Origin of the sequence: Kineosporia sp. NBRC 101677 (assembly GCF_030269265.1) — a bacterium.
GTDB classification, from domain to species: domain Bacteria; phylum Actinomycetota; class Actinomycetes; order Actinomycetales; family Kineosporiaceae; genus Kineosporia; species Kineosporia rhizophila.
In genome coordinates this window covers 551775-782460 of the sequence record NZ_BSTA01000002.1, presented here as the reverse complement: position 1 = coordinate 782460, position 230686 = coordinate 551775, and the positions used below count along the sequence as shown (strand labels likewise).

At 70.9% G+C, this 230686-nt stretch carries 201 protein-coding genes, 2 tRNA genes and 2 pseudogenes (1 of these 205 running past the window's edge); 77 read left to right on the top strand and 128 right to left on the bottom strand.

Going from position 1 to position 230686, the window contains the following annotated elements; all coding sequences use genetic code 11:
• The 3 genes from QSK18_RS08960 to QSK18_RS08950 form a co-directional block, all read left to right on the top strand.
• A protein-coding gene (locus tag QSK18_RS08960) for a magnesium transporter MgtE N-terminal domain-containing protein (protein ID WP_232809245.1) crosses the window boundary here: on the top strand, positions 1–521 show its end. It extends 763 nt beyond the left edge of the window; only the last 521 of its 1284 coding nucleotides appear in the window; its start codon lies beyond the left edge, outside the window; it ends in the stop codon at positions 519–521.
• 196 nt (positions 522–717) lie between these two features.
• Positions 718–1389: a DUF1003 domain-containing protein gene (locus QSK18_RS08955; protein WP_352396502.1), complete on the top strand. Its 672-nt coding sequence runs from the start codon at positions 718–720 to the stop codon at positions 1387–1389.
• Positions 1386–3311 (top strand): ATPase, T2SS/T4P/T4SS family, encoded by a 1926-nt coding sequence (locus tag QSK18_RS08950; RefSeq protein ID WP_232809247.1) that lies wholly within the window; start codon positions 1386–1388, stop codon positions 3309–3311. Before QSK18_RS08955 ends, QSK18_RS08950 begins: the two co-directional genes overlap by 4 nt.
• On the opposite strand, the gene QSK18_RS08945 is transcribed toward QSK18_RS08950, so the two are convergent.
• The gene (locus QSK18_RS08945) at positions 3308–3784 is read right to left on the bottom strand and encodes a GAF domain-containing protein (RefSeq protein ID WP_285617733.1); all 477 of its coding nucleotides are present in this window, start codon (positions 3782–3784) and stop codon (positions 3308–3310) included. The genes QSK18_RS08950 and QSK18_RS08945 overlap by 4 nt on opposite strands.
• Positions 3785–3970: 186 nt before the next feature.
• Between QSK18_RS08945 and QSK18_RS08940 the strand changes: the two genes are divergently transcribed.
• Positions 3971–5101, top strand: a complete 1131-nt coding sequence (locus QSK18_RS08940) for an Mrp/NBP35 family ATP-binding protein (RefSeq protein WP_232809249.1) — start codon at positions 3971–3973, stop codon at positions 5099–5101.
• 150 nt (positions 5102–5251) lie between these two features.
• Here the strand turns inward: QSK18_RS08940 and QSK18_RS08935 are convergent, their stop codons facing one another.
• The 4 genes from QSK18_RS08935 to sigE form a co-directional block, all read right to left on the bottom strand.
• Complete coding sequence (locus QSK18_RS08935; RefSeq protein ID WP_232809250.1) at positions 5252–5686, bottom strand: twin-arginine translocase TatA/TatE family subunit; 435 nt, start codon at positions 5684–5686, stop codon at positions 5252–5254.
• Positions 5687–5780: 94 nt separating this feature from the next.
• Complete coding sequence (locus QSK18_RS08930; RefSeq protein ID WP_285617732.1) at positions 5781–8108, bottom strand: S1C family serine protease; 2328 nt, start codon at positions 8106–8108, stop codon at positions 5781–5783.
• A 230-nt stretch (positions 8109–8338) separates the two neighbouring features.
• Positions 8339–8926 carry an anti-sigma factor family protein gene (locus tag QSK18_RS08925; protein ID WP_232809252.1) on the bottom strand — a complete coding sequence of 196 codons (588 nt, stop codon included), beginning with the start codon at positions 8924–8926 and terminating at the stop codon, positions 8339–8341.
• Positions 8923–9621, bottom strand: coding sequence for an RNA polymerase sigma factor SigE (sigE, locus tag QSK18_RS08920; protein WP_285617731.1), 699 nt, complete (start codon positions 9619–9621; stop codon positions 8923–8925). The genes QSK18_RS08925 and sigE overlap by 4 nt, the downstream gene beginning before the upstream one ends.
• Before the next feature lie 671 nt (positions 9622–10292).
• Between sigE and QSK18_RS08915 the strand changes: the two genes are divergently transcribed.
• Complete coding sequence (locus QSK18_RS08915) at positions 10293–10925, top strand: O-methyltransferase (RefSeq protein WP_352396500.1); 633 nt, start codon at positions 10293–10295, stop codon at positions 10923–10925.
• A 74-nt stretch (positions 10926–10999) separates the two neighbouring features.
• A complete protein-coding gene (locus tag QSK18_RS08910) occupies positions 11000–11587 on the top strand; it encodes a hypothetical protein (protein WP_232809255.1) in 588 nt (195 codons plus the stop codon).
• A 50-nt stretch (positions 11588–11637) separates the two neighbouring features.
• On the opposite strand, the gene QSK18_RS08905 is transcribed toward QSK18_RS08910, so the two are convergent.
• The 9 genes from QSK18_RS08905 to QSK18_RS08865 form a co-directional block, all read right to left on the bottom strand.
• Complete coding sequence (locus QSK18_RS08905) at positions 11638–13146, bottom strand: leucyl aminopeptidase (protein ID WP_285617729.1); 1509 nt, start codon at positions 13144–13146, stop codon at positions 11638–11640.
• An 86-nt stretch (positions 13147–13232) separates the two neighbouring features.
• The gene (locus tag QSK18_RS08900; protein ID WP_214156703.1) at positions 13233–13400 is read right to left on the bottom strand and encodes a DUF3117 domain-containing protein; all 168 of its coding nucleotides are present in this window, start codon (positions 13398–13400) and stop codon (positions 13233–13235) included.
• Positions 13401–13697: 297 nt separating this feature from the next.
• Entirely contained in the window at positions 13698–14309 is a 612-nt protein-coding gene (locus tag QSK18_RS08895) for a DNA-3-methyladenine glycosylase I (RefSeq protein ID WP_285617728.1), read from the bottom strand.
• Positions 14302–15294 carry an SRPBCC family protein gene (locus tag QSK18_RS08890; protein WP_285617727.1) on the bottom strand — a complete coding sequence of 331 codons (993 nt, stop codon included), beginning with the start codon at positions 15292–15294 and terminating at the stop codon, positions 14302–14304. Before QSK18_RS08890 ends, QSK18_RS08895 begins: the two co-directional genes overlap by 8 nt.
• Positions 15294–16514, bottom strand: a complete 1221-nt coding sequence (locus QSK18_RS08885; RefSeq protein ID WP_285617726.1) for a DivIVA domain-containing protein — start codon at positions 16512–16514, stop codon at positions 15294–15296. Before QSK18_RS08885 ends, QSK18_RS08890 begins: the two co-directional genes overlap by 1 nt.
• Before the next feature lie 46 nt (positions 16515–16560).
• Positions 16561–17553, bottom strand: a complete 993-nt coding sequence (locus tag QSK18_RS08880) for a glucosyl-3-phosphoglycerate synthase (RefSeq protein WP_285617725.1) — start codon at positions 17551–17553, stop codon at positions 16561–16563.
• Positions 17550–18374 carry a dihydropteroate synthase gene (gene folP, locus QSK18_RS08875; protein WP_269809695.1) on the bottom strand — a complete coding sequence of 275 codons (825 nt, stop codon included), beginning with the start codon at positions 18372–18374 and terminating at the stop codon, positions 17550–17552. The genes QSK18_RS08880 and folP overlap by 4 nt, the downstream gene beginning before the upstream one ends.
• Before the next feature lie 68 nt (positions 18375–18442).
• Complete coding sequence (locus QSK18_RS08870; RefSeq protein ID WP_232809261.1) at positions 18443–19036, bottom strand: LOG family protein; 594 nt, start codon at positions 19034–19036, stop codon at positions 18443–18445.
• Positions 19037–19058: 22 nt separating this feature from the next.
• Positions 19059–19862: an LOG family protein gene (locus tag QSK18_RS08865; RefSeq protein ID WP_285617724.1), complete on the bottom strand. Its 804-nt coding sequence runs from the start codon at positions 19860–19862 to the stop codon at positions 19059–19061.
• 179 nt (positions 19863–20041) lie between these two features.
• Here QSK18_RS08865 and QSK18_RS08860 point away from each other — a divergent pair, with 179 nt between their 5' ends.
• Together QSK18_RS08860 and QSK18_RS08855 are read left to right on the top strand one after the other, a co-directional pair.
• Complete coding sequence (locus QSK18_RS08860; protein WP_285617723.1) at positions 20042–24220, top strand: GGDEF domain-containing protein; 4179 nt, start codon at positions 20042–20044, stop codon at positions 24218–24220.
• A 986-nt stretch (positions 24221–25206) separates the two neighbouring features.
• Entirely contained in the window at positions 25207–25626 is a 420-nt protein-coding gene (locus QSK18_RS08855; RefSeq protein ID WP_232809264.1) for a hypothetical protein, read from the top strand.
• Positions 25627–25643: 17 nt separating this feature from the next.
• Here the strand turns inward: QSK18_RS08855 and dapE are convergent, their stop codons facing one another.
• A complete protein-coding gene (gene dapE, locus QSK18_RS08850; protein WP_285617722.1) occupies positions 25644–26732 on the bottom strand; it encodes a succinyl-diaminopimelate desuccinylase in 1089 nt (362 codons plus the stop codon).
• Between the two features lie 127 nt (positions 26733–26859).
• Here dapE and dapD point away from each other — a divergent pair, with 127 nt between their 5' ends.
• Both dapD and QSK18_RS08840 read left to right on the top strand, forming a co-directional pair.
• Positions 26860–27897 (top strand): 2,3,4,5-tetrahydropyridine-2,6-dicarboxylate N-succinyltransferase, encoded by a 1038-nt coding sequence (gene dapD, locus QSK18_RS08845; RefSeq protein ID WP_285617721.1) that lies wholly within the window; start codon positions 26860–26862, stop codon positions 27895–27897.
• A gap of 94 nt (positions 27898–27991) precedes the next feature.
• On the top strand, positions 27992–29077 hold the full coding sequence (locus QSK18_RS08840) for a hypothetical protein (RefSeq protein WP_232809267.1): 1086 nt from the start codon (positions 27992–27994) through the stop codon (positions 29075–29077).
• A gap of 149 nt (positions 29078–29226) precedes the next feature.
• On the opposite strand, the gene QSK18_RS08835 is transcribed toward QSK18_RS08840, so the two are convergent.
• The 3 genes from QSK18_RS08835 to fdxA all read right to left on the bottom strand — a co-directional run bounded on the left by QSK18_RS08835 (position 29227) and on the right by fdxA (position 32058).
• Entirely contained in the window at positions 29227–30522 is a 1296-nt protein-coding gene (locus QSK18_RS08835) for a citrate synthase (RefSeq protein WP_232809268.1), read from the bottom strand.
• A gap of 76 nt (positions 30523–30598) precedes the next feature.
• Positions 30599–31738: a succinyldiaminopimelate transaminase gene (gene dapC / locus QSK18_RS08830; protein ID WP_285617720.1), complete on the bottom strand. Its 1140-nt coding sequence runs from the start codon at positions 31736–31738 to the stop codon at positions 30599–30601.
• Complete coding sequence (gene fdxA, locus QSK18_RS08825) at positions 31738–32058, bottom strand: ferredoxin (protein ID WP_232809270.1); 321 nt, start codon at positions 32056–32058, stop codon at positions 31738–31740. The genes dapC and fdxA overlap by 1 nt, the downstream gene beginning before the upstream one ends.
• A gap of 138 nt (positions 32059–32196) precedes the next feature.
• Between fdxA and QSK18_RS08820 the strand changes: the two genes are divergently transcribed.
• On the top strand, positions 32197–33204 hold the full coding sequence (locus QSK18_RS08820) for a GNAT family N-acetyltransferase (RefSeq protein ID WP_285617719.1): 1008 nt from the start codon (positions 32197–32199) through the stop codon (positions 33202–33204).
• Here QSK18_RS08820 and QSK18_RS08815 read toward each other — a convergent pair.
• Positions 33201–37172, bottom strand: coding sequence for a response regulator (locus tag QSK18_RS08815; protein ID WP_285617718.1), 3972 nt, complete (start codon positions 37170–37172; stop codon positions 33201–33203). The two genes, QSK18_RS08820 and QSK18_RS08815, sit on opposite strands and share 4 nt — an antisense overlap.
• 144 nt (positions 37173–37316) lie before the next feature.
• On the opposite strand from QSK18_RS08815, the gene QSK18_RS08810 reads away from it, so the two are divergent.
• On the top strand, positions 37317–37697 hold the full coding sequence (locus tag QSK18_RS08810; RefSeq protein ID WP_232809273.1) for a response regulator: 381 nt from the start codon (positions 37317–37319) through the stop codon (positions 37695–37697).
• 10 nt (positions 37698–37707) lie between these two features.
• Here QSK18_RS08810 and QSK18_RS08805 read toward each other — a convergent pair whose 3' ends face one another.
• The 12 genes from QSK18_RS08805 to QSK18_RS08750 form a co-directional block, all read right to left on the bottom strand.
• Positions 37708–39903 carry a VanW family protein gene (locus QSK18_RS08805; RefSeq protein ID WP_285617717.1) on the bottom strand — a complete coding sequence of 732 codons (2196 nt, stop codon included), beginning with the start codon at positions 39901–39903 and terminating at the stop codon, positions 37708–37710.
• A 23-nt stretch (positions 39904–39926) separates the two neighbouring features.
• The gene (locus tag QSK18_RS08800) at positions 39927–40151 is read right to left on the bottom strand and encodes a hypothetical protein (RefSeq protein ID WP_232809275.1); all 225 of its coding nucleotides are present in this window, start codon (positions 40149–40151) and stop codon (positions 39927–39929) included.
• Positions 40152–41478: 1327 nt separating this feature from the next.
• Positions 41479–41964 carry a flavin reductase family protein gene (locus tag QSK18_RS08795; RefSeq protein WP_232809276.1) on the bottom strand — a complete coding sequence of 162 codons (486 nt, stop codon included), beginning with the start codon at positions 41962–41964 and terminating at the stop codon, positions 41479–41481.
• 32 nt (positions 41965–41996) lie between these two features.
• Positions 41997–43919, bottom strand: coding sequence for an AAA family ATPase (locus tag QSK18_RS08790; RefSeq protein ID WP_285617716.1), 1923 nt, complete (start codon positions 43917–43919; stop codon positions 41997–41999).
• A 147-nt stretch (positions 43920–44066) separates the two neighbouring features.
• Positions 44067–45011 carry an N-acetyl-1-D-myo-inositol-2-amino-2-deoxy-alpha-D-glucopyranoside deacetylase gene (gene mshB, locus QSK18_RS08785; protein WP_285617715.1) on the bottom strand — a complete coding sequence of 315 codons (945 nt, stop codon included), beginning with the start codon at positions 45009–45011 and terminating at the stop codon, positions 44067–44069.
• An 87-nt stretch (positions 45012–45098) separates the two neighbouring features.
• On the bottom strand, positions 45099–46151 hold the full coding sequence (locus QSK18_RS08780) for an ABC transporter ATP-binding protein (RefSeq protein ID WP_232809279.1): 1053 nt from the start codon (positions 46149–46151) through the stop codon (positions 45099–45101).
• Entirely contained in the window at positions 46138–47190 is a 1053-nt protein-coding gene (locus QSK18_RS08775) for an ABC transporter ATP-binding protein (RefSeq protein ID WP_232809280.1), read from the bottom strand. Before QSK18_RS08775 ends, QSK18_RS08780 begins: the two co-directional genes overlap by 14 nt.
• Before the next feature lie 8 nt (positions 47191–47198).
• Positions 47199–48146, bottom strand: a complete 948-nt coding sequence (locus QSK18_RS08770; RefSeq protein ID WP_285617714.1) for an ABC transporter permease — start codon at positions 48144–48146, stop codon at positions 47199–47201.
• A complete protein-coding gene (locus QSK18_RS08765; protein ID WP_232809282.1) occupies positions 48139–49065 on the bottom strand; it encodes an ABC transporter permease in 927 nt (308 codons plus the stop codon). Before QSK18_RS08765 ends, QSK18_RS08770 begins: the two co-directional genes overlap by 8 nt.
• A 183-nt stretch (positions 49066–49248) precedes the next feature.
• The gene (locus QSK18_RS08760; RefSeq protein WP_285617713.1) at positions 49249–50898 is read right to left on the bottom strand and encodes a peptide ABC transporter substrate-binding protein; all 1650 of its coding nucleotides are present in this window, start codon (positions 50896–50898) and stop codon (positions 49249–49251) included.
• A gap of 520 nt (positions 50899–51418) precedes the next feature.
• The gene (gene typA, locus QSK18_RS08755) at positions 51419–53308 is read right to left on the bottom strand and encodes a translational GTPase TypA (RefSeq protein ID WP_285617712.1); all 1890 of its coding nucleotides are present in this window, start codon (positions 53306–53308) and stop codon (positions 51419–51421) included.
• Between the two features lie 51 nt (positions 53309–53359).
• Complete coding sequence (locus QSK18_RS08750; protein ID WP_232809285.1) at positions 53360–53812, bottom strand: (deoxy)nucleoside triphosphate pyrophosphohydrolase; 453 nt, start codon at positions 53810–53812, stop codon at positions 53360–53362.
• Positions 53813–53899: 87 nt separating this feature from the next.
• Here QSK18_RS08750 and QSK18_RS08745 point away from each other — a divergent pair, with 87 nt between their 5' ends.
• Positions 53900–54550, top strand: a complete 651-nt coding sequence (locus tag QSK18_RS08745; protein ID WP_285617710.1) for a 4a-hydroxytetrahydrobiopterin dehydratase — start codon at positions 53900–53902, stop codon at positions 54548–54550.
• 7 nt (positions 54551–54557) lie between these two features.
• Here QSK18_RS08745 and QSK18_RS08740 read toward each other — a convergent pair whose 3' ends face one another.
• Positions 54558–56330 carry an ABC transporter family substrate-binding protein gene (locus QSK18_RS08740; protein WP_285617709.1) on the bottom strand — a complete coding sequence of 591 codons (1773 nt, stop codon included), beginning with the start codon at positions 56328–56330 and terminating at the stop codon, positions 54558–54560.
• Positions 56331–56567: 237 nt separating this feature from the next.
• On the opposite strand from QSK18_RS08740, the gene QSK18_RS08735 reads away from it, so the two are divergent.
• Together QSK18_RS08735 and QSK18_RS08730 are read left to right on the top strand one after the other, a co-directional pair.
• Positions 56568–56774: a hypothetical protein gene (locus QSK18_RS08735; protein WP_232809288.1), complete on the top strand. Its 207-nt coding sequence runs from the start codon at positions 56568–56570 to the stop codon at positions 56772–56774.
• An 11-nt stretch (positions 56775–56785) separates the two neighbouring features.
• Positions 56786–57988: a cysteine desulfurase-like protein gene (locus QSK18_RS08730; protein ID WP_232809289.1), complete on the top strand. Its 1203-nt coding sequence runs from the start codon at positions 56786–56788 to the stop codon at positions 57986–57988.
• Here the strand turns inward: QSK18_RS08730 and QSK18_RS08725 are convergent.
• The gene (locus QSK18_RS08725; RefSeq protein ID WP_285617708.1) at positions 57978–58268 is read right to left on the bottom strand and encodes a hypothetical protein; all 291 of its coding nucleotides are present in this window, start codon (positions 58266–58268) and stop codon (positions 57978–57980) included. The two genes, QSK18_RS08730 and QSK18_RS08725, sit on opposite strands and share 11 nt — an antisense overlap.
• A 70-nt stretch (positions 58269–58338) precedes the next feature.
• The gene (locus tag QSK18_RS08720; protein WP_232809290.1) at positions 58339–59007 is read right to left on the bottom strand and encodes a TetR/AcrR family transcriptional regulator; all 669 of its coding nucleotides are present in this window, start codon (positions 59005–59007) and stop codon (positions 58339–58341) included.
• A 208-nt stretch (positions 59008–59215) separates the two neighbouring features.
• Between QSK18_RS08720 and QSK18_RS08715 the strand changes: the two genes are divergently transcribed.
• Positions 59216–60727, top strand: a complete 1512-nt coding sequence (locus tag QSK18_RS08715; RefSeq protein WP_232809291.1) for an MFS transporter — start codon at positions 59216–59218, stop codon at positions 60725–60727.
• Positions 60728–60798: 71 nt separating this feature from the next.
• Here QSK18_RS08715 and QSK18_RS08710 read toward each other — a convergent pair whose 3' ends face one another.
• Entirely contained in the window at positions 60799–61656 is an 858-nt protein-coding gene (locus tag QSK18_RS08710) for an alpha/beta fold hydrolase (RefSeq protein WP_232809292.1), read from the bottom strand.
• 84 nt (positions 61657–61740) lie between these two features.
• Between QSK18_RS08710 and QSK18_RS08705 the strand changes: the two genes are divergently transcribed.
• Complete coding sequence (locus tag QSK18_RS08705) at positions 61741–62337, top strand: DinB family protein (RefSeq protein WP_285617707.1); 597 nt, start codon at positions 61741–61743, stop codon at positions 62335–62337.
• 75 nt (positions 62338–62412) lie between these two features.
• On the opposite strand, the gene QSK18_RS08700 is transcribed toward QSK18_RS08705, so the two are convergent.
• Positions 62413–63006, bottom strand: a complete 594-nt coding sequence (locus QSK18_RS08700; protein WP_232809294.1) for a TetR/AcrR family transcriptional regulator — start codon at positions 63004–63006, stop codon at positions 62413–62415.
• 127 nt (positions 63007–63133) lie between these two features.
• On the opposite strand from QSK18_RS08700, the gene QSK18_RS08695 reads away from it, so the two are divergent.
• Both QSK18_RS08695 and QSK18_RS08690 read left to right on the top strand, forming a co-directional pair.
• Positions 63134–63889 carry an SDR family NAD(P)-dependent oxidoreductase gene (locus QSK18_RS08695; protein WP_232809295.1) on the top strand — a complete coding sequence of 252 codons (756 nt, stop codon included), beginning with the start codon at positions 63134–63136 and terminating at the stop codon, positions 63887–63889.
• 134 nt (positions 63890–64023) lie between these two features.
• On the top strand, positions 64024–65097 hold the full coding sequence (locus QSK18_RS08690) for a glycoside hydrolase family protein (protein ID WP_285617706.1): 1074 nt from the start codon (positions 64024–64026) through the stop codon (positions 65095–65097).
• A 90-nt stretch (positions 65098–65187) separates the two neighbouring features.
• Here the strand turns inward: QSK18_RS08690 and QSK18_RS08685 are convergent, their stop codons facing one another.
• Genes QSK18_RS08685 through QSK18_RS08675 form a run of 3 tightly spaced genes read right to left on the bottom strand, consistent with a single transcriptional unit; the run spans position 65188 to position 66858 of the window.
• On the bottom strand, positions 65188–65925 hold the full coding sequence (locus tag QSK18_RS08685) for a nucleotidyltransferase domain-containing protein (protein ID WP_232809297.1): 738 nt from the start codon (positions 65923–65925) through the stop codon (positions 65188–65190).
• A 59-nt stretch (positions 65926–65984) separates the two neighbouring features.
• Positions 65985–66464, bottom strand: a complete 480-nt coding sequence (locus tag QSK18_RS08680; RefSeq protein WP_232809298.1) for a hypothetical protein — start codon at positions 66462–66464, stop codon at positions 65985–65987.
• 49 nt (positions 66465–66513) lie between these two features.
• Positions 66514–66858, bottom strand: a complete 345-nt coding sequence (locus tag QSK18_RS08675) for a hypothetical protein (protein WP_285617705.1) — start codon at positions 66856–66858, stop codon at positions 66514–66516.
• Positions 66859–67138: 280 nt separating this feature from the next.
• On the opposite strand from QSK18_RS08675, the gene QSK18_RS08670 reads away from it, so the two are divergent.
• Positions 67139–67417: a helix-turn-helix domain-containing protein gene (locus QSK18_RS08670; RefSeq protein WP_285617704.1), complete on the top strand. Its 279-nt coding sequence runs from the start codon at positions 67139–67141 to the stop codon at positions 67415–67417.
• A 61-nt stretch (positions 67418–67478) separates the two neighbouring features.
• Here the strand turns inward: QSK18_RS08670 and ychF are convergent, their stop codons facing one another.
• A complete protein-coding gene (ychF, locus tag QSK18_RS08665; protein ID WP_232809301.1) occupies positions 67479–68564 on the bottom strand; it encodes a redox-regulated ATPase YchF in 1086 nt (361 codons plus the stop codon).
• A 184-nt stretch (positions 68565–68748) separates the two neighbouring features.
• Between ychF and QSK18_RS08660 the strand changes: the two genes are divergently transcribed.
• Positions 68749–69981: a DNA recombination protein RmuC gene (locus tag QSK18_RS08660; RefSeq protein ID WP_285617703.1), complete on the top strand. Its 1233-nt coding sequence runs from the start codon at positions 68749–68751 to the stop codon at positions 69979–69981.
• A 794-nt stretch (positions 69982–70775) separates the two neighbouring features.
• Here the strand turns inward: QSK18_RS08660 and QSK18_RS08655 are convergent.
• Both QSK18_RS08655 and QSK18_RS08650 read right to left on the bottom strand, forming a co-directional pair.
• A complete protein-coding gene (locus QSK18_RS08655) occupies positions 70776–72176 on the bottom strand; it encodes an Ltp family lipoprotein (RefSeq protein ID WP_232809303.1) in 1401 nt (466 codons plus the stop codon).
• Between the two features lie 128 nt (positions 72177–72304).
• On the bottom strand, positions 72305–73213 hold the full coding sequence (locus QSK18_RS08650; RefSeq protein ID WP_232809304.1) for a LysR family transcriptional regulator: 909 nt from the start codon (positions 73211–73213) through the stop codon (positions 72305–72307).
• A 72-nt stretch (positions 73214–73285) separates the two neighbouring features.
• Here QSK18_RS08650 and QSK18_RS35895 point away from each other — a divergent pair.
• Positions 73286–73981: pseudogene (locus tag QSK18_RS35895) on the top strand (type 1 glutamine amidotransferase domain-containing protein); the annotation flags it as partial.
• Between the two features lie 24 nt (positions 73982–74005).
• Positions 74006–74449 (top strand): nitroreductase family deazaflavin-dependent oxidoreductase, encoded by a 444-nt coding sequence (locus QSK18_RS35890; protein ID WP_352396498.1) that lies wholly within the window; start codon positions 74006–74008, stop codon positions 74447–74449.
• Between the two features lie 132 nt (positions 74450–74581).
• Here QSK18_RS35890 and fdhA read toward each other — a convergent pair whose 3' ends face one another.
• Together fdhA and QSK18_RS08635 are read right to left on the bottom strand one after the other, a co-directional pair.
• The gene (gene fdhA / locus QSK18_RS08640; protein ID WP_232809306.1) at positions 74582–75796 is read right to left on the bottom strand and encodes a formaldehyde dehydrogenase, glutathione-independent; all 1215 of its coding nucleotides are present in this window, start codon (positions 75794–75796) and stop codon (positions 74582–74584) included.
• Positions 75797–75937: 141 nt separating this feature from the next.
• Positions 75938–76966 (bottom strand): 4-hydroxy-3-methylbut-2-enyl diphosphate reductase, encoded by a 1029-nt coding sequence (locus QSK18_RS08635; RefSeq protein ID WP_269809599.1) that lies wholly within the window; start codon positions 76964–76966, stop codon positions 75938–75940.
• A gap of 36 nt (positions 76967–77002) precedes the next feature.
• Here QSK18_RS08635 and xseA point away from each other — a divergent pair, with 36 nt between their 5' ends.
• Positions 77003–78241 carry an exodeoxyribonuclease VII large subunit gene (gene xseA / locus QSK18_RS08630; protein WP_285617702.1) on the top strand — a complete coding sequence of 413 codons (1239 nt, stop codon included), beginning with the start codon at positions 77003–77005 and terminating at the stop codon, positions 78239–78241.
• Between the two features lie 340 nt (positions 78242–78581).
• Positions 78582–78773 (top strand): exodeoxyribonuclease VII small subunit, encoded by a 192-nt coding sequence (locus QSK18_RS35885; protein ID WP_352396497.1) that lies wholly within the window; start codon positions 78582–78584, stop codon positions 78771–78773.
• A 483-nt stretch (positions 78774–79256) separates the two neighbouring features.
• On the opposite strand, the gene QSK18_RS08620 is transcribed toward QSK18_RS35885, so the two are convergent.
• Positions 79257–80180 carry a carbohydrate kinase family protein gene (locus tag QSK18_RS08620; protein WP_285617701.1) on the bottom strand — a complete coding sequence of 308 codons (924 nt, stop codon included), beginning with the start codon at positions 80178–80180 and terminating at the stop codon, positions 79257–79259.
• 104 nt (positions 80181–80284) lie between these two features.
• Here QSK18_RS08620 and QSK18_RS08615 point away from each other — a divergent pair, with 104 nt between their 5' ends.
• A complete protein-coding gene (locus tag QSK18_RS08615) occupies positions 80285–80893 on the top strand; it encodes a DUF4245 domain-containing protein (RefSeq protein ID WP_232809311.1) in 609 nt (202 codons plus the stop codon).
• A gap of 3 nt (positions 80894–80896) precedes the next feature.
• On the opposite strand, the gene QSK18_RS08610 is transcribed toward QSK18_RS08615, so the two are convergent.
• Complete coding sequence (locus QSK18_RS08610) at positions 80897–81736, bottom strand: oxidoreductase (protein WP_232809312.1); 840 nt, start codon at positions 81734–81736, stop codon at positions 80897–80899.
• Between the two features lie 78 nt (positions 81737–81814).
• Between QSK18_RS08610 and QSK18_RS08605 the strand changes: the two genes are divergently transcribed.
• The 3 genes from QSK18_RS08605 to QSK18_RS08595 all read left to right on the top strand — a co-directional run bounded on the left by QSK18_RS08605 (position 81815) and on the right by QSK18_RS08595 (position 84093).
• Complete coding sequence (locus QSK18_RS08605; protein WP_232809313.1) at positions 81815–82729, top strand: LysR family transcriptional regulator; 915 nt, start codon at positions 81815–81817, stop codon at positions 82727–82729.
• Positions 82730–82836: 107 nt separating this feature from the next.
• Positions 82837–83511, top strand: coding sequence for a lysophospholipid acyltransferase family protein (locus tag QSK18_RS08600; RefSeq protein WP_232809314.1), 675 nt, complete (start codon positions 82837–82839; stop codon positions 83509–83511).
• 15 nt (positions 83512–83526) lie between these two features.
• Positions 83527–84093, top strand: a complete 567-nt coding sequence (locus tag QSK18_RS08595) for a TetR/AcrR family transcriptional regulator (RefSeq protein WP_232809315.1) — start codon at positions 83527–83529, stop codon at positions 84091–84093.
• On the opposite strand, the gene QSK18_RS08590 is transcribed toward QSK18_RS08595, so the two are convergent.
• The gene (locus tag QSK18_RS08590; RefSeq protein WP_285617700.1) at positions 84083–85774 is read right to left on the bottom strand and encodes a fumarate hydratase; all 1692 of its coding nucleotides are present in this window, start codon (positions 85772–85774) and stop codon (positions 84083–84085) included. The two genes, QSK18_RS08595 and QSK18_RS08590, sit on opposite strands and share 11 nt — an antisense overlap.
• 64 nt (positions 85775–85838) lie before the next feature.
• Positions 85839–86954 carry a hypothetical protein gene (locus tag QSK18_RS08585; RefSeq protein ID WP_232809317.1) on the bottom strand — a complete coding sequence of 372 codons (1116 nt, stop codon included), beginning with the start codon at positions 86952–86954 and terminating at the stop codon, positions 85839–85841.
• 451 nt (positions 86955–87405) lie between these two features.
• Here QSK18_RS08585 and QSK18_RS08580 point away from each other — a divergent pair, with 451 nt between their 5' ends.
• Genes QSK18_RS08580 through QSK18_RS08570 form a run of 3 tightly spaced genes read left to right on the top strand, consistent with a single transcriptional unit; the run spans position 87406 to position 89729 of the window.
• The gene (locus tag QSK18_RS08580; protein WP_269809708.1) at positions 87406–88050 is read left to right on the top strand and encodes a carbonic anhydrase; all 645 of its coding nucleotides are present in this window, start codon (positions 87406–87408) and stop codon (positions 88048–88050) included.
• Between the two features lie 50 nt (positions 88051–88100).
• Positions 88101–88286, top strand: a complete 186-nt coding sequence (locus tag QSK18_RS08575) for a hypothetical protein (RefSeq protein ID WP_232809319.1) — start codon at positions 88101–88103, stop codon at positions 88284–88286.
• Positions 88287–88337: 51 nt separating this feature from the next.
• On the top strand, positions 88338–89729 hold the full coding sequence (locus QSK18_RS08570) for a class II fumarate hydratase (RefSeq protein ID WP_285617699.1): 1392 nt from the start codon (positions 88338–88340) through the stop codon (positions 89727–89729).
• A 97-nt stretch (positions 89730–89826) separates the two neighbouring features.
• On the opposite strand, the gene QSK18_RS08565 is transcribed toward QSK18_RS08570, so the two are convergent.
• The 4 genes from QSK18_RS08565 to QSK18_RS08550 all read right to left on the bottom strand — a co-directional run bounded on the left by QSK18_RS08565 (position 89827) and on the right by QSK18_RS08550 (position 95262).
• Positions 89827–91092, bottom strand: coding sequence for an aggregation-promoting factor C-terminal-like domain-containing protein (locus QSK18_RS08565; protein ID WP_285617698.1), 1266 nt, complete (start codon positions 91090–91092; stop codon positions 89827–89829).
• A 243-nt stretch (positions 91093–91335) separates the two neighbouring features.
• Complete coding sequence (locus tag QSK18_RS08560) at positions 91336–92160, bottom strand: aggregation-promoting factor C-terminal-like domain-containing protein (protein WP_232809322.1); 825 nt, start codon at positions 92158–92160, stop codon at positions 91336–91338.
• A gap of 498 nt (positions 92161–92658) precedes the next feature.
• Entirely contained in the window at positions 92659–93972 is a 1314-nt protein-coding gene (gene phoH2 / locus QSK18_RS08555) for an RNA 5'-3' helicase PhoH2 (protein WP_352396496.1), read from the bottom strand.
• A 522-nt stretch (positions 93973–94494) separates the two neighbouring features.
• Positions 94495–95262 (bottom strand): isoprenyl transferase, encoded by a 768-nt coding sequence (locus QSK18_RS08550; RefSeq protein WP_232809324.1) that lies wholly within the window; start codon positions 95260–95262, stop codon positions 94495–94497.
• 201 nt (positions 95263–95463) lie between these two features.
• Here QSK18_RS08550 and trhA point away from each other — a divergent pair, with 201 nt between their 5' ends.
• Positions 95464–96249, top strand: a complete 786-nt coding sequence (trhA, locus tag QSK18_RS08545) for a PAQR family membrane homeostasis protein TrhA (RefSeq protein ID WP_285617697.1) — start codon at positions 95464–95466, stop codon at positions 96247–96249.
• On the opposite strand, the gene abmR is transcribed toward trhA, so the two are convergent.
• Complete coding sequence (gene abmR / locus QSK18_RS08540; RefSeq protein WP_232809326.1) at positions 96240–96800, bottom strand: ATP-binding transcription factor AbmR; 561 nt, start codon at positions 96798–96800, stop codon at positions 96240–96242. The genes trhA and abmR overlap by 10 nt on opposite strands.
• A 157-nt stretch (positions 96801–96957) precedes the next feature.
• Between abmR and QSK18_RS08535 the strand changes: the two genes are divergently transcribed.
• Complete coding sequence (locus QSK18_RS08535) at positions 96958–97203, top strand: DUF397 domain-containing protein (RefSeq protein WP_232809327.1); 246 nt, start codon at positions 96958–96960, stop codon at positions 97201–97203.
• 12 nt (positions 97204–97215) lie between these two features.
• Here QSK18_RS08535 and QSK18_RS08530 read toward each other — a convergent pair whose 3' ends face one another.
• Complete coding sequence (locus QSK18_RS08530; RefSeq protein WP_232809328.1) at positions 97216–99306, bottom strand: thioredoxin domain-containing protein; 2091 nt, start codon at positions 99304–99306, stop codon at positions 97216–97218.
• 157 nt (positions 99307–99463) lie between these two features.
• On the opposite strand from QSK18_RS08530, the gene QSK18_RS08525 reads away from it, so the two are divergent.
• A complete protein-coding gene (locus tag QSK18_RS08525; RefSeq protein WP_232809329.1) occupies positions 99464–99811 on the top strand; it encodes a hypothetical protein in 348 nt (115 codons plus the stop codon).
• A gap of 276 nt (positions 99812–100087) precedes the next feature.
• Here QSK18_RS08525 and QSK18_RS08520 read toward each other — a convergent pair whose 3' ends face one another.
• Genes QSK18_RS08520 through QSK18_RS08510 form a run of 3 tightly spaced genes read right to left on the bottom strand, consistent with a single transcriptional unit; the run spans position 100088 to position 103598 of the window.
• Positions 100088–100990 (bottom strand): glycosyltransferase family 2 protein, encoded by a 903-nt coding sequence (locus QSK18_RS08520; RefSeq protein WP_232809330.1) that lies wholly within the window; start codon positions 100988–100990, stop codon positions 100088–100090.
• 5 nt (positions 100991–100995) lie between these two features.
• Entirely contained in the window at positions 100996–101847 is an 852-nt protein-coding gene (locus QSK18_RS08515) for a CDP-alcohol phosphatidyltransferase family protein (protein WP_285617696.1), read from the bottom strand.
• On the bottom strand, positions 101826–103598 hold the full coding sequence (locus QSK18_RS08510; protein ID WP_285617695.1) for a CDP-alcohol phosphatidyltransferase family protein: 1773 nt from the start codon (positions 103596–103598) through the stop codon (positions 101826–101828). The genes QSK18_RS08515 and QSK18_RS08510 overlap by 22 nt, the downstream gene beginning before the upstream one ends.
• A 462-nt stretch (positions 103599–104060) precedes the next feature.
• On the opposite strand from QSK18_RS08510, the gene QSK18_RS08505 reads away from it, so the two are divergent.
• Together QSK18_RS08505 and QSK18_RS08500 are read left to right on the top strand one after the other, a co-directional pair.
• Entirely contained in the window at positions 104061–105476 is a 1416-nt protein-coding gene (locus tag QSK18_RS08505) for a CDP-glycerol glycerophosphotransferase family protein (RefSeq protein WP_285617694.1), read from the top strand.
• Positions 105477–105481: 5 nt separating this feature from the next.
• Positions 105482–106252: a glycerophosphodiester phosphodiesterase gene (locus QSK18_RS08500; RefSeq protein ID WP_232809334.1), complete on the top strand. Its 771-nt coding sequence runs from the start codon at positions 105482–105484 to the stop codon at positions 106250–106252.
• Here the strand turns inward: QSK18_RS08500 and QSK18_RS08495 are convergent.
• Positions 106249–106491 carry a hypothetical protein gene (locus QSK18_RS08495; RefSeq protein WP_232809335.1) on the bottom strand — a complete coding sequence of 81 codons (243 nt, stop codon included), beginning with the start codon at positions 106489–106491 and terminating at the stop codon, positions 106249–106251. The genes QSK18_RS08500 and QSK18_RS08495 overlap by 4 nt on opposite strands.
• 18 nt (positions 106492–106509) lie before the next feature.
• Positions 106510–107394 carry a mycothiol conjugate amidase Mca gene (gene mca / locus QSK18_RS08490; protein ID WP_232809336.1) on the bottom strand — a complete coding sequence of 295 codons (885 nt, stop codon included), beginning with the start codon at positions 107392–107394 and terminating at the stop codon, positions 106510–106512.
• A 152-nt stretch (positions 107395–107546) separates the two neighbouring features.
• Here mca and QSK18_RS08485 point away from each other — a divergent pair, with 152 nt between their 5' ends.
• From QSK18_RS08485 to QSK18_RS08475, 3 genes are all read left to right on the top strand, one after another.
• Entirely contained in the window at positions 107547–107960 is a 414-nt protein-coding gene (locus QSK18_RS08485; RefSeq protein WP_285617691.1) for a DUF4307 domain-containing protein, read from the top strand.
• 134 nt (positions 107961–108094) lie between these two features.
• Positions 108095–108586: a transcription elongation factor GreA gene (greA, locus tag QSK18_RS08480; protein ID WP_232809338.1), complete on the top strand. Its 492-nt coding sequence runs from the start codon at positions 108095–108097 to the stop codon at positions 108584–108586.
• Positions 108587–108681: 95 nt separating this feature from the next.
• On the top strand, positions 108682–110484 hold the full coding sequence (locus QSK18_RS08475; RefSeq protein WP_232809339.1) for an N-acetylglutaminylglutamine amidotransferase: 1803 nt from the start codon (positions 108682–108684) through the stop codon (positions 110482–110484).
• Between the two features lie 2 nt (positions 110485–110486).
• Here QSK18_RS08475 and QSK18_RS08470 read toward each other — a convergent pair whose 3' ends face one another.
• The 3 genes from QSK18_RS08470 to QSK18_RS08460 all read right to left on the bottom strand — a co-directional run bounded on the left by QSK18_RS08470 (position 110487) and on the right by QSK18_RS08460 (position 115008).
• Positions 110487–111725 (bottom strand): AI-2E family transporter, encoded by a 1239-nt coding sequence (locus QSK18_RS08470; RefSeq protein ID WP_232809491.1) that lies wholly within the window; start codon positions 111723–111725, stop codon positions 110487–110489.
• A 65-nt stretch (positions 111726–111790) separates the two neighbouring features.
• Positions 111791–113476 (bottom strand): glutamate mutase L, encoded by a 1686-nt coding sequence (locus QSK18_RS08465; protein ID WP_285617689.1) that lies wholly within the window; start codon positions 113474–113476, stop codon positions 111791–111793.
• 287 nt (positions 113477–113763) lie between these two features.
• Positions 113764–115008: a cystathionine gamma-synthase gene (locus QSK18_RS08460; RefSeq protein WP_232809341.1), complete on the bottom strand. Its 1245-nt coding sequence runs from the start codon at positions 115006–115008 to the stop codon at positions 113764–113766.
• 135 nt (positions 115009–115143) lie between these two features.
• Between QSK18_RS08460 and msrA the strand changes: the two genes are divergently transcribed.
• Positions 115144–115833: a peptide-methionine (S)-S-oxide reductase MsrA gene (gene msrA / locus QSK18_RS08455; RefSeq protein WP_285617685.1), complete on the top strand. Its 690-nt coding sequence runs from the start codon at positions 115144–115146 to the stop codon at positions 115831–115833.
• A gap of 42 nt (positions 115834–115875) precedes the next feature.
• Here msrA and QSK18_RS08450 read toward each other — a convergent pair whose 3' ends face one another.
• Entirely contained in the window at positions 115876–116253 is a 378-nt protein-coding gene (locus tag QSK18_RS08450; RefSeq protein ID WP_232809343.1) for a type II toxin-antitoxin system death-on-curing family toxin, read from the bottom strand.
• Entirely contained in the window at positions 116250–116453 is a 204-nt protein-coding gene (locus QSK18_RS08445) for a DNA-binding protein (protein WP_232809344.1), read from the bottom strand. The genes QSK18_RS08450 and QSK18_RS08445 overlap by 4 nt, the downstream gene beginning before the upstream one ends.
• A gap of 193 nt (positions 116454–116646) precedes the next feature.
• Between QSK18_RS08445 and QSK18_RS08440 the strand changes: the two genes are divergently transcribed.
• Positions 116647–117144 carry a P-loop nucleotide/nucleoside kinase family protein gene (locus tag QSK18_RS08440; protein WP_285617683.1) on the top strand — a complete coding sequence of 166 codons (498 nt, stop codon included), beginning with the start codon at positions 116647–116649 and terminating at the stop codon, positions 117142–117144.
• A 37-nt stretch (positions 117145–117181) separates the two neighbouring features.
• Entirely contained in the window at positions 117182–117718 is a 537-nt protein-coding gene (locus QSK18_RS08435) for a DUF1990 family protein (protein ID WP_232809346.1), read from the top strand.
• A gap of 12 nt (positions 117719–117730) precedes the next feature.
• On the opposite strand, the gene QSK18_RS08430 is transcribed toward QSK18_RS08435, so the two are convergent.
• The 4 genes from QSK18_RS08430 to QSK18_RS08415 form a co-directional block, all read right to left on the bottom strand.
• A complete protein-coding gene (locus tag QSK18_RS08430; RefSeq protein WP_232809347.1) occupies positions 117731–118108 on the bottom strand; it encodes a hypothetical protein in 378 nt (125 codons plus the stop codon).
• Positions 118109–118178: 70 nt separating this feature from the next.
• On the bottom strand, positions 118179–119000 hold the full coding sequence (locus QSK18_RS08425; protein ID WP_232809348.1) for an undecaprenyl-diphosphate phosphatase: 822 nt from the start codon (positions 118998–119000) through the stop codon (positions 118179–118181).
• Positions 119001–119444: 444 nt separating this feature from the next.
• Complete coding sequence (locus QSK18_RS08420; RefSeq protein WP_232809349.1) at positions 119445–120203, bottom strand: Clp protease N-terminal domain-containing protein; 759 nt, start codon at positions 120201–120203, stop codon at positions 119445–119447.
• 56 nt (positions 120204–120259) lie between these two features.
• Positions 120260–121423: a DMT family transporter gene (locus QSK18_RS08415; RefSeq protein ID WP_232809350.1), complete on the bottom strand. Its 1164-nt coding sequence runs from the start codon at positions 121421–121423 to the stop codon at positions 120260–120262.
• 70 nt (positions 121424–121493) lie between these two features.
• On the opposite strand from QSK18_RS08415, the gene QSK18_RS08410 reads away from it, so the two are divergent.
• A complete protein-coding gene (locus QSK18_RS08410) occupies positions 121494–121982 on the top strand; it encodes an Lrp/AsnC family transcriptional regulator (RefSeq protein ID WP_285617677.1) in 489 nt (162 codons plus the stop codon).
• Between the two features lie 7 nt (positions 121983–121989).
• On the opposite strand, the gene QSK18_RS08405 is transcribed toward QSK18_RS08410, so the two are convergent.
• From QSK18_RS08405 to QSK18_RS08395, 3 genes are all read right to left on the bottom strand, one after another.
• The gene (locus QSK18_RS08405) at positions 121990–122406 is read right to left on the bottom strand and encodes a VOC family protein (RefSeq protein WP_232809352.1); all 417 of its coding nucleotides are present in this window, start codon (positions 122404–122406) and stop codon (positions 121990–121992) included.
• Between the two features lie 71 nt (positions 122407–122477).
• Entirely contained in the window at positions 122478–123329 is an 852-nt protein-coding gene (locus QSK18_RS08400; protein ID WP_232809353.1) for a helix-turn-helix domain-containing protein, read from the bottom strand.
• 128 nt (positions 123330–123457) lie between these two features.
• Entirely contained in the window at positions 123458–123598 is a 141-nt protein-coding gene (locus QSK18_RS08395; protein ID WP_232809354.1) for a hypothetical protein, read from the bottom strand.
• Positions 123599–123657: 59 nt separating this feature from the next.
• On the opposite strand from QSK18_RS08395, the gene yczR reads away from it, so the two are divergent.
• The 7 genes from yczR (at position 123658) to QSK18_RS08360 (ending at position 132547) form a co-directional block, all read left to right on the top strand.
• Positions 123658–125181: a MocR-like transcription factor YczR gene (gene yczR / locus QSK18_RS08390; protein ID WP_232809355.1), complete on the top strand. Its 1524-nt coding sequence runs from the start codon at positions 123658–123660 to the stop codon at positions 125179–125181.
• A gap of 84 nt (positions 125182–125265) precedes the next feature.
• On the top strand, positions 125266–125937 hold the full coding sequence (locus QSK18_RS08385; protein WP_285617671.1) for a GNAT family N-acetyltransferase: 672 nt from the start codon (positions 125266–125268) through the stop codon (positions 125935–125937).
• Positions 125938–125960: 23 nt separating this feature from the next.
• On the top strand, positions 125961–126233 hold the full coding sequence (locus QSK18_RS08380) for a DUF2277 domain-containing protein (RefSeq protein WP_285617669.1): 273 nt from the start codon (positions 125961–125963) through the stop codon (positions 126231–126233).
• Positions 126234–126490: 257 nt separating this feature from the next.
• On the top strand, positions 126491–127948 hold the full coding sequence (locus QSK18_RS08375; protein WP_285617667.1) for a magnesium chelatase ATPase subunit I: 1458 nt from the start codon (positions 126491–126493) through the stop codon (positions 127946–127948).
• A 197-nt stretch (positions 127949–128145) separates the two neighbouring features.
• Entirely contained in the window at positions 128146–129645 is a 1500-nt protein-coding gene (locus tag QSK18_RS08370) for an integrin alpha (RefSeq protein ID WP_285617665.1), read from the top strand.
• 378 nt (positions 129646–130023) lie between these two features.
• Entirely contained in the window at positions 130024–132042 is a 2019-nt protein-coding gene (locus tag QSK18_RS08365; RefSeq protein ID WP_285617663.1) for a vWA domain-containing protein, read from the top strand.
• Positions 132043–132148: 106 nt separating this feature from the next.
• Positions 132149–132547: a response regulator transcription factor gene (locus QSK18_RS08360; RefSeq protein ID WP_232809361.1), complete on the top strand. Its 399-nt coding sequence runs from the start codon at positions 132149–132151 to the stop codon at positions 132545–132547.
• A gap of 5 nt (positions 132548–132552) precedes the next feature.
• Here the strand turns inward: QSK18_RS08360 and QSK18_RS08355 are convergent, their stop codons facing one another.
• From QSK18_RS08355 to QSK18_RS08310, 10 genes are all read right to left on the bottom strand, one after another.
• Entirely contained in the window at positions 132553–134034 is a 1482-nt protein-coding gene (locus tag QSK18_RS08355) for an ATP-binding response regulator (protein WP_232809362.1), read from the bottom strand.
• Positions 134035–134076: 42 nt separating this feature from the next.
• Positions 134077–134592: a response regulator gene (locus QSK18_RS08350; RefSeq protein ID WP_285617660.1), complete on the bottom strand. Its 516-nt coding sequence runs from the start codon at positions 134590–134592 to the stop codon at positions 134077–134079.
• Positions 134589–136310: a sensor histidine kinase gene (locus tag QSK18_RS08345; RefSeq protein ID WP_285617658.1), complete on the bottom strand. Its 1722-nt coding sequence runs from the start codon at positions 136308–136310 to the stop codon at positions 134589–134591. The genes QSK18_RS08350 and QSK18_RS08345 overlap by 4 nt, the downstream gene beginning before the upstream one ends.
• Before the next feature lie 13 nt (positions 136311–136323).
• Entirely contained in the window at positions 136324–136716 is a 393-nt protein-coding gene (locus QSK18_RS08340) for a response regulator transcription factor (protein ID WP_232809365.1), read from the bottom strand.
• 184 nt (positions 136717–136900) lie between these two features.
• Complete coding sequence (locus tag QSK18_RS08335; protein ID WP_285617654.1) at positions 136901–138265, bottom strand: cystathionine beta-synthase; 1365 nt, start codon at positions 138263–138265, stop codon at positions 136901–136903.
• A gap of 40 nt (positions 138266–138305) precedes the next feature.
• Positions 138306–139349 (bottom strand): SGNH/GDSL hydrolase family protein, encoded by a 1044-nt coding sequence (locus QSK18_RS08330; protein WP_232809367.1) that lies wholly within the window; start codon positions 139347–139349, stop codon positions 138306–138308.
• Positions 139350–139596: 247 nt separating this feature from the next.
• Positions 139597–139923 (bottom strand): hypothetical protein, encoded by a 327-nt coding sequence (locus tag QSK18_RS08325; RefSeq protein WP_285617651.1) that lies wholly within the window; start codon positions 139921–139923, stop codon positions 139597–139599.
• Positions 139924–139946: 23 nt separating this feature from the next.
• Positions 139947–141278, bottom strand: a complete 1332-nt coding sequence (locus tag QSK18_RS08320) for a glutamine synthetase family protein (RefSeq protein WP_285617649.1) — start codon at positions 141276–141278, stop codon at positions 139947–139949.
• A gap of 23 nt (positions 141279–141301) precedes the next feature.
• Positions 141302–142573 carry an adenylyl-sulfate kinase gene (gene cysC / locus QSK18_RS08315; RefSeq protein WP_232809370.1) on the bottom strand — a complete coding sequence of 424 codons (1272 nt, stop codon included), beginning with the start codon at positions 142571–142573 and terminating at the stop codon, positions 141302–141304.
• A 193-nt stretch (positions 142574–142766) separates the two neighbouring features.
• Positions 142767–143567 (bottom strand): Bax inhibitor-1/YccA family protein, encoded by an 801-nt coding sequence (locus tag QSK18_RS08310; protein WP_232809371.1) that lies wholly within the window; start codon positions 143565–143567, stop codon positions 142767–142769.
• A gap of 466 nt (positions 143568–144033) precedes the next feature.
• Here QSK18_RS08310 and QSK18_RS08305 point away from each other — a divergent pair, with 466 nt between their 5' ends.
• Entirely contained in the window at positions 144034–146496 is a 2463-nt protein-coding gene (locus QSK18_RS08305) for an EAL domain-containing protein (RefSeq protein ID WP_285617646.1), read from the top strand.
• A gap of 22 nt (positions 146497–146518) precedes the next feature.
• On the opposite strand, the gene QSK18_RS08300 is transcribed toward QSK18_RS08305, so the two are convergent.
• Positions 146519–146591 (bottom strand) — tRNA-Leu (locus QSK18_RS08300).
• Between the two features lie 90 nt (positions 146592–146681).
• Here QSK18_RS08300 and QSK18_RS08295 point away from each other — a divergent pair.
• Entirely contained in the window at positions 146682–147578 is an 897-nt protein-coding gene (locus tag QSK18_RS08295; protein WP_232809373.1) for a formate dehydrogenase accessory sulfurtransferase FdhD, read from the top strand.
• Here QSK18_RS08295 and QSK18_RS08290 read toward each other — a convergent pair.
• From QSK18_RS08290 to mfd, 9 genes are all read right to left on the bottom strand, one after another.
• Positions 147575–148507, bottom strand: coding sequence for a Ppx/GppA phosphatase family protein (locus tag QSK18_RS08290; protein WP_232809374.1), 933 nt, complete (start codon positions 148505–148507; stop codon positions 147575–147577). The genes QSK18_RS08295 and QSK18_RS08290 overlap by 4 nt on opposite strands.
• Positions 148504–149034 (bottom strand): DUF501 domain-containing protein, encoded by a 531-nt coding sequence (locus tag QSK18_RS08285; RefSeq protein ID WP_232809375.1) that lies wholly within the window; start codon positions 149032–149034, stop codon positions 148504–148506. The genes QSK18_RS08290 and QSK18_RS08285 overlap by 4 nt, the downstream gene beginning before the upstream one ends.
• A complete protein-coding gene (locus QSK18_RS08280; RefSeq protein ID WP_285617642.1) occupies positions 149031–149966 on the bottom strand; it encodes an FtsB family cell division protein in 936 nt (311 codons plus the stop codon). Before QSK18_RS08280 ends, QSK18_RS08285 begins: the two co-directional genes overlap by 4 nt.
• Positions 149967–150028: 62 nt before the next feature.
• A complete protein-coding gene (eno, locus tag QSK18_RS08275; RefSeq protein WP_232809377.1) occupies positions 150029–151312 on the bottom strand; it encodes a phosphopyruvate hydratase in 1284 nt (427 codons plus the stop codon).
• Positions 151313–151473: 161 nt separating this feature from the next.
• Positions 151474–153123, bottom strand: a complete 1650-nt coding sequence (locus QSK18_RS08270) for a DUF885 domain-containing protein (RefSeq protein ID WP_285617639.1) — start codon at positions 153121–153123, stop codon at positions 151474–151476.
• 49 nt (positions 153124–153172) lie between these two features.
• Positions 153173–154006: a phosphoribosylaminoimidazolesuccinocarboxamide synthase gene (locus QSK18_RS08265; RefSeq protein ID WP_232809379.1), complete on the bottom strand. Its 834-nt coding sequence runs from the start codon at positions 154004–154006 to the stop codon at positions 153173–153175.
• Between the two features lie 36 nt (positions 154007–154042).
• On the bottom strand, positions 154043–155083 hold the full coding sequence (locus tag QSK18_RS08260) for a nucleoside triphosphate pyrophosphohydrolase (RefSeq protein WP_285617637.1): 1041 nt from the start codon (positions 155081–155083) through the stop codon (positions 154043–154045).
• Positions 155083–155754 carry a SurA N-terminal domain-containing protein gene (locus QSK18_RS08255; protein WP_285617636.1) on the bottom strand — a complete coding sequence of 224 codons (672 nt, stop codon included), beginning with the start codon at positions 155752–155754 and terminating at the stop codon, positions 155083–155085. Before QSK18_RS08255 ends, QSK18_RS08260 begins: the two co-directional genes overlap by 1 nt.
• 294 nt (positions 155755–156048) lie before the next feature.
• Positions 156049–159657 (bottom strand): transcription-repair coupling factor, encoded by a 3609-nt coding sequence (gene mfd / locus QSK18_RS08250; RefSeq protein ID WP_232809382.1) that lies wholly within the window; start codon positions 159655–159657, stop codon positions 156049–156051.
• 386 nt (positions 159658–160043) lie between these two features.
• On the opposite strand from mfd, the gene QSK18_RS08245 reads away from it, so the two are divergent.
• On the top strand, positions 160044–161231 hold the full coding sequence (locus QSK18_RS08245) for an IS701 family transposase (protein ID WP_456298970.1): 1188 nt from the start codon (positions 160044–160046) through the stop codon (positions 161229–161231).
• Between the two features lie 140 nt (positions 161232–161371).
• Here QSK18_RS08245 and QSK18_RS08240 read toward each other — a convergent pair whose 3' ends face one another.
• Positions 161372–162418 carry a glutathione S-transferase family protein gene (locus QSK18_RS08240; protein WP_285617633.1) on the bottom strand — a complete coding sequence of 349 codons (1047 nt, stop codon included), beginning with the start codon at positions 162416–162418 and terminating at the stop codon, positions 161372–161374.
• A gap of 104 nt (positions 162419–162522) precedes the next feature.
• On the opposite strand from QSK18_RS08240, the gene QSK18_RS08235 reads away from it, so the two are divergent.
• A complete protein-coding gene (locus QSK18_RS08235; protein WP_232809385.1) occupies positions 162523–163485 on the top strand; it encodes a sulfite exporter TauE/SafE family protein in 963 nt (320 codons plus the stop codon).
• Between the two features lie 54 nt (positions 163486–163539).
• Here QSK18_RS08235 and cysN read toward each other — a convergent pair whose 3' ends face one another.
• The 8 genes from cysN to QSK18_RS08195 form a co-directional block, all read right to left on the bottom strand.
• The gene (gene cysN, locus QSK18_RS08230; protein ID WP_232809492.1) at positions 163540–164784 is read right to left on the bottom strand and encodes a sulfate adenylyltransferase subunit CysN; all 1245 of its coding nucleotides are present in this window, start codon (positions 164782–164784) and stop codon (positions 163540–163542) included.
• A gap of 8 nt (positions 164785–164792) precedes the next feature.
• The gene (gene cysD / locus QSK18_RS08225) at positions 164793–165701 is read right to left on the bottom strand and encodes a sulfate adenylyltransferase subunit CysD (protein WP_285617630.1); all 909 of its coding nucleotides are present in this window, start codon (positions 165699–165701) and stop codon (positions 164793–164795) included.
• On the bottom strand, positions 165698–166462 hold the full coding sequence (locus QSK18_RS08220; RefSeq protein WP_232809387.1) for a 3'(2'),5'-bisphosphate nucleotidase CysQ: 765 nt from the start codon (positions 166460–166462) through the stop codon (positions 165698–165700). The genes cysD and QSK18_RS08220 overlap by 4 nt, the downstream gene beginning before the upstream one ends.
• 38 nt (positions 166463–166500) lie before the next feature.
• On the bottom strand, positions 166501–168024 hold the full coding sequence (locus QSK18_RS08215) for a sugar transferase (protein ID WP_232809388.1): 1524 nt from the start codon (positions 168022–168024) through the stop codon (positions 166501–166503).
• Positions 168025–168077: 53 nt separating this feature from the next.
• A complete protein-coding gene (pth, locus tag QSK18_RS08210) occupies positions 168078–168707 on the bottom strand; it encodes an aminoacyl-tRNA hydrolase (RefSeq protein ID WP_232809389.1) in 630 nt (209 codons plus the stop codon).
• Positions 168708–169000: 293 nt separating this feature from the next.
• Positions 169001–169606 (bottom strand): 50S ribosomal protein L25/general stress protein Ctc, encoded by a 606-nt coding sequence (locus QSK18_RS08205; protein WP_232809390.1) that lies wholly within the window; start codon positions 169604–169606, stop codon positions 169001–169003.
• Positions 169607–169994: 388 nt separating this feature from the next.
• Positions 169995–171449, bottom strand: a complete 1455-nt coding sequence (gene glmU, locus QSK18_RS08200) for a bifunctional UDP-N-acetylglucosamine diphosphorylase/glucosamine-1-phosphate N-acetyltransferase GlmU (protein WP_285617626.1) — start codon at positions 171447–171449, stop codon at positions 169995–169997.
• A gap of 30 nt (positions 171450–171479) precedes the next feature.
• Positions 171480–171551 (bottom strand) — tRNA-Gln (locus QSK18_RS08195).
• Positions 171552–171837: 286 nt separating this feature from the next.
• On the opposite strand from QSK18_RS08195, the gene QSK18_RS08190 reads away from it, so the two are divergent.
• From QSK18_RS08190 to QSK18_RS08160, 7 genes are all read left to right on the top strand, one after another.
• Positions 171838–172827 (top strand): acyl-CoA desaturase, encoded by a 990-nt coding sequence (locus QSK18_RS08190; RefSeq protein WP_232809392.1) that lies wholly within the window; start codon positions 171838–171840, stop codon positions 172825–172827.
• Positions 172828–172979: 152 nt separating this feature from the next.
• Positions 172980–173663 (top strand): TetR/AcrR family transcriptional regulator, encoded by a 684-nt coding sequence (locus QSK18_RS08185; RefSeq protein WP_232809393.1) that lies wholly within the window; start codon positions 172980–172982, stop codon positions 173661–173663.
• Entirely contained in the window at positions 173660–174163 is a 504-nt protein-coding gene (locus tag QSK18_RS08180) for a MarR family winged helix-turn-helix transcriptional regulator (protein ID WP_285617622.1), read from the top strand. The genes QSK18_RS08185 and QSK18_RS08180 overlap by 4 nt, the downstream gene beginning before the upstream one ends.
• 181 nt (positions 174164–174344) lie before the next feature.
• Entirely contained in the window at positions 174345–175112 is a 768-nt protein-coding gene (locus tag QSK18_RS08175; protein WP_232809394.1) for a DeoR/GlpR family DNA-binding transcription regulator, read from the top strand.
• Positions 175113–175259: 147 nt separating this feature from the next.
• Positions 175260–176600, top strand: a complete 1341-nt coding sequence (locus QSK18_RS08170; protein WP_352396493.1) for an ABC transporter substrate-binding protein — start codon at positions 175260–175262, stop codon at positions 176598–176600.
• Between the two features lie 38 nt (positions 176601–176638).
• On the top strand, positions 176639–177634 hold the full coding sequence (locus tag QSK18_RS08165) for a carbohydrate ABC transporter permease (RefSeq protein WP_232809396.1): 996 nt from the start codon (positions 176639–176641) through the stop codon (positions 177632–177634).
• Positions 177631–178542: a carbohydrate ABC transporter permease gene (locus QSK18_RS08160; RefSeq protein WP_285617618.1), complete on the top strand. Its 912-nt coding sequence runs from the start codon at positions 177631–177633 to the stop codon at positions 178540–178542. The genes QSK18_RS08165 and QSK18_RS08160 overlap by 4 nt, the downstream gene beginning before the upstream one ends.
• A 21-nt stretch (positions 178543–178563) precedes the next feature.
• Here QSK18_RS08160 and QSK18_RS08155 read toward each other — a convergent pair whose 3' ends face one another.
• From QSK18_RS08155 to QSK18_RS08090, 14 genes and pseudogenes are all read right to left on the bottom strand, one after another.
• A complete protein-coding gene (locus tag QSK18_RS08155) occupies positions 178564–180387 on the bottom strand; it encodes an ABC-F family ATP-binding cassette domain-containing protein (RefSeq protein WP_352396477.1) in 1824 nt (607 codons plus the stop codon).
• Positions 180387–181331 (bottom strand): 4-(cytidine 5'-diphospho)-2-C-methyl-D-erythritol kinase, encoded by a 945-nt coding sequence (locus QSK18_RS08150; protein WP_232809399.1) that lies wholly within the window; start codon positions 181329–181331, stop codon positions 180387–180389. Before QSK18_RS08150 ends, QSK18_RS08155 begins: the two co-directional genes overlap by 1 nt.
• A 164-nt stretch (positions 181332–181495) precedes the next feature.
• Entirely contained in the window at positions 181496–184978 is a 3483-nt protein-coding gene (locus tag QSK18_RS08145) for an ATP-binding cassette domain-containing protein (protein ID WP_232809400.1), read from the bottom strand.
• 48 nt (positions 184979–185026) lie between these two features.
• A complete protein-coding gene (locus QSK18_RS08140; RefSeq protein ID WP_232809401.1) occupies positions 185027–185200 on the bottom strand; it encodes a hypothetical protein in 174 nt (57 codons plus the stop codon).
• Between the two features lie 116 nt (positions 185201–185316).
• A complete protein-coding gene (locus QSK18_RS08135) occupies positions 185317–185676 on the bottom strand; it encodes a VOC family protein (protein WP_232809402.1) in 360 nt (119 codons plus the stop codon).
• Between the two features lie 10 nt (positions 185677–185686).
• Positions 185687–186553 carry a 16S rRNA (adenine(1518)-N(6)/adenine(1519)-N(6))-dimethyltransferase RsmA gene (gene rsmA / locus QSK18_RS08130; protein ID WP_285617609.1) on the bottom strand — a complete coding sequence of 289 codons (867 nt, stop codon included), beginning with the start codon at positions 186551–186553 and terminating at the stop codon, positions 185687–185689.
• Between the two features lie 98 nt (positions 186554–186651).
• A complete protein-coding gene (locus QSK18_RS08125) occupies positions 186652–187785 on the bottom strand; it encodes a resuscitation-promoting factor (RefSeq protein WP_285617607.1) in 1134 nt (377 codons plus the stop codon).
• A 368-nt stretch (positions 187786–188153) separates the two neighbouring features.
• The gene (locus tag QSK18_RS08120; protein ID WP_232809404.1) at positions 188154–189020 is read right to left on the bottom strand and encodes a TatD family hydrolase; all 867 of its coding nucleotides are present in this window, start codon (positions 189018–189020) and stop codon (positions 188154–188156) included.
• A 60-nt stretch (positions 189021–189080) separates the two neighbouring features.
• Positions 189081–190880 carry a methionine--tRNA ligase gene (gene metG, locus QSK18_RS08115; RefSeq protein WP_232809405.1) on the bottom strand — a complete coding sequence of 600 codons (1800 nt, stop codon included), beginning with the start codon at positions 190878–190880 and terminating at the stop codon, positions 189081–189083.
• Positions 190881–190947: 67 nt separating this feature from the next.
• Positions 190948–192147, bottom strand: coding sequence for an ATP-binding protein (locus QSK18_RS08110; RefSeq protein ID WP_232809406.1), 1200 nt, complete (start codon positions 192145–192147; stop codon positions 190948–190950).
• A gap of 75 nt (positions 192148–192222) precedes the next feature.
• Positions 192223–192549, bottom strand: a pseudogene (locus QSK18_RS35880) (AlbA family DNA-binding domain-containing protein); the annotation flags it as partial.
• A gap of 75 nt (positions 192550–192624) precedes the next feature.
• On the bottom strand, positions 192625–195522 hold the full coding sequence (locus tag QSK18_RS08100) for a hypothetical protein (protein ID WP_285617600.1): 2898 nt from the start codon (positions 195520–195522) through the stop codon (positions 192625–192627).
• Positions 195523–195525: 3 nt separating this feature from the next.
• The gene (locus QSK18_RS08095; protein WP_285617598.1) at positions 195526–196905 is read right to left on the bottom strand and encodes an SWIM zinc finger family protein; all 1380 of its coding nucleotides are present in this window, start codon (positions 196903–196905) and stop codon (positions 195526–195528) included.
• A 92-nt stretch (positions 196906–196997) separates the two neighbouring features.
• Positions 196998–198188, bottom strand: a complete 1191-nt coding sequence (locus tag QSK18_RS08090; protein ID WP_232809410.1) for an aminotransferase class I/II-fold pyridoxal phosphate-dependent enzyme — start codon at positions 198186–198188, stop codon at positions 196998–197000.
• A gap of 131 nt (positions 198189–198319) precedes the next feature.
• Between QSK18_RS08090 and QSK18_RS08085 the strand changes: the two genes are divergently transcribed.
• From QSK18_RS08085 to QSK18_RS08075, 3 genes are all read left to right on the top strand, one after another.
• Positions 198320–199204, top strand: coding sequence for a type IV toxin-antitoxin system AbiEi family antitoxin domain-containing protein (locus QSK18_RS08085; RefSeq protein WP_285617596.1), 885 nt, complete (start codon positions 198320–198322; stop codon positions 199202–199204).
• 257 nt (positions 199205–199461) lie between these two features.
• Positions 199462–200199 carry a VOC family protein gene (locus tag QSK18_RS08080; RefSeq protein WP_285617594.1) on the top strand — a complete coding sequence of 246 codons (738 nt, stop codon included), beginning with the start codon at positions 199462–199464 and terminating at the stop codon, positions 200197–200199.
• Positions 200200–200241: 42 nt separating this feature from the next.
• On the top strand, positions 200242–200793 hold the full coding sequence (locus QSK18_RS08075) for a GNAT family N-acetyltransferase (protein WP_232809413.1): 552 nt from the start codon (positions 200242–200244) through the stop codon (positions 200791–200793).
• Between the two features lie 49 nt (positions 200794–200842).
• Here QSK18_RS08075 and rsmI read toward each other — a convergent pair whose 3' ends face one another.
• Positions 200843–201709, bottom strand: coding sequence for a 16S rRNA (cytidine(1402)-2'-O)-methyltransferase (gene rsmI, locus QSK18_RS08070; RefSeq protein ID WP_232809414.1), 867 nt, complete (start codon positions 201707–201709; stop codon positions 200843–200845).
• A complete protein-coding gene (locus QSK18_RS08065) occupies positions 201706–203556 on the bottom strand; it encodes a hypothetical protein (protein WP_232809415.1) in 1851 nt (616 codons plus the stop codon). The genes rsmI and QSK18_RS08065 overlap by 4 nt, the downstream gene beginning before the upstream one ends.
• Positions 203557–203679: 123 nt before the next feature.
• On the opposite strand from QSK18_RS08065, the gene QSK18_RS08060 reads away from it, so the two are divergent.
• The 4 genes from QSK18_RS08060 (at position 203680) to QSK18_RS08045 (ending at position 210473) form a co-directional block, all read left to right on the top strand.
• Positions 203680–205290 carry a dolichyl-phosphate-mannose--protein mannosyltransferase gene (locus QSK18_RS08060; RefSeq protein ID WP_269809604.1) on the top strand — a complete coding sequence of 537 codons (1611 nt, stop codon included), beginning with the start codon at positions 203680–203682 and terminating at the stop codon, positions 205288–205290.
• A 90-nt stretch (positions 205291–205380) separates the two neighbouring features.
• A complete protein-coding gene (locus QSK18_RS08055) occupies positions 205381–207816 on the top strand; it encodes a methyl-accepting chemotaxis protein (protein ID WP_232809417.1) in 2436 nt (811 codons plus the stop codon).
• Positions 207813–209315: a chemotaxis protein CheW gene (locus QSK18_RS08050; RefSeq protein ID WP_232809418.1), complete on the top strand. Its 1503-nt coding sequence runs from the start codon at positions 207813–207815 to the stop codon at positions 209313–209315. Before QSK18_RS08055 ends, QSK18_RS08050 begins: the two co-directional genes overlap by 4 nt.
• 123 nt (positions 209316–209438) lie before the next feature.
• Entirely contained in the window at positions 209439–210473 is a 1035-nt protein-coding gene (locus tag QSK18_RS08045; protein WP_232809419.1) for an LLM class F420-dependent oxidoreductase, read from the top strand.
• Between the two features lie 17 nt (positions 210474–210490).
• Here the strand turns inward: QSK18_RS08045 and QSK18_RS08040 are convergent, their stop codons facing one another.
• Complete coding sequence (locus QSK18_RS08040; protein ID WP_285617584.1) at positions 210491–211639, bottom strand: ROK family transcriptional regulator; 1149 nt, start codon at positions 211637–211639, stop codon at positions 210491–210493.
• Positions 211640–211752: 113 nt separating this feature from the next.
• Here QSK18_RS08040 and xylA point away from each other — a divergent pair, with 113 nt between their 5' ends.
• Complete coding sequence (gene xylA, locus QSK18_RS08035; RefSeq protein WP_232809421.1) at positions 211753–212943, top strand: xylose isomerase; 1191 nt, start codon at positions 211753–211755, stop codon at positions 212941–212943.
• Between the two features lie 10 nt (positions 212944–212953).
• Here the strand turns inward: xylA and QSK18_RS08030 are convergent, their stop codons facing one another.
• Positions 212954–213106 carry a hypothetical protein gene (locus tag QSK18_RS08030; protein WP_232809422.1) on the bottom strand — a complete coding sequence of 51 codons (153 nt, stop codon included), beginning with the start codon at positions 213104–213106 and terminating at the stop codon, positions 212954–212956.
• Between the two features lie 224 nt (positions 213107–213330).
• Entirely contained in the window at positions 213331–215328 is a 1998-nt protein-coding gene (locus QSK18_RS08025; RefSeq protein ID WP_232809423.1) for a glycoside hydrolase family 26 protein, read from the bottom strand.
• Positions 215329–215544: 216 nt separating this feature from the next.
• On the opposite strand from QSK18_RS08025, the gene QSK18_RS08020 reads away from it, so the two are divergent.
• Together QSK18_RS08020 and QSK18_RS08015 are read left to right on the top strand one after the other, a co-directional pair.
• The gene (locus QSK18_RS08020) at positions 215545–216537 is read left to right on the top strand and encodes a cation diffusion facilitator family transporter (RefSeq protein WP_285617545.1); all 993 of its coding nucleotides are present in this window, start codon (positions 215545–215547) and stop codon (positions 216535–216537) included.
• A gap of 102 nt (positions 216538–216639) precedes the next feature.
• Positions 216640–218091: an amino acid permease gene (locus tag QSK18_RS08015; protein WP_285617543.1), complete on the top strand. Its 1452-nt coding sequence runs from the start codon at positions 216640–216642 to the stop codon at positions 218089–218091.
• A gap of 9 nt (positions 218092–218100) precedes the next feature.
• On the opposite strand, the gene QSK18_RS08010 is transcribed toward QSK18_RS08015, so the two are convergent.
• The 3 genes from QSK18_RS08010 to QSK18_RS08000 are packed head-to-tail and all read right to left on the bottom strand — an operon-like array spanning position 218101 to position 221221.
• On the bottom strand, positions 218101–218946 hold the full coding sequence (locus QSK18_RS08010; protein WP_232809426.1) for a carbohydrate ABC transporter permease: 846 nt from the start codon (positions 218944–218946) through the stop codon (positions 218101–218103).
• Positions 218943–219845: a carbohydrate ABC transporter permease gene (locus tag QSK18_RS08005; protein ID WP_232809427.1), complete on the bottom strand. Its 903-nt coding sequence runs from the start codon at positions 219843–219845 to the stop codon at positions 218943–218945. The genes QSK18_RS08010 and QSK18_RS08005 overlap by 4 nt, the downstream gene beginning before the upstream one ends.
• Complete coding sequence (locus tag QSK18_RS08000; protein WP_285617542.1) at positions 219845–221221, bottom strand: ABC transporter substrate-binding protein; 1377 nt, start codon at positions 221219–221221, stop codon at positions 219845–219847. Before QSK18_RS08000 ends, QSK18_RS08005 begins: the two co-directional genes overlap by 1 nt.
• 206 nt (positions 221222–221427) lie before the next feature.
• On the opposite strand from QSK18_RS08000, the gene QSK18_RS07995 reads away from it, so the two are divergent.
• From QSK18_RS07995 to QSK18_RS07985, 3 genes are read left to right on the top strand one after another with little or no spacing between them, the layout of a single operon-like run.
• A complete protein-coding gene (locus QSK18_RS07995; protein ID WP_232809429.1) occupies positions 221428–221844 on the top strand; it encodes a YciI family protein in 417 nt (138 codons plus the stop codon).
• Between the two features lie 2 nt (positions 221845–221846).
• The gene (locus QSK18_RS07990; protein WP_285617541.1) at positions 221847–222995 is read left to right on the top strand and encodes an RNA polymerase sigma factor; all 1149 of its coding nucleotides are present in this window, start codon (positions 221847–221849) and stop codon (positions 222993–222995) included.
• 13 nt (positions 222996–223008) lie between these two features.
• A complete protein-coding gene (locus QSK18_RS07985) occupies positions 223009–223626 on the top strand; it encodes a TetR/AcrR family transcriptional regulator (protein ID WP_232809431.1) in 618 nt (205 codons plus the stop codon).
• A gap of 12 nt (positions 223627–223638) precedes the next feature.
• On the opposite strand, the gene paaI is transcribed toward QSK18_RS07985, so the two are convergent.
• Genes paaI through paaA form a run of 6 tightly spaced genes read right to left on the bottom strand, consistent with a single transcriptional unit; the run spans position 223639 to position 227764 of the window.
• Complete coding sequence (gene paaI, locus QSK18_RS07980) at positions 223639–224073, bottom strand: hydroxyphenylacetyl-CoA thioesterase PaaI (protein ID WP_232809432.1); 435 nt, start codon at positions 224071–224073, stop codon at positions 223639–223641.
• The gene (gene paaE / locus QSK18_RS07975; protein ID WP_285617540.1) at positions 224073–225152 is read right to left on the bottom strand and encodes a 1,2-phenylacetyl-CoA epoxidase subunit PaaE; all 1080 of its coding nucleotides are present in this window, start codon (positions 225150–225152) and stop codon (positions 224073–224075) included. Before paaE ends, paaI begins: the two co-directional genes overlap by 1 nt.
• Positions 225152–225643 (bottom strand): 1,2-phenylacetyl-CoA epoxidase subunit PaaD, encoded by a 492-nt coding sequence (gene paaD / locus QSK18_RS07970; RefSeq protein ID WP_285617539.1) that lies wholly within the window; start codon positions 225641–225643, stop codon positions 225152–225154. Before paaD ends, paaE begins: the two co-directional genes overlap by 1 nt.
• Positions 225640–226542, bottom strand: coding sequence for a 1,2-phenylacetyl-CoA epoxidase subunit PaaC (gene paaC, locus QSK18_RS07965; protein WP_352396476.1), 903 nt, complete (start codon positions 226540–226542; stop codon positions 225640–225642). The genes paaD and paaC overlap by 4 nt, the downstream gene beginning before the upstream one ends.
• Before the next feature lie 3 nt (positions 226543–226545).
• Positions 226546–226836, bottom strand: a complete 291-nt coding sequence (gene paaB / locus QSK18_RS07960) for a 1,2-phenylacetyl-CoA epoxidase subunit PaaB (protein ID WP_232809436.1) — start codon at positions 226834–226836, stop codon at positions 226546–226548.
• The gene (gene paaA, locus QSK18_RS07955) at positions 226829–227764 is read right to left on the bottom strand and encodes a 1,2-phenylacetyl-CoA epoxidase subunit PaaA (protein ID WP_232809437.1); all 936 of its coding nucleotides are present in this window, start codon (positions 227762–227764) and stop codon (positions 226829–226831) included. Before paaA ends, paaB begins: the two co-directional genes overlap by 8 nt.
• Positions 227765–227863: 99 nt before the next feature.
• On the opposite strand from paaA, the gene paaZ reads away from it, so the two are divergent.
• On the top strand, positions 227864–229885 hold the full coding sequence (gene paaZ / locus QSK18_RS07950; protein WP_285617537.1) for a phenylacetic acid degradation bifunctional protein PaaZ: 2022 nt from the start codon (positions 227864–227866) through the stop codon (positions 229883–229885).
• The gene (locus tag QSK18_RS07945; RefSeq protein ID WP_285617536.1) at positions 229882–230655 is read left to right on the top strand and encodes an enoyl-CoA hydratase/isomerase family protein; all 774 of its coding nucleotides are present in this window, start codon (positions 229882–229884) and stop codon (positions 230653–230655) included. The genes paaZ and QSK18_RS07945 overlap by 4 nt, the downstream gene beginning before the upstream one ends.
• Positions 230656–230686 lie beyond the last annotated feature (31 nt).

The following is a 230686-nucleotide window of genomic DNA, read 5'->3' as shown; positions in this document are numbered from 1 at the left end:
AACTGCTGGAACTGATGGAGCCGGACGAGGCCGAGGACGTGCGCCGGCTGCTGGCCTACGGCGACGACACGGCCGGTGGCCTGATGACCCCCGAGCCGGTGGTGCTGCCGCCGGACGCGGCGATCGCCGAGGCGCTGGCCCGGGTGCGGCGGGCCGAGCTGTCCTCCGCGCTGGCTGCCGCGGTGTTCGTCTGCCGGCCCCCGCTGGAGACCCCGACCGGCAAGTTCCTCGGCATGGTGCACATCCAGCGGATGCTCCGCGAGCCGCCGTCCCAGCTGCTCGGCCGGATCGTGGACAAGGACGTGAAGAGCCTGCCCGCCGACGCCACGCTGGAGCAGGTGGCCCGGCACCTGGCGCACTACAACCTGGTCTCGGTGCCGGTCACCGACGCCCAGGGCCGGCTGATCGGCGCGGTCACCGTCGACGACGTCCTGGACCACCTGCTGCCCGACCACTGGCGGGAGGATCCGGCCGACCTGCGCGACGTCGGTATGACCGGGGAGATCCCGCGTGTCGGCTGAGAGCAGGAAGAGCGTCCGTAAGCCGGCCGAGCGCCGCAAGCCGGCCGAGCGCCGCAAGCCGGCCGAGCGCCGTAAACCGGCCGACGCCCGGCCCGTCGAGCGAGAACGCGAACGCGACGAGCCGGGCGGTCTGAGCAGCCGCCTGAAGCGCTGGCAGCAGCAGTTCGTCTCCGGGTTCGAGAGCCGCGGCAGCGAGCTGGACACCCCGCTGGACGCCTCCCGGCGCAACCGGCGCAGCGGGCCCCCGGTCGACGCCGAGCGGTTCGGCCGGGCCTCGGAGAAGTTCGCCCGGTTCATGGGCACGGCCACGTTCCTGGTCGGCATGTCGGTGTTCGTGTTCGGCTGGCTGACCTGGAACTGGCTGGCCCCGGAGAACCTGCAGTTCGACCCGCGCCGGCTGAACTTCACGCTGATGACCCTGATCCTGAGCCTGCAGGCCTCCTACGCGGCGCCGCTGATCCTGCTGGCCCAGAACCGGCAGGCCGACCGCGACCGGGTGGCCGCCGAGCAGGACCGGGACCGGGCCGAGCGGGCGCTGGCCGACACCGAGTACCTGGCCCGGGAGGTGGCCGCCCTGCGGATCGCGCTGGGCGAGGTGGCCACCCGGGACTTCGTCCGCTCCGAACTGCGCAGCCTGCTCGAGGAGTACCGGCCGGCCGGTGACGGCGAGGAGAAACCCCGCTCGGCCAAGAAGAAGAGCACAGCCGGCAAGACCCCGAAGTCACCGAAAGAAGTCAGGCCGGCCTCGAACGGCTCACCCAACGGCACCCGGCCGGCCCCGGCCGGAACCGCTCGCGACGGTGTGCAGCCGGAGGATCACCGTTCCGGCTTAACAAACGACGCAGTGGTGCCGACAGAGAGTTCGTGACGACGACCCCTCCGGGCGCCGGGGTGAATGCCGGCGTACCTCGCCAGCCCGGTCCGTCGCCACAGGCTGGGCGACGCCGGCTGGGCGACGTGCTGGTCGAGTCCGGGCTGCTGAAGCCCGAGCAGCTCGAGCACGCGCTGAACGAGCAGCGTCGCCCGGACGCCCCCCGGCGCCGGCTCGGCCAGGTGGTCTCCGACCTCGGCTACGCCACCGAGCGCGACGTCGCCGAGGCCCTGGCCAAGTTGCTGGGCCTGCAGATCGTCGACCTCTCGCGCACGATGCCGGCCCCCGACGTGGTGCGCCTCCTGCCCCGCGCGGTCGCCGAGCGCACCCGCGTCCTGGTGCTCGACCGCACCCCCAAGGGCCTGCTGGTGGCCGCCACCGACCCGACCAACGTGCTCGCGCTGGACGACGTGAAGCTGTACACGCGCAGCGCGGACATCACCGTGATGGTGGCCACCGACAGCCAGATCCGCGACCAGCTGGCCCGGGCCTGGTCGCTGGGCTCGGACTCGGCCGCGGTCTCGATGGCCGAGGAGAGCGTCGAGGAGGACGAGGCCGACCTCTCCTCGATGGGCGCGACCGACGACGACGCGCCGATCGTCAAGCTGGTGAACCGGATCTTCGGTGACGCCGTGCGGCTGCGGGCCTCCGACATCCACGTCGAGGTGCAGCGCGACGTGCTGCGGGTGCGCTACCGGATCGACGGCGTGCTGCGTGACGTGATGAACGCACCGCGCCGGATCGCCACCTCGGTGATCAGCCGGATCAAGATCATGTCGGGTCTGGACATCTCCGAGCGCCGGATCCCGCAGGACGGCCGCACCCGGATCGTGGTCGAGACCATGGCGATCGACTGCCGGATCAGCACGCTGCCCAGCCTGCACGGCGAGAAGGTGGTCATCCGGCTGCTGACCCGCGGCGACGAGGTGCCCAGCCTGGCCGCGCTGGGGTTCGAGCCCCGGCAGCTGGCCGACTTCGAGGCCTCGCTGAACGTGCCGCAGGGGCTGGTGCTGATCACCGGCCCGACCGGCTCGGGCAAGACCAACACCCTGTACTCCGCGATCGCGCAGATCAGCGATCCGGAGAAGAACATCGTCACGCTCGAGGACCCGGTCGAGGTGCAGCTGCCGGGGATCACCCAGGTCGGTGCGAACGCCAAGATCGGGATGACCTTCGCGGCCGGCCTGCGCTCGATCCTGCGGCAGGACCCGGACATCATCCTGGTCGGTGAGGTCCGGGACGAGGAGACCGCCGAGCTGGCGCTGACCGCCTCGATCACCGGTCACCTGGTGCTGACCACGCTGCACACCAACTCCGCGGTGGCCGCACTGACCCGGCTGGTCGACATGGGGGTCGAGCCGTTCCTCGTGGCGTCGTCGCTGACCTGCGCGATCGCCCAGCGGCTGGTGCGCACGCCGTGCGCGAACTGCATCGCCCCCTACCGGCCCGACGCCGACACGCTGACCGTGCTCGGGCTGCTGCCCAGCGACCTCGAGGGGGCCACCCCGATGAAGGGCACCGGCTGCCCGGAGTGCGGCGGCACCGGCTACAAGGGCCGGACCGCCGTGTACGAGGTGCTGGTGGTGGACAGCACCATGCGCAAGGTGCTGATGACCGACGCCAGCGAGTCGGCGATCTCCGCGGCCGCGCGCAAGGCCGGGATGTCCACCCTGCGGATGTCCGGCCTGCAGAAGGCCCGGGAGGGCAAGACCACCTACGAAGAGGTCGTCCGGGTCACGCACTCCGACAGCGGCGAGGTGCGGGCCTGCCCCGCGTGCGGCAAGCACGTCGAGGCGGACATGATCGTCTGCCCGTACTGCGCGACCAACCTCGACCGGGGCCACTGCCAGAGCTGCGGAAGGACGGTCGAGCCGGACTGGAACACCTGCCCGTACTGCCGGGCCGGTCTACCTCACTAGCTGCGCTGCTTGATCAGCAGACCGAGCTGGTGGCCGACCTCCTCGGACAGCGCGCGCAGCTCCCGGACGTCCTCGTCGGCCCAGTTCCGGGGCTTGTGGTCGATCGCGCAGAGCGCCCCCACCACCTGGCCGTCGTCGCCGGCGACCAGCGGCACGCCCGCGTAGGCGATCACCCCGAGCTCCATGATCGCCAGGTTCTTCTTCACCAGCGGGTCGTCGTGGGCGTTGGCCACCACGAACGGCTCGCCCGAGGTGACCACGTGCTGGCAGAACGAGTGGGTCAGCGGCGTCCAGCGCTCGGACATCCACGGCTCGGCCAGCCCGAAGGCGCCGGGCAGGGCCTGGCCCTCCGTGTCGACCAGCGAGATCAGCGCCACCGGGCTGCCCAGGCGGTTCGCCGTGCGCAGGCACAGCTCGTCGAGGCCGGGTACTGCGCCCGCCGGTAGCGGGGATCGTGGCGGGAGCTCCACCACACCTCCAAGTTCGTACGCCCGGCCCGTTCCCCCAGCCGATCGCGTTCCCGTGCACCAAGGGCTCCCCCGGTCCGGCACCATCCTCCGGCAGATCCGGCAATTGCGCGCGCTGAATCGTTATCAACCACCTTCCGGGCGGGTACCCGCCGGTGCTGAGGCCCCCGCGCAGCGTCATACAGTGGCGGTATGACAGCGCCGCTGCTCGATGCCGTCCACGCCGCCCTCGCCACGGTCAACGATCCCGAGATCCGCCGTCCGATCACCGAACTCGACATGGTCGAGTCGGTCGACGTCGACGGCGGCACGGTCCGGGTCCGGATCCTCCTGACGGTGGCCGGCTGTCCGATGCGCGACCGGCTGACGCAGGACACGAAGGCCGCGGTGGGCGCTGTGACCGGTGTCTCAGAGGTCGTGGTCGACCTGGGCGTGATGTCCGACCAGCAGCGCGGCGACCTGCGCGACAAACTGCGCGGCGGTCAGGTCACCAAGGAGAACCCGTTCACCCGGCCCGGCTCCCTGACCCGGATCTACGCCGTCGCCTCGGGCAAGGGCGGGGTGGGCAAGTCGTCGGTCACGGTCAACCTGGCCGCGGCGATGGCCGCCGAAGGGCTTTCGGTGGGCGTGCTGGACGCCGACGTCTACGGCTTCTCGGTGCCCCGCATGCTCGGCGTCGACCGGCCGCCGACCCGGATGGACGACATGATCCTGCCGCCCATCTCGCAGGACGTGAAGGTCATCTCGATCGGCATGTTCGTGCCGGGCAACCAGCCGGTGGTCTGGCGGGGGCCGATGCTGCACCGCGCGCTCGAGCAGTTCCTGACCGACGTGTTCTGGGGCGACCTCGACGTGCTCCTGCTCGACCTGCCGCCGGGCACCGGCGACATCGCGATCAGCGTGGCCCAGCTGCTGCCGAGCGCGGAGATCCTGGTGGTCACCACGCCGCAGCAGGCCGCCGCCGAGGTGGCCGAGCGGGCCGGGTCGATCGCCCTGCAGACCAAGCAGCAGGTGATCGGCGTGGTCGAGAACATGTCCTGGCTGGAGCAGCCCGACGGCACCCGGCTGGAGATCTTCGGCTCCGGCGGCGGGCAGGCGGTGGCCGACTCGCTGGGTGAGGCGATCGGTGCGCCGGTGCCGCTGCTCGGGCAGATCCCGCTCGACGTCTCGCTGCGTGAGGGTGGCGACGGTGGCGTTCCGGTGGTCCGGTCCAACCCCGACAGCGCGGCGGCGCAGGCGCTCACCGTGGTGGCGCGCAAGCTGGCCAAGCGGGCCCGCGGGCTGGCCGGCCGGTCGCTCGGGCTCACGCCCGCGGGTCGCTGAGAAGAACCGAACTTGAAGACGTTCGTGGGCACCCAGGGCGCGACGGCGGCGGTCGGTGCCCACGAACGTCTCTAGTTGGAAGCTCTGGATCGCTGGTGACATGAGTCAGGCCCGGGAATCCTCCCGGGCCTGACTCATGTCTGAGGTCGTTCAGGTGGCGTCCGTGTCGAACGCCGGGGTGCCGTTCGGATCGGCCGGCTTGGAATCCGCCGCCGAGCGCGACGGGGTGCTCTCGGCCGGACCTCGCGAGCTCTTCTTCTGTTCGAAGTCGGGTGTGAGGTCTTCCTTGTTGTAGCCGTTGTCCTTCAGGCCGAGCGGATCGTCCGGGTCCCACGCGTCGGACAGGGCGTCGCGCACGATCCTGCGCGGGTCGTACTGCCGCGGGTCGAGCTTCTGCCAGTCGATCTCGTCGAACTCCGGCCCGATCTCCTCGCGCACCTGCTTCGAGGCACCCTGAGCCATCCGCCGGAGCTCACGCACCATGCGGGCCAGGCCCTGGGCGTACTCCGGCAGCCGTTCCGGGCCGAGGACGACCGCAGCCACCGCCAGCAGGACGATGAACTCGGCCGGATTGATACCGAACACAACGCGAGACTAGGCGGTGCCGGGCGGAACTCCAACCGCCCGGTATCCCGATCCGGCCGCAACTTTCCCGCGCCCGGCCGCCCGGCTGTGACACTCAGTCGCTGGAGGCACTCAGCTTCACCTTCACGTCCTTCTCGCCGCCGCCACCGCGGCGGATGGTCAGGGTGACCTCGTCGCCCGGCTTCTCGGCGCGGATGGCGACGATCAGCTCGTCCGGCGCGGTGACCGGGCGGCCGTTGAACTTGGTGATCACGTCGCCCGGCTCGATCCCGGCCGCGTCGGCGGGCCCGCCCGGAGTGACCGGCTCCTGGCCGTTCTGCGCCTTCGAGCTGACCAGGACTCCCTCACCGGTGTAGGTGGAGTCGAGGGTGACGCCGATGATCGGGTGGTCGGCCTTGCCGGTCCGGATCAGTTGCTCGGCGGTGCGCTGGGCCTGGTTGCTGGGGATCGCGAAGCCCAGGCCGATGCTGCCGCCGGTGGTGTCGGTGGTGCCCGGGACCCGGGCGATGGCCGAGTTGACCGCGATCACGTGACCGGCCGCGTTGACCAGCGGGCCGCCGGAGTTACCGGGGTTGATCGCCGCGTCGGTCTGGATGGCGTTGATGAACGCCGGGCTGTCGCCCTCACCGGCGGCGACCGGCCGGTTGAGCGCGCTCACGATGCCGGTGGTGACGGTGCCGGTGAGACCGAGCGGGGCGCCGATGGCCACCACCGGATCGCCGACCTGGACCTCGTCGGAGTCGCCGAAGCGCAGCTCCCGCAGGCCCTTGGCGCGTACCTTGACCACGGCCAGGTCGTAGGAGGCGTCGGCGCCGACCAGGGTGCCCTTGGCCTGGGTACCGTCCTGGAAGACGACCTGGATGGTGGGGTCGTCGGAACCGGCCCCGCCCTCACCGGAGACCACGTGGTTGTTGGTGAGGATGTAGCCGTTCTCGGCGTCGATCACGAAACCGGAGCCGGTGCCCTGGGACTGGCCGGCCACGACCTCGAGCGAGACCACGCTGGGGGTGACCGCCGAGGCTACCCCGGTGACCTCGCCCGCGGTCTGCTCGCGGTTGTCGCGGACCGGCTCGGGCAGGGAGACCGTGGGGGCGCGGCCGTCGGAGTCGACCACGTCGTCGTAGAGCGCGCTCCCCCCGAAACCACCGAGCACACCGGCCAGCAGGCCGACGCCGAGAGCGGCGGCGACCAGCGAGGCCCGGCCCGAGGTGCGGCCGTTGGGACGGCCGTGCGGCGCGGACGACGGCGGGCTCCAGGCCGGCGGGAAACCGGGGACGAACGGTTGGCCGTTGCCCCCGCCCTGGTTCGGGTGCTGGGCCGAGCCGTACGGGACCGGGCCGGTGGTGTTGCCGGCGCCGCTGGTGCCCCCACTGCTGTTGTTGGCGCCGCTGTTGTTGGTGCTGAACGGGCCCGGGGCCGGGTAGGGAGCGCCGACCTGGCCTGGAGCCTGGCCGGGTGCCTGGTGGGGGTTCTGGGCGTTGGCCTGCGGACGCGTGTCGCCCAGATCCGCCGTCCACGAACCGGTGGAGGAACCGCTGGGCGAGGACCAGCCACTCTGGGACGGCTGAGCCGCACCGGGGTAGGCGCTCTGCTGACCGGTGGGGACGGGCGGGGTGGGGTAGCCGCCGTACTGCTGGCCCGCCTGACTCTGCTGGCCCGCCTGACTCTGCTGCCCCGCCTGACTTTGCTGGCCCGCCTGGCCGGTCGAGCCCTGCTGGCTCTGTCCGCTCTGGCCCTGACCGGTCGAGCTCTGTCCGGCCTGCGACTGACTCGTCGGGCCCTGGCCGCTCTGGCCCTGACCGCTCTGGCCCTGCCCCGTCAGCCCTTGCTGCTCGGCCTGGGCTGCCTGCCCGTAACCCGTCTGTCCGTAGCTCGGCTGGCTCTGCCCCTGGCCATAACCGTTCTGGCCGTAACCGCTCTGCCCCTGCCCGTACGCCGAGCTCTGCCCGTACGCGCCATGGCCTCCCTGGCCGTAACCGCTCTGGCCCTGGCTATATCCGCTCTGCCCCTGGCCGCCGCGACCGTAGCCGCTCTGGGTCTGTGCACTCTGGCCGAACTGGCTCTGGGTGGGCTGACCCTGGTCACCGGCGCGGGGCGGGTAGGCCGGCCACACGGGTGCGGCGACCGACTGACCCGCGGAGGGCTGGGCCTGCTGGGCGGGCTGCTGGGCGGGCTGCTGGGACGCGGATGTGGACTGCTGCTGAGCGTGCTGCGGGGAGCGCCCGGCCGCAGCCTGCGCCTCGTGACCCGCGTTCTGACCCGCCGCACCGAACTGGCCCGGCCCGGCGTTACCGGTCGCGGGACGCTCTGCCGTCGCGTCGTTCCGGTCCGCTTCGCGTCCTGCCCCGGGCTCCGGCGCATCTGCGCGAGGGGCCCAGTAGACCTGCTCGTCCTTCTTCGACGGCTGGTCCTCGTCAGTCATCCCTGCTCCTCGCGGGTGGTGCTCATGAGAGTGCGTCCAAGGCCGGTTCGGCCGGGCTCAACTCTGGCACGCCTACCTGAGTGCGGCGCATCGGACACCGCTTCCGGAAGAACGTGGTGACGGGCACAGCGGTGCTTCGTGCCCATTGTGCTTCGTGGTCCGGACCCGACCACTCGGCCGGGCCGGCGCTCGGCGACCGCCGGGGGCACGACGAGATCACTCGGCCGGCCTCAGCGGCCGCCCAGCACCGACCAGCTGCTCTGCGAGTCCCACGGGGTGACGTCGGTGGTGGCGATGTGCCGCACGATGAAGCTGTCCACCGGGGTGACCACGTCGGCCGGGCTGAGTGCGTGGCTGGCCACACCCCCGGCGACCCCGGCCCCGACCAGGCAGGCCGCCCCGACCAGGGTCGCGGCGACCCGGCGCTGGGGCCGGCTGAGCCCGCTGCGGCGCTGGCCGAAGGTGGAGTTGCTACGGCTGGGCGGTGCGGTGGCGGCGAAGACCCGCACGTCGTTCCGGCCGGCGGGGCGGATGCCCGCGCCGGGCGAGACGAAGGCCGGCCGGGGACTGCCGGGCACGTGCTCACGCCGGGGCGGGAGCGGACCGGCCGGGCCCCCCAGGTCGAACAGGTTGCGGAGCAGGTCGTCGCCCGGCTCCGGAACCGTCAGGCTGGCCAGACGCTGCTTCATCAGCCGCTCGACCTCGAGCGCGTCCCGGCATTCCTGACAGTCGGCGAGATGCCTGAGCGCGCGGTCGGCGGCGGCACCCTCGAGTTCGCCGTCGACCAGCTCGCTCAGACGTCCACCGAGATGACTCATTGAGCCACCTGCCCGCTGGGGGCGACGACGGTGCCCGGCGTGGTGCTGGTGGTGCTCTGGGTGAAGTCCGGGGCCGCGGGGCGCCGGTGCGCGAGCTCCTCGCGCAGCAGGGCGCGACCGCGGTGGATCCGCGAGCGCACGGTGCCCAGCTTCACGTCGAGGGTGGCGGCGATCTCCTCGTAGGACAGACCCTCGATGTCGCACAGGACGACCGCGGCCCGGAAGTCCGGCGGCAGCGCGTCGAGCGCCCGCTGGACGTCGTAGTCGAGGTTGTTGTGCTCCCAGGCCCGTTCCGGGCCGGCCTCCCGGCCGGGCAGCCGGTCGGTGACCTCGTCGGTCAGGTTGTCGAACCGGATCCGCTGCTTGCGCCGGGCCTGGTCGAGGAACAGGTTCGTGGTGATCCGGTGCAGCCAGCCCTCGAACGTGCCGGGGGTGTAGGAGGACAGCGAGCGGAAGACCCGGACGAAGACCTCCTGCGTGAGGTCCTCGGCGTCGTGCTGGTTGCCGGTCAGGCGGTAGGCCAGCCGGTAGACCCGGGCCGAGTGCTCGCGGACGATCTCGTCCCAGCTGGGCGGGGTCCAGGCCACCTCGGCGGGGGCCACCTGAGCCGGGGCCACCTGGGCAGGCACGGCCTCGCGCACCACGGCGAGCGGGGCGCTGGCGGACTCTGGCGTTTTCGGCGCCTCGTGCGGCAAACCGGACCCTTCGGACGGAGCAAGGCGTGACTCACCCACGCCGCGACCCGCCCGGTCCTGCACTCGCCCACGACCGAACAGCCTCAGCGGGAACGAACCCGCAGGCATCGCGTACGCCGACACCCTGTCTCCCATCCTCGCTCACCGTGCGGGCCTCGTGCCACTCACGTGAGCGCCTCTCGCTCAAATGGTTCCAACGCCGCACCGGTGTGCTGCGTTCCCGATCTGTGTGGTGTGACGCTTCCAGCCGAACCCGAGAGTTACCTGGGAGTCCGGTCCGGGGTCGCTGATCTCCAGCTCCCCTTCCGGACGACCCGGGTCCCGCCCGGCCCACCACCGGGCCCACTGGGCCCCTCACCTTGCCCGCCACCTCGTCCCCCATCGTTCGACTGCCGTGACCACCCGCGTCCTCAATCCTGCGGGTCCCACCCGGACGCCACCATCAGGTCAACCCCCGGTCCGACCCTGAGCTACCCCCGCCGCACCGGCAGTACACACGTCCCCCGAATGCGTCTCCAGAGGTACGCCGGGTGGAGCAGGTCACCCGTCTGCAGTAGATGAGCGTCCACCGGATGGAGCACTACTCTTGGGGTGCCGGAGTGGAAACATCCGAGCCGGTCATACCGCTACACCGGAACCACACCGGACCACACCCGTCACTGGAGCCCGCGATCAAAGCCCCGACGCCCGCCAGCTGGGCCTACGCCGAGACGTTCGTCCCGGAGGACGACGTGCTGGCCCGCGCCCGCGCCCGCGCCGACGAGCTGGGGTGCATCGCGATCGCGCCGGGCGCCGGCGCCGTGCTGGGAGTGGTGGCGGCCGCGCTGCGGGCCCGGGCAGTGGTGGAGATCGGCACCGGTACCGGGGTCAGCGGCCTCTGCCTGCTGCGGGGTATGCCCGCCGACGGGGTCCTCACCACGATCGACGTGGAGGTGGAGAACCAGCGCGCGGCCCGGGAGGCGTTCGCCGAGGCCGGTATCCGCCCCAACCGCACCCGGATGATCCCCGGCCGGGCGCTGGAGGTCCTGCCCCGGCTCACCGACGGCGCCTACGACCTGGTGCTGCTCGAGGCGGCCACGCTCGACGCCGACGAGCACCTGGAGCAGGCCGTCCGGCTGCTGCGCCCGGGCGGGATGCTGGCGGTCGACAACGCCCTCCACCGCGACCGGGTGGCCGATCCGGCCCAGCGCGATCCGGTCACCACCGCGATCCGTGAGCTGGGCAAGTCCGTTCGCGAGCACAAGCAGCTCCTGCCGGCCCTGCTGCCCACCGGGGGCGGCCTGCTGCTGGCGGTGAAGCGCTGAGCGCCGGGGCGCCCGGCGACCGACGGCCGGAAACTGCCCGCAAGGAGCCGTCCGAGCAGGTCATCAGTCCGCTGATGAACTCTTCCGGCTATCGCGGGGTAGACCTGGGTCAGGTCGTCGACAACGCCGCGGCCGCATCCACGCGGGATGCTCAGAAGCAGGCGCCGCCCGCCCGCACCCCGGAACCCGAGGCTCCGGCGAACGGCGCCACGCGCCAGAATCCGCCCGAGCGAATCGATCTCACCCAGTACGACCAGGAACCCGCGCAGTACGGCAGCGACGGGCTCACCGACGAGGAACGCAGCGGCCAGTACCGCACCGGCCCGATCGACCCGAACCGCCCCACTGCACCCCGTCGGCTGATGCGCGGCGGCGAGCAGCTGAGCGTCATGGTGGGCCGGCGGCTGCTGGTCGGCATCACCTTCCTGGACGAGTCGGGCAACGTGACCAACGCCCAGCAGTTCTGTGGGCGGGTGCTCGAGGTGGCCGACGGGGTCGTGGTGGTGGAGCGCCCAGGCGAGCCCGAGCCCGCCGTCCTGCCGGCCGACGTGGCGGCCTACCGCAAGGCCCAGACCGGTCGCTACACCCTGCGCGACACCGGCCAGATCGTGATCGACCCGGACTTCGTGAGCACCTGGCAGGTCGCGGCCGTCGACGGCTGATCCGGTCGGGGTTCAGCGCTCGGGCTCTGCGTCTCCTGCGACGCCCGGCTTCAGCGCAGGCTCTCCAGCCAGCGCAGCAGCAGACGGGTACCGAAGCCCGTGCCGCCCCGGGTGACCTCGTACTCGTCGCGGTCGGAACGGGAGGGGCCGGCGATGTCGAGGTGGGCCCAGCGGGCGCCTTCGGTGAACTCACGCAGGAAGAGGGCGGCCGTGATCGCCCCACCGCCCTTGGTGGCGGCGCCGCGCCCGGGCACGTGCCGGATGTCGGCGACCGGCGAGTCGAGCACCGGGCGGTACTCCTCGACCAAGGGCAGGCGCCAGACCAGTTCGCCGCTGCTGGCGCCGGCCGCGGTCAGGGCTTCGGCCAGGCGGTCGGTGGCGCTGAAGAGGGCGGCGTGCCGCTTGCCGAGGCCGACCGAGGCAGCTCCGGTGAGGGTGGCGATGTCGACCAGGGCCTCGGGATCGAGGTTGCGCACCGCGTAGCCCAGGCCGTCGGCCAGGACCATGCGGCCCTCGGCGTCGGTGTTGAGGATCTCCACCGTCTTGCCGCCGTAGGTGGTGACCACGTCACCCGGCCGGTAGGAACTGGCACCGAAGGCGTTCTCGGCCAGCGGCAGCAGACCGGTCACCGGGCGGCGGACGCCGACCTCGGGACAGGCCAGCAGGGTGGCCAGCACCGCGGCGGCGCCGGACATGTCGGTCTTCATCGGGACCATCGACTCGCGCGGCTTGATCGACAGGCCGCCGGTGTCGTAGGTGATGCCCTTGCCCACCAGCACGACCGGCCGGCGGGCCCGGACCCCTTCGGGCCGGTAGTCGATGCGGACGAACCGCGGTGGCGTGGCGGAGCCGGAACCGACCGCCAAGAGACCGCCGAAACCCTCCTCGGCCAGCCGCGCCTCGTCCCAGATCCGGACCTCGAGGCCTGCGGCGGCCCCGAGCTCGGCGGCCTGGGCAGCGAACCAGGCCGGGTTCTTCAGGTTGGACGGTGTCTCGGCCAGATCGCGGGCGAGCACGGTGGCCCGGGCGTGCGCCCGGCCCCGGTCGAGACCCGCCTCCGGGTGCTTGCCCACCAGGGTCACCTGGGCCGCGGGAGACGATTCCGCCCGCGACTTCAGCCCGGCGCTGGGTGGGGTGTAGGCCCCGAGGACGATGCCCTCGACCACGGCGCGAGCACCCTCTGCCGATGAGCCGTCACCAAGAGTGGTCATCACATGACGACGGCCGCGGGCCGCGCGCCCGAGAGCAGCGGCGGCCCGGCGTAGATCCCGCGGAGTACCGGCCCCGATCCCGACGAGCACGAACCGCCCGGGAAGCCCGGAGGGAGCCATCACCGGCACCCGGACGATCTCGCCCGCACTGCCCTTCACCCGCTCGGCCGCGATCACCGCGGTCAGGTTCACCCCGTAGGCGGCGGCGACCTGATCGCCGTGCCGGTCCGCGACGACCGCGTCTGCGGCCTTGCGGACCGACACTGCGACCAGGTCGGCCTCCTGCGTCCCGCGCAGTGCCGAGACGAGGGTCCCGGACCTGCTCGCGACGCTGGTCTGCGGTCCCACCCGGGGCACTACCGCTACCGGTGCCGCCGCAACCATCTGTTCCTGACCTCCGTCGCCACGGCCGGTGGGCGCCGGCCGACTCAGTACTAGTTACCTACCGCCTTGAGCGCATCGCCCAGCTCACTCGCCTCTGTGGCGGACATCTCAACCACCAGCCGGCCGCCACCTTCGAGAGGAACGCGCATGACGATGCCGCGCCCTTCCTTCGTGACCTCCAGCGGTCCGTCGCCGGTCCTCGGCTTCATGGCCGCCATCTGGCTCCCCTTCCTCGGCGCGACTCCTGATCATGGAATCGCTGAATGCTAGTGGGCACAACACCCGCCGCGAACCCGTGCCAGGCACGGAGCGTTACCTCGAGCATTATCCCGCTTACCGGTTCCACTACGAAACGCGGTGGCCCCCGGCGGGGTCCGCACGCCTCATTTTGCTGCCACCCCGACCTGCGATGCAGGATTGCCGCCCGAGGGGGGCTGCCTTACATCAGCCGGTGCAATTGATTTTGTCATGAGCCAGGCCGTCACGGCGTCACTCGAGACCCGGTGATCACTTTTTCATCGCGTTCCGCCTCCCGCCGCCTTCCTCGCGTGGCAGCCCTGGAAGTGATCGTTGACCAGCCCGCACGCCTGCATGGCGGCGTAGGCGGTGGTGGGCCCGACGAAGGCGAAGCCGTGCCGCTTGAGCGCCTTGGCCAGGGCGGTGGACTCGGCGGTGACGGCCGCGGCATCAGCGAGCCGACGGGGTGCCGGGGTCGGCCGGGCGGGCGCGAACGACCAGATCAGCGCATCCAGACCACCCTCGACCGTCTCCCGCACGCGCAGCACCGCACGGGCGTTCTGCACGGCGGCGTTGACCTTGGCCCGATTCCGCACGATGCCCGGGTCGGTGAGCAGCCGTTCCACGTCGTCGCCGGTGAACGCGGCGACCTTCTCGGCGTCGAAGCCGAGGAAGGCGGACCGGAAGTTCTCGCGCTTGCGCAGGATCGTGATCCAGGCCAGGCCGGACTGGAACGCCTCCAGGGTGATCCGCTCGTACAGCGGCCCCTCACCGTGCACCGGACGGCCCCACTCAAGATCGTGGTACGCCTGGTAGTCGGCACTGGCGGCCCCCCAGAAGCAGCGCCGCAGACCGTCCTCGCCAGTGACCAGGGCTGGGCGGTCAGCCACGGGCCTGCTCCTCGACCTGGCGCCCGAGCTTTCGTAGCGCCGCCCCGTACCCCGCCTTGGCCACGGCGGCGATGAGCGGGGAAGCAAGACGGGTCAGGGGCTCGGGCGGCACCCGCACCTCTTCGGTCCAGACCAGCCGGGTGATCGGAGCCGTGGACCGGTCGGCCCCGCCGGACGAGCCGGGCCCGCCAGAGAGGGAACTGCCGGACTCCCCCGAGCCACCCTGGCCGGGCGTGCCAGGTTCGGCCCAGAGTTCGGCCACGATCCAGCCCCGGACAGCCCAGCCGGTCTTGCGCACACGGAATCGCGCTGCGGGGCCCTCCGGTACAACGGGCACACCACCCGCGCCGCTCGGGCTACCTGCGCCGCCCAGACCACCTGCGCCGCCCGGACCACCTGCGCCGCCCGGACCACCTGCGCCGCCCGGACCACCTGCGCCGCTCGGGCCGCTCGGGCTACCTGCGCCGCTCGGGCCGCTCGGGCTACCAGCGCCGCTCGGGCCGCTCGGGCCGCTCACGGCGTCCACCACATCAACGGCGTGCGTGGCATCCACGGCGTCCACGGCGTCCACGGCGTCCACGGCGTCCACGGCGTCCACGGCGCGTGTGGCATCCATGGCATGCGTGGCGTCCACCGCGTGCGTGGCATCCACAGCGTGCGTGGCGTCAGCGGCGTTCCTGACGTTCGCGTCTGGCCCAGCGTCGGCACTTCCGGAAATGCCTGTGCCGTGCGGCTGTTCCGGACCTTCGGCAGCTTGGGCCCGACTGCGAGGCGCGACGAATTCCTCGATCTCCATCGCATCGTCGAAGGCCAGCGGTCCCACTCCGGTGCGCGCCACGAACACCGATCCGGGCTGGTCGCCCGGCCCGATCACACGGATGGTGGTGAGGGGCGCGAGCTGAGCGTGGGCCGGCCAGTCGGTGAGGCGTTGCCAGACGAGTTCGACGGGCGCGGCGATGGGCACCTCGACGCGGAACTGCGCCATCAGGAACGGCCTTCGGGCTTGGTGGTGGGCATTCCACCGGACGGCGGGTCTCCGGCGCGGCGGCGAGGGCGACGCAGGGGGCCGGTGGCCGGGTTGGCGCCCGGGTTGGCGGCCGGGTTGGTGGAGGCGGGACTGCCGATGGCGGGGTTGGCTGCAGTGGCGGGCGGTTCGGCGGAAAGCGGGGTGGAACCGGTGTGGGGCAAGGAGGTTCGGGAGGTGAAGCGGTCGGGGTCGGACCAGGCGTCCGAGGCTGCGGGAACGCCCGGAGTGCCCAGAGCGGCAGGGAAGGAACCGGAGTCGGGCCCGGATGCAGGTTGCGTGGGCGAACCGGGACCCGGACCAGCGACGGGGTGAGAGCCGGTGGAAGGGGCCGCACCAGGCTGGCCGAACGAGCCGGTGGAAAGGGCCGCACCAGGCTGGCCGAACGAGCCGGTGGAAGGCTCGGCCGAGGGCCGGGAGAAGGAATCGGTGCCGTAGGTGGGCAGGGATCCGGTGCCTTGACCAGGGGTGGAGAGACTGCCCTGGGGACCGTGGGTGGGGAGAGATCCAGTGCCCTGGCCGGAAGCGGACGAGCTGCCCTCGGGGCCGTGGGCCGGAAGCGAACCCGTGCCCTGCCCAGAGGCCGACGAACTGCCCGCCGGACCGTAGGTGGGCAGAGAACCAGTGCCCTGACCAGAACCGGACGAGCTGCCCTCAGGACCGTGGGCCGGAAGCGAACCCGTGCCCTGCCCAGAGGCCGACGAACTACCCGCCGGACCGTAGGTGGGCAGAGAACCAGTGCTCTGGCCAGACGCGGACGGAGTGCCCTGGGTGCCGCGTGCGGGCAAGGGGCCGGTGCTGCCCGGCGAGGCCGGAGATGAACCGGTGTCCGGTCCCGAGCCAGATCCCGAGCCGGGGGCTGAACCGGGGGCTGCGCCCAGCGCACCGCTGCGGGCCAGCTGCAGGCGGATGGACTTCTCTTGTGCGACCTCGGCGCGGAGCCGGTCGACCTCGGCGCCCAGCAGGTCGAGCGCCGCGTCGACCTGATCCATGCGGTAGCCGCGGAAGCCCTGCACGAAGCGCAGCGCGGCCACGTCGCGGCCGGTGACGCCGTCGGCCGGCAGGGCGCGGGCAGGGATGGTCGGGGCCGGCTCGTCGAGGCCGCCACGGATCATGCCGGTGGCCACGGCGATCACGGCGGCCACCACCGCGAGGGTGAGCAGCAGCATCAGCAAGGTCACGAAACAGATCGTCCCACGCGCTACCGACAGTTTGCCCGACGACGAGCTAGGAGCGGGGCCCGCCGTGGTCCGGCAGCACCGACCCGATCGGGGCCCGGCCGGCCCGCTCGACGTGCCTGACCTGCGGGTGCCAGCCGGAGGCGGCCTCGATCGGCGAGGACTCGGCGAACTGCACGAGCTCGACCGGCAGCGGGGCCGGATCGACCCCGGCGCGGTCCAGGACCACCGCCAGGATCTCCGAGGCCATCACCCCCAGGTCGGCCAGGTCGCGGTTGCGGTGCTTGCGCACCCCCAGGTCGACCTGCCCGATCGCGTCCAGGCCGGCCAGCTGCACGGTGTCCATCAGCAGGGCGACCTCGACCCCGTAGCCCCCGGCGAAGGGCAGCCGGGTGAGCAGGTCGCGGCGGGCCGCGTACTCCCCGCCGAGCGGCTGCACCACCCCGCTGAGCTGCGGTGCGAACCGGGCCAGCAGGGGGCGGGCCATCAGTTCGGTCACTCGGCCCCCACCGCTGCGCTGCTCCACCGAGTCCAGCCGCAGCGGCCTTCGGTAGAAGCCCTTGACCAGCTGCACCCCGGGTTCGGTGAGCAGCGGGCCGAGCAGGCCGACCACCACCTCCGGACCGACCTCCACCAGATCGGCGTCCACGAAGACCACCAGGTCGCCGGAGGTGGCCGCGAGCGAGCGCCACAGCACCTCGCCCTTGCCCGGCAGCGGCTCCAGACCGGGCAGGACCTCGGACAGCGCCACCACCTTGGCCCCGGCCGCGACGGCCCGCTCGGCGGTGCGGTCGGTGCACCCGCCGTCCATCACCACGACCTCGTCCACCAGGGGCCCGGCCGCGAGCACCGCGCCGACCACCCCGGCGACGGTCTCCTCCTCGTTCAGGGCCGGCAGCACCACGCTGACCGTGCGACCGCGCTTGGCGTCGAACAGCTCCGAAGCCGACCACGGGACCGGCTGCCACGTCCGCCGCGCGAACCAGTCACGGACGTCCTCAGGCAGTTGCCCGGAACCACCCGCGGGAGCCGGGCCGCTCACGCCAGCCCTCGCACCGCACGAGCCGGCGGCCTTTCCCCACGGATGCTCGCCACCATGTCGATCGCCCGGCGGCTGGCGGCCACGTCGTGCACCCGGAAGACCTTCGCCCCGCACCACGCCGCCACCGCGGTGGCGGCCAGCGTGCCCTCCAGCCGCTCGTCCACCGGCAGGTCCAGCGTCTCGCCCACGAAGTCCTTGCGGGACAACGACATCAGCACCGGATGCCCGAGCCCGACCAGCGACTCGGTGCGGCGCAACAGGGCCAGCCCGTGCCAGGTGTTCTTGCCGAAGTCGTGCGTCGGGTCGAGCAGCAGCGACTCCCCCGGCACCCCCGCCTTCATCGCTCGCCGGGCACTGGCCTCCAGACCGGCCAGCACGTCGTCGACCACGCCCTCCGGCGAGGTGCCGTAGCCCACCCGGTGCGGACGGGTGCGGGGCACCGCGCCTCCGGTGTGCGAGCAGACCAGCCCGGCCCCGGACGCGGCCGCGATCTCCGGCAGCTCCGGGTCGTGCCCGGCCCAGGTGTCGTTGATCAGGTCGGCCCCGGCCGCGCAGGCCTCTCGGGCCACCTCGGCCCGCCAGGTGTCCACGCTGAGCAGCAGATCGGGGTGCGCCGCGCGGATCCGGGCCAGGAACGGCACGACCCGGCGCAGTTCCTCGGCGGTGTCCACGTCCGAACCGGGCCCGGCCTTCACCCCGCCCACGTCGACCAGGTCGGCGCCCTCGGCCTCGGCCCGGGCCACCGCCTCGGCCGCGCGGCCCTCGTCGAACATCCGGTTGCCGGCGTAGAACGAGTCCGGCGTCCGGTTGATCACGGCCATCACCACGGGCACCCCGGGCGCGAACTCCCGGCCGCCCAGCCGGAGCCGGGCGGAGGGGGCAGGAACCGTCACGGAGCGGACTCCACCTGTTCGATCACTGCGGGAACGGCGGGCAGCTCGCCCAGCCGGGCCTCGATCTGGTCGAGGGCCTCGTCGATCGTGGTCGTCCAGGCCAGCGTGTCGAGCGCCGCCTCGGACAGGAAGTTCTCGGCCGAGAGCTTGCGGATCAGGTCGTGCAGGGGGGCGTAGAGCCCGGTCGGGTCGAGCACCACCACCGGCTTGGCGTGCATCCCGAGCGACGCCGACACCCACACCTCGGTGAGCTCCTCGAGCGTGCCGATACCGCCCGGCAGGGTCAGGAAGGCGTCGGCGAACTCCTCCATCCTTCCCTTGCGCGAGCGCATGTCGGTGGTGACGATCAGCTCGTCGGCGTCGTGGTCGGCCACCTCGAGATCGACCAGGGCCTGCGGGATCACCCCGACGGTGTGCCGGCCCCCGGCCCGGACGGCCTGGGCCACCGCGCCCATCATCGAGATCGAGCCGCCGCCCGAGACCAGGTCGTGGCCCCGGGCGGCGATCGCCGCCCCTACCTCGGAGGCGAGCTCGACGAAACGGGGGTCGATCCTGACGGACGACGCGCAGAAGACACAGATCCTGGCCACCGCGCCATTGTCGCCCGGGGGCTCAGGCGCCTGCGGCGGGGTCCGGCTTCGCGGCGTGTTCGGCCTGGGCGGCCGCCATCAGGCCGACCGCCTCGTCCACGTCGTCGGTGATCGTGAGCAGGTCCAGGTCGGCCTCCTTGATCATCCCCCGGGCCAGCACCGGGCCGGCCAGCCAGTCCTTCAGGCCCTGCCAGTAGTCCGACCCCAGCAGCACGATCGGGAACGACGTGACCTTGTGGGTCTGGACCAGCACGAGCGCCTCGAACAGCTCGTCGAAGGTGCCGAAACCGCCCGGCAGGACGATGAATCCCTGGGCGTACTTGACGAACATGGTCTTGCGGGCGAAGAAGTAGCGGAAGTTGACGCCGAGGTTGACCCACTCGTTCATGCCCTGCTCGAACGGCAGCTCGATGCCCAGCCCGACCGAGACGCCACCGGCCTCGTGCGCCCCCTGGTTGGCACCTGCCATGGCACCCGGACCGCCCCCGGTCACGACCGCGAACCCGGCCTTGACCAGAGCCTGCCCGACCTGCTGGGCGAGCTTGTAGTCGGGCGCCGAGTCGGGTGTGCGGGCCGAGCCGAACACGCTGATCGCGGGGCCGAGCTCGGCCAGGGCGCCGAAACCCTCGACGAACTCGGCCTGGATGCGCATCACCCGCCAGGGGTCGGTGTGCACCCAGTCGCTGGACCCGCGGCCGTCGAGGAGCCGCTGGTCGGTGGTGGATTGGGGTACCAGACCGCCGCGCCGGGTGGTCGGGCCCGAGGTGTGCTCGTCCTTGTCCATGTGAGGATCTTCCGGCTCTGCGGGGTTCGGTCGCGTGCTCATCGGCCTGACGGTAGGCGTTTCTGGCCGGGCCGCACCACCGCAGGGTCACCAGACCCCACCCGCCCCGCCCGTCACGGTTCGTCGGGGACGGTGACGCTGTGCCCACGGGTTCGTCCGGGACGAGAAAATACGTCCTGCTTCACTCGAGTCGTGCGCTCAAACCCCGATAGTGTCGGTGCGTGCGCGGTCTGCCGGAGGAGTTGACCCGGGACGGCGTGTCTCCGCTGGCGGACGTCGAAAAACTCGTCGTCGAGGGCCGGTACGGGCGCGCTGATCTCGCTCTTCGGCGACTCGAGGCGCTGATCCCGAGCCTGGCCCAGACCGCCGACGACGAGACCCTGCTGCTGGCCCTCTACGGCCGCGCGGTGCTGCTGCGCCGCCTCGGGGGCGGCCACCAGACCGCCATCGCCGCCTGTGACGTGCTGGAACGCGCTGCCCACGAACGTCAGGCCGGGCTCTGGGCGGCGATCGCCTGCGCCGCCCGGGCCCAGTTCCGGGTCGACTCCGGGGACATCGGCGGCGCCACCTCCGACCTGGCCCGGGCCGACTCCGCGCTGGCCGGCGACGAGCTGACCGAGGAGAACGGCTACCGGCTGCTGAACGGGCTGGCCGTGGTCTACGCCGGGCTGCGCCTGCAGGACCGGGCCGACGAGACGCGTACCCGGATCGAGCACACGATCGCCGCGCGCAGCCCGCTCGACCAGGCCGAGCACTGGGGCACCTGGGCCACCGAGCTGGCCGCCCGCGCGATGGAACCGCTGGCCGGGGGCGCGCAGGACCCGCAGCAGGAGTTCATGAGCCGGGCCGTCGAACTGGCCACCAAGGTCGACGAACTACCTGAGGACGCGGTGCCCGGCACCTTGCGCCGGGGGGCGAACGGTGTGCGGGCCCTGGCCGCCGCCTACCGCGGCCGGCCGTCCGAGGCCCTGCGGCTGCTCGGCCCGGACGCGTTCGGGACGGTGGGCGACCTGCCCGCGGCCGAACGGCAGATCGTCTCGCTGGCCGCGATGCGCGCCCACGCCCTGGTCGGCTCGCTGGCCACCGCCCGCAGCCTGGACGACGCGGCGATCTCGCCGCCGGCCACCCTGCCGAACCTGGTGCTCGAGGTCTGCCGCACCCGTGAGCGGCTCTGGCTCGAGACCTACGCCAACGGCGAGGTCGTGCCGGTGCTGCACCGGATGACGGAACTGCTGGTCCGGCTCGGCTGGCGCGGGATGGACCTGGTGGCCGACACGGCCCGCCAGGCGCTGGAGCACCAGGCGCTGCGCACCGAGAGCCGTACCGACGCGCTGACCGGGGTGGGCAACCGCCGGGCGCTGGACGAGGAGCTGCGGCAGCTGCTGCGCTTCGGCCCGCTGCCGCTGGCCCTGATCCTGGTCGACGTCGACCACTTCAAGGAGATCAACGACCGGTTCACCCACGTGGTGGGTGACGAGGTGCTGCGCCGGGTCGCCGCCAGCCTGTCGCTGCAGCTGCGCACCGACGACCAGCTGCTGCGGTACGGCGGCGACGAGTTCGTGGTGCTGCTGCCGGGCACCGGCGACGAAGAGGCCAACGCGGTGGCCGAGCGGATGTGTGTGGCGGTCGGCGCCCGCCCGTGGAACGAACTGGCCGACGGCCTGGACGTGTCGATCACCACCGGGGTGGCCGCGGTCTGGTCGCTGTCCGGCCGGCGGCCCGACGCCGACGCCGAGAAGCTCTTCCGGCGCGCCGACGAGCGGCTGCTGGCAGCCAAGCGCGACCGCCCGGGCGAGGAGGACGCCCGCCCGGTGTCCGCCCCGGTCTCCAGCTGGGACGACGACTCGACCGACGACGTGGCCGCGGTTTCGATGCCGCCCACGCCGACCCGACTGCTCGGGGCCGAGGTGCTGGGGCCGCACAGCCGTCCCGGCTCGCGTCCCGCGGTGTCCCAAGGGCTCAATGGAGGACGTCGGTCCACCGACCCGGAGTTCGATCCGGCTCTGGATGCGGGTCAGGAATCCGCTCAGGACCCCGGCCGGGAGAAGAACGGCACCCCGGTGAACGGGGTGCGGCTCGGTCTGGCCCCGGCCGGCGACCCGGCGCTCGGCGACGTCCTGCCCGAGACCGAGTCCCATGACGAGAAGGACGGCGGGCGCCCCTACGGCGCGGCTGCGGAACTGCCCCGGTCGTCGGGCACCCGGCGGTCCCGGCGGGCCGCGCGGGACGCCGAGGCGGCGGGTTCGCCGGTCAACGGCATCCCGGTCGAGGACCAGGGAGCGCGCGAGGCCGAGTCGGCCGCCGCCGCGGTCGCGGCCCGGCAGGCTTCCGAGGCGCGCGAGCGGGCCGCTCGCGAGGCCCGGGCCAAGATCGAGCGGGAGCAGGCCGAGCGCGAGGCCCGGGAACGCGCCGAGCAGGAGGCCAAGGAGCGCGCTGCCCGCGAGCGCATCGAACTGCAGGCCCGGGAACGCGCCGAGCGCGAGGCCCGGGAGCGGGAGGCCCGGGAGAGGGCTGCCCGCGAGGCCCGGCAGCGGATCGAGGCCGAGCGGCGCGAGAAGGAAGAGCGCGAGCGGATCGAGGCCGAGGCCCGGCGTCTGGCCGAGCAGATCGAACGCGAGCGTCGCGAGGCAGAGGCCCGGGCCGAGGCCGAGCGGGTGGAGCGCGAGCGGCAGGCGGCCCTGGCCAAGGCCGAGGCGGAACGCCGGGAACGTGAACGGCTCGAGGCCGAGCGGCTCGAACGTGAGCGCCTCGAGGCCGAGGCTCGGGCCAAGGCCGAGGCGGAACGCCGCGAACGTGAACGGCTCGAGGCCGAAGCGCGCGCCAAGGCCGAGGCCGAACGCCGCGAGCAGGAGCGCCTGGAGCGCGAGCGCATCGAACGGGAGCGCCGCGAGGCCGAGGCCCGCGCCAAGGCCGAGGCGGAACGCCGCGAACGCGAACGGCTCGAACGCGAGCGCATTGAGGCCGAGGCCCGTGCCAAAGCTGAGGCAGAACGCCGCGAAGCCGAGGCCCGAGCCAAGGCTGAGGCCGAACGCCGCGAACGCGAGCGCCTCGAAGCCGAGGCCCGTGCGAAGGCCGAGGCCGAACGGCTCGAGCGGGAACGTCTGGAACGCGAGCGCCTCGAACGCGAGCGGATCGAGGCCGAACGGCGCGAGCGCGAACGCCTCGAACGGGAGCGGATCGAGGCCGAGCGACGCGAGCGCGAACGCCTCGAGGCCGAGGCCCGCGCGAAGGCCGAGGCCGAGCGCATCGAGCGCGAGCGTCTCGAAGCGGAACGCATCGAACGTGAGCGCGTCGAGCGTGAGCGGGCCGAGGCCGCCCGCCGGGCAGCCGAGAAGGCTGAGCAGGAGCGTCTGGAGAAGGAGCGCAAGGAGGCCCTGGCCAAGGCCGAGGCCGAGCGTCTGGAGCGGCAACGCGTCGAGCGTGAGCGCCGCATCCACGAGGCCCGCGAACGGGCTGCTGCGGCCCGCCGTGAGCGGGAGACCCGCGAGCGCGCCGAGCGGGAAGAGGCCGAGCGCCTGGCTCGCGAGCAGGCGGCCCGCGAAGAGGCCGAGCGCCAGCGTCTGGAAGAGGTGCGCCGGGCAGCCGAGGAGATCCGGCGGGAGGCCTACGAACGGGCTGCCCGCCTGGCGGCCACCGCCTCCGGCAACACCGGCAGCTGGCCCACCACGCAGGGCCCCAACACCGGCAGCTGGATGATGCCCGGCGCCGCCGCGGTCGAGTCGCCCACCGCGCCCTCCGCCCCGCGACCCGAGCAGATCGAGGCCGACCGCCGTTTCCAGGAGACGGCGGCCGAGATCTACCGTCCGAGCCCCAACCTCGGCCCCTCCACCGAGACGTTCCGGGCCCTGAGCGACCCGCTGAACGACCCGGTCCCCGGGCCGAGCTCCGGCTCCAGCAACTCCGGCTCGGGAGGCAGCGGCTCGGGCTACCCCTCGGCCGACGCTCCGGGGTACTCCAGCGGCTCGTCCTACGGCAGCGGCTACGACGACAGTTACCGCAGCAGCTCGTCCTACCCGTCGGACTCGTCGGCGGACCGCCCGGGCAGCTCCTACGGCAGCGAGAGCCCGTACAGCAACAGCTCGTCCGGCTACCCCTCGCCCTACAGCAACGCCCCGGAAGAGCCGGCCGCCCCCTGGAGCTCGGGCTCCTCCTCCCCCGCCCCCTGGGGTCCGGAAGCCCGCGACGAGCGTCCCCGCAGCAGTTCGGGCAGCAGTTCGGGCAGCAGTTCGGGCGGGCGGTCGGCCAACGGCTGGCCCGAGGAGGACGAAGAGATCGACGTCCGTGAGCAGCCGGGGCAGGGAAAGCTGCCCGGCACCGGCCACCGCGACCCGCTGGGTCCGGGAACCTCACGCCAGGCGATCATCGACCTCTCCGCGCGCCGCCGTCACCGCAACGACTGACTCCGCCCCGGCGGCCGATGCCGAATCCAATAGCCACCCCGGGCTGGCTGCTGCCAGATGGGCCGACCCGGGCTGACTGACTGAGTGGGATCGGCGGGCCGCCTGGTCGTGTACCAGGCGTACACATAGAAGAAGACCGCCCCCCACCACCAGCAGGCCCCAGGCCACCACTGGCCCAACCGGCCACCGCAGGGGCTGACCTCCACCAGGTCGGCCAACCAGAGGTCCGCGGGCCACGCCGTTCGTGTACCAGGCGTACACATCAACGAGGACCAACCTGACCACCGCCGGACCCCGCCGACCACCGCAGGCCGGCCTCCACCAAGTCGGCTAGAGGTCCGCGGGCGTTCGTGTACCAGGTGTACACATCAACGAAGAGCAACCCGTCCCGGACCCGGCCGACCGCCGCAGGGCTGACTTCCCAAGTCAGCCGGCCAAAGGTCCGCGGGCCACGCCGTTCATGTACCAGGCGTCTACATCGACGAAGACCGACCCCGCCCAGGTGGCCGAAGCCGCTCCTGCCACGGAGCCGGCACCGACAGCCGCTCCCGGCAAGAGAGGCTGACACCCGGCGACAGCGCCCGGCGTCCAAGCCTCCCCACCGAACCCGACCGGCACCGACCACCCGTCCACCGACCTCAACAAAGGGGCCCACCGGCGTCCTCAAGCTGGTTCGCCCGAGACCGCACGAGCAGGTACTTAACACTGCGCGAAGCGCCGCACACCCCCTGTCCACCTTCATCGATGAACGCTTACTGCACTCCACACGTGCGCAAAATGCCATATTGCGCTCTAATCACTCATTGATTAAGCCTATACGTGAGCAAGATGTAACAGTGCGGCACGAATCGACGGGGTGGGGCACGGAATGTTCGCGTGTGCGGTGACGGTGGGCTTGGCGCGGGCCCGCCGTGGTTGAAGGGCGAATCCCGGCTACGCGGACCAGTGCGGAGTCCGGCGACGGTGACGGGCGGAATCGAGACCTGATGACAGAGCAGCAGACCAGCGGCAGCCGACTCGACGCTTCAAGGCCCGACCGTCCGACCGACAAGACGGCGGACACGAACCCTCAGACTCCCCGGACCCCGATCAACTCCCAGCACACCCATCCGGTCCAGTGGACGGGCCGGCTGGAGTTCGACCTGACCGACAGCCGGGGCTGGCGGGTGGGCACCATCGAGGTCGTCGTGCGGATCGACACGGTGACCCTCTGGTACGGCAATCGCACTCTCGCGGTCATGCACCGGGAGTCGTTCAAGCACTGGCTGATGCGCCCGGTGGTCCCCTTCGAGTTCGACGACGTGGTCTGGTTCATGCAGGGCACCACCACCTGCCTGACCATCGACGGGGCGAACTCCTACGCGGTGCCCGACCCGATCGTCGACCACCTGTTCGCGGTGGCCTGAGCCGAGAACCTCAAGACCTACGCGACCAGCCACCGCCGCAGGGCCTCCAGGCAGGCGGTGAGATCGCTGACCGGGCACTGCTCGTCGTCCTTGTGCGCGAGCGAGGGGTTGCCCGGGCCGAAGTTCACCGCCGGGATCCCGAGCGTGGAGAACAGCGCCACGTCGGTCCAGCCGAACTTCGGTCCGGGTGTTCCCCCTACTGCCTTCACGAAATTCGCTGCCACCGGGGCGTTCAGCCCTGGTCGGGCGGCCGGCGAGGCATCCGTGACGGTGACCGTGAACCCGTCAAACAGCGAACGCAGGTGCGCCTCGGCCTGCTCCAGGCTCTTGTCCGGCGCGAACCGGTAATTGACCAGCACCGTGCACCGGTCGGGAATGACGTTCCCGGCGATCCCTCCGGAGATCCCGACCGCGTTCAGGCCCTCCCGGTAGACCAGCCCGTCGACCTCGATCTCGCGGGCCCGGTAGGCGTTCAGGACCTCGAGCACCGCCCCGGCCTTGTGGATCGCGTTCGAGCCCATCCACGACCGGGCCGAGTGCGCCGCCGTCCCGGTGGTCTCCACCTCGATCCGCATGGTGCCCTGACAGCCGCCCTCGACCACCGCCGAGGTGGGTTCGCCGAGGACCGCGAAGTCGGCCTGCAGCAGCTCCGGCCGGGTGCGGGAGAGGCGGCCGAGGCCGTTGCGCACGGCCTCCACCTCTTCGCAGTCGTAGAACACGTAGGTGACGTCGCGGGTGGGTTCGGTGACGGTCGCGGCCAGAGCCAGCGCCACCGCCACACCGCCCTTCATGTCCACCGTTCCCCGGCCGTGCAGCACCGAGCCGTCCGGGGAGAGCCAGGTGGGCAGGTTGGCCGGCTCGACCGTGATCGGCACCGTGTCGATGTGCCCGGCGATCACCACCCGCTCGGCCCGGCCGAGGTGGGTGCGGGCGACGATGCAGTTGCCGTCGCGGATCACCTCCAGGTGCCCGAGCTCGCGCAGCGCGGCCTCGACACGGTCGGCGATCAGCGCCTCGTCACCGCTCACCGAGGGGATGTCGCACAGCGCGCGCGTGAGGTCCACGACGTCGCCGGTCAGGTTCAGGGGCAGCGCGGCACCGGTCATGTCGCGACCATATCGGGCCCCACGAAACCAGATTGAGGACGCCGGCGGGCACCGATGCGTTTCGGGTACCGGTGCGCGGGTGGCTCGGTGGGCGGACCACCCTTCGCCCGCCCGTAGGATGCACGGCATGACCGAGGTGAGCCCCACGTCCCCCGCTTCCGCTTCCGCCCCCCGCCTGGCCTGGGGTTATGGCCTGGCCAGCAGCACCGAGGCCGGGGTCGTGCTGGACACCTGGTACCCGGCTCCGCAGCTCGGCGCCGCCCCGCAGGCGGCCGGCCCCTACGACGTGCCCGCCGACCTCGCCTCGCTCGAGGGCACCGACCCGCACCGCAAGGTGCGCCTGCACGTGGTGCGCACCGAGATCGACCTCGACGCCGAGCCGAAGGACACGCCGGACGCGTACCTGCGCCTGCACCTGCTCTCGCACCGCCTGGTGCGGCCCAACACGATCAACCTGGCCGGCATCTTCGGCGCCCTGCCGAACGTGGTGTGGACCAACCACGGCCCCTGCCCGGCAGACGACTTCGAGGCCACCCGGCTGCGCATCCGCGCCGGCGGCGGCCCGAACACCCGGGTCGAGGTCACCGGGGTGGACAAGTTCCCGCGGATGACCGACTACGTGCTGCCGGCCGGTGTGCGCATCGCCGACGCCTCGCGGGTGCGCCTGGGCGCTCACCTCGCCGCCGGAACCACGGTCATGCACGAGGGTTTCGTCAACTTCAACGCCGGCACGGTGGGCAATTCGATGGTCGAGGGCCGGATCTCGCAGGGTGTCGTGGTCGGTGAGGGCTCCGACATCGGCGGCGGCGCCTCGATCATGGGCACGCTGTCGGGCGGCGGCAAGGAGGTCATCGCGATCGGTGAGCGCTGCCTGCTCGGGGCGAACGCCGGTCTGGGCATCAGCCTGGGTGACGACTGCGTGGTCGAGGCGGGTCTGTACCTGACCGCCGGCACCAAGGTGCAGCTGCTGTCCGAGCCGAAGGGCACGGCCGGCGACGGGGTCCCGGCCAGCAAGGAGAACCCGAAGCTGGTGAAGGCCTCCACCCTTTCGGGGGCCAGTGGCCTGCTGTTCCGCCGCAACTCCACCACCGGGGCGGTGGAGGCGCTGGCCCGCAGCGGTGGCTTCACGTTCGAGCTGAACGCGGCGCTGCACGCCAACGACTGAGTCCGGCGAGAGGCGGTCATGCAGCTTTCTCTCAGGTAGAAGCTGCATGATCGTCCGTTCGGACCGAACGACGACGGCAAGGAGGTGAGGGCGGATGAGTAACTCCGATCCCACCCGGCCCATGCCGGCCAAGGGCCCGAAAGCCGGTACGCCCCGCCCGGAACGGCCCGCTCCCGTCGGCAGCCGGCCCCCGGCCGGGTCGGACGAGCGCACCCGGCCGATGGCGCAGGAGAGCACCGATCCGTACCGCGACGACGGGGGCAGCATGGGCGGTCGCAAAGCCAAGCGCCGCAGCCCCTTCCGCGGCCCGCTGATCGCCCTGACGGTCATCCTGCTCACCGCCGGCGCCGCCGTCGGTGGCGCCTGGATCTGGCTGCAGGGCGCCGTCGGCCCGGTCACCCTGCGGGAGATCTGCACGGGCGAGTTCGAGAACGGCGACAAGCACACGCTGGAGATCGACCAGGCCGACAACGCCGCGATCATCACCGCCATCGCCGAGAAGCGTGACTTCCCGGTGCGGGCGGCCACGATCGGCGTGGCCACCGCGATCCAGGAGTCCAAGCTCCGCAACATCACCTACGGCGACCGCGACTCCGTAGGCCTCTTCCAGCAGCGCCCGTCGCAGGGCTGGGGCACCCGCGAGGAGATCCTCGACCCGATCTACGCCACCAACGAGTTCTACGACGCGCTGGCCAAGATCGGCGACCTGGACGAGCTGACCATCACCGAGGCCGCCCAGAAGGTGCAGCGCTCGGCCTTCCCCGAGGCCTATGCCGACCACGAGCCCGAGGCCCGGCTGATCGTGTCCCCGCTGGCCGGTCACTCCCCCGGCGGCTGGAACTGCGTGCTGAAGGAAGACGACCTGGCCGCCCAGCAGCCGGGCGAGAACGGCCTGACCGAGCGGGCTCTCGGAGTGCGCGCCGCCGCCAAGGAGGAGCTGGGCCGCAGCAAGTCGGAGGTCGACCAGGCCGGCACCGGCCTGACGTTCTCGGTCCCGGCCGAGAAGAACGACCGCCACGCCTGGGCCCTGGCGTCCTGGGCGGTGGCCCGCGCGGATGCGCTCGGGGTGAAACAGGTTTCGCTGGCCGGGCACCGCTGGGTGCGGGCCGACTCCGGCAAGGGCTGGACGGAGACCGCCGGCGATCTCTCCGATCGCCAGGTCCAGATCACTGTTTACTGACAGCGCAACCGGCGCCCGAGGGCGTCCTCAATTGGAAACCCTCGAGCCCCCAAACGGAACCACCGGGCGCCTCGTCGTGGAGGAGCACCCGGCGCCGAACCTGAGCCCGGTGGTCCTGACTACCCGACCACCGGGCCCTCATACGTGTATCAGCGCTCGCTGATCCCCAGGTAAGGACGTTCCGTGGCGCCGATGTAGACCTGCCGCGGACGTCCGATCTTGGTCTGCTTGTCCTCGGTCATCTCGCGCCACTGGGCGATCCAGCCCGGCAGCCGGCCGAGGGCGAACAGCACCGTGAACATCTTCGTGGGGAAGCCCATGGCCTTGTAGATCAGGCCGGTGTAGAAGTCCACGTTGGGGTAGAGCTTGCGCTCGATGAAGTAGTCGTCGCTGAGCGCGATCTCCTCGAGCCGCAGCGCGATGTCGAGCAGCGGGTCGTTCACGCCCAGACCCCGCAGGATGTCGTCGGCGGTCTTCTTGATGATGGCCGCGCGCGGGTCGTAGTTCTTGTACACCCGGTGCCCGAAGCCCATCAGCCGGACGCCGCCCTCCTTGTTCTTCACCTTGTTCATGAAGGTGTCGGGGCCGTCGGGCGACTTCTGGATCTCCTCCAGCATCTCCAGCACCGCCGAGTTGGCGCCGCCGTGCAGCGGGCCGGACAGGGCGTGGATACCGGCCGAGACCGAGGCGAACAGGTTGGCCTGGCCGGAGCCGACCAGCCGGACCGTGGAGGTCGAGCAGTTCTGCTCGTGGTCGGCGTGCAGGATGAACAGCAGGTCCAGGGCCTTGGCCAGGACCGGGTCCACGTCGTACGGCTCGGCCGGGAAGCCGAACGTCATCCGCAGGAAGTTCTCCACCAGGCCGAGCGAGTTGTCCGGGTAGAGGAACGGCTGGCCGACCGACTTCTTGTAGGCGTAGGCGGCGATCGTGGGCAGCTTGGCCAGCAGCCGTACGGTGGCCAGCTCGACCTGGTCGTGGTCGCGGATGCTGGTGCTGTCCGGGTAGAACGTGCCCAGCGCGGAGACCGCGGCCGAGAGCACCGGCATCGGGTGCGCGTCGCGCGGGAAGCCGTCGAAGAACCGCTTGAAGTCCTCGTGCAGCAGGGTGTGCCGCTGGATGCGGTTGGTGAACTCCTCCAGCTGCGACGTGCTCGGCAGCTCACCGTAGATCAGCAGGTAGCTGACCTCGAGGAAGGTGGACTTCTCGGCCAGCTCGGCGATCGGGTAGCCGCGGTAGCGCAGGATGCCGGCGTCACCGTCGATGTAGGTGATGGCCGAGGTGCACGACGCAGTGTTGGTGAAGCCCGGGTCCAGGGTGACGTAACCGGTCTTCGAGAGGAGCGAGGACACACCGAACCCGGAAGTTCCCTCAGTTGCCCGGGTCACCCCCAGGTCGAGTTCGCCGCCTGGGTAGTTCAGGGTGATCTGATCGGATCCGTCGGACATAGGACGCTCCCACGCTGGTGTCTGGGTCCAGGGTCTTGTGGCCGTGCTCCGGCGTGGTTCGCCGGGACACACGGCCTTAACGCAAGTTACCCCTCGTTGATCCGCCTGAGCCATCCGGACCAGCCGCACGGGCCGCGAGTTGCGCCACTCTTTCATCACTGACGGTCAGTGCGACGCGCACGTGCCGGGCACCCGAGGGGCCGTAGAAGTCTCCCGGAGTGACCAGGACGCCGCGCGCGGCGAGATCGGCGACGGTGTCCCAGCACGGTTCGTCCCGGGTGGCCCAGAAGTACAGGCCGGCCTCGGAGTAGTCGATCTTGAAGCCCTCGGCCCGCAGCCAGTCGCGCACGACTTCACGCCGACGGCGGTACCGCTCGCGCTGCTCGGCGACGTGCTCGTCGTCGCCCAGGGCGACCCGCAGGGCCTCCTGCACCGGCCACGGGACGATCATCCCGGCGTGCTTGCGGATCTCCAGAATGCGTTGCACCAGAACGGGATCCCCGGCCACGAAGGCGGCCCGGTAGCCGGCCAGGTTGGACTGCTTGCTGGTCGAGTAGACCGCCAGCAGACCCTCGTGGGACCCGCCGCAGACCTCCGGGTCGAGGATGCTCGGCACCTCCACGCCGTCCCAGCCGAGCTCGGCGTAGCACTCGTCGCTGGCCACCACGGCACCCACCGAACGGGCCCAGGCGACCATCTTGCGCAGGTGCTCCACCCCCAGCACCCGACCGGTCGGATTGCCCGGGGAGTTGAGCCAGAGCAGCTTGACCGCGTTCTTGCCCGGGCCCACCTGCACCGTGCCGTCGGCGGCGAGCGGAGTGGCCCCGGCCAGCCGCGCACCCACGTCGTACGTGGGATATGCCACTTGGGGATGCATGACCACGTCGCCCGGGCCGAGCCCGAGCAGGGTGGGCAGCCAGGCCACCAGTTCCTTCGAGCCGATCGTCGGCAGCACGCCGGCCGGGTCGAGGTCGGGCACGTTGCGCCGGCGCGCGAACCAGGCCGCGACCGCCTCCCGCAACGGCGGCGTGCCGAAGGTCTGCGGGTAGCCGGGCGCGTCGGACGCGTCGGCCAGGGCCTGCCGGACCAGCTCGGGCGTGGGGTCGACCGGGGTGCCGACCGACAGGTCGACGATCCCGCCCGGGTGCTGCCCGGCCTGGTTCTTGAACGGCGTCAGCCGGTCCCAAGGGAAGTCGGGCAGCACCGGGGCGGCCACTACTCGGCCTGCGGGGGCAGCGCGGCGATGAACGCGTGGTCCTTGTTGATCAGGCCCATCTTGGCCGCCCCGCCGGGCGAGCCGAGGTCGCCGAAGAACTCGACGTTGGCCTTGTAGTAGTCGCCCCACTGGTCCGGGACGTCGTCCTCGTAGAAGATCGCCTCCACGGGGCAGACCGGCTCGCAGGCACCACAGTCCACGCACTCGTCGGGGTGGATGTAGAGCATCCGTTCCCCCTCGTAGATGCAGTCGACAGGGCACTCCTCGATGCAGGCCTTGTCCTTCACATCCACGCAGGGCTGCGCGATGACGTAGGTCACGTCCGTCCTCCTGGTCTGGCCGCCCTGGTCGCTCTCCGGGGCGTCTCGTCGCCGTGGCCGCGCATACCGGCCCGGCCCAGTATCTCTGATCGGTCGTGCCCGTGTCGCCGAAGGGTTACCTCATGAAAGGGTCCCCGGATGGATGCGCGCTCGAGCGAGGAGTGGGCCGCGCACGTCGGCTCGCGGGTGGTGGTCCGGCTGCGCGACGGCGACGGCCTGCGGGACGTGCTGGGCGAACTGCTGGCGGTGGAGGGGCAGACCCTGCGGGTGCAGGGCCGCCGGGGCCCGGTGGAGGTGCAGCTGAGCTCGGTGGTGGCCGGCAAGCCGGTCCCCCCGAAGGCGGGCCGGGCGGCGCCCCCGCACCAGGCGCTGTCGGTCGGCGACCTCGAGCTCCTGATGGCCCGGCACTGGCAGGCCGAGGAGCAGGACTGGCTGGGCGGCTGGCTGCTGCGGGCCAGCGGGGGTCACACCAACCGGGCCAACTCGGTGCTGCCGGTCGGCGAGCCCGGCATGCCGCTCGACGTGGCCCTGGTGGAGGTCGTGGACTGGTACGCCGAGCGCGGGCTGCCCCCGGTCGCCACCGCTCCCGAGCCCCGGCTGGACGACGCGGACACCGACCAGCTGCTGGCCGCCACGTCGCTTTTCGAGTCCGCGGGCTGGCGCCGGGTCACTCCCACGCTGGTGCTCACCGCCCCCGTGGCCGAGCTCCGCGCCCTGCAGGCGAGGCTGGGCGGCGCGGCGCTGCCCGAGGGTCTGGTGATCGACCTGGCCGACGAACCGGACCCGGCCTGGCTCAGCCAGTACCGCTATCGCGGGCAGGCGGTGCCCGAGCACGGCATCCGGTTGCTGACCTCCGCGCCGCAGCAGGTGTTCGCCTCGATCAGGACCGCCGAGGGCGAGGTGGCCGGCGCTGCCCGCGGCTCGCTGGCCGATGGCTGGAGCGGGCTGACCGAGATGAAGGTGGAACCGCAGTGGCGCCGCCAGGGTCTCTCGCTGGCCCTGATCGGCGCAGTCGCCGAATGGAGCCGGCAGCACCGCGCCCAGTCGATGTTCCTCCAGGTGGCCGAGGACAACGACGCGGCCCGGGCGAGCTACGCCCGGGCCGGGTTCGGTCTCCACCACCGGTACAGCTACCTCACGCCCTAGGTGGGCTCGGGCAGGTTGGCGGCGATGTCGCGCAAACCCACCCGGGCCTGGTCCAGGGCCACCTCCAGGTCGACCATGAACTGACCGCACTGCCCGGCGCGCCCGGCCCGGGCCTCGGCCTCGATCTGCCGGGCGATCTCGACCACCCGGTCGGTGCCCAGGTTCAGCCCGGCCCCGGCCAGGCTGTGGGCGTGCAGGTAGGCGGCCTCGGAGTCGTCCGCCCCGACGGCCAGGCTCAGCCGCTGGAAGAGGTCGACCGTCCGGGACAGGAACGAGGTGATGATGTCCCGGACCAGTTCGACCTCGAACTCGGTCCCCTCGCCGAGCAACTCGGCGATCCGCTCGTCCGTGGTGCTGATGGCTGGTACCTCCTGAGACTCCTGCGACGATTGCGCCCGGGCCGCCGGACGGGCGCCGGACGGCCGTTCCTCCACCAGCTTCTCCTCGGGCGGGACCGCCTGACGGGGAACGGCCGGTAGCGCGGGCCGGCGGGGTCCTTCCTCCAGAACCCCGACCGCGGTCGTGGCCTCCACCGCTTCCACGGCCTCGACGGTCACGTGCTCGCTGTCCCGGACGGCGGCGATCCGGTCGCGCACCGCCGAATAGTGCTTCTGCATCGGCTGGGTCTTCTCCGCCCGGCCCGCCGGGGGCTCGTCCTCGGTGGTGCGCAGCCACCGGTTGAGCGTGGCCTGCAGCGTGGTGGAACGCACCGGTTTGGCGATGAAGTCGTCCATCCCGGAGTCGAAGCACCGGCGCCGGTCGGCCGCGAAGGTGGCCGCGGTCATCGCGATGATCGGCACCTCCTGGGTGGCCGGGCGGCGGCGCAGCTCCACGGTCGCCGTGTAGCCGTCCATCACCGGCATCTGGCAGTCCATCAGGATCGCGTCGTAGCTGTGCTGCTCGGTCATCGCCAGCGCCTGCTCGCCGTGCCCGGCCACGTCCACCTGGTAGCCCAGCTGCGACAGGATGCCCAGGGCGACCGTCTGGTTGATGTCGTTGTCCTCGACCAGCAGCAGCCGGAACCGCTCCCGGGCGGTCTCGACCGGCCGCACGGTCTGCGCCCGCGGCGGCGGGACCTCGGAATCGGCCTCGTCCGAAGGGGTCTCCGGGCCGGCCGGATCCAGGGCCGGCAGGCTGACCCGGGTCAGAGCGCCGAAAAGGTCCGACTGGCGCACCGGTTTGGTCAGCCGGGCTGCGATCCCGTGCGCTGCGGCGGTGTTCTCGTCCACCTCCGCCCCCGAACTGACCAGCACCACCGGCAGCCCGGCGAGGGCCGGCACCCGGCGGATCTGCTCGATCAGCGTGATCCCGTCCTTGTCCGGCATGTGCATGTCCACCACGGCCAGGTCGTAGCCGCCGGCCGGGGCGGAGCGGTGGGTGAGCATGTCCAGCGCCTCGTCCGCCGACCCGGCCGCCACCGGCCGCATCCCCCAGCGGGTCAGCTGGGTGGTCATGACCAGCCGGTTGACCTCGTTGTCGTCGACCACCAGGACCGCCAGCCCGCGGGCGTCGCGACCGCGCACCGAGCGGCCCCAGTCGGCCGCCGGGGCGAACACCAGCTCGGCCACGAAGGTGGCCCCGGTGCCCAGCTCGCTGGTGGCCCGGATGGTCCCGCCCATCAGGTCGGCCAGCCGCCGGCTGATCGACAGGCCCAGGCCGGTGCCGCCGTAGGCCCGGCTGGTGCCCTCGTCGGCCTGCCGGAACGGCTCGAACAGCTCCTCCAGCCGGGCCGGCTCGATCCCGATGCCGGTGTCGGTGACCGCGAAGCTGACCGTGACCAGCCCGTCCTGACGGGCCGGGCCGGGCGTCACCGAGATCGAGACCCCGCCCTGCTCGGTGAACTTCACCGCGTTGTGGGTCAGGTTCAGCAGGATCTGCCGCAGCCGCCCCGGATCCCCGCTCAGCGCGAACGGCACCCCCGGCTCGTAGTCCACGTCCAGTTCCAGGCCCTTGGCGGTGGCGTTCTGCCGGACCAGGGTGACCACGTCGTCGACCACGTCCTCGAGGCGGAACTCGACCCGGTCGAGCATCAGCCGGCCGGCCTCGATCCGGGAGAAGTCGAGGATGTCGTTGATCACCGTGAGCAGGGCGTCGCCGGCCGTGCGCACGCCCTCCACGTAACGCCGCTGGGTCTCGGTCAGCGGGGTGCCCAGCAACAGGTCGGTCAGGCCGATCACACCGTTCATCGGGGTCCGGATCTCGTGGCTCATGGTGGCCACGAACTCGGACTTCAGCCGGGACGCCTCGACCGCCTGGTCGCGGGTCTCGGCCAGCGCGTTCTGCAGCTCCTTCTGCGCCGTGATGTCCCGCCCGACCGCGTAGATCAGCCGGCGGTCCGGGTCGGAGGCCGCCGTCCACAGCAGCGTGCGCACCTCCTCCTCGAGCACGTAACGGTTCTCGAAGGTGGCCACCCCCGGCTCGGCGGCCAGCCGGGCCAGCTGGTCGGCCACCCGGCGGCGGTCGTCGACGTGGAAGACCTCCTCGAAACGGCGGCCCAGCAACTGGTCCGGGCCGATCCCGAGCCCCGCCGACCAGACCGGGTTGGTCTGCACCAGGTGGCCCTCGAAGTCGGCCACCGCCATGAAGTCGGTGGAGAGCTGGAACAACTGCTCCACCTGGTCGCGGGCGCTCAGCCGGCCGGTCACGTCCTGCAGCGAACCCCAGATCTCCCCCGGCCCGCCCGCCCCGCCGCTGATCCGGAACGTGCACTCGACGATCCGCCGGCTGCCGCCCGGGCCCCGGGTGCGGGCCAGGAACACCTGCGGTTCCCCGGTCCGGACCAGCTCATCCAGCCGCGCAGCGGTCTCCGGCTCGCTCTCGGCCACCAGGAACGGCGCCAGCGCCCGGCCGGTCAGCTCCTCGACCGGGACCCCGAGCAGTTCCTCACCGCCCACCGAGCAGAAGTCCACCGTGCCGTCGGGTTCCAGGCTCAGCAGGACACCGGGTGAGGAATTGGCCAGATCGACCATCCGGCGCTGGTTCTCCAACAGCGTCCGGTTGGCCTGACGGGTGGCCCCGATCGCCCGGCGGCGAAGGGCGGCCACCACCCACGCGGCGACCAGCAGCACCGCCCCGGTCCCGATCGCGGTGGCCCGGAAGTAGACCGCGGGCCGCATCGCGACGGTCTCGCTCTCCTGGGCGACCACCCGCCACTCGTAACCGCTCCCGGCGTCCGGGGCGGAACTCGAGGCGACGATCTGGCCGCTGCCCGCCTGCACCGTGCGGGCCCGGGCGAGCCGGGTGGCCGGGCTGAGGTCGTCCTCGGCGACCGCCCCCTCGCTGTCGGCCACCAGTTGCCCGGCCCCGTCGACCACGCTCAGCCGCACGCCCCGGCCGGTCGCGTACGACTCGACGTAGCGCTGGTAACCGGTGATCTTCCGGGACATCCCGACGTAACCGAGCAACTCGCCGGAGGTGTCACGGATCGGCACGGTGATCGAGCTGACGTCGTTGCCGGAGATCGCGCTGCGGAAGACCGGGGAGATCGAGTACCCGGAGTCGGCGTCGATCCGGGGCACCCAGGACTGCTCGCTCAGGTCGTAGCCGTAGGGCACCCGGTCGGGCAGGTCACCCACCACCCGGCTGCCCGCGTCCAGGATCACCACCGTGGAGATGTCGGTCCCGGCCGCCTCGAGAGTGCGCAGCACCTGCCCGACCGACTTCTGGGAGGCCTCCGCGGACGGGTCCACGAGGGCCTCGGCCAGCTCGGCGTCGGTGGCCACCGAGCCGATCAGGGCGGCCAGGGCGGCGGTCTGCTCCCGCAGGAACACGTCGGCCAGGTCGGCCGTGTTCTGCATCTCCCGCTCGGCGTTGGAGCGCACCATCCGGTCGTAGGAGATCACCGCGGCCGTGATCGGCACCACGATGAGCACGGCGAGCAGGACGAGCACGCCGACGAACCGTCCCCGGTGCCGGTCGTCGCCGGGACGGTCCCGGGCGGGCTCGGCCGGGGTGGTCGCAAGGGTCACCCGGGTCCGATCGACATCCCGTGTGCCGGGGTGAAGCGCTCGGGAGACACTTCGTGCGGGCCCGGCCGCCTCCTCAAGATCGCCCACCGGCCCGCCGACACACCCTCACGGACGAGTGTGACTCCTAGGTGGGGACGGCGTGTTATGGCCCGGGTACTGGTGGTGGACGACGATCCGGACACCGTCCGGATCGTCACGTTCAGGCTGCAGTCGAACGGGCACCGCGTGATCGGCACCACCTCGGCCCAGACGGCGCTGCAGGCGGTGTCGGAGCGGGGCCGGCCGGACGTCGCCATCCTGGACGTCACGATGCCCGAGATGAGCGGGATGGAACTGCTCGTGCACCTGCGGGCGATGGAGGGCAGTGACAACCTGCCCGCCATCTTCCTGTCCGCCCGGGTCTACGAGAACGACATCGAGGCCGGTCGCGCGCTGGGCGCGACCTATCTGACCAAGCCGTTCATCGCCTCGGCGCTGCTGCGCGCGATCGACGAGGCGATCGTCCCCACGTTCGACTCCTGGTGAGCCGCCCGGCTCAGTCCCGGTCGCCGGCCCGGGCCTCGCCGCGGGAGGGCTTGTCCCGGTCCTGGTCGTCGCGCGAGCCCGGTTCGGGACCGCAGATCACTTCGTCCTCGGCGTTGTAGACGGCCTTGAAGGTCTCCGTCTTCTCCACCTTGTCCGAACCCGGACGGCGGAACGTACGGGTGATCGATACGTCGAACCCGCCGTTGGCGCCCTGGGCCACACAGCCCGGTGAGTCGTCGTAGTGCGTCTCGGGGCTGCGCAGGTTGCTGCGCTCGCTCTTGCCCGCGGTGATGTCCCAGTACTTGGTGCCGTAGAAGCTGACCGTGACCTGTGAGCCGACCGAGGCCTTGATCAGCACCGCCGTCTTGGTGTCGTTCTTCCACTTCAGGTCCACGGTGGGCCAGTTGACGGTGGCCTCGCGGCCCTCCGGGTAGCGGGAGATGTAGAACGAGTGCGGCTTGTGGTAGACGTCCTCGAGTCCGGCGAAGAACACGTTGTTGAAGATGGTGGTGGCCATCTGCGAAACGCCACCGCCGTAGTCCTTCACCAGCCGGCCGCCGCTGATCGCGGGGGCCGGGTTGTAGCCCTTCTCCGGCGTCCGCTCGCCGAGAACCTCGTTGAGGCTGAAGGTCTCGCCCGGCAGCACCAGGGTGCCGTCCACCGCACGCCCGGCGATCTGCAGGTTCTCGGTGCGCCCGGCGTCGGCGGTGAGGTTGGTCGAGAAGGTCGAGATCCTCTCCTTCACGCCGAGCTTCTCCGCCTTCTCGGTGGTCAGTTCCGGCTTCTGGGCGGAAGTGGGCACCTCGGCCACCCGCTGACCGGCGTCCGCGGCCACCAGCGGCTCGCGCACCTGATCGGCCAGGGCCGCGGCCTGCACGGTCACGCCGTCCTTGCCCGGAATCACCCGGGGCTTGCCGTTCTCCACCACGATCCGGGCGTCGACCGGCTCCTTGGCGATGTCCTTGCCGCCCTCGTCCAGCACCAGCTTCTTCAGCTTCTTGCCGTCGACGGTCAGGTCGAGCTCGCCGTCCTTGGCCTTGAAACCCAGTAAGGGAGCGATCTGTTCGGGGGTCAGCTCGACCTCGGCCGATCCGACCCGCACGGTGAGCGGGCCGGAGACCGCGGGCTCGGCCTGCTCGGCCAGCACCTTCTCGGCGTCGGCGGTGGTGATCGCCGGGGCCTTGGGCTGCACCGGCACGTCCACCTCGCCGGTGAGCCAGCCCGCCCGCACCACATCGGCGGCGCTGTCGCTGATCTCGTAGCCGTCGGTGGAGGGCGTGACCTTCGGCTCGGTGCCCTCGAAGGACACCTTCGCGTTCTTCGGCTCCTCGCCGGAGTCCTTGCGGAAGGCGTCCAGGCCCTTCTCGATGGCCTCGTCGCTCAGCCCCGGATCGGCCTCCTCGGCGCCCCCGCCGGCCATCTTCTTCCAGAGCGAGACCGGGTTGACGGTGAAGCCGGTGAGCCGGTCGGCCACCGCTCCGGCGTCCAGGGAGAGACCCAGATCGCCCACCGGAGTGGCCTTCTCGTCCTTGCCCTCGGAAGCCGTGAGCACGACCTTGCCGTCCAGATCGGCGAACGCCCGGTCGAGGGTGTTTACGGCCTCGGTCTTGTTCATCCCGCCGATCTGCACCCCGGCCACACTGGTGCCGTCGGCGATCCGGCCCGATTCCATCCAGGCGAAACCCAGGTAGACGGCCAGTGCGCCACCCGCAGCGGCCGCGCTGATCAGCAGGGTCTTGCGGCCGCCGGGAATGCGGCTGGACGGGCCCGCGGGCGAGCCGTAACCGTTGTCGCTGCCGGATCCGTTCGCGGGGCCGGAGTTCGGGTCCCGATCTCCGGGTGACTGCGAGTTCGCCGCCGGCCAGCCAGAATTGAAGACGTCCGTGGGCCTCACGTCGTCGGCCGGGGGTTGGTCGGGTCGCTGGCTGTTGGCGCCCGGGGCGGGCGCGAAAGCGGGCCGTTCCTGCGGGTGCGAGCTCGGCTGCTGACCCTCGGACTCGCTCTCCGGGTCACGGCCCGGGCCCGCGTTCGGCCCGGCTTCCAACTCAGGACGGTCTCCCGGACCGAAGTTCGGTGCGCCGCCCGGCCCACGCCCGGCGCCGGGGGAGGGCTCCGACTGCGAGCCACCACGCCCCTGGCCCTGACCCTGCGCCCCCGCGGACCCGGAGCCGACCGCCCGCGGGGCAGCGAAACTCGGAGTGGGCATGGGCGCCGGCATCGCCGCCGGCCTCATCGCCGGCCGACCCCCCGGCAGCCCGCCAGCACCTTCCGGCCGGGCACCCGGCAGCCCGGCAGCACCCTCCGGCCGGGCACCCGGCAGGCCACCAGCACCGTCCGGCCGCCCACCCGACGCACCATCGGACGAGCCACCCGCACGCCCGCCCTGAGCACCCCGACCCCAACCATCCGACGCGCCATCCGCACGCCCACCAGGCGCACCATTGGACCGCCCACCGGAACCACCACCGGCCACACTCGGCGCCCAGCCACCCTGCCCATTGCCAGAGCGACCACCAGACACACCGTCGGACCGCCCATCAGACCCGCCGCCCGGCCGCTCACCCGGCGCGCCCGGGGACCGATCACCCGGCGCGTCTCCCGACCGCCCAACCGGAGCCCCTGGGGACCAACCACCAGAGCGACCACCATCGGACCGACCAGACTCGCCACCCGACGCGTTCCCCGGCCGCCCGCCGGCCCAACCACCAGACTCACGACCCGGGGCGCCCTGGGACCAACCATCCGAAGAGCCAGCCACACGCCCACCCGGCGCGTCACCGGACCGCCCGCCAGGCTGGCCACCCGACGCACTACCCGGCCGCCCGCCGGCCCGGCCACCGGACCAGCCGCCGCCCGCCGCATCGGACCGGCCGCCAGACTCGCCGCCCGAAGCGCCCTGAGCCCGACCATCCGAAGGGGCAGCCTCACGGCCACCCGAAGAACCACTGGGCCAGACACCAGACTGAGCAGCCCCACGCCCACTGGGCGCGTCACCGGACCGCCCGCCAGACTGACCACCCGACGCACTACCCGGCCGGCCACCGGCCCGGCCCCCGGACTCGCCACCCGGGGCGCCCTGGGACCGACCATCCGAAGAGCCAACTCCACGCCCACCCGAAGCACCGTTGGACCAGCCACCGGACTCGCCCGCCGCACGCCCACCAGGCGCGTCACCGGACCGCCCGTCAAACTGGCCACCCGACGCACTACCCGGCCAGCCACCGGACCAACCGCCAGCCGCACCATCGGAACGGCCACCTGACTCGCCGCCCGGGGCGCTCTGGGCCCGGCCGTCCGAAGAGGCACTGCTGCGTCCGCCCGGCGCACCTTCGGACCAGCCACCGGAGGTCCTACCGGGACGCCCGCCTGACGCTCCATCAGTCCGCCCACCAGACGCGCCCGCCTGCGCGCCGCCCGCTGGCTGCCGCCCGGGGGCACCCGCAGCGCGGTTGCCCGAGTTCGCGGGGTTGTCCTGGCTCACCGAGGGGCCTGAGTCATGCCTGACCGTCGGGGTGTCTTCACCCGACAGATCCTTCGGCTCGTCGCCGCCGCCCTGCACCTTCGGCAGGGGCTGGGTGGCGTCCACAGGGGGCTGCGTCATCGCCGACCCCGATCGCCGGCGGGCTGATTGCCCGATTCGTCCGCGGGGATGGGGGGCCGCGCCGCCAGCGGGGTTTCTGCCACCGGGTCATGGTACGACGGAGCGTCACCGAAACGGCTGTGTCGCATTGTGATCCGTGATCGAACCGGTAACGAATCAGCCCTGCCCCCGGCGACATGTCTAGATCCGGGCGTATGCGCCCCGGTGGTAGAGCAGCGCCCCGGCCCGGTCGCCCGGCACCGAGGCGGCCACCACCTCGCCCAGCACGATGTTGTGGTCGCCGCCGGGGTAGACGTCCGTCGTCCGGCACTCCAGGGTGGCCACGGCCTCGTCGAGCAGGGCAACACCGGTCTCAGGGCCCCGATGGTGCGGGATCCGGTCCAGCTGCCCGATCAGCGGCCGACCGCGATTGGCCAGCCAGTCCGCCACCGGCCGCTGCCCGGAGTCCAGCACGCTGACGCCCCAGACCCCGGCCTCGACGACCGCGTCGTGGAAGCGGGCCTCCCGCTCCACACAGACCAGCACCAGCAGGGGATCCAACGACACCGAGGTGAACGCGTTGACCGTCATCGCATGGTCCAGGCGCCCTTCCAGGCTGGTCACCACGCAGACCCCAGTGGCGAACCGCCCCACCGCGCGCCGGAACGTTCCCTGATCCACAGCCATGCTCTCCACCCTAAGCGGCCCCTCCGCGCGACCTACAGGCGCCGGTCCACCTGCCGATCGCGCAGGTCGACGGTGTACGCGGCGCGGGCCCGGGACAGCACCCGCTCGATCTCGCCGCCGATCAGCTCGTGCTTCTCCAGCAATGCGTCACGCAGCGCCTCGACCAGGTGCCGGTTCTGCTCCAGCAGCTCCCGGGTGGCCTGCTTGCGGGCGGTCAGCAGCTCCTCCAGCATCCGGCGGCCCTCGCCGTCGCCCATCACCCGGCCGACCAGGTCGCCGCCGTCCGCTCCGCCCGAGGCAGCGAACGAGATCAGGGTGTCGGACATCCCCGAGGCCCCGATCATCTGCGCAGCCACCGTGGTCGCGTAGGTGAGGTCCCCCGCCGGCCCGGTCGAGACGTCCCCGAAGAACAGCTCTTCGGCCACCTGACCGCCGAACGCGATCGAGATCAGGGCGCCCAGCTCGGAGCGGGAACGGGTGTACACGTCGTCGCGGTCGCCGTGGGCCAGCAGCCCCAGCGAGTTCGCCCGCTTGACGATGGTCAGGATCTCCAGCCGCCGGTGCGGGGCGAGCAGCCAGGCGGTGACCGCGTGCCCGGCCTCGTGCGTGGCGATCAGCTGCAGCTCGTGCTCGGTGTAGCCGACCGGCTGCCCCAGCCCGACCTCGGTGACCAGCCGGGCGTGCTCGACGTCGCTCCAGGACATCCCGTAGGCGCCCCGCCGCACCGCGTTCACCAGGGCCTCGTCCAGCAGGTTCTCGATCTTGACCGGGCTGTACCCCTGGGTGACCCCGGCCAGCGCGTCCCGGTGCTCCCCGTCGGCCAGCTCCGCCTCGTGCGCCTTGCGGGTCAGGAAGTGGTCGATCAGCTCCCGGCGGCCGACCTTGTCCGGCAGCCCGAACGTCATCCGGCGGTCGAACCGGCCCGGACGCAGCAGCGCCGGGTCGAGCGCGTCGGCCCGGTTGGTGGCCGCGATGACCATCACGTTCACCGGCTCCGGACGAGGCCGCGGAAGCTGGCGGCCGGCCGGCATCAGCAGGTTGATCCGGTCGACGCCCCAGCCGAGGACCCGCTGCGCGGGAGTCAGCTCGTCGAACGACTGCATCTGCACCAGCAGTTCGTTCACCACCGCACCGACGTCACTGCTGACCATCCGCTCGACCTGGAGGCCCGGCGCCGCCGCCGGGTTCGCCATGGCCAGACCGGTGAGCCCACCACAGTCGCTCATCCCGGACGTGACCATCGGCGAACCGGTGGCCGCGGCCCGGGTCACGCCGCCGCGGGCCAGGGCGATCGCGTCGATCTCCTCGATGAACGCGATCGCGCCGCCCTCGCGGCGGGCGGCCTTGCGCAGCTCTCTGAAGAACGAGCGGATCTTGCGGCCGGTGGCGCCGTAGTAGGAGGACTGGAACGCGGTGGCCGAGACGAACAGGAACGGCACCCCCGCCTCGGCCGCCATCGCCTTGGCCATGAGCGTCTTGCCGGTCCCGGGGGCGCCCTCGAACAGCAGCCCACGCCGGGCCGTGCCGCCCATCCGGCTCCGGAAGGTCATCGCCGAGCGGAACAGCTCCAGCGAGCGGCGCACGTCTTCGGCCACCGGAGCCAGGCCCTTCACGTCGCTGATCCGCACATCGATCTGCCCGGGCCGGTAGAGCACGTGCGGCGAACGCCCGGTGAGCGTCATCGTGCCCGCCGACACCGCCAGCATCAGCGTGAAGAAGATGATCACGGTGAGCAGGAACGGGTCGACCGCGGGCAACGCCGGCAGGATCGGATTGCCGGTCAGGTAGCGGGCCCAGCACCAGGCCGCCACCACGACCCCGGCGAGCAGCACCCGGCTGAGCCGCCGCCGCTGACCCTTGGCCCGTTCGCGGTCCACGTCGTCCAGCACCGTGTCCTGGAAAGCCCGCTCGTCCCGCAGCACCCGGCGTCCCGGCAGCACCGTCTCGCTCGCCAAACCGTCCTCCAAAGTCGTGATCGGACCAGGAGACACCGCGAACCTTGCCAGATGCTGGCGGAGCGTGATCGTTCACCCACCCGGCGGTCAGCCGACCGCCCGGAGGCACTACGCGCGCGCACTCAAAGTGACCGGGCGCCTACCGACTCAGGCGAAGAGGTCGGTCTCCCGACCGAGCTCGTCCCGCGTCCCGCCTGCGGTACCCCGCACCAGGCGGTAGAACTCCAGACCCATCACCGGCTGGCTCACGTCGTTGCTGAGCGCGAAGTAGGTGCCGTTCGGGCTGACCTTCACCTGGGTGACGTGGGCGCGCAGGGCCTCGACCTTGGCGGCGGTGAAGGCGGTGGCGTCGATCGCGGCGGTGACCTGGTCGTCCGGCACGACCATGCTGGGCAGCCGGTCTTCCGGATCAGGCCCGGTGTAGTCCTCGCCCATCCCGTCGCGCAGGGTGCGCAGCGCCTCGCGGGTCAGGGTCTCGGGCATGACCGTCCAGTAGACCTTCGGCACCACCCAGGGCGCCTCGTCGTCGGGCCCGGCCAGGGCGGCCAGCTCGACCCCGCGCATCATCACCAGGTGGGCCTGCACGTGGTCGGGGTGGCCGTAACCACCGCCGGGCTCGTAGCCCACCACCACCTGAGGCCTCAGCTCACGCAGCAGGGCGGCCAGCCGTTCGGCCGGCTCCTCCACGTCGACCAGCGCGAAGGCCCCGGCGGGCGGGTTGGGCGAAGGCACGACCCCGCCGTCGTGGTCGTAGGCCATGCCCGAGTCGGCGTAGACCACTCCCCCGCCGGCCCGTACCTCTTCGGCCGGCCGCCCCGGGACGGAGGGGTCGCCGAGGAATCGGTGGTCGCGCACCCCCAGCGCCGTCATCGCCGATGCCAGCTCCCCCACCCGGTACTCGCCCAGGCGGTCCGGGTGCGCCAGGTGGGCCAGCTCTGCCGGGATCACCTCGCCCTGCTCACCCCGGGTGCAGGTGACCAGCGTGACCTCCACGCCCTCGGCGGCGTACTTCGCCATGGTGGCGCCGTTGCCGATCGTCTCGTCGTCGGGGTGGGCGTGCACGAGGACGAGGCGCCTGAGGTCGTCGGTCATGCCGCCATTCTCGCCCACAAACTGAAGACGTCGGTGGGCACCCGAGGTGCTCACCGACGTCTTCAGTTGGTGCAGTTTCGTTCAGACCTAGGCCGCAACTCCCGGCCGGGAGGGCGTGTCGCCCGGGAAGTGGCAGGCCGCGCTCGCCCCGGAGGAAGTGAGCTCGAGGCCGGGATCGACCTCGGCGCACACCGACTGCGCCTTCCAGCACCGGGTGCGGAACCGGCAGCCCGAGGGCGGGTTGGCCGGGCTCGGCGGGTCACCCTCCAGCACGATCTGGTTGCCCTTGCCGCGCATGCTCGGGTCGGGGTTCGGCACGGCCGACAGCAACGCCTTGGTGTAGGGGTGCTGCGGGTCGTTGTAGACCTGCTCCTTCTCGCCCAGCTCGACGATCCGGCCCAGGTACATCACCGCCACCCGGTGCGAGATGTGCCGCACCACCGACAGGTCGTGGGCGATGAAGATCAGCGAGATGCCCAGCCGCCGCTGCAGGTCCTGCAGCAGGTTGATGACCTGGGCCTGGACCGACACGTCGAGCGCGGAGACCGGCTCGTCGCAGATCAGCAGCTTCGGGTTCAGGGCCAGGCCCCGGGCGATCCCGATGCGCTGACGCTGACCGCCGGAGAACTGGTGCGCGTAACGGTCGATGTGCTCGGGCGACAGGCCGACCAGCGACATCAGCTCCCGCACCCGCTCGGTGCGCTTCTCCTTCGGCACCGCGTCCGGGTGGATCTGCAGCGGCTCGGCGATGATGTCGCCGACCGTCATCCTCGGGTTCAGCGAGGTGTACGGGTCCTGGAAGATCATCTGGACGTCGCGGCGCATCGCCTTGAGCTTGGAGCCCGAGGCCCCGACCATCTCCCGGCCGGTCAGCGAGATCGACCCGGAGGTCGGCGTCTCCAGACCGATCAGCAGCTTGGCCAGGGTGGACTTGCCGCAGCCGGACTCACCGACCACGCCGATCGTCTCACCGGGGTAGACCTGCAGGTCGACCCCGTCGACCGCCTGGACGGCGCCGACCTGGCGCTTGACCACGATGCCCTGGCGCAGCGGGAAGTGCTTGACCAGGCCGCGGACGGTCAGGATGGGCTCGGTCCCGGTCACGGTACCGGTGCCCCCGGTGGTTTCAGCGGACACCATGGGAGACCACCTCCTCGGCGAAGTGACAGGCGGAGTAACGGGTTCCGTCGAGCTCGACGGCCGGCGGCGGCGGGTCCTGCCGGCAGATGTCCTCGGCCCGCGGGCAGCGGGCGGCGAACGGGCAGCCCGGTGGGATCCGCAGCAGGCTCGGCGGCAGGCCGGGGATGGCGTAGAGCCGGTCGCCGGCCCCGGTCAGCCGCGGCATCGACTCCAGCAGACCCACCGTGTAGGGGTGGGCCGGGCGGGAGAAGACGTCGACCGCGGGACCGTGCTCGACGGTCCGGCCGGCGTACATCACGCTGATCACGTCGGCGGTCTCGGCCACCACGCCGAGGTCGTGGGTGATCAGGATCAGGCCGCTGCCGGTCTCCCGGCGCATCTCCGCCAGCAGCTCCATGACCTGGGCCTGGACCGTCACGTCGAGGGCGGTGGTGGGCTCGTCGGCGATGATGATGTCCGGGTCCAGCGCGATCGCCATGGCGATCATGATGCGCTGGCGCATACCCCCGGAGAACTGGTGCGGGTAGTCGGTGACCCGGGCGGCGGCGCCCGGGATCCGCACCTTGTCCATCAGCTCGACGGCCTTCTTCCGGGAGTCCTTGCGGGACATCCCGCGGTGGACCTGGAAGAGCTCGCCGATCTGCTCACCCACCGTGTACACGGGGTTGAGCGCGGACAGGGCGTCCTGGAAGACCATGGCGATGCGCTGACCGCGGTACAGCCGGCGCTCCTTCTCCGGCATGGTCAGCAGGTCTTTCCCGCGGAACTTGATCGTCCCGGAGGTGATCTCGGCCGGCGGCATGTCGAGGATGCCCATGATCGCCTGCGCGGTCACCGACTTCCCCGAGCCGGACTCGCCCAGGATGGCCAGGGTCTGGCCCCGGGCGAGGTCGAGGTCGACCTTGTTGACGGCCTGGGCGGCCCCGTCGCGGGTGCGGAACACCACGCTCAGGTCGCGCACCTGCAGCAGCGGCTGGCTCTCGTCGACGTCGGGCTTCCCGTCGGCCGAGCCCAGGTTCTCGGTTCTCTGGCTGAACATCCGCTCGCTCACATCGTCTTCGGGTCGAGGGCCTCGCGGACGACGTCGCCGAGCGCGATGAAGGCCAGCACGGTCAGGGAGAGGAACAGCGCCGGGAAGAGGAGCATGTGCGGGGTGTTGCGGATGTACGCGGCGGCGTCGTTGATCGCGATGCCCCACGAGACCACCGGCGGCTGCAGCCCGATACCGAGGAACGACAGGGTCGCCTCGGCCCCGATGTAGCCACCCAGGCTGATCGTGCTGATCACGATCACCGGGGCGACCGCGTTCGGCAGGATGTGCTTGCGGATCATCCAGCTCCGGCTGGCCCCGAGCGCCCGGGAGGCGGCCACGAAGTCGGCCTGCTTGACCTGGATCACCGCGGACCGGGCGACCCGGGCGGTGGACGGCCAGGACAGCGCCGAGATCGCCAGGGCGACCTTCAGGATGTTCAGGAAGTCGCTGGTCGGCGGGGTCGGGATCGAGCTCAGGATGATGATGCTGCCGAGCAGGATCGGGATACCGATGAAGATGTCGGTGACCCGGGAGAGCAGGATGTCGATCCAGCCGCCGTAGAAGCCGGCGTAGATGCCCATCCCGGCGCCGACGACCAGCGCCATCAGGGTGGACAGCGTGCCGACCATGATCGACGCACGGGCCCCGAACATGGTGCGGGCGTAGACGTCACAGCCCTGCACGTCGTAGCCGAACCAGGCGTCCGCACTGGGCTCGCCGCGGGAGCGGCCGGCCTGGCAGTCACGCGGGTCGGCGTTGGTGAACAGGCCCGGCCAGATGGCCATCACGACCAGGACCGCGATCAGCACCAGCGCGCCCCAGAACACCCAGGACCCCCGCAGGGTCTCCCAGGCGTCGCCGGCCAGGGTGCGCGAGCGGCCGGCCTCGGCGACCGCCGCGGTGGGGGTGCCCGGAGCACCCTCGACGGTGTCGAGCGCAGCGAGGTTGTCGGGTTCACTCATAACGGATCCTTGGGTCGAGCCGGGCGTACAGCAGGTCCACGAGCAGGTTCACCAGCAGGATCACCAGAACCACGAGCGTGGTGACACTGACGACGGTGGCGTTCTCGCGGATCCGCAGTGCGTGGTACAGCAGTCCGCCGAGTCCCTGGATGTTGAAGACACCCTCGGTCACGATCGCGCCGCCGAGCAGGATGCCGACGTCCGCGCCGATGTAGGTGATCACCGGGATCAGGGAGTTCCGGATCACGTGCTTGCGCAGCACCATGCCGCGGGGCAGGCCCTTGGCGATCGCGGTGCGCACGTGGTCGGCCTTCAGCGTCTCCAGCAGGCTGGCCCGGGTGAGTCTGAGCACGTAGGCCAGCGAGAGACAGGCCAGGACGAAGCCCGGCAGGATCAGGTCTCCCCAGGGAGCCCCGTAGCCCACCGTCACGCTGAACAGGCCGGCCTTGACGCCCAGCACGTACTGCAGTACGTAGCCGATGACGAAGGCCGGAAAAGAAATGGCCACAAGGCTGGAGAACAGGAAGAATCCGTCGAGGTAGCCGCCCTTGCGCAGGGCCGCCGCGATCCCGAGCCCGATGCCCAGGAAGATCTCGAAGAGGATGGCCACCACGGTGAGCTTGACGGTGATCGGGAAGGCCGCGGAGGCCTCCTCGAGGACGGTCGAGCCGGTCGAGGTGGTGCCGAAGTCGCCCTGCAGCATGTTCCAGAGGAAGTGCAGGTACTGGATGGGCAGAGCCTCGTCCAGGTGCAGCCGCTCGGTCTCGGCCTGGATGAACGCGTCCGTGCAGGGGCGCTGACCACATCGACTGGCGAACGGGTCGCCAGGGATGGCCCAGGCCATCGCGTAGATGAAGAACGTGGTGCCGATCAGCACCGGAATCATCATCAACAGGCGTCTGACGATGTAACGCCCCATGGCTTTCGCCTACCCTTCATGGGTTTTTGCCCGACAATCGGCCGGCCCCGCGATGTGGCTGCAGGACCGGCCGGTCGTGAGTCGCGCTATTCGCGATAGTGCGGTTCTTCCTGAGGTACCACCCCGCCCGTGCTGGGGCGGGGTGGAACCGGGGACTTACGTGATCTCAGCGGCGAGCGGTGATCAGCTCTTGACCGCGACGCTGCTGAGGTCGATGGTGCTCTTCGGCGTGGTCTTGACGTTGGTCAGCCGGTCGGACCAGACCGCCTGCTGCGCCTGGTACCACAGCGGGATGATCGTCATGTTCTCGGCCAGCCGGGCCTCGGCGGCCTGGTAGTCGGCGTACGCCTCTTCACCCTCGGCGGCGTTGGCCTTCTTGATCAGCTCGTCGAACTGGGCGTCGGAGAACCGGCCGTCGTTGGAGCCCGCACCGGTCGCGTACAGCGGCTCGAGGAAGTTCTGGATGTGCGGGTAGTCCATCTGCCACCCGGTCCGGAACATGTTGTCCATCTTGTCGCCGGTCACGTCGGCCCGCAGGGTGGCGAAGTCGACGTAGGCCTTGGCGTTGCACTCGACCTCGAGGGCGTTCTTGATGCTGTTGCAGATCGCCTCGGCGGCTTCCTTGTTACCCGGGCCGTCAGCGTTGTAGCTGTACGAGAACGGACCCTTGAACTTGGACTTGGCCAGGTACTCCTTGGCCTTCGCCGGGTCGTAGGTGCAGAACTCGCCACAGGCGCCGGCCTTGTAGCCGTCCACCACCGGGGAGACCCAGCCGGTGGCCGGGGTACGGCCGCCGTTGTACACCGACTTGGTGATGGTCTCCCGGTCGATCGCCAGGGACAGCGCCTTGCCGATGTTCGGGTCGTCCTTGAAGCGGTCGCTGTACTGCGGCAGCGTCGCGGTCTGGATGACACCCACGGCCTTGTTCAGGAAGTGGTCGGGCCGGTCGGTCTGGTACTGGTCGTCGACCAGGTTGGCGGCCGGGACCTGGTCCATGAAGTCCAGGTTGCCGGCGAGCACGTCGGAGTAACCGGCCGAGTCGGACGTGTAGGTCTTGAACACGGCCTGGGCGATCTGCGGCTTGTCCTCGCCCTTGTACCCGGACCAGGCGTCGAGCGTGAAGCCCGTGTTGCCGTCACCCGCGGTGATCTGGAACGGGCCGTTGCCGATCGGCTTCTTGCCGAAGGCCTCCGGGTCGTCGAAGAACGCCTGGGGCAGCGGGAAGAAGGCGGTGTAGCCGACCATCGTCACGAAGAACGACTGCGCGCTGGCGAGCTTGACCGTGAACTCGGTGTCGCTGACCTTGGTCAGGCCACTGAGCTTGTCGGTGTCGGGCTTCGGGGCCTCCTTCGGGCCGTCCTCGTCGGGGTCGGCCGGGTTGATCTCGGCGTAGCCCTCGAAGGAGGAGAAGAAGTAGTTGTTCAGCGCCGCGTTGGGGCCGTAGGCCGTCCAGTTCCAGGCGTTGATGAAGCTGTCCGAGTTGACCGGGGTGCCGTCCTGGAAGGTCTGGCCTTCCTTCAGCTTCACGGTCCAGGTGATGTTGTCGTCCGACTCGATCGACTCGGCCATCGACATCTCGGGGGCGGCCGTGTCGGTGTTGTAGTCGACCAGGCCACGGAAGACGTTGTCGAGGATGTTGCCACCGCCGACCTCGTTCGTGTTGCCCGGGACCAGGGGGTTCTGGGGCTTCACGTTGTAGACGCTGATGGAGGCGTCGCTGTTGGTGCTGCCGCCCCCGTCACCCTCGTCGTCGCTGCCGCCACCGCACGCGGTCAGGGCCAGGGCCCCCGCCACGAACAGAGCACCCGCAGCAATCAGCCTGCGCTGCTTCACTCGTCGTTCTCCTTAGGTTTCCGACATCACGGCTCGAGCCGGGCGCTGGTCGCACACGACCCGTCCAAGCGCCTGCACTCTTGGTACCGGATTCGGGACACGATAGGCGTTCGCAGCTGATTACGATCCGGACAAGGATGCTTCGTCAACAGCTGCTCGGCACGATGAAACCACGTTCGAAAAGCCGTTCCGACCGGACGATCTTCGGCGTCGTCGCGGTCGGTCGCACAGGCAACTACCGACCGTTCCGGTCGGACAAGGCGCGGCCACGGGAAGGTCTCGAAACCGACACAATGCCCTCGCGCACTAGCCCAGACCAGGCGAAACGGACAAGCAAATATCGACCCGTGACGTTGAACACATGCCGACGCACAGGCAACATCAATTTACCTGCCGGACACAAATCTTGCACACGCGGAAGCCCCGCCCCCCAGATGGACTGCAGGAGACGGGGCTTCAGCGAAAGATCGGCGAGCGGTCCGGTCACCGCCCGTTCGACCCGTACGGCCTAAGGCCCGACCTAGCCCCGCTTGGCGCGGGCGGTGGCCCGGGCCCGCTCGGTGGCGTCCAGGATGACCTTGCGGATGCGCACCGCCTCGGGGGTCACCTCGACGCACTCGTCGTCGCGGCAGAACTCCAGGCACTGCTCCAGGGAGAGCTTGCGCGGCGGCACCAGGCGCTCGAAGTTGTCCGCGGTGGACGAGCGCATGTTGGTGAGCTTCTTCTCCTTGGTGATGTTCACGTCCATGTCGTCGGCCCGGGAGTTCTCCCCGACGATCATGCCTTCGTAGACCAGGGTGGTCGGCTCCACGAAGAGCGTGCCGCGCTCCTGCAGGTTGGTGATCGCGAACGCGGTCACCGCGCCGGCCCGGTCGGCCACCAGCGAGCCGGAGGGACGGGTGCGCAGCTCGCCGACCCAGGGCTCGTAGCCCTCGAACGTGGCGTGGGCGATACCGGTGCCGCGGGTGTCGGTGAGGAACTCGGTCCGGAAGCCGATCAGGCCTCGCGAGGGGACCAGCCACTCCATCCGGATCCAGCCGGTGCCGTGGTTGGACATCTGCTCCATCCGGCCCGCGCGGACCGCCAGGAGCTGGGTGATCGCGCCCATGTACTCCTCGGGGGCGTCGATGGTCAGGCGCTCGAACGGCTCGTGGACCTTGCCGTCGACCTCCTTGGTGACCACCTGCGGCTTGCCCACGGTGAGCTCGAACATCTCCCGGCGCATGGTCTCCACCAGGATGGCCAGCGCCAGCTCACCGCGGCCCTGCACCTCCCAGGTGTCGGGACGCTCGGTGTTCAGCACCCGCATCGAGACGTTACCGATCAGCTCCCGGTCCAGCCGGTCCTTGATCAGGCGGGCGGTGACCTTGGTGCCCTTGACCGTGCGGCCGGCCAGCGGCGAGGAGTTGGCGCCGATGGTCATCGAGATGGCCGGCTCGTCGACCGTGATCAGCGGCAGCGGGTGCGGGTCCTCGGCGTCGGCCAGGGTCTCGCCGATGGTGATCTCCGGGATACCGGCGATGGCGACGATGTCACCCGGGCCGGCCTCCTCGGCGGGCTCACGGGTGAGCGCCTTGGTGATCATCAGCTCGGTGATCTTCACCCGGCTGACCGTGCCGTCCTGCTTGCACCAGGCCACCTGCTGGCCCTTGCGCATCGTGCCGTTGTGGATCCGGCACAGGGCCAGACGGCCCAGGAACGGCGAGGCGTCGAGGTTGGTGACGTGCGCCTGCAGCGGCATCTTGTCGTCGTAGGACGGCGCCGGCACGGTGTCGAGCAGCACCTGGAACAGCGGCTCGAGGTTCTCCGAGTCGGGCAGCTCGCCGTTGGCCGGGCGGTTCAGCGAGGCCCGGCCGGCCCGGCCCGAGGCGTAGACGATCGGGAAGTCGAGCGCCGCGTCCGGGTCGAGGCCGGTGCCGTCGAGCAGGTCCATGAACAGCTCGTAGGTCTCGTCCACGACCTCGGAGATCCGGGCGTCGGGGCGGTCGGTCTTGTTCACCACCAGGATCACCGGCATGTGCGCCTGCAGCGCCTTGCGCAGCACGAACCGGGTCTGCGGGAGCGGGCCCTCGGAGGCGTCGACCAGCAGGGCGATCGCGTCGACCATGCTCAGGCCGCGCTCCACCTCACCGCCGAAGTCGGCGTGGCCGGGGGTGTCGATGATGTTGAAGGTGACCCCACCGTCGGGTGCGCCCGGACCGGAGTACCGCACCGCAGTGTTCTTCGCGAGAATGGTGATGCCCTTCTCGCGCTCCAGGTCGTTGGAGTCCATCGCCCGGTCGTCCACGTGAGCGTGGTCGCCGAAGGAGCCGGTCTGCCAGAGCATGGCATCGACGAGCGTGGTCTTTCCGTGGTCGACGTGGGCGACAATGGCGACATTGCGCAGGTCGTCACGGGTCTGCGTAGGCATGCGAAAGGCCGATCCGGTTGGGGGGTGATGACTCTCCATGTTACCCGCGCCTCAGCGGGCCTGACGTTCCTCCGCCAGAGCGGTGAGCGCGGTGACGATCGGCACGTCCGCGGGCAGCCAGCCGACCTCACCCCAGCGGCCCAGCGGCAGGTGCCGCAACTCGTCGTGCACCTCGATCGGGGCGGGCTCGCCCTCGGTCACCCGGACCAGCCAGACCCGCATCCGGTGGCTCGGCGGCAGGTCCCAGCCCAGCCCGTTCGGGGCCGGAAGTTCCTCCCCCACCTCGACCTTCACCCCGAGCTCCTCGGCCAGCTCCCGGTGCAGGGCCTGCAGCGGCTCCTCCCCCGGGTCGACCTTGCCGCCGGGCAGTTCCCAGCCCCCGGCCAGGTGCGGCGGCTCGGTGCGGCGGGCGGCCAGGAGCACGGTGGGGCGGCGCAGGTCGTCGACGACGGCCGCGCCGACCACCAGAACGGGCTGGAATGTGTCAGTCACGGCGAGCAGCATCCCAACGTTGCGTGACCGGTGCACGAAGGCGACCCGACCCGGCCGTGAATCCGGGCGGGATTGTGATCCACGTCCTACGCTGAGGCCATGCCTGAACTGCTGACCATGCAGGAGCTGGACACCGCCCTGGTGGGGCTGCCCGCCGTGCACAAGTCCGGTACGTCACTGCTGCGGGTGCGGGTCAAGGCCCCCGGGTTCCCCCAGGCGGTGGAGCTGATCTCCCGGGTGGCGCTGAGCGCCGAGGAGATGAACCACCACCCCGACGTCGACCTGCGCTTCGACAAGGTCACGTTCACCCTGAGCACGCACGTCTCCGGCGGGGTGACCGCCCTCGACGTGGAGCTGGCCCAGCGGATCATGGTGCACGTCGACGCGGTGGGCGCCGAGGTGCTGCCCCCGGCCGCCCGGGTGGAGCTGGCCATCGACACCGCCGACGCCGACGCGATCCGGCCGTTCTGGAAGGCCGGCCTGGGCTACGTGGAGCGCCGCGGCGACGAGGGCGTCGAACTGCACAACCCGGACGAGGTCGGCCCGGTGGTCTGGTTCCAGCCCAGTCAGGAGCCGCGGACCCAGCGCAACCGGATCCACTTCGACGTCTACGTCGCCTTCGACGAGGCCCCCCGGCGGGTGGCCGAGGTGGTCCAGGCCGGCGGCCGGCTGGTCACCGACGAGTTCGCCCCGGACTGGTGGGTGCTGGCCGACGCCGACGGCAACGAGCTCTGCGTCTGCACCCAGTAGGGCCGGATCAGGGCGCCGGCGCCGACCAGGTGTCGGCGTTCCAGGTCGGTCCGGCCCAGCTGGGGTTGTACTGCACGTTCTGCACCTGGGCGGACGTGGCCAGCAGGGCCGGGTAGGCGAACAGCGGCACCGTGGCGATGTCCTCCCACAACGTGGTGTCGAGCTGCTCCAGCAGGCTGAGCTGCCGGTCCGGGTCGAGCTCCGAGTACAGCCGCTCCAGCAGCAGGTCGACGTTCTTGTTGCGGTAGCCGATGTAGTTCTGCGTGCCCTTGCTGACATAGATGCTGTATGTCTGGCTGAGCATGGCCGAGCTGGTCCAGGCGTACAGCGCCGCGTCGAAGTCGCCGCGCTTGAGCTCGGAGGAGAAGAACGTGTAGCTGCCCCCGTCCTCGATCTTGAAACCCGCCTTTTCGCAGGACTTCTTGATCAGCTTGACCTCGGTCTCCCGGCGCAGGTCGGGGGCCAGGTAGGCGATCCGGACCTTGGTGCCGGTCTTCTTGGTCTGCTTCAGGATCTGCCGGGCACCCTCCACGTCCACCTCTGCGAACGCCTGCCCACCGGTCGCCGCGGTCTGCTCGTAGCCCTTCTGGAAAGGTGTCCGGAACCGCGACTGCAGCACCTCGGCCTGCGGGTTCACCGGTTTGATGAGCTCGTCCAGGATCTGCCGGCGGGGAAGGCACTTGGCGAACGCCTGGCGCAGGGCCCGCGAGCGGAACTTGCCCTCGAAGTTGAAGTCCAGGTGTTCCCAGACGAACGAGTCGTGGTGCGAGACCCGCACCGCCTCCCCCGCCGCCCCCAGCGTCTTCAGCATCGCCTCGGTCGGGGTCGGGTCGATGACCTGCACCTCGCCGTCGATCAGGGCCTGGGCCTGCTCGTCCTCCGGGATCATCCGGATCACCACGTTGCGGGCCGCGGGCACGGTGCCCCACCACTTCGGGTTCGGCTCCAGGGTCAGCGCCTCGCCGGGTTTCCAGGAGGCCACCTGGTACGGGCCCGCACTGGGGGCCAGCGCGGTGTCGTAGCGGCCGTCGGTGAACACCCAGGCGGTGTTGTAGAACCGGCCGAGCTTCTGCATGGTGGCGCTCTTGCCCTGCTCGGCCGCGGCGATCACGTCCTTCACCCCCGAGCCCTTCTCGGCGATGTGCGCGGGAAGGATGGTGCCGGGGCCGAAAAGTGAGGTCCAGTCGGCGAAGACCCGGTCGAAGGTGACGGTGAAGCTGCGGTCGCCGTCGGCACACTCCGGCCGGGAGACGTCGGCCCAGGCGGCCGGGGTGAAGGCGGAGAACGCGGTGAGCTTGGTCCCGGTGTACTGGTCGCGCTTGCCGGTGGGCCACTTGCCCACGTTGGCGGCCCAGGCCAGTACCGCGTCGTCGCAGTCGAGGGGTTCACCGTCGGACCAGACCGCTTCTTCGGCGAAGGTGTACTGCACCGTCTGGGGGTTGCTGCTGACCTGCTCGAAGGAGCCGAAGTCGGTGTCGGGCACCCGCTCGCCGTCCGGCCCGAAGTACCAGAAGCCGCGCAGCACGTGGTTCAGCACCACGGCGTTGGCCGGGTTGGCCTGCTCGGCGACATTGTTGTTGTAGGAGGAGAACTCGCGGGCCGAGGCGTAGCTGATCGAGATCGGCGCAGTGGTGGGGGTGGCCGAGGCGCTGCCCCGTTCCCCGTCGGGTGTACGGGAGCTCTCGTCCGCCTCGTCGTCACCGCCCGAGCAGGCGGCGAGCGCCAGCACGACGGCGGCGAGCACCGCGATCCACGACCGGCCCGGCATCGAACGGCTCAAGCGGAGTTCCTTTCCCGAGCGACGTCTCACCGGGGGTACCCCCTCGACCATCCTGTCCAATAAATCCACTAGCGCCCAGATCCGCAAGGCAGGCGACTGCCTGTTACCGACCTGTGACGCTGCGATGACCAAAGGTACAGATCTGACCGCTGAGGCGGCACACCCGTCTGGAAGGTACGGTTGATCACTCCGGCAGGCTCAGGACGGAGGCGGACGATGGGCCGAAAATGGCATCCCGTGCGTCCTCCGGTCGAACGTTGCCCGATCCACAGCAAGAACATCTACCCCAGCTCGGCCGTGGCCGGCATCAAGGCCCGCGAGGTCGAGGCCAAGGAGGGGCTGGAGTCCGGCGCGATGGACACGTTCTACTGCGAGGACTCCAAGGGCTGGCACATCGGCCACCGGTCGATCCGGGCCCGCATCGAACGCAAGTGGTCGGTCTGAGGAGACAACCGGTGGACGTAGAACGGATCCGCTCGCACTTCCCCGCGCTGGCCGAGGGGGCGGCGCACTTCGACGGCGCCGGGGGCACCCAGACGGCCGACGTGGTGGGCGACGCGGTGCGCGACACGATGCTGTCGGCGATCTCCAACCGTTCCACCTTCACCCGGGCCGAGCAGCGCGCCGAACAGGTGGTCGCGCAGACCCGCGGGGCGCTGGCCGACCTGCTCGACGCCGATCCCGGCGGGGTGGTGTTCGGCCGCAGCATGACGGCGCTCACCTTCGAGTTCTCCCGGGCGCTGGCGAAGACCTGGCGGCCCGGCGACGAGGTGGTGCTCAGCCGGCTCGACCACGACGCGAACGTGCGGCCGTGGGTGATCGCGGCCGAGAACGCCGGGGCCACGGTGCGCTGGATCGACTTCGATCCGGAGACCGGCGAACTGGAGGACGTGTCGGCGCACCTGGGTGAGCGCACTCGCCTGGTCGCCGTCACGGGTGCGTCGAACCTGATCGGCACGCGGCCGGCGCTGCGGCCGATCGCCGATGCGGTGCACGCCGCCGGAGCCCTGTTCTACGTCGACGCCGTGCACCTGGCCGCCCATGCGCCGGTCTCGCTGGCCGAGTTCGGCGCCGACTTCCTGGCCTGCTCGCCCTACAAGTTCTTCGGTCCGCACTGCGGGGTGGTCGCGGCCGCCCCGGAACTGCTGGCCGAGCTGCACCCCGACAAGCTGGCCCCCTCGTCGGACGCGGTGCCGGAGCGGTTCGAGCTGGGCACGCTGCCGTACGAGCTGATGGCCGGCGTCACGGCGGCGATCGACTTCCTGGCCGGGCTGGAGCCGGAGGCGACCGGGAGCCGGCGGGAGCGGATCGTCACCTCGATGACGGCGGCGGCCGCGCACGAGGACGCCCTGCGGGCGAAGATCGAGGCCGGGCTGGCCGAGCTGAACGCCCTGAGCCCGCTCACGGTGTGGTCCCGGGCCGCCGAGCGCACCCCGACGCTCCTGGTCACCTTCGCCGAGCACGAGGCCGCCGACGCCTACCCGTTCCTGGCCGAGCGCGGCGTCAACGCCCCGGCCGGTTCGTTCTACGCCTACGAGACGGCCCGGCGGCTCGGCCTCGGCGCGGCCGGGGGCCTGCGCTTCGGCCTGTCCGCCTACAACAACGACGAGGACGTGGACCGGCTGCTGGCCGGCCTGCGCGAGTTCCTCAGCCGCTGACCCGCCGTAGGTACCACTGCAGGCCGCCCATCGCCGCGTCGAGCCCGGCGGTGGCCACGACCAGCGAACGTCCCACTCCCCGGGGCTGCCGGGGCAGCACCGCCAGACAGGTGAGGACCCAGGCGGAGTTGACTGCGGCAGACCGGCCGAGCGCGGTCGGCGTCGGGTTCCGGGCGGCCGCCGCCAGCAGCGCCGAGCTGGCCAGAAGCGCCCCGGTCACCCAGGGCCGGGAACGCCCCGAGGGATCGACGAGCCGGTAGGCCGCGGGTGCGGCGGTCACTGCGGCCCCCGCGGCCAGACAGCCCAGTGAATCGAGATTCAGGACCAGTCGCCGCGGTTCCATCGGCCGGCTACCGCCGCAGCGAAGGGGCCTGGGCGCAGCGCAGTACCTCGAGGAACTCCTCGGGGTGCAGGTCCGAGTCGGCCAACCGCGGCTTCTCCTGGCAGGCCTGCAGGCCGGCCAGGACGATCTCGAGCGAGCGCCGCCACAGGTCGGGGCGCACCGCGCGGCAGCCGTCCATCACCGGGCCGACCATCAGCGGGATCATACCCAGGTCGTACGAGGTGATGCCGGGCCGCAGCACCCCGGCCGCGTGCCCGCGGGCGACGATCTGGTCGATCAACGGCAGCAGGCGGGCCCGGCAGGTGGTCATCGTGTCGCTGGTGACGTTGAACATCAGGAACTCTTTCAGCCCCCGATTGCCGGCCTGGACCTCCAGCGACCGGGTCACGAACGTGACCAGGCCCTGCCACGCGTCCTCGACCTCCAGGGCACGCTCGGCCAGCTCGACCACCTGGTCCACGTCCTCGGCGAACAGGGCCTCGAGCAGGGAGTCCTTGTCGGGGAAGCGGCGGTAGACGGTGCCCACGGCCACGTCGGCCGCCTCGGCCAGCTGGTCGTGACTGACGCCGAGCCCCTGCTCGGCCAGCAGCGTGCGGGCAGCCGTGAGGATCCGCTGGCGGTTGCGTTCAGCGTCTTTCCGCAGCGGCCGGCACATGCGTCCCCGGTCCTCACCCATCGCCTGAGTGTACCTGCCGTGGCACTTTCGGGCGAGAAAAGTTGAGAACCCGTTTTAAAGTTGACAGGCCTCTCCACATGGGGGCTATGGTCGTACCGTTCTCGATGTCGAGAGCTTCCTCCACTTGGACTCGCGGCGAGCGACTGCCGGGCGGAACGCCCGAAGGGCCGCGGCCCTCCCAGACTTCCTTTCCACGAAATGGACCACCATGACGTCTGTAGACAGCGTCGGTCAGGTGCCGGCCGAATCCACGGCCGAGCAGCCTGCCGCCAGTGATCCCCGCCGGTGGTGGGCGCTCGCGGTGATCGCCGTCGCCCAGCTGATGGTCGTGCTCGACGCGTCCATCGTGAACATCGCCCTCCCCTCGGCCCAGGCCGACCTGAACATCAGCGACGCCAACCGGCAGTGGGTGCTCACCGCCTACGCCCTGGCCTTCGGCGCCCTGCTGCTGCTGGGTGGCCGCATCGCCGACTACACCGGCCGTAAGCGGATCTTCCTGATCGGCCTGATCGGCTTCGCCGGCGCCTCCGCCCTGGGCGGCGCCGCGGTGAACGACCTCATGCTCTTCGGCGCCCGTGGTCTGCAGGGCCTGTTCGCCGCCCTGCTCGCCCCCGCCGCCCTGTCGCTGCTGCAGGTCAGCTTCACCGACGCGAAGGAGCGCGCCCGCGCGTTCGGCGTCTACGGCGCGGTCTCCGGCACCGGTGCGGCCATCGGCCTGATTCTCGGTGGCGTGCTCACCGAGTACCTCAACTGGCGCTGGACCCTGCTGGTCAACGTGCCGATCGCGATCCTGGCCGCGGTGGCCGCGGTCAGCGTGGTGCGTGAGAGCAAGGCGCACGGCGACACCCGTTACGACGTGCCGGGTGCGGTGCTGGTCAGCGGTGGTCTGGCCGCCCTGGTCTACGGCTTCACCCAGGCCGCCGAGGCCGCCGACGGCTGGAGCGCCACCAGCACGATCACCTGGCTCGTGGTCTCGGCCGTGCTGCTGGTCGGCTTCGTGGTCTGGGAGACCCGCACCCACCACCCGCTGCTGCCGCTGCGCGTGGTGCTCGACCGCAACCGGGGCGCCGCCTTCGCCTCGTCGCTGCTGATCGGGGCCGGGCTGTTCGCCATGTTCCTGTTCCTGACCTACTACTTCCAGCAGAACCTGGGCTACAGCGCGATCAAGTCCGGCTTCGCCTTCCTCCCGTTCAGCGCAGGCATCATCGTTGCCGCCACAGTGGCCAGCAGCCTGATGCCGAAGGTCAACCCCCGGGTGCTGCTCGTGGTCGGCGGGGCGATGGCCACCGGTGGCCTGGCCCTGCTCACCCAGATCGAGGCCGACAGCAGCTGGCTCACCCTGGTCCTGCCCGCCGAGATCCTGATCAGCCTGGGCATGGGCCTGTACTTCGTGGTCTCGGCCAGCGTGGCCCTGGCCGGGGTCGAGGAGCACGACGCCGGTGTGGCCAGCGCCATGCTGAACACCTCGCAGCAGATCGGTGGGGCGCTCGGGATCGCGCTGCTGAACACGTTCTTCGCCAGCACGGTGACCGACTGGCTGGCCGAGCACATGGGCTCCGGCTCGCCCGAGCAGCTCGCCGCCCAGGCCTCGATCCAGGGCTACCACGTGGCGTTCTGGATCGGCGCCGGCTTCATCGGGGCGGCCACCTTGATCGTGCTGGCCCTGGTGAACGCCCGCAGCAAGGACCTGAGCACCGAGGGCATGGTTCACGCCGGCTGAGGTGACAGCCGGTCATCACAGGCCGGGGACGTCGGTGAGCCCAGTGGAGGGACCTGGGCTCACCGGCGTCCTCAGTTCTTTTGCTCTTCGATCTCGGCGGTGAAGCTCAGCACCGCATCGGCCAGCGGGCCGGTGACCGGCCCGGAGAGCGCGTGTCCCATGCCGGGAACGGTTACCAGGCGGGCATTCCCGATCGTGTCGGCGATGTACCGGGCGTGCGGCGGCGGATTGATCGGGTCCTCCGGGGCCTCGACCACCAGCACCGGCACCTGTACGGCGGCCAGTTCCGGCCCGCGGTCCAGCCCGTCCTGAGCGGCCCGGGCGTGGGCGGTGGACGAGCGGTCGTGACCGGTGTGCTCGATGATCCGTCGTTCGAGGCGCTCGAACTCGGCCGGGTCGAACGAGAGCGCGCGCCCGTTCAGCATGCGCCAGTGATTCACCCGGAACGCCAGCTCCGCCTCGGGTCCGCGCTCGTCGCCCAGGTGTTCCCACAGCTCGAGCAGCTCCGGCTGCGGCCCGGGCAGACCGGCGCTCTCGTCCAGCCAGGCCCCCAGCGCGGCAGTGGCGAAAACGGTGGCGCTGAGTAGCCTTTCCGGATGCTCGAGCAGGAGCACCTGCACCAGGGTGCCACCCAGCGACATGCCGACCACGTGCGCCCGGTCGATGCCCAGCCCGTCCATCAGCTTCACCACGTCGGCGGCCAGATCGGTCAGCGGGTAGGGGTGCTCGTCGAAAGCCCAGGTGGAACGGCCGGTGTCACGATGGTCGTAGCGGATCACCCGATGCCGGGCGGCCAGCCGCGCGACGAGCTCGTCCGGCCAGGTCACCCCGCTCGCGTTCGCCCCCATCACGAGCACCAGCGCAGAACCCGCACCCTGCTCCTCGGCCCACAGCGTGTAGTCCGGACTCACCGGCACCTGATGCTCCATGGGCCGTCACGCTAACAACCCCACTGCTCACCGGCTCGGATTTATTATCTGAAACGCACCGGCCCCGACTGCCACGATGGCCCGATGACGGATGAGGATCTCAAGGCCGACCTGCACAACTACCTGAAAGAGGGGCGCACCGCGCTGCTCTGGAAGCTCGAGGGCCTGTCGGAGTACGACCTGCGGCGCCCGCTGGTCCCGACCGGCACCAACCTGCTCGGGCTGGTGAAACACACGTCCAACACCGAAGCCGGCTATTTCGGCTCGGTGTTCGGGCGGCCCTGCCCCGCCGAGCAGTTCCCCTGGGGCGCCGAGGACGAGTCCGACGACCCGAACATCGACATGTACGCCGCCGAGGACGAGACTCCGCAGCAGGTCCTCGAGCGCTACCGCCAGGTGTGCGAGCACGCCGACGCCACCATCGAGGCCCTTCCCCTGGACGCACCCGGCACGGTGCCGTGGTGGCGGGGCGAGCGCAGTCAGGTCACCCTGCACCGCATCCTCACCCACATGATCGCCGAACTGCACCGGCACGCGGGCCACGCCGACATCGTCCGCGAACTGATCGACGGCGAGGCCGGGCACCGGCCCGAGAGCTCCAACCTGCCGGACAACGACTGGTCGGCCTATCGGGAGCAGCTGGAGGCCCTCGCCCTGCGGTTCCGCGAGCAGCCGGCCTGATCTCACTGGCTGAACCAACAGTGGACGGTTCTGGGCACCGATCGGTGCCCAGAACCGTCCACTGTCGGTTGCCTTTCAGCTCTGGGTGGTCACGCTCAGCGGCCACCACGACGGGAGCATCTGAACGTAGACGCTCAGGAAGTCGTCCACCGACAGGTCCGGGCGCTCCAGCCAGCCCGCGATCGCCCCGACCGTGCCGTCGGCGACCAGCCGGGCCGCGATGTCGGCCGCCGCGTCGTCGGGCACCCCGGCCACCGGCATCTCGATCCGTACCCGGGCCAGGTCGAGCAGGATCCGGCTGGACTCGAGGAAGTGCGAGCCGAGCATCGAGCGCAGGCCCACCTCGGAGGTGTAGGCCAGGTCGCGCCGGTAGATCGCGATGTGGTCCTCGATGTGCCGCATCACGCCCTGGGTGACCTCGGTGGCCACCACGGCCAGGTCGGCCCCGGTCTCGGCCAGCAGCGGCTCGCGCAGGGCGTCGAGATCCACCAGCAGGGCCTGACGCAGCAGGTCGTCGGGCGACGAGGCGTGCTCGTAGAAGGTGGATCGGTGCACCCCCGCCTCCCGGGCCAGCTCGGACACGCTGACCTGGGAGACCGGTCGTTCCTCGGCCAGCCGGAGCACGGCCTGGTGCAACCGCTCCCGACTCCGGCGCTGCCGTGCGTCCATTCGAGACCCTCCCGGGATTGTTTCCCGACACTTGTCGGTTATCTTGATGTCAACAGAACACATTGCCAAGGGCGGACGATCTCCCGACTGACCGTTCTCCCCCGGCTCGTCAGGACGGAGAACCATCATGGCCACTTACGACGTAGCGGGTCGTTCGGCGATCGTCACCGGCGCGGGCGCCGGGATCGGCCGCGCCATCGCACTGCTGCTGGCGGCGAACGGGGCGAGCGTCATCGTCTCGGACATCAAGCCGGACGACGCCGACCAGGTCGTCAAGGAGATCGCGGCGGCCGGCGGCACCGCCCGCGCCTTCGCCGGTGACGTGAGCGACCGGGACGTGAACTTCGCCCTGGTCGAGGCCGCGCAGGAACTGGCGCCGCTGGGCATCGCGGTGAACAACGCCGGGATCGGCGGGCCCAGCGCCCCGGTGGCCGAGTACACCCCGGAAGCCTGGAAGCGCGTCCTGGACATCAACCTGAACGGCATCTTCCACGGCCTGCAGGCCCAGGTGCCGGCCATGCTGGCGAACGGCGGCGGCTCGATCGTCAACATGGCCTCCATGCTCGGCTCGGTCGGCATCGCCGGTAACGCCGCCTACGTGACCACTAAGCACGCGCTGCTCGGCCTGACCAAGAACACCGCCCTGGAGTACTCCGGCCAGGGCATCCGGGTCAACGCCGTGGGCCCGGGGTTCATCAGCACCCCGGCGGTGGACGCCAGCCTGACCCCCGAGACCCAGCAGTACCTGGCCGGCGAGCACGCCCTGAAGCGTCTCGGCCGGCCGGAAGAGGTCGCCCACCTCGTCGCCTTCCTGGCCTCGGACGCCGCCAGCTTCGTCACGGGTAGCTTCCACCTCGTCGACGGTGGATACACGGCGCACTGAGCACATTTTGCACGACCGGGGAATCTCCGGCCCAATCGCCGGGCCGGACCTTCCCCGGTCCAGCCGGTTCTTAGCCCAGCGTTAGGCCTTTTGGCTCATCGCACTTAGCGTCTCTGCTCCTAGGGTCGGCGACCGTGACCCGTCGGAACAAGCGCATCGCCGGATTCCTGGCCGCCATCGCCCTGGCCGTGGCCGGGCTCGGCTACGTGGGTCTGCGCACCCAGAGCCCCTCCGCCAGTGCGGCCGAAGCCGGCCTGCTCCGTGTGCAGCAACCAGGTACGTCAGCCACCGCCTCGCCCACCCCGGTTCCCGCCGACGCGGCGGCGAAGCGGCTGGCCGAGAAGGTGGCCCGCACCAAGAAGGTGCTCACCGCGCGGGCGAACAAGGCCCGGGCGACGAAGCCGAAACCGGCCCCCACCACCACGCCCACCACGGCACCGACCAGCCCGGCCCCGACCGCGCCCGGCACGGCCAAGAAGGGCGCGGCCACCTGGAACCAGGACGGCATCAGCGCCTCGCTCAAGGACTCGGGCGTGAGCTGGTTCTACAACTGGGCCCCGGACCCGCAGGGCATCCCGGCCCCGGCCGGCGTCGAGTTCGTGCCGATGATCTGGGGCGCCGACGCGGTGAACGAGAGCACCCTGGCCACCGCCAAGAGCAACGGCGACACCCTGCTCGGCTTCAACGAGCCGGATCTGGGCGAGCAGTCGAACATGACGGTCGAACGCGCCCTGGAACTGTGGCCGCAGCTGCAGAAAACCGGCCTGCGGCTGGGCAGCCCGGCCGTGGCCTGGGGTGCCGACCAGAACGGGCAGTGGCTCGACCGGTTCATGAAGGGCGCCGACAGCAAGGGCTACAAGGTCGACTTCATCACGCTGCACTGGTACGGCTCGGACTTCAACCCGAAGAACGCCACCTCGCAGCTGAAGTCGTACGTCGAAGCCACCTACGCCAAGTACCGCAAGCCGATCTGGCTGACGGAGTACTCACTGATGAACTTCGGCAGCGGGCCCAAGTTCGCCTCCCCCGCCGACCAGGCCGAGTTCGTCCGGCTCTCCACCGAGATGCTCGAGAGCCTGGACTACGTCGAGCACTACTCCTGGTTCGCCTTCCCCACCTCGAAGAACGGCCAGGACGAGACCGGCCTGTACCGTCCGGGCGGAGCGATCACCGAGCCCGGCAAGGCCTACCGCTCAGCCGGCTCCTGATCCCGCCTCCACCGACTGCCGGCCCGGCGAGGCTTCCCCTGAAGTTGCCTCGCCGGGCCGGTGACCGAGTACGGCCGCCGCTCTTCGCAGTCAGCTCCACAGGCCCACCACCGAACGGAAGTCGTCGACGATCGGCGACACCACCTCGTCCATAATTTTCTGGATCTCGAGACTGGAAGGGGTGCCGGACTCCTCGCTCCAGGCGACGAGTACCTCCAGCCCGTGAGCCAATTCGGGCCTCACCTGGCTCCAGACCCGGGCCGCGGTCCCACGATCGGTGGTCCAGATCCCGTCGTGCACGCTGACCAGCCCGGACAGCGCCAGCAACGTCTTACGAGCCATCTTCCTGGCCAGCCCCTGAGTTTCGCCGCGCTGCAGAGCTTCACGCCAGGCCTCGGCCCGCCTGGCGATGTCGCCGTTGAAACCCCGCGCGGCCAGGGCATCGGCCTTGAAAGCCGGCCAGCCGGCGCTGAGGTCGGGCCCTGCCAAGAGCACGCAGTAGTGCCGCAGAAAGACCCGGTTCCCGTACGCCTCGTCCCCCTCCCCCAGCAGATCTTCGGGCGACGACACACTGACTTCGACGGCGCGCACCAACCCGGGCGGCGCATCTCTCAGCACGGGACCGGGCCCGACACTCAGCAGATCCAGATCCGAGACACCCGGCCGCGCCTGCCCAGTGGCCACCGAGCCGTACAGATACAGCGTCCCCTCGGTCATGCTCGCGGTGATCGCGCGAAGGGTGGGCTCGAAGATCGCCGGCACCCGCTCCCGGGCCACCCCGGTCACGATCGTCCCGTCGACCCCGATGCCCTCGTCCGGATCCAGCACTCCACCACTCCTTGTCCACCAGAGCCTGATGCCTACAGCCCGCACGGCTTTGTCTGCTCTCAGCCGCCCGGGCAGTCGCTGCTGTCACCACCGGACCGACAGACTGCGACCGGATAAGGGGGCGGCGCCGACTCCGAACGGGGCAGGGGAGTCAGATCATCGGGACAGTGGATGCGCTCTGCTTCGCCTCGATAGTGCGTGAACTTCAAGCGGTAACAGGCATCCCAAGCATCCTGGTGCCGGCGCAAGCCAAAGGTGGGACTGTCCAGGGCATCCTGGTGATGGTGAATCACCAGCTCGGCCATCCAGTCCAACAGATCGCTGGGCTCGAGGTCCTCGGCCCGCAGCACCGCCCACTGCCCCTGCGGCTCCTGCTGGTCGAGCACCGCATTCAGCAGGCCGGCCGCCGACCTCTGCCGGGGATAGCTCACCGCATCCGCCATCCGCTGGGCCGACTCATCCAGAGCCCGGTCCCCCTCAGGCCGCCCGAGCCACCACATCGTCACGGACACCACCGCAGCCACGAGCACGACAGCCACAGCCCACTTCCGTTTCCGCACTCGGCCTCCCAAGATTCGCTCGGCACCCTCAGGGAAAGCTACGGATCAGGTCGATCGTGCCCACGATGTTGTCATTGAATTCCTCCAGGCGTTCGGCGGGGATCCAGTATTCGAGAATGCTGCGCCCCCCGACCTGATGAACGGGGTATTGATCCAGATAGACCTTCCGGACCGCGAACCTGGTCACGTGCCCACTGCCTGACGCCGGCACGTTCCAGTCCCGGGCGATCCGGACGGCATAGTCCTCGTTCAGCACCGGATAGAAAATGGGCTGCTCCGGCAGACGAGGTGGCCACCGTAGCCATCCGCTCGCCCTCACCAGCTCCAGCTCTTCAGGCCCGGTCGGGCGCCAGAGGGTCACGGTGCTGTCCATGGTCGATGACGCTACTTTCCGGCATCGCATTGACACCACTGCAATATGAAGGCGAGGTTCTGCACCGCCAGGAGAAGGCGCCCCCTCCCTCACGTCTGCCGGACCCCCTCCGCGTGTATAGCGTTCGCTATACCCTTGCCATGGGGGAATGAGAGATCTACCTGGTGGATGAGGTGCGCGAATGGATCGAAGGGACGGACCCGGACACAGCGCTGCGCATCGTCGCCGCTCTGGACGCGCTGGCGGTGATCACATTCGCTGGCAGGACATCCGAGCCAAGATGGTCGAACGCGCCGGGGGCGAAGAAGCCGTTGCTGCGGAGACCGCGCGGCTTCTGGCTGAGGCAACTGGGCAGCGACTGGCCGAACTCAGGAAGACCCGAGGATTCACCCAACAGGAGATTGCTGAGCGCATGGGCGTCACGAAAGGTCGTGTCTCCCAGATTGAACGCGGTCAGATCTCAGGGCAGGAAGTACTTGCCCGATACGCCGCGGCTCTCGGCGGCCAACTGCATCAGGCGATCTACTTCGACGACGGTGACATCGCCGCCATCGCGTAGGCACAACAGAAAGGGATGCCGATCAGTCAAGCGCTGGTCGGCATCCCTTTTCTGTCAGGTGTCAGACGTTGAAGCGGAACTCGACCACGTCGCCGTCCTGCATGACGTAGTCCTTGCCCTCCATCCGCACCTTGCCCTTGGCCTTGGCCTCGACCATCGAACCGGCCTCGATCAGGTCGTCGAAGCTGACGATCTCGGCCTTGATGAAGCCGCGCTGGAAGTCGGTGTGGATGACGCCGGCGGCCTGCGGGGCGGTCCAGCCCTGGCGGATCGTCCAGGCGCGGGACTCCTTCGGGCCGGCCGTGAGGTACGTCTGCAGGCCGAGGGTGTGGAAGCCGACCTTGGCCAGCTGGTCCATGCCGGACTCGTTCTGCCCCACGCTGGCCAGCAGCTCGGCGGCCTCCTCCTCGTCCAGCTCGATCAGCTCGGACTCCAGCTTGGCGTTGAGGAAGATCGCGTCCGCGGGGGCGACCAGGTCACGCATCTTGGTCTGCAGCGCCTCGTCGGACAGGCCGTCCTCGTCCACGTTGAACACGTAGATGAAGGGCTTGCTGGTCATCAGGGTGAGCTCGCGCAGGTGCTCCATCTCGATGCCGGCCTTCGCGGCGCCCTTGGCCAGCGTGGTGCCCTCTTCGAGCAGTTTCTGCGCGGCGACGGCCGCGTCGAGCACCGCCTTGTCGGCCTTCTTGCCCTTGACCTCTTTCTCGAGGCGGGGAATGGCCTTCTCGAGCGTCTGCAGGTCGGCCAGCATCAGCTCGGTGTGGATCACCTCGATGTCGTCGGCGGGGTCGACCCGGCCGGCCACGTGCACCACGTCGTCGTCGACGAACGCGCGCACCACCTGGCAGATCGCGTCGGCCTCGCGGATGTTGGCGAGGAACTTGTTGCCCAGGCCCTCACCCTCGCTGGCGCCCTTGACGATGCCCGCGATGTCGACGAACGACACCGTGGCCGGGATCTGCTTCTCGCTGCCGAACACCCCGGCCAGCTTGCCGAGCCGCTCGTCGGGCAGCGGGACGACGCCGACGTTGGGCTCGATCGTGGCGAACGGGTAGTTCGCCGCGAGCACCTCCGCCTTGGTGAGGGCGTTGAAGAGCGTCGACTTGCCGACGTTCGGGAGACCGACGATGCCGATGGTGAGTGCCACGCGCCCAGGTTACTGGCCAGCGCGAGGAGTCCCGAATTGCGGACGTCGGTGGGCACCGGCGGCGGTCGGGCGCCGGTGCGCGGGTGTCCGACAGACAGCAATTGTGGACGTCGGTGGGCAAGGAGGGCGGGATCCGGCGGCACCGGGCATCAAGACTGTCGGTGCCACCTGACATCGTGAACGTATGACGACTTCGGTGGGCTTCCTGCTCGGCCTGATCCTGGGCCTGGCCCTGGCCACGGCCGGGGCGCTGGCGGCCTTCCGCCCGCTGCTGCAGGCCCGTCAGGCCGGGCTCGAGGCCGAGCGTGACCTGCTGCGCGAGCGCATCACCGATCTGGAGGCCGCCGCCGGGCAGGATCACGAGCTGGTGGCCACGCTGTCCCCGCTGGCCGCCACCCTGCAACGGGTCGAGAAGCAGGTGCAGACGCTGGAGCGCGACCGGGTGGAGCAGTTCTCCCGTCTCGACGAGCACCTCAGCGCCGTACACGCCTCCGGCGAGTCGCTCCGCGCCCAGACCGCCGCGCTCGCCGGGGCTCTGCGCTCCCCCACCTCTCGCGGCGCCTGGGGCGAGGTGCAGCTACGCCGTGTGGTCGAGCACGCCGGCATGCTCCCCCGGGTCGACTTCCTCACCCAGGCCTCGGGCACCACCCCCGACGGCGCCGGCGTCCGCCCCGACCTCCTGGTCAACCTGCCCGGCGGCAAATACGTCGTGGTCGACGCCAAGGCCCCGCTCGCCGCCTTCCTCGAAGCCAGCGAGAAGGGCGAGGCCGCACTCACCGCCGCAGCCGGGGCTCACGCCAAGGCCCTGCGCGCCCACGTCGACTCCCTGGCCGCCAAGGAGTACTGGACGGCCTTCCAGCCCACCCCCCAGCTGGTGATCTGCTTCGTGCCGGGCGAGGCCTTCCTCGCCGCCGCCTGCACCGCCGACCCCAGCCTGCTCGAGCACGCCATGGCCCGGCGCGTCGTCCTGGCCACCCCCACCACCCTCCTCGCCCTGCTCCGCACCATCGCCCTCACCTGGCAGTCCGAGGCCGTCAGCGGCAACGCCCGGCACCTGCTGGAGATCGGCACCGAGCTCTACCGCCGCCTGGCCGGCCTCGGCGAGCACGCCGGCAAACTCGGCCGCGACCTGCACCGGGTGGTCGAGGACTACAACGCCCTGGTCGGCGCCCTCGAGCGCCGGGTCCTGGTCACCGCCCGCAAGATGCAGGACCTCGACCTGGTCGACCACGACATCCCCGCCCTGGCCCCCCTCGAGTCCAGCCCCCGCCCCCTCACCGCCGAAGAGCTCATCACCGGCCCGCCCAGCACAGCCCCCAACACGCTGGACCTGGAAAACCGCCACGGACGAAGAGAACTCCGCCCCGAACAACCCACCTTCAGCCCGGAAAGCCCACTGGACCACCGGCCACACTGACCCCCAGTACAAGCCGCAGCCCAGGAAGCCCAGTCAGCAAGCGACCAAGCAGCACATCGCCCGCACGTTCGATCAGCCGCACACTCGGTCGGCCGGGCAATCGGTCGGCCCACTCTGGGTTGGCCGCACTGTCGCTCCGCCGCCCAGCTCGGTCGGCCGCTCGGTCAGCCGCTCCGCTCAGGCACCCCGTCCGTTCGGTCAGCCGCACACACGGTCGCCCACCACCCGGCCGCTCGTACACTCGGTCGGCCGCCTGCTCGCTCGGCCGCCCCGTTCGGTCGGCCGCGCACTCAGGCGGCCCCACGCTCGGTTGGCCGCACTCTCGCTCAGCCGCCCAGCTCGCTCAGCCGCCCAGCTCGGTCAGCCGCCCAGCTCGGTCAGCCGCCCAGCTCGGTCAGCCGCACACTCGTGCGGGCCGCCTGCTCAGCCGCCCGCACATTCGATCGGCCGCCCGCGCACTCGGCCGCCCCCTCAGGCCCCCGCACCCTAGGTCGCCGCTGTTCGCCGCACTGCCTTGATCGGCCGACCCCCGATCGCCCACTGCCTGCCAGGGCCACCCGAACCCGCCGGCCGCAGCACATCCCGACCAGACCGATCCAACAGGCTCACCGGCACAGTCCCGTTCAAGGGCATGGTGGTAAGTCGCTGCCGTAGCGAGGAGGTGCCGGTGGTCGTCTGGCAAGCCGTTCGGAAGCCCGCGTAGCGGTGTTGTTCTACGCGTCCTCCCGAACGGCGCAGTCCAGACGGCCACCGGGTGCCCCGCAGTTGGCATGGGCTCACGGAACATGACCTAGCTAGTAGCCGACGCTCTTCAGCGCGTGGCTGATCTCCTTCTCCCGGAAACCTTCGTAGTCCAGCTGGGTGCGCAGTTCGTCGCGTGAGAAGGACGTCAGCTCGAGGTAGCTCGCGGCGGATTCGGCGGCCTCCTTGTTCCACAGCTTTGCACTGCCCACCTGATCGATCGCGAAACCGGTCTGCCCGGCTGTGAATCCCTCGAACTTGAGCTGCTTGGCCAGGCCCTTCTCGGAGAATGCGCCGGTCTCGAGATAGCTTTCGGCCGACTCCGCGGCTTCGTCGTTCCACAGTCCGGGGCTTCCGGTCTCGGCTACGGCGAACTTGGCCTCCTTGGCCGAGTAGCCCTCGAACTTGAGCTGCTTGATCAGGCCCTTCTTCGAGAAGGCGCCCGTGTCCAGGTAGCTTTCGGCCGATCCGACGGCGTTCTGCTGGCCGAGGCTCCATCGGGACTGCTCGGATTCTTCGGCGTCCTTCTGTTCGACGGTCGGCTCGTCGGAATCCTTGGGCTTCGATTTCTCAGCTGAGTCCGGGGCTCCGGCCGAAGCGGCGCCTGACTTGGAGGCGGCCGCGTCGTCACCGTCGCCCGAATCTGGCGTGGAGAGGGCGATCACGGTGCACACGACCGCGAAGACCCCCGGGAACAGGAACCGCTTCTTCTGGTACCAGGATCGCTTGTTCGGTGGGCGGGGAGGATTCTGCTGGGGCGGCGTGTAAGGGGCACCCTGCGCCTGCCCCCAAGGTTGTGGGTAGCCGCCCGGTTGATGGTCGGGCTGGTGGCTTGGTTGATGGCCCGGTGGATAGGCCGCCTGCTGGTAGCCGGGCTGCGGATATGAGGACTGTCGGTATCCAGCCGCCTGTCCGTAGCCAGACCCCGAGCCCTCGGGCTGAGCGTTATGGGGCTGCCGGTACCCGGTCTGCGGAGCAATGAACTGCCTGTAGCCGCCCGGCCCGTATCCACGTTGCGACCCGTCGGGCTGCACATCATCGGGCCGCCCGTAACCAGACTCCGAGCCGCCGGGCGTGTTATCGACCCGGGAATCAGGCTCCCATCCGGGCCGTTCGGCTGCCGGGATCGAGGCCCGGTCATCGGACTGCTGATAGTAAGACGGCCGGTAACCGGACTCCTGAGCATCAGGCTGTCCGTAGTGCGGCTCCGGGTATCCATTGGGCGGCTCATAGTCGGACCGGTAGTCAGGCTCCGAGTCGGGCCGCCCGTAACCCCATTCGTCATCGCGAGGCTGTTCATAGCCGGACTGCCCGTACTGAGCCCCCGCCGGCGGCACAGCATTCCCCTGCTTGTAGACCGCCTGGCGCTCCTGCTCATTGGGGCCGCCGTACCATTGACCAGGCGGCCGTTGCTGGTTCCGGTCGTCACCTGGGCGTGGGTTGGCATGCTTCACGGCGACCCCTCGAGGGAATTCTCAAAAGTGATGTCTCTTCGCCATCGCCGCGTCCACCCCCAGTGCTACACCGGTCACAGCTTTCATCCGTTCAGCGCGTAACACATTGGCCGTTCGGATGAATGCGCCTACAACGAACCCCAGTCCTTCGACACCCGCAGCAGGTGCTCGCGCACGGCCGCCAGGGGTTGCTGCGTCTCCTCGCCGGCCCGCCAGGCCAGATAGCCGGTGTTCAGGGGCAGCTCTTCTCCGCGATGCAGCATCTGGATGCTTCCGGCCTCCAGCGCCGGCCGGGCGATGTACCGGGGCAAGACGCTGATTCCCACGCCGGCCGCGACCGCCGCCAGCACGGCCCGAAGGTCCGGCACGGTGAGGGCGACGCGGTTGGGCGGACGCTGGCCGAAAAGGGTTCGCCAGTAACGCCGCACGATCGGCAGATCGTCTGCGTAGGCGACCAGGGGCAGGTGGGCCAGGGCGGCCACGGGGCGGGTCTGCAGTTCGGCCGGGTCGATCGACCGGGCCTGGGAGGCCGTGCCCACCAGCAGGAACTCCTCGTCGAAGAGCGGGACGGCGGCGAGGCCGGGCCGCTTGGGCCGGACGGCCGAGACCACGAGGTCCAGTTCCTGTTCGGCCAGGGCGGTGAGCAGGTGCTCGGCCTGCCCGAGGGTGATGTGCACCTGCAGACCGGCGCCGAGCAGCGGAGCCAAGGAGGGCAGGACCCGTAGAGCCATGATCTCGGCCGGGCCGCCCAGGCGAAGCGACCCGACGACCTCGGACGGCTCGACGGCCTCGGGGCGCAGGACTTCGCGTAGACGCCCGAGGGGTTCACCCACCTGCGCGGCCAGGCGCTCGGCGGAGGCGGTGGGCCGGGTGCCGCGGCGGGACCGTTCGAACAGTTTCAGCCCGAGCCGGGTCTCCAGCCGGGCGATGCGATCGGTCAGCGCGGGCTGGGAGACCCCCAGGTCGGCGGCCGCCGCGGTGATCGAGCCGCGCTGGTAGACGCGCATGAAGGCTTCGAGCAAGTCAAGCTCCTGCATACCGCCAAGCATAGAAAAGCTGATGACCCGCCCGGATGATCACGGGGCGCCGTGAGCCTTGTCCCGGTACGAATGACCCAGACCCACCGACGACGAAGGAGCACCGCAACCGTGGCCAAGATTCTGATGGTCCTCAGCGCGGCCGACAGCCTGACGCTGGCCGACGGCACCGCCCACCCGACCGGCTACTGGGCCGAGGAGGTGGCGCGCTCGCACCAGGTGCTCACCGAGGCCGGCATCGCGGTGGACATCGCCACGCCGGGCGGTCAGGCGCCGACGGTCGACCCGGTGAGCCTGGACGAGCGAGGCGGGGTGAGCGAGCAGGACGCGGCGGAGTACCGGAAGTACCTGGCGGCGCTGGATCTTGACCAGCCGAAGGACCTGGCCCGGGTCTCCGGCCCCGACTACGACGGGGTGTACCTGCCCGGCGGCCACGCGCCGATGACCGATCTGGCCGACAACGCCGACCTGCGCCGCATCCTCGGCCGGGCCCTGCGCAAGGACCAGGTGGTGGCGACGCTGTGCCACGGTGCGGCCGGGTTGCTCAGCCTGCCCGCCGAGGACCTGAGCGAGCGCCGGATCACCGCCTTCACCGACGAGGAGGAGAACCAGGGCGGCCTGGGCGAGAGGTCCCCGTGGTTCCTGGCCGGCCGACTGGCCGAGCGTGGGGCCGCTCTGGAGACCGGGGCGGCCTGGAGCGACACCGTGGTGGTGGACGGAAAACTGATCACTGGGCAGAACCCGGCCTCCAGCGCGAGCACCGCCCAGGCCGTGGTCGAGGCGCTGAAGGACATCCCGAACGGCACTGCCCGCGATCTGCACGGCCCCGCGCACATCCAGCGCTACCGCCAGACCAAGGGTGAAGACGGCTACTTCTGGCGCTACGGCACCGAGATCCTGCTGCTGGACACGATCGGCAACAAGTCCGGCGAACCGCGCACGCACGCTCTGATCTTCCGCAAGTTCGGCGACGCGTACCTGGTGGTCGCCTCCAACGGCGGCACCGACGCCCCGCCCGCGTGGTTCCTCAACCTGCAGGCGCGGCCCGACGTCCGGATCCAGGTGAAGGACAAGCTGATCCCGGTCCGCGCCCGGGTGGCCACGGCCGAGGAGAAGCCCGCGATGTGGGCCGAGATGACCGACGCCTGGCCGGACTACGACGACTACCAGGCCCGCACCGACCGTGAGATCCCGGTCGTGGTGCTGGAGCCCACGGGCGAGGCCGAGCCGGCCTGACCTGAATCTGCCCCGAACCCATCTGAGACGCAAGGCGAACCGACGCGCCGTCGGTGCCCAAGAGCGTCTTCAAACAAGGGACGCCCGTGGTGGCCACCCACACCAAGGTGGCCACCCCGGGTGTCTGGGTTCTCAGGCGACCATGCCGTGCGGGTCGATCACGAACTTCTTCGCCGCCCCCTGGTCGAAATCGGCGTAGCCCTGCGGGGCTTCGTCGAGCGAGATGACGGTGGCGTTGACCGCCTTGGCGATCTGCACGCGGTCGTTCAGGATCGCCTGCATCAGCCCGTAGTTGTACTTCATCACCGGGCACTGACCGGTGACGAACGAGAGCGACTTGGCCCAGCCGGTACCGAGACTCAGCGACAACGAGCCGACTTTCGCCGCCTCGTCGATACCACCCGGATCGCCGGTGACGTAGAGCCCGGGGATGCCCAGCGCGCCGCCGGCTGCGGTGATCTCCATCAGTGAGTTCAGCACCGTGGCCGGAGCTTCCTGAGCGGCGCCCTCGCCGTGCCCTCGAGCCTCGAAACCGACTGCGTCCACTCCGCAGTCGACCTCCGGCACCCCGAGGATCTGCAGAATCTGCTCCTTCGGGTCGCCCTTGGACACGTCGACCACTTCGCAGCCGAAACTCTTCGCCTGCGCCAGCCTTTCGGGCACCAGATCACCCACGATGACCACCGCGGCACCGAGCAACTGGGCTCCGGCCGCCGCCGCCAGACCGACCGGACCGGCCCCCGCGACGTACACCGTGGAGCCCGGTTTCACGCCCGCCGAGACCGCCCCGTGGAAACCGGTGGGGAAGATGTCGGACAGCATGGTGAGGTCGGTGAGCTTGGCCAGCGCCTGGTCCTTGTCGGGGAACCGCAGAAGGTTGAAGTCGGCGTACGGCACCATCACGTACTCGGCCTGACCACCGACCCAGCCGCCCATGTCCACGTACCCGTAGGCGGCACCGGGCCGGGCCGGGTTCACCGTGAGGCAGATCCCGGTCTTGCCCTCCTTGCAGTTGCGGCACCGGCCGCAGGCGATGTTGAACGGCACCGAGCACAGGTCGCCGACCTTCACGAACTCCACGTCGGAGCCGACTTCCACGACCTCACCGAGGATCTCGTGGCCGAGCACGAGATTCGCCGGGGCGGTGGTGCGGCCGCGGACCATGTGCTGGTCGCTGCCGCAGATGTTGGTGGTGGCGACCTTGAGAATGACGCCGTGGTTGCACTTCCGGCCGATGTTGTCCGGATGCACCCCCGGCCCGTCCTGCAGTTCCAGCTTGGGGTAACTGATCTCCTGGACCTCGACCTGGCCGGGGCCCATGTACGCAACGCCTCTGTTGCCTGCCATCAGCGATCAACCTCTTTGTCGAACGACGGCGACGGATCAGCCCATCAGAACACGTCGGACGAACCGGGCATAGACCGCTGCGGCAGGCGATCCGCAGACCCTCTCCGATCGGAGAGGGTCTGCGGGCCGGCTACGAAAAGCTCAGGCCTTCTTGGCCGCGGCCGCGGCCTTCATGTCCCGGCGGATCTCCTTCGGCAGCGAGAACAGCAGGTCCTCGTGGGCGGTGACGACCTCTTCGGTCTCGCCGTAGCCGCGCTCGGCCAGCCAGGCCAGCACGTCCTGCACCAGGATCTCCGGCACCGAGGCACCCGAGGTGACGCCGACCGTGGTGACGCCCTCCAGCCAGGCCTCGTCGATCTCGGCGGCGTAGTCGACCCGGTAGGAGGACTTCGCGCCGTACTCCAGCGCGACCTCGACCAGGCGCACCGAGTTCGAGGAGTTCTGCGAGCCCACCACGATCACCAGATCTGCCTGCGGGGCGATCTTCTTGACCGCGACCTGACGGTTCTGGGTGGCGTAGCAGATGTCGTCGCTCGGCGGGTTCTGCAGGGTCGGGAACTTCTCCCGCAGCCGGCGCACCGTCTCCATCGTCTCGTCGACCGACAGCGTGGTCTGGGAGATCCAGACCACCTTGTCCGGGTCGCGGACCACGACATTGTCCACGTCGTCGGGGCTGTTCACGATCTGGATGTGCTCGGGCGCCTCACCCGCGGTGCCCTCGACCTCCTCGTGACCGGTGTGGCCGATCAGCAGGATGTCGTAGTCGCTGCTGGCGAAGCGCACGGCTTCCTTGTGCACCTTGGTGACCAGCGGGCAGGTCGCGTCGATGGTCTTCAGTTGGCGGCGGTCGGCGGCGGCGACCACCGCGGGCGACACCCCGTGGGCCGAGAAGACGACGATGGCGCCCTCGGGCACGTCTTCGGTCTCGTTCACGAAGATCGCGCCGCGGGCCTCGAGCGAGGTGACCACGTGCCGGTTGTGCACGATCTCCTTGCGCACGTAGACCGGGGCGCCGTGCACCTCCAGCGCCTTCTCGACCGCCAGCACCGCCCGGTCGACCCCGGCGCAGTAGCCGCGCGGGGAGGCCAGCAGCACACGCTTGGTGCCCTCGCTGCCGACAGGGGAGGTGGGGGCCGTGGAGGCAGTGCTCGATGCGGTCACGTCGTCCATGGTAAGTGCGCTGGCCGGGGCCGATAGCGTGGGTGGGTGAGCAGTACGCCCCGGAAGATCCCGGCCACAGCGGGTGAGACGAGCGCCGAACAGCCCTGGCCCGTGCGGCTGCTGTCGGCCAAGCTCACCGACTACATCGCCCGGGCGCCGGGGGTCTGGGTCGAGGGGCAGGTGGTGCAGCTCACGCGCAGACCGGGGCAGAGCACCTGCTATCTCACCCTGCGCGATCCGGACGTGGACCTGTCGTTCAACGTGAGCACCCACGTGCGGGTGCTGGACGTGCTGCCCACCCCGTTGCAGGACGGCTCCCGGGTCGTCCTGCACGCCCGCGCCCAGCTGTTCCCGCGCCGCGGTTCGCTGAGCCTCTTCGCCGACCAGATCCGCCCGGTCGGAGTCGGTGAACTGCTGGCCCAGCTGGAGAACCTGCGCCGGGTACTGGCCGCCGAAGGACTGTTCGCGGCCGCCCGCAAGCGCCCCCTGCCGTTCCTGCCCACGGTGGTCGGGCTGGTCTGCGGGCGGGCCTCGGCGGCGGAGCGCGACGTGGTGGAGAACGCCCGGCGGCGCTGGCCGGCCGTGCGGTTCGAGATCCGGCCGGTGGCGGTGCAGGGGCCGAAGGCGGTGGAGGACGTGGTGGGTGCGTTGCGCTCGCTGGACGCCCTCGAAGAGGTGGACGTGATCGTCGTCGCCCGGGGTGGTGGCTCGGTCGAGGACCTGCTGCCGTTCAGCAACGAGGGCCTGCTGCGGGTGGTCTCGGCCTGCCGCACCCCGATCGTCAGCGCGATCGGGCACGAGGTGGACAAGCCGCTGCTCGACCTGGTGGCCGACTGGGCCGCCTCGACCCCGACCGACGCGGGCAAGCGGATCGTGCCCGACGTGGCGGCCGAACTGGAGGGCGTCGCCCAGCTGCGCCGCCGGGCCTCTCAGTCTTTGAGGACCAGGGTGGCCAGGGAGGTCGAGTCGGTGGCGGCTCTGCGGTCGCGGCCGGTGATGGCCGACCCGCACCGCCTGCTGAACGCCCAGTCCGACCTGGTCGCCGTTCAGCGGGAGCGGGCCGCGCGGGCCCTGGGCAACCGCCTCTCGCACGCCCGGCAGGACGTGGACCACCTGCGCCAACGGGTGCGCGCGTTGTCGCCGCTGGCCACCATGGAACGCGGGTACGCCGTGGTCCAGCGGGCCGACGGCCAGGTGGTGCGCTCGCCCGCCGAGGTGTCGGCCGGTGAGTCGTTGCGGCTGCGGGTGCACGCCGGCGAGATCGCGGCCCGGGTCACCGAGTAGGTGGCTGAGCAGAACGAACTATGGACGATTGTTGTCGGTGGGCGCGGATAGGCTCACAAAGGTGACCCCGCCTCGACAGAAGAAGACCGCGCCGGCCGACACCTCGGCAGACTCTGCCGAGCAGGCTGGTTCGCCGGGGGCGACTGCTGACTTCGAAGCGGACTCAGGAGCGGGCGCAGCGGATCCGGACGCGAGCGGGGCCGCGGCTGCCCCGGCTGCGGGGCCTGAAGCTGCGGGGGCTGGGGCGGCGGCTCAGCCTGATGCGGCCGAGCTTGAGGCGGTTGAGGCGGCTGATGCGGCAGCGGCCTTCAGGGCCGAGGCGGCTGCGCTCGACGCGGAGCTGGCGAAGCTCTCCTACGAAGAGGCGCGCGACGAACTGGTCGGGGTGGTGCGGCGGCTGGAGAGCGGCGCCGAGACCCTGGAAGGGTCGCTGGCCCTCTGGGAGCGCGGCGAGGCGCTGGCCCGGCGGTGCGAGACGTGGCTGGCGGGGGCCCAGGCGAAGCTGGACGCGCGACTGCCCGCCGACGGCTGACCCACCTCGGTCCGGAAGACCTCAGGCGGACCGCTTCTCCTCGTCCGACCGACTCTGAGCGGGCCCACCCTTTCCGCCGACGCCCAATGTCCCACCGCTCCTGGCCGACGCTGAACGCCCCCGCACCCTGCGTCGACACCAAGAGGGCCTCACCCTTTCCGCCGACGCCCAATGTCCCACCGCTCCTGCCCGACGCTGAACGCCCCCGCACCCTGCGTCGACACCAAGCGGGCCCCACCTTCCCACCGACGCCCCACGCCCCACTGCTGCCGGCCGACGCTGAGCCCCCGGTTCCGCATCGAGTTGAGCGGCCTAGCTTTCCTCGGCGAAGGCCGACGCCCCCAGCTCCCTCTGTCGACGGCGAACGGCCCCTACCTCGCCGCACCCGACGTCCAAAGAACCCATCTTTCCTGGCCGACGGCGAACCGCCCCTACGCCTGCCGGCCGACTTCCCTCCCCCAGCCGACTCGGTCCAGGGCTGGGTCAGGCCTGCGCCCAGCCCTCGATCTGCGTGCGGGTGGGCGGCTGGGCCCCGGCCTGGGTGCAGGTGTACGCGGCCACGCGCACGGCGTGGGTCAGCATCGGGGCCAGGTCGGCGGCGGGCTTGGTGCGCAGTTCGCCGATCGAGTCCGGGGTGAGCAGGCCGGCCTGGTCGAGGGCGTGCAGCAGCCCGGCCATCAGCGCGTCTCCCGCCCCCACGGTGTCGGCCACCTCGATCTTCGGCGCCGTCACCTCCACCAGCCCCGAGGCCAGCACCCCGACCGCGCCCTGGCCGCCCCGGGTCAGCACCACCAGGGCCGGGCCGCTGGCCCGCCAGGCCTCGATCACCTGCAGCGGGTCGGCCCCGGGCAGCAGCCACTCCAGGTCCTCGTCGCTGACCTTGACCACGTCGGAGGCCCGCACGATGCGCTCGATCCGCTCCAGCGCGGCCGCCCGCTCGCCCATCAGCGCGGGCCGGGCGTTGGGGTCGTAGGAGATCACCACCCGGCCGGCGTTCTCCTCGACCAGGCGCAGGACGTCCTCGCCACCGGGGCTCAGGGTGGCCGCGATCGAGCCGGTGTGCACCGCCCGGGCCTCGATGACACCGATGTCATCGGGTAGAGCCCACTGCAGGGCGAAGTCGTACGTGGCCACCCCCGCGGCGTCGAGAACGGCGGTGGCGGTGGAGGTGGGGCTGTCGGTGACCGAGCCCTCGGCCAGCTCCACCCCGGAGCTGCGCAGGTGCTGCACGATCTGGGCGCCCCGGGCGTCGTCGCCGATCCGGGTGAGCAGACGGGTGCCCACGCCGAGGCGGGCCAGACCGAGCGCGACGTTGGCGGGGCTGCCGCCGGGATGCTCGACCGCCGGCCGTCCCGGCGCGGAGACGATGTCGACCAGGGCCTCACCGATGACCAATACCTCGTCCAACGCCGCCTCCTCGCGATGTCTTTCCAGGCTCCTTCGAGCCCGTCCCCCAGACTCTAGGGCCACCCGGTTACACAAATACCCGGTGGGGGCGCGACCATAGGGGCGTGACCGAGACGCCCAGCACCCCCGCCGGACCGGCTCCTCAGGTCGTCGGCTCGGCCGCGGCCCGTAGCGCCGAGCACCGCCGCAAGTCCCTCAGCACCCGCCCGAAAGACATGCTGCTCTCGATGGCCGTGATCGTCGGCATCGTGCTGGTGCTGCTGCTCCTGGTGCCCCGGCCGAACGAGGTGCCCACCCGCAGCATCGATCCGGCGTCCGCTGCCGTCGGTGCCCAGGCCGACCTCGGCTTCACCCCGGTGGTGCCCGAGCTGTCCGAGGGCTGGACCCCGCGCGCCGCCGGCCTGCAGCTGAAGGCGACCGACGACGTCACTGCCTGGCAGCTCACCTACACCACGCCGAGCGGCACCTACGCGGGCGTGCAGCAGGCCGAGAACCCCACCGAGGCCTGGGAGTCGCGGCAGGTCACCGACGGCAAGGAAGACGGCACCGAGAACGTCGGCGGCCTGGAGTGGGTGAACCGCAGCCGCACCGACCGGGGCACCACCAGCTGGGTGCACCGCGGCGACAACGGCATCACCACCATCGTCACCGGCACCGCCGACGAGACGCAGATGGCCCAGTTCGCCACCGCCGTGGCCGCCGAGCTGGACTGACCCTCAGCGGCTGAGGTCAGAACGGGCCGTCGACCGGCTGAGCCCGGCCCAGGTGTCCAGGTCGGCCCGCCGCCGGTCCAGCTCCGCCCCGATCGCCTCGACCGCGTCCGCCCCGAGCGCCAGCCGCAGCGAGGGCTCGGCCTCACCGAGGGCCGTGACGACGGCCGCCGCAGCCTGGTCCGGATCGCCCGGCTGCGAGCCGTTCATACCGTCGACCGCCTGCCGCACCGGCCCGACGGTCTCGTCGTAGAGCCCACTGTCCGGGCTGACCTGGGCCCGCGCCCCACCGAAGCTGGTCGCGAACGCCCCTGGTTCGACCACGAGCACGCGGATGCCGTGCGGCCGGACCTCGGCGGCCAGCGAGTCCGACAGTGCCTCCAGGGCGAACTTGGCCGAGCAGTACGCACTGAACCCGGGCGGTGAGACCTGCCCACCCATCGACGAGATCTGCACGATCGCGCCGCTGCGGCGGGCGCGCATCCCGGGCAGCACGGCCTGGACCAGGGCCACCGGCCCGAAGAACATCACGTCGAACAACTGCCGTAGGGCCTCGTCCTGCAGTTCCTCCACCGCTCCGACCGAGGCCAGCCCAGCATTGTTCACGAGTACGTCGATCCCGTCGAAGTGCTCGGTCGCGGTCTGCACGGCCGACTGGGCCTGCCGGGTGTCGGTCACATCGAGGGGCAAGGCCAGGACCCGGTCCGGATGGGCCTCCACCAACGACGCCAGAAGCTCGGGACGGCGGGCGGTGGCCACGACGTTGTCGCCCGCCTCCAGCGCGGCCCGGACGAGAGACTGCCCGAAGCCGGCGGTGGAGCCGGTGATGAACCAGGTTCGCGTCATGCCCGGGACCGTAAGCCGGTCTGCGGAGTGGGCGGAAACAGCAATTCCGGCGACCGGTACAGGCTTAGGCTGTGACGGGTGACGGCCTCCCTGCCCGACCTCCGCGTGTTGCGATCGTTCGCAGTGGTCGCCGAGGAGGGCAGCATCAGCCGGGCCGCGGTCCGGCTGCACCTTTCCCAGCAGTCGCTCTCCCAGCAGATCCGTAGCCTGGAGCGGGACGTGGGTGCCGAGGTCCTGCACCGGTCGAGCCAGGGCGTCACGCTCACCGCTGTCGGCGAGATCCTGCTGCGGGAAGGACTTCCGCTGCTCGGCGCCGGTGAACGACTGACGGCCACGGTCGGCCGCCGGGTCCGCGGAGAAGGGGTCGCACTCCGCGCGGGGTTTCTGTCTTCGCTGGCCAACGAGGTGATGCCGGCGGTGCTCACGCAGCACGCGACGCGCTGCCCGGAGGTAGAGCTCGGCACCGCTGATCTGCCGATCGCCGACTTGGTGGCGGGGCTACGAGAAGGGCGTTTGGACGTGGCGGTCGGACGGCCGCCCTTGGTGGACGACGTGGTCACTCACGTTCTCGGGTCAGAACCGGTGGTGATCGCCCTGCCCGCCGGGCACCGGCTCGCCGCCGCCCCCAGGCTCACGCTGGCTGACCTGGCCAACGAGAACTGGGTGCTGACGCCGCGCAGTTCCTGGGCTCCCTGGCACCGCAAGTACGACGCGGACTTCCGGGCCGCCGGGTACGAACCCCGGGTGGTCCAGCGCAGCACCTCCCCCCAGGGCCTGCTCGCCCTGGTCGCAGCCGGGGTGGGCATCACCCGGCTGGCCGCCTCGGCCCAGAGCCTGCGCAGCGGTGGGGTGCACTTCGTCGAACTGGACGGCGAACGCGCGGTGATCGCACTGCTCACCCCGCCCGGCCCGCTCTCCCCCGCCGGGCAGCAGTTCCGGGCCACGGTCCGGGCCGCCCTGGAGGCCGAGCTCCCCGACTTCCGGGCCGCCTGAGGCGAGCCGCCGGCACTGCCGCCCACCAGCGTCCTCAAACCGGTCTTGTCTTCCGCCGCACACTCGAGTAGACAGTGTCTACGCGACCAGCCGCCGGGAGGCGACCCATGCTCTTCAGACTGATCCGGCTCGTCCTGACGCCGGCGGTGTGGCTCTTCGGGCGCCCGGTGGTGAAGGGGCGGGAGCACCTGCCCCGCACCGGCCCGGTCATCGTTGCCGGTAACCATCTTTCGTTCTCCGACTCACTCTTCCTGATCCTCGTGGTGCGTCGGCCGGTGGTGTTCCTGGCCAAGAACGAGTACTTCACCGGGCGCGGACCACTCGGGTGGCTGCAGCGGGGGTTCTTCGCCGCGGCCGGGCAGATCCCGGTCGACCGCAAGAACCCGGGCCGCGCCGCCGGTTCGTTGCAGCAGGCCGTGAGAATCCTTGAGCAGGGCAAGGTCTGGGGAATCTTTCCGGAAGGCACCCGCTCCCCCGACGGCCGCCTGCACCGGGGCAAGACCGGCGTGATCCGGGTTGCGCTGGCCACCGGCGCTCCCGTCGTGCCAGTGGTGCTGCGCGGAACCGACCGGGTCAATCCGCCGGGCACCACGATCTGGCGGCCGGGCCGGGTGCACATCACCTTCTGCCCGCCGCTCGACCTGAGCTCCTACCGCGAAAGGCCGCACAATCAGGCACTTTTTCGCGAGATCACCGATGAGCTGATGCAGATTCTGGCCCGGCACAGCGGGCAGGAGTACGTTGACGTCTACGCGGCGAAGGTGAAGAGCGACGGGCGGTAGGGAAATTTGACCTCGTTGGAGCAGCGGCTGGTCGAGGTCGGCGTAGAGGTTCTGGAGAGCGGTGGGCCGGAGCACCTGGGCCTGCGTGAGATCGCGCGTCGGGCAGGCGTTTCCCACGGGGCGCCGCGCCGCCACTTCCCCACCCATCGGCTGCTGCTGGTTGCCATCGCCCGGGCCGGGCTGGTCGATCTGACGGCCGAACTGTCGTCAGCGCTGCCTCCGGCCGGGCCGGCCGACGAACGTCTGATCGCGGTGGCGAACGCCTACGTCGGGTTCGCCGAGCGGCGGCCGGAGATGTTCCGCCTGATGTTCCGCCACGACATCCTGGCCGACCGGCAGACCTCACGCAGCGGAAGTTCGCTGCGCGAGATCTGGCTGCCGCTCCTGGCCGAGGTCGCCCAGGTGATCGAGACCGGCTTTCCGGCCGGGCCGGACGCCGGTGAGCGGGCCCTGCTGATCTGGAGCCACGTGCACGGCATCGCCACCCTGGCCACCGGGCTGACCCTCGAACCGGCCGGGTTCGAGGGCCGGGTCGCCACCCTGGTCGAGCGGGCCGTGCGGGCCCAGCTGACTAGCCCCTGACCTCCAGGCCCGGGCGGCGCTGGATGCTCATCGCCATCGGCTTGGTGACCTCGGCGAAGAAGTCGTTGCCCTTGTCGTCGACCACGACGAACGCCGGGAAGTCCTCCACCTCGATCTTCCAGACCGCCTCCATGCCCAGCTCGGCGTACTCCAGCACCTCGACCTTGCGGATGCAGTCCTGGGCCAGGCGGGCGGCCGGGCCACCGATCGAGCCGAGGTAGAACCCGCCGTGCGCGTTGCAGGCGTCGGTGACCGCCTTGGACCGATTGCCCTTGGCCAGCATCACCATCGAGCCACCGGCGGCCTGGAACTGCTCCACGTAGCTGTCCATCCGGCCGGCCGTGGTGGGCCCGAACGAACCGGACGCGTAGCCCTCCGGCGTCTTGGCCGGGCCGGCGTAGTAGACCGCGTGGTCGCGCAGGTACTGAGGCATCGCCTCACCCGCGTCGAGCCGTTCCTTGATCTTGGCGTGGGCGATGTCGCGGGCCACCACCAGCGGGCCGGTCAGCGAGAGCCGGGTCTTCACCGGGTACTTCGTGAGCTCGGCGCGGATCTCGGCCATCGGCCGGTTCAGGTCGATCCTGACCACGTCGTCGTCGAGGTGCTCGTCGGTGGTCTCCGGGAGGTACTGCGCCGGATCGGTCTCCAGCTGCTCCAGCCAGATGCCCTCGGCGTTGATCTTGCCCAGCACCTGGCGGTCGGCGCTGCAGCTCACCGCGATGGCCACGGGCAGCGAGGCACCGTGCCGGGGCAGGCGCACCACGCGCACGTCATGGCAGAAGTACTTGCCGCCGAACTGGGCGCCGATGCCGAACTGCCGGGTCAGCTCCAGCACCTGCAGTTCCAGGTCGAGGTCGCGGAAGCCGTGCCCGGTGGGCGAACCCGTGGTGGGCAGGTTGTCGAGGTACTTGGCGCTGGCGTACTTGGCCGTCTTCAGGGCGAACTCGGCGCTGGTGCCGCCGACCACGACGGCCAGGTGGTACGGCGGGCAGGCGGCGGTCCCCAGCGAGCGCAGCTTCTCGTCGAGGAACTTCACCATGCGCTCGGGGTTCAGCACCGCCTTGGTCTCCTGGTACAGGAACGACTTGTTGGCACTGCCCCCGCCCTTGGCCATGAACAGGAACTTGTAGGAGGTCTCGTGCCCGGCCTGGGTGTCGGCGTAGAGCTCGATCTGCGCGGGCAGGTTGGAGCCGGTGTTCTTCTCGTCCCACATGGTCAGCGGCGCCATCTGCGAGTAGCGCAGGTTCAGCCGGGTGTAGGCGTCGAAGATTCCCCGGCTCAGCGCCTCCTCGTCGGAGACCGACCCCGGCGCGGAGAGCACCTGCGTGCCCCGCTTGCCCATCACGATGGCGGTGCCGGTGTCCTGGCACATCGGCAGCACCCCGCCGGCCGCCACGTTGGCGTTGCGCAGCAGGTCCAGGGCCACGAACCGGTCGTTCGGGCTGGCCTCGGGGTCTTCCAGGATCCGGGCCAGCTGGGCCAGGTGCGCCGGGCGCAGGTAGTGCGCGATGTCGTGCATCGCGGTGTCGGCCAGCAGGGCCAGGGCCTGGGGCGACACCTCGAGGAAGGGGCGGCCGGCCGCCTCGATCGTGCGGACACCGTCGGTGCCCAGCAACCGGTAGGGCGTCTGGGTGTCCGGCGCGGTGGGGAGCAGATCGGAGTATGCGAACTCAGGGGCCATGACGAAATACTAGGCACCTGTCCGGTCAGGTTGTACGGCCCCGCGGGAGTTCGCCCGCACGGATTCAGACGGGGGCCGCGACCACGGTGATCACCCGGTCGATCTCCTCGATGATCGCCCTGGTCGGCGCCCCGGAGGAGGCGATCCGCCGGATCTCCAGGAGCTTGTTCAGCGTGGCCCGGTCGGCCTGGGCGAGCACCTCCTCGGCACGCTTCTCGGCCAGTTCCCGCTCGGCCTGCTCCCGGCTGACCTGGCCCCCGTTGAAGAGCATCTCCAGGGCGGCCATCAGCCGGGTCAGCACGCTGTGCACGGCGTCGGCGGCGAACCCGCCCAGCAGGGCGACCGCGGGCCGGGCCAGGCCGGACAGGGTGTCGTCACCGGCACCCAGCGGCACCAGTTCGGCGATCACCAGACCGGCCGCCATGCCGAGCAGGATGCGCTGCAGGAAGGTGTGGTCGAACTCGGGGTCGTAGCTGCCCCGGGCCACCTCGCGGCCGGCCCGGTAGAGCGCGGTCAGCCCGGCTCCGAGGGCGGCGGCGGTGAGCAGGAAGATCTCGCGCAGCAGGAGGGTGCCGAAGTCCGGCTCGCCCTCGCCCAGGCCGGTGCCCGCGCTCGCCTCGCGGGCCTGTGGCACGGCGGCCAGCAGCACGAACGCCACCAGGAAGGCCAGCGTGGCCGCCATCAGCCAGCGCACCAGCGGCACCGTACTTCCGGCCGGGCTGAGTCCTCCGGACAGACTGACGTTGCGGAACAGGCCCTTCCGGGGCCCGGGTACCGCGACCGGGCCGGCCTGGCGCGGGATGCGCCCGCCGACGACCTTGCCCGGGCGCCGGCCCTCGCGGTAGTTGTGCAGCAGCTCCAGGGTGGCCGGCCGCGCCGGGGCGACGATCCGGCTGAGCTCGCGATGGGCGCGCACCAGTGACTCGGTGGCCAGCATCCGGTCGGCGTCGGTGGGAGCGGCGTTCCAGCCGTCGGCCCCGACCACGCCTACCCCGGCCAGGTCGACCACGGTGTTGCGGTCCCTGACGGCCTCGAACATCCAGGCCTGGGGGGCCGGGGTGAGGCCCAGGTCGAGAACGTGGGCGAGCATCACCTCGACCTGCCGGCGCAGGCGCTCGACTTCCTGTCCCTTACCCGGCTCGATGCTGCTGAGCGCGGTCAGTGTTGTCTCCGGAACCACCACGTTCCCCTTTCACAGGCTCCTTATGTGACTGAACGTAAGGGATCGGTAGCGGATTGTTTCGCATCTTTGGGGTGGCAGGAGGAAAGTAGGGTGTTCGGTCCAGACCTGCCGCCCCCTGCTCCGCCCCTCCACAAAGGTCCCAGGCTGTCCCAACCGCACCGGCACTCACGGGAGTTGCTGATCCGGGCCACAAAACGGCGTTTCCCACCGCCCGCGTCACCGAGCGAGGGGACACCGCGAGCGTGTCGCAAACCGGCGTGTCGGCGTGTCGCGCACTGAACCGGCACTCACCCGGCAAGTCCGCTCGGACGTCCGGCCGGGAGGCCGGAACGCGCGGAAGCGTTGTAGCTCACCGTTGACCAGTGCTCGCCGAGCGGAAGAATCAGGGGACGATGTGCAGGCTCCGGCAAGGGAGCTCCGGAAGAGAACGACGAGGGTGAGCGCGAACATGGGTACTGACGGGATCGAGCTGGACGCCGCCGGGAGCCTGGCCGAACTTCTGGACGGCAACCGGCGGTTCGTGAACGGTGAGGTCGCACACCCCAACCAGGACGTGCACCGCCGGGCCGGGCTCACCGGGGGGCAGCGGCCGTTCGCCCTGATCTTCGGCTGCGCCGACTCCCGGGTGGCCGCCGAGATCATCTTCGACCGCGGGCTGGGCGACCTGTTCGTGGTGCGCACGGCCGGTCACGCGGTGGACAACGCCGTACTCGGCTCGATCGAGTTCGGCGTCGACGTGCTGGAGATCCCGCTGGTGATCGTGCTCGGCCACGACAGCTGCGGAGCGGTCAAGGCCACCATGGAGGCGCACGACAGCGGCCGGATGCCCTCGGGCTACCTGCGCAGCGTGGTCGAGATGCTCAGCTCCAGCGTGATCGGCGCCCGGCTGCAGGGGCACGGCGAGATCAACGAGATCGTCGCCGACCACTCGGTCCAGGTGGCCCAGGAACTGCCCGAGCGTTCCAGCGTGATCGGCCGCCGGGTGGCCGACGGCCGGCTGGCGATCGTGGCGATGGAGTACGCCCTGGCCGACGGTCAGGTGCGGGTGCTCAGCAGCACGATCGGGACCGCCCAGGATCCGCAGGTCGCCTGAACGACCGAGTTTCGTCACCCTGTGCGATCTTGTTAGCGTTGCGTAGTCAGATGCCAACGCTGACCGGGGAGCGCGGGATGACCGGAGAACGACCCACCGACGCCGGGCACGAGGCCGTGGGGCAGGCGCTGCTGGTCACCGTGGCCGGTGCCGGAGCGCTCACCGCGGCCTCGCTCGGCCTGATGGTGCTGGGCGGCCTGGAACGTCTGCTCGCCGTCTGGTCCGCCCTGACCTGAATCACCTCGACTGGAGTGGCCGAGCGGACGCCGCCGGGGTGAGGATCGGGTATGGCCAACGAAGACATGCGCGTCGAGCACGACACGATGGGCGAGGTCCTGGTTCCCGCGAACGCCCTGTGGGGAGCCCAGACCCAGCGTGCCGTGGACAATTTCCCGATCAGCGGGGTCCGGATCGACCCGGCGGTGATCGCCGCCCTGGCCCGGATCAAGGCCTCGTCGGCCCGGGTCAACGCCGGCCTCGGCGTGGTGGAGAAGGACGTGGCCGCGGCGGTGGTCGCGGCCGCCACCCGGATCGCCGAGGGCGAGCACGCCGGCGAGTTCCCGATTGACGTGTTCCAGACCGGTTCCGGCACCTCGACCAACATGAACGTGAACGAGGTCGTGGCCACCCTGGCGAGCCGGGAACTGGGCCGCAAGGTGCACCCGAACGACCACGTCAACGCGTCGCAGTCGTCCAACGACACGGTCCCCACCGCGGTGCACGTGGCCGCCACCGGCGCCGTCGTGCACGACCTGCTGCCCGCTCTGGACCAGCTCGCGAGCTCGTTCGAGAACCTCGCCGAGCGAACGAAACACGTGGTCAAGGCCGGGCGTACGCACCTGATGGACGCCACCCCGGTCACCCTGGGCCAGGAGTTCGGCGGCCACGCGGCGCAGATCCGGCGGGGGGCCGAGCGGATCCAGGGCACGCTGGTGAGGGTGGCCGAGGTCCCGCTGGGCGGCACCGCGGTCGGCACCGGGATCAACACCCCGCCCGGGTTCGCCGCGGCTGTGATCGCGGATCTGGCCAGCAGCACCGGGCTTCCGATCACCGAGGCCCGGGACCACTTTGAGGCGCACGGTTCTCGCGATGGGCTGGTCGAACTGTCCGGCGCACTGCGGGGTCTGGCGGTCAGCCTGACCAAGATCTGCAACGACCTGCGCTGGATGTCGTCCGGTCCGAACGCCGGGCTGGGCGAGATCCACCTGCCCGACCTGCAGCCCGGTTCCTCGATCATGCCGGGCAAGGTGAACCCGGTGATCCCCGAGGCGGTGCTGCAGATCTGCGCCCAGGTGGTCGGGCACGACGCCACCCTGGCCTGGGCCGGGGCCAGCGGCAACTTCGAGCTGAACGTGATGGTGCCGGTGATCTCCCGGTCGCTGCTGGAGCAGATCCGGCTGCTCAGCAACGGTTCGGCGCTGCTGGCCACGCGGGTGGTGGACGGTATCGAGCCGGACGAGCGCCGGGCCCGGGAGCTGGCCGAGTCCTCCCCCTCGATCGTGACCCCGCTGGCCCGGCCGCTGGGCTACGAGGCGGCCGCCAAGATCGCCAAACACGCGGTGGCGGAACGGATCACGATCAAGGCTGCGGCTCTGGCGCTGGGCGTGGTGGAACGCGGCGAGCTCACCGAGGCACAGCTGGACGAGTTGCTCGACGTGAGCACGATGACCCACCCCTAGGTATCAGACGGGGGTGCTCACGGCTCTTCCTGCGGTGAGCACCCGAACGCCGAACGGCGCCCTCCGGGAGAGGGCGCCGTTCAGGTTGTTCAGATGCTCAGTACCAGCCCACGCTCTGACTGTGACCCCAGGCCGCGCAGGGGGTGCCGTAGCGGTCGGCGATGTAGTCGAGGCCCCAGCGGATCTGGGTGACCGGGTTGGTCTGCCAGTCCGAGCCGGCCGAGGCCATCTTGGTGCCCGGCAGCGACTGCGGGATGCCGTAGGCCCCGGACGACGGGTTGGTCGCCTGGTAGTTCCAGTTGCTCTCCTTGGTCCACAGGGACTCCAGGCAGGAGAACTCGGAGGAGGACCAGCCCCGGTCGGCGAGCATCACGCGGGCCGCGGACTTCGGGTCGCGCTGCGCGTTGCGCAGGGCCCGCTCGCGGCGCTCCTCGGCCTTCTTGATCCGGTCGGCCGCGGCCTTCGCCTGGGTGTACTGCGAGAGAGCGGCCTTGGCCTTGGCCGGCGAGGCCTCCTTGACCGCCTCGTTCTGCTCCTCGGCCTCGGCCGCGGCTTCGAGGGCGGCCTGCTCGGCGGCGGCCTGGTCGGCCGCCTCCTGCTGCTGGACCTTCTGCTCCGCGGGCGTCAGCTCGAAGGCTGCGGCGGCGGAGCTGCCGTTGCCCCCGTCGATCGGGGAGGCGTTACCGGCGAGCTGGGTGACCGCCACGCCCTCGGCGCCGACGACCAGCGCCATGACCAGCAGCCGGGCCGCGGTGGACTTGCCGCGGCCGAGGAAGCGCTTGGGCGCCTCGGGGGCGGGGGCGGATTTTCGGCGCCCCGGGTCGACCTCGGGGGTGGTGCCGCTGAGGTCGAGACCCCACTCGCCCGGGTCGACCTCCTCGGCGGCCGGTGCCCGCAGCGGGATCGGCGCGGTGGGCGGCGACGGGATGAGGTCGGCCTCGGTGAGCTTGCGGCCGGCCGGCGTGCGATCGGGGATCGCGATCGGGATCAGCGGCGCCTGCTGCTCGGGCTTACGGAAGGCGCTCTCGGAGACCGGGCGCGGCACGGGCATGTCGATGCCGGCCGGGCGCCAGGGGTCGGTCTGCGGGATGGGCAGGACGGCGGGCGTGGGCGCCACCGCGACCGGGTAGCGCGCCTGGAGCGTGTTGCGGCGGGCGGCCTCGGCGCTGCGCAGTGCGCTGGCCGGGGCCGGCGGGCGCTGCTGGCGGGCGGCCGGGGCCCCCGAGGGGCGGCTGCCGCCGGACGGGCGGCTGCTCGACTGACGACGGGTGGCGGCGCGGGCCTCGGCCCGGCGCAGCTCCGATCGCTTGGGATACGTCTTGGTCTCGCCTCGGACCGAGGTGGGCACCCCTCCTGTGCTCAACCACAAGTCCGCGAGGTCGTCGTCCTTTTCAGACCCAACGGTTGCCGTCACGGCGACTACCGTGGCGAATCGGGACGGCAAGCACAAGTCTCCTGGTGAGGGTTAATAAAGGTTTGACGTCGATCAGACGTATCTGTCGACCGTGGGTGACTTGGTCCCACGGAGGGTGATTCCACCCGGGGGCAAACGGAACCGGACCCTCCCACCACGGAAGGGTCCGGCTGCGGTTGGCGAAGAATTCGATCAGTACCAGTTGTGCGCGCGCGAGTGCGCCCAGGCACCGCACGGGCTGCCGTAGCGGTCCTCGATGTAGTCCAGCCCCCACTTGATCTGGGTGGCCGGGTTGGTGCGCCAGTCCTTGCCGGCCGCCGACATCTTGCTGCCGGGCAGGGCCTGCGGGATGCCGTAGGCGCTGGAGGAGGGGTTGTCGGCGGTGTGGCGCCAGCCGCTCTCCTTGTTCCACAGCTTGACCAGGCAGGTGAACTGGCCGGACTTCCAGCCCCGCTTCGCCACCATCTCCTTGGCGATCTGGCGGGAGTTGCCGGGGGTCTTGCGGGCCGCCTGCTTCAGCGCGGCCTGGTGGGCCTTCTTCGCGGCCTTCTTCTCGGCCGCGGCCTTCTCGGCCGCCTTCTTCTTGGCGGCGATGTCGGCCTTGCGCTGCTGGGCCGCCGTGTCGGCCGCCACCTGGGCCGCGGCGACCTGGCCGGCGGTCCGGAACTGGGTGGTGGTGTGCAGACCGGCCAGCGGGGAGGCCGCCAGGGAGGTGTTCAGGAGGGCGGGGTTGGCGACCGCCAGGCCGCCGCCCGAGCCGCCGCCGACCCCGCTGAGCGGGGTGTCGGTGAGGGCGGTGCTGGAGCTGGTGAGGGTGATCCGGCCGGAGAGGTCCAGATCGGCGCCGTTGAGGCCGGCGCTCGAGGAGTCGCTGGCCTCGGCGGAGGTGCGGGACTGCGGGGTGGTGGCGACGACCGTGCCGGAGACGGCTCCGAGGAGCATGACCACCGAGAGGGAGCGCAGGGCGCTGGGAACCACGAAGGGCCTTTCGACGGTGCACCCTGGGTCGCGGCGCATCTGGGTCACACCGCTCCGGGCCCGCCGGTACCCACGATCGGCACCGCACTGACACCACAGGGGCCCGCAGGATCCGGACGGACCCGGCTCGGAAGATGACCGTGAGGTGGCCACCAGATGAACCGGAGGGTCCGCCGTCACCCACAGGAGCGGGGTGCTGACGGATTCACCGTGCAAGCGCGACCGCCGAAAACTCAAACGAACTACAGGGCTGTAATCGCTCTCCGTATATTTTCGTGACAGTTCTATTACCCACGGTTGGCTTTGTGACGGTCCTCACGGACGACCGGGTGAAGTTCGCAAGATGTTGATCAACCCGTTCCGGCGCAAGGATTTCCGCGTTTTCCCGAGGATTTCGGAAGCAGATTCCGCTATCGGCGAAGAGCCCGGGCCGCTCGGATTGTCCGCGACCGGCGGTAGCCGAAAGCAACCAAACGCGCCGGAGCCCGGCGCCCGGGATCTGGTCCCGGGCGCCGGGCTCCGCGCTCGCCCCCTACCTCAGGGCACGAAGTTCTCCAGCAGCTCGGTGACCAGAGCGGCCACCGGCGACCGCTCGGAACGGGTCAGCGTGATGTGGGCGAACAGCGGGTGCCCCTTCAGCGCCTCGATCACCGCCGCCACCCCGTCGTGCCGGCCGACCCGGAGGTTGTCGCGCTGGGCCACGTCGTGGGTGAGCACCACCCGCGAGTTCTGCCCGATCCGGGACAGCACCGTGAGCAGCACGTTGCGCTCCAGCGACTGGGCCTCGTCGACGATCACGAAGGCGTCGTGCAGCGAGCGGCCGCGGATGTGGGTGAGCGGGAGCACCTCCAGCATGCCCCGGTCCATCACCTCCTCGACCACCTCGGGCGCGACCAGCGCGCCGAGGGTGTCGAACACCGCCTGGGCCCAGGGGTTCATCTTCTCGGCCTCGGTGCCCGGCAGGTAGCCCAGGTCCTGCCCGCCGACCGCGTAGAGCGGGCGGAACACCATGATCTTGCGGTGCTGCCGGCGCTCCAGCACCGCCTCGAGCCCGGCGCACAGGGCCAGCGCGGACTTGCCGGTGCCGGCCCGCCCGCCCATCGACAGGATCCCGATCTCCGGATCCAGCAGCAGGTCGATCGCGATCCGCTGCTCGGCCGAGCGGCCGTGCACGCCGAACACCTCACGGTCGCCGCGGACCAGCCTGACCTTCTTCTCCGGGGTGACCCGGCCCAGGGCCGAACCGTTCGGCGAGACGATCACCAGGCCGGTGTGGCAGGGCAGGTCTCGGGCCGCGTCCAGCTCCAGCGTCTCCCCCGCGTACAGGGCGCCCACCTCGGCCGCGTCCAGCTCCAGCTCGTCCAGGCCGGTCCAGCCCGAGTCGACCGCCAGCCCGGCCTGGTACTCCTCCGCGGCCAGCCCGATCGCCGAGGCCTTGATCCGCATCGGCAGGTCCTTGCTGACCAGCGTGACCGACTGCCCCTCGGAGGCCAGGCTGCGGGCGACGGCCAGGATGCGGCTGTCGTTGTCGGCGCCCCGGAAACCGTCGGGCAGGACCGCGAGGTCGGCGTGGTTGAGCTCGACCCGCAGGGTGCCCCCGTGCTCGCCGATCGGCAGCGGCGCGTCCAGCCGTCCGTTCCCGGTCCTCAGGTCGTCGAGCAGGCGCAGGGCCTCTCGCGCGAAGTAACCGAGCTCGGGGTGGTTGCGCTTGCCCTCCAGCTCGGTGATCACGACGACCGGCAGGACCACCTCGTGCTCGGCGAAACGGTGAATCGCCTTCGGGTCCGACAGCAGGACCGAGGTGTCGAGCACGAACGTCCGGCCACCCTGATCGGGCTCGGCGGCAGGCACGTCCGAAGAGGACCGGGTGAAACTCGCGGGCAATGCCACGGTGACTCCCCTCGCTGGAGGATGACGAGCGCCTAGCCAGGCAACGACGTATTACCTGACGGCAAGCGACGCTACGCGAGACACCACCGTCGCTATCCGGGGCACCTGTAGTCAACCCATTGCGCGTAAACGGATTCGCCGGAGGGGGTGACGAATTCGATCTGGACATCCGGCCCGGGATCGCCGAAGCCCGGCCCGGAGTCAGCGAATCCGGCCGTGTCCAGGGCGGAGGCCCGTCGGGCAACGGTATTCGCCTTATCACGGCCAGGTTACGCCCGGGAACGTTTCGGCCCTCTGCCGGATGAGCATCGTCGAATCCGGAAAGACCGAAGAATGTCCGGTGAAGGGGTGCCGGAATTCGCCGGGAAGGGGGATGCTGGTTCTTCGGCGTGGCGCTCTTCGGGCGAAGGGCGACCACCGCACTGAGGACGGATGTGCGCGCCGCGCGCGCCACCCGTCCTTTGGTTGTTGTTCTCTTTCCCGCTACTTGCCGTAGCGCCTCTCGCGCTGGGCGTACTGCCGCAGCGCGCGCAGGAAGTCGACCTTGCGGAAGTCGGGCCACAGCGCCTCGCAGAACGAGAACTCGCTGTGCGCGCTCTGCCAGAGCAGGAAGCCGGACAGCCGCTGCTCGCCCGAGGTACGGATCACCAGGTCCGGATCAGGCTGGCCCTTGGTGTAGAGGTGCTCGGCGATGTGGTCCACGTCGAGGATCTCGGCGAGCTCCTCGATGGTGGTGCCGCGGGCGGCGTGGTCGGAGAGCATCGCGCGCACCGCGTCGGCGATCTCGCGGCGGCCGCCGTACCCGACGGCCACGTTCACCATCCGGGGGCAGCCCACCTCACGGGTCTGCTCCTCGAGCTCCTTGAGCCGGTTCGCGGTGCCCGAGGGCAGCAGGTCGAGCGCGCCGACCGGATGCACCTGCCAGCGCCCGGTGTCGGCGATCTCCCCGGCCACGCCCTCGATGATCTGCAGCAGCGCGGAGAGCTCACCGGTGGAGCGGCCGGTGAGGTTGTCGGTGGACAGCAGCCACAGCGTGACCACCTCCACGCCGACCTCGTCGCACCAGCCCAGGAACTCCAGGATCTTGGCCGCGCCGGCCCGGTGACCACGGCTGGCGTCCAGCCCGGAGTTCTTGGCCCAGCGCCGGTTCCCGTCGAGGATCACCCCGATGTGGCGCGGGACCGAGGCGGGCGACAGGCTTGCCGCGACGTTGCGCTGATAGGCGCGGTAGACCAGCCGGCGCAGTCCCATGCGCCTCACGGTAGCGCTGTCCGGAGGCCGGGATGTAGCGAAGTGCCCGTTCTTCAAGCACTCGGCGCATTCTCGAAACGCGATAGTGACATCTGGAGATGCACGCATGCGGTCAACCGTTCCGTCAAGGGTCCTGGACCCCCGAAATCCCGAGTGGTTCGCCCACCGCGCAGTGACAGGCTCCGCGGTTAGTCTCGTGAGATGACGGAGTACCAGGAAGCTGACCCCCGGGACGACCGTGGTTCACGTACGGGACGTGAGCTGATCGACTCCGGCAAGGAACACATCGAGGCCCGGATCGAGGCCGGGCGGGAGCGGATCGGCCGGATCGAGGAGTCGATCGAGCACCGCCTCGAGGAACTCAAACCGAAACTGCGCGGCTGGCTGCACGCCGGCACGTTCCCGCTCTCGGTGCTGCTCGGCGCGATCCTGGTGATCCTGGCGCCGGACGAGCGCACCCGGGTCTCCACCGCGATCTTCGCCGTCACCGCCTCGATGCTGTTCGGGGTGAGCGCGCTCTACCACCGCCGCAACTGGGGCCCCCGGGCCGGCGCGGTGCTGAAGCGGCTCGACCACGCCAACATCTTCCTGATCATCGCCGGCACCTACACCCCGTTCAGCGTGCTGCTGCTGCCCTCCGGCCCGGCCCGGACCCTGCTCTGGATCGTCTGGACCGGCGCTCTGCTGGGCGTCGCCTTCCGGGTGCTGTGGATCGGGGCCCCGCGCTGGCTGTACGTGCCGGTTTACATCGCCCTGGGCTGGGTGGCCCTGGCCTACGTGCCCGGCCTGCTGCACGGCGGCGGGCTGGCCGTCTTCGCCCTGGTCGTGGTGGGCGGCCTGCTGTACACGGTGGGCGGCGTGGTCTACGGCCTGAAGAAGCCGAACCCCAGCCCGCGCTGGTTCGGCTTTCACGAGGTCTTCCACGCCTTCACCGTGCTGGCCTTCCTGGCCCACTACACCGGCATCAGCCTGGCCGCCTACAGCTGATCGGCTCCGGGGCCGGCCTTGCGCACCTTCTCCACCTCGGCCATCGCCGAGCGCAGGTCGGCCAGCCAGGTGCTGGTGTTGTCGCCGACCAGGCGCACGCACCAGGCCAGCGCGTGCGCCCGGGACCGGGCCACCCCGGCGTCGACCAGGGTGTCCAGCACCAGCCGCTCGGGCTGACGCAGCCGGGTCATCACCGGCACCGCGAGACTGGTGAAGATCTCGGTCTCCCCGCCCGCGGTGACCGCCCAGGCCACCTTGCGGCCGAAGCGGTGCTCGGCCTCGCGGGCGACCTGGATGCGGCGGTCGCGGGTCTCCTCACGGAACCGGGCGATGTGCCCGGCGATCGCCTCGGCCCGGGCTGCGGCCCCGGCGTCGTCGCCCTTCTCCGCCTCCCGCTCGCTGCCCGCCGGGGCGCCAATGGTCAGCCGCACGAGGATCTCCTCGCGGTCGGTGGTGACCTCGGCCGGGGGCTCGTTCCACTCCTGCGGCAGCCGCGCGCCGAACCAGGCCTTCACCGCGGCGTCCTGCCCTGCTCTCTGCTCATCGCTCATGCATCGATGATTACTCGCTTACACAGTCCGTGCAAGCGTGTAATCACGGCTTCGCCCAGGGCAGATCACTCCTGCTCGCTGCCCCGGCACGGCATCGATGTCAGACGGCGTTCGCCGAACGGGCAGACGCGCGCAATCAGAGCGCTACCCTGTGCTCATGACCACACAGCGCAGCGGCAAGGTCACAGATCTGAGCGTTGTGATCGATCCGGCCACGACCACCTGGGTGCCCGGACGGTCCCAGGAGGGCCTCGACGACCGGCTCGAGGTCGCCGTCCTCGAGCCCGGCAACCGCATCGCCGTCCGCGACGCGACCAACCCCGCCGGCCCGGCCCTGGTCTTCAGCAGCTCCGACTGGCAGGGGCTGCTCGGTGGCCGGCCCAGCCTGGTCGACCTGCGCTGAGCCGTTCCGGGTTCAGGGCTCGACGGTCAGCTGGTGTCCCAGTTCTTCCACGCTCGAGGCGGGCAGGCGGCAGACGAACTCCCGGCAGACGAAGGCCCGGGCCCGGCCCTGCGGGCTCAGGGTGCGGCCGGCCAGCAGCGGAACGCCGGGTGAGTCCGGCAGGCCGATGCTGATCACTGTGCCGGGGGTGGTGGCGGCCAGTGCGGCGTGGTGCAGTTCGGCCCGCAGAGGATCGTCCTCGGCGCCGACCACCGCGACCTCACGGGGGCCGTCGAGCCGGGCGACCGCGACCGCCAGCGCCCAGCCGAAGGCCTGCGGCGCGTGCCCGCCCACGGCCCCGCAGGCGGCCAGGCAACGGTCGGCGGCCTCGCGGGCGCGGTGCGAACCGGTCAGTGCGGCGTAGCTGAGCAGAGCTCCGGCCGCCGCGGAAGCGCCTGAGGGATAGGCGTTGTCGGTGGGATCGGCCGGGCGGCGCAGCTGCAGCAGGGCCGGGTCGGTGGAGTCCTTGGCGGTGTCGTGCACCCCGTCCTCGTCGATGAACTGCTGCATCACCACCTGGAGCAGATTTCCCGCGGTGGCCAGCCAGCGCACCTCACCGGTGACGCAGTGCAGGGCGAGCAGCCCTTCGGCCAGGTCGGCGTAGTCCTCGAGCACCCCGACCGAGGCACCGTGAGCACCGTGCCGGCTGACCCGGTACAGCCGCGGCACCACCCCCGAACCGTGAATGTGCACGCGCAGCACCAGACTCGCGATCCGCTCGGCCGCCTTGACCAGGTCGGGCCGCTCCAGCAGCGCGCCGGTCTCGGCCAGCGCCGCGATCGCCAGCCCGTTCCAGGCGGCGACCACCTTGTCGTCGCGGCCCGGCTGCGGGCGGGCCTCGCGCACCGTCCGCAGCTTCTCCCGGATCCCCTGCCAGCGCGCCGCCGCGAACGGGTCGGCCCAGACGTCCTGGGCGAGCTGGGCGGTGGAGGCGCCCCGCTCGAAGGTGCCGGGGCGGCCGACGCGCATCAGCGCCGCGGCCCAGGCCCCGTCTTCCGGGCCGAGGTGGGTGAACAGGTCTTCCGGGGTCCAGACGTAGGTCCGCCCCTCCTCCCCGTGCACCTCGCCGGTGGCCTCGTCCTCCACCGGGGTGTCGGCGTCCAGCGACGAGGCCAGGCCGTGCTCATCGGTGAGCAGCGCGGACAGCATCCAGTCGCAGGTCTCGAGCGCGATCCGCGCCCCCACCGGCTCACCGGTCAACCGCCACCAGTGCAGGTAGACGCGGGCCAGCTGGGCGTTGTCGTAGAGCATCTTCTCGAAGTGCGGCACCACCCAGGCCGCGTCCACGCTGTAACGCGCGAAGCCCCCGGCGATCTGGTCGTACATGCCGCTGCGGGCCATTGCTCGCAGGGTGCGCCCGGCCAGGTCGCGCGAGGCCCGGCCGCCGGAGGTCTCCGGTTGCGCTGCGGCGTAACGGATCAGGAACTCCAGCACCATCGAGGGTGGGAACTTGGGCGCACCACCGAACCCGCCGTGCTGCGGGTCCTCGGAGGAGACCAGTTTCTGCAGGGCGCTGGTGAGCGTGTCCCAGTTCGGCGGCTCGGCCCCGGCGCTGCGCGGCACGGCCTGGTCGGCGAGGGCGCGCGAGATCCGCCGCCCGGCGTCCTCGACCTCGCCCCGGCGCTGCCGCCAGGTGTTCGAGACGGCGGTCAGGAGCTGCCGGAACGATGGCGTGTTGCCCACCGGCCGGGGCGGGTAGTAGGTGCCGGCGTAAAAGGGGACGCCCTTGGGGGTGAGGAAGACGGTCATCGGCCAGCCGCCCTGGCCGGTGAGCGCCTGGGTGGCGGCCATGTAGGTGGCGTCCACGTCGGGGCGTTCCTCGCGATCCACCTTGACGTTGACGAACAACGTGTTCATCAGGTCGGCGACCTCGGGGTCCTCGAACGACTCGTGGGCCATCACGTGGCACCAGTGGCAGGCCGCGTAGCCGACGCTCAGCAGTACCGGGCTGTCCCGCCGGACCGCCTCCTCGAAGGCGGCCTCGCCCCACTGCCACCAGTCGACCGGGTTGTTCTTGTGCTGGAGCAAGTACGGACTGGTCGCGTACTCCAATCGGTTCGCCACGATGACAAGTTCTCACGTCACTGGCTGTAACGCCCCCGGACGCGCCCAGCACAGGACGAACGCCGCCGCCCGGGTCGGGTGAACGGCAATCAGGGGGCGATTCCTCCGGAAAGCGCCCTATATTGCTGGCAGGGGGACGGCAAATGGGGAGGGGACCATGAAACGTGCGTGGATGTTGGGTGCGGCAGTCGCTCTGGCGCTGGGCACCGCACTGACCGGCTGTTCGGATCAGCTGGGCGATCGGGGTGGGGACGAGGGCGCGCCGCCCGACAAGATCTCCGACGTGGACTACATCGAGGTCTACCGCAACGCGGACAACTTCCCCAACATCGCCCGGATCTGTATCCGCGGCATCGCTTTCGCTTCCACGTCGAGCGGCGTGCGGGGTGAGAGCGGCTATGCCGCACCGTCTCTGCTCCGCTTGCCCGAGTGGGATCAGACCTGTCCCGGGGCGGTAGCGCCCACGCCGACGGCGTCCCCGACGCCCACGGTCAGCCCGAGCTGAGAGAACTGCTTACGGACGTCGGCCACGACGTCCGTCGTCGGCTCACCTCGGGGAGCAAACCGGTCTACGGACGCCCACCACCGACGTCCGTAGATCGGTTCGCCCCCGAAAACGAAACCCGCTTACGGACGCCCGCCACGAACGTCCATAGATCAGTTCACCCCAGGAACGAAACCCGTTTACGGACGCCCGCCACGAACGTCCATAGATCAGTTCACCCCAGGAACGAAACCCGTTTACGGACGCCCGCCACGGGCGTCCGTAGGTCGGTTCGTCTCAGATGACCGGCGGGCGACCGGCCTTGGTCATCCGCCAGACCGCGCGCCAGCCCATCCGCCGCCGCGGACCGCTCTCCTGGGTCAGGCCCTGCCAGTAGCCCTTGAGCATCTCCATCGCGTCGTCCTTCGCCCGCAGGCGCAGCGCCGAGATGGTGAACCAGACCGCCACGTAGACCACGCCGATCGGCATCGGCAGGTTGCGCCGGGCCAGCCAGACCCGGTTGCGGGCCGAGAACCGGTGGAACACGCTGTGCCGGGTGGGCGCGATCACCGGGTGGTTGACCACGATCTCGCCGTCGTAGCGCACCCGGTAGCCCGCGTCCCACACCCGCCAGGCCAGTTCGATGCCCTCGTGCGCGTAGAAGAACGGCGCCGGCCAGCCCTGGGTGGCAGTGAACACGTCACGCCGCAGCGCGACCCCGCCCTCCCAGACCGCGGCCACGTCGCTGCTGCGCGCGGGATCGCCCACCCGCAGGCGCGGCGTCCACCGGCGGGGGGCGGGCAGGCCCTCCGGGTCGGCGACCCGGGGCTGGATCAGACCCAGGCCGGGCTCGTCGGTGAACCGCTGGGCGAGCCGGGCCAGCACGTCGGACGTGGGCAGGAAGGCGTCGTCGTCGAGGAAGAAGAGGTACTCGCCCTCGACGTGGGGCACACCCGCGTTACGCCCGGCCGGGATGCCGAGGTTCTCCGGCAGAGCCACCCCGCGCACCCCCTCGGGCAGACCGGTGGGCTGCCAGCCGTTGCCGACCACCACCACGTCGGTGACCACTCCCCGCTGGGCCAGCACCGACACCACGGCGCGGTTCAGCGCCTCGGGCCGGCTGCCCTGGGTGAGCAGGACAACCCCGTAACGGGCGACCGGGAGCGGTTTCAGGGTGTGTGACGCGTCGTGACTGATCATTGCGCTCACCGCAGCCGCGCCGAGGACAGGACCGCCGCGAGGTGACCGACCACGGTGACCAGTGCGGCCGCGACCAGGGCGAGGAGCAGGGCCGAGGTGGCTGCGTGGGTACCCAGCACCAGGTCGGCCACGGCCGCGGCGAGCACCAGCAGCGAGAGCTCGACGGAGTGGAAGACCCGGTGGAAGGGGAAGAGTTTGGCGATCCGGCGGAGGGTGCGCACGGCGCCCGCGCTGGGCACCCGGACCTGCTCGGCGTCTTTCATCGCCGGCATTCCGGCCTGTCCGCGTGAAACGTGCACGAGATCGTTCTCCACCTTGTTCAGGGCCACCAGCAGAGCCAGCAGCGCACCGAGGAACAGCGCCGGGTGCGCCAGCGCCTCGAGCAGCCCGGACCCCCAGCCCTCACCGGTCTGCACCACCACGGAACCGAACCCGTCGCCGTTCGCCACCCGGAAACCGAGGGCCAGGGCGATGCCGCACTCGGCGACGTAGTGGCCGACCCGGTCGAGGTAGACCCCGACCGGTGAGGACGTCCCGCGCCAGCGCGCCACCTCACCGTCGGAGCAGTCGAGCAGCATCTGAAGCTGCACCAGCAGCGCGGCCAGCAGGGCCCCGGCGATGCCGACCCAGGCGGTGGACAGCGCGGCGAGGGCGGCCGCGGTGATCATCAGCCAGGTGACCTGGTTGGCCGACAGCCCCAGGGCCAGCAGCGGCCGGGTGAGGTAGGGCGAGATCTGCCGCAGGTAGGCGTGGGCCACCCAGTGTTCGGCGGCCGCCCGGGTGCGCACGTGCTCGGGCTGGCCGACCCGGCGGAGCTCGGCGATGCTGGGCCCGCTCATCGCGTGACTCCGATCCATGACTTGAGACTTGCCCCGGCCGAGGTCACTGCGACCACGGCGGTGAGGGCCCACAGGCCCCCGGTGACCCAGTCCTCGGCCTCGACCGGCAGCAGGAGGCCGGGCAGGAAGACGAGGACCCCGAAGGCCGCCAGACGTAGGTCGGCCCCGATCAGCAGCGGACGGGTCCCGTCGTCGACCCCTTCACGGACCCCGTAGGCCTGGAGGTAGTGGGCGACGGCGACGACCGCGAGAAGCATCACCGCGGCGCCGTGCTGCGCCTGCACCGCGGTGCTCAACAGGTACAGGACCGCCAGTTCGGCCACTGCCACCAGAGCCGGCGCGATCACCGCGGACCGGCCGCGCAGCCGCTGCAGCACCGCCCCGAACCAGGGCCCGGTGTCGGCGGCGATCTTCGGCACCTGGTCGCCCACCAGCGACCGGCCCCGCGAGGCCAGGGCGGCGATCAGGTAGACGGCCGCGGCCAGACCACCGGCGCACAGCACGATCAGCGTGGTCCTCGGGGTGAACAGGGCGGCCCCGACCGAGAGCACCAGGAAGCGCTCGGCGATCGGGAAGTGGCCGATCCGCTTGAGCCAGCCGGCCGCACCGTGGGTGTCGGTGGCCGAGACCCAGCCCTGCGGCAACCGGACCCGGGCGGCCGGGGCGGTCCAGACCGGCCTGAGCGCCGGCGCGGGATCGAGCTGCTGCCGGCGCAGGGCCCAGCCCAGGTCGGCCAGGCTGCGGAAGGTCTGGACACCGATCGCCAGCGCGGCCAGCGGCCACAGGTCCTGGTCGGCCTGGGTACCGGCGAGGGCCAGGCCGAAGACGACCGCGAACTCCTTGATCCGGTCGGTGCTGGCGTCGAGCCAGGCGCCGAACCGGGAGAACCGGCGGCGGTAGCGGGCCAGCTCGCCGTCGACGCAGTCGATCACCACGCACAGCTGCAGGACCACGGCCCCGATCACCGCGGGCAGCCGGTCGCCGGTGGCGATCAGCGCGGCGGCGGCCAGGCCGAGGGCGAACGAGACGGCGGTGACCTGGTTGGGGGTCAGGCCCAGGCGCTCGGCCCGGTCGGTCAGCCGCCAGGAGAGCTTGCGCAGCACGAAGGTGGAGAAGAATCCGTCGCCCCCGCGGGCCGCCTCACGCAGCCGGACCCGGCGTTCGGGCAGCTGGGCCAGGGCCTGCTCGGCCGCCTCGAGCTCGGCCGCGTCGGTGGGCCGGGCCCAGACGTAGCCGCCGATCGGGACCGGCCGGACGGTGACACCGGCCGCAGGCAGGCGCTGGGCCAGCTCCCGCAACAGGCGGTCGGGAGCAGCCGGGTCGAGCTCGTGCACCAGGCCGGACGCGGCCGGACGGTCGGCGGCGGCGATCCGGATGACGTCGAGGAACTCGAAGGTGTCGTCCGGCCCGGCGGGCCCGGACAGAGCGGCCGTGTTCAGCCGCGGATCGTCCAGAAGGGCACCCAGGACTGTGCCGTTCGTCACCAGATCGACCGGGACCAGAGCCACCGGGCGGCGCGGGACGGCGTTGGAACCCACGCCGTGCGCCTCGCCCTCGGCCGATGCCGGGGTGTGCGGTCCCGGCCGGCCGGCCACCGCGTGGGCCAGCGCCTCGGTGCCGCCCAGGCTGCTGACCGTGACCACCTGCTCGTCGGCCACGATCACGCCCTGTGCGGTCAGCGCCGCCCGCAGGGCGTCCCGGCGGGACGGCCCGGCGCCGTGCAGGTCGAGGAGAACGATGTCCAGACCGGCTGCGTCGAGACGGCTCACGGCTTCACCGCCCGTCTCGGCGCCGACCGGGGCACCGGTGGATTCAGCCGGGGTGCGGTCACAAACAGTGACAGCAGCGCTTGCGCGCCGCCTCAGCACCGCATCGGCCGAGCGTCCCTGCGTATCCACCCGCTGACGTCCGTTCTCTCGGTCTCGAGTCGACCGACATTAGCACTGTGTTCATGTGCAGGTCGCCTGTTCGCCCGGTGGCATTCCCCGGTTGTACGGCCGAGGGGGGATGACCCACCGTCAGACCGAATCGGTCTCGGCCACTACGGATCACGCACCGCAACAGAACACGGCTCCACTCACTCGTCCGGGCGCTGTAACAATCTGAACGGCCAGGGACGATCAGGCAAACGGGCCGAACTTCCGGATGATGGCCGGGATGCCCGGGCGCCTTATGCTTCCGGCCGGTCCCTTCCCCCGCACGACCGATCCCCGAAAGGCCCCAGACCCCCGATGGCGCTGCCGAAGACCGTCTCCAGCTTCCTCCGATCGCCGAACCCGGCCACGTTCGGGGCGCTGGCCAACACGATCAACAACAAGCGGCGCTCGATGGGCCGTCGGGCGGGCAAGGCGCGGGGGCCGAAGCTGAACCGGGTGCCCGAGGGCCCGGCCCCGGCGGCCGAGGTGGTCGTCTACTTCGCCGAGGACCGGCGCAAGATGTACCAGCTGGAGCAGTGGCTGCCGGTGTTCGAGGAGCTGCACCGCCGGCACCCGGTGGTGATCGTGATGCGGTCGCGGGCCTCGTTCAACAACCTGAGCGAGCGCACCCCGCTGCCCACCGTCTACACCCGGCGCCTGGCCGACGTGCTGGAGCTGTACGACGAGCTGGACCCGAAGGTCGCGATCTACGTGAACAACGGGGTCGCCAACTTCCAGTCGCTGGCCGTCGCCTCGATCCTGCACGTGCACGTGAACCACGGTGAGAGCGACAAGGTCAGCATGGTGTCCAACCAGGCCAAGGCCTACGACCGGGTGTTCGTGGCGGGTGAGGCGGCCGAGCGCCGGCACGCCGCCGCGCTGATCAACTTCGACCCGGCCCGGCTGGTCCGGACCGGCCGGCCCCAGCTCGACCTCAAGTTCGAGCCGGTGCTGCCGCCCTCGGCGCGGCACACCGTGATCTACGCCCCCACCTGGGAGGGCGAGAACGACTTCAACAACTACACCTCGGTCGACCGCTACGGGGTGGCGATCGTCCGGCAGCTGCTCGCCCGGGACGACGTGCGGGTGGTCTACCGCCCCCACCCGCGGGTGGCCAGCAGCACCACGCTCGAGGTGGTCGGCGCCCACCAGGAGATCCTGTCGCTGATCGAGCAGGCCGATCCCGCGGGCGGGCACGCGACCGCGATGGAGGGCTCGATCCTGGCCCTGTTCCAGGAGTGCGACGCGATGGTCACCGACGTCTCCAGCGTCGGCCTGGACTTCCTCTACCTGCGCAACGACGCCCCGCTGTTCATCACCGACCGGCGCGACGACCCGGCCCAGCTGGCCGTGGACGCCCCGATCTCCGGCGCCTCGGACGTGATCGACTCCACCAGCATCGGCCGGTTCGGCGAGGTGCTGGCCGCCCGCCTGGCCGAGGACTCGCGGATGGACGAGCGGATCGCCATGCGGCGCTTCTACTTCGGCGACATCGCGCCCGGTGAGAGCACCCAGCGCTTCCTCGACGCGGTCAGCGAGGTCGCGGCCACCCGCGACGCGATGATCGCGCGCCTGCCGCACCGGCAGACCCACGCCTCGGCCGCGGCGGCCGCCTCCGGCGACGCGGTCGGCGATGTGACGCCGCAGGAGGCGGCGGAGGTTCAGAACGAAACGCCGACCGTGGACGAGTCGGTGGCGCAGCAGCGCCCCGACCTGGTGGCCGGCCACTGATCAGCGTGTCTGACAAGGTTTTCGGACCCGGCCTGGCCATCGCCTCGCACCGGGGTTTCGGCAAGAACGTGGCCGGCTGGCCGGAGAACTCGCTTCCAGCTTTCCAGGAGGCGTTGCGGCACGGGGTGCCCTGGCTGGAGGTGGATGTCCGGCGCACCCGGGACGGCGGGCTGTTCGTGCACCACTGGCCCAGCGTCGGGCCTGAGGACGGGCGTTTCGTCTCCGACCTGAGCACCGAGCAGGCCCTTCGGGCCGGGCTGCTGGCCCTGCCGGACCTGCTCGAGGTGCTGACACCCGAGGTCGGGATCATCTTCGACGTGAAGACGGCGCTGGAGGACGCGCTGCTGCCGCCGTCCGAGGACACCACCGCCCTGCTGCTGCCGACTCTCGAAGCCGAGCGCGATCGTCCTCTGCTGGTGACCTCTTTCGACCCGGCCTCGCTGCTGTTCGTCGGGCAGGAGATGCCCGGGGTGCCGCGCGGGCTGATCACCTGGATCTCGTTCCCGATCCGCAAGGCCGTGCCGGCCGCCGCCCGGCTGGGCGTGGAGGTGCTCTCCGCGCACTGGAAGTCGTTCGGCCCCAACGGCACCGACTCGGCGCCGCACCACCGCCCGGCCGAGTACGCGATCGACGTCGCGCACCGGGCCGGACTGGAGGTGCTGGCCTGGTCGCCGGTGATGGGACCGGCCGCCGAGCTGGCCGCGGCCGGGGTGGACGCGCTGGTCGTCGACGACGTGCCCGGCGGTCTGGCCCTGGCCCGGAGCCTGGCTTCCTAGCTGCCCTGGCTCCCGGCCTGGGTCTCCTGACCCGCCGCCTGCTCGGCCCGGTCGCGCTCGTCGGCCAGGAACTTGGCCTTGCGCATGTGCCCGGTCATGCTGCGGATCAGCAGCACGGTGACGCAGGCGAGCACGAAGACGGTGAGGAACCCGGCGAAACCCGGCGAGACGATGTCCGGATCGGGCACCCGAACGGCGTCGGGCTCGGTCGAGGCGGCCATCAGCACGGCGGAAATCACTGCATCACACCCAGTTCGTCAGACTTTGGCCCGGTCGCGGATGCCGGCGAACAGGTCGTCCTCCGGCAGTTCCGACTCCACCAGACTACGCGCCAGCTCGAAGTCGTCGGTCGGCCACACCTCGGCCTGCACGTCGTTCGGGATCGCGAAGAACCAGCCGTCCGGATCGATCTGGGTGGCGTGCGAGCGCAGCGCCTGGTCCCGCCGCTCCATCCAGCCGACGATGTTGACCTGCGTGGTGATCTTGCGGTCCGGCGGGCGGTTGCCCTCGTCGCGGGCCTTCAGCCACTCGGCGAACGGCGACTCCTTGCCCTGCGCCAGCAGGGCCTCGTGGAACGCCATCATCCGGCCGTAGGAGAACCCCACGTCGTAGTAGAGCTTGAGCGGGGTCCACGGCTCACCGCTGTCGGGGTAGCGGGTCGGGTCGCCGGCCGACTCGAACGCCTCGACCGAGACCTTGTGGGTCATGATGTGGTCGGGGTGCGGGTAGCCGCCGAGCTCGTTGTACGTGGTGATCACGTGCGGGCGGAACTCGCGCACCAGGCGCACCAGCGGCGCCGAGGCCACCTCCAGCGGCTGCAGGGCGAAGCAGCCCTCCGGCAGCGGCGGCAGCGGGTCGCCCTCGGGCAGACCGGAGTCGACGAAGCCGAGCCAGTGATGGCGCACCCCCAGGGCGGCGGCCGCGTTGGCCATCTCCTTGCGGCGCAGCTCCGGCAGGTCGCGCTCGACCTCGGGGTCACCCTGCAGCTTCGGGTTCAGCACGTCGCCGCGTTCACCACCGGTGCAGCTGACCACCAGGACGTCCACGCCCTCGTCCACGTACCGGGCGAGGGTGGCCGCCCCCTTGCTGGACTCGTCGTCGGGATGCGCGTGCACCGCCATGAGCCTGAGCTGCTCGGCCATGCCGGGGTCCTCCTGAGGTGAGAATTCGGGTGAGGATGGACCGGCCGGGCGCCACCGGTCTCCCCCACTGGCGCGCACGACCCCATCTGAGTGGACAATCATGTCGGACGCCCGGGCATTCCCGGACCACCGCCCCAGGCAGAGGGAAGTACGTGACCACGCCAGCCCAGACCCCGGCCGACGACTCCCACCTGGCGGAGCGCTACGGGAAGCGGCGCCCGCCGAACCGCCGGCTGCTGATCGGTCTCGGGGCTGCGGCGGCCCTGGTCGCCCTCGCCTTCACCTTCTGGGTCACCGTGATCGACCGGTCGAAGATCACCTGGCAGGACCACAGCTTCTCGGTGCGCTCGGCCTCCGAGGTGGTGATCACCTTCGACGTCCAGCTGCACGCCGGAGCCACCGGCGCGGTCTGCACCGTGCACGCGCTGAACGCGGTCAGCACCGAGGTGGGGCTGCGCGACGTCACGGTCGAGGGCGGCGCCGACCACCGCGCCCGGATGACGGTGACCGTCCCCACCAGCGAAGAGGCCACCACCGGCCTGGTCCGGGGATGCGTCGCCCGGTAGGAACCCGCTCCGTCGGTTCTCCGTTGCACCCTGCACCTGCAATCCGGGCTTTCTTGTTAAGCTCAAGGTTTCGTCCGGACGCCGTCGCCGCCGAAAAAGAGCGGCCTCAATGCGACCACAGAAGGAGATGCCCCGTGAGCGAGACCGGTGCTGCCGTCGCATGGCTGACCCAAGACGCCTATGACCGGTTGAAGAAGGAGTTCGAGTACCTCTCGGGCGAGGGCCGGGTCGAGATCGCCAAGAAGATCGAGGCCGCCCGCGCCGAGGGTGACCTGAAGGAGAACGGCGGCTACCACGCGGCGAAGGACGAGCAGGGCAAGCAGGAGGCCCGCATCCGTCAGCTGCGTCAGCTGCTGGAGACCGCGCAGGTCGGCGAGGCCCTGGCGAACGACGGCGAGGTGGCCTCCGGCAGCGTGGTCACGATCGACCTGGCCGGCGAGGAGATGACGTTCCTGCTCGGCAGCCGCGAGGTGGCCGGTGACACCGACCTCGAGGTCTACAGCGAGAAGAGCCCGCTGGGGGCCGCCATCGTGAACCACAAGGTGGGCGAGACCACGTCGTACACCGCGCCGAACGGGCGTGAGATCAAGGTGCGCATCCTCGAGGCCAAGCCCTTCACCGGCTGAGCGGCCGTCCTCGGTCTCTGGCGGCCGGTCCCCGCAACCCGGGTGACCGGCCGCCCGGTTTTGGGCGCCCTGCGCAGCCTGGGATGATCTGACCCATGTGCGGGCTCGCCGGTGAGGTGCGGTTCGACGGGGCCCGGGCCGACGTGCCCACGGTGGACCGGATGACGTCGACCATGGCCGACCGGGGCCCGGACGACACCGGCCTGTGGTCGCACGGGCGGGTGGCCCTGGGGCACCGCCGGCTGCGGCTGATCGACCTCTCCGACGCCAGCGCCCAGCCCATGGTCGATCCGGCGGCCGGCCTGACCGGCGTCCTCAACGGGTGCATCTACAACTACCGCGAGCTGCGCACCGAACTGGCCGCGGCCGGTCACCGGTTCTTCTCCGACGGCGACACCGAGGTGGTGCTCAAGGCGTACGCGCAGTGGGGCACCGGCTTCGCGCAACGGCTGATCGGCACGTTCGCCGTGGTGATCGTGGAGAGAGACAGCGGCCAGGTGGTCCTGGCCCGCGACCGGCTCGGCGTGAAACCGCTCTATCTGGCGCCTTTCCCGGGCGGACTGCGGCTGGCCAGCACCCTGCCCGCACTGCTGGCGGCCGGCGACGTGGACACCTCGATCGACCCGGTGGCGCTGGCGCACTACCTGAGCTTCCACAGCGTGGTGCCCGCCCCGCGGACCATTCTGGCCGGGGTCCGCAAGCTGCCCCCGGCCACGGTGCGGGTGTTCTCGGCCGACGGCTCGAGCACCGATCACGTGTACTGGCAGCCGGATTTCAGCCGCCGACCGGAGCATGCGGCCTGGTCCCAGAGGGATTGGCAGCAAGCTCTGCTCGAGGCGCTGGGCACCGCGGTGCGGCGCCGTACGGTGGCCGACGTCGAGGTCGGGGTGCTGCTGTCCGGCGGGCTCGACTCCAGCCTGGTGGTGGCTCTGCTGGCCACGGCCGGGGGCGAGCGGCTGCGCACGTTCTCGATCGGTTTCGAGGGCCGGCTCGGCGACGAGTTCCGTTACTCCGACCTGGTGGCCGAGGCCTACGGCACCGACCACCAGCGCATCCGGGTGGGTGAGGTGGATCTGGTGCAGCCGGTCGAGGCCTGCATCGCGGCGATGCCGGAGCCGATGATCAGCCACGACTGCGTGGCCTTCTACCTGCTCAGCCAGGTGGTGGCGGCGCACTGCCCGGTGGTGCAGACCGGTCAGGGAGCCGACGAGGTGCTCGGCGGGTATCACTGGTACCCGCCGTTCGCCCAGGTCGGCCGGGGTGCGGCGCTGGCCACGTACGACCGGGTGTTCCTCGACCGCCCGAGCGCCGAGCTGGCGGCGGTGATCTCGCCCGATCTGCTGGTGCGCGACGCCGATCCGTTCCTGCGCGGGCTGGATCCGGCGCGGGCCTGGCTGAGCACGCACTTCGACCGGCCCGGGGCGCAGACCGCGGCCGATGCGGCGATGCGGATGGACACCACGGTGATGCTGGTGGACGACCCGGTGAAGCGGGTGGACTCGATGACGATGGCCCACGGTCTGGAGGCGCGGATGCCGTTTCTGGATCACGAGTTCGTGGAGCTGGCGGCGGCCTGCCCAGTGCCTTACAAGCTGGCCGGGGGTGGCAAGGGGGTGCTGAAGCAGGCCGCGCGGGGGTTACTACCGAGGGCGGTGATCGACCGGCCCAAGGGGTATTTCCCGGTGCCGGCGCTGGTTCGGCTGCAGGGGAAGCTGGCCGAGAGGGTCAGGGACACGCTGGAGTCGCCGGAGGCGCGACGGCGGGGGTTGTTCCGGCGGGAGTATGTGAGCGAGCTGCTGCGTGACCCCAACGCCGCCGTCACCCCGCTGAACGGGAACAAGCTGTGGCAGCTGGCTTCTCTGGAGATGTGGCTGCAGGCCCGCGGCATCTCGGCCTAGCTTCACTCCCCCCGCACGGTGCCCTGCGAGGCGCTGTTCTCTTCCGGGGTCTCCGGCCCGACGAGGCCTTCGGTCACCGTCTCGTCGTCGCTGTCGCGTGACTCGTCGGCCAGCGGCCCCATCTGTTCCTCACTGGGTTGCAGGTGGTCGTCGTCCGGATCCCGCCCGGCCAGGTACTCGCCGATCACGTTCACCACGGCCACCAGCGGCACGGCGAAGAGCGCCCCGACGATGCCGGCCAGCAGCACCCCGGCGGCGATCGCCATGATCACCGCCAGCGGATGCACCCGCACCGCCCGGCCGAGCAGGAACGGCTGCAGGACGTGGGCCTCCAGCTGCTGCACCCCGATCACGATGGCCAGCATGATCACCGCGTCCCAGAACCCGCCGGCGACCAGGGCGACGAGCACCGCGGCGGCCCCGGAGACCAGCGCGCCGACGATCGGCACGAAGGCGCCGAAGAACACGACCATGCCCAGCGGGAAGGCGAGCGGCACCCCGAGCAGCGCGGCCCCGATGCCCACCCCGACGCCGTCCACGATCGCCACGATCACGGTGGCCCGGACGTAGGCGGTGAGCGTGGCCCAGGCCCGAACGCCGGAGCCGCGGACCTTTTCGCGGGTGGCGGCCGGGAACAGGCTGACCACCCAGGCCCACATCCGGTCGCCGCCGGACAGGAAGAAGTAGGTCGCGAAGAGCACGATGAAGATGCCGGTGAGCACGTGCCCGGCGGTGTTGGTGACCTCCAGCGCGCCGGAGACGATCTCGCTGCCACCACTGCCGCCGCGGATGCTGTCCTGGATGCTGGCTACGTACTCGTCGAGCTGGTCGTTGGTCAGGTTCAGCGGGCTGTTGGCCAGCTGCTGCTGCAGTTCGGTGATGCCGTCGGCGGCGTCGTCCCGCAGATTGTCGAAGCCGCTGACTGCCTGCTGCCCGATCAGCGCCACCAGCCCGGCGACGAACACCAGGGTGAGCACCACGGTCAGCAGCGCAGCGGCGGCGTTGGGCAACCCAATCTTGGTCTCGGAACGGGCCAGCGCGCGGTGGACGGGCTTGAGCAGCGCCGAGAGCATGAGCGCGACCAGCAGCGGCACGAACAGCACCTGGTACTGGTTGAAGATCCGCCAGAGCAGATAGATCGTGCCCGCGATCAGCAGCACCCGCCAGGCCCAGGCGGCACTGACCCGCAGCCCGTGCGGTAGTTCGTCGGGGCGCACCCGGGTCGGGTCGTCCTGCTCCATGCTCACCCATCCCATACTGCCCGGTGTGCCGTGATCGGCGCGGCGACCCCGCCGTGTCGTCCGCTTCACCCAGGGTGTTCCGGGCCGGGGTGCAGTCCCGCCGAGGCGAGGCGCCGGGCTGCTTCGGGGCTCAGCCGGTCGTGCAGAAGTCCGGCGGCGAAGAGCGTGTAGCGCACATCGACCGCTGCGGTGGCCTTTTCGGGCACGGCCCACCCACCGGCGTGGTCGGCGAAGAGCGGTTTGAGGACGTCGGTGCGCCCCTTGGTATCGGCGTGACGAAGAACTCCCCCGCTGCCCACGACCAGACCGATCCGACGCAGAGGGCGAGGGGGACTACCGGGGCGCGTGGGTCGCCCGTGGCGGCGGACGGCGATCAGGACAGCCAGCTGGGCCAGTTGCCGGTCGAGTGCCTGGTCACCCCGCGCAAGGCTGCCCGACTGCTGATCCGAGCTCCCCGGCTGCCTCTCTGGGCTCCCCGACTGTCCCTCTGGGCTCCCCGACTGCCGCCCTGCACTCCCCAGCTGCCGCCCTGCGCTACCCGACTGCCGATCGCCTTCCCCGTCACCGTCACCGTCACCGTCACCGGACTGTCCCACCTGGCCCGGGCTCTCCCAGACTGGAACCCTGACTACCGGCCGCTCGGAAGAGCCCGGAGCCGGGGCCTCCTCGACCAGACCAAGTGCGTACTGCCGCAATTCTTGGGCCTGTTCCAGCTCGATCAGCCCTTCGGCCAGCGCTGCCTCCACCACCCCGACCGCCCCCGACCGGACCCCCAGATCCCCCTCGACCGTGCGCGCCGAGACCCAGTCCCCCGCCGCCCCCTGCCCGGCCCCGGTCTCAGGACGCTCGCCCGCCTCCTCCGCCGGCACCACCGAGTACACATCCGTGGTGGCCCCGCCCACGTCGACCATCAGCAGCCCCCGCCCACCCGCGAGCACCTCTACCCCGGTGAGCACAGCGTCTGGTGTCGGTGCGCTCACCAACTGGGCGAACGAACGTCCATTGATTCGAGAGCCCTTGCGGGACAGACCCTTACCGCCGATGACATGCCGCAGGAACGCCTGCCGGATCGCCTCCCGGGCCGGACCGGGCTCAAGAGTGCCGATCCGGGGCAGCACGTTGCCGGCGATTGTGACGGTGCGACCCCGCCGACGCAGCTCGTGCGCAGCGGCGTCGGCGGCATCGCGGTTGCAGGCGAGAACGACCGGAACGGGCAGCCGGGCAATTCCGAGGCGCCGAGCGTTGTGCACGACCACATCGGCGTTGCCCCCGTCGGTGCCGCCGGCGAGAAGGATCAGGTCGGGCCGGGCCGCGCGCAGCGACTCGACGGCAGCAGCATCCAGAGGACCGGAACTGAGATGCACCACCCGGCCCCCCGCCGAGAGCGCCACCCGCTGCCCCGCCTCGGCCGTGACCAGCCGCTCGTGCCCGACCACGGCCAACCGCAGACCGCCGCCGGCGCTGGAACAGGCCACGATCTCGGCCGCCTCGACCTCGGCCGCACCAATCCCGGCCACCCGGACACCATCGGCGACCTGGCCCTCGCCAAGACCCCGATCAGCCTTGGCCGCCGCACCGATCAGTGCCCGGGCGATGGCGTCCCGCACCGCCGCGATCCCGACCACGACATCGGGCAACGTGGTCGGGTGCTGGCCCGTGCCGAGCACCTCTCCCGAGACCACGTCGACCAGCACACCCTTGGTGAACGTCGACCCGACGTCCACGCACAAGACCAGTTCCCGCACCGTCACCCCCCGCACCGTTGCGGGCCCAAAGCGCTCACCCGCTGACCGCCAACACCAAGTGCCCCGCGAACACTCACCCGCCCGCCAGCCACCGGCACCAAGTGCCCGACAGGCCACTCACCCGCCCGTCAGCCAGCCACCGGCACCAGGTGCCCGACAAGCCATTCACGCGCCCAGCGGCCACCGGCACCACATGCTCGACAGGCCACTCATCCGCCTGCCGACCACCAACACTGGGTGACCGGCAGGCCACCTGCTCACCCGCCGGTCACCCGTCGTTCAGAAGCAGCTGGTCAGCCCAGCGCCTGCTCCAGGTCCGCGACTAGGTCGGAGGCGTCTTCCAGGCCCACCGAGACCCGCACCAGGTCGTCCGGCACCTCGAGCGCCGATCCGGCGACCGAGGCGTGGGTCATCTGGCCCGGGTGCTCGATCAGCGACTCGACCCCGCCCAGCGACTCGGCCAGGGTGAACACCTGCGCCTTGCGGCAGACCTCGAGCGCCGCCTCTTTCCCGCCCGCGACCTGGAACGACACCATGCCGCCGAACCGCCGCATCTGCTCCACCGCGGCCTTGTGCCCGGGGTGGTCGCCGAGCGCGGGGTAGAGCACGCGGGTGACCTTGGGGTGCCGGGTGAGCATCTCGACGATCTTCTCGGCGTTGTCGCAGTGCCGTTCCATCCGGACGGCCAGGGTTTTCAGGCCGCGCTGGACCAGCCACGAGTCGAACGGGCCGGACACCGCGCCCATCGAGTTCTGGTTGAAACCGATGCGCTCGACCGCACTTTCACCCAGGCCCGAGATGCCGCCCATCCACGGCGCGAGGGCGCGGTCGGACACGATGGCCGCCCCGCCGACCACGTCGGAGTGGCCGCCGCAGTACTTCGTGGTGGAGTGCACGACGATGTCGGCGCCCAGGCTCAGCGGCTGCTGCAGGTAGGGCGTGGCGAAGGTGTTGTCGACGACCAGCAGGGCACCGGCCTGGTGCGCCACCTCGGCCAGGGCCTCGATGTCGGCCACCGAGAGCAGCGGGTTGGTCGGGGTCTCGACCCAGACCAGGCGGGTCTTGCCGGGCTCGATCGCGGCGCGCACCGCGTCCACATCGGTCAGCGCGGCGGGCGTGTGCCGGACCCCCCAGGGCTCGGCGACCCGCGCCACCAGGCGGTAGGTGCCGCCGTAGGCGTCGTCCGGGATGACGATGTGATCACCCGGGCGCAGCAGCGAGCGGAGCACGGCATCCTCGGCGGCCAGGCCGGACGCGAAGGCGAAACCACGGGCCGACCCGTCCGGCGCCTCGAGCGCCGCCAGGCAGTCTTCGAGGGCGGTGCGGGTGGGGTTGCCCGAGCGCGAGTACTCGTAACCCACCCCCAGCCCCTGCCGGAGACCGCCCACGCCGTCCTGCGCGTAGGTGGAGGTCTGGTAGATCGGCGTGACCACTGCGCCGGTGGCCGGATCGGCCTCGGACCCGACGTGGATCGCCCGGGTCGAGAACCCGGCCTCTGACCAGCGGGGACTTCCGGAATTGCGAGTCGGCTCGTTCACAGGCCCCAAGCTACTACCGAGCGCCGACAAATCTGCCCGAGCCCGCCCTCGGCAGCGGGAACGGACGGGGGCCAGACTTGGTTGTGATCGATGGCGCGGGACCGATCGTTCCGCCCGAAGCATCAGGAGGTCAGAATGATTTTCGGCAGCAGGTCGAAGAGCACGATGGTCGAGCGGGAGAAGGCGCTGCCCGGCCGGGAGAGCCGGCCGTTCACCGTGCCGGCCCGCCACGCCGTTCTGGGCACCCCGCTGGAGGGCCCGTGGCCCGAGGGCACGCAGGTGGTCTACCTGGCCATGGGCTGCTTCTGGGGTGCTGAGAAGACGTTCTGGCAGACGCCGGGCGTAATCACCACCGCCGTCGGCTACATGGGTGGTTACACCCCGAACCCGACCTACGAGGAGACCTGCAGCAGCCTCACCGGCCACACCGAGGCCGTGCTGGTCGCCTACGACCCGGCCAAGCTCAGCCTGGACACGCTGCTCAAGACGTTCTGGGAGTCGCACGACCCGACCCAGGGCTACCGCCAGGGCAACGACCTGGGCACGCAGTACCGCTCGGCGTTCTACTGGACCACCGACGAGCAGCGTGAGGCCTACCAGGCCAGCCAGAAGGCCTACCAGGCCGCCCTGGACAAGGCCGGCTTCGGCCACATCACCACCGAGTCCCGGCCGGCGACCGACGCAGGCACCTTCTGGTACGCCGAGGACTACCACCAGCAGTACCTGAAGAAGAACCCGAACGGCTACTGCCCCGACCACGGCACCGGCGTCACCTGCCCGATCGGCGTGGGCGTGCTCTACGGCACGGGAGTGAAGGCCGAGTAGTCATCCAGGCCGTGCCCGCCACGAAGCGGGCACGGCTACGGGTCAGGTGGCTACGAAACTCTTGAGCCGACCGGCAATAACCGCCAGATCGTCGAGTTCGCCGGAAGCAATGGCCATCACCAGGTCAAAAGCATCGTCATCGGCCGGCGCGAGCTCCACACCGTTCTTGGCACAGAACACGTAGGTTCCCAGCCACGCCAGTCGTTTGTTGCCGTCGACCAGTGGATGGTTGGACACCAAGGAGTGCAGGAGCGCCGCCGCCTTGGTCAGCAGGTCCGGATAAGCCTCCTGCCCGAACATCCCGGCTCGGGGCCGGTTCACGGCAGCGTCCAGCAGACCGATGTCCCGCACCTGGACCGGCCCGCCGACGGCGTACCGGGAGATCAGCAGGGCCTGCTCGACGCTCAGGTAGCGGATCATTCGCCGAGACGGCGCAGGAGATCGGCGAACTTCGTGGCTCCCGCAGCCGCAAGCTCTTCGGTCTGCGCGTCGTCATCGGCCCGGAGCAGGTAATCGCTGATCGCGGCCTGAGCCACCTGCTGCATGCTCCGGCCCTCTCGCTCGGCCCGGCGCCGAAGGGCCTCGGACTGCACATCATCAAGACGCAGGGTCATTGCCATGCCTGACATGATACCAACCTGATACCACTCGCTCCGCTTCAATTACCCGTCGAGTGCGAGGACTACCACCAGCAGTACCTCTACGAGAACCCGAACGACTACTGCCCCGACCAGGTCTGGTCACAGTGCCCAGCCTTCCAGGGGGCGCAGGGCATCAATCCGCCAGTAGCAACGTGAACCGAATAATGGGTAGATGTCCCCCTCAGCGGCCACGCCCGTCGTCTACCTCCTGAGCGGCCTTCCCGGTTCTGGTAAATCGACCTACGCCCGCGGCCTGGAGCGAACCGGAGTGACTCGCCTGTGCGTGGACGAGCTCGTGCAGGCGCAGCACGGCAGGCCGGGCAAGGACTACCCCGGGCACGAGCAGCCCGCTCGTGAAGCACCGATCCTGGCCGAGGTCCGTCGGCAACTCGCGCGACTGGTGCTGGCTGGACAGTCTGTGGTCCTGGACCACGGGCTGGGTCTGCGCAGCGACCGGGACGACTACAAGAAACTGGTGACCGAGTCGGGTGGTCAGTGGCGTCTGCTGTACTTCCAGGTCGAACGCCCAGAACTGCTGCGGCGGCTCTCGCTCCGAAATGCCCAGGAAAGCTCCGGCATCATGACGGTCGAGACGCTGGACTGGATGATCAGGACGTCGGAACCCTGCGAAGGGGAGGGCGAGGAACTGGTCACCGTGAGAGACGCCTAGGCTCGGCCAGACACGTTCGCGATGGAGGTCAGAGCCCATGTTCACCCTCCGGCCCAACCTTCCCCAGGCCCTTGCCAAGGCCGAGCAGACCGTCCCCAATGAGCCCGTCGACTGGCTGAAACACCCGCCGCACAACGCTCATCGCCTGGATCGCACCGTCCAGCTCCCCGACCGGGCCTCCATCACCGAGTGCGGCAGCGCCCTGCTCAACTGGGAGGTTCACCGCCTGGCCGGGCTGCGCACGCTGGCGAGCGGGCCGGCCCAGCCGGGGGCAACCGTGGTGCTCGGAATGCGAATGGGCCCGGCCTGGGCGGTGGCGCCGTGCCGGGTCATCGAGGCGGTGCAGACCGAACAGCTCGTGGCGTTCAGCTATACCGCCTTGCCCGGTCATCCCGAGGCCGGGACGGAACGCTTCGCCTTTGTGCGCGACGAGAGAGGTGCGCGATTCGAAGTGAGCGCGGTGAGTCGACACGTGTTCTGGGGCAGCCGCCTGGTGCCTTTCCTGGCTAATTTCGTTCAGGGGCAGGCCACGGAAAAGTACCTCCGGGCCGGTCACTCACTGGTGAACGATTAAGGCACCCTCGGCTTACGGGTGGTAGCGGTCCCCGTCGGCCAGCACGGCCTCGGCAATGTCAGCGGGAAACATGCTCCGGATCGAAGGCCCATAGTACGAACCGTCCTGAGGGAAGGTGACCGTTTCCCCATCGACCTTGACCGGGGTGGAGTAGCCCGAGTCGCCGGCCTGACAGTCGGCCCAGACGTAGTCGGCCGTACCCACTTCTCGCAGCAGGCGCACAGCGCAAGAAGCCTGGGGGTCGACGGCCAGCAGCGTGGCGATCCGGGCCTCTTCCCGTTGCACGCCGGGCTCGGCCCGGTCAGGCAGCGCGATCGACGGCTCACCCCCGCCGCAGGCCCCCAGCAGAACGCACGTCCCCAGCACCACCGACCAGCCGAATCGGAACATACCGATCACCTTACGAAGGAAAGGGCTGTCCAGCCGTAGCCGGACAGCCCTTTCTTCTGACCAGTGAGGATCAGGTGGCCGAGACCCAGCCCATGCTCAGCGCGCCGAGCATGACCAGGCCGAGCACGATCCGGTAGGCCACGAACACGTAGACGCTGTGCCGCTCCACGAACTTCATCAGCCAGGCGATGATCGCGAAGCCGACCACGAAGGCGACCAGCGTGGCCACCGTCATCTGGGCCACGCCGGGGCCGTCGCCCGCGGTCACGTCCGGCAGGGTGAACAGGCCGGAGGCCACCACGGCGGGGATCGCCAGCAGGAACGAGTAGCGCACGACCACGACGCGCTTGAGGCCGATGGCCAGGCCGGCGGTGATCGTGCCGCCCGACCGCGAGACGCCGGGGATCAGGGCCATCGCCTGGGCGAGGCCGAGGATGATGCCGTCCTTCACGGTCAGCTCGTGGAAGTCGCGTTCCTGGCGGCCGAACCTCTCGGCCAGTCCCAGGAAGATGCCGAAGACGACCAGCATGGTGGAGACCAGCCAGAGGTTACGGGCGGGCTCCTTGATCGCGTCCTCGAAGAGCAGGCCCAGCACGCCGATCGGGATGGTGCCGAGGATGACCAGCCAGGCCATCTTGTACTCGAAGGTCTGCCGCAGCGAGGGGCTGACGAAGCCCTCGAGCCAGGTGATGAAGAGCTTCCAGATGTCCTTGGCGAAGTAGATCAGGACGGCCGCCTCGGTGCCCAGCTGGGTGACGGCGGTGAACGCCGCGCCCGCGTCCCGGTCGAAGAACACCTCGGACACGATCCTCAGGTGCCCCGACGACGAGACCGGGAGGAACTCGGTCAGGCCCTGCACCAGACCGAGGACGATCACCTCTAGCCAGCTCACGGCGCTCTGTACCCCTTCGTTCCGGCATGCACCCGCGCCTGCCGGTGCAGGGATGCCACATGAGATCCCCGGCTGCGTCGCCGGAGACGATGTTCGGTCGCACACCGTGTGGGCGCAGAGGTTTTTCCTCGCGGGGACGGTGGCCAGCCGACCATACACGCCTTAACGGACCGTTAGGCAAACTTGCTCATTACCCGAAAACGCCCGTCAGACGGTAACCATCAGGCGACACCCCCGGTGCGGCAAAAGTTCCCGGGCACCCCCGTTCAGGGGCAGAACGGAACTGCCCGCCACGCCATCACCGCGCCAGGTAAGGGAATTCGGCGGTATTCACCCGACGAACGGGTGAGCAGCGGCCGCTACTCACCCGTTCAGTCCATTTCTCCCCCGCCGGGCCCGGTGTTTCCGCCCAGTGCCTGATCGCAGCCGGATCGTGATCAGGTTCTAATCTTCGGCAGCCGGATCGTGAGACGGCTTTCCGGCGCCGGAGTGCAGGAGTTCCAGTTCCGCCAGCACGTCGGCCTCGGCCCGGTCGAGCGACACCCCCAGGTCGCTGAGCAGGCCCTGCCCGTTCTCGAACTCCAGCACCGCCAGCAGCAGGTGCTCGGTGCCGACGTAGTTGTGCGCGAGCCGCAGGGCGGTGCGCATGGTCAACTCGAGCACCTTCTTGGCGCCCGGGTCGTAGGGCACCATCTCCGGTGCATCGGCCACTCGTGCGGGTAGCGCGGCAGTGGCCACCTCTGCGAGTCGCTCGGCCGTGACCCCCTGCCGGGCGAGAACCGTGAGCGCCAAGGTGTCCGGCACCGCCGCCAGGCCGACCAACAGGTGGGCGGGCAGGGTCAGGTCGTTGCCGGCCGCCAGCGCCGCGTCGTGCGCCTTCATCACCACCGAACTGGCCCGCGGGGTGAAGCGGCTGAAGCCGTCCTTCAGGTCGATCGGCTGAGCATCGGCCTTGGGCACGAACCGCTTCTGGGCGGCCTGCTTGCTGACCCCGATGCTGGTGCCGATCTCCGTCCAGGAGGCGCCGGAGCGCCGGGCCTGGTCGACGAAGTGGCCGATCAGATGGTCGGCGACCTCGCCGAGGTAGTCACCGACGACGACCGCACCGGAGAGCTGCTCCAGCGGGTTGTCGTGGGCCTTCTTGATGCCCTGGATGAGATCGTCCAGGCGCACGCTACGTGTCGTCGAGCTGGATTCCGTCATACGTCAACCCTAGGTTGACGCAAGACGGTCGTCAACTATTGGTTGACGCGATCGGCTCAGGCGGCGCGGGTGAACATGGGCTGGCCGTCCCGCTCGAGCAGCTCGTCGAGTTCCTCGTCGCGCAGTGTTCCGGTCAGGCCGAGGGCATCGGGGAACAGGTGCAGCCCGGGAGCCGGACGCGCCACCTGCGGGCGCCGAGGGGCAACGGCCAGGGCACCAACAATGGACGAGGGTGCGCCGGCAAGGCCGTCGAGTGCGGTTTGCGGGGTGGCCGGGTCGACGGTCGGAGCAGGCGTGCCGGAGGCACCCGCGATCGCCGGGTCCCGGGTGGTGCGCGACTGGTAGACCGTGCCGATGTAGATGCCGGCCAGCAGCGCCAGACCGCCCGCGATCTGCCCACCACCCAGCGGCTCGCCCAGGACGACGATGGCGATGGAGGTGGCCACCAGCGTCTCGAGGTTCAGGAAGACCCCGGCGATGTGCGGCTCGACGCCGGTCTGCCCGTAGGCGAACAGGGTGAACGGCAGCACCGTCCCGAGCACCGCGAGCGCCAGGGCGGCGAGCAGCGCCGCGCCGTTCAGCCCGTCCTGACCGGGCACCGGGACCGATTCGGTGATCAGGGCGAACGGCAGCACCGCGACGGCCGAGGCGAGGAACTGGGCCGCGGTCACGGCGACCACGTCCTGGCCGGGCAGCAGCCGGGCCTGGACGATGGTGAAGGTCGCGCCGATCAGCACCGAGCCCATCACGATCACGTCGCCGAACAGCGTCGCGTCACCACCGCCGGCCCCGGCCACCACCACGATGCCGGTCAGCGAGAGCGCGAACCCGATCCAGGCGACCGGCCCCACCTTGGCGGCGTTGAAGACCACGGCGAGCACCGCCACGATCACCGGGACCGAGCCCAGCAGCAGGGCGGCGTGGGTGACGCTGGTCCGCTCGAGGCCGATGTTCTGCAGCAGCACGCAGGCGCCGTACCCGAACGCACCGTAGAACCACAGCGCAGGCCGGACGGCGCGCAGGTTCGGGCGGACCACGGCCAGGATCACCAGACCGGCGACCGCGAAGCGGAACACCGTGAGCCAGGCCGGGCCGAAACCCTCGAAGGCGGCCTTGCTCAGCGGGACGGTGGTGCCCCAGGTGATACCGGCGATGGTCAGGGCGGCGAGGGCGGAGGTGCGGCGATCGGCCAGGAAGGCACGCGGACGGGCGGAGAACATGGTGACATCGTGCGCTGCACACGTCGATAAATCGGACACTCGGACGAGTTGCCAACTATTATTTGGCCCCATGGCCGTCGAGCTTGACGAAATTGACGTAAGACTCCTCACCCAGCTCCAGCAGGACGCCGATCGGACGAACCTCGAGCTGGCCGAGCTGGTCGGGCTCTCCCCCGCCGCCACCCTGCACCGGGTGCGGCGGCTGAAGGAGAGCGGCGCCATCCGGATCATCAGCGCCCGGGTCGACGCGGCCGCGGTCGGCTTCCCGCTCACCGTGTTCATGTCGGTCACCACGGCCAACGCCCGGGCCACGGAGCGGTTCGAGCGCGAGGTGCGCGAGCTGCCCCAGGTGATCGCGGCCGACACCGTGGCCGGCGAGATGGACTACTGGCTCACCGTGGTCGCCCGGGACGTGGAGGACCTGGAGCACACGCTGACCCGGATCGCCACGCACGGCGGCGGCCGGGTGGTCACCTATCTCCGGCTCAAACAGCTGAAACCGCCCACCCCCCTGCCCCTTCTGCCGAGCACGGCGGCCCGACAGAGGCGCAGGGGGTGACCGCGACTCAGCGCCCCGTGCGCGGTTCGCCCGGGTAGGTACCGAAGTACCAGCTGTTGCCCTCCGGGTCCTCGGCGGCGAAATCGGTTGACCCGTAGTCGGTCTGCCTCAATTCGGTGGTGATCCGGGCACCGCCCGCCCGGGCCCGCTCGATCAGTTGCTCGATCCCTTCCGGCACCACCACGTAGCAGCTGAACGCCCCCGGCGGGACGATCGGCCGACCGTCGTCGCGGGCCGACCCGAGCATCACACCCCCGCCGTGCGGCCAGCTCAGCTCGGCGTGTTGCACCACCTCGCCCTCTCCGTGCACGGCCGTCTCCTCGAAGCCGAAAGCCTGCACCAGGAAGGCGATCAGGCCGCGGGCGTCACGAGCGGAGAAGGTGGGCCAGACGGTGGGCGGTGGCAGGCTGGGCGTTTCGGTCATGATTCCTCCCGATCCAGGTTGAGCCAGCCCCTCCCCTTCGGACCGGCACTGTCACTGTGCCGCAGCTGCCGTCATCCGGTCTTGAACGTTTCGGAAGGAAGATCGAGAGACCCGCCGGGCCTCTCCTCGGCCAGCCACCGGCGCGGGGGCAGGCCCGCCATCTCGGAGAACTCCCGGCTCAGATGGGCCTGGTCGGCATACCCGCACTCGGCCGCCAGCCGGGCCAGCCCGGCCGGCCCGGAGCCCGGGTCGCCGAGCCGTCGGCGGGTGACGTCGAACCGGGCCACCCGGCCGGCCGCCTTCGGGCTGAGCCCGATCTCGGCGGTGAACCGATAGGCCAGATTGCGCGGACTCCAGCCGACCCGACGGGCCAGGTCGGCCACCCCCAGACCTCCGTGCGAGGCCAGCAGCAACTGCCAGGCCCGCACCACCTCGGCGGCCGGGCCACTGTCACCGCGATCGAGACGCTCGAGGAAGAATCGGTCGAGCACCCCGAACCGTCCGGGCCAGGTCGATGCTGCCCGCACCTGCTCGTGCACCTCGACGCCGTCCCGCCCGAGCACATCGGTCACGGTCAGGTTCTCGCCCCCCAGTTCACCTCCGGGCAGGCCGAGCAGACGGCGGCAACCCAACGGCGAGAGAGCCACCTGGATGCCGGACTGTGCCCCCTGGTGAACGATCAGGGCTGGCGTGCGGTGCAGTCCTCCGAGGTACGTGTCGTAGCTACCCCCGGGATGTCCCTCCGGCAGCGCCGCCGCAACCATGGGCTCGTCGAGCGTGAAGATCAGCGTGAGCCAGGGCGAGGGCAGGCCGCGGTGCCGGCCCGGCGCCGATCCGCGCTGACGGTAGCCGGAGTACCAGGGGATGTACGTCTTCAGCGGGGTAGCGGGAGCGCGGTGCAGCAATTCGTCGACGAACTCCACCCGACCATCCTGGCCGCTCAGCGGCCTCGGTGCCCACGAACGTCCTCAAGCCCAAAAGAAAGTCGCGAGCCCCCGGCGGGGACTCGCGACGAGAACGGAACACCCGGCGAGCGGGCGGCTCACCCGGCTCAGCAGTTCACCCCGTTGTCCGGGTGCAGCGGATGGGTGGGTTCGAAGTGGCTGGGGTCGAGCCCGCGGGAGTCCTGGCCGAACCAGGGGGCGAGGGCGATGGTGGCGGTCAGGAGCAGAAGCAGAATGAAGAAGGCCATAGGTCCATTGTGACGATTCTGGCCTTGCATCACATAGCCAATTTCTGAAGACTGGCCACATGCCCCTCGCCAAGAAGCAGCCAATCCAGCAACGTGGCCGGGTCAGCGCCCGTGAGCTGATGCCATTGCTGACCGATTGGCGTGCCTCGGCCGTCGGCATTCCGGGCTACCGCGCCCTCGCCGACCGGCTGCGCCTGCTGGTTCTGGACGGGCGTCTGCCGGTCGACACGGTGCTGCCGTCGGAGCGCACCCTGGCCGATGCCCTGCAGACCAGCCGCACCACCACCACCTCGGCCTACCGGCTGCTGCGGGAGTCCGGCTTCGCCGAGGGCAGCCAGGGCGCCGGCACCTGGACCACGCTGCCGCGCGACAGCAAGCTGGAGTCGCCGATCTGGCCGGAGCACCTGAGCGGGGAGGCCGACCCGACCGGCGCCAACGGCGACTTCTCCTCCGCCGCGCTGGAGGCCCCCGCCGAGCTCTACCCCGCCTATCAGGCCGCCCTGGCCGAGATGCCCCGCTTCCTGCCGGGCAACGGCTACGTCACCAGCGGTCTGCCGATGCTGCGCGAGCGCATCGCCGAGCGCTACACCGAGGCCGGGCTGCCCACCACGCCGGAGCAGATCCTGGTCACCAACGGCGCTCTGCAGGCGCTGCACCTGGTGCTCGGCGTGGTGATGGAACGCGGCGACCGGGTCCTGGTCGAGCACCCCACCTATCCCGCGGCCGCCCAGGCGATCCGGGCGGCCGGGGGCCGGTGCGTGCCGGTGCCGGTCGAGGACGGGTGGGACGTGCAGCGGATGGGCACCCTGATCCGGCAGACCGGCGCCCACCTGGCCTACCTGATGGTCGACTTCCACAACCCCACCGGCGACCTGCTGGACGAGGCGGGGCGGCGACAGCTGGGGGCGATGGTGGCCGACACCGGCTGCCGGGTGATCGTCGACGAGACCATGCGCGACCTCGACCTGCGCACCACGCTGCCGGCCGCCCGCGCCGGTCGGCCGGCTCCCGACCCACTGCCGATGCCTCGCCCTCTGGCCGCCTTCGCCCCGGCCGAGCACGTGATCACCCTGGGGTCGGCCTCCAAGACCTTCTGGGGCGGCCTGCGGATCGGCTGGATCCGGGCCTCGCAGCCGCTGATCCGCAGGCTGGCCCTGGCCCGCGGCAACGAGGACCTGGGCGGGCCGCTGCTGGAGCAGCTGGCCACCGCGCACCTGCTGGAGAACGCGGAGCCGATCCGCCGGCACCGCCAGCAGTTGCTCGCCGACCGGGCGATCGCGCTGCACGACGCCCTGCGGGTCAACCTGCCCGACTGGACGGTTCCGCTTCCCCAGGGCGGGCTCTCGCTCTGGTGTCACCTGCCCGAGCCCCGTAGTTCCCAGGTCGCCGCGGCGGCCCGGGCGCTGGGCATCTGGCTCACTCCCGGGCCCCGTTTCGGGCTCGACGGGGCGTTCGAGGCGCGGATCCGGATGCCCTTCGCCCGGCCGGTGGCCGACCTGGTGCCGATGACCGAGGTGCTGGCCCGGGCCTGGCGCGCTCGCGGGCGCGCGCACACCTTCGACGACGACCTGACCACGGTCTGACGGTCCGACCTCACATCTGCCCTCGCCCAAACGTCTACAGGGGTAGAGGGGCCTGTCCCGCCATCCGTAACCGAAGGAGCACCCGTGACCACGACCTCGTCCGGCTTCGTCCCGTTCACCGACGAGCGGCCCGACGACGCGCCCTGGCCCGCGATGAAGTGGCCGATCGACCACGGCGTGGTGCTGTCGGGCGGCGTGGTCATCTTGTCGCAGTTCACCGAGGCCGACGCTGAGGCGCTGTTCGCCGCCCTCGACCACGACGCGGTCTGGGCTCACGTCCCCGGCCGCCCCGCAGACGCAGACGCCCTGGCCGCAGCGGTGAACCGGCGCATGGCGGTGCGCGGTGACGTGGCCTGGGTGGTCCGGCTCCGCGAGGCCGTGGGCGATCTGCCCGCCGGGGCCGTGGTGGGCACCACCTCGTACCTCGACGTGGTGCCGGAGGCGGCCCGGCTGGAGATCGGCTGGACCACCTACACCCCGGCGGTGTGGGGCGGTCCGGTCAATCCCAGCGCCAAGTTCGTGCTGCTGCGTCACGCCTTCGAAGAGCTGGGGGCCGGCCGGGTGCAGTTGAAGACCGACGTGCGCAACCACCGTTCGCAGCGCGCCATCGCCCGGCTCGGGGCCCGGCCGGAGGGGGTTCTGCGGCGCTATCAGCCCCGGGCCGACGGCACGATGCGGGATACCGTGATGTTCTCCGTCATCGCCGAGGAGTGGCCTGCGGTGAGTTCCGGCCTTCAGCGGCGTCTTGACTCCTAGAGTCCCGTCCCGAGGAGAGCAGCATGTGCCGCAACATCCGCACCCTGGCCAACTTCGAGCCGCCCGCCACGCACGACGAGATCGGTGCGGCGGCGCTGCAGTACGTCCGCAAGATCGCCGGCACCACCGCCCCCTCGCGGGCCAACGAGGAAGCGTTCGCCCGGGCGGTCGCGGCGATCACCTCGATCACCCACGACCTGCTCGACGAGCTGGTCACCACCGCCCCGCCGAAGAACCGTGACGCAGAGGCGGCCAAGGCGCGGGCGCGCAACGAGGCGCGGTTCGGCCCTCGGTGAGATCGCGCTGAGAAATTGAGGACGGGTGGTGGGCCTCGGGCGCGAACGCCCGATTGCGTTCGGGCCGGGTTCGGGTCGCGTTGGGGTTGAGCTCGGTGCCGACCCACTCACAGAGGTGCGGCGGGCTCCGAAGAGGCGCGCAGACGTCCACAATTGGGGTCGGCTGGCGCTTATTCCCGATCACGCTCCCGGCTGAAACCGCGATCGGGGGCGCGGACCAGGTGTCAGCCGGCCGCTCGCCGACGTAACGTCGGGGCGTGACGATCTCCCCAGATCCGCGTCCTGAAGACGTCCGGGCCGGCCGCTGGCCGGACCACCTGCCCACCACGCTCGGTGCCCTGCGGGCCTCCGGGCACCGGCACCGCACGGTCAAGCAGGAGATCGCGGCCAACCTGCTGGAACTGATGCGCACCGGCAAGCCGCGGTTCCCGGGTGTGGTCGGCTTCGACGAGACGGTGCTGCCCGATCTCGAGCGCGCCCTGCTGGCCGGCCACGACCTGGTGCTGCTGGGTGAGCGCGGGCAGGGCAAGACCCGGCTGATCCGTACCGTGGTCGGCCTGCTCGACGAGTGGACCCCGGTGATCGAGGGCGCCGAGCTGAACGAGCACCCCTACGACCCGATCACCCCGGCCTCGATCCGCCGCGCCGCCGAACTCGGTGAGGAGCTGCCGGTGGCCTGGGTGCACCGGGAGTCGCGCTACGCCGAGAAGCTGGCCACGCCGGACACCAGTGTCGGCGACCTGATCGGTGACGTGGACCCGATGAAGGTGGCCGAGGGCCGCACCCTGGGCGACCCGGAGACCATCCACTTCGGCCTGGTGCCGCGCATGCACCGGGGCGTGATGGCGGTCAACGAGCTGCCCGACCTGGCCGAGCGGATCCAGGTGGCGCTGCTGAACGTGCTGGAGGAACGCGACGTCCAGGTCCGCGGCTACGTGCTGCGGCTCGATCTCGACCTGCTGCTGCTGGCCAGCGCCAACCCGGAGGACTACACCAACCGCGGGCGGATCATCACCCCGCTGAAGGACCGCTTCGGCGCCGAGATCCGCACCCACTACCCGGTCGACCTCGAGCTGGAGATGGAGCTCGTCCGGCAGGAGGCCGGGCTGGTCGCGGTGCTGCCCGAGCACCTGCTGGAGGTCCTGGCCCGGTTCACCCGCGCGGTGCGCGAGTCCAACGCCGTCGACCAGCGTTCCGGGGTCTCGGCCCGGTTCTCGATCGCGGCGGCCGAGACGGTTGCGGCGGCCGCCCTGCGACGGGCCACGCTGAACGGCGAGACCGACCCGGACGGCGCCCCGCCGGTGGCCCGGGTCGGCGACACCGAGACGATCACCGGGACCCTGCGCGGCAAGGTCGAGTTCGAGGCCGACGGCGAGGGCCGGGAGACCGAACTGCTCGACCACCTGCTGCGCCGGTCGGTCGCCGAGACCTGGCGCAACCGGCTCGGCGGGGTCGACCTGGCCGGCTTCGTGGCCGCGGTGACCGAGGGCGAGGGGGTCTCCACCGGCGACGCGGTGGCCTCCAGCGACCTGCTGGCCCAGCTCGGCACCGTTCCCGGGCTGTCCACCGTGCTCGAGCGCCTCGGGTTCGACGAGGTGCCCGGCCCGGCCGACGCCGCCTCGGCGATCGAGTTCACCCTCGAAGGGCTGCACCTGACCCGGCGGCTGGCCAAGGACTTCCTGGCCGACGGACGCACGGTCTACGGCGGCGAGTAGGTCGCACGGTGAACGGGGCGGCCCTGCGACGGGCCGCCTCGTTCGTCGGTTATGTCCCTGATCTGCAGTGCCCGTTGAGGCAGCTTCCCACCCGGCCGCGACAACTCGGCTCAAACCCCTCCTGTTTTGTCGGACCCCCGGTCTAGAGTCGCCGTGGCGAGGTGACGCGGGTCACTTCCGGTCCAGGTGGGGGCATTGTGAAAACGTCTGGTGCGATCCGAGGGCTGGCCGCTCTGGCCGGGGTTCTGCTGGTCGCGAGCGCGCCTTCGCCGGCGTTCGCCGCAGCCGATGCGCCGGTGGGCGCCGCGGCCTCGCCCGGGCGCTACAGCTTCGACCTGACCGTGGTGGGTGTGCCCACGCGCACGGTGTCCGGGGCGAAGCAGGCCGGGGTGGTCGACGTGCACTTCCCCGACGGGCGCACCCAGCGGCTCAGCCAGCGCTCGCTCGGCCTGGGAACCAGCTCCCACCAACGGTTCGGCGCCGCCGTCTCGGTGCGCGACCTGAACGGCGACGGCCTGTCCGACCTGGTGGTCGGGGCCCCCGGCGCGGCCGGCAAGAGCCGCACCGGCGCGGCCTACCTGCTGCTGCAGAGCGCGGGCGGCTTCACCGCGGCCAATGCCTCCGCGCTCGACAACAACGCCGAGCCGGGCGACCGGTTCGGCAGCGCCGTCGCGGTCGGCACCCGCGCGAGCGGCACCGGCATGCTCGACCTGTGGGTGGGCGCGCCGGGGCGCGACGTGAACGGCAAGAAGGACGCGGGCGCCGTCTACCGCTACTACCTGAACGCGACCACCGGCAGCGCGTCCTTCAACGACGTGATCTCGCAGGACACAGCCGAGCTCAGCCAGTCCGCCGAGACCGGCGACCAGTTCGGCGAGGTGCTGGCCGACTCGCTGAACGGAGTGGTGGTCGGCGTGCCGCACGAAGACGTGGGGGCCGGGCGGGACGCCGGTGAGGTGGTGTTCGTGCGTACCAACACCACCACCGACCTGCTTACTGCGGCAACCACATTCACCCAGAACACCAAGGGCATCCCCGGAGCGGCCGCTTCCGGCGACCGGTTCGGCGCCGCGCTGGCCCCGTTCGGGTTCGCGGTGGGCGCGCCCGGTGACGACCTGGGCACGGTCACCGACGCCGGGCGGGTGCAGGTGTTCCAGGTCAACGCCGGTAGCACACCGCGCCCGTTCTTCTCCTTCACGCAGGACACGAGCACCATTCTCGGCAAGGCCAAGAAGGGCAACCAGTACGGCGCGGCACTGGCTCTCGGGTCCTTCCGTTGTCCGGGCGCCTTCCAGCTGGCGGTCGGCGCCCCCGGCACCGATGTGGGTAAGGCGAAGGACGCCGGGGCGGTCTTCGTGCAGTCGCTGCCCGGCACCGGGGCCGACAACTGCAAGTCCACACAGCTCAACCAGGGCAAGGGCGGGGGCCTCGGCGGCACCGCGAAGAAGAACGACCACCTGGGCCGGGTGATCACCACGCTGCCGGGCGACCCGGCCGAGCCGAACGCGAAGATCGACAACCTGATCGTCGGAGTGCCGGGCAAGGACATCGGGAAGGCGGCCGGCACCGGGGTCTCGGTGGTCTGGACCGGCAAGAAGGTGCTGAAGACCTTCGGCTTCTCCGGCGGGAACGCGAAGAACCAGGCCTACGGCAGCAGTTTCGGGGTCAGCGACGTCCTGCCCGAGATGGTGATGTAGAGACTGAGGGTCGTGGCCGGGCTGCTCCTGGGGGGCGCGGTCGGGCTGTGCGGCGGTGACCGGGGTGAAGGATGGCCGGGCGCGGCCCGGGCAGAGCGGGCCAGCGGGTTCGGCGGTTTCGTGCGCGGCACGGTTCGGCGGTTTCGTGCGCGGCACGGTTCGGCGGTTTCGTGCGCGGCACGGTTCGGCGGTTTCGTGCGCGGCACGGTTCGGCGGTTTCGTGCGCGGCACGGTTCGGCGGTGAGGCGGCCTGGCGCCGACCAAGGCTTGTGTCGGGCTGAAGAGTGGCACGGGGCGGGCTTATTCCCGGTGATCGGGTAATCAGCTAAGGGCGATCAGGGGTGACCTTGGGGGCCCTTGCCGACGTACGGTCTTCCGGTGACTCCTCGGCGGCGCGATCCGCGTTATCGGTACGGTCCGTGGCGCGGCGGGCCGGATCCGCTGACTCCTCCCTACGACGTGCGCCGGGCCCTCGACGCGATCGGCGATCGGGTGCTCAGCGGCGAGAACGTTCGCGAGGCCCTGCGCGACCTGCTGCGGCGCGGCCTGCCCGACGAGAACGGGCGGCGCACCGGGCTGGACTCGCTGCGCGCGCGGGCCGAGCGGATGCGCAAGGAGACGTCGCGACGGGGCCGGCTGGACGGCGCCGTCACCCGGGCCCGGGCCCAGCTCGACCAGGCCCTGGCCTCCGAGCGGGAAGAGCTCTCGCTGCGCGACGGCGACGAGGCCCGGTTCGCCGAGGCCCAGCTCGACGCCCTGCCCCGTTCCACCAGCGCGGCGGTGCAGGAGCTGTCCGAGTACCGCTGGGCCTCGAAGGAGGCCGAGCAGATCTACCGGCAGATCCTCGACGGCCTGCGCAGCGACGTGATCGACCAGCAGTTCAACGGCATGCGCAACGCCCTGCAGGGGCTCGGGCCGGACGCCGACCCGCAGCAGCGGGCAGCGGCGATGGCAGCGATGAACGAGATGCTCGACGACCTGAACTCGCTGCTGGACAAGCACGCCCGCAACCAGGACACGCCCGAGGACTTCGAGCAGTTCATGGCCAAGCACGGCCAGATGTTCCCGGACGACCCGCAGAACGTGGACGAGCTGATCGACTCGCTGGCCCGTCAGGCGGCCGCGGCCGAGCGGCTGATGAACGCGCTCAGCCCGCAGCAGCGCGAAGAGCTGCAGGGCCTGATGCAGCAGGCCCTGGGCGACGCCGGGCTGGCCGCCAAGATGGGGCAGCTGACCGACAACCTGCGGGCCCTGCGGCCGGGTGAGGCCTGGGGCCAGGGTCGCGGTGAGGGCCGGCGGATGAAGGGCCAGGGCGAGCTGGGCTACGGCGACGCCGCCGGGGCCCTGCAGGAACTGGCCGACCTGGACGACCTGATCGACCAGCTCAGCCAGGACCACGCGGGCGCCACGCTCGACGACATCGACGTGGAGACGGTCGAGCGCTCGCTCGGCGCCGGTGCGGCCGCCGACGTGCAGGCCCTTCAGGAGCTGGAACGCGAGCTCGAGCGGCAGGGCTGGCTCACTCGGGCCGACGGTGCGCTCACCCTCTCCCCCAAGGCGCTGCGGCGGCTCGGGCAGAGCGCGCTGCGGCAGGTGTTCGCGCACCTGGGCTCGGGTCGCCGCGGCGAGCACGACATTCGCGACGCCGGAGCCGCCGGCGAGGCCACCGGGGCCTCCCGACGCTGGGAGTTCGGCGACGAGCAGCCGATCGACGTGGTGCGCTCGCTGCGCAACGCGGTGCACCGTCAGGCCGCGGCCGGCAACCGGGGCGGGATCCAGCTGCTGGCCGAGGATTTCGAGGTCGTCGAGACCGAGCGCCGGGCCAGTGCGGCGGTGGCGCTGTGCGTGGACCTGTCGTTCTCGATGATCTCGGAGGGCCGCTGGGGCCCGATGAAGGAGACCGCGCTGGCCCTGGCCCACCTGGTCGCCACCCGGTTCCCGCAGGACGCCCTGCAGATCGTCGGTTTCGGCCGCTACGCCTCGAAACTCACCGTGGAGCAGCTGGCCGGCATCGAGCCGGACTACGTGCAGGGCACCAACCTGCAGCACGCCCTGTCGATCGCCGGACGGCACCTGCGCCGGCACCCCGACGCCGAGCCGGTGGTGCTGGTGGTCACCGACGGCGAGCCCACGGCCCACCTCGAGCCGGACGGCACCGCCTACTTCGACTACCCGCCCACCCAGACCACGATCAGCCTGACCGTGGCCGAGGTGGACGCGCTGACCCGTTACGGCGCCGCGATCAACGTGTTCATGCTGGGCGAGAACGAGGGGCTGCGGCGCTTCGTCGACGCGATCGCCCGGCGCAACGGCGGCCGGATCTTCACCCCCGGACTGGAGAACCTGGGCGAGTACGTGGTGAGTGACTATCTGAAGTCGCGCCGCGGCCGGAAGTAGACCGAACGAGCCAAAGGCGTTGTGGACGTCCATTGTTGCCTCAAGCGACTGTGCCTCGCCGCCGAGAACGGGGAGACCCACATCCATAGTCGCGAGGGGATTCCCCATGGCCGAGATCCTCGTCATCGACGACGACCCCGACATCCGGGACCTGCTGTTCGACGCCCTCAGCGGGGCCGGGCACGCGGTCCGGGTCGCCCCCGACGGGGACTCGGGGCTGAAGGCCGCCAGCGGGCACGCGCCTGACCTGGTGGTGCTGGACTGGATGCTGCCCGAGCACAGCGGCCTGGAGGTCTGCAAGGCGCTGCGGGCCGACCGCGCGCTGGCCGACGTGCGGGTGCTGATGCTCTCGGCCCGGGGCACCGAGTCGGACATCGAGTACGGGCACGAGGCCGGGGCCGACGGCTACATCGTCAAGCCGTTCAGCCCCCGGGCCCTGGTCTGGCGGGTGGAGTCGATGCTGGCGCAGGAGCACAAGGTCATCGACGCCACCCCGGACGAGTAGCTCTTCTACAGCCGCAGCGGGACGGGGAGCGAGGTCATCGCCGGGAGGTTGACGGTGAAGGTCGCTCCCTCGTCCGCCGCGCTCTTCACCCCGATCGTGCCGTGGTGCGCCTCGACGATCTGACGGACCACCGCCAGCCCCAGCCCGGTGCCCTGGATCGCCTGCCGGCGGGCCTGCTCGGTGCGGAAGAAGCGGGTGAACAACTGGCCCTGCTCCTCCACCGGGATGCCGATACCGGTGTCGCTGACACTGATCTGCACACCGGGCCGGGTCAGGTCGGGCACCGACGCCGCGACGGTCACCGTGCCACCCGCGGTGGAGAACTTCACCGCGTTCGAGAGCAGGTTCAGCAGAACCCTTTCCAGCTGCGAGCGATTGCCGATCAGGTAGGGCAGGCCGGGCGGGATCTGCACGTCGATCTCCACCCCCTGCGACTCCATCGCCGGCCCGAGCACCCCCACCGACGTGGCGACCAGCTCGGCCACGTCGACCTCCTCGTCCATCCGGGCCGCGGCCCCGGAGTCCACCCGGGACAGCGTGAGCAGGTCCTCGACCAGGGCGAGCAGCCGGCGGGAGTTCCGGTCGATCACCTGGACCATGCGGGTGTGGGTGGGGTCCTCGGCGGAGGCCAGCAGCATCTCCGCGTAGCCGGTGATGCTGGTCAGCGGGGTGCGCAGCTCGTGGCTCACGGTCGCCACGAACTCGCCCTTGAGCCGGTCGAGTTCGCGCAGTTCCTCCTCGACCTGCTTCTGCCGGGTGATGTCGACGTAGATCGCCCCGATCGCGAACCGCCTTCCGGTGCCGTCCACCACGGGGTAGCGGACCACCAGGAAGGTGCGGTCCTCGCCGTCCACCGACCAGATCTCCTCACCCTCGACCTTGTCGGCGCCGTCCAGGCAGGCCTGCTCCACCGAGGTCAGCTTGCGGCGGTCGAGCACGGCGGGACGGGGGGCGGCGGCGGTCGGGCGCAGCCGGTCGAACTCGGTGTTGGTGAGCAGCGTGCGGCCGGTGGCGTCGCGCACGCAGATCGCCGCCGGCGCGTGATCGACCACCCCGCGCAGGATCTCGGCGGTCTCCCGGCGTTCCTGCTCGATCACCCGGGCCTGGGTGGCGAGCCGGCGCTTGGCCAGCGCGTGCTCGATCGCCGGGGCGAGCCGGACCAGCCGGTCCTTCAGCAGGTAGTCGGAGGCGCCCAGGCGCAGCGAGTTCACGCAGGTGTCCTCGTCCATCACCCCGCTGACCACGATCAGCGGGATGTCCATCTGCAGCTCGCGGAGCATGCGCAGGGCGTCCGGCGCCGCCATCGAGGGCAGGGAGTAGTCGCACAGGACGATGTCCGGCTGCTCACCGAGGCCGGAGACGAACTCCTCCGGGGTCTCCACCCGGGTCCAGGTGGGCTCGTACCCGGCCCGTTTCAGCTCCAGCAGGAGCAGCTCGGCGTCGTCGGGGCGATCCTCGACGATGAGCAGCCGCAGTGGCGATGGCATGGTTTCTCCCGTGTCGTGATGCCGTTCCCGCTCTTTCGTCCGTCACCGGCCCCCACCGGCCAGGACGACCCTCCGGTCGCGGGGTGGATGGTTGTGGACGAGCCAGTACCGGCCGATGTCGAGGACCGTCTCGAAGTACGGCTCGATCTCGACCGGCTTGACGATGTAGCTGTTCGCGCCCAGCGCGTAACAGGTCTCCAGGTCGCCGTCCTCGGCCGACGACGTCATCATCACCACCGGTACCTCGCTCAGCACCGGGTGCGCCCGCATCTCCCGCAGCACGTCGATGCCCGAGACCATCGGCATCTTGATGTCCAGCAGCACCGCGCGGGGCAGGTCGTGCAGGTCCCGCCCGGCCCAGGGCCCGCGGCCCAGCAGCAGGTCCAGTGCCTCGACACCGTCCCGCGCCGACTCCACCCGCCCCGGGAACCGTCCCCGCCGCAGCGCGTGCAACGCCAGTTCCCGGTCGTGCGGGCTGTCCTCCACCAGCAGCAACCAGGGCTGCAGCTCACCGATCGGCCCGTTGTTGACCCCGGCGGCCGAAACCACTCCGCTCATCGCAGATCACCCCCCGGTGACGGCAGTGTGAAACCCATCGTGGCGCCGACTCCCGGTTCACCCACCGCCGAGAGCTGCCCGCCGTGCCGTTGCACGATCCGCTGCGACAGCGCCAGGCCGATCCCGGTGCCGGTGAACTCCTCGTTGTGGTGCAGACGCTGGAACACCTGCCCGAGCTTGGCCACGTAGCGCATGTCGAACCCGGCGCCGTTGTCCTTCACCAGATACATCACGGTGTCCGGGACCGGCAGCGGATCCGGCCCGGGCCGGGCCGGCTCGTCCTGCTCGGCCACCTCGGCCCGCACCTCGATCCGGGCCGACTCCTTCTTCCCGGTGTACTTGATCGCGTTGTCCAGCAGGTTCATCCAGACCTGCTGGATCAGCCGCCGGTCGCCGTAGGCGGGTGGCAGCGGGGCCACGACGAACTCGATCTGCCGCCCCTCCCGGGCCGGTTCCAGCGCGTTCCAGCACTCCCGGGCCAGCGCCGCCATGTCGATCGCCCGGGACTGCATCTGCTGGCGCTGCATCCGCGAGAACGACAGCAGGGCGTCGATGAGATTGCCCATGTGCTCGGCATTCTCGGTGACCTTGGCGAGGTAGTGCAGGGCCTCGGCGGGCATCTGCTCGCCGTAGTCCTCGGTCATGATCCGGGCGAAGCCGCTCATCGCCCGCAGCGGCGCCCGCAGGTCGTGCGAGACGCTGTAGGAGAACGCCTCCAGCTCGGCGTTGACCGCGGCCAGGTCGGCGTTCTTCTGCTCCAGCTCGACCGTGCGCTCGGCCACCCGCTCCTCCAGCAGCTCGGTAAGTTCCTGGCTGGCCTGCTGCAACGCCCGCTGCTCGGAGACGTCGTGGGTGACCTTGACGTAGCCCTGCAGCCGCCCGTGCTCGTCCCGCATCGCCGAGATCGAAGCGTGCGCCCAGAACACCGATCCGTCCTGGCGGACCCGCTTGCCCTCGACGTGGATCTTCCCGAGGGCCTGCGCGTCGGCCAGGATCTTCCCCGGTAGCCCGGAGGCCTGGTCGGCGGCGTCGAAGAAGCTGGCGTAGGGCAGCCCGATCGCCTCTTCGTGGGAGTAGCCCTGCATGCGCTCGGCCGCCGCGCTCCAGCTGTGCACCTTCCCGCAGCCGTCGAGCATGATGATGGCGTAGTCCGAGGCTCCCTCGAGAAGCCTTGCCAAACGGGCCAGCTCGTTGCGGCTGCGCTCGGCCGACTGCCAGCTGTCGGTGATGTCGGTCCAGATCATCAGCGCGCCGGCGGTGCCGTCGTCCAGCTCGATCGGCTGTCCCGACAGCAGCATCCGGCGGGGCCCCGAGTTCGGACCCAGGCTCACGTCGACCAGTTCCCGGGAGAGCGTGGCCCCGCCGAGGACCTTTTCCACGGGCGCGCTCTCGACCGACTCGTCCACCGCCGGGTGCTGGTCCGGGCCGGAGCGCACCGGCCGCACCTGACGGCCGAAACGCTGCATCCGCTGACCCACCCCGATCCCGAGGTCGTTCAGCAGCGCGGCGGCGGCCGGGTTGGCGTGTCGCACCACCCGGTCGCCGTCCAGTACCGCCATCGCGGCCTCGGAATCACGCCACAGCAGATCGATCAGCGAGTGCCCGCCACTGACCGGCGGAACGAACGAGGCGGCCGCCGACGGCGCCGGCGACGGGTACGTGCTGGTCACTTCCCCACCCCCGGCCTGGTGCGGGACCTCGGCGGCCCCGCTCGTCATCAACTGATCCAGGTCACCAGGCATGCTCGGTGACGGAAGGGATGGGCCGTCCGGTGATCGCCTCGTCGACCGCGTCGAGCAGGGCGTGCGCGGCGAACGGTTTGGTCAGGTAGGCGGCGCCCAGTTCGTGCCCGCGCAGGATGTCGCGTTCCCGGGCGGATGCGGAGACGAAGATCGCGGGGATGTCGTGCCGGCCCTTGCGCAGCCGGGTGAGCAGGTCGAAACCGTCCATCCCGGGCAGGCCGACGTCGAGGACGTAGGCGTCCGGGGCCCCGAACTGGTCCACCGAGTCCAGCGCCAGGTCGGCGTCGGGCATGGCGATGACCCGGTGGCCCACCATGACCAGCCGCATCGAGATCAGGTCACGGACGTCCGGGTCGTCCTCGACAACCAGCAGTCGGGCCACGGTGTCTCCTCGTTCGCCAGGTGGAGCGGGGGCAGGTCGCTTGCCCTGATCCATCGGCGCGGGAGGAGGAGATCCTTCAGTTCCGGGCGCGCAGACACCCGGTTGCCCTATCCAGGTGACCGCCACCTGACGCAGAGTGGCGGTGGAACCGGCCGGTATTCACCCGGCCGGCCCCCTCACCCACTCAGCCGGCGTAGACGCCGAGCAGATCCAGACGGGTCAGCACGCCGGTCGGCTTGCCGTCGGCGACCACCATCACGGCATCGACGCCTTCCAGCGCCTTCCTGACCACCTCGACCGGTTCGCCGGCACCGACCAGCGGCAGCGCCCCGGACATGTGCCGCTCCACCGGGTCGGCCAGGTTCGCCCGGCCGGTGAACACGGCCTCCAGCAGGGCCCGCTCGCTGACCGAGCCGGCCACCTCACCGGCCATCACCGGCGGCTCGGCCTTGACCACCGGCATCTGCGACACGCCGTACTCGCGCAGGATCCCGATGGCGTCGCGCACCGTCTCGGTGGGGTGGGTGTGCACCAGGTCGGGCAGGTCACCGGCCTTGGCCCGGAGCACGTCGCCGACGGTCAGGCCGCTGTCCTGGCTGAGGAAGCCGTAGGAGGCCATCCACTGGTCGTTGAAGATCTTGCCCAGGTACCCGCGGCCGCCGTCGGGCAGCAGGACGACCACCACGTCGTTCTCGGTCAGGTTCTGGGCCGCGCGCAGCGCGGCCACCACGGCCATCCCGCACGAGCCGCCGACCAGCAGCCCCTCCTCCCGGGCGAGCCGCCGGGTCATGGCGAAGGAGTCGGCGTCGGAGACGGCGATGATCTCGTCGGGCACCGAGGGGTCGTAGGCGGAGGGCCAGAAGTCCTCACCGACCCCCTCGACCAGGTACGGACGTCCCGTGCCCCCGGAGTACACCGATCCCTCGGGATCGGCTCCGATCACCTTCACGCGTCCTTCGGACGCCTGCTTCAGGTAGCGGCCGGTGCCGGTGATCGTGCCGCCGGTGCCCACCCCGGTGACGAAGTGGGTGATCCGGCCCTCGGTGTCGTTCCAGATCTCCGGGCCGGTGCTGGCGAAGTGGCTGGCCGGGCCCTCCGGGTTGGCGTACTGATTGGGCTTCCAGGCGCCCTCGATCTCCTTCACCAGCCGGTCCGAGACCGAGTAGTAGGAGTCGGGGTGCTCGGGGGCCACCGCGGTCGGGCAGACCACCACCTCGGCGCCGTAGGCCTTGAGGACGTTGCGCTTGTCCTCGCTGACCTTGTCCGGGCAGACGAACACACACTTGTAGCCCCGGCGCTGGGCCACCAGCGCCAGCCCGACCCCGGTGTTGCCCGAGGTGGGCTCGACGATCGTGCCGCCGGGGCGCAGTTCCCCGCTCTTCTCGGCGGCCTCGATCATCCGCAGGGCGATCCGGTCCTTCACCGAACCGCCCGGATTCAGGTACTCCACCTTGGCCAGGACCAGGGGGGCGACGTGCTCGGCAACCCGGCCCAGCCGCACCAGCGGGGTGTTGCCCATAAGTTCGACGATCGACTCTGCGTACTTCACAGGGCCCATCCAACACCCGTCGGCGCGGCCGCGCCGGGATCTACGCGTTTCGTGATGGCTGAGCGGTCTCTTCCCGGCCGGGCGGCTCGGGCTGTTCCACCTGTTCGGGGCGGGGTGCGCGGCGCCGGCGGAAGGCCGCCCAGCGGCCTCGGGGGCCGCGCTCGGCCCCGGAGACCTCGATACCCGCGACCTCGGTACCGCCGCTCTCGGCGGCCCGGACCGCGGCGTGCGCCACGTCGTCGATGCCCTCACCGCGGCGCCGGTCGGGCACCCGGTCACGCTCGCCGGGCAGATAGCCCAGGGCGGCGGCGACACTGGGCAGGATCGCCTCGCCCACTCGCGCGTAGCCGGTGGCCGAGGGGTGGAAGCGGTCGCTGGAGAACATCTCGAAGCGGTGCTGGACGAACTCGTCGGCCAGCAGGTCGGCCAGCGACACCGAGGCGCCCCCGGCCTCGACCACCGCGATGGTCTGCGCGGCGGCCAGCTGACGGCTCAGCCGCTGGGCGAGATACCGCAGCGGACGCGGGATCTCCTGGATCGTGCCGAGGTCGGGACAGGTGCCCACGACGACCTCGACCCCGGCCTCCCGCAGCCGGCGGACCGAGGCCTCCAGGGCCCGGACCGCGGCCTCCGGCTTGACCCGGTGGGTCACGTCGTTGGCGCCGACCATGATCACCACCACGTCGGGCCGCGGGCCCTCGTCCAGGGCCCGGGCGGTCTGCCCCTCGAGCTCCCAGGACTGGCCGCCGACCCGGCCGAACATCCGCATCTCGACCGGGCGCCGGGCGATCGGGGCCAAGCCGGCCGCGATCACCGCCCCCGGCGTCTGGTGGCCGGACTCCGCGCCGAGCCCGACCGAGGTCGAGTCGCCGAGCATGACCAGCTGGACCGGTTCTCCCGGGAAGTCGCCGTAGCGCCCCTCCCCGCCGGGCCCCGCGTTGCCGAACGGCTGGCCGATCACCTTACGGGCGATCCGGACCTCGGTGAGCAGGAGCCCGTAGGCCGCAGCCCCCAGGGCACCGATCCCCCCACCCCCGAAGGCCGCCGCAGCAGCAATCTTCCGGGCTCTTCTGGCTCGGCTCACGTGCGCTCCCTTCGCTCGCGGGTACCAGTACCCCACCCGCAGTTGAACAGCGCAGGCCGTTCCCGGCAACACCGTAACCACGGATCGGAAACCAGTTCTGGTTCTGGGCACCCACCTTCGTCGCCAGGGCCGGTGGCCTCACCTGCGCCACCCTCATTGCAGCACGCGGAGTTTGGCATTCTGTTCCCGATCCAGGTCACGAACCGGTCCAGTTCTCATGTGATTCGGGCACCCCGGGCGGCGCAGATCACACCAGGTCGTGCACGTCCTGGAGGGCGGCGACGGCCTCGCCCCGGAAGAGATCGGTCCGGTCCCCGTCGCGCAGCAGGTCGTGGCCGAGCACGAGGGCCTGGTCGGCCAGCGCGTAGGCGGACAGCACCGGGACCTCCCGCCGCGGCTCACCGTCGGCGTCGGCGGTCAGGTCGGCGATGCGCTGCAGGCCGGCCCGGATCCGCGCGAGCAGCTCGGCCGCCTCGGCCCCCTGCCGGGCGCCCAGCCGGGGCCCCACCACCCGCAGCCGGTCGGCGAGCCGCTCCAGCCGCTTGGCGGCCTCTTCGTGGGTGGGGCTGAGCACAGGCCCGATGCTAGCCCTCCGGCCTACTGCATCTCGAAGCCGCGGCGGCGCTCCCAGTCGGTGACCGACGACTCGAACGCCTCCAGCTCCGCGTCGGCCGCGCGCAGGCAGGTCGCCACCACGTCTTCTCCGAACGCGTTGCGGGCCAGGTCGGAGCCGGCGAACGTGTCGCGGGCGGCGGCCAGCGAGGCCGGCACGCGGGCCAGACCGGGGGCCCGGGAGTCACCGATCAGCGGTTGCTCCAGCGGCAGCCCGGCCCGGATGCCGTACAGCCCGCCGGCCAGCATCCCGGCCAGCGCCAGGTACGGGTTCACGTCCGCCCCCGGCACCCGGTTCTGCACGCGCAGCGTCTCGCCCCGCCCGGCCACCCGCAGCGCGCTCGCCGTGCCGCCCTCGCCCCAGGTGATCGCAGTGGGGGCGGAGGGGTCGCGACGGAAGCGCTTGTACGAGTTCACCGTGGGGGCGTAGAGCAGGGTGAAGTCGCGCAGGGTGGCCAGGACACCGGCCACGAAGCTGCGGAACACCGCGCTGCGGCCGTCCGAGAAGTCCTGGTTGGCGGTGTCGTTGAAGACGAACGAGCCGTCCAGCCCGCGCAGGCTCATCGAGAGCCGGGCGCCGTTGCCGGGCCGGTCGTCGTAGCGGGCCATGAAGGTCAGCGACTTCTCGTGCCGGTGGGCCAGCTCGGTGGCGGCGGCCCGGAAGGCGATGTGGTTGTCGGCCGTACGCAGCAGGTCGTCGTGGACGAAGGCGATGTCGTGCTGCCCGGGCACACCGGTGCCGTGCGACGACTGCACGGTCAGCCCGGCGTTGTAGGCGGTCTGCCGCACGTCGCGCAGCAGGTCCTCGTCGATGTTGGTGGCGCCGAGCCCGGCGCCGGTGGAGCTGGGCAGCTCTTTCCAGCCCTGGCCGGCGGCGGCCGCGTAGGTGGGGCCGAACACGGTGAACTGCACGGCGACGGCGCCGGTGGGCACGACCCCGAGATCGGCCGCCTCCTTCACCTGCGCGGCCAGCACCTGCCGGGGAGCGGTGCGCACCGGCAGACCGTCGGCCCGGAACAGGTCGCCCTGCACCATCACCGATCCGGCCAGCCAGGGCGCCGGGCGCAGGGTGGCCGGGTCGGGCCGCAGCACCAGGGCGCCGGAGGGGGCGGCCAGGGCGGCCGCGCCGGGATCGGCCCGGACCGGTTCCACGTTCAGGCCACCGGCCAGCACCTGGCTGATGAAGTGCCGGGCGTGCACCCGTTCGCCCTGCGACCGCCCGCCCGGATCGGTCCACACCACCAGCACGGTGTCGACGTGCCCGGAGTCGACCAGGCGCTGGAGTTCGTCGAGCTCCAGGGGTGGGCCGGCGGTCATCAGCGATTCCCTTCCTCGGGGACTCAGTCCTTGCCAGGGCCGTCCAGGTAGCCCCGTTCGGTCAGCAGCGCCCAGACCTTCTCCACCGCTTCGTCGATGGAGATGCCGGTGGTGTCGATCCGCAGCTCGGGATCGGCCGGGACGTCGTAGGGCGAGGAGATCCCGGTGAAGTCGGGGATCTCGCCGCGCCGGGCCTTGGCGTACAGCCCCTTGCGGTCGCGGCGCTCGCACTCCTCCAGCGGCGTGGACACGTGCACCAGGACGAAGTCGCCGACCTGTTCCACACCGGCCCGGACCTCGGCCCGGACGCTCTCGAAGGGGGCGATCGGGGCGCAGACGGCCAGGCCGCCGTGCCGGGTGATCTCGGCCGCGACGAAGCCGATCCGGCGGATGTTCAGGTCGCGGTCGGCCCGGCTGAAGGTCAGGCCGGCCGAGAGCATGCGGCGCACCTCGTCCCCGTCGAGCAGCGAGACGGTGCGGGTGGTGCGGTCGAGGAGCCGCTCGGTCAGCGCCTTGGCCACGGTGGACTTGCCCGAGCCGGAGAGACCGGTGAAGAAGAGCGTGACTCCCCGGCGGTGCGGCGGGGGAACGGCCCGGGCGTGTTCGCGGGCGAAGGCCGGATGCAACTCCCCCTCGGCACCGGGAAGAGTGGTGAGGACCTCGCCCGCGCCGAAGCTGCGGGCCACGGCGGTCAGCAGCGCTGCGTCGTCGGTGTGGGCCAACAGCGGCACCGCAACCAACGCAGCCCCAGCTCCAGCCTCGGTGGCGACGTCTCGCACAGCGCGCCACAGCCCGTCGGGGGGCAGCGGCAGCTGGCGGCCGGCGCCGAGGACAGCGATCCAGAGGAGCTGCTGACCGGCCCGCTGGGCCTGAGCCCGTACCTGTTCCACCTGGGTCGCGGTGAGCTCGGTGGTCACCGGCACCGCGAGCACCTCGCCCGGGCCGAGCTCGTCCAGCTCGGCGCGGACCTGGGCCGGAGTACGCCGCGCGGACCGGACCGGACCGTGGGTGAACGGCTGGAGCGGGGTGAACTGCGGCAGCGGAAGAGTCTCGGTGTTCTCGTGTTCTCCGGCCAGCACCCGGCTGAGCCCGGCGACCGGGGTGCCCTCGGCGTCTTCCAGGGTGATCGTCTCGCCCGCGTCGAGCCGCTTGTCGATCTCCGCAGGCACCTCCACGATGCCCGGGGCCGCGGTCAGGCCGCCGCTCAGGACGAGTTCGGCCAGTTCCAGCAACTGCTGCGGCGGGTGCCAGGAGTAGGTGGAGACGGTCGTGGGCGCGGCAGTGGGATCGGGCACGTTGTCAGCCTATGGGAGCTCTGAGCATCCGTCAGCGTCCGGCGCGAAGGGGACGTTTTCGTGGGTCGGGCACGCGGGCTGGGCTGACCGAACAGGCGCAGGCCGGAGACAAAGACCGCCCCCGCCAGGAGGAGCCCGGCGGGGGCGGTCTGCTCGGGCCGGCCTTCAGGGGGCCGGCTGACTGCGAGGGTGATCAGTCGTCGCCCCGCAGGATGGCGAGCAGACGCAGGATCTCGATGTACAGCCAGACCAGCGTGACCGTGAGGCCGAACGCCGCGGTCCAGGCGTACTCCTGGGGCAGGCCGTTGCGGATGCCCTGCTCGACGAAGTCGAAGTCGAGCACGAGGAAGAACGAGGCCAGGCCGACGCCGAAGGCCGCGATCAGCCAGCCCAGCGGGCTGTTGTAGGCGCTGTTGCCGCTGACCAGCGAGACGACCAGGTTGATCAGGCCGAAGGCCAGGTAGCCGGCACCGGCGATCAGCAGGATCTTGGTGAACTTCGGGGTGGCCCGCACGACGCCGGTCTTGTAGAGCACCAGCATCGCCACGAAGGCACCGAGCGTGCCCAGGATGGCCTGGGTGACGATGCCGTCGTACATGGTCTCGAACAGCAGGCTGATGCCACCGACGAAGAGGCCCTCGGCCGCCGCGTAGGCGAGCATCGCGGCCGGGCGGATCTTCTTGCTGAACGAGATCCAGAGGCTGAGGCCGAGACCGGCGATCATGCCGCCGAAGATCAGCGGGACGATGATCGGGTCGTCGGGCTCGACCAGGGCGAAGACGGCACCGGCGGCGACGAGCAGGACGCCGAACAGGGACGCGGTCCGGATGACCACGTCGTCGATGGTCATCCGGGCAGTGTTGCGCGCCTTGACCGAAGGCGCGTCGTACATGCCCTGGAGGTCGTTCGCGCTCGGGGTGCGAGTGTCGAACGTCGCGTAACCCCCACGAGCGAACTCGTCACTGCGCCCGAAGACGGGGTTTCTGCTTTCCATCGGTCCTCCGACCGTTTGTACGAGTCTCGTTCGGCCCGGAGTTGGTCACGTCCGGGCACGGCCATCTTGTGCGACCGTTGTGAATCTAATGCTTGGGCGGGCGTGGTAGTTCCCGACGTGAAGATCTTTCTGTGAAGTTCTGCCACCGGAGCCCTCTGTGCCCGATCGGACGCGTTCAGTGTCCGACTTCGTCCGCATTCTCACCCACAGCTTTGCCCCGATCACGCTGAGGTGACAGTGTTGCCTGCTGATGCCCTGGTTGCCACCGGGATGGTTGTGTCGTCACCGGCTCGTCACCGTTAGGCTTCGGGTCACGCGATTGCACTACGGGATGTCGGGTTTGGGACGTCGCCGGTCCGGGCGCACCGGCCGCGGCGAAGGCGGGAGCTGGGGACGACATGAGGGGTGACCGGAGAGGTCGGTCCGGCCGCACCCCCTGCGTACCCCGGCTGCGGTGCAGTCCTTCGTGCTGAGACCGGACGGCCGGGAAGCGGGGAACCTGCCCTCCGGGGCCGGGCCCCAGGGCACCGACGCCTCGCCCCGGGCCCGTGGCGAGGGCAACGATGTCGGCCCCTCGCCGGTCCTGCTCGGCGCGCTCGCCCTTCTCACCCTGCTGATCGCGGTGCACGCCGTGCTGCCCGACGACCTGGCCGGCCCCTTCGGGGTGCTGATCGGCATCGGGGCGGTGGTCACCGGTCTGGCCGGGATGCTCCGGCACCGGCCGGCCCGCCGGCGGGGCTGGCTGCTGCTGCTGGCGGGTGCCTCGCTCTGGGTGCTGGGCGATCTGGTGCACACCATCGAGCCCCCGACCCCCGGTGCCTACCCGGCCGCCTCCGACCTGCTCTCGCTGGCCGCCTATCCCCTGCTCGGGGCCGGTGCCCTCGACTTCTCCCGGGCCCGCGGCGGCGGCAGCGACCACGGCGCCGTGCTGGACGCGCTGATCGTCACCACCGGCATCGGCGTGGTGCTGGGCATCTTCATGATCGCGCCGCTGGCCGACAGCTCTACGCTGCCGCTCAGCGCGAAGGCCATCGGCGCCGCCTACCCGCTCGGCGACCTCTTCCTGCTCGGCGTGCTGGCCCGGCTCTACGCCGTCCCCGGCGCCCGCACCGTCTCCTACGCGCTGCTGGTGGCCGGGATCGGCCTGACCCTGGCCGCCGACGTGGGCTACGAGGTCACCACCCTGATCGCCTCCACCCTGGAGTCCAGCCCGCTGATCGAGGCCGGCACCCTCGGCGGCTACGCCCTGATCGCAGCCGCGGCCGTGGTGCCCTCGATGCGGGTGCTGGCCGACCCCGACCCCTCGGCGCCGGAGAACCGGCTGAGCCGCCCCCGCCAGGCCGCCCTGGTTTTGGCCCTGCTGATGCCCAACCTGGCGCTGCTGGCCGACGGGTACAACAGCGACGCCCGGCACTGGCAGGTGATCGCCGCCGGGATGCTGCTGATCTGCATCCTGATCCTGGTCCGGGTGCTCTGGCTGGTGTACAAGGTGCAGACCCTGGCGGTCGAGCTCACCGAGCAGGCCCGGGCCGACGGCCTGACCGGCGCGCCGAACCGGCGCACCTGGGACTGGGAGCTGGCCCGGGCCACCGCGATGGCCCGCGAGCACGGCACCGCGCTGTGCATCGCGATGATCGACCTGGACAAGTTCAAGGCCTACAACGACAGCCGCGGCCACCAGGCCGGTGACATCCTCCTGCGCGACTCCGTCGCCGCCTGGACGGCCCAGCTGCAGCCCCCGGCCATGCTCGCCCGCTACGGGGGTGAGGAGTTCGCCCTGCTCGCCCCCGGGTTCAGCCCGCTCCAGCTGGCCACCGTGCTGGAACGGCTGCGCGAAGTGACCCCGCACGGGCAGACCTTCTCGGCCGGCGTGGCCCAGTGGGACCCGCAGACCGACCCGGGCACCGCCGTGGCCGCCGCCGACGAGGCCCTGTACGCGGCCAAGCGGGCCGGGCGCAACCGCGTGGTGATCGCCGGTGACGAGCCGCCGGCCGGCCCGCCCTCCGGTTCGATCGAGCTCACCTCGATCACCGTCAAGGCCGAGCCGATCCGCCCGAACGACGAGTCCAGCCCGCCGTTGGGCACCCGCCGCGGCCGCCGCCGGGTGCACCGGATGCCGAGCTTCAGCATGGTCACCCAGCCCATCGTCGACCTGCGGGTCCAGCAGGTCCGGGCGCACGAGGCACTGGCCCGCTTCGACTTCCCGGGCACCTTCCCGGACACCGCCGAGGTGTTCCGCCAGGCCCACCGCGAGGGCTTCGGCGACCTGCTGGAACTGGCCGCCATCCGGGCCGCCCTGGACCTGCCGGGCCGCCCCCGCGAGCACGACCTCTACGTGAACGCCTCGGCCCGCGCGCTGATGTCGGCCCGGATGCGCACCGGCCTGCCCGACGACCTGTCCGGCGTGGTGGTGGAGCTCAGCGAGGACCCGGGCGACGTGGACATGGGCGACCTGATGCGGGCGGTCAACGACCTGCGTGACCGAGGCGCCGGGATCGCCCTGGACGACGTCGGCGCCGGCGCCCTGGAGTTCGCCCGGCTGGCCATGCTCCAGCCCGACATGGTGAAGATCGACCGCACGCTGGTGGTCGGCTGCTCGACCGACATCGGCCGTACCGCGGTGCTGAAGGGCCTGGTCACCTACGCCGAGGGCCTGGGTTCACTGCTGTGCGCCGAGGGCCCGGAGACCGCCGCCGACCTGGGCCACCTGGCCGCCCTCGGGGTCACCCACGCCCAGGGCAACATCTTCGCCCCGGCCAAGGCGGGCTGGCACCGCGTGCACACCCCGGTACCCGGTTTCGGGCCCGCCCGGGCGCGGGTGCTGGAACAGCCCCGCCCGGCCGAGACCACCTGGACCTACCGCCCGCCCGGCTACGACGACCCCGACTCGACCAGCCCGATCGTCATCCAGCTGGACCCGGAGAACTGATCCCGGCGGGGTGCCGCACCTGTGCCCTCGACGGGTTTCGAACCCGCACTGAAGCGCTTTTAAGGCGCCTGCCTCTGCCGTTGGGCTACGAGGGCGTCGAGCACAGGTTATTCGGTCCGGGCGGGTGGATGTGCCGGGACCTGGTCACAGGGCCGGGCGAACCGGACAGGCTTACGCTGGCCTGTATGGGACATCTCGTCGACCGCCGCCCAGTGGTGCGTGTGCGTGGGGCCGGAGGCCCGGGGGCTGCAGCCACCCGGCGCCCCGATCAGCTCGCAGTGGAGGCGCCGCTCACGCTCAAGGTGGGCGAGCAGACCATTGCCACCACGATGCGTACTCCCGGCCACGATCTCGAGCTGGCGCTGGGCTGGCTGGTCGCCGAGGGGGTGGCCCGCTCGTCGGGTGACCTCACCGAGCTGACGTCGTGCGATGCCGACACGGTGCGGATCGGGCTGGCTCCCGGGGTGCAGACGCCGCAGCCCCGGCTCGGGGCCACGTCCAGCGCCTGCGGCGTGTGCGGGAGCGATTCGATCGCAGAGGTGCTGTCCAGGCGTCCTCTGGTCGGGGTGGTGTCACTGCCAATTGTGGTCCCCCAGCCCCTGGGGGGCCGGGAGGTGCCCCCAGCCGATGGGCACCGCAGTCTCTCGGTGGAACCTTTGGTGGACGCGGGGGTTCTGGTCTCCCTGCCTGACCGGTTGCGGGAGGCGCAGCGCGCGTTCGACCGGACCGGGGGGCTGCACGCGGCGGGGCTCTTCACCCCGGCCGGGGAGCTGCTCTGTGTGCGGGAAGACGTGGGGCGGCACAACGCCGTGGACAAGGTGATCGGCTGGGCGCTGACCCACGGCCTGCTGCCCGCCACCGACAAGGTGCTGCAGGTCAGCGGGCGGGCCTCGTTCGAGCTCACGCAGAAGGCGACGATGGCCGGGATCCCGCTGCTGTCGGCGGTTTCCGCACCCTCGACGCTGGCCGTCGACCTGGCCGACGAGGCCGGCCTGACCCTCGCCGGCTTCGTGCGGGGCGACTCGATGAACCTCTACACGCACCCCGGCCGGGTACGCGTAGAGGTTCCCGCAACCGTCTAGGCCAGGCCCCAGGCGATCCCGTCGAGAATGTCCCGCTCCGACGTGACCTGTGTGGAGATCCGGCCGGTGGCGTCCATCCGCTCGGTGATCCGCCGCCAGATCAGCGCCCCGGCACCGATCACGTCGACCCGGCCCGGGTGCATGTAGGGCAGGGCGGCCCGCTCGGAGCGCGGCATCTCCAGCAGCTCGGTGCAGGCCGTCCGGACCTGGTCGAGCGAGAGCTGCGCACCGTGGATCGCCTTCGGGTCGTACTCCTTCAGGCCGAGCGCGTGCGCCGTCACCGTGGTGATCGTGCCGGCCACACCGACCAGCGTGCGGGCCTGCTCCAGCGGCACCTTCTCGGCCACCGCGGACAGCGCCGCGTCGATGTCCCGGGTGGCCGCGGCCACCTCGGAGGCGGTCGGCGGATCGCTGCGCAGGTGCCGCTCGGTGAGCCGGACACAGCCCACGTTCACCGAGATCGCGCTCTCGACGCTCTTGTCGCCGAGCACGAACTCGGTCGAGCCCCCACCCAGGTCGACCACCAGGTACGGCGCCTCGTGACCGCCCGGCAGACCGGCCGTGGCGCCGGTGAACGACAGCTCGGCCTCTTCCGAGCCGGGGATCACCTCCGGCTCCACGCCGAGCGCCTCCCGGATGCCCTGCACGAAGATCTTTCGGTTCCGGGCGTCGCGGGTCGCCGAGGTCGCGACGAACCGGATGGCGTGCACCTCGTGCCGATGGCAGAGGTCGGCGTACCGGCGGGCGGCGTCGAGCGTGCGCTCCATCGCCTCCGGGGCGATCTCGCCGGTCTGGTCCACTCCCTGACCCAGTCTGACGATCTCCATCCGGCGCTCCACGTCGACCAGCGTGCCGCGGCTGCGGCTCATGTCGGCGATCAGAAGCCGGATCGAGTTGGTGCCGCAGTCGATCGCAGCAACCCTTGTCATCGTTCCTCCACTCCGCAGGGCCCTCTCTCCCACCAGCACGGCAGGGCGTCGAGAACCTCGTCCCCCAGCGGATTCACCCCACGTCCGGCGGCCAGAGCGTGCGCTGCGTAGACGTGCAGGCACTTCACCCGGTCGGGCATGCCACCGGCGCTGACGCCGGCGATCTCGGGCACCTCGGCGAGCTGGGCCCGCCGCTGGAGGTAGTCCTCGTGCGCCCGGCGCTGGGCGGCTGCCAGGTCCGGATCGTCGGCGATCCGGGCCGTCATCTCCTTCATCAACCCCGAGGCCTCCAGCGTGCCGATGGCACCGGCGGCCCGGGGGCAGGTCAGGTAGTACATCGTCGGGAACGGCGTACCGTCGTCCAGCCTGGGGGCAGTCTGTACGACATCCGGCTGACCGCAAGGGCACCTGGCCCCGACGGCGACCACGTTACGGGCCGGGCGGCCCAGCTGACGGTGGACGGCCTGCAGATCCTCGGCGGTGGCGGGGCTCGGGCCCGGGTTCCGCTGGGCCTCGGCGGCGCTCACGGAACCACGGTGGTGGCCTGGGCCTCGCCCTGAGACCCGGCGGCCTCGGCGGAGAGCCAGATGTCGGAGAACCACGAGCGGTCACCGCTGGGCACGTCGGTCCGGGCCGGGTCGGTGGCCGAGGGCTGCGGGGTGGGCGTGGGATCGGCCACCACCAGACCGGTCTCTCCGGGCATCACGTAGTTCAGCCGCACCCGGGCCTGGGCTCGCACGTAGTCGTCGTCCTTCCAGCGTTCCTGTTGTCTGCGCAGGTCGGCCACGTCCTGGCCGGCCTGGTCCACCTCGTTGCGCATCGACTCCAGCTCCGAGCGCTGCACCAGCCACTTCTGGAAGTAGGGCAGGATCAGCAGCGCGAGCACCACGCCGACGGCCCCGAGGACCCACACCGGGCGTCCGCTGCCGGCCCCGAAACCGCGCTTGCGCGTGCCTCTTCCGGAGGCGCCCGGGCGGGGCCGGGCCGATCCGGGACGGGTGCTGGCGGGCCGGAGCCCACCGGAGCGGGTGGCGGTGGTGCGGGTGCGGCTCTTGTGGGGTGCGTGCGAGACCAGCGATCCGGCCGCGACGGTGCGGGCCCGTTGCTGGGCCGCTGCGCGCTTCTTCGCCGCGGCCATCCGTTCCGCGACCGTGGCCGGGCGGTTCTGGGCCGGGGCCGCGCGGGTCGGGGCCGTGGCCGACGACCCTTCGGCGCGGCGGGGAGCGGCCGTCTTTTTCGGGGCGGCCTTCTTCACCGGCTGCCCGGCCCGGCCCGGCTGGGCCGGGGTCTTCCGGGCGGCGGCCTTCTTGGACGGCTGGGCCTTGGCGGAGTCGGCGCGTGAGGCCCTCGATGCCGCCGAGGCCCCGGAAGCCCGCCCGGTCCCGGAAGCCTTGGGAGCAGCTTTCGGGACGCGGGCGGAACCGGAGGTCCTGCTGCCGTCTCCCCGCGCCCGGGACACCCGGGAACCACCGGTGGGATCGGAGGATCCGCCGGGACCGGGCGCGGAGGGACGGCGGGGACTCATCGGTGGGCGAACCGCGGGAACGCGCCGGCGCCGGCGTAGACCGCCGCGTCGTCGAGCTCCTCCTCGATGCGCAGGAGCTGGTTGTACTTGGCCACCCGGTCCGAGCGGGCCGGGGCACCGGTCTTGATCTGACCGCAGTCGGTGGCCACGGCCAGGTCGGCGATCGTGGTGTCCTCGGTCTCGCCGGAACGGTGGCTCATCATGCAGCGGTAGCCGTTGCGGTGGGCCAGCGCGACCGCGTCGAACGTCTCGGTCAGCGTGCCGATCTGGTTCACCTTGACCAGCAGCGCGTTGGCGGCGCCGGTCTCGATGCCCTGCTGCAGGCGGGAGGGGTTGGTGACGAACAGGTCGTCGCCGACGATCTGCACCTTCGAGCCGATCGCGGTGGTCAGGGCGGTCCAGCCCTCCCAGTCGCTCTCGTCCAGCGGGTCCTCGATCGAGACCAGCGGGTAGTCGTTGACCAGGCTGGTGTAGAACTCGACCATCTCGGCCGAGCTGCGCTTGCCGCCCTCGAACGAGTACACGCCCTCGCTGTGGAACTCGGTGGCGGCGACGTCCAGGGCCAGGCCCAGGTCGGTGCCGAGCACGTAACCGGCCTTGTCGATCGCGGTGGCGATCAGCTCCAGGGCCTCCTTGGTGCCGGCCACGCTGGGGGCGAAGCCGCCCTCGTCGCCCAGACCGGTGCTCAGGCCCTGGGCCTTCAGCACCGACTTCAGCGAGTGGTAGACCTCGGCGCCCATCCGCAGCGCCTCCTTGAAGGAGGGCGCGCCGAACGGGGCGATCATGAACTCCTGCACGTCCACGCCGCTGTCGGCGTGCGCGCCACCGTTGACGATGTTCATCATCGGGACGGGGAGGATGTGCGCGTTCGGGCCGCCCAGGTAGCGGAACAGCGGCAGCTCGGCCGACTCGGCGGCGGCCTTGGCCACGGCCAGCGAGGCGCCCAGGATCGCGTTCGCGCCCAGCGTGCCCTTGTTGTCGGTGCCGTCCAGGTCGAGCATGGCCTGGTCGATCATCCGCTGGTCGCTGGCCTCGAAGCCGAGCAGCGCGGGCTGGATCTGGTCGAGCACCGCGTTGACCGCGTTCTCGACCCCCTTGCCCAGGTAGCGCTTCTTGTCGCCGTCGCGGCGCTCGACCGCCTCGAAGGCGCCGGTGGAGGCACCGGACGGGACGGCGGCCCGGGAGATGGTGCCGTCGTCCAGGGCGACCTCGACCTCTACGGTCGGGTTGCCCCGGGAGTCGAGGATCTCGCGGGCGCCGACGGCCTCGATGGTTGCCATACTTCGTGCTCCTGATCGTGCGACGGTGGGCCGGACCGATGAGCCCGGCCGATGTGTCTGACCGTTACGTCTACGGAACGGAGCCTATCGCCAGCCATGCGTGCAGCCCCTCACCCGGGGCCGGTGTCCACCCACGGCCGGTGACGCTGTTCACCCGCTGTTCAGTCCAGCTGCAGCAGGGCCCGCAGGTGCCGGGGCGGTGGGGCGCCGTGGGCCAGGAGCTCGTCGTTGACCTCGCGCGGCGACAGTTCGGGACGGGCGGCGGCGAGCCCGGCGGCCAGGTCACGGATCTCGTGGTGGCCGACGTAGTAGGTGGACAGCTGGGTGGAGGTGAGCAGGGCCCGCCGCCACTTGCCGGCCGCCTCCCCCGCCTCTTGGTGACCGCGCGCCGTCATCAGCAGGATCGCCTCGTCCTCGGTCATCCCGTGGGCGTGCACCCGGATGTCCAGGATCGCGTTGATGGCACTGCGCAGCGCCGTCTTCAGCGACATCAGCCGCAGCCGGTCGTCGTCCTCCGCGCTCTGGCCCAGGCCGGCCGAGGAGATGAGTTCTTCCGCGCGGCCCGCCCAGCCCTCGGCGAACGTGCCGCTGCGGACGGCGGTGCGCACCGGGGTGCCCCCGCGGTAGCGCGCGGCGTGCGCCAGCTGCAGCGCATGCCCCGGAATCGCCTCGTGCGCCGCGAGATTGCGCAGCAGGTGCGCGTCGTACCCGCGCCCCTGGCTCGGGGCCACGGCGAAGAAGGTGGGCAGCAGGCCCTCGGCGGCCCCGGGCTCGAGCGGGCCGGGCGGGTCGCAGTAGGCCACCGCGATCCCGGCCTGCGAGGGCGGCATCTCGATCACCCGCACCGGGACCGGCAGCAGGGTGACCAGGTCGAGCTCGCGTACCCGGTCGGTGAGCAGGGCCAGCGCCTGCTCGCAGAACGGGCGCACCTGCTCGGGCGGGACCGGGGCGGCCGCGGCCACCTCGTCGAGCACCTCCCGCACCAGGCCGGGCGACATCGGGCGGCCACTGATCCGCACGGCCAGCTCGGCGATCTCCTCCTCGATCGCCTGCAGGTCGCTCTCGGCCCGGGTGAGCAGGGCGTCCGGGCTGGTCTCGGTGTCCAGCGTGTACCAGAGCCGGGCGGCGTAGTTGAGCTCGCCGAGCCGGGGGTCGCCGTCGCTGACCGGCAACTGGGCCTGCAGCCAGTCCACGTGCCGGTCGAGGGCCTCGAGGGCGTCGCGGCGGGCCTGCCGGGCCGGGCCGGCCAGCGACTCGTCCTGGGCCAGCAGGGGTTCCAGGTCTTCGGTGAGCAGCGGCACGGTGCTGCGGGCCCGCTCGATCGCGGTCTGCACCGACAGCCTGGGCATGTCGTGCAGCACCGACCGGGCCTGCTCGAGCCGGGCCGGGACCTGGCCCAGCCGGGCGGTCAGGGCGCGCAGCCGCTCCGGCACCGGGCCGTCCCGGCTGATCAGCGGGTGGAGCCCGGCCGCGGGCAGGTGCATCAGCGGATCGGACTCGAAGCGCCGCAGCTCGGTCTGTTCCCACAGCGTGCCGCTGACCCGGGTGCGCAGGATCTCCAGGTCGACCCGGTCGTCCGGGGTGAGCCCGGTGTCGTCCACGTCGTCCAGCGCCGACAGCGCGTCGACCAGCATCGAGGCCCGGCCGATGGTGGCCTCGACGGTCAGCTCGGTGGTGCGGTCGTCGTAACGGTGCTCGCCCAGCTCGGTGGCCGCCTCGGGAGCGGCCTCGAGCAGGGCGTCCAGCACCTTCGTGGCGGCATCACGGAACCGGGCCGTGACGATCGGGTCCTCACCGTGCTGCTCGCGCATGTCCCCCATCGTGCCGCACGTTCGCCCGGACAACCCGCCGGAGCGGGACTTACCAGCGGTTACCGGTGATCCGCTCGTAGACGTCGACGTAGAGCGCGCGGGTCTTCTCCACGATCTCCTCGGGGATCTCGGGCCCGGGGTAGGTCTTGTCCCAGCCGCTGCTCAGCGACCAGTCGCGGACGAACTGCTTGTCCCACGACTTCTGCGGCCCGCCCGGCGTCCAGGTGTCGGCCGGCCAGAACCGGGAGGAGTCGGAGGTCAGCACCTCGTCGCCGAGCACCAGCTCACCGTTCGCGTCGAGACCGAACTCGAGCTTGGTGTCGGCGATGATCACCCCGCTGCGGGCGGCGATCTCGGCGCCCCGGCCGTACACGGCCAGAGTCAGCTGCCTCAGCCGGTCGCTCAGGTCGGCGCCCTGCTGGGCGACCACCTCGTCGAAGGTCATGAACTCGTCGTGGCCCTCGCTGGCCTTGGTGGTGGGGGTGAACACCGGCTCGGGCAGCTTCGAGCCCTCGAGCAGACCGTCCGGCAGCGAGACCCCGGAGATCGCCCGGTCGCGGCGGTACTCCTCCAGGCCCAGCCCGGCCAGGTAGCCACGGGCGATGCACTCCACCGGGATCATGCTCAGCCGCTTGCACCGCACGGCCCGGCCGGCCCACTCCTCGGGCACGTCGGTGGCCGAGATGATGTGGTGCGGCACCAGGTCTTTCAGCTGCTCGAACCACCACAGCGAGAGCTGCGTGAGGATCGCGCCCTTGTCCGGCACCGGGGTGGGCAGGACCACGTCGTAGACGGAGACCCGGTCGGAGGCGACCAGGATGATGTCGTCGCCGTCGGCGTAGACGTCACGCACCTTGCCGGAGTGGAGCAACTGCGGGCTCATCGGGAACTGCCTTTCCTTGACGCGAGGAAGGACAAACTACTGCCCCGGCGGGACCATCCGGCCCAGCGCCGAACGCAACGCGGCCTCCGCGTCCTCGCCGGAGACCCGGGCCAGCGCGACCAGCCGCAGCAGCGCCGCCGCCAGTTCGTCGCCCTTGGCCGCCTGCTCGATCGCCTGGTCCACGTCCGCCCCCGCGCGGGTCAGCCGGCCGAGCATCTTCTGGGCCTTGGCCAGCGCGGGCAGCGTGGCCGGGATGCCCTCGAACCCCTGCCGCCCGGACTTCTCGGCGGCCTTCAGCGTCTCCCACGACACCTCGACGTCGGCCGCGGAACCGGCGGTGGCGTCGCCGAAGACGTGCGGGTGCCGGCGGACCAGCTTGGCCACGATGTCCGCCGCCACGTCGTCGATACCGAAACCGGCGCCGTCCTCGGCCACCCGGGCGTGGAAGACCACCTGCAGCAACAGGTCGCCGAGTTCCTCCTGCAGGTGGGCCGGGTCGCCGGACTCCACCGCCTCGATCACCTCGTGCGCCTCTTCCAGCAGGTAGGGCAGCAGCGAGGTGTGGGTCTGCTCGGCGTCCCACGGGCAGCCGCCGGGCGAGCGCAGCGTGTCCATCACCGAGACCAGGTCGAGCAGCCGGGCCCCGGGCAGGTCGTAGGAGCCGGTGAGGACCTCGACCTCGGGCGGCACGGCGGCCACCGCCCGGCGGGAAAGGTGCTCGGCCAGGGCGTCGGTCAGGCCCGGATCGCCGTCGTCGCTGCCCCACCAGACCAGTTCGCGCCCGGCCGAGGCGTCTTCGACCAGACGGCCGGCCCGCTCGCCGACCCCCAGCCCGGCCACGTCGAGCGGCACCACCCCGGCCGCGGCGAAGGCCTCCAGCCAGGCCGGGTCGGGGTCGGCGGCGAGCACCGCGTCGGCGGCCCGCAGCTTCTCCCAGGCGGCGAAGGTGAGCAGCCCCGGAGCGGTTCGCGGGGTGGTCAGCAGCAGCACGATGCGGCCGGAGTCGGGGAGCGCCTCGCTGAGGATCTCCCCGGCCCCCGGGCCACCGACCGCGGCCTGGTCGTGGTCGGGTTCCACTACGGCGCGGAGGTCTCTTCAGGGACCGGCGTCTCGGTGCCGGGCTCCACCGGGGTCTCGGGCTCGACCGGGGTCTCGGTGTTCGGGTCGGCCGGAGCCGGGACCGGGACCTCGGCCGGCTCGGAGGCCTCCGGGGCCTTCAGCCACTCCGGCGAGGCCTGGGTGATGGTGAAGGTGGAGTAGTCGATGCCGTTGCCGTAGCGCGGGTTGATGTGCACCCCCTGGGCCTTCAGCTTCTCCTCGATGCCCGAGTAGGTGTCGGTGATCTCGGCGGCCGCCCGGTCGGTCTGCAGGGCGGTGTTGGCCAGGTTGGCCCGCCACACCTCGACCCCGGCCTCGCTCAGGTCGGCGGGCTGCACGGCCCCGGAGGAGGAGATGTCCAGCCGGGCGTCCTGTTCCGAGACGCCGCGGCCCAGGTCGGCCGCGGCCTGGCTCAGGTACGGCTGCAGGATCAGCAGATTCAGGATCTGCGCCTGGGTCACCCCGGCGTCCTGGCCGACCAGCGGCAGCACGTCCCGGTAGCCCTCCTGGACCTGGGCCACCGAGATCCGGCGGTCACCCACCACCGCGGCCGCACCCGCCTGGCTGCTGCCGCAGCCGGAGAGGGTCACGGCGAGAACGGCGCTCGCCCCTGCCACAAGAGCGCCCACCCGGCGCCGGGTCGCAATCACGCACGGAATGCTATCGCCCGAGCACGCCGGCACCAGACCCCGGGGTGACCTTCACAACAAACCTTCAGCCAACGGACGTCCACATCGCCTCACGCTCGACCCTCACCCCACCCCCCGGGCAGGGCACGCCCGGACTGCGAGATCGGATGCCAAAAGTGTTCCCTGGGGCCACTTTTGTCATCCGATCCTGGCGATGAGGTCTGCCCAGGGGCGATGCGAGCCCGGCCCGCACCAGAACCCGGCCACCGGCCTCAGGTGCCGCTGGGCACCTGAGGCCTGACCGACGTCCAAAAGCTACTTACGTGACCCCACCGCGGCCGCAGCCTTCACCGACGACAGCAGCACCGACTCGATGAACTCCCGCGCCCAGTTCAGCACCGCCACGTCGCGCAGCGGCCGGCCGCCGATCCGCGCCGTGGTCGGCCCGGGCACCAGCACCGTCTTGGTGGCGGGCTTGTCCTGCGTGCCGGGGTAGAGCCGGTGCAGGCGCAGCCGGGCCGAGTCGGGCAGGTCGATCGGGCCGAACCGGATCGCCTTGCCCATCGTGGCGATCTCGGTGAGCCCGGCCTGGCGGGCCAGGATCCGAAGCCGGGCGACCTCGAGCAGGTTGGTCACCACGTCGGGCAGCGGACCGTACCGGTCGACCAGTTCGGCCTTGACCGCGTCCAGGGCCTCGTCCGAGGCCACCTCGGCGAGCTTGCGGTAGGCCTCCAGCCGCAGCCGCTCGTCCGGCAGGTAGGCGGTGGGCAGGTGCGCGTCGACCGGCAGGTCGATCTTGACCTCGTGGTGCTCCTGCTCGTTCTCGCCGCGGAACTCGGCCACCGCCTCGCCGACCAGCCGGATGTACAGGTCGAAGCCGACGCCGGCGATGTGCCCGGACTGCTCGCCGCCGAGCAGGTTGCCGGCGCCGCGGATCTCCAGGTCCTTCATCGCCACCCGCATACCGGCGCCCAGGTCGGTGTTCGCCGCGATCGTCTGCAGGCGGTCCAGAGCCGTTTCGGTGAGCGGCTTCTCGGCCGGGTAGAGGAAGTACGCATAGGCCCGCTCGCGACCTCGCCCGACCCGCCCGCGCAGCTGGTGCAGCTGCGAAAGGCCCATCATGTCGGCGCGTTCCAGGATCAGCGTGTTGGCGTTGGAGATGTCCAGGCCGGTCTCGATGATCGTGGTGCAGACCAGGACGTCGAAGCGCTTCTCCCAGAAGTCGACCATCACCTGCTCGAGCTGGTGCTCGCCCATCTTGCCGTGGGCGGTGGCGATCCGGGCCTCGGGCACCAATTCGTGCAGCCGGGCGGCGGTGCGGTCGATCGACTCCACCCGGTTGTGGATGAAGAAGACCTGGCCCTCGCGCAGCAGCTCACGACGGATCGCGGCGGAGATCTGCCGCTCGTCGTAGCCGCCCACGAAAGTCAGCACCGGGTGCCGCTCCTCGGGCGGCGTGGCCAGTGTGGACATCTCCCGGATACCGGTGACCGCCAGCTCGAGCGTGCGCGGGATCGGGGTGGCGCTCATCGCCAGCACGTCGACGTTGGTGCGCAGCTGCTTCAGCCGCTCCTTGTGCTCGACGCCGAAGCGCTGCTCCTCGTCGATCACCACCAGGCCGAGGTCCTTGAACTTGATCTCGCCGGTGAGCAGCCGGTGGGTACCGATCACCACGTCGACCGAGCCGTCGGTGATGCCCTCCTTGACCGCGCGGGCCTCGGCCTCGGTGGAGAACCGGGACAGGCCCTTCACGTTCACCGGGAAGTTCACGTAGCGCTCGACGAAGGTGTCCAGGTGCTGCTGCACCAGCAGCGTGGTGGGCACCAGCACGGCCACCTGCTTGCCGTCCTGCACCGCCTTGAACGCCGCCCGCACCGCGATCTCGGTCTTGCCGTAGCCCACGTCACCACAGATCAGCCGGTCCATCGGGACCGTCTTCTCCATGTCCCGCTTGACCTCTTCGATGGTGACCAGCTGGTCCGGCGTCTCCACGTAGGCGAAGGCGTCTTCCAGCTCGCGCTGCCACGGGGTGTCCGGGCCGAAGGCGTGCCCGGAGGTGGCCATCCGGGCCGAATAGAGCTGGATCAGCTCGCCGGCGATCTGCTTGACCGCCTTGCGGGCCCGGCCCTTGGTCTTGGCCCAGTCCGAGCCGCCCAGCTTGTTCAGCGACGGCTGCTCGCCGCCCACGTACCGGGTGACCTGGTCGAGCGCATCGGTGGGCACGAACAGCCGGTCGCCCGGCTGGCCCCGCTTGCTCGGCGCGTACTCGATCACCAGGTACTCGCGGGTGGCCCCGGCCACGGTGCGCTGCACCAGCTCGACGAACTTGCCCACCCCGTGCTGCTCGTGCACCACGTTGTCGCCGGTGGTGAGCTGCATCGGGTCGACCACGTTCTTGCGGCGCGCCGGCATCCGGCGCATGTCCTTGGTGGTCGAGCCGGGAGCGCTGCCGCCGGTCAGGTCCGTCTCGGTGAGGACGGCCAGCTTCAGTTCGGGGGCGATGAAACCCTGGGTGAGTCGCCCGGTCCCGACCGCCACAACAGAGGACGCCGGTGGCTGGGAGAGGTCCTCGACCGCGGTTGCGGCGAGGTCGGCCTCGGTGAGCATCTCGACCACCCGCCGGGCCAGACCACTGCCCTCGGTGATCACCACGACCCGCCAGCCCTCGTGCAGCCAGCCGCCGATGTCGGCGATCGTGCGCTCCCGGTCGCCGCGGTAGGGCTCGGGGGCGCTGATCTGCGGGACCAGGACCAGGGCGCCCTCGTCGCCCTCGTCGTGGGCCGCCTGCCCGGTCTCGTCCAGACCGAACGGGGAGACCGTCCACCAGGGCAGGGCCCGCTTGAGGGCGTGGGCGCGCACGTCGGCCAGCGACCAGAACGAGGCGGTGCCCAGCACCGGCTCCAGGTCGACCGGGACGGCGCTGCCGGCGGCCGCGCTCAGCCAGCTCGCCTGCAGGAACTCCTCGCTGGTGGCGACCAGGTCGTGGGCCCGGGCCCGGATCCGCTCGGGATCGGCCAGCAGCACGTGGGTGCCCTCGGGCAGCACGTCGAGCACCGACTCCATCGCGTCCACCAGGACCGGGGTGAGCGACTCCATGCCCTCCACCGCGATCCCGGCGGCGACCTTGCCGAGCAGGTCGGCCACGCCGGGCAGGCGCTCGGCGAGCTCGGCCGCCTTCTGCCGCACCGAGTCGGTCAGCAGCAGCTCACGGCACGGCGGGGCCCACAGGCCGGACTCGGCGACGTGCAGGCTGCGCTGGTCGGCCACCGCGAAGTAGCGGACCTCCTCGACCTCGTCGCCCCAGAACTCCACCCGCAGCGGGTGTTCCTCGGTGGGCGGGAACACGTCGAGGATGCCGCCGCGCACGGCGAACTCACCGCGCCGCTCGACCAGGTCGGTGCGCGAGTAGGCGGCCGCGGCCAGGCGCTCGACCACCTCGGTGAGCTCGGCCTCCTGGCCGGCGTGCAGGGCCACCGGCTCGAGGTCGCCCAGACCGCGCACCACCGGCTGCAGCACCGCCCGCACCGGGGCGACCACCACCCGGACCGGGCCGTGCTCGTCCTGCTCCGGGTGGGCGAGGCGGCGCAGCACGGCGATCCGCCGGCCCACCGTGTCGCTGCGCGGGCTCAGCCGCTCGTGCGGCAGCGTCTCCCAGGCCCCGAACTCGGCCACCGAGTGCTCGGGCAGGAAGCAGCGCAGGGCGCCGGCCAGGTCTTCGGCCTCCCGGCCGGTGGCGGTGACGGCCAGCACGGTGCGCCCGGCGCCCTGGGGCGGCGGGGCGGCCAGCGCGGCGGCCAGAGGCGCGCGCAGGCCGGGCGGACCGGTCAGGTCGAGCAGGGGTTCGCCGCCGTCGCGGGCGATCCGCAGGACGTCGCTCACGGCGCGGTCGGCGCCGAGCAGGTCGAGGATTCCGGTGAGGCTCATGGCTCCGGTGACTTGATGCAGGGTTTCTATGCGAACAGCACAACGGGCCGGACTGCACAGACAGTCCGGGCCGCAGTCAGCTTACGGCGATTTCCGGTCCGGGGCGGAGCCCGGCGGCCGGCTTGCAAGGATGCGATTTGCGCAGGCCGAGCGGGTGACGGCGGATTCCGCCCAGGTCGGAGGCAGAAAACTGGCCGACAAGTGGCGGGCATCTTTTTTGTCGACACGGCACTCTTCCGGCCACCAGAATTCTGGGATCTGGCGCAAATCGGTGCGACTCATAAAATGATCCGGATCCGGAAACACACTCGGCACGGGGCCGGGATTCCGGCGCCTGTCGAATCCCCCCGCGGGAAAGAGACGCCTGGCATCTGTGGAGGGGGCACGTGCACGATCCCGGGTACGAGAGATCTTTGAAGGTTGTCTACGATCGGATCGCACATAATTTCAGCCGGGCCGAACCAAGGAAGCGGGCCTGGAACTATCTGGTCGATCTTCCCAGGGCGCATTCGGCGGGGCTGCGGCGTGGTGAGACGGTCGGCCACTATTCCGGGGAGATCCGGGCCGACGGGGTGCAGCGGCTGCTCACCTCGGCCCGGTGGGACGAGTTCTCGGTGCGCGAGGAGCTGCGGTCCATCGCGATCCAGGCCGGGGGGCGCACCGGGGGCACGCTGTTCCTGACCGAGATCGCCTTCCCCAAGAAGGGCCGCAACGCGGTCGCGGTGGAGCGGCAGTACAGCCACGACACCCAGCGGGTGGAGAACTGCCAGATCGGTCTCCTGCTGTTCTACCTCACCGCCGACCGGCAGGCTTTTCTGATCGACTCGGAGCTGTATCTGCCGCCGGCCTGGGTGAGCGACCCGAAACGGCGTGAGCAGGCGCAGATCCCGCCGGAAGTGGTTTACCGCAGCAAGTCGGCGATCGCGGCGGAGATGATTCGCCGGGCCTGGGAAAGCTCGATCCGCCCGGTCTGGGTGGCCTGCAATCTGGTCTGCACCGAGAAGGCCATCCTGCACCGGCTGCTGCGCCGTTACGGGGTCCAGCACCTGGTGGCCGGCAGTGCGGGCGAGATGCAGGCGGGCGGGGTGGGCCAGTTCGGCCAGTTCGGCAAGACCCTGACCGACGAGTCGCTCAGTCCCCCGGCGGCCGGGACGGTGCCCGGTCACGAGATGCTCCAGCTGCGCAACACGGTGCTGCACCGGTTCTCCACCCGCAGCGCCGACCCGGCCCGGATCGAGATGTCGTACCTGATGCTCTCGGGCACCAGCCGCAACGCCCGGGCGCGCTCGTACTACACGGCCTACCTACGCCCGCACGCCGGGCTGGCCGAGGTGGTGCCGATCGTGCAGCTGATCGAGGGGGCGGCCGCGCACTGCCGGGCGGTCAAGCAGAAGACCGGGCTGGGGCACTACGAGGTGCGCAGCTGGCGGGGCTGGTACCGGCACGTCACGCTCGCCTCGGCCGCACAGATGGCCCTGGAGCTGGCCCGGCACGACAACCACGGCGACCTACGGCCGCAGTACGTCGACCTGCGCGACGTGGCCTACTCGGGGAAAGGCCAGACCGCCGTCTGAAATCGGTACCGACCAATAACGGACGTCTGTGAGCAAGTCGTGCTCACAGGCGTCCGTTGTTTGTGTGGTCCGGAACAACACGCTTACGGACGCCTGTGCGCGCCACCCGCACACAGGCGTCCGTTAGTTCGTGGTTCTCTCTACAGACGCGCGAGCGGCGTGTGCTCCGCAGGAACCTGCTCCCCCTCACGCACCGGCCCGGGCGGGGTGCCGTCGCCGAAGGGGCGGCCACCCAACTGCTCGCGGTGGTGCGGCGTGAGCCAGTTGGCCAGGCCGGGCCCGGCCGGGACGATCTGGGTGGGGTTGATGTCCTCGTGGACCACGTAGTAGTGCCGCTTGATGTGGTCGAAGTCGATCGTGTCGCCGAAGCCGGGGGTCTGGAACAGGTCGCGGGCGTAGGCCCAGAGCGCGGGGAACTCGATCAGCTTCTGCCGGTTGCACTTGAAGTGCCCGTGGTAGACCGGGTCGAAGCGGGCCAGCGTGGTGAACAGCCGCACGTCGGCCTCGGTGATCGTGTCGCCGACCAGGAAGCGCTGCCCGGTCAGGCGCTCCTCCAGCCAGTCGAGCGCGTCGAACAGCCGCTTGTAGGCCCGGTCGTAGGCCTCCTGGCTGCCCGCGAACCCACAGCGGTAGACCCCGTTGTTGACCTCCTTGAACACCTTGAGGGCGACCTCGTCGATCTCCTCGCGCAGGTGCTCGGGGTAGAGCTGGGGAGCGCCCTCGCGGTGGTGCTCGACCCACTCGGTGGAGAAGTCGAGGGTGATCTGCGGGTAGTTGTTGGTGACCACCTGCCCGGTGGGCACGTCGACCATCGCCGGCACGGTGATCCCGCGCGGGTAGTCGGGGAACCGGGCGAAGTAGGCGTCCTGGATGCGCGGGATCTGCAGCACCGGGTCGAGCCCGCCCGGGTCGAGGTCGAAGGTCCAGCTGCGGCGGTCGTGGGTGGGGCCGCAGACCCCCATCGAGATCGCGTCCTCCAGCCCGAGCAGCCGGCGCACGATGATCGCCCGGTTGGCCCACGGGCAGGCCCGGGCCACGACGAGCCGGTAGCGGCCGGCCTCGACCGGGTAGCCGTCGGCCCCGTCCCGGGTGATCCGGGTGGCGATGTAGTTGGCGTCGCGAGTGAACTCCTGCCCACTCGTGACGTACGCACCGGCCGTGGAGTTCTCCGAGTTTTCGTTGCTCACGCAACCATTCTGCCCTCTCGGCGCCCCCCCTGCCCACCCGAGGTCGCCGTAACAGTCCATTCACGGGCCTGTGCAGAATTTTCTCTACCTTTTATAGTCGCCCGATGGACTTTGATCCCCTGATGGCCCTGGCCGCGTTCGGTATCGGCATCGTGGTCGGCCTGACCGGGATGGGCGGGGGCGCCCTGATGACCCCGGTGCTGGTGCTGTTCTTCGGAGTCACGCCGATGGCAGCGGTCTCCAGCGACCTGGTCGCGGCCGCGGTGATGAAGCCGGTGGGTTCCTGGGTGCACCTCCGGCGCGGCACGGTGAACCTGAAGCTGGTGTCCTGGCTCTGCGCCGGCTCGGTCCCGGCCGCATTCTGCGGGGTGCTGGTGGCCCGGGCCTTCGGCAGCGGCGAGTCGGTGCAGCACGGCATCAAGATCGCGCTGGGTGTGGCCCTGCTGATCGCCCTGGCCGGGCTGTGTGTGCGCATGTACCAGGGTCTTCGCGAGCGGGCGGCCCGACGCGACGGCCGTCTGGCCACCGTCACCGACGAGCGCCCCGAGGTGGCGGTCCGGCCGGTACCGACCCTGCTGGTCGGCGCCCTCGGAGGGCTGATCGTGGGGATCACCTCGGTGGGCAGCGGCTCACTGATCATCATCGCCCTGATGGGCCTCTACCCGGCCCTGAAGGCCGCCCAGCTGGTCGGCACCGATCTGGTGCAGGCCGTGCCGCTGGTGTTCTCCGCGGCGATCGGGCACATCCTGTTCGGCGACTTCCAGCTCGACCTCACCCTGGCCCTGATCGTCGGCAGTGTGCCTGGCGCCTGGCTGGGCGCCCAGCTGTCCACCCGGCTGCCCGGCGCCCTGGTCCAGCGGGCCCTGGCCTTCGTGCTGCTGGCCTCCGCGCTCAAGCTGTTCGGGGTGGGCAACACGGAGACCGGGCTGATCCTGCTGGGTGCGCTGGCCGGAGCCCCGTTGGTGTGGATGTACCTGCGGCGGCGCAACGGCTTCCCGGCGCTGGCCACCCCGCCGGAGAAGCCGGCCGAGGACGAGGTGGAGGCGCAGCCGGCGAGCCGTACCTGACAACGAACAGGGCCCCTTCGGTGCGTACCGAAGGGGCCCCGTTCGTGCTCGGCGTCAGTCGGCGGAGGTGATCATCCCGGCGCCGACCGTGCGGTTGGTGTTCTCGTCGATCAGGATGAACCCGCCGGTCTCCCGGTTACGGGAGTACTCGTCGCACAGCAGGGGCTGCGTGGTGCGCAGCCGGACCCGGCCGATGTCGTTGAGGTTCAGCTCCTGGGCGGACTGGTCGCGGTGCAGGGTGTTCACGTCGAGCCGGTAGTCCAGCTCCTTCACCATCGCCCGGGCACTGCGCGAGGTGTGCTTGATCCCCAGCTTGCGCCCCGGGCGCAGGGCGTCCTCGGCCATCCAGCAGATCATCGCGTCGATGTTCTGGGCGGCCTTGGGCGCGTTCTGCGGCCGGCAGATCATGTCGCCGCGGGAGATGTCGATCTCGTCGTTCAGCCGGACCGTGACGGCCATCGGCGGGAACGCCTCGGACACCGGGCCGTCGGCGGTCTCGACCGCGGCCACGGTGCTGGTGAAGCCCGAGGGCAGCACCATGATCTCGTCGCCGGCCTTGATCGTGCCGCTGGCCACGGTGCCCGCGTAGCCCCGGTAGTCCGGGTACTGCGCCGACTGTGGGCGGATCACGTACTGCACCGGGAACCGCACGTCGATCAGGTTGCGGTCGCTGGAGACGTGCACGTGCTCCAGGTGGTGCAGCAGCGAGGGCCCCTCGTACCAGGGCATGTTCGCCGAGCGGGTGACGATGTTGTCGCCCTTGAGCGCGGACAGCGGGATCACCGTCAGGTCGGCCACGTTGAGCTTGTCGGCGAACCGGGTGAACTCGTCGTGGATCTCCTCGTAGACACTCTGCGAGTAGTCGACCAGGTCCATCTTGTTCACCGCGAGCACCAGGTGCGGCACCCGCAGCAGGGTGGCCAGGAACGCGTGCCGGCGGCTCTGCTCGACCAGGCCCTTGCGGGCGTCGACCAGGATGATCGCCAGGTCGGCGGTGGAGGCCCCGGTGACCATGTTCCGGGTGTACTGGATGTGCCCGGGGGTGTCGGCGATGATGAACTTGCGCCGCGGGGTGGCGAAGTACCGGTAGGCCACGTCGATCGTGATGCCCTGCTCCCGCTCGGCCCGCAGGCCGTCGGTGAGCAGCGCCAGGTTCACGTAGTCGTCGCCCTTGGCCGTGCTGGCCGCCTCGACCGCGCTGAGCTGGTCCTCGAAGATCGACTTCGAGTCGAACAGCAACCGGCCGATCAGGGTGCTCTTACCGTCGTCCACCGAGCCCGCGGTGGCGAACCGCAACATGTCCACTGTCAGAAATACCCTTCGCGCTTGCGGTCTTCCATCGCGGCCTCGCTGAACTTGTCGTCGCCCCGGGTGGCACCGCGCTCGGTGATCCGGGTGGACGCGACCTCGTCGATGATCTTGTCGAGGGTGTCGGCGTCACTGCGGACGGCGGCGGTCAGGCTGGCGTCGCCGACGGTGCGGTAGCGCACGGTCTCGGTGAACACCGTCTCGCCGGCCTTGGGCCGGCAGACCTCGTGCACGCCGTAGAGCATGCCGCCGCGGTCGAACACCTCGCGCTGGTGGGCGAAGTAGATCGACGGCAGGGCCATGCCCTCGTGCTTGACGTACTGCCAGATGTCCAGCTCGGTCCAGTTGGACAGCGGGAAGACCCGGATGTTCTCGCCCGCCTGGATCCGGCCGTTGTAGATGTTCCACAGCTCGGGCCGCTGGTTCTTGGGGTCCCACTGGCCGAACTCGTCGCGGAACGAGAACACCCGCTCCTTGGCCCGGGCCTTGTCCTCGTCCCGCCGGGCACCGCCGAAAGCGGCCGTGAAGCGGTACTTCTCGAGGGCGTCGAGCAGCACCGGGGTCTGGATCCGGTTGCGCGTGCCGTCCGGCGGCTCGCTGACCAGACCGCGGTCGAGGGCCTCGGGCACGCTGGCGACGATCAGCTGGACGCCGAGCTCGGCGACCCGGCGGTCGCGGAAGTCGAGGACCTCCTGGAAGTTGTGGCCAGTGTCGACGTGCATCACCGGGAAGGGGATGCGGGCCGGGGCGAACGCCTTCTCCGCCAGGCGCAGCATCACGATCGAGTCCTTCCCCCCGCTGAACAGCAGGACAGGACGCTCGAGCTCGGCCACCACCTCCCGGATGATGTGGATGGACTCGGCCTCCAGCGTCTGCAGCTGGGAGAGCCGGTACTCCGACGTGCTCATCGGGCGATCACCTCTTGGGAACTGTGACGGGCAACAGCGGCCAGAATCGTCTCAGCGAACTCTGTGCGGCAGACCAGCAGGTCCGGCAGCTTCGGGTCGGGCCGGTTGTACAGCAGCGGGGAGCCGTCGATCCGGCTGGTGTGCAGGCCGGCCGCGCGGGCCACGGCGACCGGGGCGGCGGAGTCCCACTCGAACTGGCCGCCGGCGTGCAGGTAGGCGTCGGCCTCGCCGAGCCAGACGCTGGCGCACTTGACCCCGGCCGAGCCCATCGGCACCAGCTCCGCGCCGAGATCCTCGGCCACCTCGGTGACGAAGGCCGGCGGACGGGAACGGCTCACGGCCAGACGGATCGGGCCCTCGGCGCGGGGCGGCAGCACCGGCGGGTCGTCGGTGCCGTAGGTGACGTCGCGGGCGGGCAGCGCGATGGCGCCCTCGGACAGCTCACCGGCCTCCCAGAAGGCGACGTGCACGGCCCAGTCGGTGCGCGGGCGCTCGGAGAACTCCCGGGTGCCGTCGAGCGGGTCGATGATCCAGACCCGGCCCGCGCTCAGCCGGGCGGCCGAGTCGGCCGCTTCTTCGCTCAGCACCGCGTCGCCCGGGCGGTGGTAGTCGAGCAGCGCGGCGAGCACGGCCTGGGCCCGGGCGTCGCCCTCGTTCTTCAGGTCCTTGCCCTCGGCCGGGCCGGATCGCACGTCGAGCAGCGCGAGACCGGCCGCATGAGCCAGGGTGCGGGACAGACGCGCGTCATCCCCGATCGTCATTGCAATGTTCCCTTCGCAGCAGCCGAAGCGGCATTCTCTCAGGAAGCGCCGGTTCCTCCGACCACTGTCCGCAGCGTCCGCCAGAGGATCGCGACGTCCAGGGCGAGCGACCAGTTCTGGGTGTAGCGCAGGTCGGTCCGCAGCGAGTCCTCCCAGCTCAGGTCGCTGCGCCCGGTCACCGGCCCGAGGCCGGTGAGTCCGGGCCGCACGCTCGCCCGGCGGGGCGCGCCGGCCGGCTCGTCGGGCATCTGCCGGGGCAACGGCGGACGGGGCCCGACCAGCGACATGTCGCCGCGCAGCACGTTCAGCAGCTGGGGCAGCTCGTCCAGGGAGAACCGGCGCAGCACGGCCCCGAACCGGGTGACCCGCGGATCCCGGCGCAGCTTGAACAGGACCTCGGTGCTCTCGCCGCGGCCGAGCAGGGCGGCCGGGCGGCGGTCGGCGTCGGCCACCATGGAGCGGAACTTCAGCATGGTGAACTCGCGCCCCTCGGCCCCCACCCTCTTCTGCCGGTAGAACACCGGCCCCCGGCTGGTGAGCCTGACGCCGAGCGCGATCAGCACCAGCAGGGGCAGCGCCAGCAGGGTGACCGAGAGGGCGGCGACCCGGTCGAACACGGCCTTGCCGAGCAGCCCCGAGCCACCGGTGGCCGGCCGTTCCAGCTGCAGGAGCGAGAGCCCGGCGACCGGCCGGACCGACAGCCGGGGCCCGGCCACCTCGACGATCCCGGGGGCGACGATCAGCTGCACCCCAAGGTCTTCCAGCGCCCAGGACAGCCGGCGCAGCGCCTGGCCGGACAGGTCGGGATGAGAGACCACGGCCACCGCGTGGGCCCCGGTCTCACGGACCGCGTCGAGCACCCGGCCCGGGTCTCCGGCCACCGGCACGTCGTGCCCGCGGGACAGTTCGCCACCGACGAAGGGCACGCAGGCCCCGACCGGCAGCAGCCCGTGCTGCGGTTCGCGGTCGAGCTTCTCGATCACCGGGACCACCGCGTCGGCCCGGCCCACCACCAGCACCCGCTGCAGGGCCAGCCCCCGGGCCCGCAGCCGGCGGACCCAGGCCCGCAACCGCCGCCGGGCGAACATGGTCAGCAGCACCGTGGCCGGTACCGCCAGGAAGACGAACCCGCGGGCCACCTCGCTGCGCAGGGCGTAGGCGAGGACCGCGATCGAGCCCAGCATCACCAGCCCGGCCGTGACCAGCCGGCGGAACTCCTCGGCCCCGCTCCCCAGGAAGCGCCGCTCGTAGCCGCCCTGCAGGGCCACCACGGCCACCCAGGCCGGCGGCAGGGCCAGAGTCAGCGAGAAGTAGGTGAGGAAGGGGGCCGAGAGCGCGGGCTCCAGCGGCCCGAAGCGCACCAGAACCGCTGCGAGACAGGCGATCGTGGCCGCCAGGAGGTCACCGGTGACGGCCCGGCGCCGGTAGCGGCGCAGCAGCACGGCCGGTTCGCTGTCACCCTGACCGATGTGCCGGGGCGGGCGCCGGGAGGCCGGCCGGGCCGGGGCGGGACCGAGGAGCTCCTGGTCGAGGAGGTCCAGATCCTGGCCGAGCGGTCCCATGAAGGCTCCCTGGTGAAAATGGATGAAAGCCGCTGGTTCTCACCGAGTCCGGACTAGCTACGCTGGGTATTATAGGTGCCCTGAACCCGGGCGAAAACGGACAGCGCGAGTTCCTCCACCGCGTCCGCGGCGTCGCCGACCATCAGGGCCACGTCCGTGCTCTGGGCGCTCGGGAAGTCGCGCAGCACGAAGTCGGCGGCCTCCATCCGGCCCGGCGGGCGCCCGACCCCCAGGCGCAGGCGTCCGTAGTCCTTGCTCCCCGTCGACTTGCTGATCGAGCGCAGCCCGTTGTGGCCCCCTTCGCCCCCGCCCCACTTCAGGCGCAGCTCCCCGAACGGGATGTCGAGCTCGTCGTGGGCCACGAGCAGCCGGGCCGGGGTCAGGCCGAAGAACTTGAGCAGGCCGGCCACCGGCCCACCCGACTCGTTCATGTAGGTGCTGGGCTTGGCCACGATCATCCGGGCCCCCGGCCGTCCCCCGCGCGGGGCCCAGCGGCCGTCGTAGACCTGGGCCCGGGCCCGGTGGGTGGTGAACCGCCCGCCCATCCGCGACACCACCTCGTCGGCCACCAGGTGCCCGACGTTGTGCCGGTTGCGGGCGTACTTGTCCCCCGGATTGCCGAGACCGACCACCAGCCAGGGCAGGTCGCTCTCGGTGGTGGTGGGGTCGGGGGCGGCGGGCATCCGGTTCTCCGGTCGGTGGGGGCGCCAATGGGGGACGGGGGTGGGCACCTGGGCGGGGACGGCTCAGGTGGTCCAGTCGAGCCGATGGGTCCGGTGGGGCGGGCCTTGGGTGGTCCCGGTGGGGCAGGCCTTGGGTAGTCCCGGTGGGACGGGCCTTGGGTGGTCCCGGTGGGACGGGTTGCCGGGCCGGGCTGCCGCCAGGCTCAGGTGACCGGGACGCGACACAGGGCCGGTCCCCCGCGTGGGCGGCGGACCGGCCCTGTGGCCGTGCAGTGCTGGGCGGAGCTGGAGGCTCAGGCCTGGGCGGCCTCGTCGGCGGCACCCTCGGTGGCCTCACCCGCGTCTTCCGCGGAGACCTGACGGGCGGCGTCGGAGACGATCAGGGCGATCGCCTCGGGGTCGCCGGCCAGGGTGGCACCCTGGGGCAGGGTGATCGAGCCGGCGGTGACCTGGGTGCCGACCTCGGCGCCCTCGATGCTGTACTCGACGCCGTCCGGGATGGCGGTGGCCTCGACCTCGAGGCTCAGCGAGGTGAGCTCGATCTGGACCAGGCCGCCGGGGGCCGGGTCGCCGGCGAAGTGCAGCGGGACGTCGACGGTGACCTTCTCGCCGCGACGGACGATCAGCAGGTCGACGTGCTCGATGGTGCCCTTGAGCGGGTGACGCTGCACGTCCTTCGGCAGGGCGAGCTGGCTCTGGCCCTCGATGTCGATGGTCAGCAGAGCGTTCGCGTTGCCCTTGAGCGCCAGCATGGTGGCGTGCCCGGGCAGCGCGACGTGGACCGGGTCGGTGCCGTGCCCGTACAGAACGGCCGGCACCTGGTGGTCGCGGCGCAGCCGACGCGCAGCGCCCTTGCCGAAGTCGTTACGCGGCGTGGCGCTGAGCTTTACCTCGGACACAACAGTTCTCCTCAATCACGGGGCGCGACCGAGGGGCCACGCGCAGATTCAGCTGACGAAACGATATGAAGACGGCACGCCCGGCGGAGTCACAGGCGCAGTGCGCGTAGTGGTGTCCGCGTCGATCACGGTTGCTCGTGTTGCCCGCAACCCTCGCCGAGGTAACCGGACCACTGTACATGACCGGGCCGGGCCCAGATTCGCCCGTACACCCGATCCGACCTAGGGCCTGTCCGGTGGATCAGCGCCGTAGCGAGGAGGTACCCGGTGACGGCCTGGGCGTGCCCGGTGGGCGCCCTCGTAGTGGTTTCTCCGTGGGTGCCCACCGGGTGCGTCCAGGCTGCCCACCGGGTGCCCCGCAGTAGGCGACTGATCCGCGGGACAGGACCTAGGCGTTCGGGGGGAGTTCCGGCGCGTCGGCGGCCTGGGCCGCCTCGGCCGCACGGGCCGATGGCGTGCCCTCGCGGCGCTTGGACACCCAGCCCTCGCTGTTGTGCTGCCGGCCCCGGGCCACCGCGAGCGCCCCGGCGGGCACGTCCTCGGTGATCGTCGAGCCGGCCGCGGTGTAGGCGCCGTCGCCGATGGTGACCGGGGCGACGAGCACCGTGTCGCTGCCGACCCGGGCGTGGGCACCGACGGTGGTGTGGTGCTTCTTCACCCCGTCGTAGTTGGCGAAGATCGTGGCCGCGCCGATGTTGGCACCCTCACCGATCGTCGCGTCGCCCGCGTAGGTCAGGTGCGGCACCTTGGCGCCGGCGCCGATCGTGGCGTTCTTGGTCTCGACGAACGCGCCGATCTTGCCGTCCGGGCCGAGCACGGTGCCCGGGCGCAGGTAGCTGAAGGGACCGACACCGGCCCCGGCCTCGATGCGGGCACCGTTGCCGTGGCTGCGCACCACCGACGCCCCCTCACCCACGGCGCAGGCCGAGAGCGTGGTGTCGGGGCCGATCGTGGCCCCCGCGGCGACCGTGGTGCCGGCCAGCAACTGGGAGCCCGGCAGCACGGTGACGTCGGCGGCGATCCGCACGTCCACGTCGACCCAGGTGCTGGCCGGGTCGACCACGGTGACCCCGGCCCGCATGTGCGCGACCAGCAGGCGGCGGTTCAGCTCGGCGCCCAGGGTGGCCAGCTGCACCCGGTCGTTCACCCCCTCGACCTGCCACAGGTCGGTGGTGACGAGCGCCCGCACCACCCGGCCGTCGGCGTGGGCGATGCCCAGCACGTCGGTCAGGTACATCTCGTTCTGGTCGTTGTCCGAGGTGATCCGGCTCAGCGCGTCGGCCAGGACGGCCGCGTCGAAGGCGTAGATGCCGGAGTTGATCTCGCGGATCGCCTGCTGCGACGCGGTGGCGTCGCGCTGCTCGACGATGCCGGTGACGTTGCCCGCCGCGTCCCGCAGCACCCGCCCGTAGCCGGTCGGGTCGCCCACCTCGGCGGTGAGCACCGTGACCGCGGCCTGCCCCTCCCGGTGGGCGGCGACCAGCGCGGCCAGCGTCTCGCCGGAGAGCAGGGGCACGTCGGCGTAGGTGACCACGACCACGCCGTCGAGCGCGCCGACCGCCCGCAGCCCAGCGGCCACCGCACTGCCGGTGCCGGGCACCTCGTCCTGGTCGGCGATCACCGCCTCGGGGGCGATCTGCGCGACGTGCCCGGCGACCAGTTCGCGCTGGTGGCGGACCACCACGACGAGGTGCTCGGGCCGCAGGCTCCAGGCCGCGGCGAGGGCGTGACCGACCAGGGACCGGCCCGCGATCGGGTGCAGCACCTTGGGGGTGCGCGAGCGCATCCGCTTGCCCTCGCCGGCCGCCAGGACGATGACGGCTGCCGGCTGCTCTGTACTCACGGACGAACCCTCCGATGCGCGGACCTGACGCTCCCCCCACCTGATTCGAACAGGTATCTCAAGGCTCCAAAGGCCTGTGTGTTGCCGTTACACCAGGGGGGAAGGCCGCCCACGGGTTCGTCACCCACGAGGACCGCGACCCAGTCTAGCCGGGCCGGATCATTGCCCGGATCGTCACCCGGGGTCCGCAGAACTTCACCTCGCCGCTACTGCCCAGCGCGCGGATCTCGGGTTACGCTTTCGTAGGTTACGGACCGTAGGTTGGCCGTCGCGGCTGGTCCGCGCCCTGTTCCAGACCTGGTCCAGACCTGTTCGAACCTTGCGGGCAAGCAGCGCCCGGCATCCTGCGACCGCGCACGCGCACCTCCCGGCAGATGGGATCCCCACCGTGAGCTCACCGGCAGCCGCCGCCCCCGTGCCCAGCCCCAGCAGTCAGAGCAGCCCCCGGACCAGCCTGCCCGGCCGGCCGGTGCGCGGCGAACCCCACGTCGACCCGAACCCCAAGCGCCGGGGCGAGCAGACCGCCCTCGTGGTGTTCATCGCGGTGCCCTTCGTCGCCCTGCTGGCGTCGGTCCCGATGGCCTGGGGGCGGATGCTGCACTGGCACGACCTGGTCATCGCCTTCGTCCTCTACATGATCTCCGGCCTGGGCATCACCGTCGGCTTCCACCGCTTCTTCACCCACGGCTCGTTCCGCGCCAACCGCCCGCTGACCATCGCCCTGGCCGTGGCCGGCTCCCTGGCGATCGAGGGCCCGGTGCTGCGCTGGGTGGCCGACCACCGCCGGCACCACGCCTTCAGCGACCGCGAGGGCGACCCGCACTCGCCGTGGCGCTACGGCGAGACGGTGCCCGCCCTGCTCAAGGGCCTCTGGTACGCGCACATGGGCTGGCTGTTCGACCCGGAGAACACCAACCCGCGCCGCTACGCCCCGGACCTGATGCGCGATCGCGGCGTGATGCTGGTGTCGAAGCTCTTCCCCCTGTGGGTGGCGGTCTCCCTGGGCCTGCCCGCGCTGATCGGCTTCGCCATCACCGGCACCTGGCAGGGGGCGGCCACCGCGTTCTTCTGGGGCTCCCTGGTCCGGGTCGGCCTGCTGCACCACGTCACCTGGTCGATCAACTCGATCTGCCACGCGCTGGGCGAGCGGCCGTTCAAGAGCCGCGACCGCTCCGGCAACGTCTGGTGGCTGGCCCTGCTGTCGTTCGGCGAGTCCTGGCACAACCTGCACCACGCCGACCCGACCTGCGCCCGGCACGGGGTGCTGCGCGGGCAGATCGACTCCAGCGCCCGGGTGATCTGGTTCTTCGAGAAGTTCGGCTGGGCCACGAACGTGCGCTGGCCGGACACCTCCCGGCTGGCCTCCCGGCGAGCCTGAGCCGGTGGCCCAACCGGCCCGAACCACCCCGAACCGAAGGACCGTCCTCCACACCGGGCGAGCGAGTTGGGCATGATAGCTGCGTGAGTACAGGCCACCAGTCCCCGACGCCCGACCGTCCGCGCGCGTCCAGGAGTGGGGGCCGCTCCCGCATGACGGGGGCCCAGCGGCGCGAGCAACTGCTCGAGATCGGCCGGGGGCTGTTCGCCGAGAAGGGCTTCGAGGGCACCAGCGTCGAGGAGATCGCGGCCACCGCCGGGGTCTCCAAACCCGTGGTGTACGAACACTTCGGCGGGAAGGACGGCCTCTACGCGGTGGTCGTGGAGGTGGAGACCCGCAAGCTGCTAGAGGCGATGACGGCGGCGCTGGTGCGGCCCAACCACCCGCGCCGGGTGCTCGAGATCGCCGCGATGACCCTGCTCGACTACATCGAGGCCGAGACCGACGGCTTCCGCATCCTGGTGCGCGACTCCCCGATCAGCGACCAGCGCGGCGGTTTCTCCAGCCTGCTCAGCGACGTGGCCGGGCACGTGGAGTACATCCTGGCCGAGCAGTTCGCCGACCGCGGGTTCGACGCCCAGACCGCCCCCCTGTACGCCCAGATGCTGGTCGGCATGGTGGCCTTCACCGGCCAGTTCTGGCTCGACCACCGCAAGCCGGACAAGGCGATGGTGGCCGCCCACATCGTGAACCTCGCCTGGAACGGGCTGACCGGACTGGAGGCCCGGCCCGGGCTGCGCGACGAGCGGGCGCTGCGGGCCGAGGCCGGGGCCGCCACCGAGGCGGGCCTGCGGGCCGAGAGCAGCCTGGTCGCAGAGACAGCGCCCGAGGAGTGAGCGGACCGCAGGTGGACGAGGTCGACCGGATCGTCGAGGCCTGGCGACGCGAGCGCCCGGACCTGGACGTGGCTCCCCTGGAGGTACTTTCGCGGGTCAGCCGGCTCTCCCGCCTGCTGGACAAGGCCCGTTCGGCCGCGTTCGCCCGGCACGGCCTGGAAACCTGGGAGTTCGACGTGCTTTCGGCGCTGCGCCGCAGCGGTGACCCGTACCAGCTCTCCCCCGGTCAGCTGACCGGCCTGACCATGGTCACCAGCGGCACGATGACCAACCGGATCGACCGGCTGGCCGGCCGCGGGCTGGTGCGCCGGCTGCCCGACCCGGCCGACGGGCGCGGGGTGATGGTGCGGCTGGAGACCGAGGGCCGGGTGGTGACCGACGCCGCCCTGGCCGACCTCCTGGAGGTCGAGCGGTCGGTCCTGAAGGCACTCGACGGCGGCGAGCACGACCGGCTGGCGCAGCTGCTGCGTGACCTGCTCACCGCCTTCGACGCGAACTGAGCCCACCTCGTCGAAAATGACGAAAAGGACGAACGGGACCCGCTCGGGCGCCCGTTTGTGACCGTTTGGCGCAAAATATTGCCCGCTTTGGCTCACCCCCTTGTGGAGCAGCTGTGCCTGAGGTTTACATCACAGACACATGCACCGGGCCGGTTCGGCCACGGACGGGCGGAGGCGGGCAATGGAGCTCTATGCCTATGAGCGGCGGCGGTGGCTGGTCGATCAGGCAAGACAGGCGGGACGGATCGACGTGGCGGAAGTGGCGCGTGAGCTCACGGTGGCGAAGGAGACGGTGCGACGGGACCTGACCGCACTGGAGGCGGAGGGGCTGCTGCGGCGGGTGCACGGCGGGGCGATCCCGGTGGAGCGGCTCGGTTTCGAGGGAACCCTGGCGCTGCGCAACACTTCTCGCACCGACGAGAAGGGCCGCATCGCCGACCACGCGATCGGGCTGGTGGGTACGGCCGAGTCGGTCTACATCGACGAGGGTTCCACCACCCAGGCCTTCGCCGAGCGGCTCACCCCCCGCCGGCCACTCACCGTGGTCACCAACTCGCTGCCGATCGCCTTGGTGATGGCGCCGCGCGAGGCGGTGTCGGTGGTGCTGATCGGCGGCCGGGTGCGGGGCAAGACGCTGGGCACGATCGACCACTGGGCGCTTCGCATGCTGGAGGACTTCGTCTTCGACCTGTGCGTGATGGGCACCAACGGGCTCACCATGGAACGCGGTGCGACCTGCCCGGATGCAGCGGTGGCGGCGGTCAAGGCGCGGGCTGTGGGGTCGAGCCGGCGCACCGTTCTGCTCAGCGATGCCTCAAAACTCGGTTCTGACTCTTCCTACCGATTTGCGCAGGCCCGGGATTTTTCCACTATCGTCACCGACCGCTCGGCCAACGAGGGTCAGGTCCGGCGTCTGCGGGCGATCGGGGTGGAGGCGGTGATGGTGTGAGTCGGCCGCCGCAAGGCTCAGGCAAGACCATTCTGACAACCTTGTCATTACTTTGAGTAACTATGACGCAACTCAAGCGCTAGTGGTCCCGCACAAGTCAAGGAGGATTTCGTGACCCGGACGAAGAACAACTGGCGGCTCGGCCTGATGGCCGGAGCCGTGACCACCGCTCTGGTCACCACCGCGTGCGCAGGCGCCGGCGGTGGTGGCGGTGGGGGTGGCGACGGTGAGGGCGAGTCGATCAACGTCCTCATGGTCGGGAACCCGCAGATGGTGGACATCCAGGAGCTCACCGCCGACACGTTCACCAAGGACACCGGCATCAAGGTGAACTACACCGTGCTGCCGGAGAACCAGCTGCGCGACAAGGTCACCCAGGACGTGGCCAGCCAGGCCGGCCAGTACGACCTGGCCACCGTGGGCGCCTACGAGACCGCCCTCTGGCAGGAGAACGGCTGGCTGCACGAGCTGAGCTCGTACGCCGACGGTGACGCCGCCTACGACAGTGCCGACCTGCTCAAGCCGGTGGCCGACAGCATCTCCGGCGAGGACGGCAAGCTCTACGCCCTGCCGTTCTACGGCGAGTCCTCGTTCCTGATGTATCGCAAGGACGTTCTCGAGGCCAAGGGCCTGGAGATGCCGGCCAAGCCCACCTGGGACGAGGTCGCCGACCTGGCCGCCGAGCTGGACGGCGCCGAGCCCGGCATGAAAGGCATCTGCCTGCGCGGCCTTCCGGGCTGGGGCGAGATGTTCGCCCCGCTGACCACGGTGGTCAACACCTTCGGCGGCACCTGGTTCACCGAGGACTGGCAGGCCCAGGTGAACTCGCCCGAGTTCACCGAGGCGGTCGAGTTCTACGTCAACCTGATCAACGAGCACGGCGAGGAGGGCGCGGCCCAGGCCGGGTTCACCGAGTGCCTGAACGCGATGAGCCAGAGCAAGGTGGCGATGTGGTACGACGCCACCTCGGCCGCCGGTTCGCTGGAGAACCCGGAGAGCAGCAAGGTCGTCGGCAAGGTCGGTTACGCCCCGGCCCCGGTCAAGGAGACCGAGAACAGCGGCTGGCTCTGGTCGTGGAACTGGGTCATGCCCAAGACCACCAAGAAGGCCGACGCGGCAGCCAAGTTCGCGCTCTGGGCGACCAGCAAGGACTACGAGAAGACGGTCGGCGAGGAGCTGGGCTGGAGCCGGGTGCCCTCGGGCAAGCGGGCCAGCACCTACGAGATCCCGGAGTACAAGGAGGCGGCCGGTGACTTCGGCCCGCTGACCCTGGAGGCGATCCAGAACGCCGACCCGACGAACCCGGGTGTGCAGCCGCGCCCGACCGTGGGCGTGCAGTACGTGACCATCCCCGAGTTCCAGGACCTGGGCACCAAGGTGTCGCAGTCGATCAGTGCGGCGCTGACCGGCTCGGGAACGGTGAAGGAGGCCCTGGACGCGGGGCAGAAGGAAGCCGAGGAAGTCGCCAAGAACTACCAGAACAAGTAGTACCCGGCCCCCGTCGTCTCGAAACCTGAGGAGTGGCAATGTCTACCGTTGCCGAAACGCATCAGGATGAGAACGCGGCTCCGCCGGCGCGCCGGGCCACCGGGACCTCATCGAGGTCCCGGTGGATCCGGCGCGCACCGCTGCTGCCGGCCCTCATCTTCACCATCGTCATCACCCAGATCCCGTTCCTGGTCACCCTGGTCATCTCCTCGCTGCACTGGAGTGCCCTGAACCCCGGGGACAAGAGCTTCCTGGGCCTGGGCAACTACAACGAGTTCGTCGGCCTGGACAACTACGTCACGGTCTTCACCGACGGCCGGCTGCGCAGCGCGGTGATCAACACGGTCACGCTGACCGTCGGGACGGTGGGCATCAGCCTGCTGCTCGGTCTCGGCCTGGCCATCCTGCTGGACCGGAAGTTCCCGGGCCGCGGCCTGGCCCGCACCCTGCTGATCGCCCCGTTCCTGATCATGCCGGTGGCCTCGGCCCTGCTCTGGAAGCACGCCATCTACAACCCCTCCTACGGTCTGATCAACGGCACCCTGAACTGGGTCTGGCAGCTGTTCGGGGCCGATCAGGGCCCGACCGTCGACTTCGTCTCCAACTACCCGATGCCCGCGGTGATCGCGGCGCTGGTCTGGCAGTGGACGCCGTTCATGATGCTGATCCTGCTGGCCGGTCTGCAGGCCCAGCCCACGGACATCATCGAGGCGGCCCGGGTCGACGGGGCCGGCGGCCTGAAGATCTTCCGCTACATCACGCTGCCGCACTTGCGGCAGTACCTGGAACTGGCCACCCTGCTCGGGGCGATCTACATCGTGCAGCACATCGACGCGGTGTTCTCGATCACCCAGGGCGGCCCGGGCAGTGCCACCACCAACCTGCCCTACGAGATCTACCTGACCACGTTCCGCAAGTTCGAGTACGGCGAGGCCGCGGCAGCCGGTGTGGTGACCGTGATCGGCACGATCATCGTGGCCACCTTCGCCCTGCGCGTGGTCAGCTCGCTCTTCCGAGAGGAGCAAGGCCGATGACTGCACCGACCCAGACCCGCTCCGTGGCAACCGGTTCCGGGCGCAAGGGGACCCTGCTCAACCGCCGCAGGAAGGCCGGCCGGGGCGAGGGCGACATCGCCGAGAAGGGCGGTCTCGTCTGGACCACGGTGGCCTGGGTGGCCACCCTGCTGTTCTTCGCCCCGGTGGCCTGGATGGTGCTCACCTCGCTGCACAGCGAGGCGGACGCCGCGACCAACCCGCCCACCCTGTTCTCCGGGCTGTCGCTGGAGAACTACTCGGCCCTCTTCGACCGCGGGGTCGGGCCCTACCTGATCAACTCGGCGACGGCCAGCATCGTCTCGACGCTGCTGGTGCTGCTGCTGGCCATCCCGGCGGCCTACGCGCTGTCGATCCGTCCGGTGGAGAAGTGGACGGACGTCATGTTCTTCTTCCTCTCCACCAAGTTCCTGCCCGCCATCGCCGCCCTGCTGCCGATCTACCTGCTGGTCAAGCGGATCGGGATGCTGGACAACATCTGGGTGCTGGTGATCCTCTACACCGCGATGAACCTGCCGATCGCGGTCTGGATGATGCAGTCGTTCCTGGCCGAGGTACCCAAGGAGATCCTGGAGGCGGCCGAGGTCGACGGTGCCGGGGTACTGCGCTCGATCTGGAGCGTGGTGGTGCCGATCGTCACCCCCGGGATCGCGGCCACCGCCCTGATCTGCTTCATCTTCAGCTGGAACGAGTTCCTGTTCGCGGTGAACCTGACCGCCACCGTCTCCTCGACCACGCCGGTGTTCCTGGTCGGCTTCATCAGCAGCCAGGGCCTGTTCCTGGCCAAGCTCTGCGCGGCCGCCACCCTGGTCTCGCTGCCGGTGCTGATCGCCGGTTTCGCCGCCCAGGACAAGCTGGTGCGCGGACTCTCGCTCGGCGCGGTCAAGTAGACCCCCGGTCTGGGGGCCGCCCTAACCAGCGGTTTCGGCGGCCTCCAGCCAGGCTTCTTCCAGCGCTTCCTTCTCGGCCGTGAGCTCCCGCAACTGGGCGTCGAGCTCGGCCACGGCGGCGAAGTCGGTGGCCTTCTCGGCCATCTGGGCGTGCAGCTTCTCCTCGCGCGCAGCAAGTTTCGAGATCTGGCGCTCCAGCCGGTTCATCTCCTTCTGGGCGGCCCGGGCGTCCGCGGCGGAAACCTTGCGCTCGGGCCGGCTCTCAGAAACTGAAGACGTCGGTGAGGCTTGCGCCTCTTCCTGGCGGGCCCGGAGGGTCAGGTACTCCTCGACCCCACCCGGCAGGTCGCGAATCTGACGGTCGCCGAGCAGGGCCACCTGGCGGTCGCACAACCGCTCCAGCAGGTACCGGTCGTGGGAGACCACGATCAGCGTGCCCGGCCACTCGTCCAGCGTGTCCTCGATCGCCGCCAGCGTGTCGGTGTCCAGGTCGTTGGTCGGCTCGTCGAGCAGCAGCACGTTCGGCTCGCCCATCAGCAGGCGCAGCAGCTGCAGCCGGCGCCGCTCACCACCGGACAGGTCGCCCACCCGGGTCCAGATCTTGTCCTTCGTGAAGCCCAGCCGCTCCAGCAGCTGCCCGGCGGTGACGTCCTTGTTGCCGATCCGGACGGTGCCGCGGACCTTCTCGACCGCCTCCTGCACCTTCTGGTCGGCCACCGCGTCGAGTTCGCGCACGTCCTGGCTGAGAATCACCGCCTGGACGGTCTTTCCGCGCTTCACCCGGCCGCCGGTGGGCACCGGGGCGTCCGGCCCGCCGAGCATCATCCGCATCAGCGTGGTCTTGCCCGAGCCGTTGACCCCGACGATGCCGATCCGGTCGCCCGGACCGAGGCGCCAGGTGACGTGCTCGAGAAGGGTTTTCGCCTCGTCGCCGGAACCCAGGGTGACGGTGACGTCCTCCAGGTCGATCACGTCTTTACCGAGCCGGGCGGTGGCCATCTTGGCCAGGTTCATCTGGTCGCGCGGCGGCGGCTCGTCGGCGATCAGCGACTCGGCCGCGTCGATCCGGAACCGCGGCTTGCTGGTCCGGGCCGGGGCCCCGCGCTGCAGCCAGGCCAGTTCCTTGCGCAGGGTGTTCTGGCGCCGTTCCTCGGTCACCGCGGCCACCCGGGCGCGCTCGGCGCGGGTCAGCGTGTAGGCCGCGTAACCGCCCTCGTAGCTGTCCACCACCCCGTCGTGGACCTCCCAGATGCTGCCGCAAACGGCGTCCAGGAACCAGCGGTCGTGGGTGACCACCAGCAGCCCGCCGCGACCGGCCGGCCAGCGCTCGTTCAGGTGCCGGGCCAGCCAGGCCACACCCTCCACGTCCAGGTGGTTGGTCGGCTCGTCGAGCATCACCAGGTCGTGCTCACCGATCAGCAGGGCGGCCAGGCCGACCCGGCGCCGCTGACCACCGGAGAGCCGGCCGAACTTCGCGTCCAGCCCACCGACCGCGGGCGCGTCGAGCCCGCCGAGGATCCCCCCGAGCACGTCGCGCACCCGGGCGTCACCGGCCCACTCGTGCGCCTCCAGCGACCCCATGACCGCCTGCCGCACAGTCATTTCCGGATCGAGCCGGTCTTCCTGCCAGAGCGCGCCGAGCCGCACGTCGCGGCCCATGGTGACCCGGCCGCCGTCCGGTTCCTGGCAGCGGGCGAGCACCCGGAGCAGGGTGGACTTGCCCTCGCCGTTCCGGCCGACCACACCGATCCGGTCACCGTCGTCCAGACCCAGCGACACCGCGTCCAAAAGCGTTCGGGAGCCGTGCACGACCGTGACGGACTCCGCATTGAGAAGGTGAGCCACTATCCCCGCACCGATTCGACAAGACGGGCACCGGGAACCGGGCCGTTGGCGCGGCGGACGTCGACCGCCGCACCGGAGGCGGTCAGGGCGACCGCCAGATCAAGGGCATGACTGGAGTCACGGGCCAGGAACACCGTGGTCGGGCCGGACCCGGAGACGATGCCACCGAGCGCACCCACCTTGCGGCCGATCTCCAGCGCCTGCTCCAGCTCGGGCGCCAGGGCCAGGGCGGCCGGCTGCAGTTCGTTGTGCAGGGTGGCGCCGAGCGCCTCGGCGTCACCGGCCCGCAGCGCGGCCATCAGCGCGTCGTCGATCTCGGGGACCGGCGTGGGCGGCGGGGCCTCGCCCGCCTCGCGCATCGCGTCGATCTTGCCGTAGACGCCCGGGGTGGACAGGCCGCGGCCGGCCAGGGCGATGACCCAGATGTACTCGCCGCGGGCCAGCACCGGCGTCAGGACCTCGCCCCGGCCCCCGCCGATCGCCGTGCCGCCGAGCAGCGAGAAGGGCACGTCCGAGCCGAGCTGGGCGGCGAGCCCGTGCAGCTGCTCGCGGTCGAGCCCGGCGTGCCAGAGCGCGTCGCAGGCGACCAGTGCGGCGGCCGCGTCGGCCGAGCCCCCGGCCATGCCGCCGGCCACCGGTATGCCCTTGCGCAGCTCGAAGGCCACGTCGGCCGACTCCAGGCCGATGTGCGCGGCCAGCAGCTCGGCCGCCTTGACCGCCAGGTTCGAGCCGTCGGTGGGCACCTCGTCGGCCTGGATGCCGTCGACCACGATCGAGACCCCGGAGCCGGGCTCGGTGGCCCGGGCGGTCAGGTCGTCGAACAGGGCCACCGCGTGGAACACGGTGGCCAGCTCGTGATAGCCGTCGTCCCGGACCGGGCCCACCCGCAACTCAAGATTGATCTTGGCGGGCGCCCGCACGATCACTGCTTCCGTCGCCGCCATGTCGCCACTCTATTCGAGCTTTGCGTTCCCCCCTCACCCAGCCCGGCCTCGCGCGCGGGCCCGCGCGCTTGACCTGCTGAACGCCGTCCCAAGCCCCCGCCCGCCCTGGGAAACACAACACGCCGAACCAGAAGTTGAGAAGGGTGCCGCAACGCTCACTGCACTCACCCCGCGAGGTGACCCCAGTCGTCCTCCAGTTCCGCCCAGCGGCCCTGCGCGGCCGAACGCCCGTTGACCATCACCACCACCCGGTCGGCCCGCTCCAGCGCCGCCCGCTTGGACGTCGAGCCGACCACCGTTACGCCGTGCTCCCGCAGCGCCTGCCACAGGTCCAGCTCGGTGGCCACGTCCAGCGCCGAGGACACGTCGTCGGCGACCAGCAGCTCGGTGCGCGGGGCCAGCGCCCGGGCCAGGGCCAGCCGCTGCAGCTGACCGCCGGACAGCCGGGTGCCCTTGTGGCCGATCATCAGGCCCAGGCCCGCGCCGGAGTCCTTCAGGTCCCGCTCCAGCTGGGCGGTCGCCACCGCGGTGGCCACCTCCACGTCGTGGCCCAGGGCGATGTTGTCGGCGATCGTCCCGGACAGCACCCGGGGCACCTGGCCGACGTAACCCACCTGGTTCGGCCGCAGGAACCGCGCCGGCTCGGTGACCTCGGAACCGTTCCAGGCCAGCGACCCGGTGTGGTGCACGATCCCGGCCAGGGCCCGCAGCAGCGAGGACTTGCCCGCGCCGACCGGGCCGACCACCAGCACCAGCTCGCCCTGCCGCACGGTGAGGTCCACGTCGCGGGCCCCGACGATGCCGTCCTCGTGCACCGCGGTGAAGCGGGACAGGGTGAGTTCACGCAGCGGCTCGCGCGAGGGCAGCACCGGGCTCGGCGCGGTACCGGCCGAGATGTCCAGGTCGGCCACCGGCGCCGAGTAGTTGGTGCCGCCGATCATCGCGTGCGTGCGCTCGGTCCAGACCCGGGCCGAGGGCAGCTGGGACACGAACGCCGCCGTGGTCCAGGCGAACCAGCGGGCCGAGCCCAGGGTGGACACCGCGATCAGTACCCCGGCCGCGTTCAGGCCGCCGGTCAGGTAGACCGCCCAGGCCCCGATCGGCAGCAGGCCGGTGGTCAGCGCCGGGGTGGAGCGCGACCAGACCTGGATCATGATCTCGTCGCGCTGCCGGTCGCTGCGCACCCGGTCGAGCCCGGCCAGGTGGTCCAGCACCGGCCCGGTGGCCCCGCTCAGCTTCACCGTGCGGGAGGCCGACAACGACGAGACCAGCGAGGTGGCGAACGCCGCGCGGGCCTTCACCGTGCGGTTGGCCGCCTTCTCCAGCTTCGGCCCGAACAGGGTGGCCGCGAGCCCGGACAGCACCATCGTGGCCAGGAAGAACAGGGCCGGCACGATCGAGCCGGAGATCGCCGTCATCGCGGCCATGACCAGGATCGCGATGCCGTTGTCCATGGCGTTGTCGGCCAGCTGCACCACCCGCTCGGTGTCGCCGGACTGCGCGATCACCGCCGCCGGGGTGTGGTTGCTGACCCGCCGCTCACCGGTCTGGGCGTGTGTGAGCCGGGCGCTGATCCGCAGCATCTGGCGCACCCACCACTCCGGGAACCAGCGGTCCGGGAACCACGGCAGCGGGGCGGTGACCAGCAGCGCGGCCACGATCCCGGCGGCCGGCCAGAACATCCCACCCTCGCCGTCGACCAGATCGGCCCAGAGCCAGGGCAGCACCGAGCCGTCCAGGCCGAGCAGCAGCATGACCAGGAACACCCCGAGCGCGCCCATCCCGTAGCGCGGGTCGTTGCGCAGCAGCCGCAGGATCTCGGACACCGTGGAACCGCGCACCGGCTCCCCGGCGGGCGGCGGGTCGGTCCGGCCCGGCGCCTGGGAGGCCGCCTGCACCGGAAGCTCGGGAGCGTCGGCGAGCAGCACTCCCGAACGCTGAGCCGGGACCCCGGCCGAGACCAGCTCCGGGGCCCGCATCCGGCTGGTCTCGGCGAGCTGGGCGAACCGCTCCGAGCGGGCCAGCGGACCGGCCTCGACCACCCGGCCGTTCTCCAGCACGACCACCTCGTCGCAGTCGGCCACCGACGAGAGCCGGTGCGCGATCACGATGCCGATCCGGCCCTCCAGCAGCCGCGCCGAGGCCCGCTGCACCTGCAGTTCGGTGACCGGGTCCATCCGGGCGGTGGCCTCGTCGAGGATCACCAGGTGCGGGTCGCGCACCAGGATCCGGCCGAAGGCCACCAGCTGCTCCTGCCCGGCGCTGAGCACGTAGCCCTCGTCGCCCAGGCGGGTGTCCAGCCCGTCCGGCAGCCCGGCCACCCAGTTCTCCAGGCCCAGCTCGGCCATCACCCGGCCGGCCGAGCCGACCAGCTCGGGGTCGAACAACGCGATGTTCTCGGCCAGGGTGCCGGCCAGGATCTCGGTGCGTTGCGGCACCACCGCCACCCAGCGCCGCAGCAGCTCCAGGTCGATCCCGGTGAGGTCGGTGCCGGCCAGGTGCACGGTGCCCGGCGGCACCGCGACCGAGCGGGTGAGGATCTTGGTCAGCGTGGACTTGCCCGACCCGGTGCGGCCGATCAGCGCGTACGAGCGGCCCGGCACGAAGGTCAGCGACACGTCGTGCAGCACCGGGCCCCGCCCCGAGTCGTCGTCGCTGCCCGGGTAGGCGAAAGTCAGGTTCTTCAGCACCAGTTCGCCCTCGGCGGGCACGTCCCCGCCGACCGGCTCGACCTCGGCCGAGGCCAGCTGCTGCACCCGGCTCCAGGCGCCCAGCGCCTGTTGCAGGTGCGGCACCATCCGGCTGATGTGGTCGACGGTGGCGCCGAAAGCCAGGGCCAGCAGCCAGAGTGAGGTGAGCCGGGCCCCGTCGACGTGACCGGCCTGCAGCGCCCAGACGCCGGCCACCACCACCAGGACGATCGACGTCCGCACCACGAACGAGGCGACCACCGCCAGTTTCGCGCTCAGCCGCCAGACCACCCGGCCCCGGGCCAGCACCTGGCTGGCCCGGTCGGCGTACAGCCGCAGCACGTAGGGCCGGCCCAGCGTGGTGCGCACGTCGTCCTGGCCGTGGATCGACTCCTCCATCACCGCCGCCAGGTCCGACCAGGCCTCCTCCTCGCGCATCCGGGCCGGGTTGATCCGCTGGATCGGCCCCGCCAGCGTCTTCACCATCAGGGCGACGACGAGCGTCATGCCGACACCGGCCGGCCACCAGACGAAGAACGCGGTGACGATGGAAAGGACGGCCACGGTGAGGCTCTGGAAGATCCGCAGGCCGGTGTTCCGCATCTCGCTGGCAACCTGGTAGATGTCGCCGTCGATCCGGTCGAGCAGCTCCCCCACCGGGGTGCCCTCGAGGGTCTGCAACGGCTGGGCGAAGGCCACCCGGCACAGCCGGCGGCGCAGGTCGGCCGACCAGTCGGCGGTCAGCCCGGCGGCGATCATGTTGACCGCCAGATCGCCCACCACGGTCAGCGACAGACCGATCGCCAGCAGGGTGAACATCAGCCAGGAGCGCTCCACCAGCACCGGCCCGGCCAGCGCGGTGGCCACCGCCTGCCCGGCGCCGCCGAGGATCACCAGCGCCACCACCACTGCGCACCGACGAGGTGAGGTCTGCCAGAGATCTCGGAGCAGGCGCATGACAGACGGATCCTTAGGGAGGCTGGGGGCGGCCTCCCTACACTGCCGTCAGATGTGCCTGCGGCTCAAACGAATTTTCGGGGTACTGAACGTCTGAGCACGCGAGGACTGCCCCGGAATCTCCAGGAGGGCCGCCCGCCGGTCCAGGTCGATGCTGATCGAGCTCATCGTGGACACGCTGATGGTGGGCGTGCCCGGAGTCTCACTGTCGGTCGTCGGCATGGGCAGACGCTACGACCCCGGAACGCGCCACGCCTCCCGGCGACACGGACATATCGTCACCCTGGCGAGAGAATCCGCCGTAAGGACCGTGCGGACGGCCCGCGAACGGCCGGTGTTCAGAGATTCTGGGTGAGGTTCAGGGTGGTGCCGTCCGGGTCCTGCGCGTGCGCCACCCGCTGCCCCCAGGGCATGTCGTTGGCCGGGCCCAGCACCTTTCCGCCGGCCGCCTCGACCTTCACCGCGGTGACGTCGGCGTCGGCCACCTCGATGGCCAGCAGCACCCGTCCCGGCTCACCGGCCGGCATCTGCGGTTCGGAGACGATGCCGAACTCGCTGTCGCCGATCTTCAGGCCGACGTAGAACACGTCTCCCTCGGCCGGCTCCCGGGAGGTCTCGGTGGCCCCGAACACCTGCGTGTAGAACGCGGTGAGCCGGGCCACGTCCGCGGTCATCAGCATCGGCTGGATCGTCGGCATGACGACGAAGCTAGCGTGCGGCGGCCAGGGCGGCGAACTGTTCCACGGTGAGTCGTTCGCCCCGGGTCTTCGGGTCGATCCCGGCCTTGCGCAGAGCGGCCTCGGCGGCGTCGGCCGAACCGGCCCAGCCGGCCAGGGCGGCCCGCAGGGTCTTGCGGCGCTGGGCGAAGGCCGCGTCGACGCAGGCGAACACCTCTTCCCGGCTGACGTCGGCGACCGGGTGCGGGCGGGCGGTGAACTGCACCAGGCCCGACTCCACGTTGGGCACCGGCCAGAACACCTGCCGGGAGACCGCGCCGGCCCAGCGCACGTCGGCGTACCAGGCGGCCTTGACCGAGGGCACCCCGTAAGCCTTGTCACCCGGCCGGGCGGCCAGTCGGTCGGCCACCTCGGCCTGCACCATCACCAGCCCCGAGCGCAGGGTGGGGATGCGTTCCAGCAGGGTGAGCAGCACCGGCACGGCCACGTTGTAGGGCAGGTTGGCGACCACGGCGGTGGGGGTGCGCCCGTCGACCTCCAGCTGGGCGGCCTGCACCAGCAGGGCGTCCGACTCGACGATGCTGAAGCGGGCGGCCACCTCGGGCGGGCAGCGGGTGGCGATCGTGGCCGGCAGCTCGGCGGCCAGCTTGGGGTCGATCTCCACCGCGACCACCTGCGCCCCGGTCTCCAGCAGGGCCAGGGTCAGCGAGCCCAGGCCCGGGCCGATCTCGGTGACCAGGTCGTCCGGGCCGATCTCGGCCAGCCGGGCGATCCGGCGCACGGTGTTGGCGTCGACCACGAAGTTCTGCCCGAGCTGCTTGGTCGGGCGGACGTCGAGCCGTCCGGCCAGCTGACGGATGTCGGCGGGGCCGAGCAGGGCCGGAGACGTCGTGGACACAGCCGCCGACCTTACCTTCCCGAGTCGGGCACCGACCAAAGGACGGGTGTGGGCCTCAGGGGCCCACACCCGTCCTCAGGTGGGTTGTTGCGTTGTGGTCAGAGCCGCTTGCCGCAGACCGGCCACTGACCGGCGCCGGCCTTGTTGTACAGAATCTGCGCCCGCTTGGTCTGCTCGGAGGCGCTGGCGTCGGCCGGGTTGCCCGAGCCGCCCACCGACTGCCAGGTGCTCAGGCTGAACTGGTACAGCCCGTAGTAGCCGGCCGGGTTGACCGCCGAGGGGTTGCCACCGGACTCGCACTCGGCCAGCGCGGCCCAGTTCAGCCCGGAGGCGGCGCCGCCGGCGCTGCCACCGCCCGAAGAGCTGCCACCGGAGGACGCGGCCGGGCGGGCCTTGGTGCCGACCTGGACGACCTCGGTCACCGGCTTGCGGGTGACGTCGGTGTCGATCAGCTTGCGCTTGGTGATCTTGCCGTCGGTCTTCGTGATCTGCCAGACCGACTTCTGCACGCCGTCGCGGCCCTCGGTGACCACCTTCGACTGGCCCTCGTAGAGCTTGCTGGTCTCGGTGCGGCGGGTCTTGTGCTCGACCGAACCGGTCTTGGTGACCTCGTCGCGGGTGACCCGGGCCAGCTTGACGGTCAGGCCGTCACGCAGCGGGGTGCTCGGCACCTGGGACAGCTTGTCCAGCGAGCCGACCTTCACCTTCTCGTCGGTCAGCAGGTCGGAGACCGTGGCCGCGGTGGTGGTGATCTTCTCGCGCTCGCCGTCGGCCACCAGCGTGACCGCCTTGGGCGTGGTCAGCGACATGGTCAGGCCGGCCCGGTCGATCCGGGCGGAGCGGGAGGCGGAGAGCTCGGCGCCCTCGGAACGCACCCCGAGAGCCAGCAGCGCCTTGTCCACGCTGAGCTCGGTGGTCCAGAAGGTCTTCTCTTCGCCGTCGACCGTGAGCTTCAGGGGGCGCGCGTAGCGCACGACCACGGTGTCGCCCTCGCCGACCTTGCTGTCGACGGCCGGGGCGACCAGGTCGCGCTCGCGGACCTGGATGTTCTGGTCGGCCAGGATGTCGGCCACGTCGGTGGAGAACGAGCTGATCTCGGTCGTCCGGCCGTCGACGGAGAGGGTGATGGTCTTGTTCGCCTGGCTGTACCAGACGCTGCCGCCGACCGCTGCGGCGAGAACTGCTGCCTGCGCGATGTACCGCGCGGGTCTGCTGTGGACGAGCGAGCGCACGATGCTCCAAGCCTCGTACTCCCCGGGCACGGTCGGCGGAGGCGATCCGGAGGGTTGATCGCGGGTCCGGACCACCCTCGCGGGTGGCCCGGTTCTCCGCCGGGAGGGTCCGATCCCGGCTGTCGACCGCACACCGTAATCGAACCGCAACCGATTCCCAAGCCGAAGTTGCCGGCCCAGATCTCGGCGCGGACCCACCCGAAACCGATCAACGCAGGTCAGGACGGCTTCTGCGCGGCTGCCCGAGGGGCGGAAAATAGTGCGCTTCAGGGCTTTCGGCGACCCCCGAAAACGTGACACCGCGAGATGTCACGAACTCCCCCGTAGATCGTCCCGGTTGGGCTAGAGGAGCACTCGTACACCACGGGTCACCACTGTCCGTAAACCGTTTCGGAGGTGGCGCTGAGAGTGGCGCACATCTCGTCCAGATCGCGGCCCAGCGTCTCGGCCATGAACCGCACCGTGAGCGGCACCAGGTAGCTGGCGTTCGGACGTCCGCGGTGGGGCATGGGAGTCAGGTAGGGGGCGTCGGTCTCGACCATCACCTGCTCCAGCGGCACCGCGGCCAGCGCCTCGCGCAGGTCGGCGGCGTTCTTGAACGTCACCGTGCCGGCGAACGACAGGTACCAGCCTCGGTCGGCGGCCAGCCGGGCCATCGCCGCATCGCCGGAAAAGCAGTGGAACACCGTCTTTTCCGGCGCCCCTTCCGACTCCAGCACCCGGATCACGTCGTCGTGCGCATCCCGGTCGTGGATCTGCAGCGCCTTGCCCAGCCGCTTGGCGAGGTCGATGTGCCGACGGAAACTCTCCTCCTGCGCAGCCCGGCCGGCCTCGTCGTCCACCCAGTAGTGGTCCAGGCCAGTCTCCCCCACCACCCGGACACGGGGATGCTCGGCGAGCTTCTCGATCTCGTCGAAGGCGGTCGTGAAGTCGCCCGCTGCAGCATGTTTCGTTGCTTCAGTGGGGTGCAGGGCCACACCACCGAGCAACTGCGGGAACCGGTCCACGGCCTGCACGGTCCAGCGAGCGGCCGGAAGGTCGCAGCCGATCTGCACCATCCGCGTCACGTTCACCGAAACCGCTTGCGTGATCAGCGCTTCCACGGCCTCGAACTGCGCGACCTCACCGACGTCGGTGCCCCGCACGTGGTCGAGGTGGGTGTGGTTGTCCACCACCGGCAGCGGGAGCGCCGGCGGGACCGGGACAGGGCCGTCGTTGTTCTTCTTCTTACTCATCAACAGACCAATGGGGGACGTGCGTGGGCACCAGGCCCACACACGTCCCCCATTTGCTCCTTACTTGTCTTTGTCGGCCAGCCGCGCGAGCTCTTCCTCGATCACGGACTCGTCCAGCTTGCGGAAGATCGGGGTGGGCGCGGGCACCGCCGTGCCCGGCACGATCGGCGCCGACTCCCAGGCCGCCACCGTCTCGCCGAGCTTGTAGTTGCCCATCAGCACCGGGTAGCCCTGGCCACCGTCGAGATCCTCCACCTCACGGATCTCCGGCAGCGGGGAGACCGTGCCGGTGCCGCCCAGCGCCTCGTGCACCAGCTGCGAACTGTGCGGCAGGAACGGCGACAGCAGCACCCGGCAGTCGTTGATCGCCTGCGCCGCGACGTGCAGCACCGTCTTCATCCGCTCGAAGTCGGTCTTCTTCAGCTTCCACGGCTCGGTCTCGGACAGGTAGCGGTTGACCTCCGCCACCACCCGCATCGCCTCGGTCAGTGCGGCCTTCTGCTTGTGCGTGGCCAGCAGCTCGCCGACCGTGGCGAAACCCGCCTTCGTGGTCTCCAGCACGGCCTGGTCGATCGGCTGCAGCTCACCGGCCTCGGGGATGGCGCCCAGGTTCTTGTGGATCAGCGAGGCGGTGCGGTTGACCAGGTTGCCCCAGCCGGCGACCAGCTCGTCGTTGGTGCGGCGGACGAACTCGGCCCAGGTGAAGTCGGTGTCCTGGTTCTCCGGCCCGGCCGCGCAGATGAAGTAGCGCAGCGCGTCGGGCTGGTAGCGGGACAGGATGTCGCGCACGTAGATGACCACGCCGCGGCTGGAGGAGAACTGCTTGCCCTCCATGGTCAGGAACTCGCTGCTGACCACCTCGGTGGGCAGGTTCAGCTCACCGAACTCACCCGGCTCGCCGCCCTTGGCCCCCTTGCCCGCGTAGGCCAGCAGCTCGGCCGGCCAGATCTGCGAGTGGAAGGTGATGTTGTCCTTGCCCATGAAGTAGTTGGACACGGCGCTGGAGTCGTTCCACCACTTGCGCCACTGCTCCGGGTCGTCGGTGCGGCGGGCCCACTCGATCGAGGCCGAGAGGTAGCCGACGACGGCGTCGAACCAGACGTACAGACGCTTGTGCGAGTTCTCTTCCCAGCCCGGCAGCGGCACCGGGATGCCCCAGTCGATGTCCCGGGTCATCGCCCGGGGCTTCAGGTCGTCGAGCAGGTTGAGCGAGAACTTCAGGACGTTGGGACGCCAGCCCTCACGGGTGCGCAGCCAGTCGCCGAGCGCCTCGGCCAGCGCGGGCAGGTCGAGGAAGAAGTGCGTGGTCTCGACGAACTTCGGCGTCTCCCCGTTGATCCGGCTCTTCGGGTCGATCAGGTCGGACGGGTCGAGCTGGTTGCCGCAGTTGTCGCACTGGTCGCCCCGGGCCGAGGTGAACCCGCAGATCGGGCAGGTGCCCTCGATGTACCGGTCGGGCAGGGTGCGCCCGGTGGACGGCGAGACCGCCCCGGTGGTGGTCTGCTCGATCATGTAGCCGTTGGCGTGGTCGGTGCGGAACAGCTTCTGCGCAACGGTGTAGTGGTTGCGGGTGGTGGTGCGGGTGAACAGGTCGTAGGACAGGCCGAGAGCGTGCAGGTCCTCGACGATCATGCGGTTGTAGCGGTCCGCCAGCTCGCGCGGCGACACACCCTCCTGCTCGGCCTGGACCAGGATCGGCGTGCCGTGCTCGTCGGTGCCGCTCACCATCAGCACGTCGTGACCCGCCATCCGCATGTAGCGGCTGTAGACGTCGGAGGGCACGCCGAAGCCGGCGACATGGCCGATGTGACGAGGGCCGTTGGCGTAGGGCCAAGCGACCGCGGTGAGGATCCTGGTCATGCCTTAGATCTTTCCACGTCCGGCAACCCGATTTGCGCATGCCCTGACCATCGGCAGACGGGGTCTCTCATCTGTGTAGCGCCTGGTCGGCGAGACTCGGCAGGGTGTACGTCGTGCCTCTGCGGGTGCCGTGCTGCTCAAGCACACCCTCGGCGACCAGTCCCTGCAGAAGGGTCCGGGCAGCCACACGATCCAGCCCGGTGAGCCGGCGCACCTTCTCGTTCGTGATCGGTCCTGCCCCCGCCGCATCCATCACCACCTGCTGGTCGGTGCGATCCGGGCCGACCCGACCCAGGGTGTAGTAAGCCCGCCCTCGGGTTCCGTGCTGGGTCATGAGCCCGGCCTTGCAGAGCCGGCGCAGTCGTGTCCGAACATCCGTACTGTCCACCGACAAGGCCTCTCGGGCCCGGGCATTGGTCAGACGTCCCTCACGAAGCAGGACCAGAAGCAGGCCGCGCTCCTCCGGCAGCAGGCGCCCTTCTCGTTCGTACTCCAGGAGCCAGGCTCGTTCGGTCGTGGACATCAGCCCCCGCAACGGCAGAACCACCCGGAACGAGTCACTGGATTCGCTGAATCCCGGTTCCCTGAGCATTTCCAGCCGCATCGAGTCCTGCATGATGTCGATTCCCTGCCCACTGTCCTCAGCCAGGCCGAAGCGCCGCAGCACATCGATCACCGTGTGATTGCGGGGAGACTGGGCCTGTCGGAGCGTCTCGACCGACACCGGAGGGGGCAGAGAACCGGGGCTCGTAACAACCACCTCGTTCGGGCGGATCTCGACCACCACCGGAGATGTGTCGAGTTCGTACGATCGATGCGCGACTGCGTTGGCCAGGGCTTCGCGGACCACCCGGGCCGGAAGCCTCGGCACATCGTGGCGTCGGGCACCGGTGATCACCATCTCGGTCCCCATCCGCTCCAGGACCATCCCCGTAGCGATCTCCACCTGCTGCTGAACCGGCCCGTCGACCGTTCGCCGAAAGACGTAGGACAGGTCCTGGTCGCTCTCGTAGACCCGGACGTCCACCGTGAACTTGGCCGCCTGGAGGGATGTGGCCGGATCGGTCAGGGTCAGCGCACCGGCCACCGAGAGGTTTCCGGATTCGTGCAGGAGGCCGCGCTCGGACCACCGGTCCTGGGAGTCCCGCGGGTTCCAGCCGAAAGCACGGGAGACGGCCCGCACGAGTTGCGGGTCAGCATCCGCGGCGCGTACTCCAGAATCGGTCGACTCGTACCGAACAAGCGTTCGTGAAGCCAGGAGCGCCATGAGGTCTCTTCCGAACAACGGCTGATTGTGGCCGCCGCGGCGAACCAGAACCCGCCCGTCGCTGGTCTGGGCGACCTCGTCGTTGCGCCGCTGCACCTCTACTGCCACCAGAACCCGGCCGTCGACTTGGATCTCCCGGATCGAGTAACGCCCGACGTTGTGCGCATCGGTGGCTGCGCTGTGAACCGCGTCGTCGAGACCCTGGCTTCTTCCGTGACCAACGACCTCCCGGGCATCAGTGACACCGATCAAGATGGTTCCGCCGTCGGTGTTGGACATGGCCACGAAAGCCTCTTGCAGCGGCTTACGGCCCGCACCGGTTTTCAGTTCGAGGTGCTCATGCTCGCGTTGAATGAAGAGCCGCAGGTGCTGCAGGGACACCTCATCCGGAAGTCTCTCCATGGCCGCAGCATGAACCGATTATGAAACTGAACTCCACTCCGATTTAGCCGGGGTCAGTTCGGATTCATAACCGGTTCATACCTGTCCTATCGCCAGGCCGGGCAGTCCCGCCGGATCGGCCGGCCCCTTGTTCGCCTCCGCCAGGATGCCGCTGAGACGCCGGGCCTCGGTGCGCAGGCGGCTGGCGCTCTTGCGGGCCGCGACCTCGGCCAGGCCGTCGACCGGGCAATGACCGAGAAGCTCGCCGGTGGCCTGGGTGTGCTGCGCGGCCTCCACCGCCAGGGCGACCACATCGGCGAGCCGGGCGAGGGGTTCGCCGGCGGGGGCCGGCAGGCACTGGGGCAGAGCTGAGGCCAGGATTGCCCAGACGGTCGGCCAGGCCCCGGCCTCGCCCAGGCCGCGTAGTGCGTCGACCACCCGGTTGAGCTTGACCTGGCGTTCCACAGCCAGTCGGCCGAGCAGATGGCCGAGAGCCGGGGAGTCGAGTTCATCCCGGCCGAGCAGGACGGCCAGGGCCTCGGCGGCCGCCACCCGGGTCTCGGCCCGGGCCGAGTCGAGAGCGCGGCAGTACAGCAGGAGGCCGGCCGGACCGATCGGCCCGGGCACCCGGGCGTGCGCAAGAACCACTTCGTCGGCCCCCCGGTTGAGTTCGGCGAGTTCGCGATGCAGGTGTGCGGCCGTCACCTCCCGGTCGAACGGCAGGATCGCCGGCCAGCAACTGAGCCAGGCCGTGTCGTAGAAGAACATCTTGGCCCCCGGCATGGGCAGCCTCCAGAGCCTGGCCCACGGCTGCGGCAGCTCCGCCGAGTGCGTGGGGTGAAGAACGGCCAGCAGGTCGGACCGGGACTCGTTCTTGTCGAAGTAGTGAACGGCGTAGCGGGTCTGCCGGGTCCAGAGCTGAAGACTTGTCCTGCTACCGGCCGATCCGAGTGCGGCCAGGCCGGATGCGCTCTGCTCACCGGCAACCCGCCGGACGGCCTCCAGCACCGGGCCACGGTCGGCCGGGCGCACACGCAGGTAGGCCTGGCGCAGATCGTCGGGCCAGGGCCGGCACCCGGCCGCCTCGACCAGTCCCAGCCGGCTGAGCAGGTGTGCGGCCTCGAGAACGCCCTCGTCGGTGCTGGGCGTGGCCAGCAGCACCGGGACGGGGGACCACAGGATGCCGGCCCCGACCTCGGCAACCCTTCGCAGGATGACGTCACCGGCCCGCACGCCGTGTTTGTTCTCGAGGTGAAAGAGTTCTTCAGGAGCCACTTCCGGCTGACGGCGCAGCTCCGGAGGGCCTGCGGCGAGGGCCCGGACCGATCGCAGGCACAGGACCAGCAGGTCGAGGACGGAGGTGTATCTCACGAACTCGTCCCGGCCCGGAAGCTGGGGCTGCGGCGGGCCTTCGGGCAACCACGTCATTCTCTTCATCATCGGGTTCAGAGCTGCCTGCAGCCGCTCCGGGTCCTGCCAGCTGAAGGCCACCAGGCCCGCGAGAAAACGCTCGACCTGCGGGAAATCGACCTGCCCGTTGCTGTCCCACCTCTGGTAGAAGATCGCCAGTTCCTCGGCCAGGATCTCTGCGTCGGCGAACAGCTCGAGGGACTGGGCCGGCTGCACAGCCGGAGGTGGGGCCGGAAGAGGCGCGGCCTCCAGAGCCGGCGGCGAGTGCTCACCGCCGGTCAGGGCTGCGGCCAGTGGACGCAGATCTGGCGCAATCGCACCGACCGCCACCGCGAGTTCGGCCCGGGCCGGAGCAGACAGATCTGTCGCATACGGGATCAGCAGATTCAGCACTTGCTTCTGCAGCGCCGGATCCGGATGGCCGAGCCCCACAGCCACCGCGAGGATGAGAGACTCCGGCACCACGAACGCCGGCATCCCCTCCCCCGGCGCCCCTGCCCCCGGCGCCCCTGCCCCCGGCACCACAGACTCCAGCACCCCTGCCCCCGGGGCCACAGACTCGGGCACCACGGAGCCCGGCCGTCGAAGAGCCGGCCGCAACCAGCTGAGCTGCGCCCGGAAGAGCCCCTTTTCCGGCCGTACAAGAACCGCCGTCGTGGCCTGTTCGACGACCGAGGCGTCGAGCCGGCCCACTTCGTCGAGCGCCCGCAGGCGTTGCTGGGCCACCGTGGCGACGAAAGCGGGAGCCCCGGCAATGAGGCTGACGTACTGCCCTACCCGGGAGTGCACCTCGTCGAGAGAAGGATTGAGCTGCTCGTGCAGGGCGAGCAGGCCGTGCAGATCCACCTTCCGGTCGGTGCTCTGGAGGGCACCGATACAGGCGTCGAGCAGTTCGGAACGCTCGAGCAGCGCAGGACGTCCGGGCGGCCTGTCACCGGTCAGCCGGATCAGGAGTGCTCGTAGGTCTGGACCGTCGAGCAACTGGCCGGTGCCCCGGCTCGCCAGCGCCTCCATCACCAGCGCCGACCACTGCGGCCGGGCGCGGAGGTCGGCCTCGACCTGGCGGTGGTCCTGCAGCCAGAGCTGCACGTAGGCAACCTCTACCGGCGGCGGCCCGGGTTGGCGGAGCAGGACCTCACGGGCCAGTTCGAAGTACCAGCGGCCGCTGTCCCACCGGTCCCAGTCGCGGACCCGCCGAACCAGCTCGGCGGCGAGGCGGGGATCGTCGATCAGCCCTCGCGCCTGAAGAACCTGGACGATCCCGGTGACCACGGCCTGTCGGGCCCGGCGGCTCGGCGCATCTACGCTGAGCCGCCGCAGCGCCCCTGGCAACCGGGCCACCGTCAGGGTGCCCGCCACCGCGACCGCCGTTGCACTCTCCGACGCCTTCGGGCGCGGGGTATCTTCCTGCCACCAGCGGGTGTGAGCCCGGACCAGGGCAGCGACCTCCGCTGCGAGCGAGCGCCTTTCGGCCTCGGCGAGATGCAGCATGATCTGAACGGTTTGCTCGACGCCACCGGAAGGCCCGCCGGAGCGCGGCCAGGGCCGGCCCTTCATGGCCTCCAGCAGATCTTGGAACTCCATCCCTCAGCCCTCCACCCGCATCGACTGCTGCACGGCCAGGACGTGCTTGCACGGCCCTCGAGTGCCGAGATGCTTCGCGTACCAGATGCAGGTGCAGGAACGCCGATCGCCGTCGAGGCGTACCCGGTGCGTGTCTGTCCCGCTGCTCACGAGGGCGGCCACATCACCCGGCCGGTTGCGCTCGAACTGAACCGCGCCGGCCGCGACCAGGGCCCGGGCGGCACCGTGGCGGGGGTTGAGTGCTTCCACCACGGCCCCGTCGAACGGGAGTTCGCGATGGAACGAGGCCGCCTCGGCCAGATCGCGCCCGATCCGGCCGGCCGCCCCGAGACGGACCAGGGCGGCCCGGACCCGGGTCTGGTCGAGGCCCGATTCGGCGGCCAGGGTGGGGGTGTCGATGTGCGGCTCGAACGCCAGTAGTGCACTGATCAGATCGGCGTCCTCGGCCACCGTGTCGCCGGAGAGCGCATCAAGGACCGCGCCTTCGCCGGAGAACCCCCGAGTGGCATCGGGCGAGACGGTGGCGGTGAGCCGCATTCCGGGCAGGGTGACCTCCCAGGCACTGGCCACTGCCTGACTGCTTGCGTTCACCACCGGCCCGTAGACCCGCAGACCCGAAGCGAACCGGAGCAGGGGCAGCAGCGCGGCCAGACGCTGAGGGCCGGCCAGGCAGACCGCCCCTGGCACCGGACGGGAGACCAGGCGCAGCGAACGCCCGGCGGGCGCGAACCAGAACGCACCTGAGGCCCGCCGCTGGCTGGGCAGGGCCCGCAGGAAGCGAGCCGCCTCGGCCGCGGACAGTTCCGCCCGGGTGTCGAACTCGCCGCTCAGTACGTAGATCTCACCGAACCCGCGCACCCACCTGCGGGGCAGCGGGACCTTACGCTCGACCAGCTTCTCGGTCTTCGTGGTGACCGTGACCTCGTCAGGGCCGACGGAAAGGTGCAACGCCGCCCCGTCGAGAACGCCACTGAGCGCCCGGCGCAGCGGCTCGTTCACGTCGACGTTGGTGGTACCGCGGTCGACCACGTCGCCGTCATGACCGGCCGCCAGGACGTCGAGCCGCAGGTGCACACCGCCGCACACGGAGAACGACTCGAACCGCAACCGCTCACCGTCACTGGTGACCACGGGATCACGGAAAGACGTTTCGGCCGGCTGGAAGTAACGGGTACGCGCAACCTCGGCCACCGCCAGCAGCCCGGCCGCGGCGACGGCCGGGCGCTGCAGGAAACCGGTGAAGAACTGAGGGTGCGCGTCGGTACCCGACGGGTTGGTGGCCGCCAGACTCCGCGCCGTGGTGCCGCCGGAGGTCTCCAGACCGAGGCCGCCCGGCCGTAACAAGGACGGACGACGGTAGCTGTAGGTCTGAGTCGCTTCCATGCTCGAGACCATAGGGGCGGGGTACGACAAAATGGGCTCTCAGCCCTTTGCCCCCGAACCGGACCGGCGAGCGATCGCCGTGGCGAGCGTCCTCAAACGGACTCCCCCAACCCGGGCAGCCCGCGCTTGATCTGCCGCACCGCCTGGGCGATCCGGTGCTCGTTCTCGATCAGGGCGAAGCGCACGTAGCCGTCGCCGTCCGGCCCGAAGCCGACGCCCGGGGACACTGCCACGTCGCACTCCTTGACCAGCCGGGTGGCGAACTCGATCGAGCCCAGCGAACGGAACTGCTCGGGGATCGGGGCCCAGACGAACATCGTGCCCTTGGGCCGGGCCACCTCCCAGCCGATCCGGGTGAGGCCGTCGCACAGGGCGTTGCGCCGGGCCTCGTAGACGGCGTTGACCTCGGCCGGATAGTCGGACGCCTCGTTCAGGGTGACCGTGGCGGCGATCTGCACCGGCTGGAAGGTGCCGTAGTCGAGGTAGCTCTTGAGCTTGGCCAGCGCGGCGACCACCTCGGCGTTGCCGAGCAGGAAGGCCATCCGCCAGCCGGCCATGGAGAACGACTTGGTCATCGAGTACAGCTCGACCGCGCAGTCCATCGCCCCCTCGCACTCCAGGATCGAGGGCGGGCGGACACCGTCGAACCAGACGTCTGCGTAGGCGAAGTCGTGCACCAGCACCACGTCGCGCTCCCGGGCCCAGTCGACCAGGCGCTGCAGATCCTTCTTCTCGATGGTGGCGGTGGTGGGGTTGTGCGGGAAGCAGAGAACCACCACGCGCGGCTTGGGCCAGCCGTACTCCCAGGCCTCCATCACCGCGTCGACGTAGTCCTTGCCGCCCGAGGGCCCGATGGTCACCTGGCGGGCGTCGGCGCCGGCGAAGTAGGGGCCCCAGATGTGGATGGGGTAGGACGGGGAGGGCACCAGGGCCGCGTCACCGGGCTGCAGCAGCACCCACATCAGGTGACTGAAGCCCTCTTTCGCGCCGATCGTGGCGATCACGTTCTTGCCCGGGTCGAGCTCGACCCCGTACTCCTGGGCGTAGCGGGCGGCGATGGCCTCGCGCAGCTTGGGGATGCCCCGGCTGGAGGAGTAGCGGTGGTTGCGGGAGTTGTGCGCGGCCTCGGCCAGCTTCTCCACCGCGATCTCGGGGCTGGGGATGTCGGGGTTGCCGAAACCCAGGTCGACGATGTCTTTCCCGTCCCGGCGGGCCTGCAGTTTGAGGCCGTCGATGATGGTGAAGACGTACGGCGGCAGACCCGGGATTCTCCTGAACTCCATCGTGATCACGTTAGTCCGGCCCGGCGCCGGAGCCGGATAGCCAATCACCTGATCCTGGCCTGCCCGAGGGCGAGCGGTGCAGTTATCCTCAGGTGGACGGATCACGTCGGAAAAGGCGGCAAAGTGGAGATGTGCCCGACGACTGGGAGGGTCTGGCCTCGGCCCAGGAAGGAGTGATCACCCGGCGGCAGCTCCTGGATCTGGGCCGCTCGCGCGACCAGGCCCGGCGCCACATCGACGACCACCGCTGGCAGACCCTTTGGCCAGGGGTCTATCTGACGCACTCCGGTCCGCGCACCGACCGGGCGCTGATCTGGGGCGCAGTGCTCTTCTGCGGGAAGAGCGCCCTGGCCGGAGGCCGGACCGCGCTCTGGCTGGCGGGGGCCCTGCCCCGGCGGACCGGCCCGGTCGAAGTCTGCGTTCCTCATCCCGGACCGCGGCGCCCGGCTGAGGGCATTCAGATCCGGCAGGTGCGGGGGCAACTGGCACGGCGCCGTGCCGATGGTCCTGGCCCGCCACGGCTACGGGTCGAAGACGCGGTTCTGGACGTGGCCGACCGCGAGACAGACCCGGAGGCCGTGTGCGACGTCGTGCTGCGGGTCGTCCAACAGCGGCTGACCACCAGCGGGCTGGTCGGCCTGGCCCTGTCCGAGCGGGCGCGACACCGCTGGCGTGCTCTGATCAGCGAGATGCTGCAGGAGTTCGAGGACGGGTGCACTCGCTGCTGGAGCTCAGATACGCGCGGCTGGAAGCTGCTCACGGGCTTCCGCGCGGCACGCGCAACCTTCCGCAGCGCGAGGCCGACGGCCGAACTCGGTACCGGGACGTCCGCTACGACTCCTACTGCCTGGTGGTGGAACTCGACGGACGTGAGGCCCATCCCGTGCACGAGTCCTTCCGGGACCTGCGACGTGACAACGCTGCGGCCCTCGGCGGTGAGACCGTTCTGCGCTACGGCTGGTGCGACGTGGCCCAACGCCCTTGCCTCGTTGCCCGGCAGGTTGCCACCGCCCTGAACCGGCGAGGCTGGTCCGGCTCCCCCAGAGCCTGCTCCCCCACCTGTCCCCTTCCCTGATTGCTCGCGTGCTGCCCATTATCGGATGCCAAAAGTGGGCTATAGAGCAACTTTTGTCATCCGATCTTGGCGGGGGGCGCTTTTGTCATCCGATCCTGGGGCGCGGGACGGGGCAGAACGGGGACGGGCGAGGCGGGCCACTTCCGGAAGCGGGCAATTGGGCTGCGCCCGGCGCCCCCGTCGGCCACACTGATCCCCATGCCGACCCGTCTGACGAGTGTCGTGATCGACTGCGCCGACCAGCGCGCCCAGGCCCGCTGGTGGGGTGAGGCACTGGGGTGGGGCATCTCGTTCGAGAACGAGCTGGAGAGCGACATCGCCCCGGCCCCGGGCGAGCCCGGCATCGAGCTGGTGTTCGGGCCGGTGCCGGAGGCCAAGTCGGGCTGGAACCGGGTGCATCTCGACCTGGCCAGTCGCGATGCGGCGCACCAGGCCGAGACGGTGGCCCGGCTGGAGGCGGCGGGGGCGCGGCGGATCGAGCTCGACGTGGAGCGGCCGTGGGTGGTGCTGGCCGATCCCGAGGGCAACGAGTTCTGCGTGCTGGAGCACCGGGACGAGTACGACGGGCTCGGGCCGATCGCGGCCATCGTGATGCAGGCCCACGATCCGGCTGCGCTGGGCGCATTCTGGCAGCAGGCCGGGGCCGGTGAGCTGCGGGCCGAGGGTGGGCCGGTGGCCACGTTGACCCTGACCACCCCTGGTCCGTTCCTGGAGTTCATCCGCACCGACGAACCCAAGACCGTGAAGAACCGGGTCCACCTCGACGTGCGTCCCTACGCCGCCGACGACCAGGCGGCCGAGGTGGAGCGGCTGATCAAGGCCGGGGCCCGGCACACCGAGATCGGCCAGTCCGAGGCGCCGAAGGGCGAGGTCACCTGGGTGGTGCTGGCCGATCCGGAGGGCAACGAGGTCTGCGTGCTACGCCCGCAGGACTGAAAAGGACTTTCGGCGCAGAAGCCGCAGTGGCATCGTGAGCCGGTGACGACTCAGCTGCAGACCGAGCGCCTGATCCTGCGCCAGTGGAAGGACTCCGACCGAGATGCCTTCTTCGCGCTGAACTCCGACCCGGAAGTGCGCCGTTTCTTCCCCACCACCCAGACCCGCGAGCAGAGCGACCAGGCGCTGGACACCATCCGCCAGCACATCGACGAGCACGGCTGGGGGCTGTGGGCGGCCGAGCTGCGCGAGACCGGTGAGGTGGTCGGCCCGATCGGGCTCTGGCCGATGCCCGGCTGGTTCACCGAGAACGCCGTCGAGGTGGGCTGGCGGGTGGCGAAAGCCCACTGGGGCAAGGGATATGCGCCCGAGGCGGGCCGGGCGGCGCTGGCCTACGCGTTCGGCGAACTCAAGCTGCCGCAGGTGGTCTCGATGACCACGGTGACGAACGAGCCGTCCCAGCGGGTGATGCGGAAGATCGGGCTGACCCGTGATCCGGCCGACGACTTCGAACACCCGGGTCACCCGGGCTGGTGGGGCACGCCGCACGTGCTCTACCGGATCACCGCCGAGCGGTACCGGGCCCTCTCTTAAAAGCACAAATTGAGGACGGGGGGCGCGCCTCGGGCGCGAAACCGCAGGACTACGAGGAACGGGCTTTTACGGCGGCGTCGTAGAGCCCCCGCTTGTTCACCCCGGTCTCCCCAGCGACCGTGGCCACTGCGTCCTTGAGCCGCTCACCCTCGTCCACCATTTGTTCTACTCGAGCGACCAGGGCGGCCACGTCATCCTTGGCTGACGGGTCCGCCAGGTCGACCGGCGTGCGCTCGGGCGCCCCGCCCACAACGATCGAGATCTCGCCCAACACCTCGGTTTCCGTGGCCCAGTCGGTCAGCTGGGCCAGGGAACCGCGCTTGACCTCTTCGTACGTCTTGGTCAGCTCACGGCAGACCGCGGCCGGCCGATCGGCGCCGAGGGCGTCGCGCAGGGCGGTAAGGGTGTCGGCCGTGCGCCGGGGCGACTCGAAGAAGATCAGGGTGCGGGGTTCCTCGGCGAGCGCACGAAAAGCACTGGCACGCTTGCCGTTGGTGCGGGGCGGGAAACCCTCGAAGCAGAACCGGTCGGAGGGCAGGCCGGACAGCGCCAGAGCGGTCAGTGCCGCGGAGGGGCCGGGCAGCGCGGTCACCGGCAGACCGGCCTCGACCACGGCCCGCACCGCCTTGAGCCCCGGGTCGGAGACCCCGGGCATGCCCGCGTCGGTGACCACCAGCACCGTGCCACCACCGGCCACCACCTCCAGCAGGGTGCCGGAGCGGGCCTCTTCGTTGTGCTCGTAGTTGCTGATCACCTTGCCCTGCGGAGTGATCCCCAGGGCCGCGGCCAGCCGCCGGAAGCGGCGGGTGTCCTCGGCCGCGATCAGGTCGGCGGTCTCGATCAGCCGGGCGAGCCGCACCGAGGCGTCTTCCGGGTCGCCGATCGGGGTGGCGGCCAGGACCAGCCGGCCGGTCACCGGATCTCCCAGATCTCGACGCCGCCCTCGCTGACCGGGGCCTGCTCGAGCAGGTCGGAGACGGTCCGGCGGAGCGCGTCGGATGCCTGGTCCGGCCCGAGCACGATCTTGTCGGCCCCCCAGGCCTGCAGATCGGCCTGGGCCTGGGCCCGGTCGGCCGGGGTGACCACCCTGGCCACACCGGTGTACTGCACCTCGGAGAGCAGCCGTGCGGTGGCCGGATCGGCGGCTCCCCCGACGTAGGCCTGGCCGTCCTCGGCGGGGCCGAGGAAGTAGCCGCCCGGCATCCGGAACGGGTAGCCGGCCTCGGACTGCCAGCGCATCGCGGTGGGCAGGGTCGGCACCGGGTAGGGCAGCACGACCACGACCGTATCGTTCGGCAGATCCTGCGCCTGGCTGGTGAACCACTGCGGGGTCTCGGGCGCGTCGACGACCGGGATCGCGGCCGGCAGCAGCGGCGCGAGGCAGGCCACCGAGACAGCGACCGCCCCGACCGCCCTGGCGGTGACGTTGGTGCGACCGCTCGGCCGGCTGGCGGGGTGCAGCAGACGATGACGGGAACCGCTGCGCAGCCCCTGGACGGCCAGGGCCAGCAGCACCCCGGAGAACAAAGCCACCAGCAGGCCGAGCCGGGTGGCCAGCGAGGCCTCGGTGACCGGCAGTTCCTGCAGCAGGTGGTAGGGACCGCGGTGCTCGGTCCAGACCCCGTCGATCCAGAGCCGCCCGCCGAGCGAGAGCGCCGCCGACACCAGCAGACCCACCGCCGCGCAGCGCACCGCCAGCATGCGCCAGCCCAGCACGATCGTGATCAGGCAGGTGATGATCAGCGGCCAGCCCAGGTAGGCCAGGTGCTCCTCGATCCCGCCCGGGAAGTTGCGGGCGTTCTCCAGGTCGGCCGCGCGGTGCAGCAGCACCCCCGGGGTCGGGGTGAAGAACGCGGTCACGTCGGCGCCGAAGTAGTCCTTGGTGAACGGGCTGCCGTGGTGCGCGTGCGGCCCGAAGAACTGCAGGTAGAGCGGGTAGGCGGCGAGCGGCAGGAACACCGTGAAGGCGACCAGCAGGGTGCGGGCCAGGCGGGCGGCGCCAGCCTTGATCTGACGCGGCCGGAAGACCGCGGCGGTGAGCAGGATCAGCAGGGCGCCGAGACCGGCCTGGAACAGCACTTCCTCACCGAGGAACACCTGCAGCAGGGCGACCAGGCCGAGCCAGAACCCGACCCGGATCGGGCCGTGCGCGTCCCAGCGGCTGCTGCGGCGGTGGTCGGTGCGCCACGCCTCCACGCTGAGCGCGATCAGGATCGGCAGGCCGGGGGCCAGGGCCATGGTGATGTGCCCGGTCAGCGAGTTGACGATGGCCGGGGAGACGGCGAAGGCGGCGGCGCCGACCGCGGCCGCGCCGGAGGAGACGCCCGGCACCTTGCGCAGCGCCCAATAGCCGGCCGCGAAGCAGGCGGGCACCGCCAGCAGGTTCAGGATGTTCAGCGTGAGGACCGAGTTGACCAGCACCGTCACCGGGGCGAGGAGCACCGCCGGCAGGAGCAGCGTGGTGTTGTTCATCGCGCCCACGCCGGTCGGGTAGTTCAGGTCCTGGGTCTCGAACGGGCTGCGCACCTCGCCCAGCGAGTGCGGGGTGTGCCCGAGCCACCAGGAGTAGTGGATGGCGTCCGGCACGTTGCCGGCGACGAACCGGCCGGCCGGATCGGCCCAGAGGCCGGCCGTGGCGGCCAGGCCGAAACCCAGGGCGGCCAGGGCGACCAGCACGAGCACCGGCCCGGACGGGTCCTCCCGTCGGGGTCTGGGCAGCCAGACCCGCTGATCGACCGGTGTGGCCTGCGGCGACGCACTCACCCGCGCCTGTCCTCCTGTTTCGGCGTTCCTGCTGTCCAGCTCCGCGTCGACCCCCTGGCGAGCGCCCGGCGGAGGTCAGTCTGACAGGTGAGGGCATCCGGCCCCACCCCCGCACCCTTTACGATGACGCGGGTGATTAGCCCTGCCGTGGCCACCCGCGCCGCGGTGCGCGCGGTCCGCCCGCCCTCGCCCACCCAGCGCAGTCCCCGTCTGACGCTGCGCGGTTGGCTCGCCGTGCTGGCCGTCACCGCCTTCGGCGGGTTCATCCGGTTCTGGCACCTCGGCACCCCCGGCACCCTGGTCTTCGACGAGACGTACTACGTCAAGCAGGGCTGGTCGATGATCGAGGCCGGTTACGAGCTGGCCTGGAAGGGCAAGGGCGAGGAGGTCGACCCGCTGTGGAACCGCGGTGACACCGACGTCTTCCTGAGCACCCCCGACTTCGTGGTGCACCCGCCGGTGGGCAAGTGGATGATCGGCCTGGGCGAGTGGATCTTCGGGCCGACCAGCGCGTTCGGCTGGCGTTTCGCCTCGGCCGTGGTCGGCACCCTGTCGATCCTGATGATCATCCTGATCGCCCGGCGGCTGTTCGGTTCCACCCTGCTCGGGCTCACCGCCGGCCTGCTGCTGGCGATCGACGGCCAGCACTTCGTGCACAGCCGCACCGGCCTGCTCGACGTGTTCGTGATGTTCTGGGCCCTGGCCGCGTTCGGCTGTGTGGTGGCCGACCGGGACATGGGACGCCGGCGGCTGGCACTGCGGGCCGCCACTGAATTCGGCGAGTTCGGCGAGGGCCGCGAACAACGCGCGGCCGACTCGTGGTCGTGGTGGATGGGCGTGCGCTGGTGGCGGATCGCCGCCGCGGTCTGCCTGGGGCTGTGCGCCGGGACCAAGTGGTCGGGCCTGTACTTCGCCCTGGTCTTCGGCATCATGATCATCCTGTGGGACGCCGGGGCCCGGCGGGCCGCGGGGCTGCGGCACTGGTTCGCCGGCTCGGTGATCTGGGGCGCGCTCTCCGGGACGCTCATGCTGGCGGTGGCGTTCGCCACCTACCTGCTCTCCTGGACCGGCTGGTTCCTCTCCAGCGACGCCTACGACCGCCGGTGGGCCCAGGACCATCCGGGCGAGGGCATCACCTGGCTGCCCGGGGCCCTGCGCAGCCTGGCGCACTACCACCAGCAGATGTGGGACTTCAACATCAACCTGGCGGCCACCCACCCCTACGAGGCCAACCCCTGGTCGTGGATCGTGGTGGGCCGGCCCACCGCCTTCTACTACGAGGACCCCAAGCGCGGGGAGCTGGGCTGCGCGGTCGACGTCTGCTCGCAGGCGATCACCGCCCTGGGCAACCCGGTGATCTGGTGGGGCGCCACCCTGGGCATCGTGGTGCTGCTGTTCTGCTGGGTGCTGCGCCGCGACTGGCGGGCCGGGGCCGTGCTGGCCGGGCTGGCCGCCGGCTACCTGCCCTGGTTCCAGTACCAGCACCGCACGATCTTCAACTTCTACACGATCGCCTTCACCCCCTGGGTCGTGCTCACCGTGGTCTACGTGCTCGGGCTGATCCTGGGGCGCCGCAGCGACTCGGCCCGCCGCCGGCGCAACGGGGCCTGGATCGCCGGGACGCTGGTGCTGCTGGCCGTGCTCTGCTTCTGGTTCTTCCTGCCCCTCTACACCGCCCAGGTGATCCCCCAGCCCAGCTGGAGCGACCGGATGTGGCTGCCCAGCTGGATCTGAGGCCCGCACGGGTGGCAACCACCCCTCGTCCTCAAGCGCGGTTCTCCTCAGGACGACCGTCCTGGCACAACCAGAGGACGGAGGGCCGCAGTGACGGTGGACGAGGAGCTGGCCGAACTCAGGAGCCAGGTGGAGGCGTTCGCCCGGGGACAGGCCAGGGCCGAGTACGGTCTGGACGGCACGGTTCTGGCCGTGAACGAGGCCTACGCCACGCTGATGGGCTACTCGGTCGGCGAGCTGATCGGCCGTAGCCACACCGATCTCGTGCCGCCCGACGTCGCCGAGTCGGAGGCCTACACCAGCCTCTGGGCCGACCTACGGGCCGGCGACTCCTCGTCCGGTGAGTTCCGCCGGGTCTGGCAGGGCCGGCGCGACCTGTGGATCCGCTCCACCTGGACCCCGGTGCGCAACGTGGCCGGCAAGGTGATCAAGGTGATCGAGTACGCCCTCGACATCACCGACGCCAAGCGTGCGGCCGCCGACGCTCAGGGCAAGATCGCCGCGATCGACCGGTCCCAGGCGGTGATCGAGTTCGACCTGGGCGGCATCATCCTCGAGGCCAACGAGAACTTCCTGCAGACCGTGGGTTACAGCCGCGGCGAGGTGGTCGGCCAGCACCACCGGATGTTCGTCCCCCCGGACGAGGCCCGCTCGGCCGCCTACCGGCAGTTCTGGCAGCGTCTGGGGGCCGGCGAGTTCGTGGCCGGGGAGTTCCACCGGGTGGGCAAGGGCGGACGCGACATCTGGCTCCAGGCCGTCTACAACCCGATCCTGGACATCGACGGCCACCCCTGGAAGGTGGTCAAGTACGCCACCGACGTCACCGAGGCCAAGCGCCGCAACGCCGACTTCGAGGGCAAGGTGGCCGCGATCGACCGTTCTCAGGCGGTGATCGAGTTCGACCTCAACGGTGTGATCCAGACGGCCAACGAGAACTTCCTGACCACCATGGGCTACGACCGGGAAGAGGTGATCGGTAAGCACCACCGGATGTTCGTGCCCCCGCTCGAGGCCGCTTCGGAGGAGTACCAGACGTTCTGGCGACGCCTTCGCGAGGGCGAGTTCATCTCGGGCGAGTTCCATCGCGTCGCCCGGGGCGGGCGCGACGTCTGGCTCCAGGCGATCTACAACCCGGTCCTGGACCTGGACGGAAAGCCCTGGAAGGTGGTCAAGTTCGCGGTCGACGTGACCGCCGAGAAGACCCGCAACGCCGACTTCGAGGGCAAGATCAACGCCATCCTGCGCTCGCAGGCGGTGATCGAGTTCGATCTCGAGGGCAACGTGCTGGACGCCAACGACGCCTTCCTCGACCTGCTGGGCTACCGCCTGGAAGAGGTCCGGGGCCGGCACCACCGGCTGTTCGTGCGCCCGGAAGAGGCCGCGAGCACCGAGTACCAGCTGTTCTGGAGCAAACTGGCACGCGGCGAGTTCGACTCCGGCGAGTACCTGCGGGTGGGCAAGGACGGGCGCGAGGTCTGGATCCGGGCCACCTACAACCCGATCCTGAACGCCGAGGGCCGGCCGTTCAAGGTGGTCAAGTACGCCACCGACGTGACCGCCGACAAGCTGCGCAACGCCGAGTACGCCGGCCGGGTGCAGGCTCTGGACCGCGCCCAGGCGGTGATCGAGTTCGACCTCGAGGGCCGGATTCTCGATGCCAACGACAACTTCCTGAAGACCGTGGGCTACACCCTGCGCGAGATCGTCGGCCAGCACCACAGCATCTTCTGCACCCCCGACTACGTGACCTCCGAGGAGTACCGGGACTTCTGGCTGCGCCTGCAGCGCGGCGAGTTCCGCTCCGGGCAGTTCCACCGGGTCGGCAAGTACGGCCGGGACGTGTGGATCCAGGCCAGCTACAACCCGATCCTCGACCTGTCCGGCCGGCCGGTGAAGGTGATCAAGTACGCCTCCGACATCACCCAGCAGGTGCAGCTGGAACAGCGGCTGAAGGCCAAGACCGAGGCGATGAGCGCCGCGGTGCAGCGGCTGACCGAGTCGATCGACGCGATCTCGATGAGCACCGCCGACGCCAACCGCTGGTCCACCTCCACCCAGGACGACGCCGAGACCGGGTCGGCCGCGCTGCGCGAGTCCGCCGAGGCGATCTCCCTGATCCAGCGCAGCTCCGCCCAGATCGCCGAGATCGTCCAGGTGATGAGCGACATCGCCGACCAGACCAACCTGCTCGCCTTCAACGCCTCGATCGAGGCGGCCCGGGCCGGCGAGCACGGCCTGGGCTTCTCGGTGGTGGCCGGTGAGGTGCGCAAGCTGGCCGAGCGCTCGGCCGACGCCGCCCGGGAGATCTCCAAGCTGGTGAAGGAGTCGACCCAGCGGGTGGACCAGGGCGCCGAGGTCTCCCGCAAGGCCGGGGACGCGTTCGAGGACATCGTCTCCAGCGTCGGGCAGACCAGCGGCTCGATCGAGCTCATCGTGATGGCCACGAAGACCCAGGTGGAGGCCTCGGCCGAGGTCACCGCGCTGATCGCCGAACTGCTCGGGCCGGCCGACAGCAGCAGCCGATGACGCACGGGCTGTTCGCGATCGGACAGGCCTGTGTCGCCCTGCCGCTGACCGCCGTCCGGGAGGTCACGCCCTGCCCGGCCGAACTGGCGGCGCTGCCCACCAGTGCACCGGGACTGCTCGGCGCGGTGAACCTCCGGGGCCAGGTGATCCCGGTGCTGGACCTGCTGGCGCTGGACCGGCCCGGCGAGAGCCCGGGGGGCCACCACGTCATCGTGGTGATCCTCCACGGCGGACGGCTTCTCGGGCTGGCGGTGGACGGCGTACACGGGGTGACCACGCCGGAGGGGCTTCGGGAGGTGGGGGGACCCGGGCAGCGGCTCCCGGTCTCGCACACCTTCACGTCCACCGACGGCGAGATCGTCAGCGTCCTCGACGTGGAGATCCTCTTCACCCTGCCCGGGATCCCGGTGGTGCAGGACGACCGGGCCGGGGGTGAGGGGGCCTTCGGCGACCAGGTCGAGCACCGGCTGGAGGCGGCCGACCTGTCCGGCTCGATCCTGCTGGTGCGCTGCGCGGAACACCTCCTGGCGGTGAACATCGAGGCGGTGCACACCATCGTGCCGCGGGTGCAGGTGCGCAACTCCCCGCTGCGGCAGGGATCGTGCCGCGGAGTGACCGACTACGACGGCGCCGAGGTCCCGGTGTTCGACCCGCTGATGCTGGCCGGGCTCGGTGAGCTCTCGGCCCACGACACCGAGGGGGTGGCCATCCGCTTCCACGAGGGCGTAGTGGTGATGCTGCTGTCAGAGGTGCTGGAGCTGATCCCGGCAAGCGCGGCCCAGCGCTTCCCCCTGCCCGCCGTACCGGTGGCGGGCCGCCAGTACCTGGACGGGGTGGTGCGCATCCCGGGCCGGGGCGACTTCCTGTCCTTGGCCGTGCCGGAGATTCTCGGGCACCCGGACCTGAACGCGCTCTCCCGGCTCAACACCCCGCACGCCAACGACAACGGGGAAGCGGTGCCGGCCCAGCGTTCCGGCGAGGACCCGCAGGAGAGTGCGGGCGAGGCCCGGGCCGGTGGCACCTACCTCACCTTCTCGGTGTACCCCGGCAGCAAGGACCTGGCGGTACCGCTCGACCAGGTGGTCGAGATCCTGCCGTTCCCCGAGCGGTTCAGCGTGCTCCAGGCCGGCGACGACACCGTCCTGGGCCTGTTCACCCACCGGGACAACGTGGTGCCCCTGATCCGGCTGGCCGCCCTTCTCGGCCTGGGTCACTCGCCCGAGCACAGCCAGTACCTGCTGCTGGTGAGCACCCGGCCGGGTCTGGTCGGCCTGGCCGTGCACGCCCTGCGGGCGATCGAGCGCTCGGTGTGGGAGGACCCGGCGGCCTCGAGCCGGCCTGCCGGCAGTTCACTGGCGGAGGCCCTGGACCGGAGGTGGATGATCCGCCTGGCCGCCATCGGCACCTCGGACGAGCCCCGGATGCTCTCCCGGATCGACCTCGCCGCGATCGGGGCGGCGCTCGTCCCGCCGGCGGCCCTCGCTGCTGCGAGCCTCTGACCGGCCCGAGAGCCGAAACCGCTCGCGGACTGGCTGATCGATCACACTCTGCCCACTGGTGGCCGCCATCCCCGGGGAGCAGGATGCTCAGAGCCCGTTCCGAGCGACGCCAGGAGGTCCCGAGTGCGGATCGGTATGCCGCTGTCCTACAGCGAGAGCTTCGTCGAGGTGGTGGACCAGCTGCCGGACTACCGCCGGGCCGGCCTGTCCATCGTCTACGTGGCCGAGGCGTACAGCTTCGACGCGGTGAGCCAGCTCGGCTTCATCGCGGCCAAGGTGCCCGACCTGGAGATCGCCTCCAACATCCTGCCGATCTACACCCGCACCCCGGCCCTGCTGGCGATGACCGCGGCCGGGCTGGACCACGTCTCCGGCGGCCGGTTCACCCTCGGGCTGGGCGCCAGCGGACCGCAGGTGATCGAGGGTTTCCACGGCGTGCCCTACGACGCCCCGATCGGCCGGACCCGGGAGATCATCGGGATCTGCCGGCAGATCTGGCGGCGCGAGCGCCTGGAGCACACCGGCAAGCACTACACGATGCCCCTGGAAGGGGGTACCGGCCTGGGCAAGCCGCTGAAGCTGATCAATCATCCGGTGCGCGAGCGCATCCCGATCCTGATCGCCGCCATGGGCCCGAAGAACGTGGAGCTGGCGGCCGAGCTGGCCGAGGGCTGGGCGCCGTTCTTCTTCCGGCCCGAAGGGGCTTCCGAGGTCTGGGGAGACGCGCTGGCGGCCGGGCGTTCCCGGCGCGACGAGCAGCTGGGCGAGCTGGACGTGGTGGTCCCGGTCCCGGTGGCGATCGGCGAGGACGTGGGGCCGCTGATCGACTTCATGCGCCCGCAGTTCGCGCTGTACCTGGGCGGGATGGGCGCCAAGGGCAAGAACTTCTACCACGACCTGGCCTCCCGCTACGGGTTCGAGGCCGAGGCCGACCGCATCCAGGAGCTGTACCTGGCCGGGCGCAAGGAGGAGGCGGCCGCGGCGGTGCCCGGCGAGCTTTTGCGCTCGATCGGCCTGGTCGGCCCGAAGGGCTGGGTGGCGGAACGGGTCTCGGCGCTGCACGAGGCCGGGGTGACCACCCTCTCGATCCAGCCGCTGGCCCGCACCCACGAGGAGCGGGTGGCCACGATCGAGACGCTGGCCGGGCTGCTTCCCTAGGCCGTCCGGGTCAGGCCCTAGGACGCGGAGAGCCACAGGCTGGGCTGGGCGACCAGGCGGTCGATGACGGTGAACGCCGCTCCCGTCATCGCCGCGTAGTCGCCCGCCCGCGCGCGGCTCACCCGGACCGGCACCCAGTCGCTGAACACCACCAGCTCGGCCAGGGTGGTCTCGACCGGGCCGGCGATCACGTCGAACAACGAGGCGAAGGTGCCGCCCAGCACCACCTCGTCCACGTCCGAGATGTGCGCGACCGCCGACAGCGCGATGCCCAGCGCCCGGCCGGCCTCCTGCACCGCGGTCACCGCCCTCGCCTGTCCGGAGTCCACGGCCGCAAGCAGTTCTTCCAAGGGCGCCCCGAGCAGGCCCGCCGCCTTCAGCAACGCATGCTGCCCGGCCACGTCCTCGAGCCGGATCAGGTCCGAGGTGCCCTTGGAACCGACCACCACGTGCCCGATCTCGCCCGCCCAGCCGTGCCGCCCGGCCGCGAGCTCGCCGCCCAGCACCCGGGCGCCGCCGATCCCGATCTCGCCGGAGACGTAGAAGAAACTGGGCCGGCCGTTCTCGCTCAGCCGGGCCCGGACCTCGGCCCGGGCCGCCAGGTCGGCCTCGTTGGCCACCGCGAAACCGGCCACCCCGCCGAGCAGTTCGGCCGGGAGCAGCTGCGGGGCATCGAGATCCCGCCAGCCCAGGTTGGGTGCGGTGCGCAGGACCGAGGAGGAGTCGAGCAGGCCCGGCAGCGCCAGGGTGGCGCCCGCGATCCGCACCCCCTTGGCCAGCACCGAGGCCCGCACCTCCCGGGCCACCTCTTCCAGCTGCGCGGCCACCGCCGCCGGGTCGGAACCGCGCAGGTCTCCCTGCACCACCCGCTGGGCGATCACCTCGCCGGTCAGGTCGAGGGCGCGCACGCCGAGATAGTCGACGTTCACCTCCAGACCGAGCGCCGCCACCGCTCCCCGCACCGGCACCAGGGGTACAGCGGGACGCCCGCGAGAAAGCACCACCGGTGCGAGTTCCCGTACCAGGCCGGTCTCCACCAGCCGGTCGACGATGTTGGTCACCGCGGCCCGGGAGAGCCCGGTGAGCGTGGAGATCTGGGCCCGGGAGACCGGCTCGGCCGCCTCCAGCACCACCGACAGCGCCAGTGACAGATTGTGTTCACGCATCCAGTCCTGCCTGAGTGGCGCAACCGGAGGTGACATGCCTTGACCCTACCGTCACAGCTGGATAAATTCACGGCGTCAACAAAAGACGTTCGAACTGACTGGAGTGATTCGCGATGACGCGTACCCCGACCCCCGCCGACCGCTTCTCCTTCGGGCTCTGGACGGTCGGATGGCCGGGCCAGGACCAGTTCGGCAGCGCCAGCCGGGCCGACCTGGACCCGGTCGAGTCGGTGCACAAGCTGGCCGAGCTGGGCGCCGCGCACGTCACCTTCCACGACGACGACGTGGTGCCGTTCGGCAGCAGCGCGGCCGACCGCGACAAGATCCTCGAGCGGTTCAAGGGCGCCCTGACCGAGACCGGCGTCACCGTCGAGATGGTCACCACCAACACGTTCAGCCACCCGATCTTCAAGGACGGCGCGTTCACCTCGAACGACCGCCGGGTGCGCCGTTACGGCCTGCGCAAGGTGATCCGCAACGTCGACCTGGCCGCCGAGCTGGGCGCCGACACCTTCGTGATGTGGGGCGGACGCGAGGGCGCCGAGTACGACAGCGCCAAGGACCTGAACGCCGCCCACGACCGGTACGCCGAGGGCATCGACACGGTCGCCGCCTACATCAAGGAGAAGGGCTACGGGCTGCGGATCGCGATCGAGCCCAAGCCGAACGAGCCGCGCGGCGACATCCTGCTGCCGACCGTCGGTCACGCGCTCGGCCTGATCGCCAAGCTCCAGCACGGTGACATCGTCGGGCTCAACCCCGAGGTCGGCCACGAGCAGATGGCCGGGCTGAACTACACCACCGGCATCGCCCAGGCGCTGTGGGCGGGCAAGCTCTTCCACATCGACCTGAACGGCCAGAAGAGCATCAAGTACGACCAGGACCTGGTGTTCGGCCACGGCGACCTGTTCTCCGCGTTCGCCACCGTGGACCTGATCGAGAACGGCTTCCCCGGCGGCGGCCCGACCTACGACGGCCCGCGGCACTTCGACTACAAGCCCTCGCGCACCGAGGACAAGCAGGGCGTATGGGACTCGGCCGCGGCCAACATGTCCAGCTACCTGCTGCTGGCCGAGCGGGCCAAGGCCTTCCGGGCCGACCCCGAGGTGCAGGAGGCGCTGGAGTACTCCGGCGTGCTGGAGCTCTCGCAGCCGACCCTGGCCGAGGGCGAGACCCTGGCCGACCTGCTGGCCGACAAGTCCGCCTACGAGGACCTGGACGTGGACGCCGTGGCCGAGCGCGGCTTCGGGTTCGTCCGGCTGAACCAGCTGGCCATGGAGCACGCCGTGGGCGCCCGCTCCTGAACCCTCACCGCTAGTCGTCGGTCCGGTCGGGCGGCGTGCCCTCGAAGGTCTTAAGGAACTCGTCGCCCCGCCGGCTGATCCGCCGACTGCTCCAGGAGTCGCGCAGGTACAGGACGAGCAGGCCGCAGCCGGTGAGAACCATGAATGCGATCAGCAGAGCCATCCGACACCTCGCTCGCGTCGAGAAGAACCGGGGCATGATCTGCCTCGACTTCGAGTGAACAGCCTCGGGTGAACCGCGTCCAAGGCTAATCACGAACGAACCGCGCGATGGGGCCCGATTGCGGCGAACGGGTTGACCTACAACCCGTTCTCTGTAGCCAAGTGGCACCAAACCGGAACGGACGCCCCCGCGCGAGCGGGGGCGTCCTTTCGTTCGGTCTGCTCCTATTCGGTGGCCGGGGGCTGGGTCGCCGAATCCGAGGACGCTGTCCCCGACTCGGTGCCTTCGCTCCAGGAGGGTTGGGTGGTGACGCTCGAGCGGGCCGCGTCGGTCGGGATGTCTCCCGACTCGGGAGCCTGGGTCTCGGACGACTCCCCCTCGGCGGAGTCGCCGGAACCCTCACTCACCTCGATGTCCGCCTGCTCACCGGTGGGCGCCGCGGCGTAGAGCGCCTTGTAGGCCTCGGAACCGATCGGGTTCTGGTTCGGCTCGAAGATGGCCCCCGCGTAGTAGCTGGCGTCCTCGTTGAAGTACGCCTCGTAGGCCAGGTTCGGGCCGAGACTCTTGAAGAACTCGACCATCTTGTTGATGTAGAACGAGTTGTCGCCACCGTTCTGCCCGGCGTGCGCGGTGCCCGGGTACAGGCCCCACTCCGGCACGGCCAGCTTCTTGCCGTGCTCGGCGGCGAAGTCGGCCCAGAACTTCAGCCCGAAGTCGCCGTTGTAGTGCGTCTGCCAGCCCTCTTCGGTGTTGCCGGCGGGCCAGCTGTCGTAGGAGTCGATCCCCACGATGTCGACGTACTCGTCACCCGGGTAGGCCTGGGTGGCGTCGGCCAGACCGGCGCTGACACCGCGGTTCACCGTCCAGTCGAACTTCATGTCCGGGGCCACGGCCCGCACCGTGGTGACGATCTGCCGCCAGCACCCGACGTACTCCTGCGGGTTCTGGGCGCTCCACTTGTACCAGTTGCCGTTGAACTCCCAGCCCAGCCGGATGATCGCGTCACCCAGGCCGTTGTTCTTGAAGTTCTGGCCGAACTGTGTCCACTTGTCGTTGTACTGACCCGCCGCGCAGCCGGCCATGGTGGCGCTGTCGTCGGCCTCGGGCACCGGCGCCACACCGATCGCCTTCATGTACGGGGTGCCCCGCCAGGAGTCGAAGATCCACGTCGGGTTGATCAGGTCTTCCCAGCTCTGCCGGGCGGTCCAGTCGACCACCACGTCGACCGGCGCACCCCGCCAGGCCCCGAACGCCTCGGCGTTGGCGGCACTGCTGCCGGGCATGTACAGACCGCTGCCGCCCCAGGGCAGACCGGACCGGTTGGTGGTGGAGCACGGCGTCATCACGTCGTCCGGCGCCGCCGTGTTGGCGACCTCGACGCCGGGGGCGCTGGGCTGCGCCTCCGATCCCAGAGGGGCTGCCACCAGCGACGTCTCGGCCGACTCGGTGCTCTCACCGGCCGTGGCGCTCGACGTGGGTGCGGCGGTGGGCGTGGCCCCGGTCGGCGCGGGGGCCGACTCACTGGCCGACGCCGTGGCTGACGCACTGGCCGACTCGCCGGCCGACTCGCCGGCACTGGAGCTCGCCGAGGAACTGGCCGAGGCGCCTGCGGTCGGCTGGATGCCGTTGCACACGCCACTGATGCCGGCTCCGCCGCCGGTGGCCGGAGGAAGGGTGCTCTCGCCCGTGCCCGGAGTACCGGTGCTCTGGGTGGGCTCGGCCGTGACCGACGCCGTACCGGTCGCTGACGCGGAGGCCGAACCGGACGTGGCCGAGACGGTCGGCGTGTACGTCTCGGTCTGCGTCTGGGTCTCGGTCTGCGTCGCAGTCTGGGTGGCCGCCTCCGTGACCGTCTCGGTACGGGTCTCGGTGGCCGTCTCGGTATGGGTACCGGCCTCGGTGCCGACCACCGGCGGGATGCTGGGACGGGCCTTCTCCCGCTCGATCTCCTGCTCGACCACCTCGGTCTGCCAGCGCCCGGGGAAGTTACCGGTGCTGTTGCGGTGGTCGCGCCGCCACTTCTTGCTCTTCGGCTTCTCCGAGTAGTCGGAGATGTAGGCGGCGCCGTCGGTGCTCGCCCAGGAGACGGCCGATCCGACCTTCTCGTCCCCGTCGGGCCCCTGGCCGGCGACGGCCGGAACCGTCCCGATCGCCGCGGCGATCAGGACCAGTGCGGTTGCCCCCACAACCCGCTTCTTGGTCATCCCCTTCTTGGTCAGCACGCCTTGCCACTCCCCTGTCTATGGCCTTGTGTTGCCGTCCACGCCCAGTTGGCGCAGGTAACAGGGTGCAGTCAATCAATTGTCTGAATCTTAATGAGAGGTCAAGTTCGAACAGTTTCACCACTCAGTGTCAGTGTTTGGTGACGGCTAGCCAGATACGCCTGTTCCGGGCGGGCCTGCCGGGCACGAAGTAGTCCCCCGTGCTAGACCTGCCCCATGCCCGGCGAACCACCCGGCGGCGAGGCCGCGATCACCTTCCCCCTCGAACCGGGCGACAGTTCCGGCGGCAACGAGTCCACGCTCACCGTGATCGTCGCCTTCGTCGCGAACCTGCTGATCGCGGTGGCCAAGTCGGTCGCGGCGGTGATCACCGGCTCGGCCTCGCTGGTGGCCGAGGCCGCCCACTCCTGGGCGGACACCGGCAACGAGATCTTCCTGCTGATCGCCAACCGCCGGGCCGCGCGGCCGGCCGATCCGGCGCACCCGCACGGCTACGGGCGCGAGGCCTACGTCTGGTCGATGTTCGCCGCGCTCGGGCTGTTCGTGGCCGGCGCCGCCGTCTCGGTCACCCACGGCGTGCAGGAGCTGTTCTCCGAGCAGGAGGCCGGCGACTTCGTCGTGGGCTACGTGGTGCTCGGCGTGGCCTTCCTGCTCGAGGGCACCTCGTTCCTGCAGTCGCTGCGTCAGGCCCGGCCGGAGGCCGCCTCGATGCAGCGCGACGTGTTCGAGCACATCGTGCAGACCTCGGACCCGACGTTGCGGGCGGTCTTCTTCGAGGACTCGGCCGCCCTGATCGGCATCGTGATCGCCGCCGCCGGGCTCGGCCTGCACCAGGTCACCGGTTCGCCGGTGCCCGACGCGATCGGGTCGATCCTGGTCGGCCTGGTGCTCGGCGTGGTGGCGGTCGTGCTGATCCAGCGCAACCGCAGCTTCCTGGTCGGCCAGGAGGCCGACCCCCGGGTGCGCTCGGAGGTGATCCGGGCCCTGCTCGATCTGCCCGAGGTCAGCCGGGTCACCTACCTGCGGATCGAGATCGTCGGCCCGCGCACGGTCACCGTGGTCGGTGACGTGGACCTGGCCGGCGACGACGTGGAGTCGGACCTGGCGGTCCGGCTGCGGGCCCTGGAAGCCCGGATCAGCGCCTCCCCCGCGGTGGCCGGCACGGTGCTCAGCCTCTCCTCACCGGACGAGAAGTCCCTGACCCCCTGACCGCCACCTGCGCACCCGAGTGGCGCAAGGACGTCCATAGGCTTACTACTGGGTCTTCCGGGCACAACCGAACGTAATTCCAGATTTCTGGAGGTGCGGTCCATGGCCACTACGTCACCAGCCGGCGGAACCGGGGGGATGCGCTCGGGGCTGTTCGCCCGGCGCTCCCTGGAGAGTCTGGTCGCCCAGCCCGACGAGGAGGGCGGCGAGAAGCTGAAACGGGCCGTCGGCCCGGTGCAGCTCACCGCGCTGGGCATCGGCGGCACCATCGGGACCGGCATCTTCGTGGTCATCGGCGAGGGCGCCGAACTGGCCGGGCCGGCCGTCGTGCTCTCGTTCGTGCTGGCCGCGGTGGCCTGCATGTTCTCCGCGCTCTCGTACGCCGAACTGTCGTCCAGCATCCCGATCTCGGGCAGTGCCTACACCTACACCTACGCCTCGCTCGGCGAACTGGTGGCCTGGATCATCGGCTGGGACCTGGTGCTGGAGTACGGGGTCTCGGTGGCCGGTATCGCGGTCGGCTGGGGCGGCAACTGGAACGAGTTCCTGGACAGCACGTTCGGCTGGGAGATGCCCACCGCGATCGCCACCTCGCCGGAGAACGGCGGGGTGGTGAACCTTCCCGCCGTGGTCATCGTGCTGGCCATCACCGCGGTGCTGGTGCTCGGGGTGCGCGAGAGTGCCCGCGCCAACCTGGTCATGGTCGCCATCAAGCTGGTGGTCCTGGTCTTCTTCATCATCGTGGCGTTCGCCAACTTCAGCAGCGGCAACCTCACCCCGTTCGCCCCGGAGGGCCGCGACGGCGTGGTCAGCGCGGCCGCGGTGATCTTCTTCGCCTTCATCGGGTTCGACGCGATCTCCACCGGCAGCGAGGAGGCGCGGAACCCCAAGCGGGACCTGCCGATCGCCCTGCTCGCCTCGCTGGCCATCTGCACCGTGTTCTACGTGCTGGTCGCGCTCGGCGCGGTCGGCCTGGCCAGCAGCGACCAGCTGGCCGGCAGCGAGGCCCCGCTGGCCGCGGCGCTGGACGACGGCGCGGGCATCAGCTGGGCCGCCTCGGTGCTCTCGTTCGGGGCGCTGATCGCGATCACCAGCGTCTGCCTGGTGATCCTGTTCGGCCAGACCCGCATCCTGTACTCGATGTGCCGGGACGGCCTGCTGCCCCGGGGCATGGCCCGGGTGAGCCCGCGGTTCGGCACCCCGGCCCGGCTCACCGTGGTGCTCGGGGTGCTGATCGCGATCCTGGCCGCGCTGGTCCCGCTCAGCGAGATCGTGAAGCTGGTGAACGTCGGCACCCTGTTCGCCTTCGTCCTGGTCAACGCGGGCGTGATCATCCTGAAGTACCGGCAGCCGGACTTCCCGCGGGCCTACCGGGTGCCCTGGAATCCGGTGCTGCCGCTGATCGGCATCGGCTTCTCGGTCTACCTGATGAGCACCCTGGAGTGGGAGACCTGGATCCGGTTCCTGGGCTGGATGGCGCTCGGGCTGATCATCTACTTCGCCTACGGCTACCGGCACTCACGGCTGCGCAGCCACCCCGAAGAGGTGGCCTGACCGCAAGTCTCAGCCCTTGACCGCTCCGGCCGTGGCGCCCTCGGCCAGCGTGCGCTCGGCGATGCCGTAGAGCGCCACGATCGGCACGGTCAGCAGCACCGAACCGGCCATCAGCACGGTCTTGGGCACCTCGACCCCGCTGGTGAGCTGGGACAGGCCGAGCGAGACGGTCCAGTTGTCCCGGTCGCCGGTGAGGAAGAGCAGGGCGAACAGGAACTCGTTCCAGGCGATCATGAAGATGTACAGGCCGGTGGACATGATCGCGGGGACCGACAACGGCAGGGTGATCCGCCAGAGCATGCTCCAGCGCCCGCAGCCGTCGATCGCGGCCGCCTCCTCGATGCTCACCGGCACCGAGCGGAAGTGCCCACGCAGCATGTGCACCGAGACCGGCACGGTCAGCGCGATGTAGACGAACACCAGCCCGGCCAGCGAGGAGGTCAGTCCCAGGCGGGCGAACGCGATGTAGAGCGGCCCGGCCAGGACCACGGCCGGGAACAGGTACACGGCCAGGAAGGCCACCCCCAGCCAGTTCCGGCCGGAAAACGGGATCCGGGCCAGCGCGTAGGCCCCGAGCACCGAGAACAGCAGGGTGAACAGCACCGTGGCCAGCGCCACGAGCAGGGAGTTCAGCATCAGCGAGGGAAAGCCCTGGCCGCCGTCGGAGACCGGGCGCAGCACCTCGCGGTAGGCGTCCAGGTCGATCTGCTCGGGCCAGAGCCGGCCCGGGTCCTGCAGCAGCGCGCTGATCGGGGTGACGCTGAGCAGCAGCATGTAGAAGAACGGGAACGCGGTCACCAGGACCAGGACGGCGATCACCACCCAGCGCAGTACCCCGAAGACCCGGCTGCTCATTCCTCCCGCCCTTCCACGCGCCGCGAATACGTCACGTACAGCACCAGGAACACCGACAGCACCGCGGCCAGGGCCAGCGCCTCGGCCGCCGCCGCACCGATGTCGAAGCGGGTGTTCAGCGTCTCGATCACCCGCACCGCGGCCACCTGGGTGCCGGCCGTGCCCCCGGTGAGCAGGTAGACGTCGTCGAACTTGTTGAAGGTCATCACCACCCGCAGCACCGCCAGCAGCGCGATCACCCCGGACAGTTGCGGCAGCACGACGTGCCGGAAGGTCTGCCAGATCGACGCGCCGTCCACCGTCGCCGCCTCTTCGAGTTCCCGCGGGACGGTGAGCAGGCGCGCGGTGATGAAGAGGAAGGCGAACGGGAAGTACCGCCAGATCTCGAAGGCGATCACCGTGATCAGCGCGTAGGGGCGGGTGCCGAGGAAGCTGATCGGCTCGTCCCACCCGAGATAGGTGGTGCCCCAGTGGTTCACGATGCCGGACTGGCCGTCCAGCATGACCTTCCAGACGAAGGTCACGGCCACCACCGGGGCCACGTAGGGCAGCAGCATCAGGGCGCGCAGCAACCCCCGGCCCGGGAACGGGCGCCGGAACGCCAGCGCAGCCACCAGGCCGACCACGATCGAGCCCACGGTGGCGGCGACCGAGTAGACCGTGGTGATCCACAGCGAGCGCCAGAACCGCTCGGAACCGAAGACGCCGGTGATGTTCTCCAGGGTGAACCGGCCGAACAGGCCGGTGCGGCGCATCGTCACCAGCGAGAGGTCCTGGAAGGCGAGCACCACGTTCCAGAGCACCGGCAGGACCACCACCAGGGTGACCACGACCACGGTGGGGACGACCAGGGTCCAGCCCTCGCGATTGCGCCGGGCCGAGAGCGAGCGGACGGCCATCAGCTGAGGTCCTCCTGTACCTGCTCGACCGCATCCTGCGCGGTCGGCCCGAGATCGGCTCCCCCGGCCGCACTCTCCGCGACCGCCTGGGACAGCGGCAGTTGACTCGCCACCGCGCCGAGCAGTTCGCCCTGGTCCTGGGTGATCGCCCAGCGTTCGATCGTCCCGGCCACCCCGCTGATCTGCTCGAGGGTGGTGGCGTCGTAGACCTCGACCAGAGGACGCCGGCGGTCGACTCCGGCGGGTAGGCGGGCCCATTCGTCGGTGAAGCGTTGCGGATCGTCCGGGTCGCCGTTGCGGACCGGGAACTTGCCCTCGGGGGCCAGGCCCAGCCAGTCGGGGTAGGCGTCGGACATCATGTACTCGATCAGCTGCTCGGCCGGCCCGGTCTTGGCCCCGGCCACGGCGATCCACGAGGTGATCTCGCCGAAGGTGCCGGCCTCGCCGCCCTGCGGTCCGGTGACCGAGGTGACCACCCCGCTGTTGCGGGAGAGGAACTCCGGGTCGGCCGCACACTCGGGACAGGTGGGCAGCGCGTCGTCGCGCAGGCCGGCCAGCTCGTCGAGCAGGAAGGTGGACCACAGCACCATCGCCGACTGCCCGGCGAAGTACGACTCGCGGGTGGTGTCGACGGTCTGGATGCCCTTGGGCGAGTACTGCCGGGCCAGCTCGGTGTAGAGCCCGAAGGTGGTGGCGCACTCCGGAGAGTCCAGCCGCACCTGTCCCTCGGCGTCGACGAGCTGACAGCCGTTGCCCAGGGCCAGCGCCTCCAGGGTCTGGGAGGTGAACACGTCGGCCGGGTCGGTGGCCAGAGTGATGCCGAAGCGCCCGTCGCCGGTCAGCTCCGCGGCCGCCCGGCGCAGGGTGTCGTAGCTCGTCGGGGCGGACAGCCCGGCCTGCTCGAAGAGGTCCTTGCGGTAGACCAGGACCTGCGCCCAGGCGTCGGAGGGCACGGCCAGCTGCCGGTCGCCGTTGCGGGTCAGTTCCAGCGCCGAGGGGGCGAAGGTCGGTTCGCCGAGACGGTCCACCACCCGCCCGGCCGCGTCGGCGTCCAGCACCTCCTGCGCGTCGAGCTGCCGGACCAGCGCCAGCGGGAGGCCGCCGATCGCGTCCGGCAGCGTTCCGGCGGCGGCGCTCTGCACGACCAGCTGCGGCAGCTGCCCCTCGTCGATCCCCTGCAGATCGACCTGGATGCCGGTGCGCGCGGTGAAGTCGCGCATCATCTCCTGCTGCCGGGTAAACCGGTCGGAGAGGTTCTCCAGCGTCCAGACCTTGATCCGGCGCAGGTCACCGGCCGACGGGTCCTGCGCGCAGGCGGCCAGGGCGGCGCACAGCAGCGCCATCACCACGGCCACCGCGACTCTGCGGTCAGGCATCTTCACGTCCGCCGATCCGGAGGTTTGGGACGGTTCGAGCCCCTTGGCTGGAGATGGGCAGTAGAGCATCCCGCGTCACCGCAGATCAATGGCTGGGCGCACCGCCCGTGGAAAACTTGCCGCGCGCCCGGTGTCGAGAACGGCCCAGCGGCTCCGACCACGGGGTGAGAACGGTCATCGGGCCGTTCCGAGCGAAGGAGACCGACATGGCCAAGTACCTGCTGCTCAAGCACTACGGCGTCAGCCCCGAGGGGGAGAGCGGCTACGCCCCGTTGTTCGAGTGGACCCAGGCCGAGATCGAGACGCACATGGCGTTCCAGCACCAGATGATCGAAGAGCTGCGCGAGAGCGGTGAGTTCGTCGCCGTGGCGGCGCTCGGGTCTCAGTCGGCCTGTGTGCGCTCCGGCGGTGAGGACAAGCCGCCGGTGGTCACCGACGGCCCCTACGCCGAGTCGAAGGAGCTGGTGGCCGGCTGGTTCATGATCGACGTGGACTCGGCCGAGCGGGCCTACGAGATCGCCGCGCGGGTCTCCTCGGCGCCCGGGCGCGGGGGCGAGCCGGTGAACGAACTGATCGAGGTACGGCCGCTGATGGGCACCGGGCCGGCGGAGGCGGACGTCTGAGCGTGGAGCACCTGCTGCGCGAGCTCGCCCCGCAGGTTCTGGCCGCCCTCGTGCGCCGCGGGCATCCGTTCGCGGCGGCCGAGGACGCCCTGCAGGAGGCCCTGCTCGAGGCCTGGACCAGCTGGCCGGAAGCAGGGACGCCCGCAAGCCCGCGGGGGTGGCTGGTCACCGTGGCATCGAGGCGGCTGATCGACAGTACGCGCTCGGAGGTCTCGCGGCGCCGGCGGGAAGAGCAGCTCGAGGCCGTGCCGGGGCCCGGGCCCACCGAGCAGAGCGACGACACTCTGCTGCTGCTGTTCCTGTGCTGCCATTCCTCGCTCAGCCCCTCATCGGCGGTGGCGCTGACCCTGCGGGCGGTGGGCGGCCTGACCACCAGGCAGATCGCCGAGGCCTTCCTGGTGCCGGAAGCCACCATGGCCCAGCGGATCTCACGGGCGAAGAAGATGCTCGAAGGAGCCCGGTTCGGGGCGCGCGGTGATCTCGGGCTGGTGCTTCGCGTGCTCTACCTGATCTTCAACGAGGGCTACACCGGGTCGCTCGACCTGGGCGCCGAGGCGATCCGGCTCACCCGCCGGCTGGTGGCCGAAACCCGTTCAGCACCAGAGCCGCTGGGCCTGCTGGCCCTGATGCTGCTGCACGACGCCCGGCGCCCGGCCCGGTTCGCTGCCGACGGCAGCCTGGTACCGCTCGACCGGCAGGACCGCTCACTGTGGAACACCGCCCGGATCGAGGAGGGCGTGAGACTGCTGCAGGCCGCCCTGGCCCAGGACCAGCTGGGTGAGTACCAGGCACAGGCGGCCGTCGCGGCGCTGCACGACGATGCGGCCACCGCCGCCGAGACCGACTGGCCGCAGATCCTGTCCTGGTACGACGAACTGCTGGCGATCCACGACACACCCGCCGCCGCGCTCAGCCGGGCGGTGGCCGTCGGCGAGGCGGACGGACCGCAGGCCGGGCTGCGGGCGCTCGAGGCCGTGCGGCCGCGACTGCCCGCCGGGCATCACCGGTTTCATGCCGTGCGCGGGCATTTGCTGGAACGCTCCGGTGATACGACGGGCGCGGCCGCGGCCTATGCCCAGGCGGCCCGGCTGGCCACCAACACGGCCGAACGCGACCACCTGAGCAGGCAGGCCGGGCGAATGCGGGCGTGAGAGTGTAGGAGCCGTGAGCACCCCCTCGGCACCCCGGCGACGTGGGCGCCCCGGCAACGACCAGGCCACCGTTCTGCGCACTGCGGTAGAGCTGTTCAACCGCCGGGGCTACGACGCGACCAGCATGGGCGACCTGGCCAAGGAGCTGGGGCTGACCAAGGCCGCGATCTACCACCACGTGGAAAGCAAGGAACAGCTGCTGATCGCGGCCCTCGACGATGCGCTGGACGAGCTGACCGCGGTGGTCGAGGAGGCCACGCGGCCGGGGGCCGAGGGCACCGCCTACGCACGACTGCGGGCGGTGGTCCGGCGCAGCGTGGAGGTGCTGATGGCGCATCAGCCGAGTGTCACGCTGCTGCTCCGGGTGCGGGGCAACAGCGAGGTCGAGGTGGCTGCGCTGCAGCGCCGGCGGCGGCTGGACGAGCAGCTGGCGGAACTGGTGTCGGAGGCCGTGCGGGAGGGTTCGCTGCGGGCCGACCTGCCGCCCTCCCTGGTCAGCCGGCTGCTCTTCGGCATGGTGAACTCACTGGTCGAGTGGTACCAGCCGACCGGCTCCTACGATCCGGCGACGGTGGCCGACGCCCTGACCACGCTGGCCTTCGACGGGCTGGCCGCAGGAGGCAAGGCCTAGGTCCTGGAGCCCTCAGCCGATCGGCCGGCCCAGCGAACGGCTGCGGCCCCGGAACTCGGCGATCACGGCCTGGTCGGACTCCCGCACCACGCTCACGTCGTACAGCCCGGACCGGCCCCGCCGGGCCCGCTCTTCGGCATGCGCCGCCAACCGGTCGCCCAGCCGGGCGGATTCGAGCAGGGTGATGTCGAACCCGGCCGCCACGGTCACCTCGCCGTAGCTGTTGCACGCGACCGCGAACGCCGTGTCGGCCACCGCCGCCACCAGCCCGCCGTGGCAGAGCTGGAAGCCGTTGGTCATGTCGGCCCGCACCGGCATCGACACGATCGCCCGGCCCGGGGCGACGTGCTCCAGTCTCATCCCCAGGGCCGCACTGGCCAGATCGCCGCCCAGCATGATCCGGGCACTGCGCTCGGCGATCTCCTGGGCCTCGGTGGTCGCGGGCATCAGGCGTCGTAGTCCACGGTCACGGTGTTCGACACCGGGAAGGACTGGCAGGTGAGAACGAAGCCGGCTGCCACCTCGGCCGGTTCGAGAGCGTAGTTGCGTCGCATGTCCACTTCTCCTTCCCGCACCGCCGCGCGGCACGTTCCGCACACTCCCCCCTTGCAGGCGAAGGGAAGATCGGCCCGGATGCCCTGAGCCCCGTCCAGAATGGTCTTTTCCCGGGATGTCTCGCCCGTGGTCCGCACGCCGTCCAGCACCGTGGTGAGTGAGGTGGTGGCGCCCAGCGGCCTCTCCGGATCCCGGCGCGGTTGCGGTGGCGGCTCGTCCACGTGAAAGAGCTCCACGTGGATGCGCTCGTCCGGCACCCCCAGTTCGGTCAGCACCCGCCGGCACTCCAGCACGAGCGGCAGGGGGCCGCACAGCCAGACCTGGTCGAACACCTCGAACGGCACCAGTTCGGTGAGTAGCCGGCGCACTCGCTCACCGTCGAGCCGGCCGGAGAACAGCTCGACGTCTCGCGGCTCCCGGCTGAGCACGTGGGCAACCTGGAGGCGGGGCCCGAAGGCATTCTTCAGGTCGCCCAGCTCCTCGGCGAACATCACGGTGCGACTGGTGCGATTGCCGTAGAGCAGCGAGACCTGCGCCCGCGGATGCCGCAGTACGCTCGAGGCCACCGAAAGCATCGGCGTGATACCGGATCCCGCCGCAATACACAGATGCCGCTCACCGGCCTCCGGATCAGCCCGCCAGGAGCCCGACGGGGTGGACACCTCGATCTCGTCGCCCGGCCGCACCTCGCGCACGAGCCACGACGAGAACAGCCCGTCGGGGATCTCCCGCACCCCGATCCTGGGCAGCTCACCCACCGCGGCGCAGATCGAGTACGAACGGCGGTGCTCCACCCCGTCGATCAGGCGCCGGAGAGTCAGGGACTGCCCGGCCCCGAAGGCGTAGGCCGGCCCGAGGTCGGGCGGCACGTCGAAGGTGACGGCCGTGGCGTCGTCACAGACCCGGTCCACCCGCAGCACCCGCAGGCGGTGGAAGGCGATCCGGCTCCGGGCGGGGGCGAGCAGCGTCATCAGATCTCCTTCACGTGCTCGAAGGGCTCGAGGCACTCGTTGCAGCGGTACTGCGCCTTGCACGCCGTTGCCCCGAACTCCGAGACCAGGCTGGTGCGGGAAGAGCCGCAGCGTGGGCACACCAGGTTCCGCCGCACCGGACCGAGCTGGATACCGACGGGCCGCCGCACCGATCCCGGCGCCGAGAGCCCGTGCTGAGCAAGAGCTTTCCGGCCTGCCTCGCTGATCCAGTCACTCGTCCAGGGAGGATCCAGCACCACCCGCACGTCGACCCGATCGAAACCCGCGGCGCCCAGTCGGTGCACGAGGTCGTCGCGCATCGTCGCCAGAGCCGGGCACCCCAGATAGGTGGGGGTGATCGATGCGGTGACCACCCCGTTGTCGATCTCGACGTCCCGCAGCACCCCGAGATCGGCCAGCGTGAGCATCGGCATCTCGGGGTCGGTGACCTGCCCGGCCACCCGCTGGGCCGTGGCCAGGTCGGCGCTCACCAGCGCCCCATCGGGTGCGCTCGGGCCACCACCTGCATCTCGGCCAGCATCCGGCTCAGGGCCTCGGTGTGCAGCCCGTCGCGCCCACCGGCCCAGACCACTCCCCCAGCAGGTCGCTCCACCCCGGCAGCCGCGAAAACCTCGTCCAGCACCGTGTTCACGGCCTGCGCGAACGAGGCCGGATCAACGCCGACCCCGGCCGCGGCCAGCGAAGCCTCCAGCGGATGGGACGACACCAGCTCACCCTGGAAAGGCCACAGTTCACTCAGAGCGGCGAGCAGTCGGCGCCGTGACTCGGCCGTGCCCCGGCCCAGCGTCACGAACCAGCGACCGGCCCAGTCTCGCTGATAGGAAACTTCTTTGACCCCGCGGGCAGCCACGGCCGCGAGCACCTGGTCGCGACTCACCCGCAACCGTGCGAGCAATTCGTAGCGGGCCACCGAGAACAACAACAGACGGACGATCACATGGGCGAAGTCTCCGTTCGGCACCTCGGCGAGGCGTACGTTGCGAAACGCCTCGGCCTCTCGGAAGAACGCCAGGGCGTCTTCGGGCGGGACCGGGGAGCCGGCCGGCAGCGCCGGCACCACCGAGGGCGAGGCCGCCGCCGCCCGGGCCAGCAACAGCCGGGCCTGACCGAGCAGGTCGAGCGCGAGGTTGGCCAGGGCCACGTCGTCTTCCAGCTCCGGCGCCCGACTGCACCATTCGGCCAGACGCTGCGACATGACCAGCGCATCGTCACCCAGAGCCAGGCAGTAGCGCGCCAGTTCGGCCGGATCGACGCCGGGCGGGACCGACGTGTCGACCCCGGCCAGCGGGTCCTCGAAGTCGGTGCCGAACGCCCACTGCGAGGAGTCCCCGCCGAGCAGGCCCTCGTAGACGCTGTCCTCGTGCATCACACCTCACAGATGGGGTACGTCGCCGGGGATCGAGTAGAAGGTGGGGTGCCGGTAGACCTTGTCGCCGCTCGGGCCGAACAGCGGGTCCTTCTCGTCCGGGCTGGAGGCGGTGATCGCCTCGGCCCGCACCACCCAGATGCTCACGCCCTCGTTGCGCCGGGTGTACACGTCGCGGGCGTTCCGCAGCGCGCTCGGGTCGTCGGCGGCGTGCAACGAGCCCACGTGCACATGGTTGAGCCCACGCTTGCCCCGCACGAAGACCTCGTACAGCGGCCACTCCCGGCGCTCAGTCACGGTCGGCCTCCGCGAAGGCCAGGGCCGCTTCCCGCACCCAGGCGCCGTCTTCGTGGGCCTTGCGCCGGTGCGCCAGACGCTGGGCGTTGCAGGGGCCTTCGCCCCGGATCACCGCCGCCAGCTCGGCCCAGTCGGGCGACCCGAAGTCGTGGTGCCCGCGCTCGGCGTTCCAGGCCAGCTCCGGATCGGGCAGCGTGACCCCCAGCGCCTCGGCCTGCGGCACGGTCATGTCGACGAACTTCTGCCGCAGCTCGTCGTTCGAGTTGCGCTTGATCCCCCAGGCCAGCGAGCGCTCGCTGTTCGGCGAGTCGGTGTCGGGCGGGCCGAACATCATCAGGCTGGGCCACCAGAACCGGTTCACCGACTCCTGCACCATCTCCCGCTGCTGCGCGGTGCCCCGCATCATCGTCATCAGCAGCTCGTAGCCCTGCCGCTGGTGGAACGACTCCTCCTTGCAGATCCGGATCATCGCCCGCCCGTACGGCCCGTACGAGGTGCGGCACAGCGGCACCTGGTTGCAGATCGCGGCGCCGTCGACCAGCCAGCCGATGGTGCCCACGTCCGCGTACGACAACGTGGGGTAGTTGAAGATGGAGGAGTACTTCTGCCGCCCCTGGAGCAGGTTCTGCACCAGCTCGTCGCGGGAGACCCCGAGGGTCTCGCAGGCAGCGTAGAGGTAGAGCCCGTGCCCGGCCTCGTCCTGCACCTTGGCCAGCAGGATCGCCTTGCGGCGGAGCGAGGGCGCCCGGCTGATCCAGTTGCCCTCGGGCTGCATCCCGATGATCTCGGAGTGGGCGTGCTGGGCGATCTGCCGGACCAGGGTGCGCCGGTAGGCCTCGGGCATCCAGTCGCGCGGTTCCACCCGCTGCTGCCGGGCGATCACCGCGTCGAAGTGCTCCTGCAGGCCGGGCCCGGCCACCGTCGTCATCACTGCCTCCGAAGCTGCCGATGATTTACTAACCGATCGGTCTGTTATAACGTGACACGAATCGGGCACACAGCGCAATGGGGCAAGGGGTGAGCCGACGTGGGCACGCTGCTGGAGAGCTACGCCGCCGGGCACTGGTTCCGGGCCGACGACGAGGGCGAACCCCTTCTCGACGCCGCCACCGGCGAGGAGGTCGCCCGGATCTCGGCGCGTGGCCTCGACTACTCGGCCATGGTGGGCTGGGCGCGTGAAGTGGGTGGTCCGGCCGTCCGTGCCCTCACCTTCCATCAGCGCGCCAAGCTGCTGAAGACGCTGGCCCTGCATCTCGCCGACCACAAGCCGGAGCTGTACGACCTGAGCACCTGCACCGGCGCCACGGTCAAGGACACCTGGGTGGACGTCGACGGCGGCATCGGCACCCTGTTCAGCTACGCGAGTAAGGGTGTACGGGAGCTGCCCAACGACACGATCGCCTTTGACGGGGGTCTGGAACCGCTGGGCAAGGCCGGCACTTTCGTGGGCCAGCACGTCTACACCTCGCGCCCGGGCGTCAACGTCCAGATCAACGCCTTCAACTTCCCGGTCTGGGGCATGCTCGAGAAGCTGGCCCCGGCGTTCCTGGCCGGGCTGCCCACGATCGTGAAACCGGCCAGCCAGACGGCCTATCTCACCGAGCGCACGGTCCGCCTGATCATCACCTCCGGCATCCTCCCGCCGGGCGCGCTGCAGCTGGTGTCGGGCAGCGCCGGCTCGCTGCTCGACGAGCTGGGCGTGCACGACTCGGTCGCCTTCACCGGATCCGCCCACACCGCAGGCGTTCTCCGGCGCCACCCCAACGTGCTGGACAACGGCGTCCGGCTCGGGGTGGAGGCCGACTCGCTGAACTGCTCGGTGCTCGGGCCGGACGTGCGGGCCGAAGACCCGGAGTTCGACCTGTTCGTCAAGGGCGTCGTCACCGAGATGACGGTGAAGGCCGGGCAGAAGTGCACGGCCATCCGCCGGGTGATCGTGCCCGCGCCGATGGCCGGGCCGGTGAGCGAGGCGATCGCGGCCCGGCTGGAGCGGATCACCGTGGGCGACCCGCGCGATCCCGAGGTCCGGATGGGCGCCCTGGCCAGCCTGGGGCAGCGTGAAGAGGTGCGCAAGGCGGTCGAGGCGCTGCGATCCGAGGCCGAGCTGGTCTTCGGCGATCCGTCGCGGCCGGTCGCCGATCGCGGCGCCTTCCTCGGCCCCCTGCTGCTGCGGGCCCGCCCAGGGGCACGGCAACCGCACGACGTGGAGCCGTTCGGTCCGGTGAGCACGGTGCTGACCTACGAAACAATGGACGAGGCGGTCACCTTGGCCGCTCAGGGCAAGGGAAGTCTGGTCGGGTCGGTAGTCACACACGATCCCCAGGTGGCCCGGCACCTGGTGCTGGGGCTGGCCCCCTGGCACGGCCGCATCCTGGTCCTCGACCGGGACGACGCGAAAGAGTCCACCGGGCACGGCTCTCCGCTGCCCACCCTGGTGCACGGCGGGCCGGGGCGGGCCGGGGGCGGTGAGGAGCTCGGCGGCGTTCGCGGTGTGTTCGCCCATCTCCAGCGCACCGCCGTTCAGGCCTCGCCCGACCTGCTCACCGCCATCACCGGGCGCTGGACCACCGGGGCCGCGCGGAACCACCCGCCGCAGCACGCCTTCCGGTCGTCGCTGGCCGAGCTCCGCATCGGCGACACGATCAGCGCCGGCCCGCGCACCGTCTCGCTCTACGACATCGAGCACTTCGCCGAGTTCACCGGAGACCGGTTCTACGCCCACACCGATGCGGCCGCGGCTGCGAAGAACCCGCTCTTCGGCGGCATCGTGGCGCACGGCTATCTGGTGGTCTCGCTGGCGGCCGGGCTGTTCGTCGATCCGGCGCCGGGCCCCGTGCTGGCCAACTTCGGGGTGGACGGCCTGCGCTTCCTCACCCCGGTCAAGGTCGGCGACGCCATCTCGGTCGAGCTCACGGTCAAGCAGATCACCCCCCGCAACAGCGCCGACTACGGTGAAGTGCGCTGGGACGCGTTGGTCTCCAACCAGAACGGGGAAGCGGTGGCGACTTACGACGTACTCACCCTCGTCGCCAAAGAGCGGGAGGAATGATGGTTCTCGTCGAGCGCGAAGGGGCGGTCAGCGTCCTCTGTCTGAATCGCCCGAAGCGCCGCAACGCGCTCGACGCCGAGAGCAAGAAGGCTCTACGGCGGGCAGTGGAAGAGGCCGCGGCCGACGACCAGGTGCGGGCGGTGGTCCTGACCGGCGCGGGTGGGGCGTTCTGCGGCGGGCAGGATCTGACCGAGCACGCCGAGGCGCTGCGGGCCGACCCGGGCCACGCCTTCGACACGGTCGAGCAGGACTACGCCCCGGTGATCCAGGCCCTGCTCACCATGCCCAAGCCGGTCATCGCCGCGGTCGAGGGCGCTTGTGCGGGCGCCGGGCTGGCCCTCGCCCTGGCCTGTGACCTGCGCGTGTTCGCTCAGGACGCAGTGCTGACAACGGCTTTCACGGCGATCGGGCTGACCTGCGACTCCGGCCTGTCGCTCACCCTGCCCCGTTCGGTCGGTGAGACCCGGGCCAAGGAACTGCTCCTGCTCGGCGACACCTTCTCCCCCACCGACGCCGTTGCCTGGGGCATTGCCGGCCGCATCGTCCCGGCCGGCCAGGCCCTGCCGCAGGCCCGTGAACTGGCCGGGCGACTCGCAGCCGGCCCGACCCTGGCCTACGCCGAGACCAAGCGCCTGATCAGCACCGCGCCCCTGGCCACGGTGCTGCACAACGAGGCGCTGGCCCAGGCCCGCCTCGGCCTGACCCACGACCACACCGGCGCCGTCGAGGCGTTCCTGGACCGCCGGCGTTTTCAGTTCGAAGGGCACTGAGCGCACGGCCGCTGTCCGAGCCCTCGTGGTG

What these genes read in the sequence shown, in the direction of transcription:
- QSK18_RS08675 (WP_285617705.1), bottom strand. Translation starts at nt 66,858, where the DNA reads ATGGACAGCACCGTGACCCTCTGGCGCCCGACCGGGCCTGAAGAGCTG.
- QSK18_RS08215 (WP_232809388.1), bottom strand. Translation starts at nt 168,024, where the DNA reads ATGGGACCGCTCGGCCAGGATCTGGACCTCCTCGACCAGGAGCTCCTC.
- QSK18_RS08410 (WP_285617677.1), top strand. Translation starts at nt 121,494, where the DNA reads ATGGCCGTCGAGCTTGACGAAATTGACGTAAGACTCCTCACCCAGCTC.
- msrA (WP_285617685.1), top strand. Translation starts at nt 115,144, where the DNA reads ATGATTTTCGGCAGCAGGTCGAAGAGCACGATGGTCGAGCGGGAGAAG.
- QSK18_RS08350 (WP_285617660.1), bottom strand. Translation starts at nt 134,592, where the DNA reads ATGAGCGGAGTGGTTTCGGCCGCCGGGGTCAACAACGGGCCGATCGGT.
- cysN (WP_232809492.1), bottom strand. Translation starts at nt 164,784, where the DNA reads ATGTTGCGGTTCGCCACCGCGGGCTCGGTGGACGACGGTAAGAGCACC.
- QSK18_RS08590 (WP_285617700.1), bottom strand. Translation starts at nt 85,774, where the DNA reads ATGGCCCCTGAGTTCGCATACTCCGATCTGCTCCCCACCGCGCCGGAC.
- mca (WP_232809336.1), bottom strand. Translation starts at nt 107,394, where the DNA reads ATGGCCGAGCAGCTCAGGCTCATGGCGGTGCACGCGCATCCCGACGAC.
- QSK18_RS08430 (WP_232809347.1), bottom strand. Translation starts at nt 118,108, where the DNA reads ATGTTCCGATTCGGCTGGTCGGTGGTGCTGGGGACGTGCGTTCTGCTG.
- QSK18_RS08100 (WP_285617600.1), bottom strand. Translation starts at nt 195,522, where the DNA reads ATGGAGTTCCAAGATCTGCTGGAGGCCATGAAGGGCCGGCCCTGGCCG.
- QSK18_RS08855 (WP_232809264.1), top strand. Translation starts at nt 25,207, where the DNA reads ATGACAGAGCAGCAGACCAGCGGCAGCCGACTCGACGCTTCAAGGCCC.
- QSK18_RS08405 (WP_232809352.1), bottom strand. Translation starts at nt 122,406, where the DNA reads ATGACCGAAACGCCCAGCCTGCCACCGCCCACCGTCTGGCCCACCTTC.
- pth (WP_232809389.1), bottom strand. Translation starts at nt 168,707, where the DNA reads ATGCCCGCCGCCCCCGACCCCACCACCACCGAGAGCGACCTGCCCTGG.
- QSK18_RS08580 (WP_269809708.1), top strand. Translation starts at nt 87,406, where the DNA reads ATGGGTACTGACGGGATCGAGCTGGACGCCGCCGGGAGCCTGGCCGAA.
- QSK18_RS08220 (WP_232809387.1), bottom strand. Translation starts at nt 166,462, where the DNA reads ATGACGATCGGGGATGACGCGCGTCTGTCCCGCACCCTGGCTCATGCG.
- trhA (WP_285617697.1), top strand. Translation starts at nt 95,464, where the DNA reads ATGACGGAGTACCAGGAAGCTGACCCCCGGGACGACCGTGGTTCACGT.
- QSK18_RS08010 (WP_232809426.1), bottom strand. Translation starts at nt 218,946, where the DNA reads ATGAGCAGCCGGGTCTTCGGGGTACTGCGCTGGGTGGTGATCGCCGTC.
- QSK18_RS08015 (WP_285617543.1), top strand. Translation starts at nt 216,640, where the DNA reads ATGGCCACTACGTCACCAGCCGGCGGAACCGGGGGGATGCGCTCGGGG.
- QSK18_RS08770 (WP_285617714.1), bottom strand. Translation starts at nt 48,146, where the DNA reads ATGAGTGAACCCGACAACCTCGCTGCGCTCGACACCGTCGAGGGTGCT.
- QSK18_RS08360 (WP_232809361.1), top strand. Translation starts at nt 132,149, where the DNA reads ATGGCCGAGATCCTCGTCATCGACGACGACCCCGACATCCGGGACCTG.
- QSK18_RS08575 (WP_232809319.1), top strand. Translation starts at nt 88,101, where the DNA reads ATGCCAACGCTGACCGGGGAGCGCGGGATGACCGGAGAACGACCCACC.
- QSK18_RS07945 (WP_285617536.1), top strand. Translation starts at nt 229,882, where the DNA reads ATGATGGTTCTCGTCGAGCGCGAAGGGGCGGTCAGCGTCCTCTGTCTG.
- QSK18_RS08715 (WP_232809291.1), top strand. Translation starts at nt 59,216, where the DNA reads ATGACGTCTGTAGACAGCGTCGGTCAGGTGCCGGCCGAATCCACGGCC.
- QSK18_RS08840 (WP_232809267.1), top strand. Translation starts at nt 27,992, where the DNA reads ATGAGTAACTCCGATCCCACCCGGCCCATGCCGGCCAAGGGCCCGAAA.
- QSK18_RS08930 (WP_285617732.1), bottom strand. Translation starts at nt 8,108, where the DNA reads ATGACTGACGAGGACCAGCCGTCGAAGAAGGACGAGCAGGTCTACTGG.
- paaI (WP_232809432.1), bottom strand. Translation starts at nt 224,073, where the DNA reads ATGCCCGCGACCACCGAGGCCCAGGAGATCGCCGAGCGCAGTGCCCGG.
- QSK18_RS08535 (WP_232809327.1), top strand. Translation starts at nt 96,958, where the DNA reads ATGACCACACAGCGCAGCGGCAAGGTCACAGATCTGAGCGTTGTGATC.
- QSK18_RS08720 (WP_232809290.1), bottom strand. Translation starts at nt 59,007, where the DNA reads ATGGGTGAGGACCGGGGACGCATGTGCCGGCCGCTGCGGAAAGACGCT.
- QSK18_RS08550 (WP_232809324.1), bottom strand. Translation starts at nt 95,262, where the DNA reads ATGGGACTGCGCCGGCTGGTCTACCGCGCCTATCAGCGCAACGTCGCG.
- QSK18_RS08165 (WP_232809396.1), top strand. Translation starts at nt 176,639, where the DNA reads ATGTCTACCGTTGCCGAAACGCATCAGGATGAGAACGCGGCTCCGCCG.
- QSK18_RS08695 (WP_232809295.1), top strand. Translation starts at nt 63,134, where the DNA reads ATGGCCACTTACGACGTAGCGGGTCGTTCGGCGATCGTCACCGGCGCG.
- QSK18_RS08320 (WP_285617649.1), bottom strand. Translation starts at nt 141,278, where the DNA reads ATGACCGCCGGCCCACCCCTGGAGCTCGACGAACTCCAGCGCCTGGTC.
- QSK18_RS08660 (WP_285617703.1), top strand. Translation starts at nt 68,749, where the DNA reads ATGACGACTTCGGTGGGCTTCCTGCTCGGCCTGATCCTGGGCCTGGCC.
- fdhA (WP_232809306.1), bottom strand. Translation starts at nt 75,796, where the DNA reads ATGGCAGGCAACAGAGGCGTTGCGTACATGGGCCCCGGCCAGGTCGAG.
- QSK18_RS08810 (WP_232809273.1), top strand. Translation starts at nt 37,317, where the DNA reads ATGGCCCGGGTACTGGTGGTGGACGACGATCCGGACACCGTCCGGATC.
- QSK18_RS08940 (WP_232809249.1), top strand. Translation starts at nt 3,971, where the DNA reads ATGACAGCGCCGCTGCTCGATGCCGTCCACGCCGCCCTCGCCACGGTC.
- QSK18_RS08150 (WP_232809399.1), bottom strand. Translation starts at nt 181,331, where the DNA reads ATGGCGGCGACGGAAGCAGTGATCGTGCGGGCGCCCGCCAAGATCAAT.
- QSK18_RS08040 (WP_285617584.1), bottom strand. Translation starts at nt 211,639, where the DNA reads ATGCGTGAACACAATCTGTCACTGGCGCTGTCGGTGGTGCTGGAGGCG.
- QSK18_RS08435 (WP_232809346.1), top strand. Translation starts at nt 117,182, where the DNA reads ATGTTCACCCTCCGGCCCAACCTTCCCCAGGCCCTTGCCAAGGCCGAG.
- QSK18_RS08235 (WP_232809385.1), top strand. Translation starts at nt 162,523, where the DNA reads ATGGACTTTGATCCCCTGATGGCCCTGGCCGCGTTCGGTATCGGCATC.
- paaA (WP_232809437.1), bottom strand. Translation starts at nt 227,764, where the DNA reads ATGACGACGGTGGCCGGGCCCGGCCTGCAGGAGCACTTCGACGCGGTG.
- QSK18_RS08415 (WP_232809350.1), bottom strand. Translation starts at nt 121,423, where the DNA reads ATGTTCTCCGCCCGTCCGCGTGCCTTCCTGGCCGATCGCCGCACCTCC.
- QSK18_RS08750 (WP_232809285.1), bottom strand. Translation starts at nt 53,812, where the DNA reads ATGCTGCTCGCCGTGACTGACACATTCCAGCCCGTTCTGGTGGTCGGC.
- QSK18_RS08795 (WP_232809276.1), bottom strand. Translation starts at nt 41,964, where the DNA reads ATGGCTGTGGATCAGGGAACGTTCCGGCGCGCGGTGGGGCGGTTCGCC.
- QSK18_RS08270 (WP_285617639.1), bottom strand. Translation starts at nt 153,123, where the DNA reads ATGCGCGAGCAGCACGGTGAGGACCCGATCGTCACGGCCCGGTTCCGT.
- QSK18_RS08900 (WP_214156703.1), bottom strand. Translation starts at nt 13,400, where the DNA reads ATGGCGGCCATGAAGCCGAGGACCGGCGACGGACCGCTGGAGGTCACG.
- QSK18_RS08160 (WP_285617618.1), top strand. Translation starts at nt 177,631, where the DNA reads ATGACTGCACCGACCCAGACCCGCTCCGTGGCAACCGGTTCCGGGCGC.
- QSK18_RS08805 (WP_285617717.1), bottom strand. Translation starts at nt 39,903, where the DNA reads ATGCCCACTCCGAGTTTCGCTGCCCCGCGGGCGGTCGGCTCCGGGTCC.
- eno (WP_232809377.1), bottom strand. Translation starts at nt 151,312, where the DNA reads ATGGCAACCATCGAGGCCGTCGGCGCCCGCGAGATCCTCGACTCCCGG.
- QSK18_RS08745 (WP_285617710.1), top strand. Translation starts at nt 53,900, where the DNA reads ATGCCTGAACTGCTGACCATGCAGGAGCTGGACACCGCCCTGGTGGGG.
- QSK18_RS08780 (WP_232809279.1), bottom strand. Translation starts at nt 46,151, where the DNA reads ATGGTGTCCGCTGAAACCACCGGGGGCACCGGTACCGTGACCGGGACC.
- QSK18_RS08910 (WP_232809255.1), top strand. Translation starts at nt 11,000, where the DNA reads ATGAACTCTTCCGGCTATCGCGGGGTAGACCTGGGTCAGGTCGTCGAC.
- QSK18_RS08470 (WP_232809491.1), bottom strand. Translation starts at nt 111,725, where the DNA reads ATGGAGCAGGACGACCCGACCCGGGTGCGCCCCGACGAACTACCGCAC.
- QSK18_RS08865 (WP_285617724.1), bottom strand. Translation starts at nt 19,862, where the DNA reads ATGAGCACGCGACCGAACCCCGCAGAGCCGGAAGATCCTCACATGGAC.
- QSK18_RS08570 (WP_285617699.1), top strand. Translation starts at nt 88,338, where the DNA reads ATGGCCAACGAAGACATGCGCGTCGAGCACGACACGATGGGCGAGGTC.
- QSK18_RS08175 (WP_232809394.1), top strand. Translation starts at nt 174,345, where the DNA reads ATGGAGCTCTATGCCTATGAGCGGCGGCGGTGGCTGGTCGATCAGGCA.
- QSK18_RS08185 (WP_232809393.1), top strand. Translation starts at nt 172,980, where the DNA reads ATGACGGGGGCCCAGCGGCGCGAGCAACTGCTCGAGATCGGCCGGGGG.
- typA (WP_285617712.1), bottom strand. Translation starts at nt 53,308, where the DNA reads ATGCCTACGCAGACCCGTGACGACCTGCGCAATGTCGCCATTGTCGCC.
- folP (WP_269809695.1), bottom strand. Translation starts at nt 18,374, where the DNA reads ATGGCCGTGATCAACCGGACGCCGGACTCGTTCTACGCCGGCAACCGG.
- QSK18_RS07995 (WP_232809429.1), top strand. Translation starts at nt 221,428, where the DNA reads ATGGCCAAGTACCTGCTGCTCAAGCACTACGGCGTCAGCCCCGAGGGG.
- QSK18_RS08475 (WP_232809339.1), top strand. Translation starts at nt 108,682, where the DNA reads ATGTGCGGGCTCGCCGGTGAGGTGCGGTTCGACGGGGCCCGGGCCGAC.
- dapE (WP_285617722.1), bottom strand. Translation starts at nt 26,732, where the DNA reads ATGACCGGTGCCGCGCTGCCCCTGAACCTGACCGGCGACGTCGTGGAC.
- QSK18_RS08295 (WP_232809373.1), top strand. Translation starts at nt 146,682, where the DNA reads ATGGGACATCTCGTCGACCGCCGCCCAGTGGTGCGTGTGCGTGGGGCC.
- QSK18_RS08355 (WP_232809362.1), bottom strand. Translation starts at nt 134,034, where the DNA reads ATGCCATCGCCACTGCGGCTGCTCATCGTCGAGGATCGCCCCGACGAC.
- QSK18_RS08450 (WP_232809343.1), bottom strand. Translation starts at nt 116,253, where the DNA reads ATGATCCGCTACCTGAGCGTCGAGCAGGCCCTGCTGATCTCCCGGTAC.
- mfd (WP_232809382.1), bottom strand. Translation starts at nt 159,657, where the DNA reads ATGAGCCTCACCGGAATCCTCGACCTGCTCGGCGCCGACCGCGCCGTG.
- QSK18_RS08140 (WP_232809401.1), bottom strand. Translation starts at nt 185,200, where the DNA reads ATGCCGACGACCGACAGTGAGACTCCGGGCACGCCCACCATCAGCGTG.
- QSK18_RS08440 (WP_285617683.1), top strand. Translation starts at nt 116,647, where the DNA reads ATGTCCCCCTCAGCGGCCACGCCCGTCGTCTACCTCCTGAGCGGCCTT.
- QSK18_RS08635 (WP_269809599.1), bottom strand. Translation starts at nt 76,966, where the DNA reads ATGGACGACGTGACCGCATCGAGCACTGCCTCCACGGCCCCCACCTCC.
- QSK18_RS08000 (WP_285617542.1), bottom strand. Translation starts at nt 221,221, where the DNA reads ATGCCTGACCGCAGAGTCGCGGTGGCCGTGGTGATGGCGCTGCTGTGC.
- abmR (WP_232809326.1), bottom strand. Translation starts at nt 96,800, where the DNA reads ATGAGCGATGAGCAGAGAGCAGGGCAGGACGCCGCGGTGAAGGCCTGG.
- QSK18_RS08005 (WP_232809427.1), bottom strand. Translation starts at nt 219,845, where the DNA reads ATGGCCGTCCGCTCGCTCTCGGCCCGGCGCAATCGCGAGGGCTGGACC.
- QSK18_RS08020 (WP_285617545.1), top strand. Translation starts at nt 215,545, where the DNA reads ATGCCCGGCGAACCACCCGGCGGCGAGGCCGCGATCACCTTCCCCCTC.
- xylA (WP_232809421.1), top strand. Translation starts at nt 211,753, where the DNA reads ATGACGCGTACCCCGACCCCCGCCGACCGCTTCTCCTTCGGGCTCTGG.
- QSK18_RS08765 (WP_232809282.1), bottom strand. Translation starts at nt 49,065, where the DNA reads ATGGGGCGTTACATCGTCAGACGCCTGTTGATGATGATTCCGGTGCTG.
- QSK18_RS08110 (WP_232809406.1), bottom strand. Translation starts at nt 192,147, where the DNA reads ATGGCGCTCCTGGCTTCACGAACGCTTGTTCGGTACGAGTCGACCGAT.
- QSK18_RS08345 (WP_285617658.1), bottom strand. Translation starts at nt 136,310, where the DNA reads ATGACGAGCGGGGCCGCCGAGGTCCCGCACCAGGCCGGGGGTGGGGAA.
- QSK18_RS08420 (WP_232809349.1), bottom strand. Translation starts at nt 120,203, where the DNA reads ATGACGGAATCCAGCTCGACGACACGTAGCGTGCGCCTGGACGATCTC.
- QSK18_RS08600 (WP_232809314.1), top strand. Translation starts at nt 82,837, where the DNA reads ATGCTCTTCAGACTGATCCGGCTCGTCCTGACGCCGGCGGTGTGGCTC.
- QSK18_RS08290 (WP_232809374.1), bottom strand. Translation starts at nt 148,507, where the DNA reads ATGACAAGGGTTGCTGCGATCGACTGCGGCACCAACTCGATCCGGCTT.
- QSK18_RS08560 (WP_232809322.1), bottom strand. Translation starts at nt 92,160, where the DNA reads ATGCGCCGCGACCCAGGGTGCACCGTCGAAAGGCCCTTCGTGGTTCCC.
- QSK18_RS08650 (WP_232809304.1), bottom strand. Translation starts at nt 73,213, where the DNA reads ATGCAGGAGCTTGACTTGCTCGAAGCCTTCATGCGCGTCTACCAGCGC.
- QSK18_RS08700 (WP_232809294.1), bottom strand. Translation starts at nt 63,006, where the DNA reads ATGGACGCACGGCAGCGCCGGAGTCGGGAGCGGTTGCACCAGGCCGTG.
- QSK18_RS08505 (WP_285617694.1), top strand. Translation starts at nt 104,061, where the DNA reads ATGGCGCTGCCGAAGACCGTCTCCAGCTTCCTCCGATCGCCGAACCCG.
- mshB (WP_285617715.1), bottom strand. Translation starts at nt 45,011, where the DNA reads ATGACCGACGACCTCAGGCGCCTCGTCCTCGTGCACGCCCACCCCGAC.
- QSK18_RS08610 (WP_232809312.1), bottom strand. Translation starts at nt 81,736, where the DNA reads ATGACGCGAACCTGGTTCATCACCGGCTCCACCGCCGGCTTCGGGCAG.
- cysD (WP_285617630.1), bottom strand. Translation starts at nt 165,701, where the DNA reads ATGAGCACGTCGGAGTACCGGCTCTCCCAGCTGCAGACGCTGGAGGCC.
- QSK18_RS08080 (WP_285617594.1), top strand. Translation starts at nt 199,462, where the DNA reads ATGCCGACCCGTCTGACGAGTGTCGTGATCGACTGCGCCGACCAGCGC.
- QSK18_RS08120 (WP_232809404.1), bottom strand. Translation starts at nt 189,020, where the DNA reads ATGAGTAAGAAGAAGAACAACGACGGCCCTGTCCCGGTCCCGCCGGCG.
- QSK18_RS08710 (WP_232809292.1), bottom strand. Translation starts at nt 61,656, where the DNA reads ATGGAGCATCAGGTGCCGGTGAGTCCGGACTACACGCTGTGGGCCGAG.
- QSK18_RS08170 (WP_352396493.1), top strand. Translation starts at nt 175,260, where the DNA reads ATGGCCGGAGCCGTGACCACCGCTCTGGTCACCACCGCGTGCGCAGGC.
- QSK18_RS08395 (WP_232809354.1), bottom strand. Translation starts at nt 123,598, where the DNA reads ATGGCCTTCTTCATTCTGCTTCTGCTCCTGACCGCCACCATCGCCCTC.
- QSK18_RS08775 (WP_232809280.1), bottom strand. Translation starts at nt 47,190, where the DNA reads ATGTTCAGCCAGAGAACCGAGAACCTGGGCTCGGCCGACGGGAAGCCC.
- QSK18_RS08835 (WP_232809268.1), bottom strand. Translation starts at nt 30,522, where the DNA reads ATGTCCGACGGATCCGATCAGATCACCCTGAACTACCCAGGCGGCGAA.
- QSK18_RS08050 (WP_232809418.1), top strand. Translation starts at nt 207,813, where the DNA reads ATGACGCACGGGCTGTTCGCGATCGGACAGGCCTGTGTCGCCCTGCCG.
- QSK18_RS08925 (WP_232809252.1), bottom strand. Translation starts at nt 8,926, where the DNA reads ATGAGTCATCTCGGTGGACGTCTGAGCGAGCTGGTCGACGGCGAACTC.
- QSK18_RS08890 (WP_285617727.1), bottom strand. Translation starts at nt 15,294, where the DNA reads ATGGCGCAGTTCCGCGTCGAGGTGCCCATCGCCGCGCCCGTCGAACTC.
- QSK18_RS08525 (WP_232809329.1), top strand. Translation starts at nt 99,464, where the DNA reads ATGAAACGTGCGTGGATGTTGGGTGCGGCAGTCGCTCTGGCGCTGGGC.
- QSK18_RS08310 (WP_232809371.1), bottom strand. Translation starts at nt 143,567, where the DNA reads ATGGAAAGCAGAAACCCCGTCTTCGGGCGCAGTGACGAGTTCGCTCGT.
- paaE (WP_285617540.1), bottom strand. Translation starts at nt 225,152, where the DNA reads ATGACGCTGCTCGCCCCCGCCCGGAGCCGGATCGCCTTCCACCGCCTG.
- QSK18_RS08145 (WP_232809400.1), bottom strand. Translation starts at nt 184,978, where the DNA reads ATGCGCCTGCTCCGAGATCTCTGGCAGACCTCACCTCGTCGGTGCGCA.
- QSK18_RS08265 (WP_232809379.1), bottom strand. Translation starts at nt 154,006, where the DNA reads ATGAGCCCGCAGTTGCTCCACTCCGGCAAGGTGCGTGACGTCTACGCC.
- QSK18_RS08380 (WP_285617669.1), top strand. Translation starts at nt 125,961, where the DNA reads ATGTGCCGCAACATCCGCACCCTGGCCAACTTCGAGCCGCCCGCCACG.
- metG (WP_232809405.1), bottom strand. Translation starts at nt 190,880, where the DNA reads ATGACCAGGATCCTCACCGCGGTCGCTTGGCCCTACGCCAACGGCCCT.
- QSK18_RS08090 (WP_232809410.1), bottom strand. Translation starts at nt 198,188, where the DNA reads ATGGAGTTCAGGAGAATCCCGGGTCTGCCGCCGTACGTCTTCACCATC.
- QSK18_RS08520 (WP_232809330.1), bottom strand. Translation starts at nt 100,990, where the DNA reads ATGATCAGTCACGACGCGTCACACACCCTGAAACCGCTCCCGGTCGCC.
- QSK18_RS08445 (WP_232809344.1), bottom strand. Translation starts at nt 116,453, where the DNA reads ATGGCAATGACCCTGCGTCTTGATGATGTGCAGTCCGAGGCCCTTCGG.
- QSK18_RS08060 (WP_269809604.1), top strand. Translation starts at nt 203,680, where the DNA reads ATGACGCGGGTGATTAGCCCTGCCGTGGCCACCCGCGCCGCGGTGCGC.
- QSK18_RS08135 (WP_232809402.1), bottom strand. Translation starts at nt 185,676, where the DNA reads ATGCCGACGATCCAGCCGATGCTGATGACCGCGGACGTGGCCCGGCTC.
- dapD (WP_285617721.1), top strand. Translation starts at nt 26,860, where the DNA reads ATGACCGAGGTGAGCCCCACGTCCCCCGCTTCCGCTTCCGCCCCCCGC.
- QSK18_RS08030 (WP_232809422.1), bottom strand. Translation starts at nt 213,106, where the DNA reads ATGGCTCTGCTGATCGCATTCATGGTTCTCACCGGCTGCGGCCTGCTC.
- QSK18_RS08095 (WP_285617598.1), bottom strand. Translation starts at nt 196,905, where the DNA reads ATGGAAGCGACTCAGACCTACAGCTACCGTCGTCCGTCCTTGTTACGG.
- QSK18_RS08670 (WP_285617704.1), top strand. Translation starts at nt 67,139, where the DNA reads ATGGTCGAACGCGCCGGGGGCGAAGAAGCCGTTGCTGCGGAGACCGCG.
- yczR (WP_232809355.1), top strand. Translation starts at nt 123,658, where the DNA reads ATGCCCCTCGCCAAGAAGCAGCCAATCCAGCAACGTGGCCGGGTCAGC.
- QSK18_RS08705 (WP_285617707.1), top strand. Translation starts at nt 61,741, where the DNA reads ATGACGGATGAGGATCTCAAGGCCGACCTGCACAACTACCTGAAAGAG.
- QSK18_RS08515 (WP_285617696.1), bottom strand. Translation starts at nt 101,847, where the DNA reads ATGGATCGGAGTCACGCGATGAGCGGGCCCAGCATCGCCGAGCTCCGC.
- QSK18_RS08820 (WP_285617719.1), top strand. Translation starts at nt 32,197, where the DNA reads ATGGATGCGCGCTCGAGCGAGGAGTGGGCCGCGCACGTCGGCTCGCGG.